This is a genomic window from Sporanaerobacter sp., assembly GCF_047830725.1.
In the GTDB taxonomy this organism is placed as follows: Bacteria; Bacillota; Clostridia; order Tissierellales; family Sporanaerobacteraceae; genus Sporanaerobacter.
Genome location: NZ_CP181252.1, coordinates 1498409 through 1729094, shown reverse-complemented (window position 1 = coordinate 1729094; position 230686 = coordinate 1498409). Strand labels below are relative to the sequence as shown.

229 protein-coding genes, 2 tRNA genes, 1 other RNA gene and 3 riboswitches (2 of these 235 cut by a window edge) are annotated in these 230686 nt (G+C 31.4%); of the genes, 25 read left to right on the top strand and 207 right to left on the bottom strand.

From position 1 onward, the window contains the following. The 3 genes in view from ACFWUA_RS08465 to ACFWUA_RS08455 are tightly spaced (at most 12 nt apart) and all read right to left on the bottom strand, a layout consistent with a single transcriptional unit that may run on beyond the window. On the bottom strand, positions 1-714 hold the 5' portion of the coding sequence (locus tag ACFWUA_RS08465; RefSeq protein ID WP_416197609.1) for a peptidoglycan D,D-transpeptidase FtsI family protein. 693 nt of this gene lie to the left of the window's left edge; only the first 714 of its 1407 coding nucleotides appear in the window; its start codon is at positions 712-714; the stop codon falls past the left edge of the window. Continuing rightward, complete coding sequence (locus ACFWUA_RS08460; protein ID WP_416197608.1) at positions 698-1948, bottom strand: FtsW/RodA/SpoVE family cell cycle protein; 1251 nt, start codon at positions 1946-1948, stop codon at positions 698-700. The genes ACFWUA_RS08465 and ACFWUA_RS08460 overlap by 17 nt, the downstream gene beginning before the upstream one ends. A gap of 12 nt (positions 1949-1960) precedes the next feature. Then, on the bottom strand, positions 1961-2392 hold the full coding sequence (locus ACFWUA_RS08455) for an FHA domain-containing protein (protein ID WP_416197607.1): 432 nt from the start codon (positions 2390-2392) through the stop codon (positions 1961-1963). 133 nt (positions 2393-2525) lie between these two features. On the opposite strand from ACFWUA_RS08455, the gene ACFWUA_RS08450 reads away from it, so the two are divergent. From ACFWUA_RS08450 to sdaAA, 3 genes are all read left to right on the top strand, one after another. Further along, on the top strand, positions 2526-2921 hold the full coding sequence (locus tag ACFWUA_RS08450) for a PspC domain-containing protein (protein ID WP_416197606.1): 396 nt from the start codon (positions 2526-2528) through the stop codon (positions 2919-2921). Positions 2922-3110: 189 nt separating this feature from the next. Continuing rightward, positions 3111-3782 (top strand): L-serine ammonia-lyase, iron-sulfur-dependent subunit beta, encoded by a 672-nt coding sequence (gene sdaAB, locus ACFWUA_RS08445; RefSeq protein WP_416197605.1) that lies wholly within the window; start codon positions 3111-3113, stop codon positions 3780-3782. Between the two features lie 5 nt (positions 3783-3787). Continuing rightward, positions 3788-4654 (top strand): L-serine ammonia-lyase, iron-sulfur-dependent, subunit alpha, encoded by an 867-nt coding sequence (gene sdaAA / locus ACFWUA_RS08440; protein ID WP_416197604.1) that lies wholly within the window; start codon positions 3788-3790, stop codon positions 4652-4654. 222 nt (positions 4655-4876) lie between these two features. On the opposite strand, the gene ACFWUA_RS08435 is transcribed toward sdaAA, so the two are convergent. The 81 genes from ACFWUA_RS08435 to queG form a co-directional block, all read right to left on the bottom strand. Next, entirely contained in the window at positions 4877-6253 is a 1377-nt protein-coding gene (locus ACFWUA_RS08435; RefSeq protein WP_416197603.1) for an MATE family efflux transporter, read from the bottom strand. 115 nt (positions 6254-6368) lie between these two features. Next, positions 6369-7760 (bottom strand): NADPH-dependent glutamate synthase, encoded by a 1392-nt coding sequence (gltA, locus tag ACFWUA_RS08430; protein ID WP_416197602.1) that lies wholly within the window; start codon positions 7758-7760, stop codon positions 6369-6371. Next, positions 7760-8629: a sulfide/dihydroorotate dehydrogenase-like FAD/NAD-binding protein gene (locus ACFWUA_RS08425; RefSeq protein ID WP_416197601.1), complete on the bottom strand. Its 870-nt coding sequence runs from the start codon at positions 8627-8629 to the stop codon at positions 7760-7762. Before ACFWUA_RS08425 ends, gltA begins: the two co-directional genes overlap by 1 nt. A gap of 189 nt (positions 8630-8818) precedes the next feature. Beyond that, positions 8819-9391 (bottom strand): xanthine phosphoribosyltransferase, encoded by a 573-nt coding sequence (locus tag ACFWUA_RS08420; RefSeq protein WP_416197600.1) that lies wholly within the window; start codon positions 9389-9391, stop codon positions 8819-8821. A gap of 104 nt (positions 9392-9495) precedes the next feature. Beyond that, entirely contained in the window at positions 9496-17997 is an 8502-nt protein-coding gene (locus tag ACFWUA_RS08415; protein ID WP_416197599.1) for a GH36-type glycosyl hydrolase domain-containing protein, read from the bottom strand. A gap of 25 nt (positions 17998-18022) precedes the next feature. Further along, a complete protein-coding gene (locus ACFWUA_RS08410; RefSeq protein WP_416197598.1) occupies positions 18023-20458 on the bottom strand; it encodes a sugar phosphate nucleotidyltransferase in 2436 nt (811 codons plus the stop codon). Positions 20459-20584: 126 nt separating this feature from the next. Then, complete coding sequence (locus ACFWUA_RS08405; RefSeq protein ID WP_416197597.1) at positions 20585-22276, bottom strand: phospho-sugar mutase; 1692 nt, start codon at positions 22274-22276, stop codon at positions 20585-20587. A 19-nt stretch (positions 22277-22295) separates the two neighbouring features. Beyond that, complete coding sequence (locus tag ACFWUA_RS08400; RefSeq protein WP_416197596.1) at positions 22296-23486, bottom strand: M20 metallopeptidase family protein; 1191 nt, start codon at positions 23484-23486, stop codon at positions 22296-22298. 46 nt (positions 23487-23532) lie between these two features. Beyond that, on the bottom strand, positions 23533-25248 hold the full coding sequence (locus ACFWUA_RS08395; protein WP_416197595.1) for an ATP-binding protein: 1716 nt from the start codon (positions 25246-25248) through the stop codon (positions 23533-23535). Beyond that, positions 25245-25925, bottom strand: coding sequence for a response regulator (locus tag ACFWUA_RS08390; RefSeq protein WP_416197594.1), 681 nt, complete (start codon positions 25923-25925; stop codon positions 25245-25247). The genes ACFWUA_RS08395 and ACFWUA_RS08390 overlap by 4 nt, the downstream gene beginning before the upstream one ends. A gap of 10 nt (positions 25926-25935) precedes the next feature. Further along, positions 25936-26592, bottom strand: a complete 657-nt coding sequence (phoU, locus tag ACFWUA_RS08385; RefSeq protein ID WP_416197593.1) for a phosphate signaling complex protein PhoU — start codon at positions 26590-26592, stop codon at positions 25936-25938. Positions 26593-26614: 22 nt separating this feature from the next. Further along, positions 26615-27364: a phosphate ABC transporter ATP-binding protein PstB gene (gene pstB, locus ACFWUA_RS08380; protein ID WP_416197592.1), complete on the bottom strand. Its 750-nt coding sequence runs from the start codon at positions 27362-27364 to the stop codon at positions 26615-26617. Next, positions 27357-28175, bottom strand: a complete 819-nt coding sequence (gene pstA, locus ACFWUA_RS08375; RefSeq protein WP_416197591.1) for a phosphate ABC transporter permease PstA — start codon at positions 28173-28175, stop codon at positions 27357-27359. Before pstA ends, pstB begins: the two co-directional genes overlap by 8 nt. Then, on the bottom strand, positions 28176-29033 hold the full coding sequence (gene pstC, locus ACFWUA_RS08370; RefSeq protein WP_416197590.1) for a phosphate ABC transporter permease subunit PstC: 858 nt from the start codon (positions 29031-29033) through the stop codon (positions 28176-28178). A gap of 12 nt (positions 29034-29045) precedes the next feature. Continuing rightward, positions 29046-29945: a substrate-binding domain-containing protein gene (locus ACFWUA_RS08365; RefSeq protein WP_416197589.1), complete on the bottom strand. Its 900-nt coding sequence runs from the start codon at positions 29943-29945 to the stop codon at positions 29046-29048. 233 nt (positions 29946-30178) lie between these two features. Beyond that, positions 30179-30721, bottom strand: coding sequence for a GNAT family N-acetyltransferase (locus ACFWUA_RS08360; protein WP_416197588.1), 543 nt, complete (start codon positions 30719-30721; stop codon positions 30179-30181). A gap of 181 nt (positions 30722-30902) precedes the next feature. After that, on the bottom strand, positions 30903-31358 hold the full coding sequence (locus tag ACFWUA_RS08355) for an IS3 family transposase (protein WP_416197587.1): 456 nt from the start codon (positions 31356-31358) through the stop codon (positions 30903-30905). Positions 31359-31418: 60 nt separating this feature from the next. Next, on the bottom strand, positions 31419-31556 hold the full coding sequence (locus ACFWUA_RS08350; protein ID WP_416197586.1) for a transposase: 138 nt from the start codon (positions 31554-31556) through the stop codon (positions 31419-31421). Between the two features lie 112 nt (positions 31557-31668). Continuing rightward, positions 31669-31935, bottom strand: a complete 267-nt coding sequence (locus tag ACFWUA_RS08345; protein WP_416197585.1) for a type II toxin-antitoxin system Phd/YefM family antitoxin — start codon at positions 31933-31935, stop codon at positions 31669-31671. A gap of 399 nt (positions 31936-32334) precedes the next feature. Then, the gene (locus ACFWUA_RS08340) at positions 32335-32643 is read right to left on the bottom strand and encodes a hypothetical protein (protein ID WP_416197584.1); all 309 of its coding nucleotides are present in this window, start codon (positions 32641-32643) and stop codon (positions 32335-32337) included. Positions 32644-32901: 258 nt separating this feature from the next. Further along, on the bottom strand, positions 32902-33420 hold the full coding sequence (locus ACFWUA_RS08335; protein ID WP_416197583.1) for a GyrI-like domain-containing protein: 519 nt from the start codon (positions 33418-33420) through the stop codon (positions 32902-32904). A gap of 363 nt (positions 33421-33783) precedes the next feature. Continuing rightward, positions 33784-34194 (bottom strand): GNAT family N-acetyltransferase, encoded by a 411-nt coding sequence (locus ACFWUA_RS08330; RefSeq protein WP_416197582.1) that lies wholly within the window; start codon positions 34192-34194, stop codon positions 33784-33786. 47 nt (positions 34195-34241) lie between these two features. Then, positions 34242-35039, bottom strand: a complete 798-nt coding sequence (locus ACFWUA_RS08325) for a class I SAM-dependent methyltransferase (protein ID WP_416197581.1) — start codon at positions 35037-35039, stop codon at positions 34242-34244. A gap of 428 nt (positions 35040-35467) precedes the next feature. After that, positions 35468-35668: a hypothetical protein gene (locus ACFWUA_RS08320; protein ID WP_416197580.1), complete on the bottom strand. Its 201-nt coding sequence runs from the start codon at positions 35666-35668 to the stop codon at positions 35468-35470. A 121-nt stretch (positions 35669-35789) separates the two neighbouring features. Next, a complete protein-coding gene (gene mntA, locus ACFWUA_RS08315) occupies positions 35790-36242 on the bottom strand; it encodes a type VII toxin-antitoxin system MntA family adenylyltransferase antitoxin (protein ID WP_416197579.1) in 453 nt (150 codons plus the stop codon). 16 nt (positions 36243-36258) lie between these two features. Continuing rightward, entirely contained in the window at positions 36259-36528 is a 270-nt protein-coding gene (locus ACFWUA_RS08310) for a HepT-like ribonuclease domain-containing protein (RefSeq protein WP_416197578.1), read from the bottom strand. Between the two features lie 328 nt (positions 36529-36856). Beyond that, positions 36857-38104 (bottom strand): ATP-binding cassette domain-containing protein, encoded by a 1248-nt coding sequence (locus ACFWUA_RS08305; RefSeq protein ID WP_416197577.1) that lies wholly within the window; start codon positions 38102-38104, stop codon positions 36857-36859. A gap of 146 nt (positions 38105-38250) precedes the next feature. Continuing rightward, complete coding sequence (locus ACFWUA_RS08300) at positions 38251-38745, bottom strand: hypothetical protein (RefSeq protein ID WP_416197576.1); 495 nt, start codon at positions 38743-38745, stop codon at positions 38251-38253. Between the two features lie 264 nt (positions 38746-39009). Beyond that, complete coding sequence (locus ACFWUA_RS08295) at positions 39010-39342, bottom strand: radical SAM protein (protein WP_416197575.1); 333 nt, start codon at positions 39340-39342, stop codon at positions 39010-39012. 147 nt (positions 39343-39489) lie between these two features. Beyond that, complete coding sequence (locus ACFWUA_RS08290; RefSeq protein ID WP_416197574.1) at positions 39490-39642, bottom strand: hypothetical protein; 153 nt, start codon at positions 39640-39642, stop codon at positions 39490-39492. A 69-nt stretch (positions 39643-39711) separates the two neighbouring features. Continuing rightward, positions 39712-39861 carry a hypothetical protein gene (locus ACFWUA_RS08285; protein ID WP_416197573.1) on the bottom strand — a complete coding sequence of 50 codons (150 nt, stop codon included), beginning with the start codon at positions 39859-39861 and terminating at the stop codon, positions 39712-39714. Positions 39862-40518: 657 nt separating this feature from the next. Further along, positions 40519-40908, bottom strand: coding sequence for a DUF2127 domain-containing protein (locus ACFWUA_RS08280; protein WP_416197572.1), 390 nt, complete (start codon positions 40906-40908; stop codon positions 40519-40521). 404 nt (positions 40909-41312) lie between these two features. Continuing rightward, positions 41313-41864 carry a hypothetical protein gene (locus ACFWUA_RS08275; RefSeq protein WP_416197571.1) on the bottom strand — a complete coding sequence of 184 codons (552 nt, stop codon included), beginning with the start codon at positions 41862-41864 and terminating at the stop codon, positions 41313-41315. Between the two features lie 241 nt (positions 41865-42105). Next, positions 42106-43002, bottom strand: a complete 897-nt coding sequence (locus ACFWUA_RS08270; protein ID WP_416197570.1) for a nucleotidyl transferase AbiEii/AbiGii toxin family protein — start codon at positions 43000-43002, stop codon at positions 42106-42108. After that, a complete protein-coding gene (locus ACFWUA_RS08265) occupies positions 43002-43598 on the bottom strand; it encodes a type IV toxin-antitoxin system AbiEi family antitoxin domain-containing protein (protein ID WP_416197569.1) in 597 nt (198 codons plus the stop codon). The genes ACFWUA_RS08270 and ACFWUA_RS08265 overlap by 1 nt, the downstream gene beginning before the upstream one ends. 541 nt (positions 43599-44139) lie before the next feature. Beyond that, entirely contained in the window at positions 44140-45048 is a 909-nt protein-coding gene (locus ACFWUA_RS08260; RefSeq protein WP_416197568.1) for an HNH endonuclease, read from the bottom strand. A 107-nt stretch (positions 45049-45155) separates the two neighbouring features. Next, entirely contained in the window at positions 45156-46115 is a 960-nt protein-coding gene (locus tag ACFWUA_RS08255) for an FRG domain-containing protein (protein ID WP_416197567.1), read from the bottom strand. 273 nt (positions 46116-46388) lie between these two features. Next, positions 46389-47798, bottom strand: coding sequence for a flagellin (locus ACFWUA_RS08250; protein ID WP_416197566.1), 1410 nt, complete (start codon positions 47796-47798; stop codon positions 46389-46391). 84 nt (positions 47799-47882) lie between these two features. Then, on the bottom strand, positions 47883-48065 hold the full coding sequence (locus ACFWUA_RS08245; protein WP_416197565.1) for a carbon storage regulator: 183 nt from the start codon (positions 48063-48065) through the stop codon (positions 47883-47885). Positions 48066-48246: 181 nt separating this feature from the next. Then, entirely contained in the window at positions 48247-48663 is a 417-nt protein-coding gene (locus tag ACFWUA_RS08240) for a hypothetical protein (RefSeq protein WP_416197564.1), read from the bottom strand. Positions 48664-48753: 90 nt separating this feature from the next. After that, the gene (locus ACFWUA_RS08235) at positions 48754-49101 is read right to left on the bottom strand and encodes a recombinase family protein (protein ID WP_416199192.1); all 348 of its coding nucleotides are present in this window, start codon (positions 49099-49101) and stop codon (positions 48754-48756) included. A 193-nt stretch (positions 49102-49294) separates the two neighbouring features. After that, positions 49295-49644: a transfer-messenger RNA gene (gene ssrA, locus ACFWUA_RS08230) on the bottom strand. A gap of 9 nt (positions 49645-49653) precedes the next feature. Continuing rightward, entirely contained in the window at positions 49654-50115 is a 462-nt protein-coding gene (smpB, locus tag ACFWUA_RS08225; RefSeq protein ID WP_416197563.1) for an SsrA-binding protein SmpB, read from the bottom strand. Between the two features lie 239 nt (positions 50116-50354). Further along, positions 50355-52466, bottom strand: coding sequence for a ribonuclease R (gene rnr / locus ACFWUA_RS08220; RefSeq protein ID WP_416197562.1), 2112 nt, complete (start codon positions 52464-52466; stop codon positions 50355-50357). 106 nt (positions 52467-52572) lie between these two features. Continuing rightward, positions 52573-53745, bottom strand: coding sequence for a D-alanine--D-alanine ligase family protein (locus ACFWUA_RS08215; RefSeq protein WP_416197561.1), 1173 nt, complete (start codon positions 53743-53745; stop codon positions 52573-52575). 23 nt (positions 53746-53768) lie between these two features. Further along, positions 53769-55325 carry a UDP-N-acetylmuramoyl-tripeptide--D-alanyl-D-alanine ligase gene (locus ACFWUA_RS08210; protein WP_416199191.1) on the bottom strand — a complete coding sequence of 519 codons (1557 nt, stop codon included), beginning with the start codon at positions 55323-55325 and terminating at the stop codon, positions 53769-53771. Between the two features lie 84 nt (positions 55326-55409). After that, positions 55410-56177, bottom strand: coding sequence for an alpha/beta fold hydrolase (locus ACFWUA_RS08205; protein ID WP_416197560.1), 768 nt, complete (start codon positions 56175-56177; stop codon positions 55410-55412). A 182-nt stretch (positions 56178-56359) separates the two neighbouring features. Further along, positions 56360-58339: a sodium-translocating pyrophosphatase gene (locus ACFWUA_RS08200; protein ID WP_416197559.1), complete on the bottom strand. Its 1980-nt coding sequence runs from the start codon at positions 58337-58339 to the stop codon at positions 56360-56362. Between the two features lie 21 nt (positions 58340-58360). Beyond that, positions 58361-58588 (bottom strand): preprotein translocase subunit SecG, encoded by a 228-nt coding sequence (secG, locus tag ACFWUA_RS08195; protein ID WP_416197558.1) that lies wholly within the window; start codon positions 58586-58588, stop codon positions 58361-58363. 162 nt (positions 58589-58750) lie between these two features. Next, positions 58751-60043: a phosphopyruvate hydratase gene (eno, locus tag ACFWUA_RS08190; protein WP_416197557.1), complete on the bottom strand. Its 1293-nt coding sequence runs from the start codon at positions 60041-60043 to the stop codon at positions 58751-58753. Between the two features lie 3 nt (positions 60044-60046). Continuing rightward, entirely contained in the window at positions 60047-61585 is a 1539-nt protein-coding gene (gene gpmI, locus ACFWUA_RS08185; RefSeq protein ID WP_416197556.1) for a 2,3-bisphosphoglycerate-independent phosphoglycerate mutase, read from the bottom strand. 13 nt (positions 61586-61598) lie between these two features. Beyond that, positions 61599-62345: a triose-phosphate isomerase gene (gene tpiA, locus ACFWUA_RS08180; protein WP_416197555.1), complete on the bottom strand. Its 747-nt coding sequence runs from the start codon at positions 62343-62345 to the stop codon at positions 61599-61601. A gap of 13 nt (positions 62346-62358) precedes the next feature. Next, positions 62359-63552, bottom strand: coding sequence for a phosphoglycerate kinase (locus tag ACFWUA_RS08175; RefSeq protein ID WP_416197554.1), 1194 nt, complete (start codon positions 63550-63552; stop codon positions 62359-62361). Positions 63553-63617: 65 nt separating this feature from the next. Next, a complete protein-coding gene (gene gap, locus ACFWUA_RS08170; RefSeq protein WP_416197553.1) occupies positions 63618-64622 on the bottom strand; it encodes a type I glyceraldehyde-3-phosphate dehydrogenase in 1005 nt (334 codons plus the stop codon). Between the two features lie 43 nt (positions 64623-64665). Next, a complete protein-coding gene (locus tag ACFWUA_RS08165) occupies positions 64666-65700 on the bottom strand; it encodes a sugar-binding transcriptional regulator (protein WP_416197552.1) in 1035 nt (344 codons plus the stop codon). A 211-nt stretch (positions 65701-65911) separates the two neighbouring features. Beyond that, the gene (rpoN, locus tag ACFWUA_RS08160) at positions 65912-67291 is read right to left on the bottom strand and encodes an RNA polymerase factor sigma-54 (RefSeq protein WP_416197551.1); all 1380 of its coding nucleotides are present in this window, start codon (positions 67289-67291) and stop codon (positions 65912-65914) included. Between the two features lie 177 nt (positions 67292-67468). Next, complete coding sequence (locus ACFWUA_RS08155; RefSeq protein ID WP_416199190.1) at positions 67469-68362, bottom strand: ABC transporter permease; 894 nt, start codon at positions 68360-68362, stop codon at positions 67469-67471. A gap of 28 nt (positions 68363-68390) precedes the next feature. After that, complete coding sequence (locus tag ACFWUA_RS08150) at positions 68391-69473, bottom strand: ABC transporter permease (protein ID WP_416197550.1); 1083 nt, start codon at positions 69471-69473, stop codon at positions 68391-68393. Further along, positions 69451-70980 carry an ABC transporter ATP-binding protein gene (locus ACFWUA_RS08145; protein ID WP_416199189.1) on the bottom strand — a complete coding sequence of 510 codons (1530 nt, stop codon included), beginning with the start codon at positions 70978-70980 and terminating at the stop codon, positions 69451-69453. The genes ACFWUA_RS08150 and ACFWUA_RS08145 overlap by 23 nt, the downstream gene beginning before the upstream one ends. A 96-nt stretch (positions 70981-71076) precedes the next feature. Continuing rightward, positions 71077-72105, bottom strand: a complete 1029-nt coding sequence (locus tag ACFWUA_RS08140) for a BMP family lipoprotein (RefSeq protein WP_416197549.1) — start codon at positions 72103-72105, stop codon at positions 71077-71079. Between the two features lie 135 nt (positions 72106-72240). Then, a complete protein-coding gene (gene grdD, locus ACFWUA_RS08135; RefSeq protein ID WP_416197548.1) occupies positions 72241-73422 on the bottom strand; it encodes a glycine/sarcosine/betaine reductase complex component C subunit alpha in 1182 nt (393 codons plus the stop codon). Between the two features lie 10 nt (positions 73423-73432). Then, on the bottom strand, positions 73433-74971 hold the full coding sequence (grdC, locus tag ACFWUA_RS08130; RefSeq protein WP_416197547.1) for a glycine/sarcosine/betaine reductase complex component C subunit beta: 1539 nt from the start codon (positions 74969-74971) through the stop codon (positions 73433-73435). A gap of 102 nt (positions 74972-75073) precedes the next feature. Further along, positions 75074-76381, bottom strand: a complete 1308-nt coding sequence (gene grdB / locus ACFWUA_RS08125) for a glycine reductase complex selenoprotein B (protein WP_416197546.1) — start codon at positions 76379-76381, stop codon at positions 75074-75076. Between the two features lie 39 nt (positions 76382-76420). Then, positions 76421-76897, bottom strand: a complete 477-nt coding sequence (gene grdA, locus ACFWUA_RS08120; protein WP_416197545.1) for a glycine/sarcosine/betaine reductase complex selenoprotein A — start codon at positions 76895-76897, stop codon at positions 76421-76423. Between the two features lie 35 nt (positions 76898-76932). Then, on the bottom strand, positions 76933-78219 hold the full coding sequence (locus ACFWUA_RS08115) for a glycine/sarcosine/betaine reductase component B subunit (protein WP_416197544.1): 1287 nt from the start codon (positions 78217-78219) through the stop codon (positions 76933-76935). Between the two features lie 66 nt (positions 78220-78285). Continuing rightward, complete coding sequence (gene trxA, locus ACFWUA_RS08110) at positions 78286-78603, bottom strand: thioredoxin TrxA (protein WP_416197543.1); 318 nt, start codon at positions 78601-78603, stop codon at positions 78286-78288. A gap of 23 nt (positions 78604-78626) precedes the next feature. Further along, positions 78627-79571, bottom strand: coding sequence for a thioredoxin-disulfide reductase (gene trxB, locus ACFWUA_RS08105; protein ID WP_416197542.1), 945 nt, complete (start codon positions 79569-79571; stop codon positions 78627-78629). 77 nt (positions 79572-79648) lie between these two features. After that, the gene (locus tag ACFWUA_RS08100) at positions 79649-80026 is read right to left on the bottom strand and encodes a GrdX family protein (protein WP_416197541.1); all 378 of its coding nucleotides are present in this window, start codon (positions 80024-80026) and stop codon (positions 79649-79651) included. A 134-nt stretch (positions 80027-80160) separates the two neighbouring features. After that, positions 80161-80263, bottom strand: a riboswitch (glycine riboswitch). 151 nt (positions 80264-80414) lie between these two features. Then, positions 80415-82016, bottom strand: a complete 1602-nt coding sequence (locus tag ACFWUA_RS08095) for a Na/Pi cotransporter family protein (protein WP_416197540.1) — start codon at positions 82014-82016, stop codon at positions 80415-80417. A 58-nt stretch (positions 82017-82074) separates the two neighbouring features. Further along, positions 82075-82542 (bottom strand): tRNA (uridine(34)/cytosine(34)/5-carboxymethylaminomethyluridine(34)-2'-O)-methyltransferase TrmL, encoded by a 468-nt coding sequence (trmL, locus tag ACFWUA_RS08090; RefSeq protein ID WP_416197539.1) that lies wholly within the window; start codon positions 82540-82542, stop codon positions 82075-82077. Between the two features lie 62 nt (positions 82543-82604). Beyond that, positions 82605-83438 carry a Cof-type HAD-IIB family hydrolase gene (locus ACFWUA_RS08085; protein WP_416197538.1) on the bottom strand — a complete coding sequence of 278 codons (834 nt, stop codon included), beginning with the start codon at positions 83436-83438 and terminating at the stop codon, positions 82605-82607. A gap of 77 nt (positions 83439-83515) precedes the next feature. After that, positions 83516-84769 (bottom strand): ABC transporter ATP-binding protein, encoded by a 1254-nt coding sequence (locus ACFWUA_RS08080; protein ID WP_416197537.1) that lies wholly within the window; start codon positions 84767-84769, stop codon positions 83516-83518. A 16-nt stretch (positions 84770-84785) separates the two neighbouring features. Continuing rightward, positions 84786-85835, bottom strand: a complete 1050-nt coding sequence (locus ACFWUA_RS08075) for a FecCD family ABC transporter permease (RefSeq protein ID WP_416197536.1) — start codon at positions 85833-85835, stop codon at positions 84786-84788. Positions 85836-85852: 17 nt separating this feature from the next. Continuing rightward, on the bottom strand, positions 85853-86821 hold the full coding sequence (locus tag ACFWUA_RS08070) for an ABC transporter substrate-binding protein (protein ID WP_416197535.1): 969 nt from the start codon (positions 86819-86821) through the stop codon (positions 85853-85855). A gap of 104 nt (positions 86822-86925) precedes the next feature. Further along, positions 86926-87106: riboswitch (cobalamin riboswitch) on the bottom strand. A gap of 47 nt (positions 87107-87153) precedes the next feature. After that, the gene (locus tag ACFWUA_RS08065) at positions 87154-87825 is read right to left on the bottom strand and encodes a DUF2225 domain-containing protein (protein ID WP_416197534.1); all 672 of its coding nucleotides are present in this window, start codon (positions 87823-87825) and stop codon (positions 87154-87156) included. Between the two features lie 35 nt (positions 87826-87860). Further along, on the bottom strand, positions 87861-89252 hold the full coding sequence (locus ACFWUA_RS08060) for a VanW family protein (protein ID WP_416197533.1): 1392 nt from the start codon (positions 89250-89252) through the stop codon (positions 87861-87863). A 96-nt stretch (positions 89253-89348) separates the two neighbouring features. Continuing rightward, on the bottom strand, positions 89349-91340 hold the full coding sequence (locus ACFWUA_RS08055) for a cell division protein FtsA (RefSeq protein WP_416197532.1): 1992 nt from the start codon (positions 91338-91340) through the stop codon (positions 89349-89351). A gap of 36 nt (positions 91341-91376) precedes the next feature. Further along, positions 91377-92024, bottom strand: a complete 648-nt coding sequence (gene nth, locus ACFWUA_RS08050) for an endonuclease III (protein WP_416197531.1) — start codon at positions 92022-92024, stop codon at positions 91377-91379. An 8-nt stretch (positions 92025-92032) separates the two neighbouring features. Then, on the bottom strand, positions 92033-92314 hold the full coding sequence (locus ACFWUA_RS08045) for a DUF503 domain-containing protein (RefSeq protein WP_416197530.1): 282 nt from the start codon (positions 92312-92314) through the stop codon (positions 92033-92035). 82 nt (positions 92315-92396) lie between these two features. Next, the gene (locus ACFWUA_RS08040) at positions 92397-93584 is read right to left on the bottom strand and encodes a glycine C-acetyltransferase (protein WP_416197529.1); all 1188 of its coding nucleotides are present in this window, start codon (positions 93582-93584) and stop codon (positions 92397-92399) included. Positions 93585-93706: 122 nt separating this feature from the next. Continuing rightward, positions 93707-94720 carry a tRNA epoxyqueuosine(34) reductase QueG gene (queG, locus tag ACFWUA_RS08035; protein ID WP_416197528.1) on the bottom strand — a complete coding sequence of 338 codons (1014 nt, stop codon included), beginning with the start codon at positions 94718-94720 and terminating at the stop codon, positions 93707-93709. An 85-nt stretch (positions 94721-94805) separates the two neighbouring features. Between queG and ACFWUA_RS08030 the strand changes: the two genes are divergently transcribed. From ACFWUA_RS08030 to ACFWUA_RS08010, 5 genes are all read left to right on the top strand, one after another. Beyond that, positions 94806-95525: a tRNA lysidine(34) synthetase gene (locus ACFWUA_RS08030; protein WP_416197527.1), complete on the top strand. Its 720-nt coding sequence runs from the start codon at positions 94806-94808 to the stop codon at positions 95523-95525. Between the two features lie 79 nt (positions 95526-95604). Next, positions 95605-96711, top strand: a complete 1107-nt coding sequence (gene rodA / locus ACFWUA_RS08025) for a rod shape-determining protein RodA (RefSeq protein WP_416197526.1) — start codon at positions 95605-95607, stop codon at positions 96709-96711. A 98-nt stretch (positions 96712-96809) separates the two neighbouring features. Further along, the gene (locus tag ACFWUA_RS08020; protein WP_416197525.1) at positions 96810-97130 is read left to right on the top strand and encodes a PadR family transcriptional regulator; all 321 of its coding nucleotides are present in this window, start codon (positions 96810-96812) and stop codon (positions 97128-97130) included. After that, positions 97123-97707 (top strand): DUF1700 domain-containing protein, encoded by a 585-nt coding sequence (locus tag ACFWUA_RS08015; protein ID WP_416197524.1) that lies wholly within the window; start codon positions 97123-97125, stop codon positions 97705-97707. Before ACFWUA_RS08020 ends, ACFWUA_RS08015 begins: the two co-directional genes overlap by 8 nt. Positions 97708-97718: 11 nt before the next feature. Continuing rightward, complete coding sequence (locus ACFWUA_RS08010) at positions 97719-98861, top strand: DUF4097 family beta strand repeat-containing protein (protein ID WP_416197523.1); 1143 nt, start codon at positions 97719-97721, stop codon at positions 98859-98861. A 63-nt stretch (positions 98862-98924) separates the two neighbouring features. Here ACFWUA_RS08010 and nudC read toward each other — a convergent pair whose 3' ends face one another. Both nudC and ACFWUA_RS08000 read right to left on the bottom strand, forming a co-directional pair. Next, entirely contained in the window at positions 98925-99755 is an 831-nt protein-coding gene (nudC, locus tag ACFWUA_RS08005; protein ID WP_416197522.1) for an NAD(+) diphosphatase, read from the bottom strand. A 27-nt stretch (positions 99756-99782) separates the two neighbouring features. Next, positions 99783-100361, bottom strand: coding sequence for a thymidine kinase (locus ACFWUA_RS08000; protein ID WP_416197521.1), 579 nt, complete (start codon positions 100359-100361; stop codon positions 99783-99785). Between the two features lie 127 nt (positions 100362-100488). Between ACFWUA_RS08000 and ACFWUA_RS07995 the strand changes: the two genes are divergently transcribed. Together ACFWUA_RS07995 and ACFWUA_RS07990 are read left to right on the top strand one after the other, a co-directional pair. Next, positions 100489-101268, top strand: coding sequence for an ABC transporter ATP-binding protein (locus tag ACFWUA_RS07995; protein WP_416197520.1), 780 nt, complete (start codon positions 100489-100491; stop codon positions 101266-101268). After that, positions 101261-102064, top strand: a complete 804-nt coding sequence (locus ACFWUA_RS07990) for an ABC transporter permease (protein WP_416197519.1) — start codon at positions 101261-101263, stop codon at positions 102062-102064. Before ACFWUA_RS07995 ends, ACFWUA_RS07990 begins: the two co-directional genes overlap by 8 nt. 21 nt (positions 102065-102085) lie before the next feature. Here ACFWUA_RS07990 and map read toward each other — a convergent pair whose 3' ends face one another. The 8 genes from map to ACFWUA_RS07950 all read right to left on the bottom strand — a co-directional run bounded on the left by map (position 102086) and on the right by ACFWUA_RS07950 (position 109997). Next, positions 102086-102832, bottom strand: coding sequence for a type I methionyl aminopeptidase (map, locus tag ACFWUA_RS07985; RefSeq protein WP_416197518.1), 747 nt, complete (start codon positions 102830-102832; stop codon positions 102086-102088). Between the two features lie 20 nt (positions 102833-102852). Further along, positions 102853-103797, bottom strand: coding sequence for a tetratricopeptide repeat protein (locus ACFWUA_RS07980; protein WP_416197517.1), 945 nt, complete (start codon positions 103795-103797; stop codon positions 102853-102855). Between the two features lie 100 nt (positions 103798-103897). Next, positions 103898-105721, bottom strand: coding sequence for a heavy metal translocating P-type ATPase (locus tag ACFWUA_RS07975; protein ID WP_416199188.1), 1824 nt, complete (start codon positions 105719-105721; stop codon positions 103898-103900). A gap of 414 nt (positions 105722-106135) precedes the next feature. Continuing rightward, positions 106136-106948: a nitroreductase family protein gene (locus tag ACFWUA_RS07970; protein ID WP_416197516.1), complete on the bottom strand. Its 813-nt coding sequence runs from the start codon at positions 106946-106948 to the stop codon at positions 106136-106138. Positions 106949-107014: 66 nt separating this feature from the next. Then, entirely contained in the window at positions 107015-107578 is a 564-nt protein-coding gene (locus ACFWUA_RS07965) for a phosphatase PAP2 family protein (RefSeq protein WP_416197515.1), read from the bottom strand. 95 nt (positions 107579-107673) lie between these two features. Beyond that, positions 107674-108738, bottom strand: a complete 1065-nt coding sequence (locus ACFWUA_RS07960) for an ABC transporter permease subunit (protein ID WP_416197514.1) — start codon at positions 108736-108738, stop codon at positions 107674-107676. Then, entirely contained in the window at positions 108713-109612 is a 900-nt protein-coding gene (locus ACFWUA_RS07955) for an ATP-binding cassette domain-containing protein (protein WP_416197513.1), read from the bottom strand. The genes ACFWUA_RS07960 and ACFWUA_RS07955 overlap by 26 nt, the downstream gene beginning before the upstream one ends. Then, the gene (locus ACFWUA_RS07950; RefSeq protein ID WP_416197512.1) at positions 109605-109997 is read right to left on the bottom strand and encodes a GntR family transcriptional regulator; all 393 of its coding nucleotides are present in this window, start codon (positions 109995-109997) and stop codon (positions 109605-109607) included. Before ACFWUA_RS07950 ends, ACFWUA_RS07955 begins: the two co-directional genes overlap by 8 nt. Before the next feature lie 174 nt (positions 109998-110171). On the opposite strand from ACFWUA_RS07950, the gene ACFWUA_RS07945 reads away from it, so the two are divergent. Beyond that, a complete protein-coding gene (locus ACFWUA_RS07945) occupies positions 110172-112043 on the top strand; it encodes an ATP-dependent helicase (protein ID WP_416197511.1) in 1872 nt (623 codons plus the stop codon). Between the two features lie 19 nt (positions 112044-112062). Here ACFWUA_RS07945 and ACFWUA_RS07940 read toward each other — a convergent pair whose 3' ends face one another. From ACFWUA_RS07940 to ACFWUA_RS07885, 12 genes are all read right to left on the bottom strand, one after another. Next, on the bottom strand, positions 112063-113076 hold the full coding sequence (locus ACFWUA_RS07940) for a proline racemase (RefSeq protein ID WP_416197510.1): 1014 nt from the start codon (positions 113074-113076) through the stop codon (positions 112063-112065). A 253-nt stretch (positions 113077-113329) separates the two neighbouring features. Continuing rightward, a complete protein-coding gene (locus ACFWUA_RS07935; RefSeq protein ID WP_416197509.1) occupies positions 113330-114277 on the bottom strand; it encodes a lysophospholipase in 948 nt (315 codons plus the stop codon). Between the two features lie 47 nt (positions 114278-114324). Next, complete coding sequence (prdR, locus tag ACFWUA_RS07930; protein WP_416197508.1) at positions 114325-116070, bottom strand: sigma-54 dependent transcriptional regulator PrdR; 1746 nt, start codon at positions 116068-116070, stop codon at positions 114325-114327. 262 nt (positions 116071-116332) lie between these two features. Further along, a complete protein-coding gene (locus tag ACFWUA_RS07925) occupies positions 116333-117400 on the bottom strand; it encodes a M24 family metallopeptidase (protein ID WP_416197507.1) in 1068 nt (355 codons plus the stop codon). Positions 117401-117456: 56 nt separating this feature from the next. After that, a complete protein-coding gene (gene pruA / locus ACFWUA_RS07920) occupies positions 117457-119004 on the bottom strand; it encodes an L-glutamate gamma-semialdehyde dehydrogenase (protein WP_072744191.1) in 1548 nt (515 codons plus the stop codon). Between the two features lie 24 nt (positions 119005-119028). Then, on the bottom strand, positions 119029-121389 hold the full coding sequence (gene hypD / locus ACFWUA_RS07915) for a trans-4-hydroxy-L-proline dehydratase (RefSeq protein WP_416197506.1): 2361 nt from the start codon (positions 121387-121389) through the stop codon (positions 119029-119031). Positions 121390-121393: 4 nt separating this feature from the next. Continuing rightward, positions 121394-122296, bottom strand: coding sequence for a glycyl-radical enzyme activating protein (locus tag ACFWUA_RS07910; protein WP_416197505.1), 903 nt, complete (start codon positions 122294-122296; stop codon positions 121394-121396). 130 nt (positions 122297-122426) lie between these two features. Beyond that, the gene (locus tag ACFWUA_RS07905; protein ID WP_416197504.1) at positions 122427-123386 is read right to left on the bottom strand and encodes an ABC transporter ATP-binding protein; all 960 of its coding nucleotides are present in this window, start codon (positions 123384-123386) and stop codon (positions 122427-122429) included. Further along, positions 123379-124419 (bottom strand): ABC transporter ATP-binding protein, encoded by a 1041-nt coding sequence (locus ACFWUA_RS07900; protein ID WP_416197503.1) that lies wholly within the window; start codon positions 124417-124419, stop codon positions 123379-123381. The genes ACFWUA_RS07905 and ACFWUA_RS07900 overlap by 8 nt, the downstream gene beginning before the upstream one ends. A gap of 9 nt (positions 124420-124428) precedes the next feature. Then, positions 124429-125385 (bottom strand): ABC transporter permease, encoded by a 957-nt coding sequence (locus ACFWUA_RS07895; protein ID WP_416197502.1) that lies wholly within the window; start codon positions 125383-125385, stop codon positions 124429-124431. A 73-nt stretch (positions 125386-125458) separates the two neighbouring features. After that, positions 125459-126394 (bottom strand): ABC transporter permease, encoded by a 936-nt coding sequence (locus tag ACFWUA_RS07890; protein ID WP_416197501.1) that lies wholly within the window; start codon positions 126392-126394, stop codon positions 125459-125461. A 174-nt stretch (positions 126395-126568) separates the two neighbouring features. After that, positions 126569-128269 carry a peptide ABC transporter substrate-binding protein gene (locus tag ACFWUA_RS07885; RefSeq protein WP_416197500.1) on the bottom strand — a complete coding sequence of 567 codons (1701 nt, stop codon included), beginning with the start codon at positions 128267-128269 and terminating at the stop codon, positions 126569-126571. Positions 128270-128684: 415 nt separating this feature from the next. Between ACFWUA_RS07885 and ACFWUA_RS07880 the strand changes: the two genes are divergently transcribed. Continuing rightward, complete coding sequence (locus tag ACFWUA_RS07880; RefSeq protein ID WP_416197499.1) at positions 128685-129260, top strand: helix-turn-helix domain-containing protein; 576 nt, start codon at positions 128685-128687, stop codon at positions 129258-129260. A gap of 27 nt (positions 129261-129287) precedes the next feature. Here ACFWUA_RS07880 and ACFWUA_RS07875 read toward each other — a convergent pair whose 3' ends face one another. The 3 genes from ACFWUA_RS07875 to ACFWUA_RS07865 all read right to left on the bottom strand — a co-directional run bounded on the left by ACFWUA_RS07875 (position 129288) and on the right by ACFWUA_RS07865 (position 131590). Beyond that, complete coding sequence (locus ACFWUA_RS07875) at positions 129288-130379, bottom strand: GerMN domain-containing protein (RefSeq protein ID WP_416197498.1); 1092 nt, start codon at positions 130377-130379, stop codon at positions 129288-129290. Between the two features lie 152 nt (positions 130380-130531). Then, positions 130532-130607, bottom strand: a tRNA-Lys gene (locus ACFWUA_RS07870). Positions 130608-130711: 104 nt separating this feature from the next. Continuing rightward, positions 130712-131590: a DegV family protein gene (locus ACFWUA_RS07865; RefSeq protein ID WP_416197497.1), complete on the bottom strand. Its 879-nt coding sequence runs from the start codon at positions 131588-131590 to the stop codon at positions 130712-130714. A 291-nt stretch (positions 131591-131881) separates the two neighbouring features. Here ACFWUA_RS07865 and ACFWUA_RS07860 point away from each other — a divergent pair, with 291 nt between their 5' ends. Then, positions 131882-132664, top strand: a complete 783-nt coding sequence (locus ACFWUA_RS07860; protein WP_416197496.1) for a ZIP family metal transporter — start codon at positions 131882-131884, stop codon at positions 132662-132664. An 11-nt stretch (positions 132665-132675) separates the two neighbouring features. Here the strand turns inward: ACFWUA_RS07860 and ACFWUA_RS07855 are convergent, their stop codons facing one another. Then, positions 132676-132864 carry a Spo0E family sporulation regulatory protein-aspartic acid phosphatase gene (locus tag ACFWUA_RS07855; RefSeq protein ID WP_416197495.1) on the bottom strand — a complete coding sequence of 63 codons (189 nt, stop codon included), beginning with the start codon at positions 132862-132864 and terminating at the stop codon, positions 132676-132678. 278 nt (positions 132865-133142) lie between these two features. On the opposite strand from ACFWUA_RS07855, the gene pepT reads away from it, so the two are divergent. Beyond that, positions 133143-134375, top strand: a complete 1233-nt coding sequence (gene pepT / locus ACFWUA_RS07850; RefSeq protein WP_416197494.1) for a peptidase T — start codon at positions 133143-133145, stop codon at positions 134373-134375. Positions 134376-134424: 49 nt separating this feature from the next. Here pepT and ACFWUA_RS07845 read toward each other — a convergent pair whose 3' ends face one another. From ACFWUA_RS07845 to ACFWUA_RS07815, 7 genes are all read right to left on the bottom strand, one after another. Further along, the gene (locus ACFWUA_RS07845; RefSeq protein WP_416197493.1) at positions 134425-135447 is read right to left on the bottom strand and encodes a lysylphosphatidylglycerol synthase transmembrane domain-containing protein; all 1023 of its coding nucleotides are present in this window, start codon (positions 135445-135447) and stop codon (positions 134425-134427) included. A 29-nt stretch (positions 135448-135476) separates the two neighbouring features. Then, positions 135477-136334: an aminotransferase class IV gene (locus tag ACFWUA_RS07840; protein WP_416197492.1), complete on the bottom strand. Its 858-nt coding sequence runs from the start codon at positions 136332-136334 to the stop codon at positions 135477-135479. Between the two features lie 59 nt (positions 136335-136393). Next, a complete protein-coding gene (locus ACFWUA_RS07835) occupies positions 136394-137185 on the bottom strand; it encodes a hypothetical protein (RefSeq protein ID WP_416197491.1) in 792 nt (263 codons plus the stop codon). Positions 137186-137231: 46 nt separating this feature from the next. Further along, positions 137232-138689 (bottom strand): cardiolipin synthase, encoded by a 1458-nt coding sequence (gene cls / locus ACFWUA_RS07830; protein ID WP_416197490.1) that lies wholly within the window; start codon positions 138687-138689, stop codon positions 137232-137234. 114 nt (positions 138690-138803) lie between these two features. Beyond that, positions 138804-140630, bottom strand: a complete 1827-nt coding sequence (gene typA / locus ACFWUA_RS07825; RefSeq protein WP_416197489.1) for a translational GTPase TypA — start codon at positions 140628-140630, stop codon at positions 138804-138806. Between the two features lie 131 nt (positions 140631-140761). Beyond that, entirely contained in the window at positions 140762-142837 is a 2076-nt protein-coding gene (locus tag ACFWUA_RS07820) for a YcdB/YcdC domain-containing protein (RefSeq protein ID WP_416197488.1), read from the bottom strand. Between the two features lie 13 nt (positions 142838-142850). Continuing rightward, positions 142851-143246, bottom strand: coding sequence for an ATP-binding protein (locus tag ACFWUA_RS07815; protein WP_416197487.1), 396 nt, complete (start codon positions 143244-143246; stop codon positions 142851-142853). 197 nt (positions 143247-143443) lie between these two features. Here ACFWUA_RS07815 and rd point away from each other — a divergent pair, with 197 nt between their 5' ends. Continuing rightward, complete coding sequence (gene rd / locus ACFWUA_RS07810) at positions 143444-143602, top strand: rubredoxin (protein WP_416197486.1); 159 nt, start codon at positions 143444-143446, stop codon at positions 143600-143602. Positions 143603-143622: 20 nt separating this feature from the next. Here the strand turns inward: rd and yihA are convergent, their stop codons facing one another. The 21 genes from yihA to ACFWUA_RS07705 all read right to left on the bottom strand — a co-directional run bounded on the left by yihA (position 143623) and on the right by ACFWUA_RS07705 (position 162902). After that, the gene (yihA, locus tag ACFWUA_RS07805; RefSeq protein WP_416197485.1) at positions 143623-144231 is read right to left on the bottom strand and encodes a ribosome biogenesis GTP-binding protein YihA/YsxC; all 609 of its coding nucleotides are present in this window, start codon (positions 144229-144231) and stop codon (positions 143623-143625) included. After that, entirely contained in the window at positions 144218-146578 is a 2361-nt protein-coding gene (lon, locus tag ACFWUA_RS07800) for an endopeptidase La (protein ID WP_416197484.1), read from the bottom strand. Before lon ends, yihA begins: the two co-directional genes overlap by 14 nt. Positions 146579-146675: 97 nt before the next feature. Continuing rightward, entirely contained in the window at positions 146676-147956 is a 1281-nt protein-coding gene (gene clpX, locus ACFWUA_RS07795; protein ID WP_416197483.1) for an ATP-dependent Clp protease ATP-binding subunit ClpX, read from the bottom strand. 19 nt (positions 147957-147975) lie between these two features. Further along, positions 147976-148560, bottom strand: coding sequence for an ATP-dependent Clp endopeptidase proteolytic subunit ClpP (clpP, locus tag ACFWUA_RS07790; RefSeq protein WP_416197482.1), 585 nt, complete (start codon positions 148558-148560; stop codon positions 147976-147978). A 27-nt stretch (positions 148561-148587) separates the two neighbouring features. After that, the gene (gene tig, locus ACFWUA_RS07785) at positions 148588-149877 is read right to left on the bottom strand and encodes a trigger factor (protein WP_416197481.1); all 1290 of its coding nucleotides are present in this window, start codon (positions 149875-149877) and stop codon (positions 148588-148590) included. A gap of 156 nt (positions 149878-150033) precedes the next feature. Next, positions 150034-150117: transfer RNA gene (locus ACFWUA_RS07780), tRNA-Leu, on the bottom strand. Positions 150118-150257: 140 nt separating this feature from the next. Further along, positions 150258-150482, bottom strand: coding sequence for a hypothetical protein (locus ACFWUA_RS07775; protein ID WP_416197480.1), 225 nt, complete (start codon positions 150480-150482; stop codon positions 150258-150260). Beyond that, entirely contained in the window at positions 150457-151428 is a 972-nt protein-coding gene (locus tag ACFWUA_RS07770; protein WP_416197479.1) for an ABC transporter ATP-binding protein, read from the bottom strand. Before ACFWUA_RS07770 ends, ACFWUA_RS07775 begins: the two co-directional genes overlap by 26 nt. Then, complete coding sequence (locus ACFWUA_RS07765; protein WP_416197478.1) at positions 151428-152405, bottom strand: ABC transporter ATP-binding protein; 978 nt, start codon at positions 152403-152405, stop codon at positions 151428-151430. The genes ACFWUA_RS07770 and ACFWUA_RS07765 overlap by 1 nt, the downstream gene beginning before the upstream one ends. 15 nt (positions 152406-152420) lie before the next feature. Further along, positions 152421-153380 carry an oligopeptide ABC transporter permease gene (gene opp4C / locus ACFWUA_RS07760; RefSeq protein ID WP_416197477.1) on the bottom strand — a complete coding sequence of 320 codons (960 nt, stop codon included), beginning with the start codon at positions 153378-153380 and terminating at the stop codon, positions 152421-152423. 17 nt (positions 153381-153397) lie between these two features. Next, positions 153398-154360, bottom strand: coding sequence for an ABC transporter permease (locus tag ACFWUA_RS07755; protein ID WP_416197476.1), 963 nt, complete (start codon positions 154358-154360; stop codon positions 153398-153400). A 104-nt stretch (positions 154361-154464) separates the two neighbouring features. Beyond that, entirely contained in the window at positions 154465-156168 is a 1704-nt protein-coding gene (locus ACFWUA_RS07750) for a peptide-binding protein (protein WP_416197475.1), read from the bottom strand. Positions 156169-156743: 575 nt separating this feature from the next. Further along, positions 156744-157829 (bottom strand): tRNA 2-thiouridine(34) synthase MnmA, encoded by a 1086-nt coding sequence (gene mnmA, locus ACFWUA_RS07745; RefSeq protein ID WP_416197474.1) that lies wholly within the window; start codon positions 157827-157829, stop codon positions 156744-156746. A gap of 120 nt (positions 157830-157949) precedes the next feature. Next, complete coding sequence (locus ACFWUA_RS07740) at positions 157950-158801, bottom strand: HDOD domain-containing protein (RefSeq protein WP_416197473.1); 852 nt, start codon at positions 158799-158801, stop codon at positions 157950-157952. A gap of 481 nt (positions 158802-159282) precedes the next feature. After that, positions 159283-159471 (bottom strand): ferredoxin, encoded by a 189-nt coding sequence (locus tag ACFWUA_RS07735; RefSeq protein ID WP_352404717.1) that lies wholly within the window; start codon positions 159469-159471, stop codon positions 159283-159285. Between the two features lie 19 nt (positions 159472-159490). Next, positions 159491-159832, bottom strand: coding sequence for a cupin domain-containing protein (locus ACFWUA_RS07730; RefSeq protein ID WP_416197472.1), 342 nt, complete (start codon positions 159830-159832; stop codon positions 159491-159493). Positions 159833-159983: 151 nt separating this feature from the next. Then, the gene (locus ACFWUA_RS07725; RefSeq protein WP_072744225.1) at positions 159984-160352 is read right to left on the bottom strand and encodes an iron-sulfur cluster assembly scaffold protein; all 369 of its coding nucleotides are present in this window, start codon (positions 160350-160352) and stop codon (positions 159984-159986) included. 11 nt (positions 160353-160363) lie between these two features. Next, positions 160364-160816 (bottom strand): DUF134 domain-containing protein, encoded by a 453-nt coding sequence (locus ACFWUA_RS07720; protein WP_416197471.1) that lies wholly within the window; start codon positions 160814-160816, stop codon positions 160364-160366. A 16-nt stretch (positions 160817-160832) separates the two neighbouring features. Beyond that, positions 160833-161189, bottom strand: coding sequence for a NifB/NifX family molybdenum-iron cluster-binding protein (locus tag ACFWUA_RS07715; protein ID WP_416197470.1), 357 nt, complete (start codon positions 161187-161189; stop codon positions 160833-160835). Positions 161190-161222: 33 nt separating this feature from the next. Further along, positions 161223-161582, bottom strand: a complete 360-nt coding sequence (locus tag ACFWUA_RS07710) for a NifB/NifX family molybdenum-iron cluster-binding protein (RefSeq protein WP_416197469.1) — start codon at positions 161580-161582, stop codon at positions 161223-161225. A 162-nt stretch (positions 161583-161744) separates the two neighbouring features. Next, complete coding sequence (locus ACFWUA_RS07705; RefSeq protein WP_416197468.1) at positions 161745-162902, bottom strand: aminotransferase class V-fold PLP-dependent enzyme; 1158 nt, start codon at positions 162900-162902, stop codon at positions 161745-161747. 201 nt (positions 162903-163103) lie between these two features. Between ACFWUA_RS07705 and yedE the strand changes: the two genes are divergently transcribed. The 3 genes from yedE to ACFWUA_RS07690 are packed head-to-tail and all read left to right on the top strand — an operon-like array spanning position 163104 to position 164651. Beyond that, positions 163104-164186, top strand: a complete 1083-nt coding sequence (yedE, locus tag ACFWUA_RS07700; protein WP_416197467.1) for a YedE family putative selenium transporter — start codon at positions 163104-163106, stop codon at positions 164184-164186. Between the two features lie 20 nt (positions 164187-164206). Further along, a complete protein-coding gene (locus ACFWUA_RS07695) occupies positions 164207-164413 on the top strand; it encodes a sulfurtransferase TusA family protein (RefSeq protein WP_416197466.1) in 207 nt (68 codons plus the stop codon). A 1-nt stretch (position 164414) separates the two neighbouring features. After that, positions 164415-164651, top strand: a complete 237-nt coding sequence (locus ACFWUA_RS07690; RefSeq protein ID WP_416197465.1) for a DUF3343 domain-containing protein — start codon at positions 164415-164417, stop codon at positions 164649-164651. Between the two features lie 24 nt (positions 164652-164675). Here the strand turns inward: ACFWUA_RS07690 and ACFWUA_RS07685 are convergent, their stop codons facing one another. From ACFWUA_RS07685 to ACFWUA_RS07675, 3 genes are all read right to left on the bottom strand, one after another. Beyond that, positions 164676-165527 carry an ATP-binding protein gene (locus tag ACFWUA_RS07685; RefSeq protein ID WP_416197464.1) on the bottom strand — a complete coding sequence of 284 codons (852 nt, stop codon included), beginning with the start codon at positions 165525-165527 and terminating at the stop codon, positions 164676-164678. Continuing rightward, positions 165518-166348 (bottom strand): ATP-binding protein, encoded by an 831-nt coding sequence (locus ACFWUA_RS07680; protein ID WP_416197463.1) that lies wholly within the window; start codon positions 166346-166348, stop codon positions 165518-165520. The genes ACFWUA_RS07685 and ACFWUA_RS07680 overlap by 10 nt, the downstream gene beginning before the upstream one ends. Positions 166349-166497: 149 nt before the next feature. Beyond that, entirely contained in the window at positions 166498-166653 is a 156-nt protein-coding gene (locus ACFWUA_RS07675; protein WP_416197462.1) for a Spo0E family sporulation regulatory protein-aspartic acid phosphatase, read from the bottom strand. A gap of 142 nt (positions 166654-166795) precedes the next feature. Between ACFWUA_RS07675 and ACFWUA_RS07670 the strand changes: the two genes are divergently transcribed. After that, positions 166796-167176, top strand: coding sequence for a helix-turn-helix domain-containing protein (locus ACFWUA_RS07670; RefSeq protein WP_416197461.1), 381 nt, complete (start codon positions 166796-166798; stop codon positions 167174-167176). A gap of 35 nt (positions 167177-167211) precedes the next feature. Here the strand turns inward: ACFWUA_RS07670 and ACFWUA_RS07665 are convergent, their stop codons facing one another. The 10 genes from ACFWUA_RS07665 to ACFWUA_RS07620 all read right to left on the bottom strand — a co-directional run bounded on the left by ACFWUA_RS07665 (position 167212) and on the right by ACFWUA_RS07620 (position 177870). After that, positions 167212-167682 (bottom strand): HAD family hydrolase, encoded by a 471-nt coding sequence (locus ACFWUA_RS07665; RefSeq protein ID WP_416197460.1) that lies wholly within the window; start codon positions 167680-167682, stop codon positions 167212-167214. A gap of 94 nt (positions 167683-167776) precedes the next feature. Further along, positions 167777-169603, bottom strand: a complete 1827-nt coding sequence (glmS, locus tag ACFWUA_RS07660) for a glutamine--fructose-6-phosphate transaminase (isomerizing) (protein WP_416197459.1) — start codon at positions 169601-169603, stop codon at positions 167777-167779. A 190-nt stretch (positions 169604-169793) separates the two neighbouring features. Beyond that, the gene (gene glmM, locus ACFWUA_RS07655; protein ID WP_416197458.1) at positions 169794-171155 is read right to left on the bottom strand and encodes a phosphoglucosamine mutase; all 1362 of its coding nucleotides are present in this window, start codon (positions 171153-171155) and stop codon (positions 169794-169796) included. A gap of 73 nt (positions 171156-171228) precedes the next feature. Beyond that, positions 171229-172578 (bottom strand): CCA tRNA nucleotidyltransferase, encoded by a 1350-nt coding sequence (locus ACFWUA_RS07650; RefSeq protein WP_416197457.1) that lies wholly within the window; start codon positions 172576-172578, stop codon positions 171229-171231. A 109-nt stretch (positions 172579-172687) separates the two neighbouring features. Beyond that, positions 172688-173926: a beta-ketoacyl-ACP synthase II gene (gene fabF, locus ACFWUA_RS07645; RefSeq protein ID WP_416197456.1), complete on the bottom strand. Its 1239-nt coding sequence runs from the start codon at positions 173924-173926 to the stop codon at positions 172688-172690. A 21-nt stretch (positions 173927-173947) separates the two neighbouring features. Next, a complete protein-coding gene (gene acpP / locus ACFWUA_RS07640) occupies positions 173948-174184 on the bottom strand; it encodes an acyl carrier protein (protein WP_416197455.1) in 237 nt (78 codons plus the stop codon). A gap of 25 nt (positions 174185-174209) precedes the next feature. Beyond that, positions 174210-174953 carry a 3-oxoacyl-[acyl-carrier-protein] reductase gene (gene fabG / locus ACFWUA_RS07635; RefSeq protein ID WP_416197454.1) on the bottom strand — a complete coding sequence of 248 codons (744 nt, stop codon included), beginning with the start codon at positions 174951-174953 and terminating at the stop codon, positions 174210-174212. Positions 174954-174955: 2 nt separating this feature from the next. Next, positions 174956-175909 carry an ACP S-malonyltransferase gene (gene fabD / locus ACFWUA_RS07630; protein ID WP_416197453.1) on the bottom strand — a complete coding sequence of 318 codons (954 nt, stop codon included), beginning with the start codon at positions 175907-175909 and terminating at the stop codon, positions 174956-174958. Position 175910: 1 nt separating this feature from the next. Continuing rightward, positions 175911-176861, bottom strand: a complete 951-nt coding sequence (gene fabK, locus ACFWUA_RS07625) for an enoyl-[acyl-carrier-protein] reductase FabK (RefSeq protein WP_416197452.1) — start codon at positions 176859-176861, stop codon at positions 175911-175913. A gap of 13 nt (positions 176862-176874) precedes the next feature. Then, positions 176875-177870, bottom strand: a complete 996-nt coding sequence (locus ACFWUA_RS07620; RefSeq protein WP_416197451.1) for a beta-ketoacyl-ACP synthase III — start codon at positions 177868-177870, stop codon at positions 176875-176877. Between the two features lie 208 nt (positions 177871-178078). Between ACFWUA_RS07620 and fabZ the strand changes: the two genes are divergently transcribed. Beyond that, positions 178079-178510, top strand: coding sequence for a 3-hydroxyacyl-ACP dehydratase FabZ (gene fabZ, locus ACFWUA_RS07615; RefSeq protein WP_416197450.1), 432 nt, complete (start codon positions 178079-178081; stop codon positions 178508-178510). 16 nt (positions 178511-178526) lie between these two features. On the opposite strand, the gene ACFWUA_RS07610 is transcribed toward fabZ, so the two are convergent. The 23 genes from ACFWUA_RS07610 to ACFWUA_RS07500 form a co-directional block, all read right to left on the bottom strand. Next, positions 178527-179222, bottom strand: coding sequence for a copper homeostasis protein CutC (locus ACFWUA_RS07610; protein ID WP_416197449.1), 696 nt, complete (start codon positions 179220-179222; stop codon positions 178527-178529). Positions 179223-179323: 101 nt separating this feature from the next. Beyond that, positions 179324-180982: a cobalamin B12-binding domain-containing protein gene (locus tag ACFWUA_RS07605; protein WP_416197448.1), complete on the bottom strand. Its 1659-nt coding sequence runs from the start codon at positions 180980-180982 to the stop codon at positions 179324-179326. Then, positions 180982-182085, bottom strand: coding sequence for an NAD/NADP octopine/nopaline dehydrogenase family protein (locus tag ACFWUA_RS07600; protein WP_416197447.1), 1104 nt, complete (start codon positions 182083-182085; stop codon positions 180982-180984). The genes ACFWUA_RS07605 and ACFWUA_RS07600 overlap by 1 nt, the downstream gene beginning before the upstream one ends. An 82-nt stretch (positions 182086-182167) precedes the next feature. Then, positions 182168-182314: riboswitch (cyclic di-AMP (ydaO/yuaA leader) on the bottom strand. 326 nt (positions 182315-182640) lie between these two features. Further along, a complete protein-coding gene (locus tag ACFWUA_RS07595; protein ID WP_416197446.1) occupies positions 182641-183582 on the bottom strand; it encodes a N(4)-(beta-N-acetylglucosaminyl)-L-asparaginase in 942 nt (313 codons plus the stop codon). 71 nt (positions 183583-183653) lie between these two features. Beyond that, on the bottom strand, positions 183654-184199 hold the full coding sequence (locus tag ACFWUA_RS07590; protein WP_416197445.1) for a 2-oxoacid:acceptor oxidoreductase family protein: 546 nt from the start codon (positions 184197-184199) through the stop codon (positions 183654-183656). Next, entirely contained in the window at positions 184200-184946 is a 747-nt protein-coding gene (locus ACFWUA_RS07585) for a thiamine pyrophosphate-dependent enzyme (RefSeq protein WP_416197444.1), read from the bottom strand. Continuing rightward, positions 184946-186007, bottom strand: a complete 1062-nt coding sequence (locus ACFWUA_RS07580; protein ID WP_416197443.1) for a 3-methyl-2-oxobutanoate dehydrogenase subunit VorB — start codon at positions 186005-186007, stop codon at positions 184946-184948. Before ACFWUA_RS07580 ends, ACFWUA_RS07585 begins: the two co-directional genes overlap by 1 nt. A gap of 23 nt (positions 186008-186030) precedes the next feature. Further along, a complete protein-coding gene (locus tag ACFWUA_RS07575) occupies positions 186031-186258 on the bottom strand; it encodes a 4Fe-4S binding protein (protein WP_416197442.1) in 228 nt (75 codons plus the stop codon). A gap of 26 nt (positions 186259-186284) precedes the next feature. Further along, positions 186285-186959 carry an ATP-binding protein gene (locus ACFWUA_RS07570; protein ID WP_416197441.1) on the bottom strand — a complete coding sequence of 225 codons (675 nt, stop codon included), beginning with the start codon at positions 186957-186959 and terminating at the stop codon, positions 186285-186287. 14 nt (positions 186960-186973) lie between these two features. Next, positions 186974-188047: a butyrate kinase gene (buk, locus tag ACFWUA_RS07565; RefSeq protein WP_416197440.1), complete on the bottom strand. Its 1074-nt coding sequence runs from the start codon at positions 188045-188047 to the stop codon at positions 186974-186976. 14 nt (positions 188048-188061) lie between these two features. After that, entirely contained in the window at positions 188062-188967 is a 906-nt protein-coding gene (gene ptb, locus ACFWUA_RS07560; RefSeq protein ID WP_416197439.1) for a phosphate butyryltransferase, read from the bottom strand. Next, complete coding sequence (gene buk / locus ACFWUA_RS07555; RefSeq protein ID WP_416197438.1) at positions 188967-190049, bottom strand: butyrate kinase; 1083 nt, start codon at positions 190047-190049, stop codon at positions 188967-188969. The genes ptb and buk (ACFWUA_RS07555) overlap by 1 nt, the downstream gene beginning before the upstream one ends. Positions 190050-190062: 13 nt before the next feature. After that, entirely contained in the window at positions 190063-191277 is a 1215-nt protein-coding gene (locus ACFWUA_RS07550; protein WP_416197437.1) for a YbbR-like domain-containing protein, read from the bottom strand. Continuing rightward, positions 191255-192091, bottom strand: coding sequence for a diadenylate cyclase CdaA (gene cdaA / locus ACFWUA_RS07545; RefSeq protein ID WP_416197436.1), 837 nt, complete (start codon positions 192089-192091; stop codon positions 191255-191257). Before cdaA ends, ACFWUA_RS07550 begins: the two co-directional genes overlap by 23 nt. A 139-nt stretch (positions 192092-192230) precedes the next feature. Next, on the bottom strand, positions 192231-193424 hold the full coding sequence (locus tag ACFWUA_RS07540) for a CapA family protein (protein WP_416197435.1): 1194 nt from the start codon (positions 193422-193424) through the stop codon (positions 192231-192233). Between the two features lie 62 nt (positions 193425-193486). Next, positions 193487-194203: a PrsW family intramembrane metalloprotease gene (locus tag ACFWUA_RS07535; protein ID WP_416197434.1), complete on the bottom strand. Its 717-nt coding sequence runs from the start codon at positions 194201-194203 to the stop codon at positions 193487-193489. 53 nt (positions 194204-194256) lie between these two features. Continuing rightward, entirely contained in the window at positions 194257-195969 is a 1713-nt protein-coding gene (gene ptsP / locus ACFWUA_RS07530) for a phosphoenolpyruvate--protein phosphotransferase (RefSeq protein WP_416197433.1), read from the bottom strand. 13 nt (positions 195970-195982) lie between these two features. Beyond that, positions 195983-196246, bottom strand: a complete 264-nt coding sequence (locus tag ACFWUA_RS07525; protein WP_416197432.1) for an HPr family phosphocarrier protein — start codon at positions 196244-196246, stop codon at positions 195983-195985. A 22-nt stretch (positions 196247-196268) separates the two neighbouring features. Continuing rightward, positions 196269-196562 (bottom strand): PTS fructose transporter subunit IIB, encoded by a 294-nt coding sequence (locus ACFWUA_RS07520; protein ID WP_416197431.1) that lies wholly within the window; start codon positions 196560-196562, stop codon positions 196269-196271. A gap of 5 nt (positions 196563-196567) precedes the next feature. Further along, the gene (locus ACFWUA_RS07515) at positions 196568-198487 is read right to left on the bottom strand and encodes a BglG family transcription antiterminator (protein WP_416197430.1); all 1920 of its coding nucleotides are present in this window, start codon (positions 198485-198487) and stop codon (positions 196568-196570) included. A gap of 196 nt (positions 198488-198683) precedes the next feature. Continuing rightward, positions 198684-199229 carry a rubrerythrin family protein gene (locus ACFWUA_RS07510; protein ID WP_416197429.1) on the bottom strand — a complete coding sequence of 182 codons (546 nt, stop codon included), beginning with the start codon at positions 199227-199229 and terminating at the stop codon, positions 198684-198686. Between the two features lie 55 nt (positions 199230-199284). After that, positions 199285-200943 (bottom strand): FAD-dependent oxidoreductase, encoded by a 1659-nt coding sequence (locus tag ACFWUA_RS07505; protein WP_416197428.1) that lies wholly within the window; start codon positions 200941-200943, stop codon positions 199285-199287. A 102-nt stretch (positions 200944-201045) separates the two neighbouring features. Then, a complete protein-coding gene (locus tag ACFWUA_RS07500; protein WP_416197427.1) occupies positions 201046-201321 on the bottom strand; it encodes an ArsR/SmtB family transcription factor in 276 nt (91 codons plus the stop codon). A 162-nt stretch (positions 201322-201483) separates the two neighbouring features. On the opposite strand from ACFWUA_RS07500, the gene ACFWUA_RS07495 reads away from it, so the two are divergent. Beyond that, positions 201484-201681 (top strand): small, acid-soluble spore protein, alpha/beta type, encoded by a 198-nt coding sequence (locus ACFWUA_RS07495; RefSeq protein ID WP_416197426.1) that lies wholly within the window; start codon positions 201484-201486, stop codon positions 201679-201681. A gap of 25 nt (positions 201682-201706) precedes the next feature. Here ACFWUA_RS07495 and ACFWUA_RS07490 read toward each other — a convergent pair whose 3' ends face one another. The 7 genes from ACFWUA_RS07490 to lysA all read right to left on the bottom strand — a co-directional run bounded on the left by ACFWUA_RS07490 (position 201707) and on the right by lysA (position 206363). Continuing rightward, entirely contained in the window at positions 201707-202279 is a 573-nt protein-coding gene (locus tag ACFWUA_RS07490; RefSeq protein ID WP_416197425.1) for a manganese catalase family protein, read from the bottom strand. A 14-nt stretch (positions 202280-202293) separates the two neighbouring features. Next, on the bottom strand, positions 202294-202554 hold the full coding sequence (locus ACFWUA_RS07485) for a spore coat protein CotJB (RefSeq protein WP_416197424.1): 261 nt from the start codon (positions 202552-202554) through the stop codon (positions 202294-202296). Positions 202555-202568: 14 nt separating this feature from the next. Then, entirely contained in the window at positions 202569-202739 is a 171-nt protein-coding gene (locus tag ACFWUA_RS07480; protein ID WP_416197423.1) for a spore coat associated protein CotJA, read from the bottom strand. Between the two features lie 132 nt (positions 202740-202871). After that, positions 202872-202976: an OadG family protein gene (locus tag ACFWUA_RS07475; protein WP_416197422.1), complete on the bottom strand. Its 105-nt coding sequence runs from the start codon at positions 202974-202976 to the stop codon at positions 202872-202874. Between the two features lie 10 nt (positions 202977-202986). Further along, positions 202987-204099 carry a sodium ion-translocating decarboxylase subunit beta gene (locus ACFWUA_RS07470; protein ID WP_416197421.1) on the bottom strand — a complete coding sequence of 371 codons (1113 nt, stop codon included), beginning with the start codon at positions 204097-204099 and terminating at the stop codon, positions 202987-202989. 135 nt (positions 204100-204234) lie between these two features. Beyond that, positions 204235-205071, bottom strand: a complete 837-nt coding sequence (gene dapF, locus ACFWUA_RS07465; RefSeq protein ID WP_416197420.1) for a diaminopimelate epimerase — start codon at positions 205069-205071, stop codon at positions 204235-204237. A gap of 29 nt (positions 205072-205100) precedes the next feature. Further along, on the bottom strand, positions 205101-206363 hold the full coding sequence (lysA, locus tag ACFWUA_RS07460; protein WP_416197419.1) for a diaminopimelate decarboxylase: 1263 nt from the start codon (positions 206361-206363) through the stop codon (positions 205101-205103). A 462-nt stretch (positions 206364-206825) separates the two neighbouring features. On the opposite strand from lysA, the gene ACFWUA_RS07455 reads away from it, so the two are divergent. Beyond that, the gene (locus tag ACFWUA_RS07455) at positions 206826-207053 is read left to right on the top strand and encodes a small, acid-soluble spore protein, alpha/beta type (RefSeq protein ID WP_416197418.1); all 228 of its coding nucleotides are present in this window, start codon (positions 206826-206828) and stop codon (positions 207051-207053) included. 50 nt (positions 207054-207103) lie between these two features. On the opposite strand, the gene ACFWUA_RS07450 is transcribed toward ACFWUA_RS07455, so the two are convergent. The 8 genes from ACFWUA_RS07450 to ACFWUA_RS07415 form a co-directional block, all read right to left on the bottom strand. After that, positions 207104-207619, bottom strand: a complete 516-nt coding sequence (locus ACFWUA_RS07450) for a ferritin (RefSeq protein ID WP_416197417.1) — start codon at positions 207617-207619, stop codon at positions 207104-207106. A gap of 110 nt (positions 207620-207729) precedes the next feature. Further along, a complete protein-coding gene (locus ACFWUA_RS07445) occupies positions 207730-207873 on the bottom strand; it encodes a hypothetical protein (protein ID WP_416197416.1) in 144 nt (47 codons plus the stop codon). A gap of 88 nt (positions 207874-207961) precedes the next feature. Continuing rightward, on the bottom strand, positions 207962-208687 hold the full coding sequence (locus ACFWUA_RS07440) for a L,D-transpeptidase family protein (RefSeq protein WP_416197415.1): 726 nt from the start codon (positions 208685-208687) through the stop codon (positions 207962-207964). A 52-nt stretch (positions 208688-208739) separates the two neighbouring features. Further along, positions 208740-208967 carry a thioredoxin family protein gene (locus tag ACFWUA_RS07435; RefSeq protein WP_416197414.1) on the bottom strand — a complete coding sequence of 76 codons (228 nt, stop codon included), beginning with the start codon at positions 208965-208967 and terminating at the stop codon, positions 208740-208742. Between the two features lie 18 nt (positions 208968-208985). Further along, positions 208986-209960, bottom strand: coding sequence for a permease (locus ACFWUA_RS07430; RefSeq protein ID WP_416199187.1), 975 nt, complete (start codon positions 209958-209960; stop codon positions 208986-208988). Between the two features lie 51 nt (positions 209961-210011). Next, the gene (locus ACFWUA_RS07425; protein WP_416197413.1) at positions 210012-210356 is read right to left on the bottom strand and encodes an ArsR/SmtB family transcription factor; all 345 of its coding nucleotides are present in this window, start codon (positions 210354-210356) and stop codon (positions 210012-210014) included. A 16-nt stretch (positions 210357-210372) separates the two neighbouring features. Beyond that, positions 210373-211305: a CobW family GTP-binding protein gene (locus ACFWUA_RS07420; RefSeq protein ID WP_416197412.1), complete on the bottom strand. Its 933-nt coding sequence runs from the start codon at positions 211303-211305 to the stop codon at positions 210373-210375. Positions 211306-211442: 137 nt separating this feature from the next. Then, positions 211443-212036, bottom strand: coding sequence for a DUF4230 domain-containing protein (locus ACFWUA_RS07415; protein ID WP_416197411.1), 594 nt, complete (start codon positions 212034-212036; stop codon positions 211443-211445). Positions 212037-212194: 158 nt separating this feature from the next. Here ACFWUA_RS07415 and ACFWUA_RS07410 point away from each other — a divergent pair, with 158 nt between their 5' ends. Further along, a complete protein-coding gene (locus ACFWUA_RS07410; protein WP_416197410.1) occupies positions 212195-212875 on the top strand; it encodes a Crp/Fnr family transcriptional regulator in 681 nt (226 codons plus the stop codon). A 198-nt stretch (positions 212876-213073) separates the two neighbouring features. Continuing rightward, positions 213074-214456 carry an NAD(P)/FAD-dependent oxidoreductase gene (locus ACFWUA_RS07405; RefSeq protein WP_416197409.1) on the top strand — a complete coding sequence of 461 codons (1383 nt, stop codon included), beginning with the start codon at positions 213074-213076 and terminating at the stop codon, positions 214454-214456. Between the two features lie 43 nt (positions 214457-214499). Here ACFWUA_RS07405 and ACFWUA_RS07400 read toward each other — a convergent pair whose 3' ends face one another. The 13 genes from ACFWUA_RS07400 to ACFWUA_RS07340 all read right to left on the bottom strand — a co-directional run bounded on the left by ACFWUA_RS07400 (position 214500) and on the right by ACFWUA_RS07340 (position 227073). Then, positions 214500-214976: a glycine/sarcosine/betaine reductase component B subunit gene (locus ACFWUA_RS07400; protein ID WP_416197408.1), complete on the bottom strand. Its 477-nt coding sequence runs from the start codon at positions 214974-214976 to the stop codon at positions 214500-214502. 14 nt (positions 214977-214990) lie between these two features. Next, positions 214991-215746 carry a proline reductase cluster protein PrdD gene (gene prdD, locus ACFWUA_RS07395; RefSeq protein ID WP_416197407.1) on the bottom strand — a complete coding sequence of 252 codons (756 nt, stop codon included), beginning with the start codon at positions 215744-215746 and terminating at the stop codon, positions 214991-214993. 48 nt (positions 215747-215794) lie between these two features. Next, entirely contained in the window at positions 215795-216520 is a 726-nt protein-coding gene (gene prdB, locus ACFWUA_RS07390) for a D-proline reductase (dithiol) protein PrdB (protein WP_416197406.1), read from the bottom strand. Then, positions 216517-216774 (bottom strand): CBO2463/CBO2479 domain-containing protein, encoded by a 258-nt coding sequence (locus ACFWUA_RS07385; RefSeq protein WP_416197405.1) that lies wholly within the window; start codon positions 216772-216774, stop codon positions 216517-216519. The genes prdB and ACFWUA_RS07385 overlap by 4 nt, the downstream gene beginning before the upstream one ends. Before the next feature lie 8 nt (positions 216775-216782). After that, positions 216783-218864 (bottom strand): D-proline reductase (dithiol) proprotein PrdA, encoded by a 2082-nt coding sequence (gene prdA, locus ACFWUA_RS07380; protein WP_416197404.1) that lies wholly within the window; start codon positions 218862-218864, stop codon positions 216783-216785. 20 nt (positions 218865-218884) lie between these two features. Next, positions 218885-220192, bottom strand: a complete 1308-nt coding sequence (prdC, locus tag ACFWUA_RS07375; protein ID WP_416197403.1) for a proline reductase-associated electron transfer protein PrdC — start codon at positions 220190-220192, stop codon at positions 218885-218887. A 364-nt stretch (positions 220193-220556) separates the two neighbouring features. After that, the gene (locus ACFWUA_RS07370) at positions 220557-221684 is read right to left on the bottom strand and encodes an ABC transporter permease (RefSeq protein WP_416197402.1); all 1128 of its coding nucleotides are present in this window, start codon (positions 221682-221684) and stop codon (positions 220557-220559) included. 4 nt (positions 221685-221688) lie between these two features. Further along, positions 221689-222426 carry an ABC transporter ATP-binding protein gene (locus tag ACFWUA_RS07365; RefSeq protein ID WP_416197401.1) on the bottom strand — a complete coding sequence of 246 codons (738 nt, stop codon included), beginning with the start codon at positions 222424-222426 and terminating at the stop codon, positions 221689-221691. Then, positions 222416-222721 carry a hypothetical protein gene (locus tag ACFWUA_RS07360; protein ID WP_072744311.1) on the bottom strand — a complete coding sequence of 102 codons (306 nt, stop codon included), beginning with the start codon at positions 222719-222721 and terminating at the stop codon, positions 222416-222418. Before ACFWUA_RS07360 ends, ACFWUA_RS07365 begins: the two co-directional genes overlap by 11 nt. After that, entirely contained in the window at positions 222718-223254 is a 537-nt protein-coding gene (locus ACFWUA_RS07355; RefSeq protein WP_416197400.1) for an RNA polymerase sigma factor, read from the bottom strand. The genes ACFWUA_RS07360 and ACFWUA_RS07355 overlap by 4 nt, the downstream gene beginning before the upstream one ends. A 19-nt stretch (positions 223255-223273) precedes the next feature. Beyond that, the gene (locus ACFWUA_RS07350; RefSeq protein WP_416197399.1) at positions 223274-224017 is read right to left on the bottom strand and encodes a hypothetical protein; all 744 of its coding nucleotides are present in this window, start codon (positions 224015-224017) and stop codon (positions 223274-223276) included. After that, positions 224007-226190 (bottom strand): M1 family aminopeptidase, encoded by a 2184-nt coding sequence (locus ACFWUA_RS07345; protein ID WP_416197398.1) that lies wholly within the window; start codon positions 226188-226190, stop codon positions 224007-224009. Before ACFWUA_RS07345 ends, ACFWUA_RS07350 begins: the two co-directional genes overlap by 11 nt. Further along, positions 226180-227073, bottom strand: a complete 894-nt coding sequence (locus ACFWUA_RS07340; protein ID WP_416197397.1) for an ABC transporter ATP-binding protein — start codon at positions 227071-227073, stop codon at positions 226180-226182. The genes ACFWUA_RS07345 and ACFWUA_RS07340 overlap by 11 nt, the downstream gene beginning before the upstream one ends. 265 nt (positions 227074-227338) lie before the next feature. Between ACFWUA_RS07340 and ACFWUA_RS07335 the strand changes: the two genes are divergently transcribed. Further along, the gene (locus ACFWUA_RS07335; protein WP_416197396.1) at positions 227339-227482 is read left to right on the top strand and encodes a hypothetical protein; all 144 of its coding nucleotides are present in this window, start codon (positions 227339-227341) and stop codon (positions 227480-227482) included. Positions 227483-227555: 73 nt separating this feature from the next. Here the strand turns inward: ACFWUA_RS07335 and ACFWUA_RS07330 are convergent, their stop codons facing one another. From ACFWUA_RS07330 to ACFWUA_RS07310, 5 genes are all read right to left on the bottom strand, one after another. Next, positions 227556-228554, bottom strand: a complete 999-nt coding sequence (locus ACFWUA_RS07330) for a class I SAM-dependent methyltransferase (RefSeq protein ID WP_416197395.1) — start codon at positions 228552-228554, stop codon at positions 227556-227558. A gap of 177 nt (positions 228555-228731) precedes the next feature. Then, the gene (locus ACFWUA_RS07325; RefSeq protein ID WP_416197394.1) at positions 228732-229157 is read right to left on the bottom strand and encodes a GNAT family N-acetyltransferase; all 426 of its coding nucleotides are present in this window, start codon (positions 229155-229157) and stop codon (positions 228732-228734) included. Positions 229158-229309: 152 nt separating this feature from the next. After that, complete coding sequence (locus ACFWUA_RS07320; protein ID WP_416197393.1) at positions 229310-229441, bottom strand: hypothetical protein; 132 nt, start codon at positions 229439-229441, stop codon at positions 229310-229312. Between the two features lie 24 nt (positions 229442-229465). Then, entirely contained in the window at positions 229466-230656 is a 1191-nt protein-coding gene (locus ACFWUA_RS07315; RefSeq protein ID WP_416197392.1) for a hypothetical protein, read from the bottom strand. A 19-nt stretch (positions 230657-230675) separates the two neighbouring features. After that, a protein-coding gene (locus ACFWUA_RS07310) for a GNAT family N-acetyltransferase (protein ID WP_416197391.1) crosses the window boundary here: on the bottom strand, positions 230676-230686 show its final stretch. The gene runs 511 nt beyond the window's last position; only the last 11 of its 522 coding nucleotides appear in the window; its start codon lies off the right edge, out of view — the gene reads right to left on this strand; its stop codon occupies positions 230676-230678.

Below are 230686 nucleotides of genomic sequence, written 5' to 3'. Positions count from 1 at the left end.
AATTTTGGTTGAGCCAGTACATTTATAGTTTCTATCTATATTTGAACTTTCCAAACTAGCCACAGCAGTTATGACCTTGAAAGTAGAACCTGGAGCATATAATCCATTGGTAGCCCTGTTTAAAAAAGGGCTATCAGGATCTTCTACTATAGTCTTCCAATCTTCTCTCAAAGTACTAGGATTGAAGTTTGGCTGACTGACCATAGCATATATATCTCCTGTTTTAGGATTCATGACAACTATTGAACCTTTTTTCCCCTTTAAAAGACTGTTGGCCTTTTCCTGTATTCCATGATCTATTGTCAACTTCAATGTATTTCCTTCACTATTAGGTTCTATAATCTTCTTTAACTCGTTTAAAGTTGTATTCTCCTTTAAATTTAAAAGTTCATTGTTATAGCTTGCTTCCAATCCAGCTTTTCCATATTCCCTATAGCTATATCCAATTATATGTCCATAAAGACTTCCATAATTGTAATGTCTAGTAGATGATTCTTCAGTTTTTTCACTATATACCAATATCTTACCATTTCTGTCAATTATCATGCCTCGTAAAATATTTTCCTCATCTATCCACAATCTCTTGTTATAGCTGTTACTTTTTATAGCTGGAGCTGTAAAAACTTGAAAACAACTCAAATAAACTATTAGGCCTACAAAGAGAATACATACAACTGTAAAAACTCTTATCATTCTCTTAAGCTCTTTGTTCATTTTCTTCCTCTCCTTCTGTATCCAACTCTTCAGAAGCTACCTGTAAAATTCCAAGTGCGATAAAGCTAGCAATCATAGAACTACCTCCATAACTTATAAATGGAAGTGTAATACCCGTTAGTGGTATCATTTTAATGACACCACCAAATATGATAAAAGCTTGAAAACCAAACATTGCACTTATTCCAAAGGCAACAATCCTAAAAAACAAATTTTCTTGACTAAAAGCAATTTTAAATCCTCTATATACAAGAATCAAAAACAACATCATGACAGCAATACCTGCAAATATTCCCATTTCCTCACAAATAGCTGAAAAAATAAAATCTGTATGAACTGCAGGTATAAAATCAGGATGCCCAAGTCCAACTCCAGTTCCAAAAAATCCTCCACTAGCTATAGCAAATAAGGATTGAGTTATCTGATATCCTTTATTGTCTATATATTTCCAGGGATCTATCCAAGTTTCAATTCTTATCTTTACATGATCAAATATAAAATAGCTTGCCAAAGCTCCTACAAAAGCCAAAAACACATTATATAATATAAGCTTTCTATCTTCTTCATACACATACTGTATACTCAAAAATATCAGATAAAATACTGCAGCTGCTCCTAAATCTTTTTGTAAAAACAAAAATCCAATAAATCCATATACTACAAGGAATAATTTGTATCCTCCCTTTTTATCTAAATTGTACTTTTTTTGATTTGTGTAATAAGAAGCAACAAAAAAGATAAATAATAATTTTATGATCTCCGAAGGTTGAAAACTAAACCTTCCTATTTTAATCCAGTTCTTAGCACCACCAATTCTTTGACCAAAAATTAATGTAAAAATAAACAATATCATAGAAGCTATAACATAAAACTTAAGCCATTTATCCCAATCTTTTATTTTTTTTACAATAACATAAGTTATAAAAAAAGCCACAATTCCCGCACTTACCCAAACTACTTGTTTAGCTCCTAAATTAGGATCTATTCTATAAATCATGATTATTCCAAGGGTAATAAGCATAGTGACAATCAAAAAAATATAGTGATCTCCAGAAGATATTTTTAACAAAATAAAATTAGATATATATATAATGAATACAAGACTAACCCCTGTGATGAGAGTAAATTTATCTGGATTTTCAGCGTTATGGATAAATAAAAGAAATATAGCCATTAAATCTACCAAAACAAGAAGATTTCTTGGAACTCTATAACTAATCAATTTTTTATTCATTTTTTCAACTCCTTACTTCCTATTGACAAACAAAAATTCTATTTGTCCCAATCTAATACTGTCTCCATTTTTAAGTTTCACAACATCCATAACTCTGTCCCCATTTACGAATGTACCATTGGCGCTATTTAAATCTTCAAGATAAAAATCTCCTTCATCTTCAACTATTCGCATATGTTGCTTTGATATATATGGATCTTTTATACATATATTGTTTTGATTGCTTCTACCTATAGTCACATCTTTGTCAATGGGATAGACCTCTTTTATCTTAAATGGAAGAGTATCTTTTTGGTTTATAAGTTTTAAATAAGTACTCTTGTTGTATGTATTTAATCCCATTCCCTTTATATCTAAATATATTAGTCTTATGATACTGAACATAAAAAAATAGATAATAAATATAAACAAATATTTAAATGCTAATGATACTATATTGTACATAGAATATTTACCTCCAAAAAATTTCTCTTTTAATCAATGTTATCATATTATTTTTACAAAGTGAATAAAGTATTTTAAATTCTATAAAAATCTGATAAAATGAATATGTACATGATACTAAGGAGGTTTTCAGATGACAAGAAAAATATATCGTTCTTCTACTAACAAAGTAATATCCGGTGTATGTGGTGGATTAGGTGAATATTTCAATGTAGATCCCTCCATCATAAGAATTTTTTGGTTAATGCTATCCATAGCAACGAGCGGAACTGGTGTTCTAGCATATATCATATGTGCATTGGTAATCCCTGAAGGTAGCAACACTACCATTTATTATGATGAAAATGACAACAATTATAAAAACAGTGCAGTATTTGTTGGTATAGTTTTAATAATAATAGGTGTAGCTCTTTTAATCAAAAAGATATGGCCTTGGTTCAGTGTAAAATGGTTTAACTTCACTAAATATTGGCCTGTATTATTAATAATTGCCGGAATCTACGTTATATATAATCAAAAAAAGAAATAATATTGAAATCTTGATTTTTATGTAATTAATAACTACTGGTCAAACTTTAAACTAGAACATTTTTATAATGCACTAGAGTGGTATGATACACAAGATGTAACTTTGGGAGGGTAATATCCCTCTTTTTTATTGCCTATTGTTTGAGAAAATGCTAAAATTAAAGCACTACTATAGATGAGGAGGATGAAAATGAAAGACTATAGTGTATTTGATATTCTAGGCCCTGTGATGATAGGTCCTTCTAGCTCTCATACTGCTGGTGCAGCTAGATTGGGAAAAGTTGCAAGAGAAATTGCAGGAGACAATTTTGACAATGTGTGTTTTTATCTCCATGGTTCTTTTGCAAAAACTTACAAGGGCCATGGAACTGATAGAGCACTGGTAGCAGGTGTGCTAGGAATGGATCCCTCTGATGAGAGAATTAAATATTCTTTTCAAATAGCAGAAGAAAAAGGTATAAAAATAAAGTTTATTGAAACAGATTTAGGATATGCCCATCCAAATACTGTAAAGATTGTATTTCAAAACAAATATGGAGATACTTTCTATGTAACAGGTTCTTCCATCGGTGGAGGAAGTATCTTAATAACTGATATTGATGGAAACAAGGTAGAATTTACTGGAGATTTGCCCACTTTGCTTTTGAAATACAAGGACAGAAAAGGAACTATTAGCAAAATAAGTACTATATTATCTTCAAATGATATAAATATTGCTACTATGAAAGTTACTAGAGAAAGAAATATTGCTACTATGGTTGTAGAAACTGATACTTTAGCTAATAAAAATGCAATTGAAGAAATATCTAAAAATGAAGATGTTTTTTATATAAAGACAATAAATCCTATAGATAAGAGGTGATATTTTTGTACAATCATGGTGAAGATTTAATTCAAATTTGTAATGAAAAAAATAAGAAAATATATGAAATAGTTTTAGAAAAAGAAAGTGATATCACAGGAAAATCTATTGATGAAATCAGAAAAGAAATGAATGAAAATTTAAAAGTAATGATAGAATCCTCTAGCCATGCGATAAACAATGAAGTAGTCTCTGTAAGTGGACTAATAGGTGGAGAATCAAAAAAAGTCATGGAATATAAAAATAGCCATGAAACAATCTGTGGAAACACTATAAATAAAGCTATGGCAATGGCTCTTTCAACATCTGAAGTAAATGCTTCTATGGGAAAAATAGTTGCAGCACCTACAGCAGGTGCATCTGGAATTCTTCCAAGTGCTCTTATTACTGCTAAAGAAAAGTTTAATCTAAATGATGATGACATTATAAACGGACTATTTACTGCTGCAGGAATAGGTGAAATAGTCGCAAAAAATGCCACTGTTTCAGGGGCCTATGGAGGATGTCAAGCAGAATGTGGAGTAGCTGCTGCTATGGCTGCTGCAGGAATAGTTGAAATGCTTGGTGGAAGTCCTGAAACCTGTCTACATGCTTCTAGCATTGCTATTATAAATATAATGGGCCTTGTATGTGACCCTATAGCTGGATTGGTAGAATTTCCTTGTGCCTTCAGAAATGCTTCTGGTGTTGTCAATGCTCTTATTTCTGCAGACTTAGCACTAGCAGGAATTAAAAGCTTGGTACCCTTTGATGAAGTAGTAGAAGCCATGTATAGAGTAGGAAAATCTCTACCTGATACATTAAAAGAAACAGCATTGGGAGGATTAGCCGCTACTCCAACTGGAGAAAAATTCAAGGAGAGGATTTTATGACAAGACATTATTTTCTATAATTGTTTCTGGATATTCAGGTAGCGATATACTTGCCAAACAACTTATAAGCAGTCTAAATATAAATAAAACATTTAGACTGCCACCATATTTCTCCCTTATGCCTACGGCCAATGATAGAAGAACTATAAAAAATGTACCACATATTAAAGAAAGGGCAAAAAATTTTGCCCAAAATATAATAGACGAAATTAAAAAGTAATATTATCGTATGCTTATATACTTCCATTTCCCTGTTCCAAATCTAATATAAATAACTATCCATCTTGCAAACTGGTCAACAAACATAGCAATCCAAGCCCCTATTAGACCCATTCCCAAGACATTTACAAATAAATAAGCAAATAATACCCTTAAAATTAGAACTCCAACAAAAGTAGCAACAAGAGTCCAAACCGTATCTCCAGCACCTCTAAGTCCACCTGCTATGATCAATTGTGAAGACTGGAAAGGTTGAACAAAAGCGATGACTTTTAATATAGTTGAAGCACTTTTTATTATTTCAGGATCTTGGGTATATAAACTTACAATTTGAGCACCAAAAAAGAAAAATAATACTGCCATCGTTGTTGAGATGATAGAGCCTATTTTTCTAGATTGCTTGATATAATTTTCAGCTTCGTAAAGTTCATTAGCTCCAAGACTTTTTCCCACTAATGAAGAAGCTGCTATACCAAAAGCCTGCCCAGGAGTAAAAGATAAACCTAGTATATTTAAACATATTTGGTGAGTAGCAAAAGCTACAGTACCTAGTGAAGCAACCATCTTTACAAATAAAAGTACTCCTACCCTAAATGCTATTTGTTCTAATGAAGCTGGAACACCTATTTTTATAAGATTATAGATTATATTTTTATCGTATTTAAAAGGATTTTTTAGATTGACTTTTACTACACTATCTGTTTTCAATATATACCTACCAAGAAAAATACTAGCTATAATTTGAGATAAACAAGTGGAAATTCCAGCACCAGTAACTCCTAATTTAGGAAAACCTAAAAGCCCATATATAAGAAGTGCATTTCCTATGACATTTACCATATTTGCCTTTAAATTTATTTTCATAGGAGTTTTAGTGTCTCCAATCCCCCTTAGTACTGCAGATATTGAAAGATTAAAGGCTTGAAATATAAAACCAATCATTACTACTTTAAAATAATTGTGACCAACTTGTATTGCATCTTGCTCAGCACCTAAAAAAGCCATTATCTTTTCTGTAAATACCATGCCAAATATAAATAGTGGTATAACCAATAAAACTAAATTTAATAGTACTACATGCTTAATTACAGTTTCAATTCTATCATATTTTTTAGAACCAACATATCTAGCTACCATGGCAGTACCACCTACATTTAGAGCTTGTACAAGGGACAATCCTATAAACAGTGGTTGATTAGTAATTCCAACTGCCGCAATAGATGCAGCTGCTATTTGAGGATTTTTTATCCTACCTAACATCATCATATCAATCATGCCAAAAAGTGTCCCCAAAAAAAGCTCAACCAATACAGGCAAAGCTATTTTCAATACATCATCTTTAATTTTTTTAACTTGCTTTTTCTCATCACATTCTTCCATAAATACCACCTCTTTAAAATTTCGATACCCTAAACATTATATCATATTTAAAACACAAAAAGAAGACTGAAAGTTTATTAGTCTTCTTTTTGTGTTTTAAATTTATGATTTGATATTAGTTTGTATATTTACTTTTTATATATTTATCTATAGCAGCTGCAGCTTCTTTTCCTGCACCCATAGCTAAAATAACTGTAGCTGCACCAGTAACTGCATCTCCTCCAGCGAAAACACCTTCTCTTGATGTTTTTCCAGATTCATCTGCTACTATACATTTTCTCTTATCTACTTCAAGACCTTTAGTAGTTGAAGGAATAAGTGGATTAGGTGATGTTCCAAGAGCCATTATGACAGTATCTACTTCAAATTCAAATTCAGATCCTTCAATAGGTTCTGGTCTTCTTCTGCCAGATTTATCAGGCTCACCAAGTTTCATTCTTACACATTTAATTCCTTTTACCCATCCTTTTTCATCTCCAACTATTTCTATAGGATTAGTAAGAAGTTCAAAATTTATTCCTTCTTCTTTTGCATGATGTACTTCTTCTACCCTTGCTGGAAGTTCTTCTTCTGATCTTCTATATACTATCCATACTTCTGCTCCAAGTCTTTTAGCTGTCCTTGCAGCATCCATTGCAACATTTCCTCCGCCTATAACTGCAACTTTTTTGCCAACTTTTATTGGTGTATCATATTCATCTTTAAAGGCCTTCATGAGATTGTTTCTAGTAAGGAATTCATTTGCAGAAAATACCCCATTGTAGTTTTCCCCAGGTATTCCCATGAATTTAGGAAGCCCAGCTCCAGAACCTATAAACACTGCATCATAATTGCCTTTTTCAAATAAATCATCTATTGTAATAGTTCTTCCTACTATTACATTTGTTTCTATTTTAACTCCTAGTTTCTTTAGATTTTCTATTTCATGTTTGACAACGGTATCTTTAGGAAGTCTGAATTCAGGAATCCCATAAACTAATACTCCACCTGGTTTGTGAAGTGCTTCATAAATGGTTACATCATAGCCTTCTTTTGCTAAATCCCCAGCACAGGTAATTCCCGCAGGGCCTGAACCTATAACTGCTACTTTGTGTCCATTTTTTTCTTTAGCTGTTGCTACTTCAATATTGTGTTCTCTTGCCCAGTCTGCAGCAAATCTTTCAAGCTTTCCTATAGCTACAGCATCACCTTTATTTCCAAGTACGCATTTAGACTCACATTGTGATTCCTGTGGACATACCCTTCCACAAACTGCAGGAAGTGCGGTATATTTTGCAAGTACTTTAGCAGCTTCAGCAAAATTTCCTTCAGCAATTTCATGAATAAATTCTGGAATATTTACTGACACAGGACATTTTGTCATGCATTGAGGATTTTTACAATTTAAACATCTCTTTGCCTCTGCTACAGCTTCTTCTTCTGTATATCCAAGACAAACTTCTTTAAAATTGTGACTTCTAACTTTAGGAGGCTGTTCTGCAATAGGTACTCTCTTAAATCTATCCATTATTTAGCACCTCCTTGTTGACACTTACAAACATGCTGTCCATCTTTTTCTGCTTCCTCAGTTTTATATTGAGTTTGTCTTCTAAGTGCTTCATCAAAATCAACAAGATGACCGTCAAATTCAGGTCCATCTACACAAGCAAATTTTGTTTCATTTCCTACAGTTACTCTACATGCTCCGCACATTCCAGTGCCATCTACCATGATTGGGTTAAGACTTACAATAGTCTTAATTCCAAGTTCTTTAGTCAACTTACATACAAATTTCATCATTATCATAGGTCCTATACAAACAATAAAATCGTATTTTTTACCTTGATTTTTCACAAGATCTTCAATTAAATTAGTCACCATACCTTTAAAGCCATAACTTCCATCATCTGTTGCAACATATAGATTTCCTGCTACTTCTCTCATTTTTTCTTCAAGAATGACTAATTCTTTAGTTTTAGCACCTATGATTACATCTACATCAATTCCTCTTTCATGGAACCATCTAGCTTGAGGATATACTGGAGCAGTACCAACTCCTCCTGCTACAAATAAAACTTTTTTCTTTTTTAATTCATTTATATCCTCATTTACATATTCAGAAGGTTGTCCCAATGGTCCTACAAAATCTTCAAAATAATCTCCTACATTGTATTGTGCCATTTTCTTTGTAGAACAACCTGTAGATTGAACAACAATAGTTACAGTCCCTTTTTCCGTATCATAATCACATATAGTCAAAGGAACCCTTTCCCCTTTTTCGTCAGCTATTACTATTACAAACTGACCTGGCTGTGCTGATTGTGCTACCCTAGGAGCCAAAATATCCATTGAAAAAATATTTGGAGCTAGATTTTTCTTATCTACAATTTTGTACAATTGTCACCCTCCCTTATTTATTAACACAAATATTATTATAATATTTTATAAATTGAATTAATAATTGTTCATAAGTCAAAACATGACTATTTTCTATAGCACGTGACATATCCACACAAAGCTAATTCTATCACAATTTATTTGCTTGTTCAATAACTTTCTAATTTCATTTTTTTGAATTTATTTTATTTATTTTCTGAATACTATGCATCCATTTTCTAAACTATCAATGATAACTAGAGAATCAACTCTAACTCCATCATTTCTAAGTAAATCTCCACCCTTTTGAAAACCCTTCTCTATTACAATACCTGCTCCTATTAAATTAGCATTTGCTTGTTCTATAATATCTTTCAATCCCAACAATGCCTTTCCATTTGCCAAAAAATCATCTATTATAAGTATATTGTCACTTTTATCTATATATCTTTTAGAAACTCGTATTTTATACTTTTTATCCTTTGTATAAGAATAGACATTGCTCTCATAAGTTTCTTTATCTAAATTTCTTGACTCTGTTTTTTTAGCAAAAACCACAGGAACATTAAAATATTGGGCAGCAATACATGCAATAGCAATTCCAGAAGCTTCTATTGTTAATATTTTATTTATATTGTCTTTTGCAAATCTCTTTTTAAATTCTTTTCCTATTTCATTAAGTAGTTCTACATCTATTTGGTGATTTAAAAAACTATCTACTTTTAAAATATCTCCATTCTCAACTCTACCTTCCCTAAGTATCTTTTGTTTTAGTAGCTCCATTTTTTCACTCCTTCCCCTCATCATTATCCAATGAGATTTTATAATAGTTTATATAAAAAATCAATTGATAATTAAAATAAGCTAAAGTCAAAAATATCTTTAGCTTATTTTTCTTTTATTTCCACTTGAACAAAATGAGATATTTTGTCATTGACCAAATTTATATATTCTTCCTTTATATCTCGACCATCTATTTGTATATGCCTTTCTCCACTATTTACTTTATGTGGATTTTTAACTTCAATGGTATAAATTGTATCAAAATATTTATATTCAATATTGTATAAACTCCAATCTCGTGGAATACAAGGTTTAATATATAATCTATCTTTCTCTACTCTAAAACCTAAAATATCCTCAAGACCTATTTTATACATCCAACCTGAAGAACCTGTATACCAACTCCATCCACCTCTACCTACATGAGGCTCTATTCCATAGATATCTGCAGCTATTACATAGGGCTCTACTTTATATTTAGAGCATTCTAACTGCGTACGTGCATGATTTATAGGGTTTATCATATTGAAAAGTTTAAGTGCTTTATCTCCCTCTCCCATCATAGCAAAAGCACCTATCACCCAAGCTGCTGCATGGGTATATTGAGCTCCATTTTCTCTTACCCCAGGTACATAGCTTTTAATATATCCTGGATCTAAAACTCCATCAGAAAAAGGTGGAGTCAAAAGAAGAATCATTCCATCTTCTTCTCTTATAAGATATTTTTGAACTGATTCCAAAGCCTTTTTGTTTTTTTCCTTTTCTCCCAAAGATGATATGACTGCCCAAGATTGAGAAATAGAATCTATTCTACACTCATCATTTTCTTTAGAACCAAGAGGAGTTCCATCATCAAAATATGCTCTCAAATACCAATCTCCATCCCAAGCATTTTTCCCCATAGCAACCTTTAAATCATACAATACTTTTTCATATTTTTTTGCCCTTTCTTCATCTTTTTTATATTTACATATAGGTATAAAATCTTTTAATACACTTCCCAAAAACCATCCAAGCCAAATGCTTTCACCCTTTCCCTTATATCCAACTTTGTTCATGCCATCGTTCCAGTCTCCAGAACCCATAAGAGGCAATCCTCTTTCTCCAAATTTAAGAGATTTTTCAATAGCTCTGATACAATGTTCATAAACTGTACCAATCTCATTAGAAAGGCTTGGCACTTCATATCTTTCTTGTTCTTCCTCATTAAGTACTTCACTTTCTATAAAAGGAACTTTTTCATCTAAAATTGAATAATCTCCTGTAATACTCACATATTCTTCAGTAGCATATGGCAGCCATAGTAAATCATCCGTATATTTAGTCCTGATACCCTTGTGGATATCTGTCATAGGTGATGGATGCCACCAATGCTGTACATCCCCTTCTTTAAACTGATGTCTGCATACATTTAAAATTTGTCTTCTACACTCACCAGGAAAAACATATATAGCATTCATAGCATCTTGCATTTGATCTCTAGCTCCATAGGCTCCCCCGACCTGATAAAATCCTGCCCTTGCCCACATTCTTGAAACCACCGTCTGATATATGAGCCAATTGTTCATCAACAAATTCATAGAAGGATCTGGGGTTGATACCTTTATTATATCCAACTTTTCCTTCCAATAATTTTGGGCCATATTTAGTGCTTCTTTAGATTTTTCTACATCTTTATATTTTTTCACTAAATCATATCCTGATTCTATATTTTGGCTTTCTGCCATCAACAATGTTATTTCACACTGACTTCCACCTGGTATACTTAATTCCATTTCTATAGCCCCACAAGGATCGTATCCTATTCCAGCTCTATTGGAAAGAATATCTTTTTTTAATCCTTCTGGTTTTTCTAACGAGCCAAAATTTCCCAAAAACTCAATTCTATCTCCAGTAAAACTCTTTATATCTATAGAAGAAGCTAAAAATATAGTACTACCTTTAAACTCAGTATTTGTTGAATTCTTAATTACAAATATATCTGTAGTTTTATCCATATAAGTTTCAATATTTCTAGCCGTTATCTCATCACTCACCCCTAATACTGGCCTTATATAATATACAATTGTTAATTTTCTTTCAATATTGGAATTGTTTTTCAATTTAATTAGATTTATTTTAATATTTTCTTCTAAAGGTACATATACATCAAGTATTTGTTCAATTCCATGACTATAATGATAAAATCTTGAATAGCCTTGCCCATGAGTTATAATATACTCTTCTTTTTCTCTTATGGGTGAGGGAGTCATAGTCCATATATGACCATCCTTATCGTCACGTAAATATATTATTTCTCCAGGCACATCTAATAAAGTGTCATTGTACCAAGGTGTAAGTTTGTTTTCTCTACTATTATGAGCCCAAGTAAATCCAATCCCTGTTTCAGAAACTATAAAACCAAAGTTCCTGTTCGCTATAACATTTACCCATGGAAGTGGAGTATTTACACTTTCTGCAAGTCTAATTATATACTCACCATCTTTTGAAAATCCTCCATATCCATTAAAAAAATCTAAACTTAATGGTACTTCTATCATGGGATATTCTAAGTTTTGTTCTTCAAAATTTCTATATTGAATATGATATGTCAGCTTTTTTTCTTTAGAAAAACCTTCTTCACAATTTACAATCATTGTAGCCCATTTAAATAGCAATGCCTTATCCTCAAAGGACATATTTATTTCATTTCTTATAAATATACCACCACTTATATTCAGCATATTTCCCCTATATTCATATACTACCTCTTGTATACTTTCAAATAGTGGTTGATAATATATACTTTCATCTTCATTTAGTATGACTAAGTCTAAAGATATTCCCTTGAAAGTCCAATACCCATGAGCTTTCAATATTTCTTTTAGCGTATCTAATCCTTCCAATGTTTTTATTCTTACAAGTATTATAGGATTGTCTCCAGATATTCCATAGGCCCAAAGGCCTTCTTGTCCCTTAGTATTTTTCTTTATGATATCTTCATATTCTCTTTTATCTCCATTACTTGGAAAAATCAATTTAGATAACAGCCTATCATAAAATTGTACTTCTTCTTTTTTATAATTCAAATATCCTATTTCTGTCTGACTTCTAGTATAGGCCAGTTCAAAAGCAAGAGATAAGCTTATCTCATCTCTATATTTCTTTGCTATATCAATAGCTTTCTCCTTGCTATCAGAAATTCCAGTTATAAAACAAATATCTATACTATCGCCACTTTTGATCTTAACCCTTTTTTTAATACTCATAATAGGATCAAGTACTGAACCTACAGTATTCGTCAAATCTCTATATAGACAATTTGGATTTTTGATATCATTTCCTCTACCTATAAAATTTCCTCTATTTGTTTCATATTGAAAACTATCTTGACTACTCCCCTCCGCTTTTACGCTATGGACTATCCATACTGCATTTATATCTTCACTTCTTTTTCTCCTATATCCAATAAGTGCTTCATACTCTGGTACAACTTCTGTTTTAACGAATAGATTGCTAAAAACCGGATGTGCCATATCGGATTCTAATCTATCTCCAACCAATTCAAAATAACTCATAACTTCTATTAGCACATCTTCATCACTATTGTTAGTTAACTTTATCTTTCTTATCTCTCCATCATCTTCTGAAAATAGTACAGTATCCATTTTAGTTTCAATAAATCCATCTCTTCTATAAAAAGTAACCTTGTCATTAGAAAACTTTACATTGTACTCATCAGGTTCAATTCTCGTAGGTTCATAAGCAGCAGACCAATATTTATCATGGGTCAAATCTTTTATATATATAAAAGTTCCATACTGCCTTGTATATAAATCTCTTCTCCATCTGTTTAAAAATATATTGTCTTTTTTAGAATAACCTGAACCTCTATTGGTAATCAAAAGAGAATAATTCCCTGATGAAAGAATATGACATTCCAATTCGCCTAAATGCTTTTTGCCATAAGATCTTACTACTTGCATTTCCTTCTTTGTCATTCTATATTCCATATCCATTGTATTCTCTTTTTCTTTAGCAACTATTATATTCGTTGGAATCTTTTCTTGTAGCAATATCTCCCCAATTTTAATTTGAGGATTTCTATGAAATCTATCAATCAAAATATTGTTGTTTAAAAAATTATTTATGGCTAAAAATATCATCCCTTGATGATGAGTCATATAACTTTTGACAATAGCTTTATTCATATTTTGAGGTAATCTTTTACTTGTATAATCTATAGCTTCATATAGACCATATTCACCATTCATATTTTCCCTTAAGAGATTATTTATATTTAGTGATACATATTGAGGAGCAAAGTTTAATGCAAGCATAGATGAATAAGGAGATATAACTAAATCTTCTCTTAAGCCCCTTTTAAAACCTAATTGAGGAACACCAAAAGCTTTATACTGATAATTTAAGTTCACATCAAAAGCAAAAAAACCTGATTCAGATATTCCCCAAGGTATTTTCTTTTTCTTGCAGTACTCTCTTTGAATTTTTATAGCTGTATTGTATGTTTCATTCAATAAAGTATTTTTATAGTCTTTCATGATCAAAGATGGCATAAGATATTCAAACATTGTTCCTGTCCACGAAGCAAGACTTATATAGCCATTTTTGACTATCAAAGATCTTCCCAATTTAAACCAATGTTTTTTAGGTACTTCTCCTCTACAAATAGCAATATAGCTCGTAATCCTAGCTTCTGAAGCTAAAAGATCATAATATGAATCTAACATTTTTTTATCTTCAACATTGTATCCTATTGAAAATAAATTTTTCTTTTCATCATAAAGAGGAGCAAATTCAGTTTCTTCAATAAATTTATCAACTTTATCAATTAAATTTTCTGTTTTTGAAATTAAATCACTTACATTTTGGTACAATACCATTATTTCTTCTTTTGTACTTTCATCTTTTACAAGTCTTAAATTTTCTTCATAGTATCCTTTCAATCCAATCAAAGAAATTTCCCTATCAATTTTTTCATAACCATATTCTATAGTTTTCGACAATAACTCATTGGGCATAAAAGTACTATATTCATGCAACAATGCTTCAATTCTATTTAAGCTATTCTCTATCCACTTATCTTTTAAAATTTCTTTTCTTTTTAAAACATCATTATATATAGCTTTCAACCCATTTATATCATCATCTTCAAGTTTTTTTAACTGTTCAAGTATTTCTACTCTATCATTCTCATTTTCAATAAGATTGATAGTATCTAAAAGACCACAAAATAGTTTTTTATCCATTAAAGGCTTTTCTAGATATTCTTTAAGTCCTGAATTCAGTACATAAAGATAAGAAACAAAGTTTCCACTATCTACCGTTGATACAAAATAAGGTCTCAAAGGCTTCAAAGTTTTTGTATTGTACCAATTAAATAGATGACCTTCCCATTTATCCATCTTTTCTATAGAATCTACAACTCGACTTATATATCTAATCATTTCAGAAGTAGTTATATATCCAAAATCTCTTGCAGACAAAATAGCTAAAAGCAAAAATCCTATATTTGTAGGAGAAGTCCTATATGCTACCCCATTATATGGAAATTCCTGAAAATTATCAGGTGGTAAAAAATTATTTTCTTCATTGGCGAAAGTTTCATAATAATCCCAAGTTTTTCTTGCGATTTCTACGATTTGTGGAATATGTATATATTCTTTGTTTTCCCCATCTGGAATACTTATGAAATAAGCAATCATTGGTGATATAAACCACAATCCAGATACAATTGATGCCAAGTATATGTTTTCAATTTTAAAAACATATACCATGAAAATATTGACTATACTCAAAACAATACTGCTTTTCATTCGAATAAAATGGCTTTTAAAATCATTTTTAAGTTTCTTTTCCATATCAAAAGCTGTTGTCCACTCAAGTAAATTCTTTTTAGATATAAATACTCTATATAGAGTTCTGCAAATGGCATCCATCATAATAAAAGCTTCATAAGGCAAAAATACAATAGAAAGTATCCCTTGGTAAAAGCCCCCTTTCAAAACTGACATTTTATCTCCATGTAGCAATATTCTTTTTGGAGCTTTGCCATGTAAAATTTTGGATGCCAAAGATAATAAAAAAGGCAAAAATATTGCCAATAATACTATCCCTAAATAAACAAAAGTATTTCCCGGGAAAATTGAAAATCCCAATATTGTCAGCAATAAAAGACTAGGTGCTAAAATACTTCTCCTTAGATTGTCCATTATTTTCCATCTAGATAGTTTCGATATAACATTTTCTGAACTATTTTTTAGCCATCTTATTAGCTGCCAATCTCCTCTTACCCATCTATGAAGTCTCATTATGAATGAAATATATTTTTGTGGATATCCATCTATCAATTCAATATCTGTTGCTAATCCTACACGAATATAACTACCTTCAAGTAAATCATGACTAAGTATTGAATTTTCTGGTATTGAATTTTTTAAACATTTTTGGAAAACTTCTAAATTGTATATTCCTTTTCCAGTGAAAATTCCTTCTCCAAATAAATCTTGATATATATCTGAAACTGCTGTAGTATAAGGATCTATTCCTCCTTGACCTGAATATATTCTTGTAAATATAGATTTATTTGAACTCTCAATATCCACTAGTATTCTAGGTTGAATTAAACCGTAACCTTCTTTTACAATATTCTTTTTTTCATCTACAACTGCTACATTTAAAGGATGCGAAATAGTACCTATGAGTTTTTTTGCAGTTTCTAGTGGCAATTTTGTATCAGCATCTAATGTGATTATATACTTTATATTGCCTTGAAGATGAGAGATATCACTAGAGATGACTGAATATGTTGTATCTTTCTCTCCTAACAATAAATCATTTAACTCAACTAATGCTCCTCTTTTTCTCTCCCATCCCATCCATCTATTTTGGGTATTTGAATAAACCCTATCTCTATGGAAATAATAAAAAATTTTTTCATTCTTTGAATACTTATTGTTTAATTTTTCAATAGCCTCTAGTCCAGCTCTAATTATTAAAGCATCTTCATTAATTGTTTCTGATTCTGAATCCTTGAAATCCCCAACCAAAGCAAAATATAAATTTTCCTCTCTATTTGCCAAATAATGCATTTCTAATTGTTCTGCCAATTCTTCTACTCTTTTTAAATCCGTTAAAAGTGTAGGAATAACTATAAAAGTTTTCATATCATCAGATATGCCAGATTTTAATTCAAGTTTTGGCAATAGTACAGGTAAAAAAATTCTTGAGAATATTCTATTAAATATAGAAATAAAAATAGATACAAGCGGTACCCAAGTCGCTAATCCAACTAAAATAGTCATTCCTAAATTGCTATTTAAATAGGCATATCTACAGATAAATATTTCAATTATCAATGTAGAAAAAATTATAGGTAGAATGTAATATTTTTCACTTTTTAGATAAATTCCATTTTCCCAATCTTTTTTCCCAAGACTTTCAAATATTTCACTTCTACCTCTATCTACAATATAAAATCCTACATGAGCTTTTTTATCTCTCCTGCCTTCATCATATTTCTCTTTAGCTAATTCTAATGCCTTTTTCGCAACAAAAGTTTCTTGAACATTTAATTTATAGGCTAATTTTTCTACGTGGAATTTGTAGTAGTTTTTGGAATTTTCATCCATATTCGTATAAACATCTAGTGGATCTTCTTTCAATATTTCTTCCACTATACATACAGAGTCAAAAATATCTGTCCAGTCTAAATTAGATATATCTTTCAAGCTAATAATACAATTTCCAATAGTCATTCTTAAAGTAGCTTGTTTGTTGTATTCTTTTTCGATTATATTTTTAATGCTAGTGCCAAGATAATTTAGCTTTTTTTCAAGAATAGCAATACTTTCTGTTTCTTCATTTTTCCTCATCCTAAAAAATAATCTCTGTAAAAATGAAGAATTTAAATTAAAATTGCTGCCAAACTTATTTTCTGATTTAAACACTGTTTTAAAATCTATTTCATCTGCTTTTCTCCATTGTTCATTTATATTGTGAATTTTTATACAAACATTTTTTATATATTCCATCAATGACAAAGTAAGCATAAGAGACAAGTATGATACTTCTTTTATAGTAAGAATATTTTCTTCTTGATAAGCATTTACAAAATCAACAAGAAAATCTTCAAGGACTACTCCTTCTGTGTGTGATACAAGCTCCAATGCAAGTACATAAGTTCTTGGATAGCCTTTCAATGTGCCACTCTCTAAAGTATTTAATTTAATCTCTTTTTCTCCTTCTAAACTCTGCCTTATTCTCTTGTACTGAAGTTCTATAATATAAAAATTGTCTAGCAGCCATTCAGAAGCCTTGGGCAATTCAAAATTCGCATTTACTTCTCCATTTAATTTTAAATATATCTTTTCAATTTCTTCAAAATTTTTATCCAAATTATATAGTAAAAAATCTTTTACATCTACTTTCTTAAAAGAAGTATGACTTCTGCCCAATTCTTTTCCATGATTTATAAGCTCTTCTTTTGTCAACAATACATCTTTTACCTCTTCAATAAAAATATGCTTTTCATTTTTTAGATAAGCTACTATATACACTAACAACAGCAATAGTATTGAAAAAATCGAAATATACATTAGCCACATACTATTCATTCCTTTCAGCCACTATCTATCTGGAATTTTCTAGCATTTTTTCAATCTTGTCATGATAAAAGCTCGACAATTCTTGAGCATATTCTTCATTAAAACCTTCTACGTAAATATTAAACAATGGTTTTTCTTCATCTGGAAGTATCAATGCCCATCCTTTGTCATCAACTATTCTTGCCCCTTCAATAGTTTCTATACCAGTTTGATTATCTTCTATAATTTTTCTAAGTATTCTCCCTTTTTCTTCCCAAGGACAAAAAACCTTGTTTTTTACATAATAATATTTAGGCAATTCGTCTACTATTTTACTCAAAGCTGTTTTTTCTGATACTATAAAATCTATTATTTTCCCAGTACCCCAAATAGCATCAAAATTCAAAATGTACTGATATATACAGTTTCTATCTATTATTTCTCCCAATGTATCAGCTAAATTGGTCTTAGTTATATGCACTTTCCCATTGTATTTAGTCGCCATATTTTCCACAATTCTAGGAAAATTGTATGGAATGACTACTTCTTTCATTTCTCCACTTTTAAATCCCATAAAGAAAGAAAAAAGTGAAAACTTTTCCCCATCCAATATTCTTCCTTTGTCATCTATAAGTATCATGTTCTCGCCATTTTCACTGTATATAACTCCTAAATCAAAATTTTCTTCCCGTACTCTTTTAGATATTTTTTCATAATGATGTTTGTCACTAATTACAACTCCATCACAACCAATATTTTCTAAATACTTCTTTGCTAAATTTGAAACATTTGCAGATGCAGAATATACCAGTACTTTTAAGTTTCGTCTTTTGATTTCAGAAAGATTTTTAAGAATCTTTTCTCCTTCATTTATATAAATAGATGAAAAATTATACATTCTAGCTATATCCTCTACACTTTCTCCATTGCATCTCTTAAAATCTTCAATACCAAAAGCATTTTCAATTTTTCTCTCTAAATTTCTACTGATATTTGCACCTCTTTCATCAATGAGTTCTATATGTATTTTGTTCTTGTCATGAGAATCCGATCTAACTTGCAATCCCCCATTGGTCCTAAAATGTCGAACTGCAAATCTACACATAGGCATAGAAGCATCTTTTATATCTATGACCTTTGAACCTGTAGACAAAATCCCAGATATCAATGAACTTTTAATGAGCTCTGATGAATTGTGTTCATCACTACTTACAACAAAAACTCCTTTTTCAATTGTCTGGGAAGCAAACGCTGAACCAAGTCTTGAAGCAAATTCAGGAGTTATATCAATATTTATATGTCCTTGAATATCTCTATTTCCAAATATGTTCTTTGAAACCTTTGAACCCCAAATCAAATTTTCATTTACTTTTGTATTTTCTTCTATCAATTTATGGGGCCATATTTTAACATTTGGTGAAACAATAGCTCTTTTAGATATAGTTGAAGATGAGCCTACTACTGAACCTTCAAACAATTTTACTTGTTCCTTTATATTTACATCATTGCATATAATAGATTTTCTAGCTTCTATATTTTGAGAAAAAAATACATTTTTCCATAATATAGTTTTTTTAAGAGAACATCCCGAATCTATATAACAATTGTCACCAATAACTGTATATGGCTCTATTTTTGTTTTCCCTCTTATTGTAGAATTTTTACCAATATAAACAGGGGGAATCATTTCTACTTCTCTACCTATAAAAGTTCCATCCCCTATCCATATACCTTCTTCTATTTCTTTAGATTCAAATTTCATATGCAATTTTTTATCTAATAAATCCCTATGCGTTCTCATATAGGAATTTATGTCACCTATATCACACCAATAATCTTCAGTTATATATCCATACATAGGTATATTATCTTTCAAAAGTCTTGGAAATAAATCTTTGCTAAAGTCAAAGTTTTCTCCTTTTTTATAATAATCAAGAACCTCTGGTTCCAATATATATATACCAGTATTTATAGTATCGCTAAAAACTTCCCCCCAGCTAGGCTTTTCCAAAAACTTGCTTATCTTTCCATTTTCATCTGTGATTATAACTCCATATTCCAATGGCACAGGTTCTTTTTTTAATACTAAAGTTGCCTTTGATTTTTTATTTTTATGAAAATCTATAGCCTTGTGTAAATCTATATTTGTAAAAGCATCCCCACTTATGACTACAAAAGTATCATTTAAAAAATCCTGTGCATTCTTTACACTTCCTCCCGTTCCCAAAGGTGTTTTTTCTATGTAATAATTCACATTGACACCAAAATCTTTGCCATTGTGAAAATAATCTATAATTGACGATGGCAAATAATGTAGTGTTACAGCTATATCCTCTATATTGTGAAATTTCAAAAGTTCTAATATATATTTCATGACTGGCTTATTTAATATAGGAACCATAGGCTTAGGTATATGACAAGTAAGAGGTCTAAGTCTTGTGCCTTTACCTCCTGACATGATTACGGCTTTTATTTTAATCACTCCTTTTATTTTTGTTGCATACTTTATTGTTTGATATACTTGAAAAATATATTCATGAAAAAAGAAAAGCCGAGGATTAAACTAAATGTTCAGTTTAATCCTCGGCTTTAAAATTAAATATTAAAATCAATTTACAGAATTTATTCTTTCCATAATAGCACTTTCCATATCTTCAATTTTTGCAATAGAACTTTCCATTGTATCTGCCTTTGAATAAATATATATTTTTACCTTTGGCTCCGTACCTGAAGGTCTTATAGCATACCAAGATTCGTCATCAAATCTATATTTAAGTACATTGGATGGTGGAGTATCTGTGTAGCCTAACAAATAATCAGTAATACTTAGGAGTTTACTGTTCTTTATCTCATCAATTGGTTTAGCTCTAAAAGATTCCATTATTCTAGATATTCTATTTTTCCCCTCTATTCCTTCCAATACTATAGATATTTGTTTTTCTTTGTAGTATCCATATTCTTCATAAAGCTCATTTAAAACATCTAAAAGGCTCTTTCCTCTTTTCTTGTAATAAGCTGCCATTTCAGCAATAAGCATACTAGAGATGACACCGTCTTTATCCCTAACTATAGTATCATAAACATATCCAATACTTTCTTCATATCCAAATATAAAAGTATATTCTCCTGTTTCATCAAATTCATTGGCCTTGCCACAAATATGCTTAAACCCTGTAAGTGTCTCTACTGTGCCTATATTATACTTATTTGCAATTGCCTTACTTAAATCTCCTGTAACTATTGACTTAACTATAACTCCATTTTTAGGCAAAGAATTTTTTTCATTTCTAGACATCAATATGTAATTCACCAAAAGTGCTCCCGTTTGATTGCCATTTAGTGCAACATATTCGCCATTCTTGTCTTTAACCATGCATGCAACTCTATCACAATCAGGATCTGTAGCTATAAGAATTTCTGCATTTACATTTTTCCCTAAATTTTCAGCATATTTAAATGCCTTTGTGTCCTCTGGATTGGGGTATCCAACTGTTGTGAAATTAGGATCTGGATTTTCCTGTTCTGGAACTACAAATATATTTCTAAATCCTCTTTCTCTCAAAACTCTCCTGACTGGTATATTCCCAGTTCCATTTAAAGGAGTATATACAATATTTATATCTTTATCTATATCCTCATGTAGTGAAAGATTTTTAACCTTCTCTATATATTCATCATCTATTTCTTTCCCTATTATTTTAAGCAAACCTCTATCTAAAGCTTCTTGTCTATTTATAATATTTACATTTGAAAATTCTCCTACATTTTTGATATTGTTTGTAATCTTTTCTGCAATTTCATCAAGAATTTGAGAACCCTTTTCCCAATATACTTTATATCCATTATAATCTTTTGGATTGTGACTTGCTGTTATGACAATTCCTGAAATAGTTTTCAACTTTCTTATAGCAAAAGAAAGTTCTGGAGTTGGTCTTAAATCCTCAAACAAATAAACTTTTATCCCATTGGCAGCAAGAACTCTTGCAGCAATGTCTGCAAATTCTTTTGAAAAATGTCTCACATCATAAGCTATGACTACTCCTCTGTCCATGGCACTTTGTCCAAAAGATTTTATGGTATTTGCCAAACCCTGAGTTGCCAAAGATACAGTATATCTGTTCATTCTATTTGTTCCTGCTCCAATTTTTCCCCTTAGCCCTGCTGTACCAAAAGACAAATCAGTATAAAATCTATCTTGAATTTCAGCTTCATCATTTTTTATAGCTTCCAATTCTTTCTTAGTTTCCTCATCAAAATAGGGATTATCTAACCATGCTTTATATCTTTCCATATACTCCATTTTCTAACCTCCTTGTATCTTAATACTCATTCAAAAAAGTAAGTACATTTTTAACTTGCATTAAAACTCCAATTTTTAAACAATCCTCATCAATATCAAAATAAGGAGTGTGTCCCTCGTGGATTATGCCTTTATTTTGATTTCGTGAACCTAAATTAAAAAAAGCTCCAGGGCATTCTTCAGCAAAATAAGCAAAATCCTCTACTCCAAAACTTGGATACTTTATCTTAACTACACTATCGTTTCCAAATAGCTCCACAATATTATTATATACAATGTCTACCATGTTGTCATCATTTATTAAGGCATCATAGCTTTTTCTCCTTATGACTTCTCCACTTCCTCCCATTGAGGAAGAAACTCCTTCAACAATATCCACTATTTTCTTCATGACATTTTCTCTTGAATTAGAATCAAGAGTACGCACTATTCCCTCAATCTCCACTCTATCCGCTATGACATTTCCAGCATCTCCTCCATGAATAGTACCAAGAGAAACAACTGCAGAATTTCTAGGATCCACATTTCTACTGACTATAGTCTGAATAGAAACTATAACTTGAGATGCAATAGCTATTGCATCTACCCCTAAATGTGGATATGCTCCATGGCTATTTTCACCATGTATGATGATCTTTATCATATCTGAAGAAGCATTCATTTGCCCATATCGTATGCCTATTTTCCCTATATCAATATCATTGTATACATGAAGTCCAAATATACCATCTACTTTAGGATTTTCAAGAACTCCCTCTTCTATCATAGGTTTTGCTCCACCAGTAGTCTCTTCGGCTGGCTGAAATATAAGTTTTATATTCCCTTTAATTTCCTCTTTCAAATCATTGAGTACCTTTGCTGCTCCTAGCAATATAGCAGTATGAGCATCATGACCACAGGCATGCATTTTACCTTTAATTTGAGATTTATATGGAACATCTTTTCTATCCACTATAGGAAGAGCATCCATATCAGCCCTCAAAGCTACAGTTTTTCCATCTTCTACTCCTTTTATCATTCCAACAACTCCTGTATTAGCTATTCCCTTAATATAAGGAATACCCATTTCATCTAAATACTTCACTATTTTTTCACTAGTTCTATACTCTTCCATACCCAATTCAGGATACATGTGGAAATCTCGCCTTAAAAATACAAGCCAGTCTTCAATTTCATTAACTCTTTTTTTCAATTCATCATTATTTATCATAAATTTTCACCCTCATCCTTTTTACATCTATTTTAACATAAACTTTTTATATATTTTCTAATTGAATCTTTGGCAATTTTATTTTTATTTCCGTCCCATATCCTACCTCACTTTTGAGACTAATACTACCATTGTGATATTCTACAATATGCTTAACTATAGAAAGACCTAGTCCCGTACTTTTATTTCCTCTACTCTTATCTAGCATATAAAATCTTTCAAACACCCTTTCTTGAGCTTCTTTCGGAATACCAATTCCTGTATCTGATATTGTCAAGATAGTAGAATTGATTTCATCTTGTATTTTTACATTTACAGTTCCATCTACTTTATTATATTTAATAGCATTGTCTATAAGATTATATAAAAGTTCTTCCATCATATTCTTATCAGCTTGTATCTTGTTGTGATATCCTTGAACTATTATATTTATATTTTTTTCTTTTGCTGCAACTTCAAAACTTCGAAATATATTGTTTGCCATTTCATACAAATCCACAAAAACAAATTCTTTTTTAACAAAGCCCTCGTCAAGTTTTGACAATTTAATGACTGAATCTATTAGCTCTAAAAGTCTATTCCCTTCTTTTCTTATGATCCCTGCAAATTTAACAGTATCTTCTTTGCTTGTAAGCCCTGATTCAATTATTTCAGCATAGCCATTTATTGATGTAAGTGGTGTTTTTAATTCATGAGATACGTTTGCAGAAAACTCTCTCCTCATTTTTTCAGCCATATATTTATCTGTATTGTTCACTATCAACAACATTGCCCCTATAATCTTTTCATCATTTACAACTGGATTTATATAAACATTTAAATATCTATTAGATAAATAAACCAATATTTCTTTACTTTCTCCTGTCTCTAAAACTTTATCTAAGGTATTATTTATTTCTATATTTCTTGATAATACTATAAAACTCTCTTTGTAGTAGTTCTTGTCATCTTTGGCATCTAGCAATTTAATAGCACTATTGTTTAGAGAAACAATCTTTTTATTTTCTTCTATAAGTATAAATCCTTCACTCATATTTTCAGTAATTGTCTCTATGGTATCTGCTTTCTCTTTTAATTCGTTTACGTATTTTTTTATCTCTAAACTCTGTCTATTGACAGCTTGAGTAAATGGCAGCAATTCATCATAAATTTCAAACTCTGACAAGTTTACCCCTGAAATTATTTTATCAATATTTTCTGTTGCCATTTTTATAGGTTTTAATATTTTCTTCGAAAGTAATGACGACATGAAAAACGATAGAAATATTACCAATAAAGCAATAATAATTATTCCAGGCAATATACTACCCATGGCAGTAAAAATATTGTCATAATCCTGAGAAATTCTCAATATTGAACCATCAGAAAGTAATACAGAAAAATAATGAGTATCTTGCCCTAATGTCGTGGAATATCTAGTAGATTCACCAGTACCATTTCTTATAGCTTCCCTAACTTCTGGCCTTTCTAGATGATTTTCCATTTGGCTTTGTTTTATATCGGTATCAAATAGTACTTTGCCTTGAGAATTTATGATTGTAATTCTTATATTTGGATTCTTTTTTTTAATATTGATGAGATATTGAAAATCATCATATTTTGCATATTCAATTGTACTAGAAATAGTGTAAGCTGTATTTTTTAAAGATTTCCATTCTGAATCAAGATAAAAATTATAAAAGATGACACTTATGAGAACAGCAGTTAGAATAGAAGATAAAATCGCTAAACTAACAAAATTCAAAAAAATTTTCTTTCTCAATCTATGTCACCTACTTTATATCCAACATTTCTTATAGTTTTTATAAGTCCGCCATAATCTCCAAGTTTTTTTCTAAGAGTACCTATGTGTACATCCACTGTTCTAGTCTCTCCTTCAAATTCAAACCCCCATATTTGATTCATCAAACTTTCCCTCGTATGGACTATTTCCCTATTTTTAAGTAAATAATATAATAGTTCAAATTCTTTATAAGTCAAATCTACAGGAATACCATCTACCGTAACTATTCTCTTTTTATAGTCCAATGAAACTCCATCCAGTGACAATATCTCTTCTTTTTGTCTTGTTGAAGTACGCCTTAAAACTGCCTTTATTCTTGATATCAATTCCATTACTCCAAAGGGCTTTGTAATATAGTCATCCGAACCCATATCAAGCCCTTTTACTTTGTCATATTCAGTTGATTTTGCCGTAAGAATAATCACTGGCAATTCTTGAGTATTTATATCCTCTCTTATTCTTTTTAAGATTGTAAGCCCATCATCTCCAGGTAGCATAAGATCCAATATGACTAAATCTGGTTTAGAAGAATTAAGTCTTAAAAAAAACTCTTTCCCTTCTTCAAACCCTTCCGCTTCAAAACCGCTATTTTTAAGTGCATATATGATTAGCTCCCTAATACTCTCATCATCTTCAACACAATAAATTTTAGGCATATAATCACTCCTACATCTTTTCTTCTGATTTATGCATTCCAGTTATAGAAAACACCACCCATTCAGCTATATTTTCGGCATGATCTCCTATTCTTTCAAGGTACTTTGCTATCATCAACAAATCAATAGCTTGTTCTCCATTCGACGCATCCATTCTAATCAAAGATATAAGCTCATCTTTTATGGTAGCAAACAAATTATCTACTATATCATCATATTCAATAACCTCTTTTGCCAATTCTAAGTCTTTATTCACAAATGCATCTATGCTTTTATTGACCATTTTCATTGTAGCTTCTGCCATTTGAGGAATATGAGTAAGTTCTTTAATCAATCTATTGTTTCCTATTCTCAAAATAATTTCTGATATATCCTGCACTTGATCTCCTATTCTCTCTAAATCAGTTATCATCTTAAATATAGCCGAAATCAATCTAAGATTTCCTGCTACAGGCTGTTGTTGAACTAACAATTTTAAACATCTGCTTTCAATATCCTTCTCCATATTATCTATTTCATCGTCATTATCAGCAATTTTTTGTGCCAAAATCATATCTTTCTCTCTTAAAGCTATTATAGCATCTTGTATTGCTTTTTCCACAGCAGAACCCATTTCTATAAGCTCATTGTTCAATATTTCTAACTCTCTATTAAATCTATCTCTCATTTTAATCCCCCATTTATAATTTTTAACCAAACCTACCAGTAATATAATCTTCTGTACGCTTATCCTTAGGAATAGAAAATAAAGTTTCAGTATCATTGTACTCTATTAGCTCCCCAGAAAGAAAAAAGGCAGTCTTATCAGAAACTCTAGCAGCTTGTTGCATATTGTGGGTCACAATGACTATAGTATAACTTTCTTTTAATTCTTGGATTAGATCTTCAATTTTAGCAGTAGAAATAGGATCAAGAGCACTCGTTGGCTCATCCATAAGTAGAACCTCTGGATTTACAGCCAAAGCTCTAGCTATACAAATTCTCTGTTGCTGACCCCCAGAAAGAGATAAGGCACTTTTTTTAAGTCTATCTTTTACCTCATCCCATATGGCACTATCTCTTAAGCTTTTCTCTACTATGTCATCAAGAATTGATTTGTTTTTTATTCCATGCGTACGAGGACCAAAGGCAATATTGTCATATATACTCATGGGAAAAGGATTTGGTTTTTGAAATACCATGCCAACTCGTTTTCTCAATTGATTCACATCAATATCTTTATATATGTCCAAACCGTCTAAAAAAACATTTCCCACAATTCTACAATCGTCTATCAAATCATTCATACGATTTAGGGTTTTTAACAATGTAGACTTTCCACTTCCAGATGGTCCAATAAAAGATGTGATGCATTTTTCTTCAATATTCATATTTATACCCTTTAAGGCATGAAATTTCCCATAATATAAGTCCATATTATCTATTTTTATCTTATCCATTGTAATTCCCCTTTAACAATTTTTTTGTAAAATAAGACGACAATCCATTAATCCCTATAACTACAATCAACAATATTACAGCAGTGGCATTGGCTTCATTTGTATATAAGCCTTCACTGGAAAGAGCATACATATGAATTGCAAGAGTTCTAGCTGAAGAAAACAAGCTATTTGGTATTTTAGGTACTGTACCAGCTGTATAGATTAAAGCTGCAGTCTCTCCAACAATTCTACCTATTCCAAGTATAATTCCAGACAATATACCAGGCATAGCTACAGGAAGCACCACCTTAAATATAGTACGAAGTTTTCCAGCTCCCAAACCAAAACTAGCTTCTCTCAATGTATCTGGTACAGCCAATAGTGCTTCTTCAGTAGATCTAATTATCAAGGGTAAAATCATAATAGAAAGAGTAAAAGCACCAGCTAAAAGAGAAAACCCCCAGCCCAAAGTAGTCACAAAGAACAATAGACCAAATAATCCATATACAATAGAAGGTATTCCAGATAAAGTTTCAGTTGTTAGCCTTATAATATTTACCAATCTATTTTTATTTTTTGAATATTCCACAAGATAAAACCCTGAAAATATTCCTATAGGAGCTGCAATCAGCAATGACAAAAAAGTCATGACTATAGTAGTGACAATAGCAGGAAATAATGAAACATTCTCTGTAGTATATTCTAGAGCAAATAGGGATGGTTTAATATTGGGTAATCCCTTAACTAAAATATATCCTATAATTAAGAATAGTATTGAAAATGTAATGAATGCAGCTAGTTTTATCATTATTCTAATTAATCTACTCATCTATATCACCTTTCTTTTTAATACAGAAAATATTCCATTTATAATCAAAATAAATATGAAAAGTACAACTCCAGTTGCAATAAGAGCTTCCCTGTGTAAATCAGCAGCATAACCCATTTCTATGACAATATTGGCTGTAAGTGTACGAATACCTTTTAGTATCCCATTTGGCATCCTAGCTTGATTTCCAGCAACCATCACTACAGCCATAGTCTCCCCTATAGCCCTACCTATTCCAAGAACTATAGATGACATAATTCCAGATTTTGCTGCAGGTAACATAGCAAATATGACAGAACGTTCATGAGTAGCTCCTAAAGCTACAGCTCCTTCATAATAATCTTCTGGAACTGCTCTTATAGCAGCTTCAGAAAGGCTTATAATAGTTGGAAGTATCATTGTACCTAATAGAATAGATGCAGTCAGTATACTATTCCCTGTCCCTTTAAATATGTTTCTGGTCAGTGGAACCAATACTTCAAGACCAAAAAATCCGTAAACAATTGAAGGTATTCCTGCCATCAGATTTATAGATGGTTTTAAATATCTATAAAGTTTTTCAGGACAAAACTTTGCCAAATAAATAGCTGTAAGTATTCCTATTGGAACTCCCAACAATATAGCCCCTACTGTCACATAAAGTGAACCTAATATCATTGGAAATATGCCAAAAGAAGGGGGAATATTGGTAGGAGACCAGTCCTTTCCAAATAAAAATTTAAAAAATCCAATTTCCGCAATAGCTGGTATACCATTAGCAAACATAAATACACATATTAGGATCAGAGAAATTATAGAAATACTAGCTGATATGAAAAATATTATCTCCATAAATTTTTCTTTAAATTTAGATTTCATATTATCCCTACTTTATTTATTTATTTCACTCCATTTAGTTATCTCACCAATAAATATTCGTCTTACATCTTCTTTGGTTAGATTTTCTACAGTATTTTCATTGTTTACAATTACGGCTATTCCATCTAATGCTATAGCTGTACTTTTAAGTTCAGCACTTTCACTATCTTTTAATTCTCTTGAAGCCATTCCTATATCTGCAGTTCCATCTATTACAGCTTTCATACCTGAAGATGAATCACTTTGTTGTATTTCTATTTCCCCATTGGGGTTTATCTCTAAATATGCTTCCCTGAGTTTTTCCATCAGTGGAGTAACTGAAGACGAACCTGCCACTACTATTTTGCCTGAAGGCTTACTTCCACTATATGGACTTGCATTTTCTTCTATTGCTATATATTTGTTTTCCTGTACTACTTTCTGTCCTTCACTACTCATTATGAACTCTATAAAATCTTTAGCCAATTTGCTTAAATTATCTTTTGTTGCAATATTAAAAGGTCTTGCAATCTTATAGCTTCCATTCTTAATATTCTCTACAGTAGGTGCCATTCCATCAATGCTTATGGCCTTTACCATATCATTTAAAGAACCAGTAGATACATAGCCTATAGCATATTCATTTCCTGCAACAGTAGTTAAGACAGTATCTGTTTTCATTTGTGTAATTGCTTCTTTTGTAGTCTTGTCAATTTTTGTACCATCTTGAGCTTTTTCTTCTATTCCAAAAAGTTCTACAAAAGCTCCTCTTGTACCTGACCCCTCTTCTCTTGTCACTACTACAATCTCATTTTCCGAATCAAATGTTCCATTGTTTTTACTTGAATCTTTAGCTTTATTTTCTCCTGTACATCCTGATAAAAGACCAACAACCATAACAGTCAACAGCAAAAGACTTATAAGCTTTTTCATCATATCCACCTCATCTTTTTATTTTGTTTACATTTCCATATTAAATCAACATTGTAAAATCTAATATTTCCTATATGTAAAATCTATGTAAAAATAGAATTTATGTATTAAAAAAGCCTATATAGCCGAAAATATCATTACTCATTATAATAACCTCGCTAAAGCTTTACCAAACTCCCAGTCTAACTGGTAGCATTCTTTAGGCAATAATAAAGACAGGCTTTTACACCTGTCTATTGGCTCTTATGCATCAAACCGTTTCTTTTCGTCTTTGAAGTAATCCTTTTGGTCCACTTTACTTTATTTAAATCTAAATACATATACTCACGATTGGTTTTCATTTCTTGGAATCCAAAAGAAGAATAAAAGCTTTTTAAGTGTTTAACTAAAATTCCTCTTTCACATATATCCATATTTTCTTTAGAATCAAATTCAATATCATCAGTAATTGGATCTGGAAAAAGTCCAATATACCTTACATTATCTTCAACATAAGCAGAAATGTTTTTTATAAATTCATCTAAAACTATTTTCCCTACTCCATTGCCCCTGTATTCAGGATAAATATAAAACCTATCTAAATGGTAAATATTTTCCCCTTGGGTTTTATAACAAGACGTTTCCTTAATTAAATCTCTAGATATATCAAAAGTTTCTTCATTGTAATAATGTAGTAATGAAATTAATTCATGATTCTGTTTGTCTTTGCTTAATGCCGATAGATTGAAAAAATGCCCTGTTAATTCTCCTATTTTTACTTCCCTGTCATTTATCAATTCACAAATATCTAAATAAAGTTCCTTAGTATAAGGATAATAATCATGAGATAGCTTTGAATTTTTCTTTAAATAAATAATAAAGTCATAATTAATGTCATGTGCCTCTTCACTGTCAGTTACAATAATCCCAATCCTCCCAATTTCTTATTTGCAATATCTTATAAAAATATTATAAACCTTACTTTAAAAAAATCAATAATTCCTTCCCCAATTTTGCAGCAAATAATTGAACAGAAAACACTATATCCTCCGATGCACATGACAGTCCCATATGGTATCCTACAATGTTTCTGTCATATACATCTAGAAAGGAAGCTATATAAAAAAACCTGTCTTCACCATGTATATAACCATATTTAATATCTACTTCCCAAAGAGAATTTGGTTTTGTAATCTCTCTATTTTTTGCTATTTTCCTTGGATACTTTGATTTAACTATTCTTTGTGGTCTTAATATATTTAATTCTTTACATAGTCTATATACTTTCTTTTTATTTATGATTAAATTAAATTTTCTCCTTAGTATTATGGTTATTTTATAATAGCCATAGCATAATCCTTCAGATTCAATGATTGCTATTTCAAGATCCTTTTCGCCTAATAGCTTCTTTAGTTTCTCATTCTCCTTATCCAAAGAGGAATTAGTGCTATGATCTATATTAAGAAGGTTATTCGTTTTGTTAGCTTCCTTTGATTACCTAATCCATCTTGTAACCGTGCCTGGAACAATATCGTGCTTTCTTGCTACTAAAGTTGTATTACCAACTTCCTCTACTTCTTTAACAATTTGACGTTTAAATTCTTCTGGATATCTTGTATTTTTGCTTCTCATTCTGGCAAACTCCTATTTATTATATTTTTCTATAACCGTGTGTGATTGTCCAAAACGGTTAGGGGGCTAAATAGAATCTTCACTGGCTTTTGGGGTAAGTTTTAGACTATAATTATTCTTTGACATGTTTTTCTCTTAAATCTTTAAAAACACTTTCAGCATCTAACAACATTTCTCCGTTTTCAATTTGATTTTCTGCTTCAGCTAACTTTTTATATAAATCTACTTTAGCTAACTTTCTTTCATATGTTTCCATGCTCATAATTACTAAATCGCCATAGCCATTTTTTGTAATGAAAATTGGCTCTTTACTTTTATGACAAAGTTCAGAAATCTCAGTTGTATTTCTTAAATCCTTTATTGGTCTAATTTCAGGCACAATATCAACTCCTTTATTAATATTATGCATTAATTATAGCATAATTATGTTTTAATCACAAATATCAAATGGTAATTTTCTGCTAAAGCTTCATCTATTATAGTAACAGGGCATTTTTATCCCCCAAAACAACAAACCCCTTGAAATCAAGGAGTTTGTATTGTATCAATATTTAGTTTATGTATGTCTAATGACTCAAATTTTAATACAATTTAGCAATATTCGATTAACGCTAAATTGTGCACCTAGCTACAAAGGCTTTTTAAAATATATATTCTATTTTATAGATAGGACATGATTAAGATAGTATAAAAATTTTTTCTTACTAACTACTCCTATAGGTATATAATTATAAATTATGTGTAATTAAGGAAATTGCAACTTATCTTCGTGAATTTTTCATTCTGTTTCTCTAATTTGTTCTTTTAACTCATCTAATTTTGTTTCTTCACTAAGTTTAGGTTCCAACAGTTCAACTGGTTTTATATTAGGGTCTAATATTGCTTCTAACAGTTCAATAGGTTTTGTTGTAGGGTCTAATACTGGTTCCACTAATTCAATCGGTCTTATTTCTATCTCAGCTAATAACTCTTCGTCATGCTCTATTTTTAGTTTTTCATCAGATTCCATTGCTAATCCTTGTTCATCTCCAACAGTAAATATAGTTAAAAACATCACTAACAGCAATGTAAAAATTTTCTTAGTCACTAATAACCCTCCTTACTTTTGAAATATTTTAAAACACATGGTATTAACCTAACTTCCTATAACTAATGAACATAATTCTACATATACATCAATTGTTTTAATAACATATCCTTGATTGCCTTTATTCTATCAAATATATTAGCTAATTTCTATTAAATTTTATTTGAAATAAAAAACAACCCACTAGTCTAAAACATTATCGCCTTAAAACCAGTGAGTTTTACTTTTTATAAACCTTAATTATTCCATTTTACATAATTATTTTTCTTTAACAGGAATCCAAATTTCACTGTAATAATTTTCATCTTGAGTGCCTTGTGGATAATCAGCTGGATCAGTGTACATCTCAATATTATAACCTGCTGCAATTTCATAATCCTTGCAATTAGGAAGCCATTCTGAGAAAATTTTTTTATTCACATCTTGCAAAGATTTTGGCATTGCACCCTTACAAGGAAAAATAGCCCATGTATGTTTAGGTATAACCTTTGTAACAAAACCATCAGGTATTTCCAAAGATGGATTATAATCATCTGCAATTAAGTACTCGAATTCATCTGAATCCATCGTGCTCTCAGCTATACATATCCCGTACATTCCACATACAAACTTACCCTTTCCTGTTTGATAATGCTCTGTCCAAAACTGTGGAATTTTCATAGTTGCATTGTCATACTTAAACATCCTTGATATCCCCATAATAGTGAATGAATCTTTTTCAACAATTTTGTAATCCATAATATAACCACCTTCAAGTTCAATTTTTCTATAATTCATTATTAGGTCCTCCAAATACCAATATTTATGTAGTTTTATTGAATTGTCTATTATTTTAACTATACAATAGATCCATTATTATAATCACATAACCTTCATTTCCTTTATTCTATCAAATAAATTAACTAATTTCTATTAAATTTTATTTGAAATAAAAAACAACAACAAACCCCTTGAAATCAAGAAGTTTCTATTGTATCAATATTTAGTTTATGTATGTATAAATTATATTAACGCTAAATTGTGCACACCCCTATTTAAATTTATTTCATTTCTATCTTATTATATATTTCGACAAAAGCGAGGTCTACCTGGTACCTTTGCGAGGGGGAGATTTTTTCCCCTGAGTTTCCCCTGGGCTTGCTATAATCTCTTCAAAAAGAAGTGCTCTGAAAAACCATCAACTTTATTTTCATAAGACCCAACTTCTTCATATCCTAGCGAATGATAGAAGTCCCTGCCCTGCCAATTAAAGGTATCTAATCTAATCATATTTGCCCCCATTAATTTTGCACGTTTTTCGATTTCATTCATTAACAACGTACCAATTTTATTTTTCCTATAATCTTCATCAACAAATACAGTAGAAACATATAATATTCTAAATGCAGTCATACATGCATCCACTCCAGCAATTAATTTATCACCATCTTTTACACCAATTTTTATACTACCTGAAATTTTATATGTTGCATACTTTTTATCATATTCATCGAGACGATTTTCAATATCCTCTACCTGCGTATCATTAAGTTCAATAATCTTATAATTCATAAATTCAATCCTCCTAAAAGTATATTTAATATCCACATCATATTTTTCTACTTTTCTGCTACAAATAATAAATGATTGCTAGCTCCTAAAAATTCAGGTTTCTCACAACAATAGAAATGATAACTTAACCATTGTTCATAGCTTTCATCATCCATTTTATTTATCTTATCTTGAAGAAGTTCACTTAAGCCATCTGCAGCTACCTCTGAAATAATATTTAGTTCTGCATCCTTTAATAACTTTCTACAATCATCTACTGTATGAAAAATAAATGGAAAGTCAACGACCTTAAAAGTTTTATGATTATATGAATCCTCTAATAAAAAATTCGGATTATATAAAAAAGTTTCGGTTGTAATAATCATATCATTTGAAATAAAGGCAAAGAAAATCTTTCCATTATCTTTGCAAACTCGTTTTACTTCGCTTATACATTTCATTCTATCTTCCATTTTAGATAAATGATATAAAGGCCCAAAACATAATACGATATCATAGCTTTTATCTTCTATTATTGATAAATCTAAAGCATTTCCCTGAATTACTTCTATTGACATTTCTTCATTTATCTTTTCCTTTATTTGCTTTACATGTTTTTCTACTAGCTCTACTGCAGTTACATCAAATCCTTGTTTTGCAAAAAATATGCTATATTCTCCTGCTCCAGCACCTAAATCAAGGATTTTCATCCCAGGTTTAAGATGTTTTTCAATCTGTCTTACTGTTGTCAGAAACTCCACTTGAGTTGCTTTTGTTGATAGTCTTGTCTCTTCTTCAAATATGTCATACAAAGCTGAGACTCTATGAGATTCATTCCCTATTTTTAATAAATCTTTTATTCCCAAATCCTTCACCCCTATTTTTAAAATAATCATTAAAATACCCATTGCATTAACTTAATTAACATCAAATTCCATTAATTTGAAAACTCTTCTTTCCATAAAGTTATATTTCATCTTTATTTTTATATAAATTCCATATATCCTTATTACATTTTATCTGATTTATTGCTACATATAGTATAAATAATGTGTCATTAATCGGGCGACCAAAGGTCGCCCCTACCCATTGATATCAGAATATCGTAGGGGCTAGCTTTGCTGGCCCGTTATTCCACTTAATTCTACATATACATCAATTATTTTAATAACATATCCTTGATTTCCTTTATTCTATCAAATAAATTAACTAATTTCTATTAAATTTTATTTGAAATAAAATATGACCCGCTAAGTCTAAGGCTTTATAACCTTTAAACCAGTGGGTTCTGATTTTATAATAATTCCTGTTTAATTTTAGCTCCATCCCTGAAGTGGAATATTATATTATTATCATCTCCTATAACTACCTTATCTATAGTAGAAATCCATAAAGCTTCATCAAATTCTATTAAAATTGTATCTTGGCTTTTAAGTCTGTCTATGAAGGTATCTATGCTATCTTTTCTAACCTTGTTTTCTTGCTGCTTCCCCAAAATAAGAAACTCCTTGAAATCAAGGAATTTCTACTGCACCCTTGTGCATAATTTAGCACTAGAGTGTGCAGTGGTTTGCTATAAAAAAGTAGCTAAATGTCACTGTGGCAGCGATTAATATTTACTTTTTAAAGTAAGCTTTAGAATCATTCATAACTTCTAAAAATCTCTTATGACTATATTTATTTCTAACTTCTCTGAAATACTCCATATCCATATATTCCCTCATTACCCTTGATTCAAATGTGACTTTAGTTACTAAATCTTCCATATATACTACTTTCCCATATTTTATAACTTGAAATTTCAATACTTCATCTACGTTATTTAAAATAACTAAATCTATGTCTTCTCGATTAAATATTCCAACTAGTTCATCTAATATATCTAATTTAATAAACCCATCTACTTCACTATCAAAATACATAGCTATAATATCCAAATCACTATCAGCTCTATTTTCTCCTTTAGCATAAGAGCCAAATATATAGATAAGTTTTATTTCATAATCGCTAACTAATTTATCAATATGCTTGTTTAAAACTTTTTCTATTTCATTGATATTTCTTTGCATTCGTAACTCATCCTTATTATTTATAGTTTTCTTTTAACCATTTATCTACATAATCCATATATTTAATAAAATCATCTAATTCATTCTTTAATATATATATAATCATATCTTCATCAATCTTCGTATAGTTATGTACAAGTATATTTCTCTCAATTCCCCAATATCTAATCATATCTTCTTTCAGATTGTCTTCATTAACATCAAAAGAAACTTGCTTTAGAAAAATTAAATTATTCTCTAATTCTTTAAATTTTCTACATATAATATCATATACATCCTTAGTCATATATAAGCCTCCATATGTTTTACTCACTGTTTATAGTTTACCATAAATTGTGTGAAAATGTAAATGGATTATCATCAACTTCTATAACCTCTTCTAAAATATCTTTTTTATTGCCGAATCCTTTTTCGTTGATAAACCAATTATAGGGTCTACCTGGTACCTTTCCGAGGGGGAGAGCCTTTTCCCTGGGCTTACTCAAATTTAAAACATTTTACAAAATTTATAGCATAATTAATTCTAATGGCAGTTAATCAGCTTCCTTTTCCATATATTTATTATAAAGCTTACAAAATAACCCAGAGTTACTCATTAACTCATTGTAAGTACCTTATTCTGAAATTTTGCCTTCTTCAAGAACAATAATCTGTTCTGATAACTCTTTTATTACATTCATCTTATGCGAAATTATAATACCATTTTTATTTTCAAGATGTCTTTTCAATACATTTAAATTTCCTTGTTCAGAAAATATATCTAAACTCGTAAATGGCTCATCTATAATGAAAGGTCCATCATTTTCAGGTAGCAAAAACCTAGCAAGACATACCTTGTTCTTTTCACCTCCTGAAATATTTTTACCTCTCTGCCCAAAATTTCTATCATCAAGATATCCTATTTCTAACTCTTCTATCAGATTATTATACTTTTCTTCAATATAATAATCCCTAGACAAACATATTGGAGCAATACTAGTAGCAATATGTTTGATGTCTTTGCCCTGTAAATCATCTAAAATCTTACCCATTATTTCTACATCTTCTAATTGTGATTTGTCGATACCGTATATACTTAATATTGTGCTAATGTAATTTTCCACGGCTTTCTTATCTTTATTTAATTTTCGACCTTCTATCAACCATGTTAAGCTCTCATTTATGTCAACCGTTAACTTTTCTAGTTCCCTATAGTATTCATCTTTAGATAATCCATTTTTACCTAGTGTAATATTGTACTTTAAAGTCTCATCAAAAATCTCAGGATCTTGACTATATAAACGCAAACTTGAATAAACCATTAGTCTTGGTGTTTCTTGAACATTTGTTTTGCCATATAAAACCTTTCCTTGATTAGGTAATATTTCACCCATTAGCATTTTTATTACTGTAGTTTTGCCCTCACCCGATAATCCTACCATCCCAATTTTTTTATCTAATTTCAAATCAAAGTTCCTGATGATATGTCTATCTTTATCATAGGAAAAAGTACAATCCTCTAAAGAAATTATATTGCTTTCTGGCAACTTTGTTTCAGGAACGATGTCCAAGCCTTCTTTAATTCTACCATGTAATGTTTCAAATCTATTAATTCCACTATAAGCTTCTTGGATTGCACTAATAGGTATAAATACTAAATTAAAATATGATATCAGAGCTATAAACGATGATATTTCCAATTTATTATTTAATATGTCTCTCATAGAAAAAATAAAAAATATAGTTAAAGCAGCAGTTTTCACTGAATTTATGGCAGTTTTCCCTACAACATTAGCCGCAAAGGCTGATTTAAAATACCCATCCCTCTTTTTAAAAAGACTATTTAAATTAGTTTCACATTTCTCTACATTAGTATACCCCATAATACTTCTTCTATTTTCAATAAATTCTAGTACCTTGGGGTTTAACTCATAAACTATATTTCTAGCTTCGTTAAAGTTATTAATATATATTTTGTTAGAAAATTTTATGATTATTAACATTAGTATATAAGCAATTATTATAATAATCAAAAAGTAACCGACCATCTTGCCGATATAATTAATGCTATTAATGTGGCAATACATACAGATAAAATAGAAAAATAATTAGTATTTAATAACATTCCTATTTGCTCAGAATCACCAAAGATACTAACCATAAATGCCCCAGGGCCTTTAGCCTTAATAATTTTATTGTCTTTTCTAGTTACAGATTTTAATAGCTCTATTTCTATTTTGTTTTTTATTGTCATAAATAGTCCATTAAGTATTAATGCCTCTAATATAGCCATAATTGATACCATTAGACCTACTATAAAAAATAATAAGATTATACTTTTATCAAAGGTTTTTAATGATATCAAATCAATAATCTTTTTTTGCAATAGTGGAAAAATAATTCCTAATACATTTACCCCTATAGAAATCGCTGCCAAAAGCAAAAATTGAACTCGTTCCTTTTTATCTATTCTACTAATAATAAAGTTAATAAATTTTTTGGTTTTTTTTAGCAATATACTCACCCCTCACATCCTTATTATTGGGCTCTGATTCAGCTTATTAGCATCACTTGCCTTAATTGTCTTTCGTTTAATTGAGTACACTCTGATGAATATCTATTGCATGGATAGACATCTCCTTATTTAAAATATCTGGTGGTACATTAACCTCTTTAAATCCTATTGATAGTAAATCGTTATATATTTTAGAAAGTGATATATTAAAATCACAATATGTCCCACGAGCATGAGTGTTTTTTATAGAATTTAACAAATAATCTGGATTTTTTAATACTTCATTGTAAGAGTCCTTACCACATTGGCAAGTGGTCTTTGACTGTTTTGCACTTCCCAATCGCCATCAATGCTTACGGCCACACTAAAATCATTTTCTGCAAGAAAATCAATTTTTTCCTTATTTAATAATGTAGCATTTGTCACAATATGAAACTTGAATTTTTTCTTTCCAGAATAATTAGATTTAGTATATTCAGATGTTTCAACAATTTGCTCATAAGCCATTAATGGTTCACCACCAAAAAATATAATAGATGCTTCTCCATCTTCTGGAACTTGCTCCATAAATGCATCTACTGCTTTTTGAGCAATATCACTTTCCATTATTCCTTAAGTTTTCCCATAGTCCCCTCGATGTGCAAAGCAATAGGTACAACGAGCATTACAAGTATTGGCTATACACAGGAATAGCCAATATCTTAAATTTTTAATATATTCTTTTATTCTATCATCTTCCTTGTTAACTCTACTCTAATAAAAACTAATAATTTCATTAGTATCATTCATATTTATAGGCTTTACTAACTTTTCATATTCATTATCTGGAATTAAAAACAATTGTTTATACTTAGTCAAATACAAGAAATTTCTCTCTCCATTTTTAAAGGCATGATATTGAATCACATTAATTCCTCCTAATATTTTAATAATAACAATAATACCCTTAATAAATTAAGGGTATTATTGTTACATCTAATTTAATGACAGTGGCCAGCTATCTGCTGACCCACATCCTGAATAACCACAAGACAAATAGATTTCTTTATCTTGTACCTCTAGCTTAATTTTGCCTGAAAGTAATGGTATCCCAAACTCCATTTGTTTCCCTCTTCCAACTGTCATCATATCACCCCCAATGAACCTTGACAACCCCTTGATTTCAGACATCTTCAGACATCTTCAGACACCTTCCGATGTGCTTTACCACATACTGATATGTTTTATCAAACATAATAAAAAAGCCAGTCAGGACTATAGTTTCTAATCCCAACTGGCTCTTACAATATCTACAATCTATTCAATTAGACACCCAACCTCTGTTTCCTCTAAAAAACTTACCATTATCTTCCCATCCACAAACACTGTCATCTTCTCAATCATTTTGAACTATAAATCTATATCAAATCCTTTCAATTAGATCTCCATATTCTAAATTCTCAATAAACCCCTTATCGCTAAAAAGTGCACCCACCCAATAAAAAACCTATCTTAAACTTACTCCCAAAAACAACAAAACCCCTTGAAATAAAGGAGTTTCTATTGTATCAATATTTAGTTCTTTTATGTCTGTAAAATTAATTTTTAATACAATTTAGCAATATTTGATTAACGCTAAATTGTGCACCTAACTACAAAAGCCTTTTAAATATATATTCTTGTTTACAGATTATAAAAAACCTTTCTTCCTTTTAATAAGTGCTCCTATTGAATATAATACAAAAATTGTTTAGTAGATATTATACTAATAATCTCAATAATAAATTGGAATTTGTAAGGCTACTAACCTATTTCTTTATTTCCAAAATATTGTATCAAAATAAGAACTAATGCACTGCAAGATAATATTCCATCCATAATTCCCGCTGGAAGCATAAACGTCATCAATGCAATAGTAATAACACAATTGATAACAGAAAGTACTAATCCCCACATTTTGTTTTTCAATAATCCTATTGCTCCTACAACTCTAATAATTCCATATATCATTCCAGCAATCATCATTAAATAAAGGTTTTCTTGAAAATATGGAACAATAAAAGAAAAATATTGTCCGACATCATATTTATCTGTTCCCATAACTAAAACAGGAATTAAAAAAAGGCAACCTCCTATTTCCATAAAAGCTCCATGTATAATCATCAATATTGATGCCAATTTATATTTTTTCATATCTCCGTTCCTCCTTTGCAAATTCCTATTTATATATTAGATAAATAATCATTGTTTCACAACATCTTACAATTGTTTATTAAAAATTAGATTTGTAGATAAACATAAATCACTGTTAAAATATTTATAAGTCCAATTATTCTTGCAATCTTCTTTCTGTTGCTTAACCAAATTACCCCAGAAACATTTGAGTTCATATTATAGCCCGCCAAATCAAGCTAAATTATACAAATACCCCAGCCTTGAATTTTTTTACATATATACATCAATTATTTTAATCAAATATTCCTAATTATCTTTATTCTATCAAATATATTAACTAATTTCTACCAGATTTTATTTAAAATGAAAAACAACCCACTAGTCTTAGGTTTTTAACCTTTAAACCAGCGGGTTCTAAATCTTTATATCCCTATTTCTGTTCCATCTCTAAAGTGGAATATTATATTATTATCATCTTCTATAACTACTTCATCTATAGTAGATGTCCATAAAGCTTCATTAAAATCTGTTAAAATTGTATCTTGGCTTTTAAGTCTGTCTATGAAGGTATCTATGCTATCTTTTCTAACTTTGTTTTCTTGCTGCTTTTCTTCGATTTCATTTAATTCATCTTGGGCCTTTTTATATCTTTCAACTAATTCATTATACTTTTTTGAATATTCCTTCTGATCCATAGCCTTTCTAGAATTCTCATTTACCATCTTTCTAAATAATTCTTCTACTATTTCCATTTCATTTTGAATAGTAGCTACCTTCTTCTCTAGCTTCGTTGTGTCTAGTAGTTCTTCTAATATAACTTCATAGCCCATTATAATTTCTTCTTTATTTTCTATTAAAAAATAAAAAGCTTTGATAAATCCTTCTTTAATCTGGTCTTCATAGATGTCTGGGTGGCTATTCTCTACATAATACTGTGAAACTTCTCCTTCATTAATCTTTTTATATGCCCCCATGTCACATTTTCAGAAATTGATTGGCTTTCCTCTTGGGCTAGAGAACTCATTAAAGTATCTACTGTATTCCTAGCAAATCTAGAAATGGATTTTGTAATTTTTCATTTGTAACCTTATCATCCTTGTTACCTCCCTGTGTTTTTGGTACTTACATATATCACTCTAAATATAGGAAATTGCAAGGGTTATATCATCATTTATTAAAATAAAAAAGCAGGCTAGTAAAGCCTACCCCCCCTGATTAAATATATTTCCTGTCCTTATAGCTCCAATTTTTAAAAAATTCATCTTCATCAACCATTGACTTATATGGTGGTAATGTAAAATTAATAATTATATTAACTACATCAGTAAAATCAAGTTCATATTTTAATATTTTTTTACAGAAATTGTCCCATCTCTTTTGAATTTGGTTATCTTTAGTAAGTCTTGCAATTACAACAACAGAGTCCTTTTCATATGGTGTGCCTCGATTAGATAATGTTTCATATATTGCTTCTTGAAGTTTCCTACCCTCAAAATCAAATGTTGTTGCTAAATAATATATATCATAAAAATCCTTCATACGACCTGTAGCTTCCATTAAAGATATAATCGCATCTAATTTCTCTGCTACTGTAGATTCTAAAGAATAAGTTAATACCTCAGGTTTTTCAAACTCTGGAAGTAATACTGGTAGAGTTCTTTCAACTGGGGAAGGTACAATAATATCTCCAACTCCAAAGTCTATACTAAAAGGTGTCTTTGTCCTTCCAATAATACCAGTAAGGTTGACTCTGATACCATGATACTCTTTAACCTCACTAATTTCCTCTAAACCTCTAATTTTAAACTCTACAAAATCATTATTGCTAGGTGAAGAAATAACTTCTTTAACAAGCTTTTCTATAGCATCTAAATCATTTGAATAATTCTTTAAAAGATAATCTGCATCAACTGTTGGTCTTGTAGTAAATCCACTAATTGAATATAATAAAAAACCACCTTTAAGAATAAGATTTTCTTTATAATTACTCCCTGAAAGCCTTCGAATAAATTCTTCTTGGCAAAATAAATTTAGTAGTTGTTGCAATGGGATGCCTTGTTCTTTCGATTTGTTTTTTAGTCTTGCTAAAACTGATGCTTCAATATTTCCCATTACAACCACACTCCTATATATGTCTGTACCTTATTCTTAATGTTAAAAACTTTAGCATATTCAAACAAGTTCCTCACATTTTTCTTTGGATCTTTTATATAACGCTTTATGGCATTAGTAAATACTTCTTCCTCAAGTTTCTTTTCATAACGAAGAACATCACATATAGTCCGATCCCTGTCATATATTCTAACTTCTACACCGTCTACCTGTATTGTATCTATACCAATATCTATAAATTTAGGTTTTAGATAATAAGGCTCTATTAAAGGATAATCAATGTCATATTGAGTAGTTTTACTATACCTATCCACTGCTATTTGCCAAGCTAGAGGTATTCTATCTGTATATCCATAATGCATCATTGCACTTTCTAGAAAAATTACTGCTTTAGGAAACAATCTTGCTATAATAACTTCTTCTTTTGGAACATAATCTATTAGTTCATAAAAACCATATTTTATTCTAGAAATTACGCCCTCTTCAATCAACTTATTTATTTGTCGACTAGAAAATCCTAAATCTTTAAGCTCTGACGTTTTAAGAACTCCTCCATGTTTTTTAAATTCATTTTTCATTTTATCAATTTTAATCATTTTTGCACCTCTTGGCCTGCACTCGTTTTTAAGTGCAGTCTTTTAAGTGCATCTTACCATAATGTTACTTTTAATACAAGAATATTATCATAAAATTTTTTAAACATCTTTATATGGTATTTTCTCTCCGTCTCTTATTAGGAAAACTTCTTCATCACCTTTATGGAGTTCTATATGGTCCACAACTGTTGCTGGGGCAACTCTTTCAGCCTTCAAGCACTCTACACAGAAAGGTTACTTGTTTAAAACAACTAGGGAACATACAAAAAACTGCACATCCATGTGCATAATTTAGCATTAGGGTGTGCAGTGGTTTCTATTGTATCAATATTTAGTTTATGTATGTCTATTGACTCAAATTTTAATACAATTTAGCAATATTTGATTAACGCTAAATTGTGCACCTAGCTATTTAAACTTATTTCATTTCTATACGATTGTAAATTTCGACAAAAATCGAGAACTATCTGGTACATTTGCGAGTATATCTTTAATTCCCTTTATTCTATCAAATATATTTGCTTCATTTCTCATCTACTTTCTAATCTTTAACGCTTCCTCCATTAATGGGATTAATCATATACATATTGCCATATAGGTTATAATTTTTATTGCTTACCACCACAAAATAATTAAAAGTTGAATAAAGTGTTATATTTACTATATTTATATTCCCAACTTTTGATAATTGTATATAGTGTATGTTTTCATTATCAAAATATTTTTTACCTAGTATTTTAACATAACTTATTATTCCCATATATTCCTCTTCGGGCAATTCTCCAATTATCCCATCATAATCAGCTTTTATATCCTTGTATATATAATCACTTAATATCTTTGCTAACCTTTTTCCTTGTTCATCTTTTAAATAGTCCTGTCCAACAAGATAATACATAAACTCATATGCTATTTTTATAAATTCCATTTGAATTTTGTACAAATCTACTGACGTAGACATTCTAATAGTAGGCCTTTCTTTCTTTATTTCTGCTTGGTCTCGTAAATCCTTAATTTGTTGATTAGTTAATTGCGATTTTCCAGCTCTTTTAAATTTTTTATTTATAATTTCAATTGCCTCGCTCATAGAACTTGTTAATATGTTGTATTCTCCTGTTTCTTTATTGAATACTACTTTAGGTACTAATGTCGGCTTTAAATTATCATCACAATATACTATTCTTCCATCTAGTGTAACACCCTTTCTAAATGGATTAGGTATTTTGCCAGATTTACCTTTAATATTATTAATAAATCTGTCTAATTGAGATATAATATTATTAGTTATTTCACAATCTACTTTTTTTCCTAATTCACTATTACATTCCTTACATACGGAATCTATAATTAAATTTTTATTTCCAATTGACTCAGGAATTATATGTTCTATATTAAATTCTGATTTTGATTTGCTTTTTCTACAAATTATACATATTTTCTTTTCTTCCATAAATTTCAGTCCTCCTTACTACTCTACTTCTTTTCCTTATCAGCTAATATCTGTAGTTGAATTTTTTACGGGAAGTAAAAATTTTTATAAGAAAAACCTCAGATTATTTAAAAACTCAATCTGCTGGATGAAATTATACCTAAGTCTTCTGCTAGGGAACCTTTTAAGTTTCTCTTAATATTTCGCCTAACCTGCCTTGACAGCTTGTATATATTTTCATCAGTAATAAAGTATCCCTTTGATTTAATAATTTCTACCAAACTTTGTTTATCTACATTGTTTTTTTCTGAATATATATCAATAGCTTGACTAGATATTTTATTTAAACCAATCATTTCATCTGTTATACCAACAATATCTTCTTTGGGAAACAATTCATTTATACCAGTAAAAAACTCATTAATCATTTTACTATTTTCATAATTTTGATAAAATTTCACTTTACCTACCATTTGGTTGTATTTACTCCAGTCACGTACTTTAATAGATGTAGCGCTTTGTTTATGAGGTCTTTTAAAGGGTTGTACTCCTAAAGGAGAGTATCCATCAAGATTATGTGCTATACTTAAATCATGATAAATAATTCCTATTCCTTCTCCTACTGGCTCATATGTTTTCTTTTCACTATTATATCTATTAGTTGCAAAAAAAGCAGCTACTGCTATGTCAAAAGTAAAATCTACAAGATTTGTTTTTAAACCATAGTGTTGGGCTAATGATTCAAAATCTATATCTAATGTTTCTTCTATTGCCATTTCAACTATTGGATGACTTCTTAAGACTAATTCGTAATCAATAATTTTAATGTTATCTATTATAAGTTCCTCTTTGCTTGGGTTATCTCTTAATATATTAGGCTGAATAAGCCAATCTTTAGTTTGTCCTCTGTATATATTTATCATGAGCATATGTGGCAATAATCGTGCTTTACCATTAGGCATTTCAACTATCATGAAATTATTACTCATAACTAAATTTTTATTACCTTTTTCAACTTCTAAAAACCTTGTACTTGGTTCTAATGTTTCTACCACTCTAAAAATATCATCAAATACTTTATCTTCCAAATCTTATGCCTCCTCACATAATATAATTAAAGTTTAACAGCTTCATTTTCACCTTCCTCTCTAATATTTATATTACCAATAGATTTTTGTATATTTGTTATTTTATTAAAATTATCATTCATTCGTCATATATAGTATAGGAAACTATCAGTTATCAATAACAATATTTCTTAAAATTTTAGTTCCACATAATATAAAATCATCAGAATCTTTCTCTATATGTAAAAAGAGCCAGAGGAATAATCCCCTGACCCTTCATAATGTCTACCTTAATTATCTTAATAATTGTAGCACTGTTTGAGGTGCTTGGTTTGCTTGAGCAAGCATTGCTGTTGCTGCTTGTTGTAGTATATTTTGTTTTGTGAATTCCATCATTTCTTTTGCCATATCTACGTCTCTGATTCTTGATTCTGATGCTTGTAAGTTTTCAGCGGATGTATCTAAGTTCTTGATTGTGTGCTCTAATCTATTTTGGAATGCACCTAGTTTGGATCTTTCTTTAGATACATTTTCTAAAGCCTCGTTAACTGTTGTGATAGCTTTATCTGCAGCTTCTTGTGTATCTACTCTGATCGCTTTATTCTTTTCTTCTGTATCTAGAGTTACTTCAGCAGCTATTGTTCCTACTGCAGTTTCTCCTGCAACTGATGATTTAAAATCAATACCTATCTCTTTTAATTTAGCTTGAACATTTTCTAATGTTGCAGTTTGTCCAGCCGTAACCGTTACTACTCCTGCATTATCTATTGCTATAGTTACATCAGTATTAGCTGCATTAGCTGCAAATTTTAATCCTGTTACTTTTTTATTACTTACTTTAACTTCTACATTTTCAAGCGCCCCAACTTTTACATTTGGTTTTTCTAGTTTAATTGTTGTAGCTGTTGCAGCTCCTATTTTAGTAGTACCACCATTAGTATCAGTATCTGTACTACTTAATGTAACATCAAAATCTTTTAAAGCTGCATTTATTTCAGTTACACCTGCTCCCTGAGCTGCTAAAACAGATAATTTGCCATCTTTTAAAGTAGCTTGAACACCTGTAGTAGTATCAAACCCAGTATTATCCAAAAACTCAATTTCTTTAATATCTGAATTTGTAGACGTTACTGTTACATCTTTTAAACTTCCAATCTTTCCATCTAAAGTTGTTCCTTCCATTTTATCTGGAAGTGTTAGTCCTAGTGCTTTAGCTGTCATGCTATTTACATCAAAGGATATATTTTGCTTTTCGTTTGCTCCTATGTGGAATTTTTTTCCTTCAAAAGAGCCATCTAATAGTTTCATTGTGTTGAATTCTGTTGTTTCTGCGATTCTTGTAATTTCTTCTGCTAATTGATCCATTTCGTCTTGGATATTTGTTCTATCAGCATCTGTATTTGTATCAGTTGATGATTGAACAGCTAATTCTCTCATTCTTTGAAGGATTGCATGTGTTTCATTTAATGCACCTTCTGCTGTTTGAATAAGTGATATACCATCTTGGGCATTTCTACTTGCTTGATTTAATCCTCTAATTTGGCCTCTCATTTTTTCGGAGATAGCTAGTCCTGCTGCATCATCTCCAGCACGGTTGATTCTAAATCCTGAGGATAGTTTCTCTAAGGATTTAGCTGTTCCTGCATTGTTGATACCTAATTGTCTGTTGGCATTTAATGCCATAATGTTGTTGTTAATTCTCATTATATATTCCTCCTTGATTTTTGTTTTTTGTGAGCTTCCGTTCTCACAATTTATTTATAACAAGCCTTTTGGCTTATTACCATATTATTTGTCAGTTTTGTCTATGATGTTTTTATTTCGTTCATAAACTTCTCCTCTTACAATTGGTACATCTTTTGGAGCATCTATGGCTAGTCGTAAATCTCCTGCTTCACTTTTTACAACTTTGACAATAATCTTATCGTCAATTACCACATATTCTCCAGGTTTTCTCCCTAAAACCAACATATAATCTCCTCCTTGATTTGTCTTACTATATATATCGACAAAGATAAACAAAAGATTAATACTTTTTGAAAAATTTTTATTTAAATTAATGTAACGGGACGGCAAAGCCATCCCCTACTCCCCTACAATACATATATCGTCAAGGTAATTATAAAAGTTTAGGGTTTTTGTGAATTTATTTTTATAATATTTCCTGTTTAATTTTAGTCCCATCCTTGAAGTGGAATATTATATTATTATCATCTTCTATAACTACCTTATCTATAGTAGATGTCCATAAAGCTTCATTAAAATCTGTTAAAATTGTATCTTGGCTTTTAAGTCTGTCTATGAAGGTATCTATGCTATCTTTTCTAACTTTGTTTTCTTGCTGCTTTTCTTCAATTTCATTTAATTCATCTTGGGCTTTTTTGTATCTTTCAACTAATTCATTATACTTTTTTGAATATTCCTTTTGGTCCATAGCCTTTCTAGAATTCTCATCAACCATCTTTCTAAATAATTCTTCTACTATTTCCATCTCATTTTGAATAACAGCTGCCTTCTTTTCAAGCTTTGTTGTGTCTAGAAGTTCTTCCAATATAACTTCATAGCCCATTATAATTTCTTCTTTATTTTCTATTAAGCTATTAAAAGCTTTGATAAATGCCTCTTTAATCTGGTCCTCATAGATGTGTGGAGTTTTGTATTATTCCCCACATACTATTTTCCCTGAAAAACAATTTCCCCCTGTCTTGTAACCTTTTGCTTCCTTTCGCTTTTTCATCTCAAGTTGCACTAGGTCAAAGGTTTCTGGTTCAATAATAGCTGGATGGCTGTTCTCTACATAATATTGTGGAACTTCTCCTTCATTAATCTTTTTCTTCTTTGTTAGAAAATCAACTGTATAAGACTTTTGTAATAGTGCATCCCCTTTATATTTTTCATTTTGCAAAATACTTTGTACCGTTGAACTACACCACACTTTCTTCCCCCCAGGAGTTGGTATGTTTTTTATTGGCCATATGGAAGGCTTACTTTTCCATCTGAAAATCATTTTCACATCTTGTACATATTCCCCAATCATTATCGCTAAAAAGTGCACCCACCCAAAAAAACTGCACACCCGTGTGCATAATTTAGCATTACTGTGTGCAAATATATATAAATTCATATTATATTCATCCCCAAAAACAACAAAACCCCTTGAAATCAAGGAGTTTCTATTGTATCAATATTTAGTTTATGTATGGTGGAGGCGGTGGGTGTCGAACCCACGTCCGAAAACGCTTTGTAAAGAGCTTCTCCGAGTGCAGTCAGTATTTTTTCATTCCCTCCACTTGACCCCTACTGACAGGGTTCAAGTTTCAGTAGCTTCATGATTTCCGTTCCCTACTCAAAGCTTTGTAGGGCTCGGGTCCCCACTAAATTGACGCCCTATCTTGAGTCGTGGGATTCTCAAGCAGGACGGCTACCTGACTAGGCAGCTAATGCGTAATTATCGTCTGCGTTTAATTTTAGTTGCCACTTTTAACGTTGCTTGGCGACAACGACTCGCTGCTCTTTACTCCACGTCCCCGTCGAAACCAAATTCGCCCCCATTGATTAATTAATATCTTTCTTTTACTTGTCTTTGAATTTTTCTTTCAACTTCTTTTTTTGCAATATCTTCTCTCTTGTCATACAATTTCTTGCCCTTGGCAATAGAAAGTTCAATTTTAACTAATCCATCCTTTATATAAACTGTCAATGGAATCAATGCATACCCTTTTTGTGAAATAAATCCTGCCAATTTCCCAATTTCCCTCTTATGAAGAAGAAGTTTTCTAGTTCTAAGAGGATCTTGATTATATATATTTCCTTGCTCATAAGGGCTTATATGCATATTGTAAATATAAGCTTCTCCATTTTCAATAAGAACATAGCTATCCTTGATATTGCATCTGCCTTTTCTTATAGATTTGACCTCTGTTCCAGTGAGAACTATACCTGCTTCTATAGTATCTTCTACAAAGTATTCGTGTCTTGCTTTTCTATTGGTAGCCACTATTTTAACATTTTCATTAGTCATAACAATCACCACATTACTTTTTGAGTCTATCATTTAGTTTATCAAATTTTTTCCACTATGTCAATAACTCCTTGCTATAATCCAAAATTTAACACATAGATGAAAATTTGAGCCTATTCTTAAATCTAATACTATATAACCTTAAACATAATAATATGGATTTAGCAAAACAGTTAATTCAAGAACTAGTAAAAAAGAGCATATCAAAATAGAAATCCTATCTTGAATGGCTCTTTTTTTTAGACAAGCATGAAGTCAATAGTTCCCTTTAGCACATCTGCTCCTATTACTTTTATATTCACCATATCTCCAATTCTATATTGTTTTTTGCTCGATTCTCCCACGATATAGTATTTTTCTTCATCATAAAAATAATAGTCATCAGTCATATTGCTGAAATGTACAAGACCCTCTATGGTATTGTCAAGCTGAACAAACATTCCAAAATGAGTCAATGAACAGACCATACCTTCATACACATTTCCTACTCTTTCTTTCATGTATTCTGCTTTCTTCAAATCCTCTACTGCTCTTTCAGCTTCTTCTGCAATTCTCTCATTGGTTGATGATATATCTGCTACATAGGCAAGTCTATTTTCCAATACATCCATTTTGTCTGGAGCTAATTTTCCTTTTATGTAGCTCTTTATTATTCTGTGAATTTGAAGGTCTGGGTATCTTCTTATAGGGGATGTGAAATGGCAATAGTATTTAGCTGCCAATCCAAAATGCCCAGCCACTTCACTACTATATCTTGCTTTTTTAAGCGATCTCAACATAAGAGTGTTTATAAGGCTTTCTTCTTTCTTACCTTTCATTTTATTCATAAGAGATTGAAGTTCTTTTGGATGGACTTCTTGTGAACCTTTCAGATTGTATCCAAAATTGTGAATAAATTTATTGAACTGATTTATTTTTTCTATATCAGGGTCTTCATGAATTCTATATATAAATGGGACTTGAGACCAATACATATATTCTGCAACTGTCTCATTGCATACAAGCATGAATTCTTCAATCATCCTATTTGCAATTCGCCTTTCTTCTGCTCTTATTTCAATAGGAATGCCCCTGTCATCAAGTATTATTTTAGTTTCAGGAAAATCAAAATCTAAACTACCTCTCCTTTCCCTCTTTTCATTCAATATGTGACATAGCTCTTCCATGAGTTTTAAATCATCATATATATGAGCATATCTTTCTTTCAACTTTTCATCATCTTTTTCCAACAAATCTGATATATCATCATATACAAGTCTTTCCTTACTTTCAATAACACTTTCTACTATTTCATGATTAACTACTTTACCATTTTTATCAATTTCCATGAAAACAGATAATGTAAGCCTTGGAACATTGGGATTTAAACTGCAAATTCCATTGGAAAGCTTTTCAGGTAGCATCGGTATAACTCTATCTAATAAATAAACACTGGTACCTCTTTTCAATGCTTCCTTATCAATAATAGAATTTTCTTTTACATAGTGAGATACATCTGCAATATGTACTCCTAGTTTGAAATTTCCATTATCTAATTTTTCTATAGAAACAGCATCGTCAAAATCCTTTGCATCTGCACCGTCTATAGTAAAAATAGTCATATCTCTTAAGTCTACTCTTTTTTTTATTTCCTCGTTAGATACACTATCCTCTAGTCTATCTGCCTGATCTAATACCTTGTTTGGAAATTGTTCTGGCAATTTGAATTGTTTGATTACAGAAAGTATATCAGTTCCTTTTTCATCTATATATCCCAATATTTCAACAATTTTCCCTTCAGGATTTCTTCTTTTTTCAGGCCATCTAGTTATTTCTACTACTACTTTTTGATTGTTCTTTGCTCCATTCATATCTGCTTTAGATACAAATACATCCATGCTTATTTTAGAATCGTCAGGAAGTACAAAACCAAAATTCTTGTTATGTTCAAATGTTCCCACAATAGTCTCATTGGCCCTTGAAAGTACCCTTAAAATTTCTCCTTCTTCTCTTTTCCCATTTTCTCCCTTTTTCAGTATTCTAGCTATAACTTTGTCTCCATGAAGGGCTCCATTCATATCTTCTGCAGATATATATATATCTGCCTTTTCTTTATCATCTGGAATGACAAAGCCATAGCCTCTCTCATTACCTTCTAATACTCCAACTACTAAATTCATCTTTTCAGGAAGTCCATATAAATCATTTCTAGTCTTAATTATAGCTCCTTCTTTTTCCATACTGTCTAGAATTTCAAAAAAATCTTTCATATCTTTTTTATCTATTTCAAAAGATTTAGCCAACTCTTCTCTTGTCATAGGCTTATATAGTTTTTCTTCCATGAACAATACAATGTTTTCTCTAACACTCATAAATTCTCCTCCACCTTTTCTATTGTAGATAAATCTACTTATATTTTACCCTTAAGCCATATTCTTAACCCTCATCGTGAAAAAAATGTAAGATATATAAAATATCTTACATTTTTCTAGCTTTACCTCCAAATTGGATCTTATTGAAAAGATCTACATCATAGGAATACATGTTTTTATTTTTATCTTCATGAGCTTTAAGTCCAATATCAATCATCCTATTTACCAACTCTTTGAAAGATATGCCTTTTCCTTCCCATAGATAATAGGCAATAGAACCTGGCATAGTATTTATTTCATTTATATAGACATTGTTTTCTTCATCTAGTAGAAAGTCTATTCTTGCATTTCCTCTTCCATCTATAGAATGAAAAGCCTTCATTGCTATTTCTTCTATCTCTTTTGTTTTAGCTTCTCCTATATCAGCAGGAATTCTTCTTCTCTCTCCTTTTGCCCCTTTCATATTGCTCTTTACATATTTATCTTCATATGAAAGAAGTTCATTAAATCCAAGAGGTTCTTCACATAGCGAAACCATTAATTTGTTGTCGTAACCCATAACTGCACAGTTTATTTCTCTTGGATTTTCTACAGCTTTTTCTATGATTATCTTTCTATCATATCTAATAGCTACCTCTATTGCTCTATCCAAACTCTCACTATCAACAGCCTTTGATATTCCCACACTAGAACCTAAATTTGCTGGTTTCACAAATAGAGGATATTTTAGCTTATTTTCTATATTTTTCAATACTTTTTCTTTATCTTCTTCCCATTCTGATCTATAAAACCACATATAATCAACTACAGGAAGAGCATTTGCTTTAAATACATCTTTCATAAGTATTTTATCCATTCCCACACTAGAAGTAAGTACTCCTCCTCCTACATATGGAATATTCATGAGCTCAAACAAGCCTTGTATAGTTCCATCTTCACCATTTGTTCCATGAAGAGCTGGAAAAATAACATCTATATTTTCTACAATCTTTTTATTGCTAAAAAGTCCTCCCTTTTCATTTGGATGGGAATAGAATTTGTGATCATCATGAAATGGAGTGAAAACTATTTCTTTTAAATCTTTCAAATTGTTTTCTTTGAAATTTTCAAACTTAAATAGACTATCTCCAGTAAGCCATCTTCCTTCCTTATTTATATATATAGGTACTATATCATATTTTTCTCTGTCTATGTTTTCCATTATTTGAATACCTGTAATAACAGATACTTCATGTTCAACGCTTCTTCCACCAAATATTACACCAACTTTTTTTTTCATTTTATTCCCTCCTAAATAGAAAATTACTCATCATAATTGTCAGGTAAGTCATTTTCAAATAATACTACGTCTTTAGGCTTAACAATTTTTTGCAACTCTACAGTTGCTTCATCTAAATTGTCTACAACAAATATATTTTCCTCACTATAACCAACTTCCATCAATCCTTCATAAATTGGTTTAGTTCGTTTTCCTCCTACCAATATAGCATAGTCACAAACCTTTCCTATATTAGTTCCTAATTCTCTATTGGCCTCTTCTTCTCTTTCTCCCAATTCAACCATTCCAGGAGTTATAATTATTTTTTTACCTTCTTTAAATTGACCTAAAACTTCTAATGCAGCCCTTGCTCCTATTGGATTCGAATTAAAAGCATCATCTATAATTATAATGCCAGTACCTGGATCTATAATATTTAATCTATGAGGTATAGGTTCAACTTTTTCAATCCCTCTTTTTATTTCTTCAAAAGAAAGTCCCAAGGCCGTTCCAACGCTGGCTCCCGCTAACAAATTGTAAATATTGTGCTTACCCAACAATTTTGTCGTACACCTTATCTCATTTCCTTCCTTGTCTTTTAGAGTAAATGTTGAACCAAGTTTGGAAACTTCAATATCTGTAGCATAAATATCTAATTCATCTATGTTTTCTAATCCATAAAGTATTTTTTCTTTAAAAGTCTTATCTGCTAATTTTTTTATATATTCATTGTCATAATTAAAAATAGCTACTCCATCAGCAGGCAATTCTTCTATGAGTTCATATTTAGTCTTCATTATATTTTCTATATTCTTGAAGGTTTCTAAATGAGCTGGACCTATAGAGGTCAAAACCCCAATACTAGGACTTGTAAGTTTCGCCAATTCCTTTATGTCTCCGATATTTCTTGCTCCCATTTCAGCAATAAATACTTCTACATCATCATTTAAATCGCTATTTATGACTTTACTGATTCCCATAGGAGTATTGAAACTTTCAGGGGTTTTTAAAACATTATATTTTTCATCTAGTATTGTAGCTGTGACAAATTTTGTACTAGTCTTTCCAAAACTCCCTGTTATACCTACAACCTTCAAATTTTTCATGGATTTTATTTTTTCTTGTGCTTTTTCATAATAGTACATATTTATCTTTTTCTCAATTGGAGCAACTAATATATTTGCCAATATCATGATTTTAGGTTGAAAATAATCTAAAATAAAAAACATATAAAGCATAATAGGCAAATAAAACTGTCTATCACTAACTACTCCTTTATATATCAAATATACAAGCAATAGTATGAGAAAAACAATAATGAAATTTGAACCGTAAAGTCTTTTAGCTCTCGGAGTAAATACTAATTCTTTTTTTGCTTCTTCCTTTTTAAAATCAATTGTAAACAACATTATTGCAATAAATACTCCCAAATATCCATACAATAAAAATATACTCTTGTTAAATCCAGCAATTATAATATATGCTGCTGTCAAAATAGTTAAATATATCAAACTGTTCCTCATCTTTTTTGTATATACTTTTGAAGAACTATTCATCCATTTTTTATATTGTTCATTTTTATATCCTTCAAGTTGAATCATATGTAAGAAGAATTTTGACCTAAATACAATTGCAACAATACACAGAACAATAGAAACTGAAAATAAAATATTTATTTGCACCTCTTATTCACCTCCCAATAAAAAGGTTTCTAATATGATAGAAAATCTGCCAAATGAGTCCAAATATGAATAATGTCCAGCACCTTCAAGGACAACTAATCCACTGTCTCTTATTTCATTTTCCATGATCTTTCCCATATATAATGGTGTTGCTGTATCTTTATCTCCCCATATAAGAAGAGTTGAAGCTTCTATTTCCTTCAAAAGTGGTTTTAAATCTTCATTCACTACTTTTACAAGTATTTTTCTCATTATTCCAGAAGAATTTTGATAATCCGTAGAACCGAATTTTTTGTAGAATTTCTCCATTCTTTCTTTTTTATCTACCCAAAAAAACAATGTATTATATAAAGCTCTTAAAACCTTAAAACTATAGACTTTTATGTAGTATTTAGCTCCTCTTTTTGGAATGAGACCGGCACTGTCTATTAAGATCATTTTTTTTACAAGATTCTTATATTGACTGGATAGTACTATGGATACCCTTCCACCAAAAGAATGACCTATCAAAATGACTTCATCCATATTAAAATTATCTATAAATTTTTTAGTTATCCTTGCGTAGTCATATACCCCAAATACTTCCCTAGGTTCTTCGCTTTGTCCAAAACCTGGAAAATCTATAGCATATACTCTGAAATTCTTCACAAGTAAATTAAATATAGGCATCATTGTATCAATATTTGCTCCCCAACCATGAAGAAGCAAAACATTTGGCCCATTGCCTTCAACAATATAATTTATGTCTATACCTTCTATATTAACTTTCATACATTACCTTCCTCACTAATTTTAGCTTAATCTATATTATTAACTTACTATTTATGATTATAACAAATATTTGTTTTTTATTACATAAGAAAGATATTAACTATAAGATTATATCACATATATGCCTTTTTTTATAGTATGTATTGAAAAATCCCTCTCAAATTCGAGAGGGATTACATTCATTATATAAACAATTGAGCAAATACCAATGATACAATTGTCATAAGCTTAATCAATATATTTAAGGATGGCCCTGATGTATCTTTAAATGGATCCCCTACTGTATCTCCAACTACAGCAGCTTTATGAGCTGGGCTTCCTTTTCCACCATGGTTTCCTTCTTCTATATATTTTTTAGCATTGTCCCAAGCACCACCAGAGTTTGCCATGAATATTGCCATAAGAACACCTGTAACTAATGCTCCAGCAAGCAATCCTCCAAGAGCTTCTGCTCCTAATATAAGCCCTACCAATATAGGTACTATTACAGCTAACAATCCTGGTACAATCATTTCTTTTAGTGCAGCTTTTGTACTGATATCAACACATGTACCATATTCTGGTGTAGCTTTGCCTTCCATGATTCCTGGAATTGTCTTGAATTGTCTTCTTACTTCTTCAATCATACTAAATGCAGCTTTTCCTACTGCTTCCATTGTTATTGCTGAGAAAATGAATGGTAACATTCCACCTATAAATAATCCAGCTATAACTTTTGGACTAGTCAAATCTATTCCTGACAATCCAACTGCTTGTGTATAAGAAGCAAATAATGCAAGAGCTGTTAGAGCAGCTGAGCCTATTGCAAATCCCTTACCTACAGCAGCAGTAGTATTTCCTACTGAATCAAGTTTATCAGTAATTTTACGTACATCTTCTGGCAAATCACACATTTCAGAAATTCCACCAGCATTGTCAGCAATAGGACCATAAGCATCTACTGCTATTGTCATTCCTGCAGTTGAAAGCATTCCTACAGCTGCTAATGCTATACCATATAATCCCTCTGCTGCACTTGTTGCTCCATTTGAAGCATAAAATGCAACTAATATTCCAATTGCTATAACAATGATTGGTCCTCCTGTAGACATCATCCCTACAGAAAGTCCGCCTATGATATTTGTTGATGCTCCAGTTTCTGATTCATCTGCTATTCTCTTTACAGGTTTATAATCAGCAGATGTATAGTATTCTGTTATCTTTGCTATTATAATTCCTACTGCAAGACCAGATAGTATTGATATAAATGGTCTTGTTGAATTTAACATTGATTTACTTAATATGAATGCAACTATGATGGTAATGATTGAACTTACAGCTGTACCTGTATTTAAAGCTTTTTGTGGATCTTTATTTCCTCTTACAAAGAACACTCCAATGATTGAAGCAACAACACCTACAGATGCAAGTGCTAAAGCATAACTTACACCACTATCTCCATAAGCAGCTATTCCAAGAGTAATTGCTGAAATAATTGCACCAACATAGGATTCAAATAAATCAGCACCCATTCCAGCCACATCTCCTACGTTGTCTCCAACATTATCTGCAATAACAGCAGGATTTCTTGGGTCATCTTCTGGAATTCCAGCTTCAACTTTCCCAACTAAGTCAGCTCCAACGTCAGCAGCTTTCGTATAAATTCCACCACCAACACGAGCAAAAAGTGCTATTGACGAAGCTCCAAGTCCAAATCCAGTTATGATTTCTGGATCCTCAAATATTATGTATAATAGACCTACTCCTAATACTCCAAGGCCTACTACACACATTCCCATAACTGCTCCACCTGAAAAAGCAACATTTAAAGCTTTGTTCATACCTTCTTCTTTCGCAGCATTGGCAGTTCTTACATTAGCTTTTGTGGCAACTCTCATTCCAAAATAGCCTGCCAATATAGAAAATATTGCTCCTAATAAGAAACATAATGCCGTTTTTGGACTAATACCAATAGCCAATATGATAAATAGTACAACAATAAAAATTGCTAGAGATTTGTACTCTCTCTTTAAAAATGCCATAGCGCCTTCTTGTATATAAGATGAAATTTCCTTCATCCTATCTGTGCCAGGAGCTACTTTGTTGATTGAATTTGCCTTATAAAGAGCAAAAAGTAGCGCTAATACACCAACAATAGGTGCTATTATAATAGCATTATCCATTTTATAATACCTCCCTTATTCTTATTGTATTGCAGCTAACACTATTGCAGAAACCATAAATACAATGGCTGCTATAGTAGTTGCCTTAGCTAGTTTATCTTCATAATTTTTGCTTTTGCTTTTTCCCCAAATGCTTTCTCCTGCACCACCAATAGTCCCAAGGCCCTCTGATTTGCTTGGTTGCAACACGACCGTAAATATCAACACTACACTTGCAATCAAAATAATTATTGAAAATAATGTTTGCACTTTTCCACCTCCTGTTCTCTATGCAAAAAATATACCTTTCTACTCATAAACAACAATATTTTAACACAGTGCCTATATAAAATCAATAGAAAATGGCAAAAGGTCCAATACATAAATAAATAGTAAGGGCACCCTTACTATTTATTTATACCTTTTTACTTTTTATTTTTTTAAATTATAAAAAGCATCCATTCCTCTATACTCTGCAGTACCTCCTAGGAAATCTTCAAGCCTTAGAAGTTGATTATATTTTGCAACTCTATCTGTTCTAGATGGTGCACCAGTCTTTATTTGTCCTGCATTTACACCAACTACTAAATCTGCAATAGTTGTATCCTCTGTTTCTCCAGATCTATGAGACACAACAGCAGTATATCCATGGACTTTAGCCATTTCTATAGTATTTAGTGTTTCTGTAAGTGTACCTATTTGATTTAATTTTATAAGCACTGAATTTGCAACTCCCAATTTGATACCTTTTTCTACTCTTTCTGTATTTGTGACAAACAAATCATCTCCAACAATTTGTACTCGATCGCCCAATCTATCTGTTAAAAGTTTCCATCCATCCCAATCTTCCTCAGCCAAACCATCTTCAATAGATATTATTGGATATTTGTTTACTAGTTCTTCATAGAAATTAACCATTTCTTCTACAGTTAATTCTTTTCCTTCCCCAGCTAATTTATAGATTTTTCTTTCTTCATCATATATTTCTGTAGCTGCTACATCTACTCCTAGGCAAACATCTTTTCCTGGTTTGTATCCAGCTTTTTCTATAGCTTCTACTATAGTGGCAAGAGCTTCTTCGTTGCTAGTCAAGTTTGGAGCAAATCCACCTTCATCACCAACTGCAGTATTTAAGCCCTTACCTTTTAATACTGATTTCAAATTGTGAAATACTTCTGCGCCCATTCTTAGTGCTTCTCTAAAGTTTGTTGCTCCAACTGGCAATATCATAAATTCTTGAATATCTACATTGTTGTCAGCATGTTTTCCACCATTCAATATGTTCATCATTGGAACTGGAAGAACTTTTCCATTTACTCCGCCAATATATTGATAAAGTGGAAGCCCAAGTTCATCAGCTGCAGCTTTAGCTACTGCCAAAGAAACTCCTAATATCGCATTTGCTCCAAGTTTTCCCTTGTTATCTGTTCCATCAAGTTCAATCATTGTCATATCTATCCCAACTTGATCAAATACATCCATTCCTATAATTTCTGGAGCAATAATATTGTTTACATTGTCTACTGCATTCATGACACCCTTTCCCAAGTATCTAGATTTATCTCCATCTCTAAGTTCAACAGCTTCAAAAGCTCCTGTTGAAGCTCCTGATGGAACTTGTGCTCTACCAAAAGCATCATTTTCTGTCCAAACTTCTACTTCTACAGTAGGATTTCCTCTTGAATCAAGTATCTCTCTTGCATAAATATCAGTTATCATTGTCATTTTTTATTCCTCCTCTAAAATTAGTGATTGACCTGTCATCTCTTTTGGAACTTCAATATTCATCATATGGAGTAATGTCGGAGAAATATCTGCAAGTTTTCCTTCTCTTAAACGAACATTTCCTGCTCCTATAATGATGCAAGGAACTTTATTTGTTGTATGAGATGTAACAGGATGACCTTCTTCATCAATCATTTTTTCTGCATTTCCATGATCTGCAGTAATCATAAGTTTTCCATCTCTATTTAGAATTTCTTCTACTATTTCTCCCATACAAATATCTATAGTCTCTATAGCTTTTATAGTAGCTTCCAAATTTCCTGTATGCCCTACCATATCAGGATTTGCAAAATTTAAGATAATAAGGTCATATTCATCCATTTTAATTCTTCTTATAACTTCATTTTTTACTTCAATAGCACTCATCTCTGGTTGCATATCATATGTTGGAACTTTAGGAGATGGAATGAGAACCCTATCTTCATTTAAATTTGGCTCTTCTACCCCTCCATTGAAAAAGAAGGTCACGTGAGCGTACTTTTCAGTTTCTGCAATTCTAAGTTGTTTCATCCCAAGTTTACTTACATATTCACCTAATGTGTTTTTATGTTTTTCTGGTTTATATACTACATGAACATTCTCAATAGTCTTATCATACTGAGTCATTGTCACATAGAAAGTTTCAACTTTCTTTTGTCTTTTAAATCCCTCAAATTTTTCATCAACTATAGCTCTAGTTATTTCTCTAGCTCTATCGGGCCTAAAATTGAAAAATATAATAGAATCTCCATCTTCAATAGTTCCTACAGGCTTTCCATCTTCATAGATAACTGTTGGTACTACAAACTCATCTGTAACACCTTCTGCATAGGATTTTTCAATAGCTTCTACAGCATTTATTTCTTTTTTCCCATTTCCCAACACCATAGCATCATAGGCAAGCTTCACTCTTTCCCATCTCTTATCTCTATCCATAGCATAGTACCTACCTGATACTGTAGCAATTTTCCCTACTCCTATTTCATCTATCTTTTTCTCTAGTTCTTCGATATAGCTTTTACCACTTGTTGGAGGTACATCTCTTCCATCTAAAAAAGCATGAACACACACATTTTCAATACCTTCCTTTTTGAATAGCTCTAATAGTGCATAAAGATGGGTATTGTGGCTATGTACACCGCCATCAGACACCAAGCCCATTACATGAATCTTGCTGTTATTTGCCTTTACATTTGCTATAGCTTTTAAGAATTCTTCTTTATAAAAGAAATCTCCGTCTTCAATAGATTTAGTTATCCTAGTTAATTCTTGATATACAATTCTTCCTGCTCCAATATTTAAATGTCCTACTTCTGAATTTCCCATTTGCCCATCTGGCAATCCTACAGAAAGTCCACTAGGACTTAATTTTGTATTGGGATATTCTTTTAGGAGTCTATCATAATTCGGTGTGTTTGCAAGTTTAATTGCATTTCCTTCTTTTTTTTCTTCCAATCCCCAACCATCTAATATCATGAGCATTACTGGTTTTTTATTGTGCATAATAAAGCCTCCATTAGAAATTTATAAGTTTCAAAAAATCATCTGCTTTCAAACTAGCTCCACCTACTAGTGCTCCATCTATATCACTTTCAGCCATAAGTTCTTTTATATTGTTTGGTTTAACACTTCCTCCATATTGAATTCTCATACTTTGAGAAATATTTTCACCATATTTATCAGAAACTGTCTGTCTAATAAAACTTATCATATCATTGGCATCTTTGTTTGAAGCAGTTTTGCCAGTACCAATAGCCCAAATAGGCTCATAAGCTATGACTATGTCTTCAATATTTTTTTTATCTATATCTTCCAATGCAGCTTCTACTTGTCTTTTAACTACATCTTTTTCCATACCTTTTTCTCTTTCTTCCAACGTCTCTCCAACACATATTATGGGTTTTATATCATATTTCAATGCAGCTTTAACTTTTTTATTTACAGTTTCATCTGTTTCATTGAAATATTGTCTTCTTTCTGAATGGCCTATAATCACATAATCTATACCTATTTCTTTAAGCATAAGTGGAGAAATTTCTCCTGTAAAAGCTCCTCTGTCTTCCCAATGCATATTTTGTGCACCAAGTTTTATACTTGTTCCCTCTATTTCTTTTTTTACTTGCCATAGAGCAGTAAAAGGAACACATACAACAACTTCTACATCAGAATTTTTTTTTCCTTTTTTTATATCTCTAATCAAATTTACCGCTTCATCTACTGTATTATTCATCTTCCAATTTCCCGCGATAATTGGAACACGCATCAAATCACTCCCTTTATTTTTCACTAATAGCCGCAATCCCTGGCAATACTTTGCCTTCCAAAAATTCTAATGAAGCACCGCCACCTGTTGAAATATGAGTCATTTTGTCTTCAAATCCAGCTTTTTCAACAGCTGAAGCACTATCCCCGCCCCCAACTATTGTCACAGCAGATGTTTCAGCCATAGCTCTAGCTATTTCATCAGTTCCAACTTTGAAATTTTCCATTTCAAATACTCCCATAGGCCCATTCCATACAACAGTTTTAGCATTCTTAATTTCCTCACTAAATAGCTTAACTGTCTTTTCCCCTATATCCAATCCCATCATATCTTCTGGAATACTATCTACATTAACTGTTTTATATTCTGTATCATTTTTAAATTCTTTAGCCACTACTGTATCTATTGGCAACAATAGTTTTACATTCTTTTTTTTAGCTTTTTCCATTAAGCTTTTAGCTAAATCTATTTTATCCTCTTCAAGAAGTGATTTACCTACATTATAGCCTTTAGCTTTCAAAAAAGTATAAGCCATTCCTCCACCAATAAGTATAGTATCAACTTTCTCAATCAAATTCTCTATAACACCAATTTTATCCGATACCTTTGCACCACCCAATATAGCTACAAAAGGTCTTTCAGGATTTTCCAAAGCCTTTCCCATGACTTCAATTTCTTTCTTGACTAAAAATCCAACGCTTGATGGCAAGAAACTAGAAACTCCTACATTTGAAGCATGAGCTCTATGAGAAGTTCCAAAAGCATCATTTACATATAAATCTCCAAGAGAAGCTAGTTCTTTTGCAAATTCTTCACCATTCTTTTCTTCTTCACTCCTATATCTAGTATTTTGTAACAAAACTACATCTCCTGGTTTCATATTATCTACTATTTTTTTTACGTTTTCACTAACTACTTTTTCATCATCTGCAAATACTACTTCTTTTCCCAATAGTTCAGACAATCTCTTTGCCACTGGTTCTAAGCTATATTTAGGATTTGGTTGTCCCTTTGGTCTTCCTAAATGAGACATAAGTATTACTTTTGCACCATGGTCTAGCAAATAATTTATAGTTGGAAGAGCAGAAGTTATTCTTCTATCATCAGTAATATTTCCATTTTCGTCCATTGGAACATTAAAATCACATCTAACTAATGCTCTTTTCCCTTCAAACTGTAAATCTTCAATAGTTCTTTTATTTAGCATATTATCACCCCTAATTTTAGTAATTGGTAAAAGCCGGTCTTGAAATCAAGACCGGACTAATATACTTATTTGTTTGCAATATAACTTGCTAAATCAACAACTCTTCGAGAATATCCCCATTCATTGTCATACCAAGAAACAACTTTCACCATATTGTCTATAACCATTGTAGAAAGTCCATCTACTATTGATGAACGTGGATCTCCCTTATAGTCTACTGATACCAATGGTTCATCTGAGAATCCTAGTATTCCCTTCATTGGGCCTTCACTAGCTTCCTTTAGAGCTTGATTTACTTCTTCAGCTGTTGTTGGCTTTTCTACTTCAAATACAACATCTACTACAGATACTGTTGGAGTAGGTACTCTCATTGCAAATCCATTTAATTTTCCTTTAAGTTCTGGAATTACAAGTGCAACGGCTTTTGCTGCTCCAGTTGTTGTTGGGATGATTGATTCTGCAGCTGCTCTAGCTCTTCTTAAATCTTTATGTCTCTTATCTAGGATTTGTTGATCATTTGTATAAGAGTGAACTGTAGTCATAAGTCCTTTCTTCACTCCAAATTTATCAACTATTACTTTTGCTACTGGTGCTAGACAGTTAGTTGTACAAGAAGCATTTGATATTATATTGTGATTTATTGGATCATATTTGTCTTCATTTACTCCCATAACTATAGTTATATCTTCATTTTTAGCTGGTGCAGTAATAAGTACTTTTTTAGCTCCTGCATTTATATGTTTCATTACACCTTCCCTGTCTCTAAATGCACCTGTTGATTCTATAACTAAATCTACTCCAAGCTCTTTCCAAGGAATTTCTTCTGGATTTCTATGAGCTACTACTTTAATCTTCTTTCCATTGATAATAAATCCATCTTCTACTACCTCTATAGTTCCATTGAACTTTCCATAAAGTGAATCATATTTGAACAAGTGTGCCAATGTGTTTAAATCTCCAGAAGCATTTAATGCTACTATCTCAAAATCATCAATTCCTTCTTCCATGTAAATTCTTAAAACATCTCTTCCTATTCTGCCAAATCCACTTATACCTACTTTTAAAGACATAATGTATTCCTCCTTAAATATATATTTTAGCTACACATGTAGCTTAATTAACAATATCTAATATTTTTTTTGCAGCACCTTCATCAGTTACTAACACCATATCCTCTTTGATAGAACAAATAGAAACAATGGCCTCAGCCTTTCTTTCTCCTCCAGCTACGCCAATTACATTATCTACTTTTTTAAAATCCACAAGTGAAAGTCCTACAGTCATAGATTCCCAAACAGTATTGCCATATCTATCAAAATAATGACCAAAAGCTTCTGCTACTGCTCCTTTTTGTATCAATTCCTCTATTTTCTCTTCTGATGATTTTCTCTTTTTAGCCATTTCATCTGCTCTACCCATACCAAATACTAATACATTAATATTTTTCATGATATTTACAAATTCATTTACTTCTGGCACTTTTAAAAGTGCAGTTATAGTTTCTTCCTCAATATTGTCTGGTACATGCAGAAGTCTGTAATTTCCTCCCAATTTTTGTGCTAGCTTTGCAGCTATACTATTAGCTTGAATTTCAACATTTTTCCCAAGCCCTCCTCTTGCAGGAAGAACTAGTACATCACTTCCTTTCTTTTCTTGGCACATTTCTTCTGCAACCTGTGCCATAGTAGTACCACCGGTAATTCCAATGACAGAATTGCTTGAAATAACACTTCTTAAATATTTAGCTGCAGCCCTTCCCATATCCTTTAAAACCAATTCATCTTCATCTGAATTTCCTGGGACAATTATTACTTTTTTAACTCCCAATATTTTTTCCAATGACATCTCTAAATCACTTAAACCTTTTAAGTTGTGTATAATATCTTTTAAATCTTCTAATACATTTTTCCCATCTTCTGTTACATACATACCCATGGATTCAATATTTAATAGCCCTTGATCCTTCAAAATAGCAACTTCAGTTCTAATTGTCCTTTCACCTATATTTAATTGAGTAGCTAATGCCCTTCTTCCAATAGGTTGACATAAATATATGCTTCTTAAAATATCATATCTTTTTTCAAGAATATCAACTATTTCAGGAACTATCTTTTTTTCTAATTCTATTAAATCATTCAATAAAAACACCTCTTAAGTCTATCATAACCAAAATATCAGCTATTAAATATATAAATAGTATTTTAGGTATATGGTCGTTATTTGTCCCTATGTAAATTATTTGTCCCACTATCCATAAAAAAATATACGCTCATTTCTCACTTTCATTATAAGATAAAAGCTTTTATTTTTCAAGTCATAAAAAATAAAAGCTACTATTCTTTTTTTAGAAAAGTAGCTTCTAATATCTTCTTCTCATTGATGAAGATGGTATATTGAGTTCATCTCTATACTTTGCAACAGTCCTTCTAGATATTGATATATCTTTTTCTTTAAGCATATTTGCTATTTGTTGATCGCTTAGTGGTTTCTTTGGATTTTCCTTTTCTATAAATTCCTTTATCATTGATTTTATAGAAATAGAAGAAACCTCTCCATCATTTCCAGAAATTCCAGTAGTAAAAAAATATTTTAGTTCAAACAATCCTCTTGGAGTTTGAATATACTTCCCACTTGTAGCTCTACTCACTGTTGATTCATGGACACCTATGTCATCAGCTACATCTTTAAGAGTCAATGGCTTTAAACCCTTTTCACCTTTTTCAAAAAAATCTTTTTGAAATTTCAATATAGAATATACTACATTGTAAATAGTTGTTTTCCTTTGTTCAATACTTTTTATAATCCACATAGCCGAATTCAATTTTTCTGTCAAAAATGAAGTGATATTTGCATCATCTGATTTAAGCATGAGTTCTTTGTAAAAGCTATTTATATTAAGTCTAGGTGCTGTAATATCATTTAGTACTACCAAATATTCTCCATCGATTTCTTGAAGTATAACATCTGGAGTAATGTATTTCACTTCTCCTCCACCTATAGAAAAACTCCTGCCAGGCTTTGGCTCCAATGTTTTTATGAAATCACAAATATCTTGAACTTCTTCAAGTGCTAATCCTAATTCTTTAGATATTTTTTGAAGTCTATTTTGAGCTATATCTTCTAAATAATTTTTAACTATATTATATATATTTTTGTCCTCTATGCTTTTATCTTTGAGTTGAATGCATAGGCATTCTTCTAAATTTCTAGCTCCAACTCCCACAGGATCAAAGCACTGTATCTCAAGTAAAACCTTTTCCACTTGTTCAGTAGAAGCATTTAAAGTTTCAGCAATATCTTCTACTGAACAAGTTAAATAACCATTTTCATCAATATTTTCAATTATATATTTTCCTATTTCTCTTTCAAAGCCTTCACAAATAGTAAGACCAAGTTGAATAAGCAAATACTCTTTCAAAGAAGTAGAATAACAAACAAAGTTCTCATAAGTTATTTCTTTATCATCCTTTACATTTTGAACAGTATAGCTTATATCATCATAGTTTTCTAGAAATTCTTTCCAATCAATTTCTTCATTTGTGTTGGTTATTTCCTCTATATTTTCATACTCTTCAGAAACATTTTCTTTTTCCAACATAGGATTTATTTCAATTTGTTTTTCTAAATATTCATTTAATTCTTGACTGGTAAATTGAAGTAATTGAATTGCTTGTCTCAACTCGGGTGTCATCACCAATCTTTGAGCTTGTTCAAGGGTCAAATCATAACCTAATCTCATTAAAGCTCACTCCCACCAATAGGTTTTAATATTTGTATATGATTATTATATCAAAAAAATAAGCAATAAACAAAATTATTTATTTTTCGACATTTTTATTGCATATGAAATTTTCATAAAATCAAACAAAAAAGGCTTCCTTAGTTTTTAATGTTTCTATTGGAAGCCTTTTTTATATTATTCTTTATTTTTCTCGTATGGTACACCATTTGCTGCTGGACCTGTTACTTTTCCAACAAAGCTCATAAGAATTATGAGTGTGAGTACATATGGTATCATGGCTAACAATTGTGATGAAACTTTTATATTTGTTCCACCTAAATATACAACCAAACCTTGTGCCACACCAAATAACAAACATGCCCACATAGATCCTTGTGGCGTCCATTTTCCAAATATCATAGCAGCTAATGCTATAAAACCTTGTCCAGAAATAAGAGTTGCTCTAAAATTTGATACTGCAGCCAAACTCATAGCTGCTCCACCAAATCCAGCAAAAACTCCTGATAAGATTACAGCTAGATATTTTACCTTGTAGACATCAATTCCCAATGTATCTGCTGCTCTTGGATGCTCTCCAACAGCTCTTATTCTAAGCCCAATTTTAGTCTTATATAATATATACCACACTATAAAAACTAGCAAAAATGCAAGGTAAACCGTTGCATATTGATTAAAGACTAAATCTAAAAACGAATTTTGAGCAAATACTCCATTTAATGGTCTTGGCATTTTTTGATCTAAAGGTATAGGTTTAGTCATAGTAGCTCCTTCAAAGAATACTCTACTCAAGAAAAGAGATAATCCAGGCCCTAGAAAGTTCATGGCAATACCAGAAACTACCTGATCTGCTGAAAAAGTCACACATGCTACAGCATGAAGTAATGCCAATACTCCTCCTGCAAGTCCAGCACACAAAAAAGCTAACCAAGGATTGCCTGAATAATAGCCTACTGTTGCACCGATAAAAGCTCCTATAGTCATCATGCCTTCAAGACCTATATTTACAACTCCGGAATTCTCTGTCATTACCCCTCCAAGAGCTGTATATATAAGAGGTGCAGCGTACATTAAACTAATTCCTATTATCAAACCTAAATCATTTAGAGCGTTCAACTTCTCCACCCCTCTTTCTTCTAGACCTTATAGTTGTCAATCCTTCTATCATCTTAGGCATAGCTATAAAAAATACTATAATGCCAATGACTATGTTGATTATTTCAGATGGTGCTCCCATTATTGGTTGAATCTTATATCCACCATATTTAAGTGCCCCAAACAATAGCCCAGCAAATATACAGCCTATAGGGCTATTACCTCCTATCAAAGATACAGCCATGCCGTCAAATCCATTTCCTTCCATGGCAGATAATATAGATATTTCGTTTGTAACTCCTAGCACATGGACAGCTCCTGCAAGACCTGATATAGCTCCTGCAATCATCATAGCAGTTATCGTATTTTTCTTTACATTGATACCACCATACTCAGCAGCATCTTTGTTAAATCCTACTGCTCTCAGTTCATATCCAAGTGTAGTATCATTTAATACATATTTTATGAGAAATGCAACTAATATCGCTATTATGAAACCAAAATTTACAGGTGCATTGAAAAAGCTACCCAATGAGCTACCAAATTCTTTAGGGAAAGCAATGCTCGCAGAACTTAATATTTTTTGAGAAGCTTCACTATTTGGTCTCTTGAATTTATCCCAGTAAACTAAAAAGTTACTCAAATAAAATGCAATCCAATTGAGCATTATAGTCGTTATGACTTCATTGACACCAAATTTGGATTTTAAAAATCCGGCAAAGCCTCCCCAGAGTGCTGCTGCTAAACAAGCCAACAATAGTGCAACTATTGCATGAAGAACTGGTGGTAGATGTAGAAAATATCCTGCCAATGTTGCCACTAATGCTCCTATTATAAATTGACCTTCTGCACCTATATTGAAAAGTCCTGTTTTAAAAGCAAAAGCTACAGAAATACCTGTTAAAATAAGTGGTGTAGACTTTATGATAGTCCATGAAATATATTTAGGACTACCAAATACGCCTGCAATCATTATTCCATAAGCTTCCAGTGGATTGTATCCTACTGCTAACAATATTATTGCTCCAATTACAAGACCTATTAGAATTGCAATAATAGTAAATTTAAGCCTGTTTTCTTTCATCATCTACACCTCCTCCTGCCATTAGATATCCTAATGTTTTTTCATCGGCTTTATTTGCATCAAGTATAGCTACTATTTTCCCATCAAATATAACTGCTATTCTATCTGACAAATTCATTATTTCATCTAGTTCAAAAGAAATTAAAAGTACTGCCTTTCCTCTATCTCTTTGTTCAACTAATGATTTATGAACAAATTCAATTGCCCCAACATCAAGTCCTCTTGTTGGTTGTGCGGCTATAAGAACATCTGGGTCATTTGTCACTTCTCTAGCTATAATGACCTTTTGTTGATTTCCACCCGACAATGCTTTAGCAAGCTGATCCTCATTTCGAGGTCTTACATCAAATTTATCTATCAATTCTTTTGCATGCTTTCTAATTTCATCATGATTTAATTTGTTCCCATGAGAAAATGGCTCTTTGTGATATTTTTCTAAAATAAAGTTTTCAGCCATACTAAAATCCATTACCAATCCTCTTCTTTGTCTGTCTTCAGGAATAGTACTTATTCCTCTTTCTATAATGTATTTAGGCGTTTTGTTTGTAATGTCTTCTCCATTTAATATAATCTTGCCTGATTCAACGGGCCTAAGTCCTGTCAGTCCTTCAATTAGCTCACTTTGCCCATTCCCATCAACTCCTGCTATCCCAAGTATCTCACCTTTGTGAAGCTCGAGGGATAGACCATCTACTGCATTTAAATCTCTATTATCTTTTATAACAATATTATCTATATTTAAAACAACTTCACCTTTTTCAATATCTTTTTTATCAACAACAAAATTTACCTGTCTTCCTACCATCTTTTCAGCTAAATCTTTTTCTGAAACATCACTTACCTTAACAGTATCAATTTTCTTTCCTCTACGAATTATAGTACAATAATCTGCAGCCTGTTTTATTTCCCTTAATTTGTGAGTAATAATGATAATCGTTTTCCCTTGGCTAGTTAAGCTTTTCATGATTTGAATAAGTTCTTCTATCTCTTGAGGAGTTAAAACCGCAGTAGGCTCATCTAATATCAATATATCTGCTCCTCTATAAAGAGCTTTCAATATTTCCACTCTTTGTTGCATTCCAACTGTTATATCCTCAATTTTAGCATTTGGATCAACATATAATCCATATTTTCGAGATAATTCCTCAACTTCTTTAGTTGCTCTTTTTATATCTAAATGTCCTGTATTCCAGTTTCCCTTCTTAACTGTTGTTTCCTTACCTAAAATTATGTTTTCTACAACAGTAAACTTGTCAACTAACATAAAATGTTGGTGAACCATTCCAATTCCCTTTTCTATGGCGATATTCGGATTTGTTATTTGGACTTTTTCACCATTTATAAATATTTCTCCTTCCGTAGGCAAATACAATCCATATAGTACATTCATAAGGGTAGTTTTTCCTGCACCGTTTTCCCCTAGTAGTGCATGGATTTCTCCCTTATGAACTGTTAAGTCAATATTATCATTTGCCACAAAATCGCCAAATTTCTTTGTGATACCTTTCATTTCAATGACTTTAGTTGAAAAATCTATATTGTTCAATAGGGCCCCTCCTATCTAATATAACAGCCCAGGCAAAAGCCTGAGCTGCCCATTTTCCTATTATAGTGAATTTACGAAATCATTGAAAGTCTCTTGGTTAAATGGAACTTCAATTTTCCCATCAATGATGTCTTTCTTTAAAGCTTCCACTTCATCAAGTATTTCTTTTGGAACATGTTTGTCTGATGTTGGAGCTATATCTACTGCTCCTTCTTCAAGACCATAAACTACTGTTGTGCCACCAGGGAATTTTCCCTCTTTTAAATCTTTAACTACATTGTAAACACCTACATCTACACGTTTCATAGCTGATGTAATAACATTGTCAGGTGCCATATAGTTTTGGTCTCTATCTACACCTATTGCAAATTTACCTTGTTCTTTAGCTGCTTCTATGACACCATCGCCAACTCCTCCAGCAGCATGGAACACTATATCTGCTCCTTGTTGGTACATACTGTTTGCAATAGCCTTACCTTTTGCTGCATCGGTAAATGATTCAGCGTATTGAATTATAACTTCTACATTGGTACCATTTACTTTGTTTGCATATTCAACTCCAGCATGGTATCCATTTTCAAAAGCACTTATAACGTCACCTTCCATACCACCTACAAAACCAACTTTGCCGGTTTTAGTCATTTTAGCAGCTATATAGCCTACTAAAAATGAAGGTTGTTCTTGTTTAAATACAACGCCCACTACATTTTCAGGAGTATCCTCATACGCAAAGTCTACTATAGCATATTTAGTATCAGGATTCTTTTTTGCAGCTTCCAATATAGGATCTCCAAGCTTGTATCCAATTCCCCAGATAAGGTCATTGCCTGCATCAAGAGCAGTTTCTAGATTTGGAACAAAATCCGCATCTTGATGAGATTCTTGATATGATACTTTTACACCTAAATCTTTGCCTGCTTTTTGAAGTCCTTCCCAAGCAGATTGATTAAAAGATTGGTCATTTACTCCACCAACATCTGTAACCATAGTAACTTTCAACTTGTCTCCACTATCGCCACCACTGGAACAAGCGGCAAGACTAAGTGCTAATACTGCAATCATGACTACTGCCATTATCTTTTTTGGCATTTTGACTCCCCCTTTAATGGATTATTAATTTAGTCTACTATTATATAGTTCTACATCATTTTCTAAAATCCTTCAACTATTTTTATTTATTTCCACAAAAATCAATCCAATTCATAGAAATGTTTTTGTGAAATATTAACAAATTGTAGACTCTTTTGTAATATAATCTTCATCTGCTAAAATATTTATAGCAGCCTCTAATTTTTCTTCGTTTACCATTAAAATTGGTCCTGTACATCCCATTCCACTTTCAGCATATATGCCTTTTTTCCAAAGAGCTTTTACTGCATTTTCAAGTTCCATTATATCTATACCTGCAATAGTCCCTGTCACAGTTTCCTTTGGTGGGGGAGCAACTTCTTCTTCATCATCTTGTTTTTTGTTTTCTTTGTTTAGACCCTTTAATATTTCTTTAAATCCTGCTTTATTTACTTTAGCAAACTCTTCCTTTGCTACTTCTTTTACATTCCCTTTAGCTAAACTAGCTCCATAACTAATTGCATTGGCTACAACAGGTATTCCTGAAGCTCTTGACAATATGAGAATAACTCTATCATAATCTTCACCTATACCAGGCCCATAGCCATAGCCCATAGCTTCAAAGTCTCCTCCAGTTGTATATGATGAGAATACTTTCATCAAAATATTACCAGTAAGGGTGTCTGTAATCATAACATCTGGTACACCTGCCAACAAATCGTTTCCTCTCATGACACAACCGCCATCTGCTCTTAAAGATTCTGTAAAGTTTACTTTGTACCCATTTTTGTCAAGATCTTTCAATGCTCTTTCTACTTGTCTAGCACCATCTAAATTTAAAATTCCAACTGTAGGATTTTCTATTCCCATAGTCTTTGCTGCTATGATGCCGTAAATACCATTTTTAACCATAGCTTCAACTCTATGAGGAGAAGATGTTCCAGTAGTAGTAGCAATATACATTTCTCTTCCTCTGCCTGGAGTTACAACTCTTCCTACTGTTGAAACACCAATTGGAAAACTATAGTGCATTGTTACTGCAGAATGAATTTCTCCAGAATCCAATAGCTCTTCCATCTTTTTGTAGCCTTCTTCTTCGTTTTCTACAACTACTTGAGTCAATGGACTATCAACTTTTGGTCCAATTAAAACAACCTCTATGGATGAATCTCTTTTTTGAGCTATTTCTGCGCCTTTAACAACATTATCTACACCATGTTCACTTCCAAAAGTAGTTATACCTACCCTTATTTTTTCTCCAAATTCTCCTGTTTCTATTGCATCAGCTATGTCTTTAAAAACTTTTCCTATCATTTTATTTACATTGTTTTCAGCCATTTTATCACCTCTAATTCTCTAATAAATGAGATGCAAAATCTCTCATAGCTTCTGCTACTAGTTTTCTTATCTCTTCTTCTGATACTCCCTTTTCTTCTTCTACTTTTCCTGAGTTTTTCTCCATAACTATAGAAACACCATCAAATAGATTTGTCATTCTACCTAAGAAAAGACTTCCTTTACCAACTATCATAGCTCTATTTATTTTACCAGACAATATGTCTTCTCTTCCAAATCCTACATATGGAACTCCTGAAGGTATATGTCCTTGAGTTGGTGCCCATCCTTCCATACCATGTTTTTCAATAAAGGAATTTAATTCTGATTTTTCAATATCATTTCTCTTAACGCCCAATGCAGCAATCATCTTGTAGTTTGCTTTTGGCACATCTCCTGCTCCAGCTGGTTTTGTTATATCTGGATTTTGCATTTCTACTGAATATTTATCTATATCTGTGATTTTTAGATTGCCTTTATCAAGAGGTGCAGTAACAAGAGAAGTTATAACTGCTTGTGGAGATGAACCTGTTCCTACAGTATGTCTACCAACTAAATCTGTTCTTAGAACTGGATTTATACCATCATTTTCACCTATTAATAGTGCAAATCCTCCAAGTACATCTTCCAATATTGGCAAACCCTTCTTAACATGGTCTTTACCATTCATTCCAAGTTTAGCAGTAGCGCCTCCACCAACAACTACTACATTTTTATATACACCTGCTTGAACAAGAGCAGCTGCTTCTATAACTGAGTGAGTAGGTCCTGCACAGAAACCTCTTGTATCTGAACCTGTTGCATTTACGAACCCAGCCATTTCAGCAATTGATTTTGCAAAGTTTCCTCCACCTCTTTGGTTCATATCACCACATGCTTCTTCTGAACACTCAATTACATATTCAACATCTTCTGGATTTATATTGTTTTTCTCTACTAAATTTAGTGCAGCCAATGTTCCTGAAGCTTTTACTGCTAAATTTTCAAATATAACATGAGCACTAAGATTTGTATCTACATCATGAGCTCTTTTTACGCAACCTACAACTTCTCCATTGTTGTATAGTGGTTCAGCTCCTTGATCCTTTATAAGTTTTTCAATTTCTTCGATTTCTTCTCCTTCTTTGATTCTTGAAATCAAGTCTTTACTTATAAAATGATGATCTTCTAATTTTTTTGTTACTTCTACAGAGAATTCCTTACTTAACTTAACCAAATCAAAAGTATCCACTATTTTCATAAGACCAATAAATTCATCTTGTGGCATTATTTCTCCGAATTTTCCAACCTTACTTGCACCTTCAGCTTTCTTGTCAACCCAAGGTTGTTCATATTTCCCTAATTCTTCTGGAGTCATGTTTCCAATATAAACTTGATTAGGTAAATATTCTACTACTTCGTCAAAACTTCTTAAATGATTTGGCAATTCCTTTAAATAATCTGAATCTGGATTTATAATTCTTTCAGTTGTTTGAGTAGTTCCATTGTGTAGTACCATATCTGGTGTATGTACTAATATATATCCAGCACCTTTTACTACAGCATAAGTCATAATATTCCACCTCCGATAATATAATTAAATATGGTTTTATTACTCATAGATGAGTAGTATAAATACTACTCATCTATGAAATATTCTCTAATTAAATTTTTATTACTCAAAAATTGTTTGTTCTTCTACTTCAGTTGCTAAGGCTTTTAATGCCTTTTCTACTAATTGTCTTCTTAATGCTTTTTCCTCTTCAGGATCAAGCTTTGGATTTCCCAATGGGTGAGGAATTGCAATAGTAGGTACAATTCTGTTAGCTCCTACAGTCATAGAAATAGGAGTTACAGTACACATGTGTACTACAGGAATTCCTGCCCTTTCAATTTCTTTAACCATCGTTGCACCGCAACGTGTACAAGTGCCTCAGGTTGAAGTCAATATAACTGCATCTACCCCATCAGCTACCAATTCTTTTGCATATTCTGCTGCAAAAGCTTTAGCACTTGCAACAGCTGTTCCATTACCTACAGTTGTATAGAAATATCTGTGAAGACTTCCAATCTTGCCTTCCTTTTCAAGATCTCTTAGCACATCTACAGGTAATACTCTATCTGGATCTTCATTTGCATATACTGGGTCATATCCACCATGCGCTGTTTCATGAGTTTCACTAGTTAAATCATCAAACCCTTCAATATCATATTTTCCATATTTTGAAGCACTGGAAGATTCAATATGATCTGGATTTCCCTTAGGCACTATACCTCCTGAAGTAACTAGTGCAATCTTTGCTTTGCTTAAATCCTTAACTGCTGGATTTGGTTCAACTCTGTCAAAATCAGGCATTGGGAATTCTGTAACAAATTCCTCACCTTTTAATTTCTTAATCAACATTTCAACAGCTCTTTCAGAACCTCTCTTTTCAGCAAAGAAATTCTTTCTTATACCTCTTGACATATATCCTTCTTCTTCAGGTGAACCAATTTTTTCATTTTTAGCAAGTTTAAGTGCCAATGGTACCATTTTGCTAACAGCATCTCTCATACCTGCTGCACTGTTTTTAGTTGAAACAATGTATACGCTCTTCTTAAACATATCAGCACCAGGGTTTTCTTCATACATACCTGTTAGTACTGGTATGCCAAGTTCTCTTTGTACAGCATCAGCTATAGTTCCACAAGCAACACCATATCTACCTGCATTAAATGCTGGTCCAGCAATGAATAAATCTGGATTGTACTTTTTAACCATTTCAATTATTTCTTTTTTAGCTTCTTCTAAATTTTCATTGAAATAGCTATCACCACATATTATTGTTGCTACTATTTCTGCTTCACCTTTAAATCCTGCATTTAGTGCCATACCTGGCCCTACAACGCCTTCTCTTACTTCTGGTTTATAATCAGCTTTTTCTTCTCCACCTATTCCAGCGAAGAACTGATTTATATAATGAACAACTCTTATTTTTTCCATCGTCTTCCCCCCTCTCTCGTATTTCGACGGGTATACTTATTAATCTTTAAATTTACAATATTGTTCTCTTATAGATTTTACTTCATTGATTATATCATCTACGTCTAAAACCATTTCCATCATACCTATTTGTTCATCATAAACTTCTGGATCAACTGCTTCTTTAAATTCTGGTTCTACAGCATGATATACTCTAAGTCCTAACTGGACTCCTGCTAATGGACCTGCAAAAGTTGGGTCTCCTGCTGTTACAGTTTCAGCTGCTAATCCTGCAGCTTCTCCTTCAGCAGCACCTATTAATACTACTATATTTTCTGCACCGTATTTTTCAGTTAATTCTTTAACCCTCTTTTGATTTTCTAAGTCCATAGCACCTGCTGCAGTTCAGACAAAACATTCAGTTGATGAAAAAACAACTTCAGCAGATGTACTCTTTAGACATTCTTCCATAGCTGGACCTGGAATACCATCTCTGTCACCAATGATAATAACTTTTTTATCATCAAATACTGACATTTCAACACTCTCCTTTCACTATGTTTTTTCTATATTTAGAATCCTCTTGCTGTCAATTTATTGAATCCAAGTTCATTTGTTGCTCCTGTTATAGCTTGCAATTCTACAACTATAGATCCATCTTCCTTCAAACTACCATCAAATCCACCTGCAATTGTGTCAACATATTTTATGTGACCAATTATTTTATCCATAGGTGGCAATGTTATAACTTCATTTGCATTTCCACCTGTAACTACTGCATTTGCTAATTTGTCAGCATCTGCAAGAGATTGGCTGGCTCCATCTCTACCAGCATATTCGTCAGTAATAATAACTGTTTTTATTCCTTTTTGTTCAATCTTCTTACAGTTCATGATAAGGTCAGTATCAGGATTTCCAAATCCTTCTTGTGAAACAACTACACCATCTAATCCTAAAAATTCAGCTAGTTTAGCGGTCCAGTTAGATGACCTTTCCTTGTCTGCAAGATAAACATTTTCATTTGTAATTATCACACCAACAAAGTTTAACTCTTTTCCATGTTTTTTATACAAATCTTGAACTACTGGATTGTTTAGATGATGATAAGTTGTGTTTTTATCACATGCTGAAACACAGTTTCCACTAACTATAGCACCATCCATAATTTCAGTTGGATAAAGAATAGTTGGTACAATTTGTTTAGCATCTACACCATATACATAAGTGTCATGCAACAATCCTTGACTTTGAAGCATTTGAACATAAGCAACCTTTGGCAAGTCGCTATACTTATTTACACCTTCAAGTATTGGCAATGTTTCAAAAGTATCAACTTCATCAGGTTTAATTTCTTTTGCCAACTTACCTAAATGAGCAGCTACCTTAAATCCAGCCATTCTTAAAGCTTTTTCATGCTCATGTTGCTTCAATCCTTCCTTAGGTTCACAAACTAAAACTACATTGTTCAATTTGGAAAATGGTGTGTATTCTGCTCCTGGTCCTGTCATATCTATGATTCCCTCTTGGAAACCAACAATCCTACCTGTTGTAACTACTGCACAACCTTTTAGTACATTAGTTTTCCCTGAACCAACAATATCTACCTTGGAAATCATTCCAGGGAATATTCCTCCTGGTCCCTCCACTTTAACTCTTGGTTCAATGACATCTTTTACAGGAGTAATTCTAACACTTTCGCCTGGTCTAGCTAATTCAATATCAACACTTTCAAAGTGTTCATCTTCTTTGATTAAATTAATCAATTCTTCCTTGTTTACATACAATGTTCCATTTTCTACTTTGCTTTCACTGCCAAATTGAACGTCTTTAATAAATACATAACCTAATTCTAGACGCATATAGTCACCTCCCCTTAATTTGAAAAATATTTATTTCAATTTCAGGCTATAGCCTGAAATTAAAAGCTAAATATACTTTTTGATCATTTCTTCTACGCCTTCAACTGTAGCGTCTTCTTTTACTCTTTCATCTATTTTTTCGCCATCTTTGTATATAGCTATAACTGGTAATCCCATTACCTTTTGTGATATAGCAAGTCTTCTAGCTTTCATTGTGTTTAGTGAACAAAACTTAATTTTATCTCCATATACTTCTTCAAAACCATGAATATGTGGCATTAAAGCCTTACATGGTTCACAACCATCACTCCAAAAATCTACCAATACATATCCTTCAGCTTTTAAAACTTCCTCTTCAAAATTCTCTTTAGTCAGTTCTAACATTAGAATCCCTCCTATAAAATTTTTTAAACATCAAAAACTTCATTTATATATTTTTCTGCTTGAGTAGCAGCAATAGCTCCATCTGCAGTAGCTGTAACTACTTGTCTTAAGGATTTAACCCTACAATCACCTGCTGCAAATACACCAGGTACATTTGTCTTCATGTCTTGATCTGTAGGTATATATCCTTTTTCCATATTAACCTTACCTTCAAAGATTTTAGTTTCTGGTATCAATCCAATAAATACAAATACACCAAAAGTACCATCTTCTTCATCAGCTACAATTTCTCTTTCTTCTCCTGTAACAGTATCTTTTACAGTCATTGATTCTAAAATACCATCACCTTTTAACTCTGTAACTACTGTATTCCACATGAAATCAAGTTTTTCATTTTTAAATGCTTTTTCTTGAATAGATTTAGCTGCTCTTAATTCATCTCTTCTATGAATTATAGTTACTTTTCTAGCAAATTTAGTTAAGTACATAGCTTCTTCTACAGCAGCATCTCCTCCACCAACAACATACACTTCTAAATCTGTAAAGAATGCTCCATCACATGTAGCACAATATGAAACTCCCTTACCAGTCAATTCTTTTTCGCCTGGACAACCTATTGGTCTTGGCTTTGCTCCAGTAGCCAATATAACAGCTTTTGCCTTGTATTCGTTTTTCTTACCTTTAAGTACTTTAATCTTTTCATCCAATTCCATATCAACAATTGTATCAAGAATTCTTTCTGCTCCAAATTCATCTGCTTGTTCAACCATTCTAGCTATTAAAGATGGTCCACTAGCATTTTCAATTGAACCTGGATAATTTGCTACCTCTTCTGTAACTACTATTTGGCCACCAGCTTTTTCTTTCTCTATTATTAGAGTTTTAAGCTTTGCTCTTGCTGCATATAGCCCTGCTGCAAGTCCTGCAGGACCAGCTCCTATTATGACAACATCATAAATGTCTGACATCTCCAACTCCTCCTCTAAATAAAGTTAATTTATTTTGCAGTTTGGTATTAAATTTACCAAAAATATTCATTCTTATACTATAAAATCTTATTTATTGCCGGTTCTATTATTGACAAATCTACAACTTGAAAATCCTCCAATATTTTATCTTCCCAATTATATACAGATATATCATTTAAAAATTTTTTTGTAGTCAATATACTATTTTCAATAATTAAAAGGGAATCTGAATCTAAACCACTACCTTCTGAAATAATAACTGTCTTATATGGAGTTTCATTTGGCTTTACGCTGCTGGACAAGGGATGAGTTAACAATTTGTATCCTAAATGAACTTTATCTCTCACTTTCATTAGCAATTCTAAGTATCCTATATCATAATACTCTAAAGGAACTTTATCTTGATACTTTGCTTTTACCAATGGATTATTTGTAACCACAATATTTTTACCCATATATATTCTCCTTAAAACTTGATAAAAAAACAGAATAGAAAGACATCCCCGTGCCCATCTACTCTGTTTCATAACCTGAGAGTTTCTCCTTGATATAAGGATTGCTCCTTCGGTGCTTACGCTTCCCAGAGAACTGTCCAAACACGGTCCCTTTGCCTGAGAGCTTCGTAATAGAATGGCAAATCCCATACTTACTCCTTCGGCGCCAAAAAATTTGGTCTCTCCCGCATTTTTCATCCAGTTTATGCATATTTATTTAAATAAATATTTTCTCTCGTTTTCACAACTATTATAATATATAAAATTATTAATTACAACTATAAAATTTATAAATAGACAAATTTCTAACATTCTTTTTTTATAACCCATAGGAAAATCTTGATTTTCCTCAATTTATGCCCAATACATATTGTGCTATATTGGATGAATGGTCAGAAACTCTTTCTAAATTGCTTATTATATCTAGAAAAACTACCCCTGAACTAGGTTGACATAATTGATTGTTCAATCTTTCAATATGATTTGCTCTGTATTTCTTCTCTAAATAGTCCACTTCCTCTTCAAGTTTAAGTACATCTTCAGCTTTATCTATATCAGAAGTTTTAAAAGCTTCAATTGCCTCTATATATACTTTTTCTGCTTTATCAAACATTATCTTTAATTCTTCAATAGCTTCATCACTAAACAATATTTTATTATCAATCCTATATTGAGCTAATTCGGCTAAGTTGTCTGCATGATCTCCAACCCTTTCAATATCATTTATGGCATTTAACAATATATTGACTGTAGCATGTTGCTCGTCTGTCAACGGAGCTTTGGAAAGTTCCACTATATACTCTGTTATATCTGTTTCAAGTCTATTGATGACTTTTTCCTGCTCAAATACTTCATTGGTCAATTTTTCGTCTTTTTCCATAAAAGCTCTCTCAGAAGTTTTCAAATTTTCTTCAACTATTCTAGCCATTCTATAAATTTCTTTTGAAGCTTGACCTACTGCAATAGAAGGTGTTTCAATAATACGTGAATCTAAAAATTTAAGTCCAACTGTTTCTTCTTCAGCATCCCCTGGAACTATTTTTTTAGCAATTTTGACTAAAAGATTTGCAAATGGAAATTGAATGATTACATTTATGACATTGAACAATGTATGAGCATTGGCAATCTGTCTTTGTACATTGTCAGGATTTAATGCTACAACAAATTTTTGAACTGGAATCCTCAATATAGTCATAAAAATAATTGTTCCTATAAGATTAAATAAAAAGTGTATAATGGCAGCTCTTTTAGCAGTTTTATTTGTTCCTATACTCGACAGCAATGCCGTAGTTGTAGTTCCTATGTTGTCTCCAAATAGTATTGGAAATGCAATATTTATGCTTACTAAACCCTGTTTTGCAAGAGCTTGTAAAAGTCCAATAGAAGCACTACTGCTTTGAACTATTGTAGTAAGTCCAAGCCCTACAAGTACCCCTAGAAATGGATCATTTAAACTTGTCATAACATTCACAAAAGAAGGATTTTCAGCCAATGGAGCTAAGCTACCACTCATCATATCCATGCCTATGAATAAAATACCAAATCCTATAAGTATCTCTGCTAAATCTTTCATTCTTTTTTTAGATGTAAATATCCAAATTGCGACTCCTATCGCTACAGCTAGTGGAGCCATATCAGTAAGATTAAAAGCTATAAGCTGAGCTGTAATAGTGGTTCCAATATTTGCTCCCATTATAACTCCAACAGCTTGTTCTAAAGTCATAAGTCCTGAATTTACAAAACCAATGACCATTACAGTAGTAGCGCTACTACTTTGAATAATCATAGTGACCAATGCACCTACCAGCACTCCCATAAGCCGGTTATTTGTTAGAACTTCAATCAGCTTTTTTAGTCTTTCTCCAGCAGCTTTTTGAAGCCCAATTCCCATAAGATTCATACCATATAAAAAAAGTCCTAAACCACCTAAAACTCCAAAAGCTATTGCCATATACTAATCCCCCTAACTCATTTGTTTAAATATACTTAAATAAACTTTATTTAAAAGTTTATTCTAGCCCAGGAAAATCAATTTGTCTTAAAGCTTCATAGAGGACTATGTTTACAGAATTGGAAAGATTTAACGATCTTGGAATACCCTTTTTCATTGGAATCCTAATAGTTCTATCCCAATTTTTTTCAAGTAAATCCATAGGAAGTCCCTTAGTTTCTTTCCCAAATACTAAAAAACAACCATCAAAATACTCCATATCAGTATATCTTTGCTTTCCTTTAGTTGTAGAATAAAAAAACTTCTCTCGACTATTTGCGTCAAGCAATTCTTTGAAACTGTCATAATAGTGTATTTCAACTAAATCCCAATAGTCAAGTCCTGCCCTTTTTAAATGTTTATCATCTACAGAAAATCCCAAAGGTCTTACCAAGTGAAGGACTGTTTCAGTAAGAGCACAAGTTCTTGCAATATTACCTGTATTTTGTGGTATTTCAGGTTCTACTAAAACGATATTTAATGCCATACTACATTATCCCCTCTTTCCTAATTTCTCAAACATCTAAAAAAATTATACCATAATCTTATCTATTTATCTTTTTTTAAGATAAATTTTTCAATAATTTTCCCGACTCCACTTTCATCATTTGTATCAGCAATATAATCAGCAGCATCTTTAGCTACGCCTTCTCCATTTGCCATTGCTATTCCAAGTCCTGCAACTTTTAACATAGGTATATCATTTTCATTATCTCCAATAGCAATTACTTCATCCATACTTATATTTAACATATCACAAAGCTTATTTAGAGCCTTTCCTTTAGAAACACCTTCGTTCATAACTTCTACATTACTCCACCATGAACTTGCCACTTCTATTCCTTTAATTGTTGATATTTTTTCCCTAAATCTTTTCAGTTTTTCTCTATTTTCATCTACAAATACTATTTTATATACCTTCCTATTTTCATCTTTAATTGTATCTAATGGATTTTTTACTATTCTAATATCTATTCTATCCATTTCATCTCTTTCTTTGTTCCAATTCATATAATTCATTATGGTATCATTTAGCTCTCTTGCATAAAAAGTACTATCATCATAGAAATGATAATACATATTTTCCTCTTCTGCAATCTCTACTATTTTTTTAAAGGATTCAATCGAAATTGGCTCTTCATAAATTATTTTTGATTTATCTTGTTCTGCTATATATGCTCCATTGCAAGCAATTATAGGGGTATCAAGTTTTAAAGTCTTTGCATAATAAAGAGCAGATGTAAATATTCTACCTGTGCAAAGAATTACCTTAACTCCTGCTTCTAAAGCTTCTAAAATAGCTTTTTTATTCCTATCTGTTATTTTGTTTTGACTATTTAGCAATGTCCCATCCATATCTGTGGCAATTAATTTATAACTCATATTTCTACCTCCATTTCTATAAATCACATAAAGTATACCATAAAAATATCCGAAATATAATACAAAAAAGGCTTATGTTAAGCCTTTTTAATTATTTCATCTATAGAATTTATTATTAACAATCCTTTTCCCTTCATTTCATTCAACAATTTTTCTGCCTCTCCATCTGTATAGTCAAATTTATTATCTTTAGAATAATTATCTAAAAAATAAACTGTTTTCCCCATATTAAGTGCTAAAGATGCTGCCTCTAAATTCTTCATATTACCTCTTCCATAGGGAGTACTACCTAAAACTACTATATCCGCTTCCCTTATGAACTGGATATTTTTTTTAAAAGCTTCTTCACTGATATGAGAAAACGGCTTTTCCTCCACCATCTTTATAGACAATTCTTTCCCTAATTGCCAATCACTATCTCCTACATTTATTACTCCCAGAGAAAGATCATAGCCAGCTTCTTCTAATTTGCTAATTATCTCTCTACCTGTACCTCCACCTGATATGATATGAACCTTTTCTTTTTTGTCTACTTTTTTGACTATTCCATTTAAAGACAATGGAACTATATAAAGACTATTCGTATAAGGATTTTCTTCTATTATTGTATTTAATCCATAAGCCTTTTCAATATTTTCTCTAGTAACTACCTCTTTAGGACTTCCGATACTTAATATTTCACCTTTGTCTAAAAGCATGATTATGTCACTGTATCTGCAAGCTAAATTTATATCATGGATAACTAACACAATAGTTGTATTTTTCTCTTTGTTTAAATTTCTTAATATATTTAATAAATCCATCTGGTGATTTATATCTAAATGACTGGTTGGTTCATCTAAAAATATGATATCTGGTTCTTGAGCTAATGCTCTAGCTATGATGACACGTTGTCTTTCCCCTCCACTTATTTCATTTATATTTCTATCTCTTAAATGAAAAGTATTGGTGATTTTTAAAGCTTCCTTAGTTATTTCAAAGTCTTCATCTGTTTCTTTGTCAAATCTACCTAAATAAGGAAATCTACCCATAAGTACTACATCAAACACTGAAAAATCATAGGATATAAAAGTGTCCTGAGGAACGAGGGCAATCTTTTTTGCCAATTCTTTAGATTTATATTGGGAAATATTCTTGCCATGGATTTCTATTTCCCCACTATTGGGCTTTTCTAAATTGCATATATTTTTAAGTAATGTGGATTTTCCAGAACCGTTGGGCCCAATGATACTCATAAATTGTCCTTCTTCTAATGAGAAAGAAATATCTTTAAGTACCAAATCATCTTTATATCCAAATTTTAGTGATTGGACTTTTATTGCTTTAACCATAGTTTCACTCCTAAATTTAAATTCCTTTCTTTTTCTTTCTCAATAAATATATAAAAAATGGTCCTCCAAACATAGCAGTTATAATTCCTACAGGAATTTCAACAGGAGAAATAATAGTTCGAGCTATAGTATCTGCAAATATCATAAATATTCCTCCTACTAGAGCAGCAGATGGAAGCAATATTCTATGATCTGGCCCAACTAAAAGCCTTACAATATGAGGTATTATAAGACCAACAAAGCCTATTATACCACTTACAGATACCACCATAGCTGTCATAAAAGATGACAGTATCAATATATATATTTTTATTTTTTCAACTTCTACCCCTAAGCTTTTAGCAGATTCTTCACCAGTTAAAATAATATTTAAATCTCTTGAGAAAAAATTTAAAATCATGATAGATAATATAGTTGGGAAAGCTATTCTGATGAGAGGTTCCCATCCTTTTCCTGATAAACTCCCCAAAGTCCAAAATATAATCTTTTCCATATCTTTTGAATATATAACCATCAGAAAAGACATTATTGCAGTTAAAAATTGACCAATGGCAACTCCTGAAAGCAACAGATTTGTCACTGGCACTTTATTTTTAACTCTAGAAATAAAATATACAGAAAACACAGTTATGAGAGAACCTATAAATGCAAAAAATGATATAGGAGATATTGCAAATATTGTCTTTCTCAGGCCTAAAATTATAGCAAGAGAAGCCCCTAAGGCTGCCCCTGATGAGATTCCCATAACATAAGGATCAGCCATAGGGTTTTTAAACATTCCTTGAAAAGCAACTCCTGCACTTGATAGACTGGCTCCAACTAAAACCCCTAATAAAACTCTAGGCAATCTTATTTTTAAAATAATAGTCTTGTGAGAATCTGGTATACCATCAATATTTATTTTCTCACCAATAAGGGGGAGCTTAGAACCAATTATTTTAAAAGTATCTGAAATTTTTATATTTGCCGTACCAATAGTAGAAAAAAGTACTACAGAAAATATCAAAGCAAGTACCAAAAATACAACAATAGTAGCATATTTATTTTTAGACCTTTTTAAGCTCATAAAAATCCCTACTTTTTTTATTTAAATACATCTGGATGAATAGATTTTGCAACCAATTCCAATGCATCTATTATTCTTGGTCCAGGTCTTGAAACTATATTTGGATCCAATAAATACACTCTATCATTTTTGACAGCATTTATATTTTCAAATCCTGGTCTTTCTTTTATTGATTCAACAGTTTTTTCTTCGCTATCTTTAGCTCCTAAATAAACATCAGGATTTCTTTCTATTAATTGTTCTATATCAAACTGTGGATATTCACCTTCTGCATCACCTGCTATGTTTTCTCCTCCAGCTAAAGTCATAAGTTCATCCATGAAAGAACCAGGGCCTGCTGCCATCAATGGATCATCCCATATTTCATAAAAAACCTTAACTTTTTCTTTATCTTTTACTTTATTTACAATTTCATCTCTTTTTGCTTTCATATCATTTACAACTTTTGTAGCCTCATCTTGAGTATTAGTCATTTTACCAATACTCTCAATCAAGTTTATGACTTCATCAATAGAATCTGGTTCATAGCATAAAAGAGCAATTCCTGCATCTCTTATTTTTGCATTTACTTCTTCATCTCCAGGACCAAATTGAAATACAATATCAGGATTTAATTCAATTATTCTTTCAATATTTACTCCAGTAAAACTTCCAACCTTTTCTTTTGATTTAGCTTCTTCTGGATAATCGCAGTATTCAGTTACACCTACAACTTTATCTCCTAATCCAAGACTAAAAAGTATTTCTGTATGACTTGGAGCCAACGAAACTATTGTTTTAGGTTCATTTTCTATTGTCACTTTGTTTCCAAACTGATCTTCCACTTCCATAGGATATTGAACTTCATTTCCCTTTTCCGTTACCACTTCTTCATTTTGTTTTGAATTTTCATTTGAATTTGTTTTGCCACAAGCTGTAAAAGTAGTTAACGCCATTGCCAAAACTAAAAATAGTATTAACAATTTCTTAGAGTTAATTTTCTTCATAAGTTTCCCCTCCATTTTGTGATTTTTTCTAATCAAAAATAAAACCCTAGTCCTCAGTAACTAAAGAATAGGGTAAAAAGTATACAATACTATACATCCCTCCCTCCGAGGCTCTAAATTTGGGTAGGTCTCCTGGCTTGTGAATCTTCCTACTATCAACGCCTTCCCAGAAAATCCAGTGGCTTCTGTTGATTCGTCCTCACACACAGTAGCGGGGGCTGCAGTGGATTTTCACCACTTTCCCTTTTAAGTTTCATTAGAAACACCCAATTTAATATTTAATTTAACTCCCAAAAAATAATATCAAATATCTTTTAAACATTCAAGACCATTTATTCTTCCTTAACTATTTGCCATTGCTCTCTAACCATTTTTTCCAATGCAATATTGTTCTTAATTTCAGGATCCTTGAGTACTGTATTGAACCACTTTATTGCTTCATCTTTGTCCCCAATTCTTCTAGAAATTTCTCCAATCAAATAAGCTACAGTTAAGTAATTCATAGATTCATTGTTTAAAGGTTCATTGTAATAAGCATTACTAAAAAGTTCTCTAGCTAAACTTAAAAATCTCTCCTCTTCATCCTTATCTTCTTTTAATCTATTAAGCCATCCCAATCTAATACATATATTCCCAAGTTCAGAATTTTTATTCTCCAAGAGTTCTCCACAAAATAGTGCCAGTTTATACGCAGCAATACTATCTTCAATAGTTCTCTTTCCCGAAAAGCTTCTTTCCTTCCATTTAGATGAAACCTCTTTTTTAATTGTCTCTCTTCCTTGAAAATTTATTTTATTAAAATTTTCTTCCAATGCAGCATACCCACAATGTGGACACACAAAAACACCATAAAGTACAGGATTTTCCCCTTCATAATAGGGCAAAAAATCTGAATCTCTTTTAACTAATCTAAGTTTAGAAAGCCTTACTTTACTAGTCTTAAACTCTTCACCACAGACTGGACATTTCACTTTTTTCTCATATAGTTCTCCTACTTCTGTCAACTTTCTTCCCTCTTTCTTTTCTAATGTACTAAAATCTATTCTCCAACCTCTTCTGTAGATGTCTCAACTTGTTCTTCTACTTTTGGTCCAATTTTATAAATATATTTTCTTGGTTTGTAATAGTCAGAATGTAGTAATTCCTTTTTAACTACCTTGCCATTTTTTATTATTGATTTATAAGTTTTGGTCTTGTATCCAATTCTACCAGCTTGATGAAGAACTTTTTCTCCTGGTTTCAAACTGTTATCTAAAACTGTTTCAACCACAGGTTCTACTTTTTCTATAAGTTCAGAATCTATTTTTACATTGTAGTTCTTAGTATTTACATCACCATATATATAAATATAAATATTGTCACTAGATACTTGTGTATGAATGTAAATAGGAAAATCAAAATCATTTCTAAACTTCAAATCAAGACTACCAAAAGAAACCGCTGCATCTTGACCATAATTTACATACTTTGCAGGTATTGAGTGAGGATGTCTTTCAACAACCTTTACATCTGCATTTAAAAGAGCATTATATAATGTGGTAGATACCTGACATACACCTCCGCCAAACCCTGGAGTGAATTCTCCTTCTAAAATGACATTTGCTTCCCTATAGCCATTTTGCTTACTTCTTGGCCCTGTCATTTCATTAAATGAAACAGTATCTCCTGGCATTAAAAGTTTCCCATCTATAGCTTTCGCAGCAACTCTTATATTTTCTTTTCTATCACTACTACTGGTTTTAAAAGAAGTACTAAACTGCCCTATAATTCCATTTATTCTGCTCAATTGAGCTTTAGTAGCCTTGGGTTGAATTTTTTCAACAGGTATTTCAATGTCTTCCAATTTATATACATTCTCATCAATCAATTGTTTCAACAACTCTGTATCTACTTTTCTGCCAACTACTTCTTCAGTAATATTCATTTTACCTCTATTAAAATTAAATACTGCCTCTTTACTTTCAAGATTTATATCTTGAGATATTTCATCAGCTAAATTGTCTATTAATTTTTTGTCATAAGCTGTTTCTAATTCTAAAGTCCTTCCATATTTTTTGGTATCAATTATAGTCTTTAATTTATTTACAATATTGCCTTCTCGGCCTATACTATAAGCCTCATCTATTGCTTTTTCATATTTATAATGAAATCCAAGATCTGCAATTTTCACATTATAGATTTTGTCTTCATATTTTAAAATCATCTGTTTTCCAGCTAATTCTTCTTCCATTTCTCCTTTTATCTTATTCAATGCCTGTTCCTTTGTCATATTGCTTACATCAAAATTTCCTATTTTAACTCCTTCATATATTGTATCTCTATTTAACACAGATGATATACCATAACTACCAATACCTAGCAGTGATAGTACAATTACAATATATAATAAAATTATATTTCTTTTTTTATTGATTTGTTTTTCTTTACTCATACCATGCATCCACCCTTTAATTTTTATTTACTTATCAATTAAATTGTATTTTTATAATATGGAAGTTATGTAATCTATTAAAGGTGCAGATACAAATTAATTCTCCCAATAGACTTCAATCATATCTCCATCTTTTAACCTTTCCAAATACTCTGCTTCTCTTCCATTTAATTTAAGTACAAGTCTTCCTCTAGGTTTTGAAAGGTCAAAATCAATATAGTTAAATATATCGACAAAAACAAATTCTTTCTTTTTATATTGAAAAGTTCTTTCTTTTCCATTTATGCTCAAACATATTTCTTTCTGACTATTCTTTGTATCGCTTGTCCCATTTTTAGTTTTGATTTCTATTATATCTCCATTTTTTAACTTAGAATATAAATTTGATTCTTCAAAATTTTTATATACTTTTACATCATGAGTATCTATATTCATATATTTTAACAATTCATAAATAGTATTTATTTCAAAATATTCTATTCTATCTCCTTCTTTAAGAATTGTGTTTTTTTCTATTTTTACGCCGTTTATTCGCAATTCCCCAATTAAATTTACTTCTTCATTATTTAAAACTATCACTTTAGATTTAGGAATGCAATCATAAAGATATAATGTTTTTTTACTTCCTTTGGTACTATCTACCAAATCAATAAAATCTTTATTTTTTAATTCTGTATTCAAATTGGCAAGCCTACCGTTTACATATATTTCTGCAGGTTTCCCCATATCACCTTTTACTAACTTTTTCTCTCCATTTAAATAATATATGAAATCTTCTCCTCTTTGAGGAATTAAATTTCTAGGATTGTATCCAATAAGAATCAATACATCTGCTACCTTTATATTTTCTGTATTGAATACCCTTATTTCTTCACCATTTATATATATTTGAATAAAATTTTTATATTCATTATTTACCCCTTCCATGGCAATTCCAATAGGAGTAACTATATCCGGCCCTTTAAGTCCATCTTCTATGCCCTCAATATTTTCAATAAAACTAATATCTCTAATAACAACTCTTTCTTTGGGAAGCCCTAAACAGTTGGCAATATGTTCACTTAAAGTAGGAATTTGGCTGCTCCCTCCTACCAAAAACACTGCACTTGGAGATTTCCCATTGTATTCAATTATTTTTTCACTTATTTCTCTAGCCAATTTATCTATTTCATTTTCAATACTTGAAATAATCTCTTCTGTAGTCAATTTGTATTTTACTCCTACTATATCAGAAAATTCATGGATGTTTTCTTTATTTAAACTAATTTTAAGTTTTTCACTTGAATCAAAATCTAAAAGATATGCTCTTGCTAAACTTTCCGTCAATTCATCTCCTGCAGTAGCTGTCATAGCATAAGCAACTATAGTACCATCTTTGGTTATAGCAATGTCTGATGTACCAGCACCAATATCCACTAGTGCTAAATTTAGCAATCTCAAATTTTCTTTTATAGCTACATTTATAGCTGCAATAGGCTCCAATGTGATATTAGAAACTTCAAGACCAGCTCTATTGACTACTACATATAAACTATCTATAACTACTTGTGGTAAAAAAGTTGCTAAAAGATCTACTCCAATTTTTTCACCTTTATGTCCCTCTAAATTTTCAATAAAACTATCATCTAAATAGTAGTTTACTACACTGTAACCAATACAGTAGTATTTTAAATCATTTTTATTTTTTTCTTCATCTATCAATTCTTGAGATTTTTGTGCTGCTTCAAGTTCTAAAGCTTCTATCATATTGTTGTTTATCTCAACAGTTTTATCAATTTCTTTATCTATCCTAATTCTACTAGTCTTCAAAGCTCTACCTGCTGCAGCAATAGAAACTCTTTTCAAAGGCAATTTCAGTTTTCCCTCTAATTCTTCTTTTACTTCTTTAACTATTTTAGTTACCCCTTCTATATCATGAATTTGACCATCATACATATTTCGTTTGTTGTGTTCTTTTACACAACTTGCAAGAACTTTAAATTTCTCATCTTCATATATTCCAACTATGCCTATGACAGTTCTAGTGCCTATATCAAGTGAAAATATTAAATCTTCAAGATTTTTTACAGTTGTATTGAAATCCGACATCCCTAACAACCCTTTCTTTCGTTTTTCCTCTCTCTTTTATTGTACGTTTTCTTTATAATATATGCAATAACTATCTAATGGGCACTTTTCACATAAGGGCTTTCTAGCTTTGCATATACGTCTTCCATGAAAAATCAACAAATGATGAGCTTTGGACCACATATTTTTTTCAATGTTTTCCATTAAGTCTTTTTCTGTATCCAAAACATTGCTACTATTTGACAACCCTATTCTATTTGATACCCTAAATACATGGGTATCAACAGCAATAGCATCTTTAGAAAAAGCATTGCTTAAAACTACATTGGCTGTTTTTCTGCCCACTCCAGGAAGTTTCATGAGTTCCTCTCTAGTATCTGGAACCTTTCCATCATATTCTTTAACTAACATTTCACAAGTTCCCAAAATATTCTTGCTTTTGTTGTTATAGAAACCACAACTTCTAATTTTCTCTCCTAATTCTTCTTCGGTCAATTTTAAATAATCTTCAGGAGTTTTATATTCTCTAAAGAGCTTTTCTGTAACTTTGTTGACTCTCACATCAGTACATTGAGCAGAAAGAATTGTAGCTATCAAAAGTTCAAAGGGATTTGAAAAATTTAATTCAGCTTTAGCATCAGGATAAAGTTCCTCAAGCATCCTTAATACCTCTTTTACTTCTTTTTTACTTAAATTTTTTCCCACATTATCACCTACAGTATTTCAATATTATAGTCTATAATCTCCACTCTACTATCTCCATCTATAAACTTTAACACATTGTTTATTATCTGATTGGCATGAGTAGTATCATTTGTAACGCAAGCAAAACCAATGATAGAACTTTGCCAACTGTCATTTAAATCAATTTCTGCAATGGATACATTAAATCTAGATTGTATTTTCCCTATGATACTCTTTATAACATGTCTTTTATCTTTTAAAGAATTTGATTCATATATAATTAATTTTATAGTACATGCACCAATTATCATAGAAATCACCTCGTTATATTTTAAGTCTATACAATCTATTTTAGAATATGTAAAAAGGGGGTACAACCCCCTTTCCTAAATCTTATAAAATATTCATTTCCTTGCCTACCTTTTCAAAAGCAGCTACTGCTCTATCAAGTTGTTCTTTTGTATGAGCTGCTGTAACCATACATCTAACTCTTCCTGTTCCTTTTGGAACTGTTGGGAATACTATTCCTGATACAAACACACCTGCTTCAAGTAACTTCCTGCTGAATTCCATAGTCTTTGCTTCATCTCCTATAATAACTGGAGTGATAGGTGTTTCACTATGACCTGTATTGAATCCTAGTGTGCCAAGTTTTTCTTTAAAGTATTTTGCATTGTCCCAAAGTCTATCTGTATATTCAGTAGATTCCATAAGCATTGTTACAGCTTCAGTTATAGCTCCAACTGCTGCTGGAGGAAGTGAAGTACTAAATAGAACTGGTCTAGCTCTGTGATTTAACCATTCATACATAGTTTGGCTTCCTGCTACATATCCTCCTACTACTCCTATAGCCTTTGAAAGAGTACCTATTGAAAAATCTACTCTTCCATGAAGACCAAAATGATCAACAGTTCCTCTTCCGCTTTCTCCCAATACTCCTGAGCCATGAGCATCATCAACATAAGTCATAGCTTCATATTTTTCAGCTAATTCTACTATTTCAGGTAATTTTGCAATATCCCCATCCATACTGAATACACCATCAGTAATAATTAAAATATTTCTATATTTGTCTCTATTCTTTTTAAGTACATCTTCCAAGCTGTCCATATCTGAGTGATTAAATATTGCTTTATCAGCCTTGCTAAGTCTAGTTCCATCAATAATTGAAGCATGATTTAATTCATCTGAAATAATTAAATCACCTTTTTCAGTTATAGCTTGAATAGTTCCAGCATTGCAATTAAATCCTGATTGATAGATAAAAGCAGCTTCTTCACGTTTAAATTTAGCCAATAATTTCTCCAAATTTTCGTGAATATCCATATTTCCTACAATAGTTCTAACTGCACCTGCACCAACGCCATATTTTTCTACAGCTTCAATGCTGGCTTTCTTAAGTCTTGGATGATTGGCAAATCCTAAATAATTGTTTGAGGATAGGTTAATAACCTTTTTGCCATTTAGAATAACTTCTGCCTCATTTGGTCCTTCAAGTACAGGAAGTTTTCTATAAACTCCATCATCCTTTAAGCCTTGTATTTTTTCCTTCAAAAAATTTAATTCATGTACATTTCCCATGGTTTCCCCTCCTAAAATTAAATTTGAGAAAAGGTTTACAATCATCAATTTATAGTATATCACAAATATTTTCATTTTCACAAACTATAAATCATTTATTTATGAAAATAATTTAACAAATTCTAGGCCTTTATTTTCTCTATTGCCCAAGCTGCATATTGCTGAATCATTGGGCTTGGATCTTTTAATGCTTTCTCTAAAAATTCAATACTATTTACATCTTTCATATTCGCAATAGCTATAATGCAATTTCTTTTTAAGATATTCTTTCCTCTCCAACCCCCTGCCATAGAACCATACTTTTTTTTAAATTCACTATTGGACATATTGAAAATTTCTTCTATATCTATATATCCTTTTGTATTGACGGGAATAAATTCATTGTTTTTGCTCTTCAAAGCCTTTTTATTTTTAGGACAAACAATTTGACAAGTATCACATCCATAAACTTTCATTCCCATCTTTTCTCTCAATTCATAAGGAATTTCACCCTTAGTTTGAGTAAGATAAGATATACACTTCTTGGGATTAAATTTATAAGGTGCTTCTAAAGCTCCTGTAGGACAGGCTCTTAAACAAAGATCGCAATCTCCACACTTGCTAGAAATAGGATTGTCACTTTCTATATCTAAATCAGTCAAGATATATCCTATAAATATAAAAGAACCATAATCATCATTTATAATTGAGCAATTTTTCCCATACCAACCTATACCAGATTTTCTAGCCAATTCTCTATCTATCAATGGTCCTGTATCTACAAAAGATACATAATTAAATCCAATTTCTTTTTCAATCTCATCTATAAGTTTTTCTATTCTATCTTTAACTACTCTATGATAATCTTCTCCCCAAGAAGATTTTGAAATTTTCCCCTTTAATTTAAAATCTACTTTTTCATTAAAATCTACATTATAAGAAATCCCAACTACAATGATACTTTTGCAATGAGGAAATGTACTTTTCGGGTCTATTCTTTTATCTAAATCCTTTTCTTCAAACTCTGTTTCTCTATTATTTTCTCTTCTTTCATAAAGATAATCTTTCAAATCATCTAATCTGTTAGAATCTGTGAACCCTATAATATCAATTCCTACCTCTTGGGATTTTTGTATGATATATTGTTTTAAATTCATGCTAATCTTCCTTTATTTTTATTTATAATTATTATATCATTTAATAGAAAGCATATAATCTAAAATAAAACTTGGAGGTAATCTTTTGAAAAAGTGGTACAATAAACTCTTTTTAAATGATATAAGAAACGCTGTGGAAAAATATAATATGCTAGAAAATACCGATAAAATAATAGTAGGCCTTTCTGGAGGAAAGGATAGCATCTTCTTACTTTATTCTCTATTACTTTTAAGAGAAAATTCATATTTAAACTTTGATATAATAGGACTTCATATAGACATAGGTATAGGAATAGATATGTCAAATGTGGAAATATTTTGTAGAGAAAACAAAATTCCTTATATACACGAAAATATTCATATCATAGATAAAATATTTGAAGATAAAAAGAGTCCTTGCTATCTCTGCTCAAAGATGAAAAGAGGCGCTATGGCAAGAATTGCAAAAAACAACAACGTAAACAAAATAGCCCTAGGACATCACAAAACAGATGTAGCTATAACATTTCTTTTAAATCTTATCTATACAGGTAAGTTAGAAACCTTTAAACCAATTTCCTATAATGAAAAGCATGAACTACAACTAATAAGACCTCTAATTTATATAGATGAAAAAACAATAGAAAAAGTAGTAAAAGATGAACAACTACCATTAGGGAAAAATAAAATTTGTCCCCAAGACAAAATAAATAAACGAAATGAAATAAAAGTCTTACTTAAAAACATTGAAGAAAAGTACCCTGATTTCCAAAATAAAGCAATAAAAGCTATAGAAAACTTTGAACAAGGTAATTTATGGCTTTAAACTTTGCAAATAATTCTCTATTTATCAATGCAAATATGGTATAATTGTTTTGTAAAATTTAAAAAAGGAGATATGAAAAATGTTTAGCTTTAGAAAAAATTTCTTTAAAAAATTTGATTTTGTTCTCTTTGTAACCGTTTTATTGCTATGTGTATATGGACTAGTTATGATAATGAGTGCAACTGCAAGTTATGAAAATCCTCGTTTTGTAAAAGTTCAAGGAATAACCGTCATATTGGGTATAGCAGCTATTATCTTTCTTTCTATGATGGACTATAAATTGTTAGGAAAAATATATCTGCCAATATACATCTTTTGCAATTTGCTCCTTATAGCTGTTCTTCTATTTGGTACTGGAGATGATGATTGGGGAGCAAGAAGTTGGCTGAGCATCGGTGGCTTCACCTTTCAGCCTGCAGAATTGGTAAAATTAGGCCTTATTATTTCTCTATCTCAATTCATAGATAAAAATAAAAATAGTATAAATGAACCCTTTGTCCTTTTAAAAATACTACTATTTGCAGCTATACCTATAGGACTCATTTTGCTTCAACCTGATTTTGGAACAGCAGCAGTTTTTATATTTTTCGTATTTGTAATGCTTTTTGCTGCTGGACTCAAATTGAAATATTTTGGTTATGCCATTATCATTGGAATCATATCTCTACCAGCAATATGGTTTTCATTAGATAAATACCAAAAAAATAGAATATTTAACTTTCTAGACCCAGAACATGATACTAGTGGCTCAGGATATCAAGCTAAACAATCACTTATTGCAATAGGCTCGGGTAAAGTATTTGGAAGGGGACTATTTGAAGGAGTCCAAACTCAATTTGGATACATTCCCGAAAAACAAACAGACCTTATATTTGCAGTCATAGGTGAAGAATTGGGACTTATGGGAGGACTTGTTCTAATATTGTTGTATTTCATTATGTTCTATAGACTCGTAAGAATTGCAAAAAACACTAAAGACACCTTTGGCTCTTTGATGGTCATAGGAATAACTTCAATGATGTTCATTCATATATGGGAAAATATAGGTATGACCATTGGTCTTATGCCTATCACAGGAATACCTCTTCCATTTATAAGCTATGGAGGTACTTTCCTTTTAGTAAATATGGTAGGTATAGGTATTGCTTTAAGCGTAGGAATGAGAAAAGAAGGATTGAATTTTTAAGATGCTAATATAGCATCTTTTTTTATTTTAGTATCTTGCATTGCAAGGTAGCATAGTATATAATATAGTTAATCTTAGCAGTGAAAAGGAGAAATGCTATGAATATTCAATTTAAAAAAGGAGTTTTAGAACTTTGCGTACTTTCAATGCTGCTAGAAAGAGACTATTATGGCTATGAACTGGTAGAACATATTTCTAAGCATATAGATATTTCTGAAGGGACTATATATCCTCTTTTGCGAAGACTTAAAACTGATGGATTTGTAAAAACTTATTTAGAGGAATCTCAAGAGGGGCCTCCAAGGAAATACTATACTATAACTGAAGAAGGTAAAAAAGCTTGTGATGAATTGATTTTCGAATGGAATCATTTTGTTCAAGGAGTAAATACCATTATAAAGGGGGATAGACATGAATAGAAAAGAATTTATAGAAACTTTAAGAGCTGATTTAAAGGGCCTACCACAAGAAGAAATAGACGACATAATTTATGACTATGAAGAACACTTTCGCATTGGACTATCTCAAGGAAAATTTGAAGAAGATATTGCTAGAGAATTAGGGGATCCAAGGAATATCGCTAAAATGTACAAAGTTTCTTCAAAAATTGATGAAGCAGAAAGCAATCCTTCACCAAAAAATTTACTTAAAGCCATGTTTTCAGCTATGGCTCTCGGATTTTTTAATTTTATTATAGTTTTAGGGCCTTTTATTGTCATAATAGCTTTGCTCATTGGAATGTATGGTATCTCTGTAGGATTAGTTGTAGGAGGTATAGGTGCAGTATTTGGAACAATTCTAATCCCACTTTCTTGTTATCCATTCTCCTATTATGATGTAAATTTAGGTGTTCATCCAGTCACATCTGTTTCACTGGGAATAGGATTAACTTGCTTGGGAGTATTGCTATTTATGGCCAGCCTTTACTTAACTAAGCTACTATATAGAGGTACTGTAAAGTATCTTAAGTGGAACATTGATACTATAAAAAAATAGGAGGGGTTTTTATGAATATTAAAAAATTTGTTGCCATTTTGGCAGGGGTAGCTCTTGTAGCTTTTGGCATTGCTTTTCTATCATACAATTTGTCAGGGGGACATATAAGCTATGGCATTAATGGCAATAGAAAAAATTTCAAGGGAATGAATATCAAATCTGATGGTTCTAAAGTTAAGATAGGATTAGATGGTATAAATATAGAAGATGAGGATGGAACTAAAGTACAAATAAATCCCGGTGGAATCTATGTAAATGATGGAAATGATGTAGTAGATATTTCACTAAATGGAATTACAGTCAATGGAGAAGAAGTAGAAGACATAGATGAATATAACGATTCATCTGATACTAAAAATATTAAAAAAGAAAATGTGAATGAAGAAAAAATTGAAGATATGGTAGGGATCAAAGATATAATTGTTGAGACTACTTTTGTAAATGTAAATTTCATACCTGAAAATCGAGATGATATAAAAATAATATATAGTGGGACTATCAAGGCAAATTATATACCTAAATTAAAGACAAAAAAATCTGATGGCACTCTTTATATATCTGCCAAGAAAGAAGATAACAATCTATCACAAAACGTGAGATATTCAAATTTAAAATTAGATATTCATATTCCTGAAAATTATAAAGAGAATATGAATATCGTCTCAACTTCTGGTGATGTGAATTTATCCAAAATGAATTTTAATGATTTGAATTTAGCTACTGTTTCAGGAGATATAAATTTAAATGATTTGAACCTTAAAAATTTAGTAGTGAGTACAACTTCAGGGGATGTAGATTCTTTAAATATTTCAGCTGATAAAAATATGTTCAATTCTACTTCTGGTGATATCGAAATTAAAAATCTCATAGGAAGTGTACAAACAAATACTGTTTCAGGGGATATTGAAATTTCCTACAAGAATTTTAACGACAATATCATTGCTGCTACTGTTTCAGGAGATGTAAGTATAGTGTTACCAAAAAAATCAGAATTTCAAATTAGTGCACAAACTACCTCAGGAGATTTGAAAAGTAATTTTCCTATAACTATTCAAGGAAAGCATAAAAATAGTCTTGAAGGCACCGTTGGTTCTTCCGAAAACAAAATAAATATTGGCACAGTTTCAGGTGATGTAAATATATATTCAAAATAATACAAATAAGATATATTTAAATATTATAGCAAATAAGGGTGATTAAATCGCCCTTATTTGTTTCTAATGAGTCTCTATAAACCATTTTATAAGTTCTGAGCCTATACTTTTAGATTCTCTGTACATTCCTGGAATTTCATCTTTGCTAAACCAATCAGCATGTACTATCTCTTTGCCATCTTCAACTATTTGTCCTCCTGAATATTCAGCAGTAAATCCTACCATCATAGAATTTGGAAAAGGCCAAGGCTGACTTCCAAAGTATTTTATATTGTCTATTTGAATTCCCACTTCTTCAAATACTTCTCTTTTTACACATTGTTCAAAAGTTTCCCCAAGTTCTACAAATCCAGCTATAACACTATACATTCCATGAGAAAAATTTTTATTGTGAGCTAATAATAGTTTATCTCCTTTAGTGACGGCTACAATTATAGCAGGAGATGTTCTAGGCCAAGTAGTATATCCACACTTAGGACAAATAAGAGCTCTTTCAGATAAGCTCTCCTTTCTTTTCATAGGGAATCCACATACTCCACAGTATTTATGAGTTTTTTGCCAATTTAACAACAAATAACTTTTAGAAGCTACTAAAAATAGACTTTCATCAAGAACCAACATAAGCGATTTCAAATCCATAAATTGACTGTCATCTATTGAAGAATCTGTTTTTTTAATCCCTGCTGAAAAGCAATTTTCTCCATTTAATTTTCCCATATATTGAACATTGTCAATTTTAATATTCATATTTGCAATATCTTTATATCTGATTATATCAAGATATTTCTTGCCTTTTTTAACCATCATCCTATTCTGGTCAAATAAAAAATACATATCATTTTCATTTGTAGTTTCTGGTTGTATTGCTGGTTCAAAAGAAATATAATTTTTCATAAAAATCCTCCTTGAGTAAAAGCAAATTTATCTGTTTTTCTTTTTATCTTCTTCTAAAAAACACTTTCTGCACAAGGGCTCATATTCATTAGAAGCACCTATTTTTATTCTCTCTTCATCTTTTGTCTTTCTATGACTCACCCAAGCATCCGAACCACATTTTGCACACACAGCATGATGTTTATATAAATAGTCTGATATAGGCATAAGTTCTTTTATGATTTCAAAAGGTTTCCCTGTATAATCCATATCAAGTCCAGCCACTACTACAGTACATCCCTTTGCCAAAAATTCATTTATACCTTTAACTATTTTTTCGGTTTTCCCTCCTAAAAATTGTATTTCATCTATGGCTATAACATCAGGTTCTATTTCATCACAATATTCCTCTATTTCGTCTATGTTTTTTACCAAAATTGCATCCATATAAGTTAAATCATGAGTCACTATTTCATTCTTTGCGTATCTACTGTCTACTATGGGTTTAAATGCAAGAGTCTTATATCCTGCAATTTTAAATCTCTTTATATCTTTTTCCAAACTTGAAGTTTTTCCCGAAAACATAGAGCCCGTATGTATGATTAGTCTTCCTTTGTACTGATGCAAAACTCTTACCCCCTTCATTTATATCTTTCACAAATGATATTATAGCATATTTAAATATATATTCACATAAAGTCCTTTTGTTGAATATGATAAATTAACCCATGTTTTATCTAGAGGAGGAAAGCTTATGGAAGAAAATAAAGTCGTTGAAATTAAAAATATAAGTATGACCTATCATACTCTTGAAGGAGAAACTGAAGCTATTGAAAATATAGTTCTGGACGTATATAAAGGAGAAATAGTATCTCTAGTAGGACCTAGTGGATGTGGAAAATCTACACTTCTTTCTATAATAGCAGGACTCATCGAGCCTACAAAAGGAGAAGTTTTCATAAATGGAGAACTAGTCGATGGGCCATCTAGAAACACAGGATATATGTTTCAAAAAGATCACCTGTTTGAGTGGAGAAATATTCTTCAAAATGTTCTCATTGGTCTTGAAATTCAAGGAAAAGTAAATGAAGAAAGTTTACAGTATGCAGAAAAACTTCTTAATACTTATGGATTAGGTGATTTTAAATACAATTTCCCAAGGCAACTTTCTGGAGGCATGAGGCAAAGAGTAGCTCTCATAAGAACCCTTGTCATAAAGCCGGATTTATTGCTATTAGACGAGCCTTTTTCTGCTCTAGACTATCAGACCAGACTTGCAATAGCTGATGAAATTGGAATTATACTAAAAAAAGAAAAGAAAACTGCAATTATGGTTACTCATGACATATCGGAAGCTATCAGTATGTCTGACAGAGTTGTAGTCATGTCAAAGAGGCCTGCTACTATAAAAGATATAATTCCCATTGAATTAAGTTTCCCAGATGGAATCAGAACCCCTATGAAATGTAGAGAGGCACCAGAGTTTAGATACTATTTCAATAAGATATGGAAGGAGTTAGATGTCCATGTATGACAAAATTTCCAAAGAGCATGAAGAATATTTAAAAAAAATAAAAAAGAGAAAAAAAGCTATACTTATCACTCAAATACTCATTTTAGTCATATGCCTAGGCCAATGGGAAATATCAGCAAGACTTGGATGGATAGATACTTTTTTGACTAGTCATCCCTCAAGAATATGGAATTTGTTTATCAATTACACTAAAAATGGTGACTTATTTTATCATGTAGGCATATCAGTTCTTGAAACTGTAATTGGTTTCTTGGCTGGAACAATTTTAGGCGTACTAATAGCTATACTTCTCTGGTGGTCAGATTTTTGGGCAAAAGTATTAGATCCATATTTAGTAGTTTTAAATAGTCTTCCTAAAACAGCTCTTGCCCCTATAATTATATTATGGGTAGGTGCAGGATATAGTGGAATCATCGTGACAGCTATTACAGTATCCATAATTATCACTATAATGAATGTCTACAATGGCTTCATAAGTGTAGATGCAGATAAAATAAAATTGCTTCAAACTTTTGGTGCTACAAAATCTCAAATATTAAAAAAAGTGGTATTGCCTTCAAGCATACCTACTATCATCAGCACTTTAAAAGTAAATATTGGTCTTTCATGGGTAGGTGTCATTGTAGGAGAATTTCTTGTGTCTAAAGCAGGTATTGGATACTTGATTGTATATGGTGGGCAAGTGTTTAAACTAGATTTAGTAATGATGAGTGTATTTATATTAGCTATAATATCTGCCCTTATGTATCAACTAATTGCTTTTTTTGAAAACAAATTTACAAAATGGCAACAATAAATGGAGGTTAAAAACCTCCATTTATTGTTTAGTTATGATTATAGGTCCATCCTTAGTTATAGCTAATGTATGTTCATATTGAGCTGACAACTTTCCATCTAATGTTCTAGCCGTCCATTGATTTTCATCAATTTTGCAATGATATGTTCCTATATTCACCATTGGTTCAATAGTCAAAACCATTCCTTCCATAAGTCTAAGTCCTCTTCCGGGACGACCAAAATGAGGAACTTGAGGATCTTCATGCATGTTTCTCCCAATACCATGCCCAACAAAGTCTCTCACAACAGAAAAACCTTCCCCTTCTACATAAGCCTGTATAGCATGAGAAATATCTCCTATCCTATTTCCTATAACCGCTTTTTCTATCCCTATATACAATGCATTTTTTGTTACTTTCAAAAGTTTCTCTGCTTCAGGTGAAATATCTCCAACAGCATAGGACCAAGCAGAATCTGCAAGCCATCCATCTAAATTCACAACCATATCTATAGTTACAATATCTCCATTCTTCAACGGCTTCTTGTTGGGAAACCCATGACATATTTCATCATTTACAGAAGCACAGGTAGCAAATGGATATCCTTCATAACCCTTTTGCTCTGGTGTTGCACCATGTTTTTTCATATATTCTTCCGCAAACTCATCTATCTCTATTGTAGAAATACCTGGTTTGATTATTTTAGCAATTTCCTTATGACAATTTGCAAGTATTTCTCCTGCTTTTTGCATCTTTTCAATTTCTTCCATAGTCTTTATTATCACCATATTTTCATACTCCCTTCAATTTATTCTTTTGCCCTTTTATTTATAATTTCAATAAATCTCTCATCTTCATAGAGATTTTCTAAATCTTCATCAATTTTCATTATATCTATGAATTCAGGATACAAAAGCACTGACTTTCTCAAGTCCTTTATGGCCTCATCTTTTTTATTTAACTTTGAATAACAACAAGCTCTATTATAATACAGATATTCTGCTTCAGGATTGTATTTAATTCCTTCAGTCAAAACTTCAATTGCTTCTTTAATTTTCCCCTGTTCTATATATATAACAGATTTGTTTAAAAAAGAATAAGGATATGTATTGTTTTTAGCTATTGACTTGTTGTAATACTCTACAGCTTTTTTATAATTGTTCATTTTTTTGTATATAACCCCCATATTAAAAAGAGCCTTATAATAATCTGAATTTATTTCAATACTTTTTTTTACCATTTCATAAGCCTTGTCGTATTGTTTTATTTCTTCATAAATAGAACCTAGATTGTTATATGCTATATAATCATTTGGAGACAATTTAATTACTTTTTTATAATACTTTATAGCTTTGTCTTTTTCCCCCATATCATCATATATATTGGCTATGTAAAAATAAGCTCTATCATATTCAGGATTTATTTCTACAGCTTTTAAATAACTTTCCAGAGCCTTTTCCTTGTTTCCCATTCTTTCATATATTGTTGCCATACCATAAAAAGCCCCTGATTCTTCATCATCTATATCCACTACTCCTTTATAAGCTTTCAGTGCTCCCTCTAAATTGTCCATTTCATCATAAATAAATGCTATATTATACAAAATATCTATGGTTTCATCTTCGTCACCAGGAAAATCCAATGCTTTTAAATAAAATTTCACAGCTTTTTCTTTAGAATCCTCCAAATAAAAATTTTCAGCTAGTATTATATAATTATATCTTCTGTCAAAATCAGTTAAGTAACTTTTCATGAATTCTGCACCTCTTAATTTTTATTGTCTTCTTATAGTTTATCATATTTTATAGCTTATATATTAATAATTAATTTTTAAAAAAATAAAAATGGAGGATTTATTCCTCCACTTTAAGTGCTCGCATTGAATTCAATATAGCAATTACAGACACTCCTACATCAGCAAATACTGCTTCCCACATAGTTGCTACACCAAAAGCTCCCATAATAAGTACTATAATTTTTACTCCCAAGGCAAGATAAATATTTTGGGTAACAATTTTCTTAGTTCTTCTTGCTATTTTAATTCCTGTTGTTATTTTTTTAGGTTCATCTGTCATTATAACTATATCAGAAGCCTCAATAGCTGCATCTGAACCTAGCCCTCCCATAGCAATTCCGACATCTGCTCTAGCTAAAACTGGTGCATCATTTACTCCATCTCCCACAAAAGCAACTTTGCCTTTACGGCTACTCTCATTCATTATTTTTTCTAAAACACTAACTTTATCTTGTGGCAAAAGTTCTCCATATACACTATCTATACCCAATATCTTTCCTACTTTGCTAGCTACATATTGATTGTCTCCTGAAAGCATGATAGTTCGCTTAATTCCTAAATTTTTTAATTCCATTATAGTATCTTTTGCATCTTCTTTTATCTCATCAGATATAATTATATATCCAATATATTCATTATTTTTAGCCACATATACAATTGTACCAAAGCTTTCCTTATCCTCAACTTCGATATTTTCACTTTCAAACAATCTTTTATTCCCAATCATTACCTTGTTTCCGTTTATTTCAACCTTTACTCCCATGCCCGATATTTCTCTATAGTCTTTCAATAGACTTTCATCTAGTTTTCCTTCATAAGCTTCTATTATAGACTTACCTATTGGATGATTTGAAAAAGCTTCTCCATGAGCTGCAAGGTAAATGACCTCATCTTCTGTAAAACCCTCTTTAGCATTTACTTCAGTTACTTTAAATACGCCCTTTGTGATAGTTCCTGTCTTATCCATGACAAGAGTATCTACTTGATTTAAAGCTTCTAAATAATTCCCACCTTTTATGAGTATACCAGATTTAGAAGCTCCTCCTATACCACCAAAAAAACCTAATGGAATAGATATAACTAATGCACAAGGACAAGATATAACTAAAAATATCAGTGCTCTATAGACCCATTCACTTAAACTAAGCTTAAATATAATTGGCGGTATAAAAGCAATAAAAGCAGCACTAATAACCACTATTGGTGTATAATATCTAGCAAATGTAGTTATGAAATTTTCAGTAGGTGCTTTCTTGCTTGAAGCATTTTCTACCAAATCAAGTATTTTTGATACTGTTGACTCACCAAATTCTTTTGAAACTTCTATAGTTAAAAGTCCACTATTATTTACATATCCACTAAAAACACTATCTCCAGCCTGTACAACTCTAGGAACATTTTCTCCAGTTATATTTGAGGTATCCACAGTAGATTTACCTTCGACTATTACTCCATCTAGTGGAATTTTTTCTCCTGGTTTCACAATTATATAATCTCCTACATGGACATTTTGTGGATCTACTTTCACTAACTCATCACCATTCTTTACATTTGCATAGTCCGGCCTAATATCAAGAAGAGATTTTATAGACTTCCTAGAATGGTTAACTGCCATATCTTGAAACAATTCTCCAATCTGATAAAATAGCATAACAGCTACACCTTCAGGATAATTCCCTATAGAAAAAGCTCCTATGGTTGCCAAAGCCATTAAAAAATTTTCATCAAATACCTGACCATGAGCTATATTTTTTAAAGCTCTAACAAGGATTTCCCCACCAACAACAATATAACTTGCAAAGAAAAATATAAACTCTAAATTCCCCTTGAATTTAAACAATATGGGAACAATAAACAACATGGTCCCTATTAAAATCTTCATTATTTCACCTTTTTCCACTTCTCCATGACTATGATTATGACCATGATCTTTCTTGTCATGAAATTCACTATCTATTATTTTTACATCTGGTTCAACTTTATTCACAATAGTTTTTATTTCATCTACTATTTCATCTGAATTGTTCTCACTTTGTATTTGAACCTTTAATTTCTTTGAAACAAAATCCATAATTGCAATATCTACTCCATCTATATCATTGGTCATCTTTTCAATTTTATTTGCACAATTTGCACAATTTAGTCCTTCCAAAATTAATGTTTTTTCAACCATGATTTCTTGCCCCCTTTTCATAATCAAACATATGAATAAATGTTCATATGTTTGATTATATTTTACTCCAATTTTGTTTCTGTGTCAACAAAAAGGAATAAAAAAAGCAGCTAAGCTGCTTTTTTATATATAAAATTCTCCTATCGATTTATAAAAAACTTTATCTACTTCTCTGCCTTCATCATGGAGTAATTTCCATTTCCCATTTAATCCAATTGACTTTGCCATGTTTTCAAAATAATACATTATAATCCCTGCATCTACTAAACTATATTTATTGTCAGTACACATCAAAGTCAATACAATTCTATCATCTTTTAATATAAATCTCCAAGGTTGATTATTGTAACTAGATGGCGCAAATCTTATATAATAAAACAAATCACTCAATCCTCTATTTTCTAACTCATCCATGTCAATTTTGTTTCCTATTTCATCTTTATAAACTATCTCCTCTATAGCTAATCTACAGCTTTCTCCTTCTTGACCAAATGGATTTTTGGCTACTGGATACCCTATTGCAAGTAAATAATCCACCTTCCCATTTTTAAGCTCAAACAATACCTTCTTTATATCTTCTTCTACATCTACAATGTTTATCCAGCAACTACCCAAATTCAATTCTGATGCCTTAGTTATTAAACTTTCCATTGCATATGAAGCGTTTATGATACATTCATCTGATTCATCTAGAAATTCTAATGCAATGTAATGAGGACTTTTAATCATGACACCAGCATATCCACCTTTTCCACTGAGGGCTTTATAAACTAATTTCCCATCTTCAACTAATATAAATTTAAAATTATTATTAGCCGTATTAGATTCCAATTTCCTCCCATAGTCCATCAATTCTTCTAATACTTTTTTATCCACATTTTTTTCTTTAAAATCTCTTATAGACTTTCTATTTTTTAAAAAATTACTCATCAACATTTCCGCTCATCCTTTCTTTATTGTCTTCTATCTATTTATACCACTCCACTATAAATTCAATCTCATTTAAGCCAATTTCAAAAATATCATAAATCGTTTTAAATAATCTATAAGCTGAAAGTGAACAATCAATGAAGAAAACACTCCAACAGCCATGCCAGCTAGAACATCTGTCGGATAGTGAACACCCAAATACATTCTAGATATTCCAACTAAAAGTGCAACTAAAAGCATCGGTATAGCTATATAAGGAAAATTTAAAGCCATGATTGTAGCTATAGAAAAACTGGCTGTAGTATGTCCTGATGGAAAGGAATAGTCTTTAAGAACAATATTGAAACGATTTACACTGTCAAATCTATTGAAGGGTCTTTCCCTTTCTAATGTTCTCTTAAGTATTTGGACAAATATCTGACTTAAAGTGAGAGTAGTAAGCCCTTCTAGCCCTATAAGTCGCATTTTATTTTTGCCAAATATAAACAATGACATCATAAAACCAGTTGTAAACCATCCACCACCTAAATTCGTCACATAATACATAAACTTATCTAAGAATTTATTTTTAATTGTATCATTAAACCAATGAAGCAATTTTTTATCGAAAGTTTTAACTCTTTTTTTATTTCCCATACTATCACCCTACGGTTTATTTTAAGTTTAGTATAGAACATTAGTACCAATTTTGTAAAGTGTTAACGCAAATAAAAGGTAGAGAATACTCTACCTTATGCTTTACTTCTATTTAATTTTATACTCCAGTTGGATAAAAACCATCCTAAAAATCCTCCAACCACATATCCAAGAACAAGGAAAACACTTCTGAATCTATCACCATTGTAGAAAAGATCTTCGAATATCCAAACAAACATTATACCCATAAGAAGTGAAAAACAAATACTTACTCCTACTTTGAAAAATGTTTCAATATTCTCAAACTCCAATGTTTCTCCACTTCTCTCTAATTTATTCTTATCAAATAATATTTTTGACAAGAAAAGCAATATTATAGACAAAATTATATAATAAATGTAATATTTAGCACCATGATATGGACTATCAAACACACCCAATATACTATAGTTAACAAATTTTTCACTTACTACTCCCGGAGCACTACGAAATTTTAACCCCCAGTAATCTAAGTTATAAGAAATAAGAGTGAAAAATCCTATTGGAAAAACTAAAAATATTCCTGTCAATATAAATTGTGCAATAGTAGTTCCTGTAAGAACTCCAAATAAAAATGAAAATCCTAATACAGGCATTTGGTGATAAATAATTTTAATACACCATAAAAGAACATCTCTAGCAGAATAAAATATTCTTAAATTTGAACTTAACCCCAGGGCTAATAGCATTATTAAACTATTTATGACAAAAGGTAAAATTATAGCTACCAATGATACCAATAGTTTATTGAAAAATATTTCATATCTTGTAAAAGGCATTGTTGACAATACTTCAAATGTCTTTCTTCTCTTTTCTTCTCCAAATAATATAATAGCCATAACTATAGGAACTAATATGGAAATAACTATATAAATCTCTCTTGTAGCTTCTAAGCTATAGTGAACATCATAAATTCTCCATTGAAGTAGTTCTTTTTCATTAAACTCAATACCGTCTTTTTTATAGGATTCTAATCTTTCTTTATATTGATTGTAGCTAGTTGTCACTGGCAATGTAGCTGAAAAAAATATTATTATAGCTATAAATATAACAATTGGTTTTATCATTTTAAAATCTTTTTTAAAAAGATTTTTGTTAAAGGGCAATGTCTTCAAATACATATCCTTCTCCTCCCATCTTATATATAAATATTTCTTCTAGGGACATGTCTATAGTTTCTAAAAGTATAGGATTGTGTTTTTTTATTTTCTCTATCAAATCATCTATATTGTCATTTGCAACTATTTGATAGACTTTCCCAATATTTTCTATTTTCAAAATATCTTTATTTGTTTTTATTTCTTCAGGAATATCCTCTTTAAAAGCCACTTGTATTTTCCTCACTCTAGTCTTTAATTCATCTATACTTTCTTCCATAAGTACTCTTCCTTCATGAATTATTCCTATGTGGTCACAAATTTGCTCAAGTTCTCCTAAATTGTGAGTAGATATAAGAACAGTGGTATCGTTTAAACTCACTTCCTCAACTAAAAGATTTAGTACCTGCCTTCTCACAACTGGATCAAGTCCAGATGTAGGTTCATCTAATATAAGTACCTTTGGCATTATAGATAAGTTTACCAATATAGATAATTGAGTTTTCATTCCTTTTGATAAGTACTTTATCTTTTTGTTTTCATCTAATTTAAAAACCTTCTTCAAGTTTTTAAATCGTTCTTCGTTCCACATAGGATAAGCATTTCTATAAAATTCAATCATATCTTTTATTTTAAAATTTGGATAAAAATATTGAAAATCAGAAACATATCCTATTCTACCCTTGATACTTGTATTTTTTAGAATATCTTCTCCACAAATAAGTGTATTTCCTCTTTCAGGTTCATATATGCCTACCAAGCATTTAATCAAAGTAGTTTTTCCCGCTCCATTTGGCCCTATAAGCCCATAGATAGAACCACTCTCAATATTTATACTTACATTATCTAAAATCTTTGTTCCACCCAGATATTTATCAATATTTTGAGTTCTAATCATCTTCCTCCACCCCCTTCAATTCTTTCAATAAACTCTTTATCATCTCATATATATCTTCTTCCTTAAATCCCATATAATAAGCTTCTACTATACCTTTCTTAAAAATTTCCTTTACTTCCATGAGTTTTTCCTCATCCTTTCTAGGCTTATAATCTTCCGATACAAAAGTCCCTTTCCCCCTTATAGTAACTGTCACTTTTTGTCTTTCTAATTCCTGATATGCTTTTTGTATAGTATTTGGATTTAATGTCATCATCTTGGCCATTTCTCTCACTGATGGAAGTTTGTCTCCCGGCTCAATGATTCCCTTTAGTATTCCTTCTTTTATCTCATTTACAATCTGCTCATATATTGGAGTGCTACTAGTTGCATCTATATTTATCACTTTCTCACCTCCACTTGATATACTTCTTATGTGTATTATGTGTATTATGCGTACTATTTGAACTAATACACTATAAACAGTATAATGCCTTACGAAAAAAAAGTCAAGTGCCTTTGATGTTTTTTTGTTATAATTATGTATAAATTAGAAACTCTTGAAAGGGAGATACTAAAAATGGAACTAAATAAATATCAGAAAAAAGCAGTTTCTCATGTAGATGGTCCAGCTTTGGTATTAGCAGTTCCTGGAGCTGGGAAAACTACAGTTCTAATCCACAGAACAAATAATCTAATAGAAAATCACAATATAAATCCCGATAGTATCCTTTCTATGACCTTTAGCAGAGCTTCTGCCAATGATATGAAAGCAAGATATAATACTACATTTCCTCATTCTCAATCCCCAACAATAAGATTTTCTACTATCCATAGCTTTTCTTATACTATACTTAGAGAATATGCCTATAGAAAAAATATAAAATATATTTTAATGGAGGGGAAAAATGCACCTATAAATAAAAACTCACTTCTTAGAAAAATTTATCTTGAAATAAATGGTGAATATATTACTGATGAAAGACTTGAAGGCATTGCAAATACTATTGGATATATAAAGAATATGTGTTTTGAAATAGATGATTATATGCTTAACAATAAAGTAGAAGTAAATAATTTCAAGGAAATATATATGTATTATGAAAACTACAAACTACAAAATCATCTAATAGATTTTGACGATATGTTAGTTCTTACATATAAAGTATTGAAAGAAGATAAATATTTATTAAATAAATATAGAAACAAATACAATTATATACAAGTCGATGAAGGACAGGATACTTCTAAAATTCAAATGGAAATAATAAAAACCATTGCATATCCAAACAACAATTTATTTATTGTTGCTGATGATGACCAGTCCATCTATGGATTTAGGGGTGCTTTCCCTAAGGGGTTGTTGGAATTTAAAAAAATATATCCTAAAGCTAAAATGTTTTATATGGAAGAAAACTTTCGTTCATCTAAAAATATTGTAAATGTAAGCAATAAATTTATAAAACAAAATACTTTAAGATATGATAAAAATTTATTTACGAAAAATGAAGATGTTAGACCAATACAAATTGTAAAAGCTAAAACTGTATTGGACCAATACGAATATTTAGTAGGAGAACTTAAAAAATATGATGAGCTTTCAAATACTGCTATTTTATACCGAAACAATATATCTGCTTTAGGACTCATAGAGTATTTGGAAAGGAATAATGTACCCTTTCATTTAAGAGATATGAAAATAAGTCTATTTAATCATTGGATGATAAATGATATTGTAGCATTTTTGACTCTTGCAAAAGATGATACAAATATTTCTGCTTTTGAAAAAATTTATTATAAGATGAGAGGATTTGTATATAAAAAGTATATAAATTATATAAAAACATTGAATTACAATTCTTCCGTATTTGACAGAATTTTATTGTATCCGGGTCTAGATGAAGAATATAAGCAAAAGATTGTAGAACTTAAAAGAGATTTTAAATATTTATCTAGACTAAAACCTTGTGAAGCCATAAGTTTTATCGAAGAAGATTTAAAATATGAAAGATATTTGAGAGAAAATTCACTAAAACTCGGATATACCTATGACTCTTTGAAAACCATATTGTTTGACTTAAAATTAATTGCTAAAAATACTCCTTCTATAGAATTTTTCTTGAGTAGATTAAAATATTTGGATTATCTATCTAAAAAATCTGTACAAGCCAAAAGCGGGGTTGTATTATCTACCATTCATGCTGCCAAAGGATTAGAATTTAAAAATGTTTATATGATAGACCTTGTAGATGGAGATTTCCCTACCTTAAATAGCATCGAAGCTTTCTATAAGGGAAATTATGATTTGCTAGAAGAAGAAAGAAGACTTTTTTATGTTGGAATGACTAGAGCCAAAGAAGTGCTAGACCTTATCACTATCAAAAATAGAAATGATAAAAAAGTTGAAAGTTCTAAATTTTTAGTGGAAATTGAAGAAATGTTTAAAGAATAAAGTGGGGCATTGCCCCACTTTATTCTTTAGATAGTACAAATCCATATTTAAAAGGATCTTCTGGATCTATAACTAATTGATTAAAACCTGTTACATAAGCTCTTCCTGTTACTTCGGGGATAACTCCATTGTATCCACCTATATTTATTTCTTCCAAAACTTTTCCTTCAAAAGTAGTTCCCATTATACTCTCATATACAAAAGATTCATTCAATCCAATCTTATCTTTAGCATAGAGATAAGCTAACTTTGCACTAGTTCCAGTACCACATGGAGAACGGTCAAACTGTCCCATACCAAATACTACAACATTTTTCAAGTCTGCACCTTCTTTTGAAGGTACATCATATATTTCAACTAAATCCACAGTATTTATGTATGGCTTTTCTGGGTGGCAAACTTTTACTTCACTATTTAATATATCTCTTATAGCTAGTCCTATTTCTACAAGTTTATCTACATTGCTTAAATCAACATTCATTCCTAATTCTTTAGCATCTACCAATGCAAAGAAACTTCCTCCAAAAGAAATGTCTAATTTTATTTTCCCAACGCTAGGTACATCTATTTCTACATCTTCTTTATATAAAAATGATGGTACATTGGTTATAGAAACTTCTTTGGCACATCCATTTTCAACTTTCACTCTAGCTTTTATAAGTCCAGCAGGAGCTTCCAATGCTATTTCAGTTATTGGCTCTACTACTTCAACCATTCCTGTATTTACAAGCACTGTAGAAACACCTATGGAGCCATGACAACACATATTTAAATATCCTCCACCATCCATAAATATTACTCCTAAATCCGCATCATCTCTTGTAGGCTGAGTTATGATTGCACCAAACATATCTTTGTGTCCCCTTGGCTCATGCATTAGCATTGTCCTTATATGATCTAAATGTTCTTCTAAATATTTCTTTTTTTCAGACATATCCTTTCCTGGAATGACAGGAATTCCACCTACTACAACCCTAGTAGGTTCTCCTACTGTGTGTGTATCTACAACATTTATACTCTTAACAATCTCCATAGTTTACACTCTCCATTCTTGTCTTTTCCTAATATTCATCCTATAAAAACACTATTTTTACTTAAAGAAAGCAATTTTTATGCCAATGTGAAATTCATCAGTATCCTCATAAAATAGCCATCTGATAAAAATCATAAAAAGCAAACTATGACTATATATAGTCATAGTTTGCTTTTTATCTCCTACTCTAGCTATCTTCAATGTTTACAAATGTCTAAATATAATCACGAGGCTATATTTAGACATTTGTTGCCTAAGCTTCTACCTTCCTCTTTTCTACATATTTTTGGATCCAATCAATAATGTCCCAATATACCTCTTCTCTGTTTATTTCGTTTAAAACTTCATGTCTTGCATTTTTATAAAACTTATATGATATATCTTTTATACCTGCTTTTTTATAAGCTTTAATTGCCTGAAGGACCCCTTTAGTGTTTGCTCCTACTGGATCTTTTTCTCCTGAAATGAAGAAAATAGGCAAATTCTTTGGTATCTTATCAATATTTTCTTTTTTATATATTTCTTTTAATCCCGTCAACATATCATAAAAAAATCCTGCAGTAAACACTCCTCCACAATAAGGATCTCTAATGTATTCATCTACTACTTGAGGATCTCTTGTAAGCCAGTCAAACTCTGTTCTATTTGGTTTAAATCCCTTGTTAAAATTTCCAAAAGATAAATTGTTTAATTTCTCACTTTTGGCTTTTTTCCCCTTTTCTTTTATTTCTTTTTTAGCTATCTTAATTCCAATACTGCCAGCAATCCCTGGATTTCCACCAGTACCGCTTAATATTACTCCATCAATTTCTTCTCCAAAAGATTCGATATAAGTTCTTGCTAAAAAAGAACCCATACTATGACCTAGCAAAAACACAGGTATATTTTCATATTCATCTTTTATAATATTTGTAAGAGTATGCATATCATTGACAACCTTGTCCCAACCATTTTCATCGGCAAAATATCCAATATTTTCTAAGCTTCCTGCTGTTTTCCCATGGCCTCTGTGGTCATTTCCATATACAACAAAACCTTTTTCAACTAACACTTCAGCAAATCCATGATATCTTTGTATATGTTCTGCCATACCATGAGATATTTGAACTGCAGCTACAATAGGCCCATCATCAGGTTCCCATTTTTTACAATAAATATCTAGTTCCCCTTGAGACTTAAAAGTAAACTCACTGATATTCATGCTTATCTCCCCTTTTTTTATTGTCAGTTAATTATAATTATACCATCTTATTCATCAATGGCATATTTTTTTATTTTAGAATGAAGGGTAGTCCTTGGTATGTTTAAAATCTTTGCAGCCTCTAATTTATTTCCAGAAGTTATTTCCAGCGCTTTTTTTATGAGATTTACTTCCAAATTCTTTACAGCTTCATTTAAGTCAAAAGAATTCATATTGTGATCTAAAAAATTTTCAAAGCTTTTAGAAAATATATATTTAGGTAAAAATTCACTTGTTATAGTTTCTTGATTGCACATGATAGCCATATATTCTACAACATTCTTTAGTTCTCTTATATTTCCTTTCCATTCATACTCTACAAGAATTTGAACTACCTCATTATCAACAGATGGTATTTTTCTATTGTTTTCTTTGCAAAATTCCTTCAAAAAATAATCCACAAGAAGTACTATATCTTCTTTTCTTTCCCTCAAAGGTGGCAAATTTATTTCTACTACATTTATTCTATAATAAAGTTCTTCTCTAAATAGTTCCCTATCTATAAGGTCTAATAAATCCTTGTTAGTAGCCGATATAACTCTAACATTTAGAGGTATATATTTTTCTCCTCCTACTTTTTTTATCTTCTTATCTTGGAGAACTCTCAATAGTTTAGCTTGCATAGGCAATGGCAAATCTCCAATTTCATCTAAAAAAAGCGTTCCTTCATTGGCTAATTCAAAAAAACCAGCTTTTCCTTCTCTTCTAGCACCAGTAAAAGCTCCTCCCACATATCCAAAAAATTCACTTTCGAATAGTTCCGATGGTATAGCACTGCAATTTACAGGTACAAAATTTCCCGAAACACCACTACTGTAATGAATAGCTCTAGCAAATTCCTCTTTTCCTGTCCCACTTTCCCCAGTTAAAAGTATGGAAACATTGGAATTTGCAATTTGTTTTGCTATATTAATTTTTTCTTGTATTTTCTTGCTATTTCCTATTATTCTCTCAAAGGGATCTTTAGAATATTTTTTTATCTGCTTTTCTAATATTTTCAGTTGCTCTTTAGCTTTTTTTAGCTCACTTTGCAATTCTTCAACTTCACTTATATCTTTTTCAGTACTAACCACTCCATAAAGTTTCCCATCTATAATAATAGGTGAAGCACTTATGATGACATGATATCCTTCTTTAGGTGAGTAATATACATTTTTTACACTTTCTTTGGTATTTGAAATTTTCAAGTCTATTGCATCGGGAAAATATTCTTCCAGATATTTTCCCTTTAATTCCTCCTCTTTAAAACCATACAATTTTTCTGCATTCGTATTCCATATAACTATTCTCCCCTTGTTATCCACAACACATATAGCTTCATGAATACTATTGAAAATATGCTTTATTGCCAATTCTGCTTCTTCAACACCTTTATAAAAATAGTCTCTAATATGCTCTTCTCTTATGATTCCAACAACATTGCCATTCTCAACTACAGGAAGTCTTCCAATTTTATTTTCCAACATTATAGCTCTACAATTCGATAATGACTCATTAGGATTTACCCATAATACTTTTTTTTTCATAAAATCGCTTAATTTAAGTTTAGAAATATCTGCCCTAACGAATTTATATACATCTGCCATAGTAATGACGCTCTTTATTTTTTTATAGTCGTCACAAATAAGAACTTCTTTTTTTACATTGTGAATTAAATAATCTATTATGGAATTCATTTCGTCATTTTCATGAGCTATAAAAATGTCATAACTCATTACATCGGCTACAGGAACACTATATGACTGAAGAAACATATAAACACCTCTCTTTGCTATCTATAAATATTAGTCTACTATATTTAATTTAATATAGCAATTTTTATATATTTTTTGAAAAAATAGAAATACTATATATCGAAAGCAACTTTTACAAGAAGGGAGGAAAAAATACTAGTATGGCAAAAGATAAAAACAACAAAGAATCAAACAAGAAAAACAAAAACAATAAAGACAAAAACAAAGAAGAAGGTTAAATAAACCTCAGGCATTGCCTGAGGTTTATTTATATAATCCTATTTTATAATATTATCAATTCCTTTGGTGAATGGGTGAGAATCTCTATTCCATCTTTTTTCACAACTACACTGTCTTCAATCCTCACTCCGCCCCAATCTGGAATATATATACCTGGTTCTACTGTCACAACGCTATTTTCCTCTAAAACCCTATCACAATTTACACCCATAAATGGTATCTCATGAAGTTCCAATCCTACTCCATGACCTAATCCATGTCCAAAGTACTCATTGTATTCTCCCATGATTTTTCGCACTTCTGTATCTGCTTCTTTTCCGGATATTCCACTTCGAAGCACATCCAATCCTCTTTGTTGTGCAGCCTTTACAATATTGTATATTTCCACTTGCTTTTCATTTGCTTTACCAACTACAACAGTTCTTGTCATATCAGAATGGTATCCCTTATATAGAGCACCAAAATCTATAGTTATGAAATCTCCATTCTCTATTTTTTTATCTGAAGGTTGCCCATGAGGAAGAGAAGTTTTCTTCCCTGAAATAAATATGGTATCAAAGCTTATGCCTTCTGCTCCAGCTTTTCTCATATAATACTCTAATTCTAAAGCAAGCTCCATTTCTGTCATTCCAACTTTTATGATTTTAAGTATTTTTTCAAAAGCTTTATCAGCAAAATCACAAGCCCTCTTTATACATTCTATCTCTTCTTCATCTTTAACAACCCTTATTTCTTCTACTAAATAAGAAGTTGGAACTAATTCTATATTTGATATACTTTCTCTCAAACTTTCATACATACCAAAATTCATGTATTCTTTTTCAAATCCTATTCTCTTAACTCCATCCTTTTTAACTAAATCTTTAACTGTTTCAACAAGTGATTTGAAAGGGTTTCCCCATCTTATGACTTCAAATCCCTTACATTGACTTTGAGCTTGTTCCGTATATCTTGAATCGGTTATAAAATAATTATTTTTACTTGTTATGAATACAAAAGAATCAGAACCTGTAAATCTACTTATATATCTTACATTTGGCTCTGTAAGTAAAAACAATCCATCAATATTGTTTTTACTCATTTGTTCATATAATTTTTCTATTCTAGTCATAAAATCACCTTCCTCTACTATATTCTAACACTTTGACAGGAGAATTAAAGTATTTTTTAAAGTCTTTCAGCTACAGATTTAATTTCCATAAATAACAATAGATAATCTTCTCCTCCTGCTTTAGAACAAGTGCCGGATAATTTAAATCCACCAAATGGTTGAACACCCACCAAAGCTCCAGTACATTTTCTATTTAAATATAAATTTCCTACATGAAATTCCCTTTTTGCTTTTTCAAGCTTCTGCCTGTTATTTGAATAAACAGCCCCAGTCAAACCATAATCAGTATCATTTGCAATATTTAATGCACAATCAAAATTATCTACTTTAATCACAGAAAGAACAGGCCCAAAAATTTCTTCTTGAGAAATTCTTGCATCTGGGGACACATCAACTATTATAGTAGGTTCTATAAAATATCCGCTTTCTCCACATTTGTTCCCTCCAAAACATATTTTGCCTTCATTTCTTCCTATTTCAATATATGTTAATATTTTTTCATAAGCATTTTCATCAATTACAGCACCAAAATTTGTATCAAATTTTCTAGTTGGACCAATTTTTAATTTTTTAGTTTTTTCTACTATCTTATCTATCATTTCATCATATATATCTTCGACAATAATTGCCCTGGAACATGCAGAACATTTTTGCCCTTGGAATCCAAAAGCAGATGCTACTATTCCTTCTGCCGCTGCATCTAAGTCAGCTTCATTATCAACTATTATTGTATCTTTTCCTCCCATTTCAGCTATTACACGTTTGATACATTTTTGACCATCTTTTATATCTGAAGCCATCTTAGAAATATTTAATCCTACATCTTTTGATCCAGTAAAATTGATAAATCTAGTCTTTGGATGAGAAACCAAATAATTTCCAACACTTTCTCCTGGACCAGGCAAATAATTTATTACACCATCAGGTAATTTAATTTCATCCCATATTTCCATAAATTTAGCTGCTACAACAGGAGTAGAACTAGAAGGCTTTATGACAACAGTATTTCCTGTAACTATTGAAGCCGCTGTCATTCCCGTTAAAATAGCTAGTGGAAAATTCCAAGGTGCTATTACAATCCCCACTCCCATTGGAATATAGTAGCATTCATTTATCTCACCAGGAAAACTTCCTACATCCATACCCTTTGCGAATTTAAGCATTTGTCTTCCATAATACTCTAAAAAATCAATTGCTTCAGCTACATCTGCATCAGCCTCAATCCATGTTTTACCTGCTTCTTCTACCAACAATGCAGAAAAATCAAATTTTTTCCTTCTCATAATAGCAGCAGCCTTAAATAAATAATTTGCTCTCTCTTTTGGACATACATTTTTCCACATTTCAAAAGCCTCTAGTGCTGAACACATGCTCTTATCTGCCAATTCTTCATTCCCTTTACTGACAATTCCTATGATTTCTTTAAAATTGCATGGATTGTATGATGTTATTTTTTCATCAGTATAAATTTTTTCCCCACCAATTATAAGTGGATATTCTTTACCTTTTTCAACATCCAGTTTTTTAAATGCTTCCTCCATCTTATCTATGTTTTCTTGTTTAGTAAAATCTATCAAGGGTTCATTTTTAAATTTTTCTAACATAATTATCACCTCATTAAATTTTTATTAAAAACTATCATGTTCAGTACGTTTAATTATTTCATTTTGCAAAGACTCATTTAGATCACAAAAATAATCGCTATAACCTGCTACCCTTACAATTAAATCTCTATATTTTTCTGGTTCTTTCTGAGCTTTCCTTAAGGTTTCAGCGTCTACAACATTAAATTGTATATGATGACCTCCCATTTTAAAATAAGCTCTGACTAGATGCAATAAGTTCTCAATACCCTTGTCATCTTCTAACAATTTTGGCGTAAATTTTTGGTTAAGCAAAGTACCTCCCGTTTTCACATGATCCATTTTTCCTGCTGATTTTATAACAGCTGTTGGGCCATATTTATCTCTTCCCTGTACAGGTGAAATTCCTTCGGAAAGGGGCTCTTTAGCTTTTCTTCCATCTGCAGTTGCACCAATTACTGAACCAAAATAAACATGGCAAGTCGTAGGAAGCATATTTATTCTATAAAAACCTCCCTTCATGTTTTTTCTTCCATTAACTGAATTATAGAACATATCAAATACTGTCTTCATTATATTATCTGAATAATCATCATCATTCCCATATTTATGAGGAGCATTTACAAATTTAAGTCGTAAATCTTCATAACCATCAAAATTTGATTTTAAAACCTCTAGTAATTTTTCCATAGAAATATATTTTTTATCATATACATTATATTTTATTGAAGATAGACTATCAGTTATAGTGCCAATTCCTACACCTTGTATATAATTTGTATTGTATCTAGCGCCACCTTCGTTATAGTCCATCCCTTTTTTTATACAATCATCTATTATGGTAGATAAAAATGGAGAAGGCATACATTTGGCATACAATTTTTCTATGATATTATTTCCCTTAATTTTTACATCAATAAAATAATTTAGTTGTTTTTCAAAAGCTTCCATCAATTCTTCAAAGCTTTCAAATTTTCTTGAATCTTTAGTCTCTATGCCTATTTTCTTTCCAGTATTAGGATCTACGCCATTGTTTAAGGTTATTTCTAAAACCTTATTTAAATTGAAATATCCTGTAAGTATATAAGCTTCCTTCCCAAAAGCTCCAGTTTCCACACAACCACTAGTGCCACCGCATCTAGCATCTTCTACAGCCTTTCCCTGTATGAGCATTTCTTCAACAACTGCATCTGCGTTAAATATAGAAGGCTGACCCCATCCTTTTTTTACTATATTGAGAGCTCTTCTTAAAAATTTATCAGGATTTTTCTGACTCAATTGAATATTAGAACTTGGCTGCAACAATCTCATTTCATCTATAACATCCAAGACCATATAAGTTACATCATTTACTCCATCTGAGCCATCAGCTTTTAGTCCTCCACTATTTATGTTTGCAAAATCTGTATATGTTCCACTTTCCTCCAAGGTAACTCCTACCTTTGGCGGCGCTGGATGATTGTTAAATTTCACCCAAAAACATTGAAGTAATTCTTCAGCTTCTTCTTTTGTCATTCTTCCTTCTTCAATGTCTTTCTTGTAAAATGGGTACAAATGCTGATCTAATCTTCCCGGATTAAAAGCATCCCAAGTATTAAGTTCTGTAATAACTCCAATATGGACAAACCAATACATTTGGAGAGCCTCCCAAAATGTTCGTGGTTTATATGCTGGTACATGAAAACATATTTCCGATATCTTTAAAAGTTCTTGTTTTCTCTTAGCATCAATTTCATTTTCCGCAATTTTTTTTGCTTCTTCAGCATATCTATTTGCATACTCTATTATCGCATCGCAACATATTGCCATAGCCTTTAACTCTTCTTGTTTTTCATACGCTTTTTCATCATTGTAATAATCTATTGCTGACAAACTATTTGATATTTCTTCTTTGATCTCTAAAAAGCCTTTTTCATATATTTTCCCATCAGCTGTAGTATGTCCTGGAGCTCTCTGCTCCATAAATTCGGTAAAAATACCAGCTTCATAGCAATCTTTCCACTCTTGTGACATTTGTTCAAAAATTCTGTCTCTCATGCTTATACCTTTCCAATAGGGAATAATCTCTTCTCTTTGAGTTTTCATCACCTCTTCAGATACATAAAAAGAAATCTTTTCTCTATCATTTATCATTTTGAGATCTTCTAAAGTGTGACAACATAGTTCTGGATAAGTTGGTGTTCCCTTAGGTTTTTCTCCTCTTTCTCCTACGATTAGTTCTTTTTCATTTATACAAATAGTCCTTTCTTCCATCAATGCCTTAAAAACTAAAGCTCTTAACATTGGTGTAGATACTTTCCCAAAGTATTTTTTATAAGTATCTGTAACTATTTTTGCTCTCTCAATAGAAATAAAAGGCCTTGCATTTAGACTATTCTCTCTTAAAATTTTTACTCTTTCATTCATGCCTCTACCCTCCTATAATTATACTTATACCTTTTTCATTAAACTCTTTCTCTATTAATTTCTTCTTTTCATCAGATAAAAGCAAATCCTTAGGGATTCTATATTCTTTCCCAAATCTACTGTATTTTTCTCTTCCATAGTCATGATAGGGTAGTATATTAACTTTTTTAACGCCTAATTTTCCTAAAAATTTAGAAAATTCTTTTATGTCTTCTAAGTCATCATTTATTCCTGGAATAAAAGGAATTCTTGGAATAACTTTTGCCCCACTGTTTAAAAGTTTCTCTATATTGTCTAATATCACTTTATTTGATACTCCTGTATATTTCTTATGCTTTACATCATTTATCAATTTGATATCATATAAAAACAAATCTACTTCATCTATTAATTTTTCAATTTTTTCCCATTCAGCATACCCAGATGTATCTACAGCTACATGAATCCCTGACTTTTTAAGACCTTTAACTATACTAAATAAGAAATCAAACTGCATCAAAGGTTCTCCCCCTGATATCGTCGCTCCTCCATTGGATTCATCATAAAATATTGCATCTTTTTCTACTTCATTAATAACCCACTCATCAGTGACTAATTTTCCCACAAATTCAAGTGCCTTCCCAGGGCATACCTCTACGCATTTCCCACACAAATTGCACTTTTGTCTTTCAATAAAAACTTTATTTTCTTTAATTGTTGCAGCATTCATTTCACATATATTCTTGCAACCGCCACATCCAATACACCTATTCTTAAATATAGCCAATTCCCTATCTAAAATTTGTCCTTCTGGATTGTGGCACCACCAACAACGTAATGGACATCCTTTTAAAAAAATAGTTGTTCTAATCCCTGGTCCATCATGAATAGAAAATCTTTGTATATTGAAAATATAGCCTTGCCCCAAAGGATCACCTCTTTTTTTAATTATTCATCATATTTTTATCAGACAAATAGGGGGAGGAATAGTATCACAGCATGACACTATTCCAAGTTAGTATTTGCAATATATTTAAATATAACTAAATTCCATTTTCTTATAATAGATGGCAAGCAACAAAATGTCCTTTCTTTATCTCAACAAGTTCTGGCATTTTTTCTTTACAAATTTCTCTTGCCATCTTACATCTAGGTGCAAACTTGCATCCTGGTGGTGGATTGATAGGGCTTGGTATTTCTCCTTCTATTGGTATTCTCGTTTTCTTTCTTTCTTGTTCTGGATCAGGTATTGGTATTGAAGATAGCAATGCTACAGTATATGGATGCAATGGATTTCTATAGAGTTCTTCACTTTCCGCAAGCTCAACCAAATGACCTAAATACATTACTCCTACCCTGTCAGAAATATACTTAACCATAGACAAATCATGTGCTATAAATAGATAAGTTAACTTTTTTTCCTTTTGCAATTCAACTAGAAGATTTACTACTTGTGCTTGGATAGAAACATCTAGAGCAGAAATAGGTTCATCACAAACTATAAATTCAGGTTCAATAGCCAATGCTCTAGCAATTCCTATTCTCTGTCTTTGTCCTCCTGAAAATTCATGAGGAAATCTAGATGCATGTTCTTTATTTAATCCAACGGTTTCAAGTAGTTCGAAAATTTTTTCTTTTCTGTCTTTTCCTCTATAAAGATCGTGTATATCTATTCCTTCCCCAATAATATCTTCAACTGTCATTCTAGGATTTAAAGAAGAATATGGGTCTTGAAATATAATTTGAGCCCTTTTTCTAAATTCCTTCTTTTCCTTTGATTTTAATGTATGAACATTTATTCCATCAAATATAACTTCTCCTCCTGTGGCACCATATAGTCCCAACACAGTTTTCCCACAAGTTGTTTTCCCACAACCAGATTCTCCAACAAGTCCTAAAGTTTCACCTCTCTTGATATTAAAACTTATATCATCAACGGCTTTTACAGTTGCTTTACGGCCAGCTTTAAAATATTTTTTTAAGTTTTTAACCTCAATTAATACTTCACTATTATCCATTTAGTTCACCCCTTTGTAGCAATAGATCTGGAACACCTCTAGTATCAGCCTTTTCATTATGCAGCCAGCAGCAAGATTCATGTTCATCTCCAAAATTTACGGTTTTAGGATAAATCGTCCTGCAAACTTTCATTCCAAACTCGCATCTTGCGGCAAAAGGGCAACCAATTGGAGGATCTGTCAAGTCTGGAGGAGTACCTGCTAATGAATATAATTTTTCCCTTTCACTTATATGAAGCTTGGGGACTGATTTCAATAGTGCAAAAGTATATGGATGTTTCGGATTATAAAATATTTCATCTGTAGTTCCTTTTTCAACTATTTTCCCAGCATACATTACATGTATTCTATCCGCTACACTAGCTACAACGCCTAGATCGTGAGTTATTAAAATAACTCCTGTATCCAACTCTTTCTTTAAATCATTTATTAAGTCCATGATTTGTGCTTGAATTGTTACATCCAATGCTGTCGTTGGTTCATCTGCAATCAAAATTTTAGGATTGCAAGCAAGTGCAATTGCAATCATTACTCTCTGGCGCATACCACCAGAAAATTCGTGAGGATATTGATCTAATCTTTCCTTTGCATTTGGTATTCTAACAAGTTCAAGCATTTTTAGTGCACGAAGTCTAGCTTCACTTGACGATACATTTTCATGTATAATTATACTTTCAGCAATCTGATTTCCAATCTTCATTGTTGGATTTAAAGAAGTCATAGGATCCTGAAATATCATAGAAATTTGTCTTCCTCTAATTTTGCTCATTTCTGATTCACTAAGCTCAAGAAGGTTTTTGCCATCAAAATTAATTTCAGAATTATCTTTTTCCATTATTGTTTGAGAACTTGGTAATAATCCCATAATAGCTTTAGAAGTAACAGTCTTTCCACAGCCTGACTCCCCTACAATAGCAAGAGTTTCTCCTTTATCCAAATGAAAATCGACACCTCTAACTGCTTGTACAATTCCAGCATAAGTTTTGAATGAGACTTTTAAGTTTTTAATTTCTAAAATTCTTTCACTATTCATATAAATCACCTACTCCCTCAATTTTGGATCTAATGCATCCGAAAGACCATCACCTATCAAATGAAATGACAGTGTAGTAATAACAATCATCAAACATGGAAAAAACAATTGATGAGGATAAAACATCAAGCTTTGCTGTCCTGCCGATGCCAAAGCACCCCAGCTAACTTCAGGTGGCCTTACCCCTAAACCTATATAGCTAAGAAATGCCTCTCCAAAAATAAAACCAGGAACAGACATTGTGATATCAACCATTATAATTCCTAAAACATTTGGCAAAAGATGTTTGATAATGATTCTATTCATATTTGCCCCAAGTGCAACAGCTGCTTGAACATAATCTTGCTCTTTTATTTGTAATACTTGTCCTCTAACCATACGAGTTGTTCCTATCCAAGAAGTAATACTCATTGCAAATATTAAAGAAAACAAACTTCTTCCCATTACCAAAGTCAATATTATAACAATAATTAAATAAGGTAGATTACCAATAAATTCACATATTCTCATAATAATATTGTCTACCCATCCACCTTTCAATCCTGCTATTATACCTAAAAGTGAGCCTATAACAAACATAACTAAAGTACAAAGAAGTCCAATTAATATAGAAACTCTTCCACCTACACAAACTCTCGAAAACAAATCTCTGCCCATATCATCAGTACCAAACCAATATTTTAAATTTGGTTTTAAGTTTTTTTGAGAAGCATCAATGTATTGATAATCCTTCCCAGAAATCGTAGGCCCCAAATATAAAGTCGCAATTACTACTACTAGCATTATTAACCCTAATATAGCCAACTTATTTTCTTTAAATCTTCTCCATACATCTGCCCAATATGTAATTGAAGGCTTCTGTATTTTTTCGGAAGATAATCCTTTAGTTCCTACTCTTTCAAACATATCATCCGTCAAAACCGCATCATCTACATATATACCTACATCATTATTTACAATATCCACATTGTTACCCCCTTACTTTTTCAGGACAATCTTAAAAACTCGCATCTTTTATACTATATTTTATCTAAAAATTTTAATCTTCGGAACTCGTAATTCTAATTCTTGGATCAACAACTCCATACATAATATCTACAAAAATCAATGATAAAACATATAATGCTGCAAAAAATATAGTAAATCCTAATATCATAGTATAATCATTATTAGTTACAGATTTTACATAGTAAGACCCAAGACCTGGTATAGAAAATATTCTTTCAATAACAAAAGACCCAGCAAATATACCTGCAATTGCAGGACCCGTCATAGTGACAATAGGAATCATAGAATTTCTCATAACGTGTTTTTTAATAACCCTTCCTTTTTTGCAACCCTTTGATTTTGCAGTAAGAATATAATCCTCATTTATAACAGAAAGAGTACTACTTCTCATAAACTTTGTATAACTTGCAACGCCACCAATGGTATATGCCAACACTGGCAAAATATAATGTTTCATTTCTCCCCAACCAAATACAGGAGCCAATTTCCATTTGAAACCTATAAAATACTGGAGCAATGCAGCAAATACGAAACTTGGGACACATATGGCTAGTACCACGAGGACCCTTATTATGTAATCGGGCGTTTTCCCTCTGTGAAGTGCTGATATTAATCCCAATAATACTCCTATGACGATCTGAAGTACTAAAGCAATAATACCTATTTTAGCTGAAATTGGTGCATTTTTCTTTATGATATCGTTTACAGATTTCCCAGTATAAACTATAGATTCTCCAAAATCACCCTTTGTTATAAGATTTTTCATATATATTCCATATCTCACAACAACAGGCTTATCAAGACCGTATTTTGTACGAATTACAGCTTGGGCCTTTTCAGGCATCTGACCTACTTTGGCTGCAATAGGATCTCCAGGAGCACCTGCAATTAAGAAAAAGGTTGCTGTTGTAATCAAAAATAAAGTAAACAAACCATAAAATATTCTCTTAAGAATAAATTTAAACATAATTTCACTCCTCTTTTAATACTTATCCTGCATTTCAATGTTTATATATTAGCAGCGGAAATTTATTGAAAATTTTGATAAACAAGACATATTTATAAATAAACTATGTCTTGTTTATCTTTAATTTCAATTTTTTAAAAAAATTTATCTACCTTAAAAGTCAAATTCCTTCATTTATTCAATATATACCTTTGTATAATCTACTCCAGCATTTGGACTCAAATAATAGCCTTTTAAATAATTAGCTCTATAATATGTTCCTTTTCCACAATAAACAGGTGCAATAACCCCTGTACCAACCAAAATCTTTTCTGCTTCATAAAATAATTTTGCTCTTTCCTTATCATCAATACTTAAAGAAGCTTTTTCAATCAATTCGTGATATTTATCTGCATCAGGTCCTGTCCATCCTGATTTTTTGCTATCAAAATAACCATTAACAGGATCATAAATACTTAGCAATGTACTAGGATCATTGTAATCAGGACTCCAACCTGCAGTACATATATCATAATCTCCTTCATCAACTTTATCCCACATAATATTCCATTCCATCATATCAATAGTAATTGTAACGCCTAGCTTTTCTTGCCATTCTTGCAACAACCATTCTGCTGATTTTTTGGAATACTCTGATGTACCTCTTGTTGCATATCTGACTTCCATTTTTGCTGGATCTGGATCAAGCCCTTCTTCTTTAAGACCCTCAATTAAAAGTGCCTTTGGATCTGGATATTCTTCTTGCAAATCTTTTAATATATTGATATCTTCATCAATTAAATCTTTATATAATTTCTCACCACAGTTTATAACATCCGGTACCAAAGAATAAAGTGGTGTAGAAGCTCCATGATTTAGATCTTCATTGTATTTTTCTCTATCTATTGCCAAAGAAAATGCTAATCTTATTTTGGGATTCTTGAAATATTTATTTGAACAATTAAATCCATAGAATTCAGGAGCATTGCCGACTAATTCAAATTTTGTGTACTTATCTCCCTCTGCTTCAATCTTTCCTTGCCAGTCAGGATCGTTTGTTCCCACAAAATCAGTGTCTCCAGATAACAATGCTTGAACTGCTGCAGCTGGTTCTTCTACAATATATCTATTAACCTTCTCAAGTTTTACATTTTCAGCATCCCAATATTTTTCATTTTTAACAAAATTCATTTTAACATTTGGTTCCCAGTTTTGAAGTTCAAATATTCCATTAGTCACAATTTTATCTACTGAAGAACCATATTCTTCTCCCCATTCTTCATATTTGTCCTCCCTCACAGGTTTTGCACGATCAAGCAATTGAACAAAATATGAACAAGGTTTGGTCAATGTAAACTCAACAGTTTTTTCATCAATTGCTTTTACCCCAATATCCTCTGGATTTTTCCCATTACTGTAATGTGCTTCTGAAAAATTAAGAATTATATTATCAAATAACCATGCATTTGTAGAACCTACTTCTGGTGTAGCCATCTTTCTAAATGTATAAACAAAATCATCTGCTTTTACTGGAACACCGTCATTCCAGACAGCGTTTTCTCTGATTTTAAAAGTATATACAGTACCATCCTCATTTACTGACCAATCCTCTGCAACTCCTGGTTTAATTACTGCAACACCATTTTCATCAGATACATAATAAATTAAACTTTCAAGAATCATTCTTTGCACTGAATAATCAGGCTCAGTTGTATTAAGCATTGGATTTAAACCTGTAGGTTCATCCAAAGTACTAAAACTATACACTTGTTCCTTAGCCTTTTTATCTCCTTCTGACCCTCCTCCAGTACTGACATCATTACCACATCCAACTAACATTCCTAAACATAGCAATACAGTTATTAATAAAGCAATAATTTTTTTGAATTTTCCCATAATTACCCTCCTAACCTCATAGTGAATATTTTTACATATTCTTAAATTGCTTTTCCTCCTTTCTTTTTTACTTTTCCCTATAATTTTCTTTTGTTTTTTAAATATTTATAAAATTTTAAATAATTATTTATAGCTTTAGTATAATACATGGTTAAATTTTTTTCAATACTTAATTCAGTATTTTTTCATTTTTGTGAACATTTTGTCTATTTTTTAGTATATACTTAATTATATGTTTTGCTTTTAATGTATAAAACATATAAGTTTTTTGATTTTAAATCTTACTTCCGACAAAATTCAAATATATAAAATTTATTGCCAAAATTTTTCCTTGAATGAAATTTATTTTAATGCTAGTATTGATATGTAAATATTTTTATAAATTTTTATATACTCTTATGAGGAGGAACAATTAATGGACCAAGAAATAGGGGAAAAACTTAAAGACCTCAGAACATCGAAAAAAATGACATTAAAAGAACTTAGTGAAAAAACTAATTTATCAATTGGTTATTTATCTCAATTAGAAAGAGGGCTTACTTCCGTTGCGATATCTTCATTGGAAAATATTGCATTTGCTTTAGGTGTTGATTTAAGCTATTTTTTTGAACCACCCGCTAACAATGAAAATAGAATAACTCGAAGTTTTGAACAAAAATTATCAATAGTTGAAAACTCTCGATTTATATATCATAATTTGGGAAATGATAAAGAAACTGAAAATATGTCTCCATTTATGATTACTATACTACCTAATTATACCAATGAAGAAGTAATTCCATATTCTCATGAAGGTGAAGAATTCACTTATGTTTTGGAAGGAGTTTTGACTGTTTTTTTAGAAAATCAAAGATTTGAACTATATCCAGGAGATAGTATTCATATAAATTCTACATTAAAACACAATTGGGATAACTATACAAGCAAATTAGTTAAAATATTATGCACCTATTCCCCCAAAATATTTGATATAAAAAAACATATTAAATAAAAGGAACAACTAAAATAGTTGTTCCTTTTATTGCAATTCCTCAATATTTTCATCTTCTCTAGTGAAATATTCATTTTCTCTAATTTCATAATGTCCTGAGCTATAAGGTTCTCCATCAGTTGAAATATAAACTTTATCTACTCCATAATAATCAGTAAACGTATATACGATACTGTCTAAAATTTGCGTTTCTAACAAACTACCAGCATTCATTTCTTCAATTAATTCCTTAGAAAAATCTACTTTGACTATTCCATTATCTTTATCTAAAACTATAGAATTAATTTTAGTATTTTTAGATATGAGAGATATTGCTTTAGATGATGGGGGATTTTTAAATCCATTTTCAAATATACTTTCTATACTATCATTGGTTCTGAATTGCAAATCAATATTTTTATATACAAGTTTTGTGCCTTTTTCTTCTGGATAATAAAATCTAATACCGTGAACTAATGGTTTATTTTTTTCAAGCCTTTCTAAAAGAGTTTTTACTTCAAAATCACCTGAGCTATAAATACTTGCCACATGGCCTATGCCCTTTACATAATAATCAATTTGCTTTTCTTTATCTCCTAATTCAGTTGTCACCTCTAAAGCTTTGAATTTTTTATATGGAGTATTTATTTCCACTCCAGAGCCTGTTATAGTTCTGTTTTTCCCATTTGGCAGTTTCCAAGACATACCTACCTTTAAAGGTTCCTTTAAAATGATTTCAGCATTTTCATCTTCTTTTACATTTTCTTTAAGTAAGTTCTCAATATGATAAAATTCTCCTTCTGTATAAACTTTCTTAAGTTCTCCATCTTTATATTCCAATATTTGCACTACCTCTGTCCCTGCATTTATAATTCTGATTTGTGCCTTATTGTCTTCAATATAGTCAAAATAAACCTTTTGTTCTGCATATTCATTTCCTTCTCCATAATACATCATCAATGTATTTTGTAAAAAAGGAAAATAGTCGTATATTTTGCTTGTTTCTTCTATTATTGGTTCTGTTTTTGTTTTATCTTCTTTTTCCTCTAAAATTTCTTGTTTTGAATTCACATTGCTACAAGCTGTAACAATACTAAGTATAGATAATATGATAAAAAACATATAGATTTTCTTTTTCATTTTATCACTCCCAACAAAGTCTAGTTGCTTAACTATATATTCCCAATCATCTACAAATATTATTCCTTTATATATTACTATAAATAAAAAAACCTTGCAAGTTGCACATAAAAAGCTTGCAGAGTGTAAAAATCTGCAAGCCTGTATTTATCTGGTGCACCTTCAGGGACTCGAACCCTGGGCCCACTGATTAAGAGTCAGTTGCTCTACCATCTGAGCTAAAGGTGCATATCCAAAGGACATTATTTATTATACTATGTTATTTTGAGTTTGTCTAGTCCAAATTTAATTTTTTTTATAATATCTTCACAATTTTAAAAGCCAAGTCAGAATTAAAATTCCTGACTTGGCTTTTCATTTAAGAAAAATACTGATAGCGTTCCTGGACCTGAGTGTGCTCCTATTGCACATCCTATGATATTTATTACAAAATCTGTACATCCATATCTTTCTTCAATCATTTCCTTTAATTTCAACGCTCCTTCTAAATCATCACCATGATTTATACCAATAGTTTGATTTTTTAAGTCTGCATTTCCTCCACGCTCTTGCATGATTTCTAGCATCCTATTTAAAACTTTGTTCCTTCCCCTTACCTTCTCAATTGGTCTCAAAGTGCCATCTTCCGGTATGTCCAGTATAGGTTTTATATTTAGCAATCCCCCTACAAAAGCTTGAGCTCTGGATACCCTTCCTCCTCTAAATAAGTACTCTAAATTATCTACAGTAAATATATGTTCAATATGTGCTACATAAAAATCCAACATCCTCAATATTTCTTCTTTTGATTTGCCTTCTTTTGCCATCTTAGCAGCTTTATATACTAAAAGTCCAAAACCTACAGAAGCTGATCTAGAGTCAACTATATCAAGATCTAAATTTGGATATTTTTCTCTAATAGAATCCCTAACTATTAAGGAAGTATTGTAAGTTCCTGATAATCCTGATGAAAAACATATATATATAGTACTTTCACCACTTTTAGCTATTTCTTCAAATTTTTCTTCAAACATATATGGTGGAATTTGCGATGTCTTATATACTAATCCATTTCTCATGTCATCATACATCTTCTTTGGATCCAGAGTAACTTTGTCTAAATATTCCTCATCATCCTTAATTACAAGTATAGGCAAAATGTCAATATTGTACTCTTTCAGTATTTCATCAGGCAAATCGCAAGCACTATCAGATAAAATTTTTACTGTCATAAAAATCCCCCCCATTTCTTTTATTCATTATAATATATAACTATTGTTCTGTAAATCCTGTATTAAAAAAGAAAAATCAGTAATATAAATATAGATATATGAATAATTTATATTAGAACATTTTGAGGGGTGAACCTATGAAATTTTTCTTTATTAGAAAAAAAATACTATATACTATATTTACAATTGCCATAATTCTTATTGTGATTCTTATTTTATTTTCTATTCTTTAGTTATTAATATATAATAATATGGGTATTTATAATAAAAGATCTAGAAAGGAAGACTTACATGGAAAAAATTTTAAACTCAGACAATATCATGCTCATAGGTATGATATCAAGCCTCTGTGCAGGACTTTTAACTGCCGTAGGTGCTTTGCCCATATTTTTAACTAAGAATATTTCCGACAAAATGTTGGATACTTTGTTGGGATTTGCAGCTGGTGTGATGTTGGCAGCCACATCTTTTTCACTTGTAATACCAAGTATTGAATATGCTGGTGGTGGGGCTAAGGGTGCACTAGTAACTTCTATGGGCATATTAGCAGGGGGAATTTTTTTAGACCTAACTGATAAGTACTCGCCTCATGTTCATTTATTAGATGAACGTACTGAAGGGAAAAATTCTTCTCTGGCTAGAATTTGGTTATTTATCATAGCAATAACCATTCACAATTTCCCAGAAGGTTTAGCTGTAGGAGTAGGATTTGGAGATAACAATATTGCAAATGGATTAACTTTGGCAATAGGTATAGGAATTCAAAATATGCCAGAAGGTTTAGCTGTAGCATTAGCATTGGTAAGAGAAAAATATCCTCCTTCAAGAGCTTTCTTTATAGCACTCTTAACAGGCTTAGTAGAACCTATAGGTGGGCTTTTAGGTCTATGGCTTGTAAAAATATTTAGGCCTATATTACCTTTTACTTTGGCTTTTGCTGCTGGAGCAATGCTATTTGTTATAAGTGATGAAATCATACCAGAAACTCATAGAGGTGGGCATGAAAGATCTGCTACTTATGGTATAATGATAGGATTTGTCGTGATGATGTTTTTAGACATAACATTAGGATAAAATTTAGGCTGCTATTCAGCAGCCTTATCTTCTTTAAATTCTTTTTCTAGCATATAATATTTGTATATCAATTCATCTAAATCCATACTAATTTTTAACAATTTTTGTCTATCTACATCCCCTTCAACAAGACTATTTAATTCTCCCCTCTTCATTGCAATTTCATCTTTTAACAATTCTAAAGAAGTTTTTTTAGTCATATCTCTATTCCCTCTTTCTTTAGTTCTTATTATATTTGATACCACAAAACTTGATAAAATAACCATAGTTATAAAAATATCTTATTTTGCAGCTAACTGCATTTAACATACCTTATAATTATAACAATTTTAAAACAAAAAATCATAAAAATTTTTCCCTTTTATTTTACATAATCTTATTTTTTACTATCATTTTTGACTTATTTGGTACATTAGTTTCTATTTTTAAAAAAGAATAGTATAATTGTATATATAATATCTTTTAGGAGGCTAGAAATATGTCTAATGTTGTTGAACGTTTTTTAAGATATGTAAAGTATGAAACTACATCATGTGAAGATTCAAATACTGTTCCTAGTACTGAAAATCAAATTGTATTTGCAAAAGAGTTGGGAAAAGAACTTAAAGAATTGGGGCTTTCAGATGTATCTGTTGATAAAAATGGATATGTTATGGCAACTTTACCTTCTAATATTGACAAACAAGTTCCAACTATAGGTTTTATTTCACATATGGATACGAGTCCAGATATGTCGGGAAAAAATATAAATCCTAAAATAATCAAAAACTACGATGGAGGAGATATTATCCTCAATAAATCCACAAACATTGTACTATCACCAGATGATTTCCCTGAACTTAAACTTTATATTGGAAAAGAAATTATAACAACTGATGGAACTACGCTTCTAGGGGCAGATGACAAAGCTGGAATAGCTGAGATAGTTACAGCAATGGAATATTTGATCCAAAACCCACAAATACCTCATGGGACTATAAAAATAGGCTTTACCCCTGATGAAGAAATAGGTAGTGGTGCAGATCATTTTGATGTAGATAAGTTTAATGCTAAATATGCATATACTGTTGATGGTGGCCCTTTGGGAGAACTTGAATACGAAAATTTCAATGCAGCAGGAGTTAAAATTCAAATACAAGGTAGAAATGTACATCCAGGTTCTGCAAAAAACAAGATGATAAATTCTATGATTGTAGCTATGGAATTAAATAGTATGCTACCTGTAAATGAAAGACCAGAATATACTGAAGAATATGAAGGCTTTTTCCATCTTGTGGGCATGGAAGGGACAGTGGAATATACTACAATTGAATATATAATTAGAGACCACAATAGGGATAAATTTGAGCAAAAAAAGAATCTTATAAATGAAATAGTTAATTTTTTAAATATAAAATATGGAAATATTTTATCAATCGAAATGAAAGATCAATATTACAATATGAAAGAAAAAATCGAACCTGTAATGCATATAGTAAATATAGCTAAAAGGGCTATGGAGGAAGTAGGAGTTGAACCTTTGATTAATCCTATAAGAGGTGGCACTGATGGAGCTAGGCTTTCATATATGGGACTTCCTTGTCCAAACCTATTTACTGGTGGACACAATTTCCACGGAAAATTTGAATATATTCCTACTTTTGCTATGGAAAAAGCAGTTGAAGTCATACTTAAAATAGTAGAATTGAACAATGATATAACTATAGCTTAAAATACTTGCAACTCATAAAAAAGTGCAGCTTAAAAACAACTGCACTTTTTTATATTGCCACTTTTTTTCTTTTCCTCATTATATGGTCAACAAGTGTCACAATACCTGTAATTATTATTTTAAAATAATAGCTTATAGCTCTCCAAAGAAGTAGAGCATATACTATTAGTCCTGATGAAAACAAAGGCTTAAATAGCAAGTAATATCCACCTTCTGAAGCTCCTGCCGTTCCTGGAGTTGGAATATAAGAAGCTGCCATATAAACTAGTGACTGTATAGCTATAATGTCTATAAATGTTGCTTCATTAAGCCCTAATGCTAAATATACAAAATAAGTTATACTAAAATAAAAAGTTAACTCTATTATATTGAGAATCAATAGAAGTACTGCATTCTTCCTATTTTCTTTTATTTTTTCTACGCTTTGCATATACTCTTCCATTGCTGTATCTAATCTATTTACATATTTATCAATATCTTTCATGATTTTAATCTTGTTTAAAAATTTATAAACATACAGTACTATAGGTTTTATCCATTCTGGTCTATAAAATAATAAAATTATTCCAACTAGCACTAATAGATTTAGAACAAAACCTACTATAACAAATGGAAGTGCCCCTTTAGCTTTGCTAAATATAAAACTCAATTTCAACATAAACATTACAAGAGAATAAAGAGTTACTGCCATTTGATATATTATGAATTTATTGAAAAGTATTAATGAGCCTTTGGGAACTGATATATCTTCCTTACTCATCAAATATACCTGAACTGGTTGCCCCCCTGTTGAAAAAGGAGTAATTGCACTATAGTATTGGCCTATAATTGCAATTTTCAAGGATTTAAAATAGCTAAACTTTCCATAAACCGTTTTTGTGATGCTGTTCAATATTAATCCATCAAAAATCCAATCTCCCAACATCATGCTTAAAGCTAAAGCCAAATACATCATATTTGTATTACTTATAAGTCCAGGCAAGTCTTTTAAATTTTCACTAGTCAGAATTATAACAAGAGTCACACTGGTAATAAGAATTCCAAATAAATAATTAATTTTTTTCTTATCCATAAATTTCTAACCTTCTCCTAATATAAGATTTAATTTTCTTTATTTGCTACATATTTTTGGCTATTTATTTCTAGGTATTCTTCCATCTCTTTTAAATATCCATTACTTACAGCTTTTATTATTTCGTTGTCAACAGAATCATATTTTTTTTCATCTATACTTCTAATTGGAAGTACATTGACTGATGTACCCGTCATAAAAGCTCCTTTTATTTTAGATAAATCTTCTATATGAATATTTTCCTCTATAACTTTTAAACCTAATTTTTTGCAAACTTCCATTATATGATTTCTTGTGACTCCTAAAAGCACATCTCCCTTAGGAGCAGTATAAAGCACTTCATCTTTTACAAAAAATATATTAGATCTACTCCCTTCAGTTATATACCCATCTTTATTCACAAGAAGTGCTTCAAAAGCATTATTTTCTTCTATTTTTCTATTCACATCCTCTTTAAAAGAAACATTTAGTATCTTAGCATTTGGATTTTCTCTTTCAAAATGATATAAAATAGTATGAATGCCTTCCATATAAACCCTTGGTTCTGGATAATAGCTTTTTATAAAATAAGCTAAAAAAACTTGTCCTCTCCCTTGAATTTCAGTACACAGCAATTTTATATTTAAATTTTTAACATTGTTTTTATTTATTAATTTTTTTATATCCTCTTTTATTTCATCATCAGTTCTATATATTGTATAACCAACAATAGCTGATGATTTTCTCATTCTTTCTAAATGTTCTTCTAAAAAAAGTGGTATCCCTTTTATAACTCTTATAACTTCATAAATAGGAGGCTTGTTTATATCCTCAAATACATTTGTTTCTCCATTTGCAATAATTTCTCCATTCATAACAATATAGTCTCTAATAGCTTCATTTTTCACTCATATCTACCCCCTTGTTTTTCTAAAATAAAGTATACCACAACATCGTTAAATTGACATTATTTTTCTAATGTCTCAAGATTTTTAAGCACTATATCCCTCTTTATCTTAAGTAAGTTGCTGTTGTTTAGTTTTAGCACTTCTTTCATATCTTGAATGGAAAAACTAATTTTATCTACATTTTTGCTTTTTTCCTTGTCTTTAGTCAATTTAATTCTCATATTATTTATATAATTTTCCGCTTCTGTCAAAACTTCTTTAGAAGCATCTATCTCTCCCTTTTCTGCTATCAAATAAGCTTTATAAACACAATATTTTATTTTGCTTATATCACCTTTTATTTCATCTTTATATAAATCAAAAAAAGATGATAAATTTTTATATACTTCACTACCACTATTTAATATATTGAAACTGTCCCTATTTTCAATAGCAAGTGTCAAAGAATTTATACTTTCCTCAAACTTAAAAGTACTATCAGCAGTAATACCTTTTTTAGCTCCTTCAATTTCATACACATTCCAATATTTATGAATATCATTTATACTTTTATTCATACTATCCCAAAGTTTCTGTATCTCTTTCTCTTTTGATGTCTTTTTTTCATCAGTTTTGTTTTTTGAATCCTTTTCTTTATCTTCATCACTTAATTCAGGCTTAATTGCTACCTTTTTTACCTCTTCCACATCTTTAAGAATTGAATTCACATTTTCTAAAATAGAGTTTAAACTTTGAGGAGCCTTATCTTTTTTCTCATAAGCATTTGGCTTTTTAGAAGGATTTCCCTTGCAAGAAGAAATTAAAAATAAAGCAACTATTATATTAAAAAAAACTATAGCTTTTTTTCTCAATCTTTACCACCTCTGTTTTAGTATAACCAGAGATGCTTTTTTTATGTTAAAGAATTGGAGATAAAAGCCTTGAAACTGACTCTTTAAATTTTACAACAATAGATCTTTTTTCATATTCTTCTATCGTGATTTCCTTGCATTTTTTAAAATCCTCATGTATTTTTTCTGTTATTTCTTTATTTATATTTTCATCATAAATAAATGCATTTACTTCAAAATTTAGTTTGAAACTTCTTATGTCTAAATTTGCCGTGCCTACAGATGAAACTACATCATCCATGACAATCACTTTACTATGCATAAATCCTTCCTGATACGTATAAAACTTAACTCCAGCTTGAAGAAGTTCACCTATATAAGACAAACTAGCCCAATATACAAAAGGATGATCTGGCTTAGAAGGAATGATAACCCTCACATCGACTCCAGATAGTCCTGCTATTTTTAGTGCTTCTAATATACTGTCATCAGGTATAAAATACGGAGTTTGAATGTAAACTTTACTTCTTGCATTTATAATCATTTTAAGATATCCATCTTTGATGCTGGTCCATTTAGAGTCTGGACCAGATGAAACTATTTGGATTCCCGTTTCACCTTGAGTGGAGATTTTAGGAAAATATTTTTCACTTATTTCTATCTCACTACCTGATACAAATCTCCAATCAAGCAAGAACCTCCATTGTAAACCTTTAACTGCCGTTCCTCTAATCTTCGCGTGAGTATCTCTCCAATACCCAAATTTTTTAGAATAACCTAAATATTCATCACCAATATTAAATCCTCCTACATATCCTTCTTTACCATCAACAACGCAAATTTTTCTATGATTTCTATAATTAATTCTTATACTCAAATAAGGAGAAAATGGTGGTAAAAAGCAAGCAACCTCACCCCCAGCTCTAATCAACTCCTTAAAAAATCCTCTTGGCAGTGTCCTGCCTCCCATACCATCATAGATTAACTTAACTTCTACACCTTCTTTTGCTTTTCTTGTCAATGCTTCAACTATTCGAGTTGAAATAGTATCACTTCTAATAATATAATATTCCATATGAATATATTCTTTTGCATCCTCTATACTTTTTAAAAGAGAATTAAATTTATCTAATCCCGAAAAAAATAGTTCCACATCATTGTCTTGAGTATAAATAGATTCACTACTCATAAGATGTAGTTGAATAATATCTTCATATTCTGCCACTTTGGGATCATTGTAATTGAACTTATTCTTTTCAATAAACTTTTCCTGAGTAGCAACAATATCTTTAAAATATGCATCTTCTTCTTCTTTAATTTTAAACATTTTCTTCTTTCTTAAGTCTTGTCCCAAAAATAGATAAATTAAAAATCCAATACCAGGCAAGAAAAAAAGAATCATAAGCCATAGCCAAGTAATAGTAGGATTCCTTCTCTCAAAGAAAACCAACAGTATGGCTAACAAAATATTGATTAAAAGAATATTGTCTACTATCCATTTTAAAGCATCAACAACATAATTCATGGCATCACCTACACATCTTTTATAAAACTTCAAATTATATTATACCACATCATTATTACTATTAAAATTGCCAAAAAGGAGCATTAAAAATGCTCCTTTTTAAACTGTTCATATCTATTTATTCTTTTTAGATTTATATCTTTTTGTGCTATCCAATATTCTTTTCCTAATTCTCAAACTTGTTGGAGTAACTTCAATCAATTCATCATCTTCTATAAATTCTAATGCTTCTTCTAATGACATAATTTTAGGTGGTGAAAGTCTCAAGGCTTCATCAGAACCTGCAGCTCTAACATTTGATTGTTGTTTTTTTCTACATACATTTACTTCTATATCATTCCCTTTTGGATTTGCACCAACTACCATTCCCTCATATACTTTAGTCCCAGGTTCAACAAAAAGAATCCCTCTATCTTGAGCTGCATATAGACCATACGCTGCTGTCTCACCAGTTTCAAATGAAATTAAAGAACCCATAGATCTACTAGGAATATCTCCCTTGTAAGGTGCATATCCATCAAATTCAGTATTTAATATACCATTTCCTTTTGTATCTGTCATGAACTCAGATCTATAGCCTATAAGTCCCCTGGCAGGTATGGAAAATATAAGTCTTGCATAACCACCATTAGATTCAGTCATATGAACAAGTTCGCCTTTTCTTTTGCCTAATTTTTCTATAACTGTTCCAATGAATTCTTGAGGTACATCAATAATCACAGTCTCTATTGGCTCATATTTCTTGCCATTTATTTCTTTAAATAATACTTGTGGTTTAGATACTTGAAATTCATAACCTTCTCTTCTCATAGTTTCTATCAATACAGAAAGATGAAGTTCTCCTCTTCCCGAAACCTTGAAAGCATCTGTAGAGTCAGTTTCTTCAACTCTCAAACTGACATTGGTTTGAAGCTCTTTAAATAATCTATTTCTCAAATGTCTTGAAGTAACAAATGTTCCTTCTTGACCAGCAAAAGGACTATTATTTACAGAAAAAGTCATAGACATAGTTGGCTCTGAAATTTTCACAAAAGGTAATGGTTCCGGTGTGCTTATATCACAAATAGTATCCCCTATATGAATTCCTTCTACACCAGTCACAGCAATGATACTCCCAACTTTAGCACTTTCTACTTCAACTCTATTTAGTCCTTCAAATTCATATATCTTAGTTATTTTAACCTTTTTAGCTTTGTCTTTTTCCTCATGATTGACTATGATAGCTTCTTGATTTAAGCTAATAGTTCCTCTTTCTATTTTACCAATTCCTATTCTTCCTACATACTCATTGTAGTCAATAGTTGAAATTAAAACTTGCAATGGATCTTCCTCATCCCCTTCAGGAGCTGGAATATAGTTAACAATAGTTTCAAATAAATCTTTCATATTTTCTTTTGGAGTATTTATATCAAGAGTCGCCATTTCCTCCTTTGCTGAAGCAAATACAAATGGACATTCAAGCTGTTCTTCATTGGCTCCTAAATCTATAAAAAGATCCAACACTTCATCTATTACCTCATTGGGTCTAGCTTCTGGCCTGTCAATTTTATTTATACATACTATAACTGGTAAATCTAATTCCAAAGCTTTTTTCAATACAAATTTTGTTTGAGGCATAGGCCCTTCAAATGCATCTACTAACAAAACTACTCCATTTACCATTTTTAATACACGTTCTACTTCTCCTCCAAAATCTGCATGACCTGGAGTGTCTACTATATTAATTTTAATATCTTTATAGTATACTGCTGTATTTTTGGAAAGAATTGTTATTCCTCTTTCTCTTTCAATATCATTAGAATCCATTACTCTATCCTTAACTACTTGGTTTGCTCTAAAGATACCACTTTGTTTTAGAAGTGCATCTACTAATGTAGTCTTTCCATGGTCTACATGGGCAACTATAGCAATGTTTCTAACATCTTCTCTTTTTTTATTCATGTTTTTTACCACTTCCTATTTTAAGATTACTATAATAATTGAACAAAACAATTTTATCATAAATTCTATAAAAAGCAACAAAAAGTACAATTGTAAATAGCGGAGGAAAATTCTCCGCTATTTATATGTTCTTAATTATTAAACAAATAGTTATATATCATATTCGCTGCATCTTCTCTAGATAGTTCTGATTTAGGCTTCAAGTATCCATTTGAACCTGAAATTATATTTAATCCATAGGCAATAGAAACATAACCCTTTAGATTATTATCTATTTCATCCGAATCCTTAAACAAATCTTTATAAATTCCATTTATATCTGCTACTTTATCATATTTTAGCATCCTTATGAGATATTTAATACTTTCCTCTTTTGTAATAATTTTTTCTGGATTTTTTTCTTCTTCCTTTATAATTCCAACCTTTATAAGATAATTGTACAATTTTTCATCAGAATTTTCATCCTCTAAATTTAGAGTTTGAGAATTTGATTTAGCCAGTAAATAAAGAAACTCTCTTTGTTTTATTTTATCCTTAGGTTTAAAATTCTCTCCTGGCAAATCAATACCATGTTCAGCCAATACCAAAATTTTTTCTTTTGCATAAGAATTCTCTATATCTCTATATCTAGCTATCTTTTCTTCTTTAAATGGCTTTCCATTATAATCTAAAAATTCTCCAGTTTCTGCACTTATATTTAATGGCTTGTCTGGTTTTATGCAGTAACACAATTTTATAGTTTTATCGGTTTTTTTAGAATTGGTAATATCATTTGCTGTGACATATTTAATCTCCATACCTAAATCCTCAAAAAGCTTTTTATAGGCTTCTTCTATGGATATTTTACTAACTAATTGTGGTATTTCGCCTTTGTGCCAATTCTTATTATAACCTACAATATTACCATTTTTCCCATCTACATAAATACTTATACTATCATCTGCAATATATGCTCCATTGTATTTTCTAATATAATTAAAATAGTAAATGAGATTGTCATCACTTCTATCTTCAAAATCCTTATACAATTCAACTTCATTGTATATTTCAGGGTTCATTTTTTTTATATAGTCTTCTGCAATTTTCATAGCTTGATCTTTTGACTTGCTTTCTTTAACAATATCTTCTTTGGGAAAACTAAAATAGAAACTTATGATATCACCTGTTTTAGCATCTAATGATACATCATATTGATAATCACTATTTTCCCCTTGACCTTTTTGAAAGCTAATTGTCCATGCATATTCATTCTTCTTTTTTATATATGAATATAAATTTATACTCGACATTTTATATTCATCATCTATATTAAGAACTTCTCTTGCACTTTTTTCTGCTTCTTCACTAGAAATTAAATTTGAAATATTCCTTATAGCTTTGCTTTCATCTGGACTTAAGCTCTCATCGTTAAAAATCATGTCATCTTTTTCTTCTGCAAATCCTATATAATCATTATAACTTACAACTTCACCAGTTTTAGCATCTATACCTACATTGTTTTCAAGACTAGTATATACCAAATATATTTTTTCAATTCCATCCACATAATTTATTTTATATACAAGATTTAATCCAATTTTTTCTTTATACAATTCAATAGCCTTATCTAAGTCTATTATATCTTTTGAATTTGGAAAAGATATTTTTTCATCCCAATTTAAATAATAACTCATCAATCCACCTGTATTTTTGTCTATAGATACATATAAATAATTTTCAAAATAAGGAATCCCATTTTGTATCCTGATAAATTCATAGTTATATTCTGAGCTATTTGGATTAATTGGCTTTTGTGATTCATTGTAAATTATCTCTTCACATATTTGGGGATTTATATTTTTTATTGCATTTATAGCTATGTTTAAGCCTTCATCTTTCGATATGCTTGGCAATGTGGATTTTTTGTTTTCATAATCAGATTTGAATTTATTGTAACTATAAATTGTTCCGTCTGACGAAATATTTACATTTATTTCACCCAATTTACCAGTGCTGTCAATCCAATTTAAATAAAAAAAAGTCTTTCCATCAAATGAACTTACATTTGAATTGAATTTATCATATTCATTAGTTATATTAAATAAACTTTTAGATTTAATTATAGCCTCTTCAAGTTTTTTGTTATATTCTGGTGCACCATAAGAATTTGTAGGAATAAAAGTAGCAAATAATATCACAATAGATAAAAATAATGAAAACTTTTTCATTTCAGTCCTCCTACTATAAATATTTAACTGATGTTATTTTGTTTTTTTCGACATAAAATTCATCGCTCAAACCACTAACTATGACAAGACCCCTGCCACTACATTTCAAATTTAAAGGATCATAAGATTTTAAATCAAATTCAAATCCATTTCCCTCATCAGTTACTTCGATTTTTATAAAATCATCTTCTACATTAATAAAAATATTTACATACTTATCTCTATCATATGAATTTCCATGTATAGCACCATTTGCTACAAGCTCATTTAAAATGAGCTTTACATCAAACATTACTGTCTCATCTTTAATGACCTTATTCAATTTATTCAAAACATCTTCAACAAAATCTTTAATGATGTGCAAATCACTACACACTGTACCATCAAATTTAAAGGACAATATAATCACATCCATCTACGATTTATTTATAAAAAATCAAATAACAATCTCAGCAATATGTATTTTACCCTATTAAAAAGTCCTTTAATCTAATATTTATATTTTTTACTGACCTACAAGTATATTATATTATAAATATAAAAGTTTAAAAAGTATTTTTTCGGGTAAAATTTAAAAAGATAACTATTATGAAAGGAGTAATGAATATGGATAGATATGTATGTGGACCATGTGGATATGTTTATGACCCTGCTGAAGGAGATCCAGATAATGGCATAGCTCCAGGAACACCTTTTGAACAATTGCCAGATGATTGGGTTTGTCCAGTATGTGGTGCAACTAAGGATATGTTTGAAAAAGAATAATACTTTATAGAGCAGCAATCTCAATGAGATTGCTGCTCTTTATTTACTGTAATTATTTCTTCTATTACATCCCAAACTTTATCTAAATTCATTCTTTTTTCTGCTGAAAAAGGAATGATGAAACTCCTATTCTCAATCTGCAACTTTCTTTGAATAATAGTCTTTTGTTTTTCCCATTGCCCTTTAGACACTTTATCAGCCTTTGTCGCTATAACTATTCCATTAAAACCATAGCTTTTTATCCATTGATACATAAGTGCATCATGGTCTCCAGGTTCATGACGAATGTCTACAACAAGCATTATTTCTACAAGGTTTTGCCTAAACTTGAGATATTCCTCAATCATTTGGGCCCATTTTTCTCTTTGAATTTTTGATACTTTAGCATATCCATATCCAGGTAAATCCACAAATCTAAAGTCTCCATTTATGTTATAAAAATTGATAGTTTGAGTTTTCCCAGGTTTTCCACTAGTTCTTGCCAAATTGTTTCTATTAACCAATGTATTTATCAATGATGATTTACCTACATTTGACTTACCAGCAAAAGCAATTTCAAATAAATCATCTGCTGGATATTGGGATTTATTTCCTGCAATAGCTTGAAGCTCTGAACTAATTATTTTCATCTTTATCCTCCACTTCGATTAAAGCATGAAGAAGAACTTCTTCCATTTCCTTTACCAAAACGAATTCTATTTTTCTCTTAACTTTATCTGGTATTTCTTCTAAATCTTTTTTATTTTCCACTGGAATAATTATTTTCTCTATTCCTGCTCTATGGGCAGCCAATACCTTTTCCTTTAAACCACCAATAGGCAAAACTCTTCCTCTTAAAGTTATTTCGCCAGTCATAGCAACATTTTTGGAAACAGGCTTATTGGTTAAAGCTGAAATAACAGCTGTAGCCATAGTAATCCCAGCAGAAGGCCCATCCTTTGGAATTGATCCTTCAGGTACATGTATATGAATATCCATTTCTTTATAAAAATTTGCATCTATTCCTAGTTTCTCTGAATTTGCCCTTATATAGCTAATTCCAGCCATGGCAGATTCTTTCATGACATCTCCTAATTGTCCTGTCAACTGTAATTTCCCAGTACCTTTCATGCAATTAACTTCTATGGAAAGAATTTCTCCTCCAAAGGCAGTCCAAGCAAGGCCTGTAGCTACTCCTATTTCATGTTTTTCTCCTGCTATATCATGTCTATATTTAGGAATGCCTAAATAATTCTCTAAATTGCCCCTAGTAACTCTAACAGTAGAGACCCCATCTTCTACTATTTTTTTTGCAGCTTTTCTACAAATATTTGCAATATTTCTTTCTAAATTTCGGACGCCAGCCTCTCTTGTATAGTTATTTATGATATCTCTCATGGCTTGTTCGGAAATAGATAAATTTTCTTCTTTTAAACCATGTTCTTTAAGTTGTTTTGGTAACAAATATTTCATGGCGATATTTAATTTTTCTTCTTCTGTGTATCCTGGTATTCTTATGACTTCCATCCTATCTAACAATGGTTCTGGAATAGTTGAAGTAGTATTGGCTGTAGTTATAAACATTACTTTTGACAAATCAAATGGAACTTCTAAAAAATGATCTGTAAAAGTATTGTTTTGCTCTGGATCTAGCACTTCTAATAGTGCACTAGCAGGATCTCCTCTAAAATCGCTGCTTAATTTATCTATTTCATCAAATAAAAATACTGGATTGTTAGAACCTGATTTTTTTATAAGGCTAATAATTCTTCCTGGCATTGCCCCTACATAAGTCCTTCTATGTCCTCTAATTTCAGCTTCATCACGCACACCACCAAGGGACATTCTCACAAAGTTTCGATTTAAAGATTTAGCTATAGACTTAGCTATAGAAGTTTTCCCAACTCCTGGTGGCCCTACCAAACACAAAATAGGCCCCTTCATATTGCTTTTAAGCTTTCTTATGGCTATAAACTCAAGTATTCTCTCCTTTACATCATCGAGTCCATAGTGATCATTGTTTAATATATCCCTTGCTTTTTTTATATTTACTTTATCTTTTGTCCCTACATTCCAAGGAAGTTCAACTATCCAGTCTAAATAAGTTCTTATGACTCCAACTTCTGCTGAATTTGGAGATAGTTTGTAAAGTCTATCTACTTCTTTTAGTGCTTTTTCTTTAACTTCCTTTGGCATTTTTATTTTTTCAATTTTCTTTTTATATTCTTCTATTTCTTCAACTACTTCATCTTCTTCTCCTAATTCGCTTTGAATGGCCTTTATCTGCTCTTTCAAATAATATTCTTTTTGAACTTTATTTATCTGTTTTTTTACTCTCTGATTTATTTTTTCTTCAATTTTTAAAATTTCTATTTCTTCTTGAAGTAAACTGTGAAGTAGTTCTAGTCTCTCATAAAAATCAAAAGCCTCTAATATTTTTTGATCATCTTCAGGTTTAAGATAAATATAAGAAGCAATCACATCGGCAAGTCTACCGGGATCTTCAATTTCAGAAACTGTAAACAATAAGTCTGGAGAAACTCTATTGCTAAGTGTTATATATTCCTCAAAGTCTTCAACTACAAGTCTCATAGCTGCTTTAGTTTTTTTGTCAATTTCAATTTTCTCCCAATCATAAGTGAGTTCTTCAATTTCTGCTAAAAAATATTTTTCTTCTTCTTTAATCTCAATGACCTTTCCTCTATTCAGTCCTTCAACTAGTACTCGAATACTTCCTCCTGGCAGTTTCAACATTTGCTTTATTTTAGAAACTGTCCCTATATGATAAAAATCATCGATATCTGGCTCATCAATTTTGGCATCTTTCTGAGAACATAAAAATACCAAAGAATCATCTATCATAGCTTTTTCCAACGCATTTATAGATTTCTCCCGTCCTACATCAAAGTGAACAACCATATAAGGGAAAACCGTAATACCTCTCAAAGGTATAAGAGGCATATCCCTATGGTCAATTTTATATTGCTCTATATTCATACTTTCACTCCCTTTATACATATTTACCATTGAGTGTTTCCAATTTTAATATTTTCATTTATTATCAACAAAAAAGGCTCACTAATATGTGAGCCCATTAAGATGCTGATTCTTTTTTACCCGATTTCTTAGCCCTACTTTTCTTCTTCATATCAGAAATGACTAAAGTAGGTTCATTTCCATTCAAAATAGTTTCCCTTGTAATAATACATTTTTCTACATCATCTCTTGATGGAATTTCATACATAATATCTAACATAGTTTCCTCTATTATACTTCTAAGCCCTCTAGCACCTGTTTTTCTTTCTATAGCTTTTTGTGCAATTAGCTCTAATGCACCATCTTCAAATTCAAGTTCTACATCATCTATAGCAAATAATTCTTTATATTGCTTAACCAATGAATTTTTAGGCTCAGTGAGTATTTTTACAAGGGCATCTTTATCTAATTCTTCTAGTGTAACCATAACAGGTAACCTTCCTACGAATTCTGGAATTAAACCAAATTTCAGTAAATCTTCAGGTTGAACCTGCTTTAAAAGTTCTCCTATATTTGAATTTTCCTTACTTTGAATGTCTGCCCCAAAACCTATGGTTTTTTTACTAATTCTACTTTGAATTATCTTGTCAAGCCCATCAAAAGCTCCTCCAACTATAAATAATATATTGGTTGTATCTACTTGGATAAACTCTTGATGCGGATGTTTTCTGCCACCTTGTGGTGGCACATTAGCTACAGTACCCTCTAATATTTTTAGCAATGCTTGCTGAACACCTTCTCCGCTGACATCCCTTGTTATAGATGGATTTTCTGTTTTTCTTGCTATTTTATCTATTTCATCTATATATACAATGCCTTTTTCTGCTCTCTCTATATCATAATCTGCAGCTTGTATCAGCTTTAAGATAATATTTTCTACATCCTCTCCAACATAACCTGCTTCTGTCAAAGATGTAGCATCTGCTATAGCAAAAGGTACATTCAAAATCTTTGCCAATGTTTGTGCTAACAATGTTTTACCTGAACCTGTTGGCCCAATCATTATTATATTGCTCTTTTGCAATTCTATATCACTATTTCTAGAATTTGTACTATTTATTCTTTTGTAGTGATTATATACTGCTACAGCCAATGCTCTTTTTGCTCTCTCTTGTTTGATAACATAATCATCAAGAGTATTTTTTATCTTTATGGGCTTTGGTAACTCATCTATTTCATATTCAAAGTTGTCTTCAAATTCCTCATCTATTATTTCTTGACACAATTCTATACATTCATCACAAATGTAAACATTGGGTCCAGCAATAAGCCTTCTAACTTGATCTTGAGGTTTCCCGCAAAAAGAACATCTAAGCTGCTTATCATCAAATCTTGCCATTGTGACACCTCACTTAATGTTATTTTCTAAATTCTATTACTTCATCTATTATACCATACTTTTTAGCTTCTTCAGCAGACATAAAGAAATCTCTATCTGTATCACGAGCAATTTTCTCGTAAGGTTGACCAGTTCTCTCACTTAATATCCTATTTATTTGTTCTCTTATTTTTACAATTCTTTCAGCATGAATTCTGATATCTTCTGCTTGCCCTTGCATACCACCTAGTGGTTGATGTATCATTATCTCTGCATTTGGTAATGCAAATCTCTTGCCCTTCTTTCCTGCAGCAAGCAAAAATGCACCCATACTTGCTGCCATTCCTATACATATAGTTGAAACATCTGGTTTTATATATTGAATTGTATCATAAATTGCAAAACCAGATGTTATAGATCCACCTGGACTATTTATATAAAGCTGAATATCTTTATCAGGATCTTCTGCTTCTAAAAATAGCAATTGTGCAACTACCAAGTTTGCAGTTATATCATTTACTTCTTCGCCAAGAAATATTATTCTTTCTTTTAGTAGCCTGGAGTAAATATCGTAAGATCTTTCTCCTCTATTGTTTTGTTCAACTACAATTGGAACTAAAGCCATATTCATACCCCTCCTACTCAATACTTATTAAATAAATTTAGCATTTGATATTAAAAATTCAATGGTCTTATCTCTAATTATACCCTCTTTAAGATATTCTAAATCTCCCAATTTCATATCTTGTTTGAACTTTTCCACATCTTCATGATTATATTCTACTGCCATTCTTTCTAATTCCTTGTCAATGTCTTCATCAGAAGCTTGAATATTTTCAGCTTTTGCAACTGCTCCAAGTATTAAATCACTTTTAACTCTTCTTTCAGCATTTGGTCTCATTTGTTCTTTCAAATCTTCTATGGTACTATTTGTAAGTTCAAAATACCTATCTATTGAAAGTCCTTGCAATCTCAATCTATAATCAAATTCTGCTATTTCATTTTGAATTTGATTATCTATCATAACTTCTGGAATATCAACTTCAGATGATTCTACAAGTGCTTTAATAACGCTATTTTCTCTTTCAATTTCTTCTTTGTTTTTTGCTTCTTTTTCTAATCTTTCCCTTATACTATTTTTAAATTCCTCTAATGTATCATATTCGCTAACATCTTTTGCAAATTCATCATCAAGAACTGGAAATTCTTTTTCTTTAATATCATTGATAGTTACTTTGAAAAGAGCTTCTTTTCCCTTTAGACTTTCCTCAAAATAATCTTCAGGGAATGTCACCTTTACATCAACTAAATCTCCCTTTTTCTTTCCAATAAGTTGTTCTTCAAATCCAGGAATAAATCTACCTGCGCCTATTTCTAGTTCTTGATTTTCTGCTGAACCGCCTTCAAACTTTTCTTCACCTACGTACCCTTCAAAATCAATATTTAAAATATCCCCTTCTTTCGCTTCCCTATCTGATGCATCTACAAGTCTATAATTCATATCTCTAATATTTTTTAATTCTTCTTCAACATCTTCATCTGTAACATTATACTCTACTTTTTCTACTTCTATACCCTTGTAATCACCCAATTTAACTTCAGGTTTTATAGTCACTTCTACTTTGAATATAACAGGTTTGCCACTTTCAAGTTGTTCAATATCTACATCTGGAGTATCTACTGGTTCAAGAGACAATTCTTTTATCGCTTCTTCGTATGCATCTGGTAATATAATATTTAATGCTTCTTCATAAAATACTCCTTCACCATAATTCATTTCAATTATTTTTCTTGGAGCTTTACCCTTTCTAAATCCAGGTATATTGAATCTGCTTCTATTTTTTAGATATGCTTTTTGAACTGCTTTTTCAAATTTATCTTCACCTATCTCAATAGTAAAGGTAGCTTTGTTGTTTTCTTTTTTTTCTAAAACAGAATTCATCTATCTTTTCCTCCTCGTTATCTTTTTATTTATTTCCCATATAGCTAACTCATTATACCATAAAATTATATCATATAAAATATGTATATCAAATGCATCTTTAATTAAATATTCTTATATTATGAAAAAAACCAATGGAACAACCACTGGTTTTTTTGGTGCGGGAAAGAGGACTTGAACCCCCACGTCAATGACACTAGATCCTAAGTCTAGCGCGTCTGCCAATTCCGCCATTCCCGCATATAAAGCTTTCAACTACTTTATTATTATAACATTTCTATATTAGTTGTCAATATTTTTTTTATTTTTTTAGAAAAAAGAGCTGCAATATATTTTGCAACTCTATTCTTCATAAATTTCTGCTATATCTAAAATGGTATTTACTTCATAAAATACGTGGTAAACAAGTACGTAAAAAGTGCAAAAATTCCTACCCCAATAAGCATTATAGGCAACAATATTTCAAAGGCTGCAATTATCATTGCTAAAATATCTGTCTTCGTAAATTCAAAAGGTTCTTCTTCATTCTTTTTATCTACTGATCTTTTTATTTCTTCTTCTCTTTCTCTAATAGACTGCTTATTTGGCAAAGTGGCACGCCACAAAATGTTCTCCTCCTAAATCTCTAAATTCTGGCACCTGTTCCTTGCAAATATCTTTTGCATACATACAACGAGTATGGAACTTACATCCAGATGGTGGATTTGCAGGACTTGGTATGTCCCCTTGTAGTATAATCCTATTTATTTTCTTTGTTGGATCTGGCACTGGTATCGCTGATAATAATGCTTGAGTATAAGGATGTTTTGGATTGTCAAATAGTGATTTTTTATCAGCTAGTTCTACTAGTGTTCCCAAATACATTACTCCTATTCTATGACTTATATATTTAACTACACCTAAATCATGAGATATAAATAAATAGGATAGTTTACGTTCGTGTTGTAAATCAGTCAACAAGTTTATAACTTGTGATTGAATAGAAACGTCAAGAGCAGAAACTGGTTCATCAGCAACTATAAATGATGGATTCAATGCTAATGCCCTAGCAATTCCTATACGTTGACGTTGCCCTCCTGAAAATTCATGAGGATATCTATTTATATGATATTTTGCAAGACCACATTTAGTTATTACATCTACTATATAATCATCAAGCTCTTTTCCTTTTTTATATATTCCATGTTCAACTAATGCTTCTCCTACTATTTCAGAAACTGTCATTCTAGGGTTTAATGAACTATATGGGTCTTGAAATACTATCTGCATTTCTCTTCTAAGTTTTTTCATTTCATCTTTTGAAGCATTTAAAACATCTTGTCCTTTATAGGTAACAGTACCTTCAGTAGCATCTAACAATCTCAATATCGTTCTTCCTGTCGTAGATTTTCCACATCCAGATTCTCCTACAAGTCCTAATGTCTCTCCTTCTTTTATATAAAGCGAAACGCCATCAACAGCTTTTACATCTCCTACTCTTTTTCTAAAAGCACCTTTATATATTGGAAAATATTTTTTTAAGTTTTTAGCTTCTAATATTACTTCACTCATTATTTAGTCACCTCCTCTGCTCTAAAGCAGCTGACTTTGTGCCCAGGTGCTATTTCCCTTAAACTTGGCTGACCTTTTCTACATTCATCTGTTGCAAACTTACACCTTGGATGAAAATAGCAGCCTTTTGGCAAATACAATGGATTTGGTACTGAACCGCTGATACTTTCAAGTCTCTTGCCTTCTTCAATAAGAGAAGGTATAGAGTTCATAAGACCTATTGTATAAGGATGTCTAGGATTTTTAAACAATTCATCAACAGGAGCATCCTCTACTATTTTCCCTGAATACATAACTACTACGTGATCAGACATCTCAGCTACTACACCAAGATCGTGGGTAATAAGCATTATAGATGTGTTTAATTTATTTTTTAAATCATTCATAAGTTCAAGTATTTGTGCCTGAATAGTTACATCTAGAGCAGTTGTAGGCTCATCTGCAATTAAAAGTTTAGGTTGGCAAGAAACCGCCATAGCTATCATGACTCTCTGTCTCATGCCTCCTGATAGTTGATGTGGATACTCATCAACTATTTTTTCTGCTCTAGGAATTCCTACAAGCTTAAGCATTTCAATAGCTTTTTTTCTAGCTTCTGATTCATCTAAATTTTGATGAAGCATCAATGCTTCCATAATCTGAAATCCAACAGTGAATACTGGATTTAAAGAAGTCATAGGTTCTTGAAATATCATTGAAATATCATTTCCACGAATATGTCTTATTTTTTCATCAGAAACTTTAGTCAAATCTTCTCCATTAAACATTATTTTTCCACTAACTATTTTTCCTGGAGGATCAGGTATTAGACGTAGTATTGACATAGCTGTTATACTCTTGCCACAACCAGATTCTCCTACAATTCCAATAGTTTTTCCAGCTTCTACTGAAAAATTAACACCATCAACAGCTTTAACTACTCCATCATCAGTATAAAAGTAGGTTCTCAAATCTTGTACTTCTAATAGATTTCCCATATTTCTATCCTCCTATCATTTAGACTTAGGGTCAATTGCATCTCTTAGTCCATCACCAAACAAGTTGATACTCATTACTGCAAAGAATATAGCAACTCCTGGTGGCAACCACAACCAAACACGATTCTTCAATACATATATATCTCTTGCATTTTGAACCAAGTTGCCCCAAGTAGGAACAGGTGGTGTCACCCCAAGACCAAGGAAAGATAGTCCTGCTTCACTCATTATGGCTCCAGCCATTCCTAGTGTAGCACTAACTATTATATATCCCAATGTATTTGGAATTAAATGTTTCCAGATAATTCTACTATCTCTGATACCTAAAGCTTTTGCAGCTTGTATAAATTCTTGTTCTCTAAGTGAGAGTATTTGCCCTCTGATCATTCTGGCAAGTCCACCCCAGCTCAACAAACCTATTATAAACATCATTATATACATTCTCTTTTCAGGTGCTACTTCCGGACCTATAACCGCTGAAATAGTAATCGCTATTGGCAAAAATGGAAAAGCCATAAATATTTCAACTATTCTCATTAATAGATTATCTACCCATCCTCCATAGTATCCAGCAAGTCCACCAACAAGTGCACCTATTATTATCTCGATTATTACGGCAAAAAGTCCAACCTGCATAGAAACTCTTCCGCCATATAATATTCTAGTCAAATAATCCCTACCCAACTCGTCAGTTCCCATTAAATGTGCTTTAGATGGTGGCTGATTTACTTGTGAAAAGTCCATCGTATATGGGTCATAAGGTGTCAATATTGGTGCAAATAAGGCAAGAAATACCATGATAATAAATATTATCATTCCTGCTACTGCTACCTTATTCTTTTTAAATTTTCTTAAAACCAACTTCCAAGGAGTAAGTATTACTTGTTCTTCTTCTTTTATTTCTTTACTGTCTAAACTATCGCTCTTGTTAGGAGCTTTATTTTCAGTTTTATTTTTAATATTTTTTTCAGTCACTTAATACCCTCCTTTCTTTATTCAACTTTAATTCTTGGATCTACTAATGCATATCCAATATCAGCCAACAAATTCCCGAGTAAAGTTAGTAAAGCAAAGAACATATTCAATGCCATAATCAAGTTATAATCTCTTGCGCTAATTGCATCCATCATAACATTCCCAATTCCAGGCCATACAAATGTAGTCTCTAATATAACTGCTCCAGAGAAAAGTCCTGGAATCCAGAATCCTATAATAGTCATTATTGGTATAAGAGCATTTCTAAATGCATGTTTATATATTACAACTTTTTCTGAAAGACCTTTTGATCTTGCAGTACGAATATAATCTTGATTTATTACTTCAAGCATACTTGTTCTTGTATATCTAACTAAACTTGCCATACTTCCTATAACTAATACAAGTGCTGGCAAAAATATATGATGCATTACATCTTTTATATGAGCCCAGCCAGTAGCATTTTTCCCAGGAGTAACCATACCATTTATAGGAAAAGCATTCAATTTAACTGAAAATATATAGATTAGCAGCAATCCAAAGAAAAACGATGGCATAGATATACCTATGATTGAAAATACTGTCCAGAAATTATCTGTTTTCGAATACTGTTTTACAGCACAAATTATCCCAATAGGAATTGAAATCAAAAATGCCAATATAAAATCTACTATGTTTAAAAGAAAAGTATTCCAAATGAAATTTGGTACAACATCACTAACAGGTTTCTTATATATATAAGAATCACCAAAATCACCTTTTACTGATCTTGTTAACCAATTCCAATATTGAACAGGCAATGGCTTGTCCAATCCAAGTCTGGCACGTTCTGCAGCTCTCTGTTCTGCTGTTGCTTTAGGGTCTAGATTTGTTCCAACGGGATCTCCCGGTGCCATTTTTACTATTCCAAATATAACTATTGATATGATGAGTATTACTGGTATCATGTGCAATAATCTTCTTATTATATACTTTAGCATAGTTTCCCTCCTTTAATGCTCTAAAGTTTACTCTTATACAATATAAACCCGGCAACACCAACCGGGTTTACACTGTATAATCTTTTACATTAATCTATCGAAAATTATTGTGCTAATTCAACATTCAATATAACGTCTCTACTTGTCCAGTCTTGGAATGGTGAAGTATTGAAGTTTTGAACACGTTCATTTACTGCATCCCATGATAAGTTTTGAGTTAAGAACATATATGGCAATTCCTCATTCATAAGTTTACACCATTCTTGATAAATTTCAGCACGTTTATTTTGATCAAATTCTTTTCTTCCTGCTTCTAGTAACTTGTCATTTTCTTCATTTATAAATCCTACTGCATTAAATCCTCCTGGAACAGCCATTGAACTGTGGAACAATTCAAAAGCATCAGGATCTATACTTAATGACCAAGCCATATTGTACATATCAAATTCTTGTTTATCATATACTTTTTCAGATAATGCACCAAATTCCATCAAGTTTGGCTCTACTTTAACACCAATCTTTTCCCAGTCAGCTTTTAACATTGGAATTAAACTTTCAACATATTTACTATCTGTATAAGTATCCCATACAAAGGATAGCTTCATACCATCTTTTTCTCTAATTCCATCTGCTCCTGGTTTCCATCCAGCTTCTTCTAAAAGAGCTATAGCTTTGTCAGGATCATATGGATATTCGTTTATATCAGTTGTATATGCCCATGATACTTGAGATACTGGCACATTACATACTTGAGCATTTCCTCCATAGTATACATCAACAAATTGTTGTCTATTAAATCCATAAGTCAATGCTTGACGTACTCTCTTGTCAGCAAGTCTTGGATCTCTTAAATTCCATCCCATATATCCATATCCATTGTCAGGATATTCATTAATATTTATAAATCCTGTTCCATCAATTATTTCTTTGTTTTCTGTTTTTGGTGGAACTCTAAGTTGAACATCTATTGTTCCCTTTTCAAGTTCTGACATTTGAGTTTCTACAGTAGTAAACTTCATTATTAAATGTGAAACCTTTGGAGCTCCTAAAAAGTAATTTGGATTAGCTTCAAATTCTACATATTGTTTTGGTTCAAATTTTTTCAAAATATATGGACCTGAACCAATTGGATCTGACATTTTTTTCTTAAGAGATGCAGTATCTCCTTTTTCAAAATCATAGATATGTTTTGGTAAAATTGCCATACCGCAGTCCCAAATATTTGTTGACAATGCTTCTTGGAATTCAAAAGCTACTGTATGTTCGTCAATAACTTTAACTCCTGCAAGTTCTTTTGCATCGCCTTCATTGTATTCTTTATATCCTACTAGATTCATTACATATGAACTACGTGGTCCATCATAAGTTGGATCAGCTAAAAATTCATAAGTAAACTTAACATCTTCTGCTGTAAGAGGTTCTCCATCACTAAACTTAACATCATCTCTCAAATGGAATGTATAAGTCTTGTGATCCTCTGATATTTCCCAATCTTTTGCTACAGATGGAGTTGGGTTTCCTTCTTTATCATTGCCAAAAAGACCATCAAAAATCAAATCTACTACATATGAATCATAAACTTCAGATGAATACCCTGGCAAAAAATCACCTTTTGCTTCATGAGTACCAACTACTAATGTGTCTGCTGCTCCATCTCTGCTTCTTGCAGGATTGTTTGAAGCTTCTTTCTTTTCTACTTTATCTCCTCCTTCTGTGTCAGCAGGTGCTTCATTCTTGTTGCCACAGCCTGATAGTACTAATGAAAATACTAGTACTAGAGAAAGTAGAAGTGCTAACTTTCTTTTCATTTGACATACTCCCCCTTTTTGTTTTTATACTTTTTGGTATTTATTAATTTAATGTATTATACCATCCAACAATAACTGATGTCAATGGATAAGTAAGGTATAACACATTATAAACAAATTTACAAAAATACTTTTTATACATTTCAGTGTATAAATATTTGATTTTGTTGTTTGTATTTGCCTTTAAGCCTAATTGTATCAAACCATTTAACTATTATCAGACATACAATAATTAATTGATATCATAGCTATAAACAAATTAACGAGAAAAATTAAAATTTAATTATATAAATTAATCTCTAAAATATATTGTACATCCTTTCCAATAATTTTGCATCACTTTTTCAATTATTTATTATAATCCAATTTTATAAATTGTTCAAAGTATTGCAAAAATAATGAACAATTTAAGGTTCTACAAAAATATAAATTATAAGATTGTGTTCATTTAAAAACTGTTAGTAGAATTTTCGATTTGTAAACGTTTGCATATTTATGAATAAATATAGATGCAAACTTAAGCTTATTAATTTTTTGTAAATCTTACTTAAATGTTTTTTAACAAAAATTATATCCTATATTTCTTTTATTATGCCACCACCAACTACTATATCTCCATCATAAAAAACTACTGACTGACCTTTAGTTATAGCCCTTTGAGGTTCCTTGAACTCTACCAAAACTCCATTTTTATAAGGTTTGGCAACCATTTTTGCCTCCCTCATACCATATCTTATTTTAGCAGTTCCATTTATTTCACAAGGCATATTTGCATAGGGAATGATGTTTATTTCTTCTGCATATAGCTTGTTTTTAAATATTTCCTCTTCATCTCCTAATACGACTAAATTCTTCTCTGGAATAATATTTTGCACAAATACTCTTTTCCCCAGAGCTATGCCTAATCCCTTTCTCTGTCCAATTGTATAGTTTACTATTCCATTGTGTTTGCCTAAAATCTTTCCATTTTTATCAACAAAATAACCAGGTTTTACTTTATCTGGTCTTCTTTCACTGATAAATCTCCCATGGTCATTATCTGGTATAAAACATATCTCTTCACTATCTGGTTTGTCGTGTACATTTAACCCAATATATTCTGCTATTTCTCTTATTTTTTCTTTTGTATAGCTACCCAATGGCATAAGAGTATGTTCCAACTGATACTGAGTCATATTATAGAGCACATAAGTCTGATCTTTTTTGGCATCCATTGATCTCTTCATAATATATCTTCCAAAATCTTCATTCCATTCTATTTTTGCATAATGCCCTGTTGCTATATAATCAGCTCCCAATCCTTCTGCTTTCCTTAAAAACTCATCAAATTTTATAAATTTGTTACAAGCAATGCATGGATTTGGAGTCCTTCCTTGCAAATATTCTTCTATAAAATAATTTATTACTTTTCTTTCAAAAACATCTTTAAAATTCATTACATAAAATGGAATATCCAATTTTTCAGCTACTCTTCGTGCGTCCTCTACAGAAGATAGACTGCAACATCCACCTTCTCTCTCATCAAATTCCTTGTCTCTAGGAATTACACTCATAGTAACTCCTATTACATCATATCCTTCTTGTTTCAATAGATAAGCAGCAACTGAGCTATCTACTCCACCACTCATTCCTAAAACAACTTTCTTCTTCAAAAATTCCACCTACCTTATATATACTATACATACTAATCATATTTCACATTATATCATAATTGTATCCATTCGAAAATTTCTTATGAAATGTTAATACTTAAAAAAGGTTCCAATCAGGAACCTTTTTGGCTAAATAATATTAAAATTATCTTCATCTATCAATAAATCAGAGATTTCCGATATGATAGTCTCTACTTGATTGATATCCATATTTAAAGTATCTAATGCAAATTGAGAAAAATTATAGACCATGCCATCTACTCCTAGTCCAATTCCCATCATCATGGTTATAGCATCGGCTATATGTACAATTGATACTAATTTAGGATTTTCTTCTGTCACTTCTGGAGTATGATGATATTTTATAGCCTCTACCAAATCTTTTGGGAAATTCCATTTTTCAGCAACTTTTCCACCTACTTGTGCATGATCAAAACCAAAGAGTTCTCTTTCCGCATCTAAAAAAGATTTGTTCTCTGTTTCTACCATCTCAACTATTTTTTCATATTCATTTTCTACATAGTGATTTAATATGGTTTTCCCAATATCTCTAAGTAAACCAGCTATATAAGCTTGCTCTGGTTCTACCTTGCCAATGTTTTTTGCAATATATCTAGATATAATAGCACAAGTCTGGGACTGATTCCACAATTCGTTTTTTTCAAGTGCATAACCTTTAAGTTCACCTACAAGGAATTTATTTACAGTAGAAGCTAATGCAATACTTTTTATGGTTTGAAATCCTAGCAATATTGTAGCCTTTGAAATTGTGTTTATTTTTCTAGCATAGCCATAATGAGTAGAATTAGCTAATTTAAGAACTTTAGAAGTCAAACTTTGATCTTTTAATATTTCCCTTTCTAAATCTTCAACTGTAGAATCTGGATCTTCAACAATTTCCATTATCTTGTTCATTCGCTCTGGTAAAACAGGCATTTCATTTACCTGCCTCACTATACTATCTAATGTAATTATACTCATATTCAACTCTCCATTATATAATTATTCTTTATATGATTATACCCTTTTTCATGTCATTTTCCCATAGACTAAAGGACTTATTTTGTTATTTTGACATTCACAACAAAAGAAGTCACAGTATAAAGTAATTTTGCACTTTATGCCGTGACTTCTTAAATATTATTTTTTAATGTTTTACAAATACAACGTTTATTGCCTTCACAAGAGCATCAACTTGATCTCCTTTTTGAAAACCTGCTTCTTCTAAACTATCTGTCGTCATCACGGACGTAAACCTCATAGAGCCATCAGCTCAGGTACCTCGCATCTTCACCAAAGACATTACACCATCGGCTTTAATGTCTTCAATTTGTCCAGTAATTTTATTTCTAACACCAGCATCCATATTTATACCTCCTGTATTATCTATTGATTTTATTTATATAATCTCTATATATTATTAGTTTTATCTATAGAGATATTAAATATGTATACAAATTAATTATTCTACTGTAATTGCTTCTACTGGACAGCTTTCTTCAGCTTCTTTAGCGCTATCTACTGTATCTTCTGGTATTTCAACGTTCTTTGCTACAGCCTTTCCATCATCATCCATTTCAAATATTTCTGGACAAATACTAGGGCATAGTCCACAACCTATACAAGTATCTTTATCTACAAAACCTTTCATGACAACACTTCCTTTCTTCTCATAATTCAAATACTACAATCAAGAGCATTTTGAACTGTTCTTTTGCAAACAATGCATGAGAAATACCAGCAGGCATCACAATGGTTTCTCCTTTTTTTACATCAAATTTTTCTTCACCTACTGTGATTTCAGCTTCACCATCAAGCATAAATACTAGTGCATCTCCACCGGATGAATGAGAACTAATTTCTTCACCCTTATCAAAGGCAAACAATGTAATACTTAAAGGTTTTCCTTGTGCTAATGTTCTACTTATAACCTGCCCTTTTTGATATTCAACAAGAGTTTCCATTTCCAATACCTTCGAAAAATCCATGTTTTTTATAAAATGTTCTACCATATGCATACCTCCCATAATTATTATTCTTAATGCTATAATATAGTTTATTCATAAAAATATCGGTAACTAATGTTACAATACCCAATTTTATATTTTTGTATCAAAAAAGGACATTGTTTTTTCCAATATCCTTTTTTAATACAAAACTTTTTTATTTGTTTTTTTCAAGATAATCTCTTATTGCATTTCTAAGTGCCTGAACTCCTAAGTTTGAACAGTGTTGTTTTTCTATAGGAAGCCCATCTAATGCTTCAACTATATCTTCGTCTTCTATTTTTAAAGCCTCTTCTATAGTTTTACCTTTTGCAAGAACTGTGGTCATACTACTTGTAGCAACTGAAGCAGTACAACCAAATACTAAAAAACTTATATCTTCAATTATATTATCTTTGACTTTTATATAAATAGTCAAAAAATCACCACAATTAGGATCTCCATAAGTCCCTTCACCATCTGCATCAACCATAGTTCCCACATTTCTTGGAGACATAAAATGTTCAATGACTTTATCCGAATACATTTCCTCACATCCTATTTCTGATTGTCATCCTCTCTTTTACACCATTTGTTACAAAAACCATTTTTTTTGCTGCACATAACATTCCTAGAACCACAAATAGGACAATTGTTTTTATCTCGTTCAAAATTTACTTGATAAATACCACCACAATCCATACATTTAAATTTGCAGTGATTAGTAATATAATATCCTCCACCTATTCTTAAAGCTTTACCTTCAGTCAAAGCTTTAGCAACTTTTTCCCTTGCACTGTCTATTATGTTCTGGAAAGTTTGCCTTGATACATTCATTTTTTCAGCACATTCTTCTTGATTCAATTTTTCTATGTCTTTAAGTCTCATAGCCTCAAGTTCTTCTATATTTAAAACTATCTCTTCCATTTCACATTTGGCTTTTCCCAAAGGTATAAAATATGTGTTTTCTGGAAAAAATTCTACTCTTCTAAACTTTTTTGGTCTTGGCATTTTTCTTCCCTTCTATTTACTCATTGCAATGTCCTTCATGCTCATGTTCTGTACAAACACTTCCTGTTGATTTGAGTTCACCAATTAAATATTTTTCAACTACATCATCACATATTCCTTGAGCTCCTACTACAACTTCTATCCCATTTTCATTAAATAAATCTTGAGCAGTAGCACCCATTCCACCTGCTATTATGACATTAGCACCTTGATCTTTTAAAAATATAGGGAGAAATCCTGGTCTATGACCTGGATTTGGAGTGAAATTTTTGTTTAATACCTTCTTATCTTCAACTTCATAAATTGTAAATCCCTCACAATGTCCAAAATGTCCACTTACATATTTTCCTTCGCTTGCAATTGCTATCTTCATTTTTATTCCTCCTAGTCTATTGTTTTTCATCTTTTACATACCATGATGAGCAGGCCCTGAATTTTTTAATTCTTCAAGTTCCCCATTTTTATACTTCTCTATAACTGATTTAAGTAAAATGCTTTCAGATTTAAAAACCTTAATATTTGCCTTTTCTATTAGTTCAAAAGCATTTGGTCCAAGATTGCCTGTAATGACAACATCAACATTTTCATCAATTAACTGCTGAGCTGCAGCTATACCTGCTCCTCCCTTAGAGCTTTGCCCATCATTTTCTACTGCTCTAACTTCATTGTTTTCAGTATCATATATCACAAAATATCTACATCTTCCAAATCTCAAGTCAAGGAAACTATCTAAATTTTCCCCATCAGATGAAATTCCTATTTTCACATATATCACCCCCAAAAAACTATTATTGTCGAAATATAATTGGCATATGCTAATTATATTTTAGACCTATGCTTCATTTTTGTCAAATAGTATTTTCATTATTTGTTGGAATGATGTTTTATAAAGCACTTAAAATTAATTTGAAAATATTTTCTACTATATTTAATCAAAATCTTTCAATATCTTGTTTATTGCATCTACTGTATAATTTACATCATCTATGGTATTGAAATGGCTAAAGCTAAATCTAACTGTTCCCCTTGGAAATGTTTTTAAAGTTTTATGTGCAGATGGTGCACAATGAAGTCCGCACCTAGTCATAATACCAAAACTATTATATAAACCATAAGATATCACTCCATTGTCTCTATTGGGAATATCTACAGAAACTACAGCCGTTCTATCTTTTATATTGTTTTTGCCTACTATATATAGTTCAGAAATACTTCCTATATCATTTAAAAAATGTTCTACTAAATACAATTCCTTTTCTCTTATAGCAGCAATTCCCTCTTTTAATATATATTTTAAAGAGGCATTTAATCCATATATACCTGGAATATTTAATGTCCCAGCTTCAAATTTGTCAGGCATGTATTCTGGTTGTACTTCCCTTTCTGACAAACTACCTGTTCCTCCTTCTATTAAAGTATCAAATTTTGAAACTATATCATCATTTATGATAAATCCTCCAATACCTTGAGGGCCCAGAAGTCCTTTATGACCTGTAAATGCTATAGCATCCGCATTTAGTTCATTGTAGTCAATATCCAAAAACCCTGCTGTTTGTGCTGTATCTATAATGAAGTAAAGTCCATTTTCTTTGCATATAGTTCCAACTTTTTTTAAATCCAATATGGTACCACATACATTTGAAGCATGAGTCATGACTATAGCCTTGGTATTTGGTTTTATATACTCTATTATGTCTTCGGGATTTAATTCTCCATATTTATTGCAGATAACTCTGGAAAATTCTACTCCTATTTTAGCTAAATTATTTAATGGTCTCATAACTGCATTGTGCTCCATTGATGAAACTATTACATGATCTCCTGATTTTACTAATCCTTTTATCAATACATTAAGACTTTCTGTTATGTTTTTGGTAAATACTACATTTTCAGGTTTGTTAAAATTAAAAAGTTCACATATTAATTCTCTAGTCTCAAAAACAATGTTTTCCGCTTCAAAAGAGCTCTTATACGCTCCTCGATTGACATTGCATCCAATATTCAATAAATAATTTGACATGCTCTCTACAACTCCAGGTGCTTTAGGAAATGCAGTTGCACCATTATCTAAATATAAACTCTTCATATTATATACAACTCCTTTTATCATTCTACGATACATTATTCCTAATAAAAGGATATCTTTATCCTCAAGAATAAACAATAACTATTTGAAATGCTTATAATATCCACAGCTTATATAGTAAATTTCTATTATACATTTTAAAAGTTAATTGTTAAGATTTAAATGAATACATTATTATAACTAATTTAAGGAGGTTTTTTTATGAAAGGGAAAAAAGACATTATCATTGCTGGAGGAATAATCGGATTATTATCCGTGTTATTGGTTAAATTCGGAAATCCAGCGAACATGGGATTCTGTATTGCCTGCTTTATCAGAGATATAGCTGGCGGTATAGGATTACATAGCACACCCATAGTTCAGTATATTCGTCCAGAAATAATCGGCCTTGTTCTAGGTGCATTCATCATTTCAATGAAAAATAAAGAATTTCAATCAAGAGGGGGCTCCTCACCTTTCACTAGATTTATTTTAGGAATTGCTGTCATGATAGGAGCTTTAATGTTTTTAGGTTGTCCATTGAGAATGGTACTTAGACTTGCTGGTGGAGACTTAAACGCAATATTAGGAATAGCAGGATTTGTAGTTGGTATATTTGTAGGTGTTTTCTTCTTAAACAAAGGATTCAACCTAAAGAGAAGCTACAATTTACCCAAGTTTGAAGGATATCTTTTCCCAATTGTAAATGTTGGTTTGTTTGTTTTGTTATTATCTGGATTTAGTATGCTTCTATTTAGTGAAGAAGGTCCAGGTTCAATGCATGCTCCTATATGGATTTCACTAATTGTTGGACTAATAGTAGGTGCTCTATCACAAAAAACAAGACTTTGTATGGTTGGTGGAACAAGAGATATGATCATGTTTAAAGACAATTATCTTTTGTCAGGTTTCCTATCAATTCTTGTCTTTGCTTTTATAGGAAATTTAATATTGGGATATTTCAATCCTGGATTTGCAAATCAACCTGTAGCTCATACTGATGGATTGTGGAACTTCTTGGGAATGGTTTTGGTAGGATGGGGTTCTGTACTTCTTGGAGGTTGTCCATTAAGACAACTTATATTGGCTGGAGAAGGAAATACAGATTCAGCAGTAACAGTTATGGGAAGTTTAGTTGGTGCAGCAATATGTCATAACTTTGGTCTAGCTTCCAGTCCAAAGGGAACTACAACTAATGGTCAAGTAGCAGTAATTATTTGCTTTTTACTAGTTCTTGTTATATCTTTGGTGAACTCAGAAATGCTTGTAAAACAAAATAATCTAAAAAAAGTAAATAACAACTAATATAAAAGGAGTTGAATGTAATGGAGAAAATAGATGTCAGAGGAATGTCTTGTCCTCAACCTGTACTAATGACTAAAAAAGCAATAGAAAACCGTCCAGAAGGAATAGATATTCTAGTCGATAACAATACTGCAAAAAATAATATCACGAGATTTCTAAAAAATTTAGGATATAAATTAGAATTTAAAAATGAAGAAGATGGCACTTTAATTGTAGTGAGGAAATAATATGAGTGAATATGTAGCAATATTTTTTACCCATTCTGGTGCAATAAAATTTGATCGAAAATTGAAATCATACAATATAGAATGTGAATTGATGCCTGTGCCACGTAAACTTAGCTCTAACTGTGGAATAGGTGCAAAATTTAAATATGACAAAGATATAATAGATTTAATAGATGATGAAATTGAAAAAATATTTATTGTAGATGACAAAGACTATAAACTAGTTTATAGTGAGTAAAAAAGGCTTCCGTTGGAAGCCTTTTTAATTTATATTTTCTTTTATCCTCATCCACATATCTTCAATAGCTTTTTTGGCTATACTTTCATTGTAAAAAGTTATAGGTTTTAACTCATTTATAGATTTCATGACCATATCATCATAAGGAATTTTACCTACTAATTTAAGGTGCTTATCATTTATAAAACTTTCTATTTCTCTACTCATTTCTTCATTTATATCATATTTATTTATGCAAACCATAGTATAAACTCCAAAATGTTCACACAAAGTTACAACTCTCTTTAAATCTTCAAGTCCTGACTTAGTTGGTTCTGTCACAACTAGTACCATATCACTTCCTGTCATAGATGCTATAACAGGACATCCTATTCCAGGAGAACCATCTATTATAGTAAGCTCTTCGTTTTCAGAAAATCTCTTGGCATTTTTACGAAGAAATGATATGAGAAGTCCAGAAGCATCGCTTCCTATGCCCATCTCTGCTCTTGCAATGATACCTTTATCTGTCTGTGTTATAAATGTATCTGCTACTTTCTCATCCTCTAATACTATAGCTTCTTCTGTTGGGCATACCAATGTACATGCACCACATCCTTCACAGGCAAAAGGATCTATTTGAAAATCCTGAATAGCATTAAACCTACAAACTTCCTGACACTTTCCACATTTTATACACTTAGAATCATCAATATTAGCAGTCTTGCCACCATAAAAATCTTTTTTTTCTAAATCCTTGCCTTCATAATACATATAAAAATTCGATGCTTCTACATCACAATCTACTCTCATAACATCTTGAACCAATTCAGATAGTGCCGTAGCAATAGTAGTCTTTCCAGTTCCACCTTTTCCACTCAATACTACTAATTCCATTTCAACACCGCCTTTGACCTATCTACTAACTCTTCAAAGATAGGTTTAAAATTTATATTGTCATATAAAATTTCTCCATTTGAATAAACCCTAGCTATATCCCTTCTATATGGAATACTCCCTATTATATCTATATTCTCTTCTCTTGAATACTCTCTTATTATATTCTCCTTTTCATCATCTTTGTTTATGATTATTCCAAAGGGAATATGAAACATTCTTACAACTTCTACTGCTATCTTTAAATCGTGAAGTCCAAATTTTGTAGGTTCTGTAACCAATATAGCAGAATCTGCATAGTTCAAAGTATTGACTACATTGCAAGATGTACCTGGAGGACAATCTATGATATTATTTTCCCCTGATAAATCTTTTAAAAGTTCCTTAATGATTGGCACTGCCATAGGTTCACCTATATTTAAAACTCCTCTACTGCACTCTATATCTCTAAATTTTCCGCTTTCAATTTTACCTATTTCTCTTTTTTCATAATTTATAGCATCATATTTACAAGCAATTTGGCAGGCACCACAGCTATGGCACAGTTTTTCAAAAAGTACAATATTTTTCTTTACATTTGCAAGAGCATTGAACTGACATACTTCCACACAATCCCCACAAGCAGTACATTTATCATCATCCACAATTGGGTACTCTGTCATCACCTTTTGTATTTTATCTATTTTGGGTTTTAAAAATAAAAAACCATTTGGCTCTTCTACATCACAATCCACATAATTTGACTTTGATGCAAGGGCAAGGTTGGTAGAAACTGTAGTCTTTCCAGTTCCTCCCTTCCCACTGAGAACTGCTATATTCATATTTTTTCCTCCTCTGTACCATTTGTCATAATATATAAACCTGTATTTCTAAATTATCATTTCCAGTTAATATTGGCATATGCTAATTATATTTTAATTCTAGCATTTTCTTTTGTCAAATATTATTTTAGTCATTATTTCTATCAATCCTATGCTTTTTCTCTTTTATCATGTTCTTTATAATACTCATATATATATTTGTCTAATTTTTGACTTATTTTTACTATAATTTCTTTATTTAGATTCATATTCATTGCATTGTTTAAAATATTTCTTGTCATTTCAACTTTATCTTTTTTGTTCACTATCCCCACTCCCTTATAAATAACTACCTATATGATTTTATATTAAATATTTGCTAATTGCAAATACTTAATATATGCAGTTGGCAAATTAAAATGTTGACTAAAATCCGTTAAAGTATATTATAAATAGGGAGTGGAAAAAATGGATGATAATATAAAAATAAATAATGTGGCTATTGGTCAAAGAATGAGAGAAGAAAGATGCAAATTAGGTCTCTCACAAGAAGAACTTGCAGAAATAATAGGTCTTTCAAATTATTATATTGGACAATTAGAGCGAGGAGAAAGACAGATGAGTCTCCCAACATTGGTTAAAATATCCAAATGTTTGCATGTATCTTTGGATTATTTAGTATTAGGAAATAATTTATGTGCTGTTGGTTCTGTAAAAGAATCCTCTGATATTTATATTTCATCTAGCAATAAAGATACAGAATTGGAAAATTTATTAAAGAAATGCTCTCCAAAAGAACTAGAACTTTTCAAAAAACTCATGAAAACTGTTCTTCCTTATATGAAATAAAAAAGGCTTCCAATGGAAGGAAGTTTTTTGAATTTTTAATTTCTCATTGTTGCTTTTAGCCTGTGAGGTTTTAATATCAATTGAATTGCATCTATTATATTATTCACCACGATATCAGCAGAAATTAGTGCTTTGGAAAAACAGCCTTCGCTTCCCACAACCGCTATAGAAAGTCCACTTTTCTGAAACATTTCTATATCATTTCTTCCATTTCCTATAGAAACTGTTTTATCTTTTCCTATTTTCTCAACAAACTTTCTCTTATGTATAGTTGCCTCTTCTCCGTCAAAAACTTCAATTTCTATTGGAAGATGCTCGCACTGATTTCTCACAGTTCCATTGGTATCTGCAGTTAATACATAAACTTTTATACCTTTACTTACTAATTCTAAAACTAGTTCTCCTACCCCTTCAATCAAAATTCCATCTTCAGCTATTGTTCCATTGTAATCAAATACTACATTTTCTATTTCTATATTTTTATATCCTGGTATATGAACTTTCATCTTTTTCACTTCCTCAATTATTTTTATTTTAACTGCAAAAATAAAGGTGGCAAAGCAAATGCCCTTGTGCCACCTTTATTTCCCGGGAAATTGTTTATTCTACTGTGACTGATTTTGCTAGATTTCTTGGTTTATCTACATCACAGCCTCTTTCTGTTGCTACATAATATGCAAGAAGTTGCAATGGTATGACAGCTAATGGAGCTGTAAGTTCATCTATTGCTGATGGTATATATATGATAAAATCAGCTATATCTTCAATCTCAATATTTCCTTCTTTAGCTAAAGCTATAGTATAAGCTCCTCTAGCTTTTACTTCCTTTATATTGCTAATCATTTTATCATATAGAAAATCTTGAGTAGCTAGAGCTAAAACAGGAGTATTTTCTTCTATTAAAGCCAATGTACCATGTTTCAATTCTCCAGCTGCCATTGCTTCTGAATGAATATATGACACTTCTTTTAACTTTAAGCTTCCTTCCATAGCTAAATAATAGTCAAGTCCTCTACCTATATAGAATATGTCACTACTTTTGGATATATGAGAAGCAGCACTCTTGATATTAGATTGACTTTCAAGAATTTTTTCTATCTTTTTAGGAAGAACTTTTAGTTCTTCCAATACCTTTTTATACTCAAATTCATCTATAGCTCCTTTCATATCTGCCATATAAAGGGCAATTAAAGCTAAAGATACAACTTGAGTTGTATAGGCTTTAGTTGAAGCTACTGCTATTTCTGGACCAGCCCAAGTATAAAATACATAGTCAGCTTCTCTTGATATAGAACTTCCGACTACATTACACACTGCAAGTACCTTTGCTTTCTTTTCTTTTGCCAATCTCAATGCAGCTAAAGTATCTGCTGTTTCTCCAGATTGGCTTATAACTATCATAAGTGTTTTTTCATCTATAAATGGATTGTTGTATCTAAATTCTGATGCTATATCTGTCAAGACAGGTATTCTTGCATATTTTTCTATAAGTGTTTTCCCTACAAGTCCTGCATGATATGCAGTCCCACAGGCAACTATATATATTTTTTCAATATTTTTTATATCTTCACTTTTTATATCTATATCATCCAATTTGATTTTTCCATTATCGTCTATCCTAGGCATCAATGTATCTTTAATTGCCTTTGGTTGTTCAAATATTTCTTTTATCATAAAGTGGTCATAGCCACCTTTTTTAGCTTCATCTATATCCCATGTAACTTTATAAACTTCCTTTTGAATAGGATTTCCTTCAAAATCCATAATGAATACATTGTCTTTAGTGATTTCAGCCATTTCACCATTTTCTAAAATATATATATCCCTTGTCCAATCTATAACTGCAGGGATATCTGAAGCAATGAAATTTTCTCCTTCTCCAAGACCTATAATGAGTGGACTATCTTTTCTTACAGCTATAAGCTTATCTTTTTCATCTAATGATAAAACTCCAAGTGCAAAAGCTCCTTTAAGTTTTTCTATTGTCTTAATAACTGCTTTCTTTAAGTCTCCATCATAGTACATGTCTATTAAATAAGGAATGACTTCTGTATCTGTTTCTGATATAAAGCTATATCCATTTTTCTTTAGTTCATCTTTTATTTCCAAATAGTTTTCAATGATTCCATTGTGAACTACTGCAATATTTCCTTTATGATTTACATGAGGATGTGAATTTATATCTGAAGGTTCCCCATGAGTAGCCCACCTAGTATGACCTATTCCTACATGGCTATCTATTGAAAATTCTTCTAATTTTTCTTCTAAATTTTTTAGTCTTCCTTTACATTTAACTACTTTCATTTTATCTTTATCTACAACAGCTACTCCTGCTGAATCATATCCTCTATATTCTAATTTTTCTAATCCTCGAATTAATACGTCTATAGCTTTTTTATCACCTATATATCCCACTATTCCACACATTTTGATTACCTCCAAAATAAGTAAGATTACCACTTGGCCTTTTTTGTCCCTACAATCACTCATAGGTTTTGTAAAGCCATATGGATAGTGGCATACCCCAGGGCATCCGCCGAAGACTTCGATAAACCCTGTCCTCGTCAACTTGAAAAAACTCAAGTTCGGGCGCTTTAGATTATATTTTTTCACTTCATTATAGAGCTAATGAATTATCGCCTAATCTCTCTTCTATTAAATTTGCAAGCTCAGTTGCTACATCTAATATTCCTTTATCATCTTTTGCTTCTATCATGACACGTACTAAAGGTTCTGTTCCTGATGGTCTTATGACAACTCTTCCTTCTCCATGAAATCTTTCTTCTATCTTTTCTATTTCATTTTTTATTATTTCATCTTCTAAATAAGAATACTTTAATTCACTCTTAACTTTTGCATTGACAAGAACTTGTGGAAAACTAGTCATTATGCTACTCAATTGAGACAATTTCTTTCCAGTCTCTTTCACCACAGAAATAAGTTGCAATGCTGTTAAAAGTCCATCTCCAGTAGTATTGTGTTCTAAAAATATTATATGGCCTGATTGTTCTCCGCCTAATATATATCCGTTTTTTAACATTTCTTCAATTACATACCTATCACCAACTTTTGTTTTAACTACATTCATATCATTTTCTTTTAAATATACATCAAGACCCATATTTGTCATAACTGTTCCAACTATTGTGTTTTTAACTAAATTTCCTTTTTCTTTAAGCTGTGTTCCACAGATAGCTAATATATGGTCTCCATCTACAATATTTCCACATTCATCGACAGCTATAAGTCTATCAGCATCCCCATCAAAAGATAATCCTATATCTGCATTTGTTTTCAATACTAAATCCTTAACCATATCTGGATTTGTAGAACCACAATTTACATTTATATTTACTCCATTTGGCTCATTATTTATAACAACTATTTCAGCATTTAATTCTTTAAGTAGTTTTGGAGCTATTTCATATACTGCACCATTTCCACAATCTACTGCAATTTTCAATCCACTAAAATCTGTTTTTATGCTTTTCTTTAAATGATCCATATAATCTCTTGCTCCATTATCTACTATAATTCTTTTCCCTATTTCTCCAGCTATTGGTCTATATTCTATGTCCTCTGGAGCAAAAATAAATTTTTCTATTTTTTCCTCAACATCATCATTTAATTTATAGCCCCTTTCATTGAAAAATTTAATTCCATTATATTCTACTGGATTGTGAGAAGCAGAAATAACTATTCCACTTATTGCATTGTACTTTCTTGTCAAATAAGCTACTGCAGGAGTAGGAACTATTCCAACACTTATCACATCTAATCCTACAGAACAAATTCCAGCAATCAATGCAGCTTCAAGCATATCTCCTGATTTTCTTGTATCTCTTCCCACTACTATTTGACCACTTTTCCCATTGGAAAGAACAAAAGCTCCTGCTCTTCCTATTTTAAAAGCCAATTCTGGAGTCAGCTCATCATTTGCTATACCCCTTACTCCATCTGTTCCAAATAATTTCCCCATCTAAATTCCTCCTTGTAAAAAATATAACACTAATATAATAGCATATACTTTTTTTATAAACAATTTTTAATTTCTATATTTTCGCATCAATAGGATATTTTTTTAATACTAATTCCTTCAATTTATCTGTCTCATTGAATTCAGGCTTTTCCATCACTTTTTCTAATAGATATTCAAGCATCTCACCAATTTCTGGTCCTTCTATATATCCCATTTTTAACAAGTCTTCACCATTTATAGCAAGATGTTTTATTTCATAAGCTTCATTTCTAGATAAAATTTCTTTCACTTTATTTTCCATGTCTAAAATACTTTCAATTGATGCATCTTTGTTAGAACATATTCTATCTGATTTTTGCAATAAAAAAAGATCATCAATATTCTCTTTGCCTACTCTTCTTATGAGCCTTTTTAGTCCTTTGTCTTTAAATGTACCATGATGTGTCATATGATTTTCAATAAGTATAAATACATCTTCTATCATTTTTTTAGGAAATTTAAGTCTTTCTAATGCCTTTTTTGCAATTTCTGCTCCCACCTTGTCATGACCATAAAAATGCCCTACTCCTTCCTCGTCTACTGAAAAAGTATAAGGTTTTCCAGCATCATGAAAAAGAGCTGCAAGCCTTACTTTGAGTATTGATGGAGTATTGTCTACTACACATAATATATGATTATAAACATCTTTCTCATGATGAGGATTTTTTTGATCAAATCCAATTGTTGGAATTAATTCAGGAAGTACAATCTCAAATATTCCTATTTTTCTCATAACTTCCAATCCAATTGAAGGCTTATCGCTCATAAGTATTTTAACAAATTCTTGATTTATTCTCTCCATACTTACCTGAGAAATTTTTTCTCCATATTTTTTACATGCAAGAAAAGTTTCTTCTTCTATTTTAAAATCTAATACCGTAGAAAATCTCACAGCTCTAAGAATTCTTAAATAATCTTCCATAAATCTCTCATAAGGATTTCCTACACATCTTATTAATTTTTTGTGTATATCTTCCATGCCTCCAAAGGGATCTACTAAACCTTTATATTTATTATATGCTATAGAGTTTATAGTGAAATCTCTTCTAGATAAATCCTCTTCAATTGTAGAAACAAACTTTAGCCATTTAGGTCTTCTGCCATCTACATATTCGCCTTCAGTTCTAAAAGTTGTGACCTCAACACTAGCATTGTCAAGATGAATAATTATAGTTCCAAATTGTTTCCCTACATCAATAGTTTTCTTATCTTTAAATACTTCTTCTATTTCTTCAGGAAGTGCATTGGTGACTACATCAAAGTCATTTGGTATTTTCTCAAGAAGTATATCTCTTATACATCCTCCTACAATATAGGCTTCATACCCTTTTTCTTCTAATCTATCTATTACAAATTGTACATATAGCGGTATATTGATTTCCATTTTATCACTCCAAACTTTATGATATTTCAAGTATATCATAGTATTTGGAAGAGACAAATATTATATGCAAAAAGGCTTTGATTCAATTCAAAGCCTTTTATAAAACTATTTATCTTTCATATTTCTTTAAAAGTATAGTAGCATTGTGTCCCCCAAATCCCAATGAATTTGACAATGCATATTTTATCTCTCTTTTTACAGCCTTGTTTGGAGTATAATCAAGGTCGCATTCTGGATCAGGTGTTTCGTAATTTATAGTCGGAGGTATAATACCTTCTTCTATAGCAAGAACTGTTGCTATTGCCTCTATTCCACCTGCTGCTCCTAAAAGGTGACCTGTCATAGATTTTGTTGAACTGATGGCAAGTTTATATGCATGACCCTTAAATACCTTTTTAATTGCAAGAGTTTCTAGTTTGTCATTGTAATAAGTGCTAGTTCCATGAGCATTTATATAATCAACTTTATCAAAATCAAGATTTGCTTCTTCTAGTGCAAGTCTCATTGCCTCTGCCGCCCCTTTTGCCTCAGGATCTGGTGCAGTAATATGATATGCATCAGAGGTTGCTCCATACCCAATTACTTCTCCATATATATGAGCATTTCTCTTTAATGCATGTTCTAACTCTTCAAGCACTATTATTCCTGCTCCTTCTCCTATAACAAAGCCATCTCTATCCTTATCAAAAGGTCTACTTGCCTTTTCAGGTTCTTCATTTCTTGTAGAAAGTGCCTTCATTGAACAAAATCCTGCCACAGCTATAGGACTTACTGCCGCTTCGCTACCTCCTGTAATTATCACATCAGAAACACCTTTTTGTATCATTCTAAAAGATTCTCCTATTGCATGAGTTCCTGATGCACAAGCTGTAGTAATAGTAAAACTTGGCCCTTTGAAACCATACATCATGGTTATTTGACCTGGTCCCATATTTGATATCATCATAGGAATAAAAAATGGACTTACTCTTCTAGGACCCTTTTCCATAAGCTTTGTATGTTCTGCTTCCAATGTTTCTATGCCACCTACTCCAGAACCTAAAATGACACCAACTCTTTCTTTATCAATATCATCTAAATTGAGTTCACTATCTTCCAATGCCAACTTAGTAGCTGCAACTGCAAATTGAGCAAATTTATCCATACGTTTTGCTTCTTTTTTATCCATATATTCTTCTGGTTGAAAATCTTTTACTTCAGCTCCAATTTTACTTGTATAGCCTTCTGTATCAAAGTTTGTTATATAGGATATCCCAGATTTACCTTCTATAAGGGAATTCCAATAATTTTCCTTTCCAATTCCTATTGACGTTATAGGGCCTAATCCCGTTATAACTACTCTTCTCAATTGTATTACCTCCAAATGTTTTTAGGCTATTTTTGATTCAACATACTCCACTATATCTTTTATATTTTTGAACTTTTCTGCATCCTCTTCAGGAATTTCTATATCAAACTCATCTTCTATACCCATCATTACTTCTACTGCATCTAATGAATCTGCCTCTAAATCATTCATAATTGACAACTCAGGTTTTATACTTTCTACCTCTTCTATTTCTAATTGTTCAGCTATAATTCCTCTGATTTTTTCAAATATATCCATTTTAAATTCCTCCTTTAAATTTAATTTACATCAACATTCCACCATCAACATTTATTACTTGACCAGTAATATAATCTGCCTTTTCACTACATAAAAATGCGACTACATTGGCAACATCTTCAGGCTTCCCAGCTCTTTTAAGTGGTATACTATTTATCATTTCATCCTTTATCTTATCATTTAAAATATTTGTCATATCAGTTTCCACAAATCCTGGTGCTACTGCATTTACATTTATACCACGACTACCTAATTCTTTAGCTATAGATTTAGTAAAACCAATAACTCCAGCTTTAGAAGCACTGTAGTTGCCTTGACCTGCATTTCCAGATATGCCTACTACTGAAGCAATATTTACAATCTTTCCAGACTTCTTCTTTAGCATACCTCTTGCAACGGCCTTAGTACATAGATATACTCCCCTTAAATTCGTATTTATAACATCATCCCATTCTTCTGATTTCATCCTCAAGAGGAGATTATCTTTTGTAATTCCTGCATTGTTTACAAGTACATCCACTAATCCAAACTCATTATTTACTATTTCAATCATATCATTTACGTCTTTTTCATGTGACACATCAGCCTTTATTGCTAGACCTTTTACATTGTTTTTTTCTACTTCAGCTATCACCTCCTTTGCATTAGCTTCATTGCTTATATATGTTATAACTATGTTGGCACCTTGCTTAGAAAGTTCTATGGCAATAGCTCTACCTATACCTCTGGACCCTCCAGTTATCAATGCTGTTTTACCTTTTAAATCCAATTTTATACCTCCTTGTCAAAAAAATCGCATACTTTTTCAAATCCACTTATATCACTTACACTAAAAGTATTTACTTCTTTGTTGGCAGTTTTTGCTATTCTCTTGACAAATCCAGTAAGACTTTTCCCAGGTCCAATTTCAATAAAAGTATCTACTCCATTATCTAGCATAGTGCTTACTGAATCACACCATAGTACTGAATTGCTAACTTGACGAACTAAGCTAGGAACAACTTCATTTTTGTCAGTAAGAGGTTTTGCATCTACATTTGTCACAACCACTTCTTTTAAATCATTTATCTTAATTTTACTCAATTCTTCTTTCAATTTTTCACCAGCAGGCTTAAGCAAACTAGAATGAAATGGAGCACTTACTGGCAACAATACAACTTTCTTTGCACCTAGTTTTTTAGCTTCTTCTGCAGCTAATTTCACTGCTTCAATCTCTCCAGAAATAACTATTTGTTCTGGACTATTATAATTAGCTATTTCCACTATCCCATATTTATTTACACCATGTATAGCCTCTAATACTTTTTCCTTTTCTAATCCCAATATAGCTGCCATTCCACCCTTTCCAATTGGTACAGCTTCTTGCATATATTTACCTCTCTTTTTTACTAGAGGAACCGCTTCACCAAAATTCATAGCTTCAGCACTAACCAATGCAGTATATTCACCTAAACTAAGTCCTGCTGTATAGTCACAGTGTATTCCTCTTTCTTCAAGAGCTTTCAATATAGCAACACTTGTTGTAAGTATTGCTGGCTGAGTATTTTCTGTTTTAATTAATTCTTCATCTGGTCCTTCAAAACAAATCTTTTTTATATCCATTCCTAAACTGTCATTTGCTTCTTCATATACCTCTTTTGAAGTAGAAAAATTCTCATAGAAGTCTTTGCCCATGCCTACAAATTGAGCCCCTTGACCTGGAAAAATAAAAGCTATTTTTCCCATACTACTCACTCCTTTTAAAATTATATAATCTATTAAGTTCTGCTTCTGCTTCCCTCATAATATTTTCTATGATTTCACTACATGGTTTTATGTCTTTTATAAGGCCTGCAATTTGTCCTGCCATTAAAGAACCATTATCCACATCTCCATCTATAACAGCAAGTCGCAATCTTCCAGAACCCAATTTTTCTAACTCTTCAAAAGGCGTCCCCTTTTTTTCAAGTTCCAAATATTCTTTTGTAAACTTATTCTTTATAACCCTCACAGGATAACCTGTACTTCTTCCTGTAACTATTGCATCTCTATCTTTAGCTTGCACAATCATTTTTTTATAATTCTCATGAGCTATACACTCAGTTGAACATACAAATCTAGTACCAATTTGTACACCTTCAGCACCTAAAGACAATGCTGCCAAAAATCCTCTGCCATCTGCAATTCCACCAGCTGCAACTACTGGAATATCTACTGCATCGACAATTTGTGGTACTAAAGACATAGTAGTCAATTCTCCAATATGCCCACCAGCTTCTGTACCTTCAACTATCAGAGCATCAACACCTTCTCTTTCAAGTCTTCTAGCTAATGCTACAGTAGGAACTACTGGCAAAACCTTTACTCCAAAATTTTTAAGTTTTTCTATATATTTGCCTGGATTTCCAGCTCCCGTAGTCACTACTGGGACCCTTTCTTCACATACTAAATCTATGATGTCTTCAGCAAAAGGTGACATAAGCATTATATTTACTCCAAAGGGTTTATCTGTATTTAATTTCAATTTCCTTATTTCTTCTCTAATCACTTCTTTTGGTGCATTTCCAGCTGCTATAATTCCTAGTCCTCCTGCTTCAGATACAGCTTGAGCTAATTCATGAGTTGCTACCCAAGCCATTCCTCCCTGAATAATTGGATACTTCGTATTTAATATTTCACATAATCTTGTATTAAACATATTTCACCATCCCTCATTTAATCCATTTCAAAACTACTGAAGCCCAAGTAAGTCCTGCCCCAAAAGCTACCAACAAAACCACATCATCTTTTTTTATAAGACCATCATGATAAGCTTCATCCAAGGCCATAGGTATTGATGCCGAAGACACGTTGCCATACTTATCTAAATTCACATATACCCTTTCTGTAGGTACTTTAAGTCTTTTTGCCGCAGAATTTATAATTCTTATATTGGCCTGATGTGGAATGAGAAAATCTATATCTTCTAAATTCATATTTGCTTTTTTTAAAGCTTCCAAAGAAGCCCTTTCCATTGCCCTTACAGCAAATTTAAATACTTCTCCTCCGTCCATATGTACGTAGTGAAGTCTTTCGTCAATTGTTTCGTGAGATGCTGGCATTCTAGATCCTCCTGCTGGTTGAGTAAGAAAATGCCCATTAGCTCCATCTGCACCTAAATCATATGAAAGAATACCACTTCCATTTTCACATCTTTGCAAAATACAAGCTCCTGCCCCATCTCCAAATAGTACACATGTACTTCTATCTTCCCAATCAAGTATTTTAGATAAGACTTCAGAGCCGATAACTAAAACAGTCTTATAAGCTCCTGTAGCTATAAAATTTGAGCCTATAGCTAGTCCATATAAAAATCCTGAACAACCTACAGAGATGTCAAAAGCAGCAGCATTGTCTGCGCCTATATTTTTTTGTACTATACAAGCTGTTGATGGAAAAGCCATATCAGGTGTAACTGTAGCTATAAGTATTAAATCTATATCTTTAGAATCAATTTGTGCATCTTTCATAGCCTTTTTAGCAGCTTCTGTACATAAATCTGATGTAGCTGTATTTTTATCTGCAATCCTTCTTTGTCTAATGCCAGTTCTTGTCCTTATCCATTCATCTGATGTATCTACTATTTTACTCAAATCATCATTTGTCACTACATTATCTGGTACACAACTACCCAATCCTGTAATACCTACAGAATATAAACTGTTCAAAAATATGCACCTCCCGTACATAAAACAAAAATAATATGGTATAATCTATTTATTGAGCTGTCTTAATGTGAATTTTCATAAAAATCATTCCATTTTATGGAAATTTTTTAAAGTTTTTATTGAACTTTAAAAAATAGTATATAATATTCTCCAAAATATTTCAACCTTTATCCATCTAATTCCAATAATATTTTTGTGAGGTGATTTTATGCCAAATGTATTAAATGTAAATGAAATAAAAAAAATAATTCCTCATAGATATCCTTTTCTCATGATAGATAGTGTAGAAATAGTTTCGCCTGGAAAGTTGGGAATAGGGTATAAAAATGTAACTATCAATGAACCTTTTTTTCAAGGTCATTTTCCAGTTGAACCTGTCATGCCTGGAGTTTTAATTGTTGAATCTATGGCACAAGTGGGAGCAGTAGTTATTTTAAGCGAAGAAAAGTTCAAGGGAAAAACTCCATATTTTGCAGGACTTAACAAAATAAGATTTAAAAAGAAAGTTGTTCCTGGCGATGTCTTAAAAATGGAAATTGAAATAACTAGGATGAAGGGTTCTATAGGAATAGGAAAGGGCATTGCATATGTAGATAATGAAATTGCCTGTGAAGGTGAATTTTTATTTGCAATAGGTTAAAGATGAATTAACATCTTTAACCTATTTTATTGACATTTAATTTTTTGACTAATGATTTCAACTTTTCTTCATCAATATCTCCCAAAGGACTACTATCTTTTCTCACAGCAGTACCAAAATGGACTTCTTTTGCCTTTGTATAATTGATTATATTTTCTACATTGTTCAGATTAAGTCCTCCACCTACGAGTATTGTTGGATTGTTTTTACTATTCTCAATTGCTTTTCCCAATATATCCAAATTTTCTTCTATATTATTATCCTTGCCTCCTGAAGTAAGAATTCTTTTTATGCCAGGATATTTTTTAAGGATTTTGACACTCTCTATTAAATCTCTACTCTCATCTATAGCCCTATGAAAAGTAACTTCTAAACCATCTGAATACTTAAGAAGTATATTTAAGTTTTTCTCATCAATATTTCGTTCACTATCTAGAACACCTAAAACCACTCCATTAACTCCCAATTTTTTTGCAATTTTTATATCTTCAATCATTATCTTTATATCTTCCTCAGAATATATAAAGGATTTAGCATGAGGTCTTATCATTACATTTATAGGAATATTTATCTTTTTCATAACTTCATTTATAAGTCCATAACTTGGAGTTAGCCCTCCTTCTGTTAAAGAAGATACAAGCTCTATTCTATCTCCACCATTTTTCTCAATCTTTATAGCATCATCTATGCAAGTAGCAATAATTTCTAGCATCTAAATTCTCCTTTATTTATATTCTATAAATCAACTTCAATTATAGCATATATAAGTACAACAATAAAAAATAGCAGGGATAATATTTCCCCGCCACATTTTTATACTACTGCAGTTTTTTTATCGTATATTCTATTTTTATATAGAATTCTTTCAATTCTTTCCTCTTCCGATAAAACTCTTCCCTCAGTATTATCGTAAGGATATAATGCACCATTAACTAATCGAGTAGATAATTCTCCTTTTGCTGCTGGATTTCCTTTTAAATGAGGAGCATCTAATATGCCTACTTCAACAGCTTTTGCTAATACCTTTGGATCTGATAATGGATCTCTTGAGTTGTTATCTAATGATTTTATAGCATCTAATATAATATAAGCATCTTCTATAAGTTCTTTTTTTCTCTTTTGTACTACTAAATCTTTTGTCATATCAACAGTACCTAGAAACTCATTTCTCACTACACCCCTAACTATTTTGCAAGATTCTATTATATCTTCTGCATTTGCAGCATGATGAGCTTCACAAAATCCTACTACATGGTAGATATGTGGTTTTATAGCCATAGATAAATAAGCTGAGCTTGCAAGTTGCCCTTTTGCTTGATTTAAATCTGCTGGAAAACTTGCTAGTCCTGCTCTTGCCTGTCTATAAACCTTAAAGTCTTCATCTTCTAAACTCTCTATCAATTCTATCTTTGCAAGCATTTTGGCTAAGTCCATTTGAGGTGCCATAAATGCAGGAACATTGAACATAAATTGAGCTATATAATTTTTAACTCCCATCTTTTTGGCATTGTAGGCAGCCAAAAAAGCAGTAGCCACCCCTATAGCATCATGAGCATCTCTTAAACTCCAGTGATGTGATTCATTTACTTCTACTGGTATATTTCTATCTCCATGCCATTTCATAACTTGTTGATTTTCTATTATAGCATCTAATACTTGTCGTGGTCCTCTTTTATCTAAATCACTATACCAATATAGAGGAACTGCACACCAAGCATTGTGAATGGTCTCTCTAAGTACTTTGGCAAATGGTATTAAATTCTTCGTACCACTATAGCATCTAAGTAATGGATAATTTCCCCTTTGAGCAGCATCATAAAGTTTTCTAAAATCCTCTTCAGATCTGATAGGAACTCCTCCAGCTCCATCTAATCTATGATCCATTTTTTCTGGTTCAAAGAAATGTTCTTGTGCATTTTGATCAGGAGCTATAGATATAACGTCTAATACCTTAGCTTCTGCAACTTTTTCAATAGCCTTTACTGTATCCTCTATAGTTGGAAGTCCTAAATGATGTCTCAATATAGGGTAGGGATATTTGGACTCAATTCTTGAAATCAAATCTCTAGGATAATTTTCCTCTTCTATATAATCTTTTCCCTTCAAATATCCTATAACTTCATCTATATCTTCAGTCCCATAAAATATTTTAGTAAATATTCCTGTTTTTTCAGCAACTTTTGCTGTAGGTTCTGTACCTCCAAATATCCAAGTAATATTTGATATATTTTCATCTGCAATTTTTTCCTTTAACTCATCAAGTATCTTTTCTAATGGTTCTGGAGTAAGTCTATAACTTAACGCCACTATATCAGGATTTAGTTCTTTTATCTTTTCTATAATGGCATCTATTGGCAATGCAATTCCAATAAAATCTGTCTCGTATCCTTCCTTTTCTGCCAAATTGAGAAAATTCATTGTACCTGCTACATGAACGCAATTTCCTATAGTTGCTGCAATTATTTTTTTCATTATGCCACCACCTCACTATTTTTAGAAATAGTACCTGTTTGAGCAAATTCATGAATTTCATCAATACTTAGTCCATCTAATCCCAATCTTTCTACTGTTCTTCCATTGTTCCAAAAATCTCGCCCTGTCATGAGTATAGCCAAGCTTATAATGGAATCAATATATGGCGTTTCTAAATTAAACATTTTAGCAATTGAAGACATGGGAACCAAACTATATGGAACATCTTCATATATATATCTGATATTTAAACCTTTAGGAGCCACCAATCCATTATAACCTGGATTGTTTTGAATTGCATCATAAAGACACTCTCCACTAGCACCATAAGACTCGTATAGCCATTCCTTAGCTGATATAGTTTTTGTATTTATAATATTAGCAATTTTTATCCTTTCTTCATCCATCTTTTCTAAAAACTTACCTATAGATGGAGTAATTCCTTCTTTATAATATTCAAATGGTGCTCCCCTTTCTATATGACCACTATTTAATAGTGTTGGAGCTGGATGAAATATAGCTCCATAGTTGTTTAAACTTGTTTCAATGACATCTCTTGCTGGTTTAAATTGTGGATAGGCACTATAAAGCATACTTATCACTTCATCTGTTCTAATTGCTGGTATACAAGCTAGTGAAACTTCATTCTTTACTTTGAAAATATGGGCACTATTGGGACTCGTAGCACGACAAGCATATATAAAGGTTTGTGCTTCAGCTACTACAATATCCTTGTCACAGCCACATTTTCTTATAGTACTATATACTTCCAAAGCTCCTCCTGTCCTTCCAGGATTTAAAACAATTATCTGCCCATCCTCCAAATAGGGAGCCATCTCTTTTGCAATATAATTGTGACCCATAGCTGGAATAGTCACCATTATAATATCAGCATCTTTTATCACTTCCCCCACATTGCTGCTAACTTTATTTAACACTCCAATGCCTTCTTCTTCCCCAGTAAGAACAATAGTTGGATTCTCAATTAGTGGCATTATTTTTTCTAAAGTTCTATTGTACAAATTTACTGTAAATCCACTCTTGGCCAAATAGCCAGCCATAGCAATTCCACCATTACCTGCACCTAATACTGAATAAATCATACTATTACCTCCTTTGAATACCTAAAATATTTACAGCAAAATTAAAGACTATGGGGAACCATAGTCAGGTGACAATAGAATACCAATCCCCCTTCCACGCTTACGAGGTTAGCTGATGGGTTCGGGTTAAGGGCATACCCTACCTTATGGAATAAAAAGGATTCACCCCAAATATTGGTTCCCCCGCTCTTCTCACTTTATTTGTGAAAAAATTAAGCGATATAAATATATGTTGGAATTTGACATATTTTGTCAGTTGTTTTTTTGTATACATAAACAAGCTATTGTATAGCTTTTATCATATTATTGGTTTTTTAGTCGATTTATTGTGTATGTCTTTGAATTATTGAAAAGAAATATTAGATAAAATATGAACTGAAATACTAATCTAGAAAGAGTTTCACGAAATGAAAACTCATAAAAAATTGGTAAATTATCCTTAAAACATATTATATCAAACATATATAATTAAATCAAGCTTTTATAGGATGTATTCCCTAAATTTTTCTCATTTAAAAAAGTGCAGCAAAATATATTTTGCTGCACTTTTTTTCATTATTTTATTTCTTTTTTCATATATTTATCTATCCATTTATTTGTAGCTTCAACAAACTCTATTCTCTCTTTTTGGCGTTTTACTATGTACGCTTTAATATCCATTCCTTCTTTAGCTACTACAAATGAAAACTCATCTATATTGGTACCTATTCCCCATTCTCCTTTATTGTTCATACAAACTACAGAAATGTCTCTTGAAAGATTAGCTTTACGCTTTAGCTTTTCACTGAATTCTGCTACTGCTCGTTCAGCTGCTTCTTGTGGATTAAGCCCTTCCTTCATAAGCCTAACAACTTCATAGGATAAGCAACCTTTCATTATATCTTCCCCAACTCCAGTAGCTGCTGCACCACCTACTTCGCTATCTACATAAAAACCTCCTCCACAAAGTGGCGAGTCCCCAATACGACCTTCTCTTTTCATAAATAAACCACTAGTTGATGTTCCAACACACATTTTTCCATATGTATCTAGTGTTACAACTCCAACTGTATCATGTCCATCATAGGCCTTTATATTTTCTTCTGAAAAACGCTTTTTCTTTTCTCTCCAAATTTCTAAGGACCTTTCAGTACTCATATCCTTTTCTTCAAATCCATTTAATCTTGCGTATTCCTCTGCGCCACTTCCTACCAAAAAATTATTATATGATTCCTCACTTAATTTTATAGCAATAGATATTGGATTTTTAAATCCAGTAATTCCTCCAACCGCACCAACTGATAATTTGTCTCCATCCATAAATCCAGAATCTAATTCTACAATTCCTTTTTCGTTGGGAAGTCCACCATATCCAACAGATCTAAAGCTTGGTTCATCCTCTACTGATTTAATTGTCTCTTCTATGGCATCTACCGCAGAATGTTTATCTACAAGTAATTTACTTCCCTTTGAAACTCCATCATATGCCATTGCCCAAGTAGCTATAATGCCCCACATAATATCACCATATCTCCTTTCTTTTACAAATAAAAGTCAGCATATGCTGACTTTTATTTGTAAACTAATACTTATAATTGAGATTTAACAGCTTCTGCCCCTTTTTCTATTGCTTTTTGATTTAAAGGCAAGAAACGTGCTTTGTTTTCTCCAAATACTTTAGTGAAAGCTTCTAATATAGACTCAACTTTTACTAATTTTGTAACTTCTAGATAAGCACCTAACATAACCATATTAGCTACTTTATCATTTCCTAGTTCTATAGCTATTTCATTTGCTGGAATATAGTATACATCAATATCTTCTCTTGTAGCTTTTTTATCTATTAGTGATGAATTAATGAAAAGTTTTCCGCCTGGTACTATGTCTTTTTCGAATTTATCCAAAGATGGCTTATTCATAACTACTGCTGAAGTAGCATCTACAACTACTGGAGAACCTACTGGCTCATCAGATACTACAACTCCACAGTTTGCAGTACCTCCACGCATTTCTGGACCATAGGATGGAAGCCAAGATACATTTTTCCCTTCAATCATTCCTGCATAAGTTATGAGTTGTCCCATAGCCATAACGCCTTGTCCACCAAAACCTGCAAAAACTATTCTACTTTCCATTTATTCCACCTCCTCTGGAGTTCTTAAATTTCCTAGAGGATAATAAGGTATCATATTATCTTCTAACCATTTTAGTGCTTCTACTGGTGTATATCCCCAGTTAGTTGGACAAGCTGAAAGAACTTCTACTATACCAAAACCTTTCCCTTCTAATTGAACTTCAAAACATTTCTTTATAGCTTGTTTTGCTTTTCTAACATTTGCTGGATTGTTCACTGCTACTCTTTCAACAAATTGAGCCCCATGAATAGTAGCTAGCATTTCAGCCATTCTTATAGGTCTACCACAATGAGCTTCATCTCTACCATAAGGTGCTGTAGTAGCTTTTTGCCCAACAAGAGTAGTTGGTGCCATTTGTCCACCTGTCATCCCATATATAGCATTGTTTATAAATATAGTTGAAATTTTTTCACCACGATGTGCAGCATGAACTATTTCAGCAGTACCTATAGAAGCTAAATCTCCATCACCTTGATAAGTAAACACGAACTTATCTGGCTGTACTCTCTTAATACCTGTAGCTACTGCAGGTGCTCTACCATGAGCAGCTTCATGCATATCACAATTGAAGTAATTATATGCTAATACTGAACAGCCTACTGGTGCAACTCCTATTGCATTGTCAAGAACTCCTAGTTCTTCTAATGATTCAGCAACTAGTCTATGAACTATACCATGAGTACATCCTGGACAATAGTGAGTTTGAACATCTGTTAGGCCTTTAGTTTTTTCAAATACTACTGCCATTATCTTTCACCTCCATAGATTTCCTTGACTTTATCAACAATTTCTTTAGGAGTAGGAACCATTCCACCAGTTCTTCCATAGAAATATACTGGGAATTTTCCATTCACAGCAATTTTAACATCATCTACCATTTGTCCTGTATTCATTTCTACAGTCAATATTCCCTTACATTTATCACTTATCTTCTTGAACTCATCATATGGATATGGCCATAAGGAAATAGGTCTTATAAGTCCTACTTTATATCCTTCCTTTTCTAGTTGTGCAATTGCAGTCTTTGCAATTCTTGACGTAGTTCCATAAGATGCTATAACTACATCTGCATCTTCTACATTGTATGATTCTACTTTGACTTCATTTTCTCTGATTGCCTTATATTTAGCTTGAAGTTTTTTGTTATGTTCTTCTAATTCTTCTGCAGCTAAATATAGTGAGTTTATAATATTTGGTTTTCTCTTTCCACCTGTACCTGTTGTAGCCCAATCTTTTGGAGGCAAATCTCTCTTCTTAGGTTCTTTAAATTCAACTGGTTCCATCATTTGACCAATCATTCCATCTCCAAGTATCATAACTGGGTTTCTATATTGATCAGCTATATCAAATCCTTCTATGATTAAATCTACTAGTTCTTGTACATTTGAAGGTGCAAGAACTACGAGTTTATAATCACCATTTCCTCCACCTCTAGTTGCTTGGAAATAATCAGTTTGTGAAGGTTGAATACTTCCTAACCCTGGGCCACCTCTCATTATATTGACTATAAGACAAGGCAATTCTGCTCCTGCGATATAGGAAATTCCCTCTTGTTTCAATGAAATTCCTGGACTTGATGAAGATGTCATAACTCTTGCACCTGATCCAGCAGCTCCATACACCATATTTATAGCAGCAATTTCACTTTCTGCTTGTAAAAAACATCCACCTATCTTTGGCAATTCCCTGGACATATACTCAGGCAATTCACTTTGAGGTGTTATTGGATAACCAAAAAAATACTTACAACCTGCTTCAATAGCAGCGGCTCCAATAGCTTCATTTCCCTTCATGAGAACTTTAGCCATAGTTAAACCCTCCTCTTTTTTTATTATTCAGTAATTCTTTCAACTGTAATGACTACATCTGGACACATAGTAGCACAACTAGCACAACCTATACATTTGTCCATTTCTTTAACTGTAGCAGGGTGATACCCTTTTGCATTTATCTTTTCTTGATCTAATGATATGATTTTCATTGGACACACTGAAACACATAGTCCACAACCCTTGCAAATGTTTTCATCAAATGTAACTTTTCCTTTTGCTTTAGGCACTCTAATCTCCCTCCTTAAATAAAATTTTAAAGCATCCAATCTTCCCTCATGTATAATTTAATTGGAAAGATTTCACCTTCCAAATCTCTTGGAAGTTCTTTAGCAACATCTTCTAATACAGATATATATTTAATTGGTATATCTAGCTTTTGAGAAAGCTCTACTGCCAATTTTTGGCCCTTCATAACATCCTCAACTGTTGTACTCTTTAACATATGGGTATTGTTGATAATTCCTGTAACTTTAGCTCTTGCAATACCCTCTATCCCATTTAAGTACCCTAGCGCTTTTTCTAAAGTACTAGTTTCAGGTCTATTGGCATTTAATACATAGTACATTTCATATTCTCCATCTTTAAGTAAATCATGATATCTCCCCAGTACTCTAGCCCCAGCTGGGTCTCCTCCTACATCTAATATTGTATCAAATGTACTATCTTCCAATGGACCATAGGCTTCTGCTGAAATAGCTGGAATATCAACTGCAGAAGCTTTTATAGAACTAGAGATAACCTTTATCCCTAAATCAGTCAGCATTTCTTCTTTTTCTCTACTTCTAAAATATAAATTTACCACATCTAAATCAATCAACGCAACTTTTTTGCCTTCTTTTGCCAACTTTACAGCATAATTTATGCTGAATTCAGTTTTGCCACTACCATAATGACCAATAATGATTCTAATCCTATTTTCTTTCGACATATCTCCACCTTATTCTATAAATATTCTTTCGGACTTTCTTCTCCTCTAAGAACTCTAAGTCCTCCTTCAGCCAAAGCCCTCAATTCATCTTCACCAGGATAAATATATACATCAGAAATAAACTTTACTCTATCAACTAACCAACCAGTAAACATCTTGTCATAAGCTATTCCGCCTGTAATAAGTATCCCATCTACATCTCCTTTAAGAACAGCTGCACAGCTACCAATTTCCTTAGCAACCTGATAAGCCATAGCTTCATAAACTAATTTTGCTTCTTCATTTCCATCTTCAATCATTTTATCTACTTCTCTTGCATCATTAGTTCCAAGATAAGAAACCAATCCACCTTTTCCTTTTATCTTTTTATCCATTTCATCAAGAGTATACTTCCCTGAATAGCAAAGTTTAACTAAATCTCCAACTGGAAGACCACCTGAACGTTCTGGTGAAAATGGCCCATCTCCATCAAGAGCATTATTTACATCTATTATTCTACCTTTTCTATGAGCACCTACAGATATTCCACCACCTAGGTGAGCTACTATCAAATTCATTTCTTCATATTTTTTGCCTTGCTTGGATGCATGTCTCCTTGCTATAGCCTTTTGATTTAAAGCATGTACCACGCTCTTTCTCTCTATATCAGCCATGCCTGAAATTCTTGCTATGTCTTCCATTTCATCAACAACTGTTGGATCTACTATATAAGAAGGCTTGCCTATTGTTGAAGCAATTTCATGTGCAATTATACCTCCAAGATTTGAAGCGTGTTGTCCTTGTACTCCAACCTTCAAATCTTCAAGCATCTTTTCATTGACATTGTATGTTCCACCTTCTATAGGTTTTAACATTCCTCCTCTACCTACCACTGCACTTAAGGATTCTATTTCTATGCCATTCTTCTTTAAAGACTCAACTATTATATTTTTTCTAAATTCATATTGATCATATATCTTTTCATATTTAGACAATTCTTCAGTAGAATGTCTAAGAGTTTCTTCAAATATTGTATCTTCGTTTTCAAATACAGCAATTTTAGTAGAAGTACTTCCTGGATTTATAACTAAAAGTCTATAAGTTTCCATTTGATATCTCCTTTCTAATTCTTTGATGCCATCAAAACACCTAATGCAATAGAATACAATTTTGCTTCTTCAGTATCGGAACGAGATGTCAAAACTATTGGAGCACTAGTTCCTACTATAAGCCCTGCATTTTTTGCTCCTGCAAAAAATGTCAATGATTTATACAATACATTTCCTGCTTCTATATTAGGTACAACTAATATATCTGCATCTCCAGCCACAGGACTATCTATTCCTTTGTGTTTTGCTGCCTCTTTTGATATTGCATTATCTAATGCCAAAGGTCCACCAATTATACAACCTTTTATTTCTCCATTTTTATTCATATCTTCTAACTCTTTAGCATGAACAGTTGCTTCCATCTTTGGGGAAACCTTTTCCCTTGCACATACTATTGCAACTTTTGGATTAGCTATATCTAAGCTATGTGCAAAAGACACGGCATTTTCGACTATCTCTTTCTTTTGATTTAAATCAGGATGTATATTCATAGCAGCATCAGTTATTGTAAGTATTTTTTCATATGTAGGTACACTAAATACAGCCACATGACTTATAACTTTCCCAGTTCTAAGTCCAATCTCACTATCTAGTACTTGTTTCATGATAACAGCTGTATCTATAATACCTTTCATTACTACATCGGCACTTCCTGAGCTAACAAGACTTACAGCCTTTCTACAAGCTAAAACATTGTCCACTTCATCTATAACTTCAAACTGTGCTAAATCTAATCCTACCTCCTTTGCAATCTTTTCAATTTCTTCCTTATTTCCTATCAATATTGCATCTGCAATTCCTAGTTCCTTTGCTTTTTTTACAGCTAAAAGTACTTCTCTATCTTGAGCTACTGCAACTGCTAATTTCTTTGGCCCTTTCTTTTTGGCCAATTCTAATAAATCATCAAAGCCTTTCACCATTAGTACAACACCTCATTTTCATAAATTTTTTCTTTTTCTTCTCCTTCAAGAACTCTTAAAACTCCCTCATTCAGAGCTTTCATTTCATCTTCTCCTGGATAGATCACTACTTCTGCAATGAATTCTATCATATCTTTTATGATGTTTACCAAATACTCTGAATAAGCTAATCCTCCTGTAAGTATGATATTATCTACTTTGCCTTCTAGAACTGTTGCCATAGCACCTATTTCTTTTCCTATTTGATAAGCCATTGCACTATAAATTAGCTCTGCATACTCATCGCCATTTTTTATTCTTTCTTCTATTTTCCTTCCATCTGTAGTCCCAAGGTAGGACATTAATCCACCTTTGCCTTTTATCTTTATTTTCATTTCATCAAGAGTATATTTCCCTGAATAACAAAGCCTAACTAAATCTCCCACAGGAAGACTACCTGTCCTTTCAGGAGAAAAAGGTCCCATTTCACTTGCATTATTTGCATCTATCATTTTCCCAAATTTAACTGGAGTTACTGATATTCCTCCACCTAGATGAGCTACCACAAAATTCAATTCACTTAAATTTTTCCCAAGTTCTTTAGCTCTTCTGTGAGATACTGCCTTTATATTTAAAGCATGAACTAAAGATCTTCTTTCTATTTCCTTAAGTCCAGAAATCCTAGCTATATCTTCAAACTCATCAACTGCCACTGGATCTACTATAAAGGCTTTTATTTTTTCACTATCCGCAATACCTTTTGCCAAAATTCCACCTAAATTTGAAGCATGTTCACCTTGTATTCCTATTTCTAAGTCTTCTATCATCTTTTCAGTGACAACATACGTTCCACCAGGTATAGATCTAAGCAAACCCCCTCTTCCCACAACTGCTATCAAAGAAGATGTGCTTATCCCTTCAGATCGCAGCCATTCATATATTAAATTTAATCTATAATCATATTGATCTGAAACTTTTTTATACTTTTCCAGTTCTTCAGCACTATGCTCGATTTTTTTCATCTTAATCATTTCTTTTCCTTTATAGATAGCAACTTTTGTAGAAGTAGAACCAGGATTTATAACTAGTACATACTCTCTCATGCTTTCACTCCTTCTATTCTTTTTTCAAGGTAACTCTTATACTAGATGGTGAAATACTTTCTACTTTAACTCCTTGGGCTTCTCTTATATTTATATTTACATCATAGGTTCCTTCACCCAATCCGCTTAAATCTATTTCTGGAGAAATAGATTCCTTAGTTATACCATTTAAGATCGTTTCAGGACCTTTAAGAGTAATAGCCACATTCCCATAGGAATCAACAATTTCAGCAGTTAAATCTCCGCTTAAATTTTTAATATTTATTTCATTAAAATTATATTCAAAAGTCTTGGTTTCAATTTTTTCCAAATTTAATCTGACACTTATTTTTTGTTCTGGATTTAACAGCTCTACCCCTTCAGGCAACATCAAACTTACATCCACAGATCGTTTATCCATAAGCTCTTTTACATCAACAGGACTTGTTTTTATAGAATTGATACTACCAATTAAATCTCCATATCCTTTTATATCTACACGACTTGGTGAAACACTAAGAGCAGTTATTTCAACGTCACTTGGAAATTCTCCTTGAGTTTGAATTTCAATTGGTACAGATTTCGTTCTATAAACAGGAATATATATATCTACTCTATTTGGATCTTTTTCTACCCCTCTTACATCATTTCCTCCATCATCTACTAACTTAATAGGAACTGTAATATTTATATCACTGGTTCTTCCTGAAATATCTACAATTGCCAATACTTCAGAAACAGAATTGACCCAACTTCTAGGACCTTTCAAAAAGACTAATTGAGGTTTTACTTCAGCCTCTCCAATACTATAGCCATTTGGAAGTTTGCCATTAGTTTTTATTGTAACTGCCTTTTCCTTAGATACAATTTTTTCAAAAGTACAAGATACTTCTTTTGGACTATAATCTACCAATTCTACTTTGCTTGGAACCTCTAAATAAATAGGAACTTTCTTGGTTCCCTCTGAATATCCACTTAAATCAGCTATTGCCACAATATCTTTGTCCTTAATTTTTAGAACATCACTTCTTCTACCTGAAATTTTTACATTTACTTTTATTTCTTGTGGTTCCATTAAAACCAAACCTGAGCGATCTAGTACTTCTAAATTTCTAAAGACAACATCTACATTTCTACATTCTTTTGTTATTCTCGGGTTGACATCATTCATTACATAGCTCCACAAAATAATAGCTATAGCCAAGGCAAAAATCTTGACAGTCAGATCATTCTTCTTCTCCTTGTTCATCTTTCCGCCTCCACTTTATTAAAAAACTTTGTCTTTGTTCTTTGGGTTTATATAAATCTAAAAGTATTTGCTTCAATGTCTTTACATCTAGATACCTCGCTAAACTTCCATTTTCAGCTATTGATATAGCTCCTGTTTCTTCTGAAACAACAATAGCTAAACAATCAGATTTTTCCGAAACTCCCAAAGCCGCTCTATGTCTAGTACCTAGTTCCTTGCTCAAAGACATATTGTCCGTTAAAGGCAAGAAACATCCCGCTGCTTTAATTGTATCTTCCTTTATCACAACTGCTCCATCATGTAGTGGTGTATTAGGTATAAATATGTTTATGAGTAAACCACTAGATATTTTACCATCTATTCTGGTTCCTGTTTCTACAACTTCATTCAACCCAGTTTCTCTTTCCATAACTATAAGTGCTCCAATTTTTTGTCTCGAAAGTGAAGCAACAGCATCCACTATTTCATCCACATTCTCATTTACATTCTCATCTTTTATCTCCATAAAAGATTTAGTGAAAAATCTACTTCTTCCTAAATATTCTAGTGCTCTTCTAAGTTCAGGTTGAAATACAATAAGAATCGCAAGGACTCCAACAGTCATAGTTTTTTCCAATATCCAATAAACTGTATAAAGTTCAAGCCATTCACTTATTTTAGTAGCAACAAACAAAACTAAAATTCCTTTAGTCAACTGTTCTGCTCTAGTTTCTCTTATAAGCATAAACAATTTATAAAAAGCAAAAGCAACTATTAAAATATCTATTATGTCTCTAATTCTAATATTTAGAAACAATTCTTTTAAATATTGCAAGACCCCACACATCCTTATATTCTATTTTAGAATAAAACAATATAATTCTATTATATAACAAATAATTGCTAAATTAAATAAATACAGATAAAAATTAATAATATATATATTAATTTTTATTAATCAAAAAAGCCAGATATTATTGCTGGCTAACTTTCTTCATTGTATTCTCATAAGATTCCTTAATTTTTGCCAAAATTTCCTGATTAGTTTCTTTATCTATAAATTCATCAATAGGTATTATTTCATATTTAGCTTTTCCATTAGAACTATATTTTTTAACCCAAGTAGGTATATATGTAATATTTTTAATAGTAGTTTCGCCTTTGGCAAAGTCCTTTTCTACTTCTATATTTATCATGATTCCATCTTCTGTATACTTATTTTTTATAGTTTCCCTTCGTTGATTTGACAAAAAATTTCCCAGGGAATATATAATAAAATTATCTTTTCCACCATATTCTACAATTTCCGTCTTCTGAATAACATGAGGATGACTGCCAAATATTATATTTGCTCCCCATTCCACCATTTTTCTTCCCAATTCCATTTGTTCTTCTGAAGGCTCCATTTGATATTCATTTCCCCAATGAATAAACACAACTACTATATCTGAACCCATTTCTTTTAATTTATAAATATCATTTTTTATCTTGTCCTCATCTATAATATTTATCATATAGCCCAATTCTTCTTGTGTCAATGTATATTCCATTCCATTGCAACCATAAGTATAAGAAAGTAGACCTATATTTATATCATTGACCTTTTCAATAAGTAATGGTTCATTTTTTTCACGATAAGTTCCAATATTTTTAAGCCCAGCTGCTTCAATATTTTCTATAGTTGATAAAAGACCTTTTTTCCCTTGATCCAATGCATGATTATTTGCCGTAGACAATATGTCAAATCCTGTATAAGACAATGCTTCTAAAGATTCCATAGGCGAATTGAAATTTGGATATCCTTTAAATCCTACATCTTCTCCAGCTGTAACTGTTTCAAAATTTACCAATGCTAAATCTGCAGCTTCTACATATTTTTTTACATATTTAAAATTATCTTTAAAATCATAAGTGTTTGTATTTGAATCATAAGCTCCCTTTATTTGAGGAGCATGAAACATAACATCTCCTGCTGCTAATATAGTGGCAGTACTTTTTCTATCTTCAACTGGCTTTTCTTCTTCAATTGTTTTTTCTTTCTCATGAGAAACTATATCATTGCTTGTCTCATTTTTAAAAATATCTCCCCTATAAAAAGAATAATGAAGAGAAGAGAAAAGCAATACCAACAATAAAATAAATATAATATATAATTTTTTATTTTTCATAAAATTCTCCTTAAAATATTTCATACTAATATTTTACACTTAAAATAATTTTTCTTCAACATCTATTCTCTTTCTCTTTTTTCTCCTATAAATCTAGATTTAGAATCATATAAATACTTGCTAAGTCTTCTTTCATTTAACCACCATAAATATACAACATAAGGCAAAAATATTATAGTCAATTGAGGAATATTGGCCATAAGTATAAAATCAAATATACCATGGAAAATAATTGGCATATATAATGATCTTCTATAGTTTCTTTTTTTTCTTCCTTCTTCTTGACTAAATTTTGCCAATGACAAATAATACCCCATAGTTACAGCAAATACTCCATGAGCTGGAACTGAAAGTATTCCTCTGTAAAAGCCAATATATGGATTATAGCTATATCTATATACCACATATATTATATTTTCTACTGTGGCAAATCCCATAGATGAAAGCACAGCATAAACTATACCATCTAATTTTTCATTAAAGTATTTCGTTTTGTATGCAGTTTTTAATACTACTAATCTTTTAAAATACTCTTCTGTAAGTCCTGCTACTATAAAGGCGGTATAGAAAGATCCAAATATACCAGGTAATATATTGAAATAGCTTAAAAATTGCTCTACAAAAATAGTTGGTATAACTGCCAATGCACCTAATATATAAGTTAAAAGAAGAATTTTAAAAGGTTCTCTGTCATATCTATCGCTTAAATATATACCTGCTATTATGGCTATTGCTGGTGTTATTGCAATGATAAACAATCTAATATTCAAAAAATTCACCTCCATATTATACTTAGTAGTATTTGATTTTTTTAAAAAAATAACCCCAAGCATTAATGCTTGAAGGTTATTTTTTCATCTATATATTGTTTAACTTGTAGAGGGGTTTCTAAATTTAAAATTTCTTCAATCATATTTTCCATTTCAATTTTTGAAATATTTTTGATTATATATCTTGCTTTCAATATAGAAGAAGCACTCATACTAAATTCGTCAAGTCCCATCCCTAAAAGTATCGGAATAAGCCTCTCATCTCCAGCAGCTTCTCCACACATACCTACCCAAATTCCTTCTTTATGACCATTCTCTATAGTCATTTTGATAAGTCTAAGTACTGCTGGATGGTACTGACTGTATAAATAAGATATATTTTCATTTCCTCTATCTACTGCAAGAGTATATTGAATAAGATCATTCGTTCCTATACTGAAGAAATCCACTTCCTTAGCAAATACATCGGATTGTATTGCTGCAGAAGGTATTTCAACCATTATTCCCACTTCAATATTTTCGTTAAATGGAATTTTCTCAACTCTCAATTCATTTTTTACTTCTTCAAGAATTTGTTTTGCATCTCTAAATTCTTTTAAACTAGATATCATAGGAAACATTATCTTTATATTTCCATATGCACTGGCTCTCAATATAGCTCTCAATTGAACTTTAAATATATCTACTCTATCTAAACAAAGTCTAATAGCTCTATAGCCTAAAAATGGATTCATTTCTTTTGGCATTTCTAAATATGGTAGCTCTTTATCTCCACCTACATCAAGAGTTCTAATGACTAATGGTCTTCCTTCTAATTTTTCTGCCACGATTTTATAGGATTCAAATTGTTCTTCTTCTGTAGGTAGTTTATCTCTGTCCATATATAAGAATTCTGTTCTATATAGTCCTACGCCTTCCCCGCCATTTTCAATTACTTTATCTATATCATTTGGAGTACCTATATTCCCAGCAATTTCAACCTTATAGCCATCCTTTGAAATACTTTTACTATTCTTTAGTTCTTTCAATTTATTTTTAAATTCTTCAAATGCTTTTCTTTTTTCTTTATAAGTATTTATTTCATCTTGAGTTGGATTTATAATCACAGTTCCTTCTTCTCCATCAATGATGATCATATCATTGTTTTTAACTGATTTTGTCATATCTTTTACTCCAACAACTGCAGGAAGCTCTAAGGTCCTAGCCATAATAGAAGTATGAGATGTCCTACCTCCAACTTCAGTTACAAAACCAAGTACTTTGTCTTTTCTCATCTGAGCAGTATCAGATGGAGTTAAATCTTTTGAAACAATAATATATTCTTCTTCTAATGTAGATAAACTTATATTTTCTATACCCATCAAATTGTTTATAAGTCTTTTAGATATATCTTTTATATCAGCAGCTCTTTCTTTTAAATATTCATTGTCCATATTTTCTAGTATGGAAATATAATTGTTTGAAGCTTCTTTAACTCCCCATTCTGCATTTACACTTTCGAGCTTTATTTTTTCTTTTATGAAATCAATAAATTCTGGGTCTTCTAACATCAATTTATGAGCGGAAAATATTTCAGCCTCTTTTTCTCCTAGATTTTTTAAAGCATACTCATAAATTGATTTAACTTCTTTTAAACTCTTTTCAATAGCAGCATTTAATTTAGCTATTTCATCAGAGATATTTTCTATATTTTTCTTTTCAACTTTTGCTTCTATTTCTTCTTTCAGAAAAACTTTCCCAATAGAAATACCGGGAGACACTCCTATACCCTTCATGGTATACTACCCCCTATTCTCCAAATTTGCTATTTACTAATTCTACCAATGCCTTTACTGCCTCTTCTTCATCTTTTCCATCTGCAATTATATTTATAGTTGTTCCCATAGCTGCACCCATACTCAATATCCCCATGATACTTTTGGCATTGTATTCTTTCCCATCTTTTTCAACTTTTATATCTGATACATATTTAGAAGCTTCTTTAACAAATAAACTTGCTGGTCTAGCATGTAGACCTGTTTCATTTTTCAACACTACTGTTTCTCTATACATTTGAATTCCTCCCATTTTTAATTTAAATTATCTTTTTAATAATATCTTCAGAGTTGTTTATTATATCTTTACAGCTTATATATATTTTGGGCAATCCTTCAAATCTTTTTATATTGCCAATAGGCATATCATTAGTTAAAATTACAGCTATTGCTTCTTTAATATCTTCTTCTCCTATAATATCACTTTGTATTTCTCCTTGTGTCTCTACTTTTATATCTATTCCTAATTTATCTGCTGCCTTTAACAATGCTTCTTTTGCCAAATGAGTATATACAAGCCCTAATGGACATGATGTTACAGCTAATATTCTCACAACACTCACCTTCTTGACAAATAACCATATATTTCTTCACTTGAACTCAACTTTCTGATATCATTCAAAACTTCTTCATCGCCTAATATTTCATAAAATTTAGAAAAAAATTTTTTTATATTAAACCTTGATTCTTCTTTAAGCGCCAACATAAAGACTAAATCTACAGTGCTTTCTCCCCATTGAACTGGTTTTTCTAATATAGCCAACGCTATTACAGGCCTTTTCACATATCTTTGGTTTCCATGAGGTATTGCAACCCCTTTTCCTATAGCAGTAGATGTGATTTTTTCTCTTTCAAATACTTCATCTAAAAAAGCTGGTTCTATATACCCATATTTCAACATGTAATCGCCAAGTACATTAATTACCTCTTCTCTAGTTTTTAAATTTAATTTTGGAAATATAAGAGAAGGGCTAAAAAATATACCTAATGCATCGTCTAGTATTTTCTTATATGGTTTTCTTATTCCTTCTATATTTTTAATCCATTTTTTGATTTCTTCTATATCTCTTTCTTCAACAAATGGGCTTATCTGTATAACAGGTTTTAAAGAATATTCAAAAGGTACTGTTGAAATAACTATATCGAAATTTTTGTTTTCAATATTCTCTACCTCATGTACTGAGATTACATCTACTATATCCAAATCAGGAAGAGCTTTGCCAAGTCGCACAGATACTAGCTGAGAAGTTCCTACACCACTTGAACAAACAATTATAGCTTTTGTATTTATTTTTTGTCTTTCCAATGCAGCACCAATATGAATAGCAATATATCCTATTTCATCTTCATTGACTTTATATCCATAATACTTTTCAAACAATACACTGCTTGCCCAGCTTGCTCCAAAAATACTTGGATAGTTCTTCTTTATTTCAGGTAATAAAGGATTTTTTATAACAAGATCATACTTAAGCCTATTGACAGTAGGTTCTAAATGAAGAGCTAAACCAGTCAATAGTACCTTGTCATTGCTCAAATCAACTGACAAAATACTTCCTATAAGCTCTATTATTTCCATAGATAATTTAACCACATCTTTATCTAAAATAGATAAGAGTCTTTCGTCATCATATCTATAATCTCTTTGAATTTTAGAACCTAATATATGCATAGTTATATAACATATCTCGTCTTCAGGTATACAAACTAAAAATTCGCTCTCCAATTTTTCAGCTATACGCTTTGCTATACTGTACTCTCTATGTGATTTAATCTCATCCTTTTTTTCACAATCCAATTTAATACTTTTACTTTGTTTAACCCTTTCAACAGAAATAGATATATGAAAAATCAAGCTAGACATTGCTTCATCAGTAAAAAAAAAGTCCATTTGTCTTTCAGCTTCCAGTAAAAGTTCTCTTATGAAATTTAAGCTTTCCCGCGAAAACTTGTCTCTATCTTCCTTAAACACTTCTGTAGCCAGTTTTCTGAAATCCTTTTCGCTACCTATGATTTCCACTCCATGATTTTGTTTTCTTAAAATAGATAAATTGTATTTTTTTATATCCTCCTCTATTTTATTTATATCTTTAAGTATTGTTATTCTACTTACATAAAGCTTTTCAGCAAATTTCTCCATAGTAATAGGTTTTTCACACTTCAACAATTCTTTCAAAATATACCTTTGTCTTTCTTCAGGCAAAAAAGCTCCTCCGTAATTATCAATTTCATTAAACATTTTTCTTAATTCGTTTTCTCTACTATGATCTATTTCAATCCAAACTCCAACTCTAGGTTTCCTGACAATGCTGCCATATTTATTTTCTTTAAGATAGATATCTATTTCATCCAAATCATTTCTAATTGTCCTATTTGAAACATTAAGCTTAGTTTCCATCTCTCTTATAGTCATAGGTTGGGTGCTATTTAAAAGTATTTTGAGTATTTCTATCCATCTTTCTTTGAATACACCATTCATCACTACACCCCACATATCAATATAATCCGGCAACTAGTATACATTTTCATTCTTTATACTTGTATAATACCATACGAAAACGTTATTTACTAGCTTTGAAAGGTACTTTTTTGTTACGGATTAATGTGGCAATAAATTACTAATATAGAGAGTAAAAAACTCTAGGAAAGTCCTAGAGTTTTTATAACAAATCAATTTAATATTTTATAAACATTTCTTTCTTTGCACCACAAAGTGGACATTTATCTGGTGCTCCATTTGCCTCTACATATCCACAAATTGGGCAAACATAAACTTCATTGAATTCTACATCTTTTCCTCCATCTACTGCTTCTTTAGCTTCACTGTACATTTTAGAGTGAACTTTTTCTGCTTCTATAGCAAACTTCATGGATTGAAGTGCTGCTTTTTCATTTTGCAACTCTGCAACAGCTATATAAGCTGGATACATTTGTTCTACCTCGAAATTTTCTCCATTTATAGCCCCTTGTAGGTTTTCAGAAGTAGTTCCTAGACCAAATCCTGCTCCAGCAGTAACTTGGAAGTCGCCACTTTCGTCTTTCATAGCTTTAAAATGACCTGTAGCGTGAACTTGTTCTGCAAAAGAAATAGCTCTAAAAAGTCTTCCTACATTTGGGAATCCTTCTTTTTCTGCTTTATCTGCCCAAATTAAATATCTCATATGTGCTTGGCTTTCACCGCCAAAAGCTGAGCGTAAATTTTGCGCTGTCATTGCGTTCATATAAAATTCCCCCTTTAGTTTTATAATTTCCTTTTCATAATTACCCAAAGATAATTTACATAAACAAATTTTTATAGGTTGTAAATCCTCCACAAAAATTCTTTACTTTAAAACCATTTTGTTTTAATATTCTAGCACCTATATATCCTCTAAGACCTATAGCACAATATACAATTATAGTTTTGTCTTTATCTAATTCATCCATTCTATCTCTCAATTCATCTAGTGGAATATTTATTGATCCCTCAATATATCCCATTTCTCTTTCAACTGCTTCTCTTACATCTAATATAATAATTTTTTCCCTATCTAAATCTTTCATTTCATTCCAAAGAATTGGTTCTACATCACCGTTCAATATATTTTCTGCTACAAATCCAGACATATTTACAGGATCTTTAGCTGATGAATATGGTGGTGCATAAGCTAGTTCCAATTCTTTTAAATCATAAATAGTTCCTCCAAAGCGAATAGCAGTAGCTAATACATCTATTCTCTTATCTACTCCATCATATCCAACTATTTGGGCACCCAATATTTTCCCTTTCAAGTCAAAAATAAGCTTTATTGTTAGAAGCAATGCTTGTGGATAATATCCTGCATGTGATTTTGCATGAATAAAAGAAATTAAATAATCTTCTTTATACTTCTTTCCCAATCTATTCAATGTCTTCTCATTGTTTCCTGTCGTTGCCACAGTCATATCAAATATTTTAGCTATACTGGTTCCTTGAGTACCATTATATTTTTCGTTTCTCCCCACTATATTATCAGCTACAATTCTTCCTTGTTTATTTGCTGGACCAGCCAAAGGAACCATAGTTTTATTTCCATTGACAAAATCCACCACTTCTATAGCATCTCCAATAGCATAAATATTTTTGTCAGAAGTTCTTAAATATTCATCAACTATTATCCCGCCTCTTTCGTTTACATCCAAACCAGCATCCTTTGCCAATTGACCATTTGGCCTTACGCCTATTGACAATATGACCAAATCTGCCTCAATACTAATCCCACTTTGCAAAACTACATATGTTTTGCCATCTTTGTATTCGAATTTTTTCACTCCATCACCTAAATGAAGTTTTCCACCCTTTGACCTAATATGTTCATGAACTATTTCTGCCATTTCAAAATCAAGAGGTGCCATAACTTGATTTAACATTTCTACTATAGAAACTTCAAGTCCAAGTGCATGTAAGTTTTCAGCCATTTCAAGACCTATAAATCCTCCACCAACTACTACAGCTTTTTTAGGACAATTCTTCTCAATATATCCTTTTATAGCATCTGTATCGGATATATTCCAAAGAGTAAAAATATTTGGTGCATCAATCCCGGAAATTGGTGGTTTTAGAGGTGTAGACCCTGGAGACAATACTAAAACATCATAGGATTCCCTATAAATATTTCCTGTATTCAAATCCTTTACTTCAACTTCTTTATCATCTCTATATATTTTGATTACTTCATTTTTTGTCCTTACATCAATATTAAATCTCTTTTTCATAGCTTCTGGCGTCTGCACCAATAGTGAATCCCTCGATTCAATAGTTCCACCAATATAATATGGAAGACCACAATTTGCAAAAGAAATATATTCACCTCTTTCAAACAATATTATTTTAGCATCTTCATCCAATCTTCTAAGTCTAGCTACAGTAGTAGCTCCACCAGCTACTCCACCAACTACTAAAACCTTTTTTGGCATTTCAGTTTCCTCCTTTTATCGTATAATTTAAATATGTAGATATTGCGATATACTGCATACAAGACAAATTGTTAAATATGTAACAAATTTAAACATAAAAAATTAAAATATTGCTTTTATTATTTTTTTCACATCTTCATTCACTACACTATAATAAATTTCAGTGCCTTCTCTTTTTCCTTCTATAATGCCAGATGCTCTCAATTTAGCTAGATGTTGAGAAACTGTTGATTGAGGAGCTTCTAAACAATTTTGCATTTCAGTTACATTTTTTTCTCCTTCAATCAATAATCTTCTAACTATACAAAGCCTTACTGGATGTGATATAGCTTTTAGTATTTCTGCTTTTTCTTCTAATAATTTTTTATCTGGATTCATTGCTTGCATCCTCTCTTTATCCTTATATTTATATAATACGATATATGAATATAAAAGTCAACAATAGTTCCTTTCAAAATAATTTTTTCTATTTTATTCCTAGTATTGTATCGAATATAATGCAAAAAATACATATAAGTCTAAAAAATAAGGAGTGATAAAATGAAGAAAATCGATCCCAATGCAAGAGTAGGACTTGAACAATTTAAAGCCGAAATGAGTAAGGAATTAGGTCTTGATATTACCCAAGACAAAACTATAGATAATACTAAAAATATTTTTTATGGAGGAAAAGTTGGAGGATTAATGACTAGAAAATTAGTAGAGATGGGAGAAGAAAATTTAACAGATAAGGAATAGCCCCAATTGGGGCTATTTTCTATTTTTAATAATATTTCTTTCTATTTATTTCTTCTTGAACAATTTGTAGTGTTTCTCCAAACCTTTGAAAATGAACTATTTCTCTTTGTCTTAAAAAACCTAAAGTTTCATTTACTCCTGGGTCGTCACTAACTCTAATCAAGTATTCATAGGTAGCTCTTGCCTTTTCTTCTGCTGCCATATCTTCGTGTAAATCTGCTATTGGATCTGCTTTGGATTGTATATATGCTGCAGTCCAAGCCTCTCCTGCTGCACTATGTGGAAAAGGACTTTTCCCATGATTTACATAATGAGTTTCAAAAGGAGTGCCTTGTATTGCTTCTTTTGGTGCATCTTTTACCAACTTCCACACTATAGTCCCAATAATTTCCCAATGGGCTAATTCTTCTGTGCCTATATCTGTCAATGTGGCTTTCCCTTCATTTGTAGGCATAGTCCACCTCTGTGTTAAATATCTAATCCCTGCTGATAATTCTCCATCAGGTCCTCCAAACTGTTCTATAATCATAGCAGCTAAAGTAGGATTGCATGTGTCAACTCTAACTGGATATTGAAGCTTTTTTTCATAAATCCACATATTATAACCTCCTTCTAGCAAAGGCTGAAATCAAATTCCCAAGGCCAAGGTTCATTGATATATGCCCAAGGAAATTGACTCATTTCATGATTTGTCAAAGGTCCATATTTCGCTTGATAAATAGATTCTAACTCCTTAAGTTTTTGAGAGTAGGTATTGTGTAGTCGAAGAGCCCTTTCATCAGTAGGATGAGTATTTAAATATAAGGCTGTCTCCTTTATTACAAAATCTACTTCCATGATTTCTCTTAATGAACATACTTGTTCTCTATCCATGCAAAACACCTCCATCAATATCTATTGCTATATTTATAAGGTCTATACAATTCAGGAAATAACGTTCCTCTTTTAAGAGCTTCTTCTTTAGAATATACTTGATTCATAAATTGAAATGGCACATAAGCTCTAGCTAAAGAACTATCTGAGCCTTCTAAATCTTCATATCTATAATTTCTGTTCATTTCTATTCCTCCTTCAATTCTTTGCACTACATAATACGTTAAAACTCTATTAAAAGTTCCTTTCAATTCCATAAAAAAACTCTAGTATTGAAGCTAGTTTTAACTAACCTCAACACTAGAGCCCTTTACATATTATTTTTCTGGAAAAAGTTTCACAAGAAGCTTAATAGCAAAATAAAAAATTATAAGTATAGTGAAAGTAGTTCCCATTCCATATAAAAGCATTTTAAGTCCCATATTATCCCTCCTAGGAAAGTAATGCTAATACTACACTTCCAGCAATAATAGAACCAATTTGACCAGCTACATTCGCACTAGCTGCCTGCATCAAAATAAAGTTACTTGGATCTTCTTCCTTCGCAAGTTTCTGTATAACTCTTGCCGACATTGGAAAAGCAGAAATTCCAGCAGCTCCTACCATAGGATTGTACTTGTTTTTAACAAATAAATTTAAAAACTTTGCAAACAGTACCCCACCTGCTGTATCAAATACAAATGCAAACAATCCCAAAGCCATAATCTTGGCTGTTTGAATGTTCAAAAAAGCTTCTGCACTCATAGTAGATCCTATGGTTATACCTAGTAAAAGTGTAACCAAATTTGCAAGCTCATTTTGTGCCGATTCAGAAAGTCTATCTAAAACTCCACTCTCTCTAATTAGATTCCCAAACATCAACAAACCTATCAAAGTAACACTTATAGGTGCAATTATTCCTGCAATGATTGTAACAATTATCGGAAACAATATTTTTACAGTTTTCGATACTTTCACTTCTTTATATTCCATTCTTATTTTTCTTTCATTTTTAGTAGTCAATAATTTTATAATGGCTGGTTGTATAATAGGAACTAATGACATATAAGAATATGCAGCTACAGAAATAGGTCCTAACAAGTGTTTCGCAAATCTTGAAGCAACAAATATCGAGGTTGGTCCATCAGCAGCACCTATTATTCCTATAGAAGCAGCTTCCTTTATATCAAAACCTAAAAGCAGTGCGAACAATATAGTCATAAATATACCAAATTGTGCAGCCGCACCAAAAAACAACATTGAAGGCATCTGCAAAAGTGGTGTAAAATCAATCATAGCTCCTACTGCTATAAATATAAGTGCTGGAAAAAGTTCATTTAAAATACCTGCATTTTTTAATATACCTAAAACTCCTTCATCACTTGCTATTCCTGGAACGCCAGGTATCACAGGAATATTAGCTAATATTGCACCAAATCCTATAGGCAACAAAAGCATAGGTTCATATTCTTTTTTAATAGCCAAATAAATAAGTACACCACCAATAAAATACATAATCACCTGTTGATATGTAAGACTTTTGATACCTAAAAGCAATTGCTCCAAAATAAACCCTCCTTTAACATTTTTTACTTAAAAATACGTTCCTTTAGCCATATAAATGACCCTTATTTAAACCTAGCGATCTAAACAAAGGTCATCCTACAAAATAAGTATACAATATTTATATTAAACAATCCACTATATATTAAAAAATTCCCCCGTGCAAATAATGTTTGCACCACCTCTCATATATATTTCAAAACCATTTTTTATCTCTACTTGAATAGAACCGCCTTCAGTCACTACATTTACCGCACTGTCTAGTTTTTCAATCATATATCCTATAACTACACTAGCACAAGAACCAGTACCACATCCTAGTGTCCTACCTGCTCCTCTTTCCCAAGTATAAATATTTATATTTCTTCTATCTTTTACTTCAACGAAATTTACATTTGTCTTTTTAGGAAACATGGGATGAACTTCAATTTTTCTACCCAATCCATTTACATCTATATTGTCAATACTATCTACAAATATAACTACATGAGGAACTCCTACAAGTACCGAAGAAAAGATCAAATCTCTTCCCTCAATATTTATTGTCTCCAATATAGCTTTTTCACGATTTATATCTACAGGTATCTTTTTACTTTCAAATATTGGATATCCCATATTTACTTTTACAGACAATACCTTGTTATTTTCATCAGTATCAAGAACTATATTCTTAATGCCCGCAAGAGTTTCTACTGCAAAATTCTTTGTTTCAACTAAACCCTTTTCATATACATATTTTGAAAAACATCTTATACCATTTCCACACATTTCTCCCAAAGAACCATCCGAATTGTAATAAATCATTTTTATATCTGCTACAGAACTATCTTTACAAATCATTATGCCATCAGCACCTACACTGAAATGCCTATCACATGCCTTCTTAGCCAAATTTGAATAATCATCAATATCATATACAAACCCATCAAATAAAACAAAGTCATTTCCTGCTGCTTCCATTTTAGTAAACTTCATATTTTCATCACTCCCAAAACAATATACATTTATATTTCATTTTTAAGTATATCATCATAGGTCTCTCTTTTCACTATCAATCTATCCTTCCCTTCCCTTAACATTACAACAGCTGGTTTTGGTATTCTATTGTAGTTACTTGCCATAGAATAATTATATGCTCCAGTAGATAATACGGCTAAAATATCACCCGTTTCAATTTGAGGAACATTTAAATCCCATATAAGGATATCTCCAGTCTCACAGCATTTTCCTGCAATTGTCACATTTTGTATAGGCTTTTTATCTATCTTATTTGCAATTACGCCTTCATATTTTGCCCCATATAACGCTGGTCTTGGGTTGTCAGGCATTCCGCCATCTATGCCAACATAAGTTCTCACTCCCGGAATTTCTTTTATCGAACCAATTGTATAAAGAGTTATTCCAGCTTCACCTACAATCCATCTCCCTGGTTCAATAATAAGCATTGGCCTTTCAAGTCCATATTTCTCACATCCATCTATTAACTCTTTCATCATAGCATCAGTATAATATGAAATAGGTTTTCTACATTCACCTTGCCCATAGCGAATTCCATATCCTCCACCTGCATTTATTTCTCTCGTAATAAATCCTAAATCCTCTTTCGCAGTTTTCGCAAGCTTTACAAGTATATTAATAGCCTTTACATGAGCAGTATTTTCATGAATTTGAGAACCTATATGAAAGTGAAAACCCTTAAGATCTACATACTGAGAATTCATCGCAGTATTTATGAATTTATAGATAATTTCTTTATCCAAAGGAATACCAAACTTTGAATCAATTTGACCTGTTTGTATATATCTATGAGTATGACTATTTATTCCAGGAGTTATCCTAAATAATATATTCATTTTTTTGTTATATTTTTCAGCTATTTCTTCAATTAATTTCAATTCTAAAAAATTATCGACTACTATTCTTCCTACTCCATTTTGCACAGCCATTTCTATTTCTTCTCTTGTTTTGTTGTTTCCATGAAATATTATTTTTTCCATTGGAAAATCCACCTGTATGGCAGTATACAATTCTCCTCCTGAAACCACATCCATTCCAAATCCTTCTCTTTTTATAATTCTAGCCATTTCCTTTGTTAAAAATGCTTTACTTGCATAAGCTACCATCGTATTTTTGAATTTTTGTATATAATCCTTCTTAATTTCTTTACATCTATCTACAATAAGATCTTCCGATACAACATACAGTGGAGTACCATATTTAGTAGCCAATTCTATAGTATCTACATTTGAAAATAAAAAATTAGTCATATAAGATCATCCTTCCTGACAATAAACCTCAATTTATTATATTCAAAATAAATTAAAGCAACATTCATGCCATTTAATATTCATCTAAAAATGGCAAAACAAATTAAATTGTCAGTAAATAATATATGTAATTTCCTATTTTCCGCACTATACCTACAATATATATGTTTTGAATTGGAATATAGACATTTTTATTAATTCATTTTCTCGGACACATTTCCTCTTTTCGGGAATTTTTGATATGCAAAACAACCCCTTCTATTTATTAAAAATAATTAATCTAAAATTTGGAATACTATTTTAAATAACATTTTTTGAAAAAAGATATTTATGGATGTATTAGAAATTTAAATTATGAAATGAAAAAATTACATGGTTTATAAGATATTTTTCTACACATAATACTACTACACCAAGTTAATTCATAATAATTTATAAAAATCATGAAAGGAGTTGAAAGAATTGGCTACTAACAATACTGGAAGTAATAAAATTTTAGTTCCAGGTGCACGTCAAGCATTGGATCAAATGAAAGTAGAAATTGCTAGTGAACTTGGTATGGCAAATTACGAAACAATGGATAAAGGTAATCTACCATCAAGACAAAATGGATATGTTGGTGGAAATATGACTAAGAGATTAGTAGAAATGGCTCAAAGGAATATGAGTGGTGGAGGAACAACTAGATAAATACATTTAAATACTAAAAAGGATAGGTCAAATCGACCTATCCTTTTTAACTAATTTGCAGTATCAACTGGTGGAGTAAACACTCTTTGTGCCAATTCTTGATCTAGCATATATAATCCATGAGAATCTTCTCCTATTCTTTCAAGTCTTTTTAGAACACTCTTCATACTATTCTCTTCTTCTACTTGTTCATCAACAAACCATTTCAATAAGCTAATTGTTGCATGTTCTTTCTCTTCCATTGCTATATCCATTAATTTATATATTCTAGCTGTAACACTTTTTTCGTGTTCAAGAGAAACTTTAAATACTTCCAATACAGATTCATAATCATTTTTAGGTTCTTCAATCCCTAAAATATTTACTCTTCCATCCATCTCATTTATATAATTGAAAAATTTCATAGCATGAAAAGTTTCTTCTTCGGCTTGAACTATAAAATAATTTGCAAAACCATCCAAATCTTCACTTGCACAATATGCTGCCATAGCTAAATACAAATTTGATGAATACATTTCATATTTAATTTGCTCATTTAACTCTTTAAGTAATTTTTCAGATAACATAAACTTTTTACCTCCCTAAATATTTCTCATTTTTTATATACCCTAATACATATAGATTAACCATGAAAAAAACTTCTACTCAAATTAAAGTAGAAGTTTTCCCATAAAATTTAGTTATGATGCATTTCTCTTATATAAAAGCCCTTGCCTCTCATCATGACCTTCCATAAAAGCTCATGAATTAAAGACTTAAACTGTAGTTCGTCCCTATATAGCAGTTGACCACGTCTAATTTCATATCTTTTACATACCATAAAACTCATCTCCTAATGCATGTAATAATATATATAAGTTAATATCCAACTAGACCATTATAAGAGAAACTATTGTTTTTGTAAAGAGTTAATCCATAAGAATTATCCCTAGTTTTTTATATGTATTCGAATCTATTCTATCAGTAATTGGAAGATTGTTGTCTTTCAAAAACTTTAATAGTGCATATTTAGTTCCATCTCCATAAACCCCATCTATGGAGCCTTCATAATATCCTCTTTGTTTCAATCTTTTTTGAACTTCTTGCACATCCGCTCCTCTGTCCCCAGGTTTAAGCACTCTAAAACCATAAGCAAAAGGTCCAAAATCGCCTTTGACCAAAGTAACTGTAGTATCATATTTAACTAATGAATAAAGTTCTTCTATATCACTATTTCTCATTCTGACGCAACCATGAGATGCATTATATCCTATAGAATTCGGCTTATCTGTACCATGAATTCCATATTTCCCCCAAGGTACATTAAGTCCCATCCATCTAGAGCCAAACCCACCACCCCATGCAGCTTTTTCAACGATCTTAAAAGTACCTAAAGGTGTGGGAGTATCAGCTTTTCCTGTAGCTACAACATATTGTTTAACAATTTCGTTTGTATCTAAATCTATTAAATAAAGTAGTTTTTTATCTACTTCAATAAGTATAGCTAAGTTTCTATCATCATGACTCTTATACACATCCTTATTGTCATAATCTATTCCTTTCCTAGTTAAATTTGTATGTATTGCATTTCCTACTACAACAACTATGATCACTAATACAAATGACAAAAGGATCAATTTTACCTTTCTAAACAACTAACCTCCCTCCTTTATGTTCTAATTATATGCGGGGAGTTTAGAATTAAAACTAAAACAATTTTTTTATTTCCTTTGTACTTGGGACCTTGCCTGCAAAAACAACTTTTCCATCAATTACAAGTGCAGGACTAGTCATAACTCCATAGCTCACTATTTCTTTTAAATCCTCTACTTTTTCTACAGTAGCATCAATACCAAGTTCCTCTACTGCCTTTTTTACGTTTTTTTCAAGTTTTTCGCATTTTGAACAGCCTACACCTAATATCTTAATTATCATTTTTATCCCTCCCATGGATTATAAAAATATATATGAAAATGCATTGAATCCATATCCTATAATCATTATACCTATTGTCACAATGGCTACAAATGTTGCTAACAATTTTGGCTTTATAACTTTGCTAAGCATAATCATAGAAGGTAAGGAAAGAGTTGTCACTGCCATCATAAAAGATAAAACTGTACCTATACCAACCCCTTTTGCAATCAAAGCTTCTGCTATTGGAATAGTGCCAAATATATCAGCATAAACAGGTACTCCGACAAGTGTAGCTATAAGAACAGAAAATGGATTGTTCTCTCCCAAAATTTTCTCTATAATACTCTGCGGAATCCAATTGTGAATTGTTGCTCCAATTCCTACTCCAATTAAAATATATGGCCAAACTCTACCAATTATATCCCTTACCTGATTTCTAGAAAAATCTACTCTATCTTTCCTAGTTAATTCATCTAGCTCTAACTCAGCGGATTCGACACTCCATACATAATCTTCAATATACTTTTCCATATTTAATTTTTGTATTATAGCTCCCCCTATAACTGCCAAAACCACTCCTACAACAACATAAGCTATGGCAATTTTGCCACCAAAAAAAGACATCAATAGCATAAGAGAAGCTAAATCCACCATAGGTGAAGATATTAAAAATGAAAATGTGACTCCTATAGGAAGGCCTGCTGATGTAAATCCTATAAAAATAGGTATACTTGAACAACTACAAAAAGGAGTTATAGTACCTAATAGTGCTCCTATTATATTCCCTTTTATTCCTCTAATTCTTCCAAGAATTTTCTTTGTCCTTTCAGGTGGAAAGTAACTTTGTATATAGGAAATTAAAAATATAAGCACTGACAACAATATGAAAATCTTTATTGTGTCATAGATGAAGAAATGTACACTTCCCCCAATTTTGCTCTCCATAGATAATCCAAATACATTTTCAACTAATTTCTCCACAAGTTCAAATAGCCATTTCATCTTAAGCATTTGATCATTTATCCAATTAAACACTACCAACAATCTCACCACCTATAGCTTTTATTTCTTATTAGCCAATTCTATATATTTTTCAGCAGCCTTGCTTTTTTCTAAATCTTTCTTCAAAATTGGATAATCCTCTACATTATCTACTATATTTTGAAGTATATTTTCAAACAATTCCCCTTCAATATTCAAAGAATAAAAGATATATTGTTCTTTTCTTTCATCTTTTACAAACCCCATATCTCTAAGTTTTGCAAGGTGTTTAGATACATTGGGTTGAGGTATGCCAGTTATTCCACACAATTGACACACGCAAAATTCTCTATGATATAAAAGTATCATTATTCTAAGTCTAGTTTCATCTGAAAGTATTTTAAAATAATTAAGTAGTTTATCCATGCAATCATCCCCTCATTTATCTTAATTTCATTTCTTTACCCACTACACTCTCCCAAGCATTAAATATAGGTCTTATTATTTGAGGTCCTATTTTCGATATAATCACCAATTGAGAAGTAGTTTCTTCTTTGTCAGTCAATTTATAATCTATTTTTTTATTTACTACATCCACTTGATTCCATCCATCTTCAAGTTTGAAAAAGCCCTTTATTCTATAACTATCTGCTTTTATAATATCTAAAAATCTTGTAAGTTCTTCTTTAGTCAGTTCACCTTCATAAGTTAAAGTCAAAGTCTTTGGCTTATTATCTGGGGTATTGGTTGTATCTTCCGAATCAATCCATCCTTTTTTTAGAAGATCTTTTTCTAAAAAATTGTAGTCCATTTTGCCATTTATAGCTGTTTGAATTTCCGCACTATCATTAATTTCTTTTATTTTCTCTATGATTTTCACCAATTTATCTTCATCTATTAAATCCACTTTGCTTATAACTACTAAATGACAAAATTTAAGTTGTCTTTCTACCGTCTCTATATCTTCTATTTGTTCTAAAAAGTTCAATCCATCTACTATACAAATTGCCCCACTGTAGTCGTATACATCACCCTTTGCAACTTCTACTGCCTCTAAAAATTCTCCTATATTTGACGGATCTGCAAGTCCAGAACTCTCTACAAAGACATAATCCATATCCCTATCTGCCATATCTACAAGAGCAGATACAAAGGAAAGTTGTAGGCAAGAACAAAATATAGAACCTCTATTTATTTCTATAAGCTCCATATCTTCTTTTTTGATTATAGTTCCATCTATACCTACTTTCCCAAACTCATTCATTATGACTCCTACCTTTTTCTCCGATAAATCATTTAATGTATTAGTCAAAAAAGTTGTCTTCCCTGATCCTAAAAAACCTGTAAGCAAATATAGTTTTGTTTTCTTTCCCATGTAAATTCCTCCTCGCTATATTATATGCTGATATTCCTATATGGTTATATGTTTATATGGATATAGTACTGCATTTTTTTTACTTTGTCAACAAAAAAACATCCTATATTTTCAATAGGATGTTTTTTGTTAGTATGTTATTTAAACAAAATTTTTATGTTTTCGAAACCCATATTTTGTAGGAAAGAGTTGAGAATCTCTTCTGCATTTTTTTGTGCCTCGTTTAGAAGACCTTTATTTATGACTTCTTCCTCCATATTTTTCTTTTCTTTTACAAGAACATCATATAGATCTTCAATTTTTAATTGATTAAATATGGACTCTCTTTCATCATAAACATACACATCTTCCTCATTTATTACATTGTCAAATACCTTTGGCTTGTCCAATACAATTTCTACACTCTTTTTATCCTTTACATTCACTTCTACAGTTTCTAAATCTATTCCTGCCTTTATATAGCCACTGTACTTGATTAGGAACCCCTTGCTTGTAAATGGGATATTCATTTCATTGAATTTCTTGTTGTCCTTATATGAAACCACATTTGTATAATTGTATTTAACCGTAGACAACTCCAATATTTTTGACACTTGTTCTTCCACTGTATCTGACAAAATGCTTGTTTCCTTTGTAACTAGAGACTTAAAATAAAAGAACAATCCTGTTACAATTGCTAGACAAATTAAAAATATTGTAAAATAATATTTCTTACTTTTCTTTTTAAACACTAAACCAGCTCCTTAAAGTAAAGTCATATTTAATTCTACAAAAAAATACGCCATCTTTCAATGGCTAATTTTTTTGTTTAGTACTATGTCTTTTGTTGATTTAGCAAACATTTTATATTAAAATGATGATAATCTATATTATCCCTTTGGAGGTCAAAATGAAAAATATTATTCCTGTATTAAATAAATGCGTACTCTTTAAAAATATATCTAAAGAAGAAATAGAAGCACTTTTAAATGAAATATCCTATAATATAAATACATATAAAAAAGATGAAATAATTGCTCTTGAGGAAAGCAAATGCACCAATTTAGGTATGATACTTGAAGGAAAAGTCGAAGTCCAGAAGATATTTCCCTCTGGAAAAGTCATTGCCCTAAACAACTTTAGCGAAGGAAATATCTTTGGCGAAGCATTAGTGTTTTCAGAGAAGAATGTCTATCCTTCAACTATTGTGTCCACAGATGATACAAAAATTATGTTTGTCCAAAAAAACGACATAATAAAGCTTTGCAGTAGAAACGACAAATTTTTAAACAATTTTATGACAGTTCTTTCCGACAGAATTCTCATGTTAAGCGGAAAAATAAGAAATTTGTCATATGAAACCATAAGGAAAAAAGTGGCAAACATATTGCTAGAAGAATATAAAAAGCAAAAAACGGTATTTTTGACTTTGCCATATTCGAGAAAAAAAATGGCAGAAATGTTAAATGTACAAAGACCATCTTTGTCAAGAGAGTTAATAAATATGAAGGAAGAAGGCATCATAGATTTTGATAGAAATGTCATAAAAATATTAGATGTAAATCTACTGGAAAAATGTATGTTTAATTAATTTATATTTATATTCTATGCATCAAGTTAATTCTATTATTTATTGTAATTTCATATTTTCATATATTGCTAAAAATAGATATTTATTATAATATGGATTTGAAATTTATGCTGGAAATCATGAAAAAATATTTAAGTATAAATTACATGCAAATAAGGGTATTATTAGATAGGAAAGCAATCTAGGGGGGATTATCAAATGAACTATGATGTAATAATTGTGGGAGCTGGTCCTTGTGGAATATTTACTGGACTAGAGCTAAAAAAATTGAATCCAGATAAAAAAATACTTATTTTAGAAAAAGGAAATTCAATTGAAAAAAGAATTTGTCCTAAAAGGAAAACTGGTATATGTGTAAATTGCAATCCTTGCAATATCACAACTGGTTTTGCAGGTGCAGGTGCTTATTCAGATGGAAAATTGTCTTTGTCTCCAGATGTAGGTGGCAACCTTCCAGAATATATTGGATATGAAAAAACTCAAGAATTAATTAAATATGTTGATAATATTTATTTAGATTTTGGTGCTGATAAAAGAGTCTATGGAATTGACTATAAAGACAAAATCCACGATATAAGAAAAAAAGCTATAAGAAGCAATTTAAAACTTGTGGAATGTCCCATAAGGCATATGGGAACAGAAGTAGGATATACTATTTATGCTAAAATAGAAAAGCATCTAAAAGATTTGGGAATTGACTTGAGTTTTAAAAATCCAGTTGAAGACATTTTAATTGATGATAATAGAAATATAAAAGGTGTCATTGCTGATAAAGAATATTATGCTGATAAAGTGATTATCTGTGTGGGTAGAGAAGGCTCTGATTGGCTGAAAAAATTGTGCATGAAACATGACATTGATACAGAAACAGGAGATGTTGATATAGGAGTTAGAGTGGAAACAAGAAATGAAATAATGGAAGAACTAAATGAAGCCATGTATGAAAGTAAACTCATATACTATACTCCAACTTTTGATGATAAAGTAAGAACTTTTTGTACAAATCCTGGTGGAGAAGTATCTACAGAATACTATGATGGAAATTTAGCTGTTGTGAATGGTCACAGCTATAAATCTGATGAACTAAAAACTCCAAATACGAATTTTGCACTATTAGTTACAAAACACTTCACAAAACCTTTCAATTCTCCTATTGAATATGGTATGCATATAGCTAAACTTGGAAATATGCTTTCTGGAAATAAGGTACTTGTACAAAGATATGGAGATTTTAAAAGGGGGAGAAGAACCAGTGAAAGTAGACTATATAGGAACAATATCATCCCTACTTTAAAAGATGCAGTTCCTGGAGATTTAAGTCTAGTTCTTCCTCATAGACTTTTAAAAGATATAGATGAAATGATCATTGCTCTAGATAATGTAGCTCCCGGCCTTACTAGTGATGAAACTCTTCTTTATGGAGTAGAAGTCAAGTTTTATTCAAATAAAGTCCTAACTACCGGTAATTTTGAAACCAATATAAAGGGACTTTATGTTGGTGGAGATGGTGCAGGTATCACAAGAGGACTTATGCAAGCAAGTGTCAATGGAGTAGTGCTAGGACGAATTCTGAGTAAATAATTAAAAGGGACTAATTTCAAAAAAATTAGTCCCTTTTAATTATTTATATACTTTTTTCTTTTCTTTGCATCTTCAACTTTAAAAAAGCCAATGCTTTTTTTGCATCTATTTCTACTACAGTGTTTTCACCTACAACTTCTGTTTCAATTCCCTCTTTGGACTTGTTGAAATCTACTATAGTATCCATGTATTCATTTTTTACTACAAATTGTCCTTGAGTACCGACAAAACTAAGTCCCACTACAGGAATACCTCTTTTGCCTATTTCTTCTATGGTATTGGCATAGTCTACATGACTATTACCCCAACCATCGACAGAAATTATGACACCATCTGCTCTCATAGCTTCTACCCAAGTAGCTGCTCTTTGCCCTACAAACATCTTGTCCGCATTGTCTTGCGGAGTTCCAACAATGATTATTCCTAACAAATCTATATCTTTGTCATTTGAAACTACAGAAAGCAGTGGATCTCTAAAATGATGAAGTGTAGTTTCTTTTGTAGACGGTCCTACGCCCATTTTAACACCACCTTTTAATGCATTGCCCTAAGGGCACCATCTCTGTATTCATTTGGAGTAAGTATTATAGGTACATTCCCTATATCTATAATAGATTTTCCTCCATTGTATCCGCATGGTTCATTCCCAAACAGTCTAGTATCATACATGGCGCCTTGACCTGCAACTTGCTTTATTATGACAACCTTTTTCCCTTGAGGCCTTATAGTGTCTAAATATTCATGCTTTTCATCACAAAATCTTCCATTCATATTTTTTAAATAGTCTCTTATTTCTTGAACAAGACTATCACATACTCTATGGGCTGCTTCCGGGCCTTTCCTTGTAGCTCCCATTCCGCTTTTCAATACCACATCTACATGAATTAGAATATCATCTTTAGCTGGAGTTCCCGGGCGGTCGAATACAACCTGTTCACTCAATATCCCCTCTGATGAGCCAAATTCAGCAACTTGAATTCCATCCTCATCAACTCCTGTAAGCATAGTACAAACCCCAGTGAGTACATGAGTTATTCCTTCTCCAAGCCTTCCCAATACCTTAGTAGCAATAGGCAAAAAATCCATTATGGAATTTACATAAATATCTCTTTCATCAGGATTTATAATATTTATATTTAGACCCTTTATATATTCTTCTTTTGAATTTAAAATCCTGTCCTTATTTATATATAAAACTCTATCATCTATATATGTTTTTTCTGAAAATTCTACTTTTTCTATGTGAAAAGCTTTTATGACAAGCCTTCTCATTTCTATCTCATTCTCCATAAAATCACCACCTGACACTTAAGCCTCCCAATATCGGGAGGCTTATTGTTATACCTTTGCTATATATTCATATGGAAGAGGTACTACCTTCCCTGGAGTATCTATTTCCACAAGTTGTTTTAACGTATCTCTAAGGATATTTCTTTGCATTTCAGGATCATTTGGCCTTCCAGCATTAGCTCCCATAGGTACAAGAGGAGCCACTGCTCTAGGTGTTCCTGTCTGCTTTACAACAGGAGGCAATGCTGCAATCAATATTGTAGGAATCCCCGATTCCTCAATTGCTCTCTGTACAAGTACAGCAGAGCGATGGCAAGTACCTCACCCAGCAGTCATAACAACTGCATCCACATTTTCGTCTTTCAAAATCTGTGCAATAGCTGGTCCAGTTTCGTTCTTAAACTTTTCTTGATTTCCTCCACCACCCATAAATCCTATATGTGTAGGAGCAACTTCTTTTATAAAACCCTCAGCTGCAAGTTCTCTTAATCTATCTATAGGAAACATACAATTTATATCCTTATTTACATCTCCATTGTCATATCCACCATGAGAAACCATCAAATCCTTGGTATTTACATCTCCTGGTATTGTCCTGAATGTGAAGTCCCCTGCAAGATTAAATCTCTTGTCAGATTTCAAATGAACTCCTGCAGCAGTTGCAAAAGCAACTCTCATCTCATTTAAAGGTTTCTTCACTGGAGCCCATACAGGTGGAGGTGTAATAGGTACATATATCTCTGATTGTAAACCCTTAACAGTTGTTAAGCTCATTTACTCACACCTTCCTTTCTATTTCTCTTTTCTATATTGCTCACATATTTTTCATTGGGTTCTTCCGATAAAACTTCTATGAAACTCATATTAAATCCAACTTCCTGTCCAACTTTTAACGGATAATCCGTTATAAGCATTCTCATAGGTATTTTCATGAATCCAAGTCTTCCTTTTAAATCTATAGACACACATCCATCATGAATTTCTACTATGATGCCCTGCATCTGGATTATTTTGTCTCCATATTTCATAGCAATACCTACTTTGTTGAATATTTTTCAAGTCTTTTTTGACTCATAGGAATTGAAGTTTCATTTTCAACTCTTTCAATCTTTATGCCTGTAGTTCTTTCAATTGCCTCAAGATTGCTTTCCTTTACATTTGGGTTCCATTTTCTTTCAGCACTTTTCACTTCTTCCCCTGCCATAGCAGTTTTAAGCATATAAAGAGCTCTTATAGCATCTTCCTTGCACAATGTATTGCAAGCTAAAACTTCATTTTCTATACCTGCTTCTGATTTGTTGTTATCAACCATATACTTCATATATTTATTCCCAACTACTAATGCTCCTTGAACAGCACAGAAAGACATTCCAACTACTTCAATTCCCCTCATTCCTATCTGCTCTATATGACTTGCAAAATCTATGTGATTGTTCCCAAAACCTTCAGTTGTAACCACTGCTCCATCCACATCCATTGTTTCAACAAGCATACCAAGTCTTTCAGAAACATAGAATTTCTCTGCATTTATCTGTGGACTTCCTACAAATACAACTCCACAAAGATCTATTTCTGGATCATTCATAGCTTCAAGAACAAGTGGTTCTCTCCAATAATGTCTTGAGCATTCCTTAGAAGCTGGTCCAATACATGTTAGAGCATGTATTCCTCCATCAAGAACTTCAAGGGGTGACAATACTACAGGAACATTTCCAAGGTCAACATTTGGTTTTCCTCCAAGAACTCCAACAGGTTCAACAGGAAGAATCAAATTGTCATGCATTGCCCCTTGCCCCATTATTTCTTTAACTATAACTACTTTCTTTCTTCCTGGCCTTCTATACTGCTGAAATTCTTCGGTATCTACAACATTACTTTCATCAAGTTTTTTTAGAGCTTCTCTTATCTCTTGAGTGATATAATCTGTAGCCCTATGAGCTGCAAGAGGTCCTGGTCTCTCCATATTTGTCCCTGCTGCAATAGTTACTTGAGTTTTTATAAATATTTCTCCCTTATCTGGTGCTCCTGGTCTTCCCCACATAATATTTTCTTCAAGTATTCCTTCTGATGAACCAAATTCACCTATCTGAACACCATTTTCATCAGTTCCAGTGACCATCATTACTACCCCATCTAGTACTCTTGTAGTTCCTGTACCTAATTTATCTTCGCCTTCTTTTGTAGCAATTGGTTGAACATCCATTATAGTTTCACTATAAGTATTGTATTTATCTGGAGTAATAATGTCTATAACTATATCTTTTACTAAATGGTCAGCTTTCACTGCATCTTTACATATATCTTCTCTTATATAAAGAGTTTTTCCTTCTATTTTAGTTTCAGGTCCAAATTTTACTTCATCTATCTTAAAATGTTTTTTCACAAGTTTTCTAACTAATTTATCTTCATATTTTGCTGTTGGCTCTTCTATAGTTTTCGACTCCATCTCTTCTTTAGGAGCTTCAACTTTTACTGGAGAATTTGTAGCAACTCCTCCAACTCCTAGAGGAACTTCTATATCTATTCCTTTTCCTTCACTTATTTTTATCTTTAAAATTCCGCCATTAACAACAGTGGTTTGAGAAATCTCTTGAGATTCAACTGCCATATCTTCATACCCTTCAAGCATATCAGCTGTTATGGGAGTCAATGCAACTACATCTTTTTTTAGTTTCTTCCCTACAACTTCTTTTCTAGAAAGTACCCTGTCATTTAAATCTATAAGAAGAGAATCTGAAAGTTTTTCAAAATGCATTGGATTTTCTAAATCCTCTATACCTATAACTTCTCCTCTGCTTTTGTTATATTTCAAAACAGCTTTCTCATCCTCTTGGGTCAATTTTGCTTCTTTTACTTCTTCAATTTTTTTCGCCCCTTCAACTATATCTGGAGTGATTGGTGTCAGTGAATCTATTGTTTTTATAAGCTTTGCTCCAATTACTTCACCTATTTTCAAACAATCATCTGGAATAGTCAAAAGTCCTGAATCAACAAGATCTGGAAATATACTTGGATCTTCTAAATTTTCTGGTGAAATTATTGTACCTTCTTCTGTTCTACAACATACAACAGCAACTTCATCTTTCATCTCTGCTGCATGTTCAGCACTCATTGACATATATAAAAGCCTCCTTTCAATTATTTATTTTCTTCCTCCATAGGCAATCTTCTTGTCAATGGATAATCTAATGTTCTAAAAACATGATCTGTATGATGATATACAGGAAGTCCCATTTTAGGTGCACAACACATTACAGTGTTGGAACAGTCACTGCAGTTGGAAATAAGAACTCTTTTTGCTCCACCTTTCTTAAGAGTCATAATTGCCTCAACTTGTCCTGGACAATCTCCTGGAGTTTTGCATTTGTTGGCTCCCCTTACATCTACAACATTTTTACATTTTGCCACAGCAACAACTTCTGCACCCATTTTTGAAGCAACATCTCTAAGTCTTTCTTCATTAGCACCACAAGCACATACCAAAAGCCCTATAGGACCTTCATATTTAGGGAAAGGTATAGTAACTATTACGCCTCCTGACACTTTAGTTACAACCGCACTATCTAAATCTTCTGCCTTTCCTGTATATGGCCCTCCAATAATTATTTCTCCATATTCCCCATCAATTCCTCCACAATCTTCTATGAGATCTACAATTGGAGTTCCAATAGGTACCTGAAAAAGAATATGGGGCTTATTTCCACCTTTTAGCTTACCTATAACAGTTATATCCTTATCTATGACAGGTTTTCTATCTTCAACAGCTCTTGTTATATTCGAAAGGGTTTCAGCATTCAAAACAACACAACCTGCTTCAAGAGGAAGCTGTGTTGGTTCAAGCCATTTGCCAAATATAGCATGAATAATTGCTCTTTCTTCTCCCATAGGATACATATCTTTTAGTTGTTTTACTTCAATATTCTTGGAACCTGATAAGTATTTATTTATAGCTTCAATTGCCTTAACATTTTTTGCTTTTATTGCTATATATGCTTTTTGTGCTTTTGTTGCTTTCATTGCATATTCTATTCCCCTTATGACAATTCCAGGGTCATTTTCTAGCAAATTTATATTGTGATGAAGTGCAGGTTCACATTCAACGCAGTTTGCTATTATATAGCCATTTGGTATTTCAGCTTTAAGTTTTATATGGGTTGGAAAACCTGCTCCACCGGCCCCAACTATTCCTGCTTCATAAACTGTATCAATTATTGAATCACATTCTTTTATTCTTATATAGTCCTTGTCTTGAACATCATCTGCAAGTATGACTATTTCTTTATCATTTATAGCCTCTACTTTTCCAGAAACACTTGAATGTATTTTAGCACCTAGTCCTGAAGGCTCTGCAATACATTGCCCTCTTTTTACTTCGTCTCCAATTTGAACAGTTGGAACGCAAGGTGCTCCTACATGCTGTTTCAATCTAATTGATATTCTTTTCAAAGTCGTCACCCCCTATAAGTCTTTAATTATCATCATTAAATATAGCAAATATCATGCCACAATACTACTTATTTATATAAACTTATATGAAAACATGTACAAACCATTGATACTTCTAGCTTATTTTAACCTTATAATATAAAATAAATCGTGAAATTTAAAAAAGTAAGTGTCGTAAAAAAGGCACTTACTTCGATTATAAATTTCTTCATCATATATAATTTTCATATAGGGTTTTAATTTACCTGTTTGTGAGTCATGTCGTTTTATCGACTATATGTCTATTTTTAGTCAGTATGATGAATCCACAAAACAATCCAAATATAAGCTCAATAGAAACAATAATTATACGATATAATACAACTTAAAATTTATCATCTAACACACATCTCTTTCTATTCCAAAGTTTTACTGCTACAAAAAGTAATATTGTGGATAAAATTGTGTAGAAAATTCTATTTATGAATATACCATGCTCTAAAGGTCGAAACTCTGAATAGGGGACTATATTGTTAAATCTAATTATATATTTTGAAATTTGGTTGTTGTGTATATCTATACTATACATCCAATATATAAACTGTATAATAATAGGGACAATACCATTATCAAAAATAATTTGAAGTACATAACTCAAAGATGTAACAAACATGATTGTAGGTAAAATCCACAATATTGAATATTTAAAAAAGGCTGTATAGGAAATACTATCGCCAGTTGCCTTTGAAAAACCATGAAACAGCCAAGTAGCATGCCCTGCCACTAGCAATACTATAATAAAAGCCGTAAGCACATCAGCTAAATACTTTCCTCCCACATATTTAAAAGATGATATTTCAGTAGTATATATAAGTTCATCCGTACCATATCTTTTATCATTCACAAAAGTAAAGGCAGTTATAAATACCATGAAAAAGCCTATTCCTATTCCAATGTAATCAGCAAAAAGCCTAGCATAAGCATTGGTAACCTTATCTTCTTTAAGAATGGATTCGTATTCCTTTTTCTCTACTTCGTAAGGCTCTTTGCTAGCGAAACATAAACGATAATAGTCTTCACTATAGGCTGTGTTTCCTCCTAAAGTTCTGTCTACTTTTTCCCTAATATTTTTAAATTCATTATAACTCATGTCAAAGGAACTATCTTCAAATTCTTCAATAGCTTCCTTTAAAACAGCTTTCTGTTCATCATTTATTTTTTCATATACTCTATTGATTCCTTTAATCTTCAATGTATCTCCTTTTTCATAATCCACTTTCATATTTTCATATACAGATTTCATAAGTACTTCATCATTAAGTGTCAATACACTTTCTTTTTTTCCCAAAAGAACTTTAGTATCTGTTCTAGAAGGTATGGGCTTCACCCAATCCCTTTTTAAATCTCCAATAAATTGAGTATAATAAAATAAAAAGGTAGATACTATTAAAATAATAATAGTAAAGCTTGTAAATTGGTGTTTTAGTTCTTTTGAAAAAATCTTGCCAAACATAAGTCTACACCTCCCTTATAAACTTCATATAGGCATCTTCTAATGTTGGAGAAATCAACTCCGCATTTGAAGAAGGTTTTTCTTTAGCTTGTTCGATCATATTTCTAACTGTACCATCATAGACAACTTTGCCTTTGTTTAAAACTACTAGAGTACTACAACTTAATGCTATATCTTCAACAACATGAGTTGACAGCAATACCGTCTTATGCCTTCCTATTTCAGAAAACATGTTTCTTATTTTAATCTTTTCTTCTGAATCAAGTCCTGCTGTTGGCTCATCTACTATCAATACTTCTGGTTCTCCTACCATAGCTACTGCTATTCCAAGCCTTCTTTTCATTCCTCCAGAAAGAGCCTTTGTCTTTACCTTAAATAGTTCTTGTAGATGTACTTCTTCTAATTTAGATAATATTTCACTTCTAGACAATTTTCTATTAGAAAGTGCAGCAAAATAATCTAAAACTTCATATACTGTAAAATTAGGATAAAAAGAAAATTTTTGAGGAAGATAGCCTATTATCTTTCTTATTTCTTTTTTATTTTCAACACTTATTCCATCAAAATAAACTTCTCCTGAAGTTTTAGGTATTAAAGTTGATAATATTTTCATAAAAGTTGTCTTGCCTGCACCGTTTGGTCCTAAAAATCCATAAAGTCCTTTATTTATATTGAGATTTATATTGTCTAAAACTCTAGTAGAACCATAATCCTTTGTAAGATTCATAACTTCAATGTTCATAGTAAATTTTCCTCCTTATCTCTCTGAATGAAAAATATTCATAGAGTTGAGAAGCGCTCAAAAAAACGAAAGTAGATATTGTTAGTGACACTATCTCTAAACCCAGTTTAAAATATAAAGTTAATGCTAGGACAGTTGAGACTCCAAATATTAATAGAAACCAACGAAGTTGTATTTTTCTCAACACTCTTTTGTTTTCTCTAATCTTTTCAAGTTGAGACTTATCATATTCTAAAATTCTAACCCGATTCCAAACTTCATTTAAATATTTGTGATTATCTTTGTTACCATTCATTTAATGCACCTCCCACTAATAAATCCTTCATTACATAACTCTTTTAATCTTTTTCTTCCACGAAAAATAGTTATTTTAACTTGAGCTAAACTCATTCCCAGTACTTGGGATATCTCTTTATAAGACATTTCTTGAAAAGCATATAGATATAATACTTTTTTATATTTCTCATTTAAATTATTAAAACTCTTTATAAGACTATCCCTACGTTCTTTATCTATTATCTGTTCTTCAGGAGAAAAGGTAGAAATAGCATTTATATCTAAAATCACATTTCTTTTATTCTTTCTAATATAATCAACTGCTTTGTTGTGAATAATAGAAAACAAGTAAGCTTTTGAAGTATTATAGCTTTTAAGCCTTTCTCTATATACAAAAAAAGTAGCAAAACTATCCTGTACTATGTCTTCAGCAGTATGATAATCCTTCAATATACTTATTGCAAATTTTGTAGCTTCCTCTCTATATTTAATCACAAATTCCTCAAAAGCTTGTTCATTTCCTTCTTTCAATAATTCTAATTGCTCATCCACCTTTTCACCTCCAACTACACTACTTTTTTTCTCCTTTCTTACATGTATATACTAGAAACATTATTCCTAATAGGATAAACCCTAATCTAGTATAAATAAATGAACTTGGCATTTCAAAAGGCACAACTTCCATTTCCCTTCCTATGAGCATTGAAAATGAATACATATTGAAAAAATTGTTCCCAAATATATCTGCCCATATGGGTATTATATTACCGCCTAGGTTTAAAGCTCCCATCAAAAATGCTACAGGAATCAAGCCATAAATTAATTTTATATTTATCTTCCCTAAAAACATGCTAAGTCCTAAAAAGAATATAAATGTTGGAAATAAAAAAACAAATATAAGGTTAATAAAACTTCCAAACTCATTATATCCAAACATAGCTTTATAATATATAAAACTCATAAAAATTGGAACTAAAGATGTCAGTATAAAAGTAACAAACACAGCAGCAGATTTAAGTATATAGTATTGAGTTTGGGATATAGGTGATGAAAGCACAATACTCCTTGCTCTCATTTCCTTATCATTAAAAGTATTCGATATGATAAATATCATAGCAACCATTAACAATGGAGAAATCAAATTTAGGAAAAGTGTATATGTCCAATCCGAAAAAGGTGCTGTTCCCATATATCCACCTGTTATTAATCTCGTCAATAAATCATAAGTACTCGCTACAATCAATAAAACAATATACAAGTATTTTTTAGACCATACAATTCTTTTAATCTCATACCTTAATAAATTAATCAACATCAATTGCCTCCCTAGTAAGATTCATTTCTTGAAGAAATTCATCATAAGTCAAATCTTTCAACAGATGTCTTCTATATACTCCTTGTATTCCTTCTAAAAAAACTTTTTCCCCTTGAATTTCTTCTCCTTTTAAAAGCTTAAGAGGCATTAAATAATACAATTCAGCTTGTCTTTTTTCCATTTCCAATGATCTAATAAACCTTTCATTTAACTTCTCTTTCATATCATCATTATTTATATAATAATAATTTTTAAGTTCGTTTACTCTGTATTTCCAAGGTTGTAAGAAAACACCTGAAGAAACCATGTCCCCAAATTCCTTCTGTATATATTTATATGAAAAATAGTTTGCAAGCCCTTCACACGACCAAGGAGTATCATCTATAACATTTACACCTGTTCCCCACCATTGATGAGCCACTTCATGAGCTATTAAATTTAAGTCATTGGCATAAATGTCTACTTTTCTAAAATCTTCTATTTCATTATTTTTATTCAATATAGAATACATGCTATTATCACGATTTATAGTATTTTCAGCAAAAGTTATAACATTTTCAGAAGAGTGACCTCCCCTCTTATATATGGAAACCTCAACAATCTTTAATGGATAATCTTTTGAATAATATTCACCAATATTTTGGGTATAATACTCCATCATACTTTTTATGTGATCTACTATTTTCATATTGTCCACATATTCTTCATGCTTTGGTGTATAGTAAAACTCAACAGCTACATTGTTAACCTCTATTTGAGCTTTTTCATATTTGGCCGCAAATGCTCCAATATCTGCAGTATGAGAACTATATTCAAATATCCACTTTTTATTGCCATCAATTGTTTCTACATCTACAAGTCTACCTGGTACTACCATAGTTAAATAATCTGGTGCTATATAGTATCCAGAAATATCTATCATATCTCCCTCCGCAATTAGAGGCCTAAAAATCCAATTTGAAGCCTCTAGCAAATATATGCTCTCCTTTGAAATATATCCAGGCATTCCTCTACCTACACCATTTTTATCACATTTGACACTTCCACTATAAAAAATATCTACATTCACCTTTTCTACATCAGGAATAGATACTTCAATAACATTTTTATTTTTAATCTTTTGGTATACTATTTCTTCCCCATTAACTTTTAAAGAATTTATTTTTAGTCCATCATTTATATCAAACTTAATTGTATTTGAACCGTTGTTTATAAAACTATATGAAACATGAGCATCCATCTCTCCATTTTCACTATCAAATTTAATTTCTGGACAGATGCCATCTAAACAAATATTTTCATCTATGGATATATCTAAGTCATTCATCAATTCCATAGTATAGGGTTCCTTTGTATAAGTACATCCACTTCCCAATATGACAAGTATAGTTAAAGTTAACAATCCTTTACTTTTCATATTAATTAAAAATGAACTACCTACACCACTTTCATATCTTCTCCTAAATAATAATCCTATACCAAATATGGATAGGGAAATTAAAAACCATAATAATCTATTGTAGATAATAGTATTACCTATAGGACCTATGCCTGCAAAATCTGAAACGATATCCAAATTTGTTCGTACCCAAGTTAACAGATAATTATTTGATTCCAAACTATTTATAAAAATCATTCCAAAGGTTATAACGCTCATATCTAAACTCTCTGTTAAAAGATAGAGCCCAGATATCATCAAAATAGAAAACAAAAGTGTTGGGAAAAATATTATGAGGTAGCTAAACAGGTAATATGATATATCAATCGGAATATTATATATTAACTTTTGTATAGCCATGACTGCTATCATTCCAATTATAGTTGTTATAACAGCATAAAATATTATAGAAAAAATTCGAGCACCTATTATATATAAATAATCTAAATTTGATTCTACAATAGTTCTACTTCTCTTTCTCTTATCTTTATCCAATTTAAGTACAGTAAATAAAGCAAACAATAGAGAGCAAATAGTAGCTCCAAACTTTGCTGAATTAAAGGATATAGTTGACGAATTTCTTTTTATATAAAATAAGTTGAAATCATTTGTCATGTTCAATGAATTGATTCCTATTGCCAATATAATACATGTAGCTAGAATCAATAAAATAATGACCTTTTCCTTGAACATATATTTAATCTCATTCTTGACCAATAAAATCTTATTTGCCATTTTGAACTTCTCCTTTCAGCATACAATATACATAAGCATCTTCTAAAGAAGGGGTTATCTTTTCAAAAGATGATGGCAAACTTTCAGATACTACCCTATATTTAGTTCCATTTGGAGTAATTACAGTGGAAGTAATCTTGAATTCACCTTTCATTTCACTTTCCAATATCTTTTCTCTATCATTCCCTTTAATCTCTATAGTTCCTACATGATCCAAAGCTTCTTTAACCAGTTCACTAGGTTGTCCAACAAAAAGTATATTACCTTTATTTAAAACTATAATTGAATTGCATATAGATTCTATATCTTCAATAATATGAGTCGATAGTATAACTATCTTGTCCTTTGACCCTTCTGAAAAAAGGTTTCTAAACTTAATTCTTTCTTCCGGATCAAGTCCTACTGTAGGTTCATCGACTATCAATAGTTCTGGATTATTTAGTATTGCCTGAGCAATACCTACTCTTTGTTTTTGTCCTCCTGAAAGGGTTTTTATCCTAAACTTCCTTTTTTCTTCTAAGCTTGTCATACTAATGACCCTGTCAATTGATTCTCCTTTGTTCTCTTTTATACCTTTTAGACAAGCCATATAGTCTAAAAATTCTTCCACGGTGAGTTCCTCATACAGTCCAAAATCTTGAGGCAAATAGCCTAATCTTTCTTTCAAATGCTTTTCATTCTTATTTAAAGGAACTCCATCTACTGTGATACTTCCACTTGTAGGAAGCAATTGTCCTACCAACATCTTCATAAGTGTACTTTTCCCTGCTCCATTAGGACCTACAAATCCAATCATAGCTGGAGAATTAATTTCCAAATTGATATTATCAAGTGCCTTTACACCTTTATATTTTTTGCTGATATTTTCTAATTTTATATTCATTTCATCACCCTCCACTATATATTCGGGAAATGAGTATAAAAGTTACAAAAAAATTAGATGTTATAATAATGTCACCATTTGCATTCTTGATTCGTGTATATAGTGAAGCGGTTGAAAAAATGGTGAAAAACATTGATATATCGCCTATTTAGGAAGCGATATCAGAAAGGTAGAAAAAGGCGAAGGGGCAAATCTAAATCGTTTAGATACTCTAGAACCAATTTGTCTACGAGGTATTAAGTATAAAAGTGGAGAAACACAAGAAATGTTTTCATCTGGAGGAGAAAGCAGATTTGATGAAACTGAAGAAAATTATACTGAATCATTATGTTTTGATAAAATAGTTGATGTAGATAATCTTCAAGCATTATTATTTGGAGAACAATTATCTGAAATACCATTACATTAATATGAAATGATAAACGGGCAGGAAACTAATCTGCCCATTTTCTATGATTCATCTCTTAAAAATCTCATGTACCTTATTTTCTTGCCTGGAGCACACAAAATTCAATTTTTGTATCAACTATTGGAAATCCATCAATTCCCACACCCTTAAGGATTTCACCTTCAGGTGTTGGTTTAATATTTGCTAAAAATGAATTGGCTATATTGACATTCCAACCTGCTCTTTTAAATGTTTCAATCGCATTATCTCTTGTAGCATAAGCTGTACTTAAATATTTATTGAAAAAATCCAGATGAATTTTGTCATCTTCATCTATAAAAAACATAATGGGCATAAATGTACCTTTAGTTATTCTATCCATCTCTTTTATTACTTCCCCTGGTTGTTCAATGTTTTGAAGCCCCATATTACTAGTCAACATTTCAATTGAATTATCTTTAAAAGGGGTTTTTCTTGCATCAAATGCTATTAAACTCAATCTATCATATAAGCCTTTGTATTTATAATATTCTTTATTCCTAGCAAGAACTGTAGGACTAAAATCAGTAGCAACAACATAATTATTTGTTTGTTTTAACAACTTTTCTACAAGATAACCTTTGCCACTTGCTATATCTATTATAGGTTTATTAGATTCAATATTGTTAATTATAAAATCAATTTGACTTTTCCAACCCTCAATATAATCTTGAGTATAAATTTTTTTTAAGGCTTCTTTAAACATCCTAGAACTTGTCATATAATCTTTCTTCATTTCAAAATATAGAGCTTTAAACCAATAATCAGCACCATTCAATTCTTCTTCTGGTGTATTCATTAATTTTTCATAAATATCTGGATTTTCCTTCAAATATTTTTCTAACCCACTTTCACTCTGCTCCCAAAGATCATTTCTAGATAGTTCATTAGTGAGAAATACTGCAATTTCATCTCTAACTTCATATACCGATTGACATGATGAACAAGTCACATCTGCATTAATTATTCTATCTTTATCCTCATCTTTTATATCCCATTTCAATTGATTATGACACAATGGACATACAAACATATCAATATAATGTTTATGCATTTTTATTCCCCCAATAACATTTTTTATATCTCTATAAATCTAGTATCTTTTATTATATTCATAGGGTTTCCTTTCTAATTCTTGTATTGGTTATTTTTAACTTTGTTTTTTGGGCATTCTAGTACAATTTACTTGACAATCTAAATTTTCTAGAAAGCTAAATAGATAAATTTATCACTACAATTTTTTTATGAACAACTTAAAATCATGGTCCTCTGGTTCAAACATTGAATTTTCCATAATTTTTTGTGAGGGAATATTTTCAACGCTAACTAAACTAGTCATAATTTCTAAATCCATATCCCTAAGTAGCATAATTACTTCTTGTATCATTTTTTTACCAATTGATTGATTTCTATACTTTTCCCGCACTGCAATTAAATCAATCCAAACACCATCATAATGTGGATTACTTACAAACAAAAGCCCTATATATCCAACAGGTTTATCATCTTGATAATAGATATAGAGTTTATAATTCTTGTTGGCTTTAATCTTTTGACATAATGTTTCTGCATCATATTTAATGTCCATAAAAGATTCATTGTCTATAAAAATTAAATCTTGAGCCATCTCGATAGAATAATCGAATTCTATAAGCATTATATATCCCCTCCTTCTTCATCAAAAAATAAATCTATGTATTCAATATTCCTCATCTGTTATTATTTATTAACAATAATATGCAGATGCTCTGTCACATCTGTATATTAGGACCCGATAAAAAGCTTTCTGCTCCTGCATAAGATACTATATTAAAACCAGCCTTTTCTACTTCTGCAATTGCTAACTGTACTATTGTATTCTATCTTAGAATATGGATTATTGAGTCTATTCCACTCATATTCGGCAGCTTCATCATAATATTTTTTAACGTCATCAGTCATATTTATCACCCAACCTTTTTTTATTTATATAATGCTAAAGCTTCTTAAATATCTTCCTTCTCCATTTATATATTCTGGAGATTGTACAAAACCAACTTGAGCTAAATATTCATTTGTAAAACCAAAGACTTGATGCCACAGTTCTATTGCTATTTCTTTCATACTGTTTTCATGTTTTATAGCAGTTAATTCAGTGGCTTCTTTTTCAAATCTATCAAAAGTAGATTTAACTATATCACATATTTGATTTAGTACAATATCTGATATTTCATTAATAATCTCATTATCAGACCTTTCAAAAACAGGGACATTACATTCTATAGTGCTATCTTCCTCATTTATACTTAAATATTCAAGTTCCTCAAGAAATTTAACCATATCTTTTTCATTTTTAGATAATTTATTATAAACTATTTCATTCTTATAACTCTTCCAAACAATTTCACCACATTTTTCTGCAATCTCACTATTTTTTTGTTCTATTAACCTTATATAATCTAAATTTAGCTCATTAAATGGCGTTGCACTTTCAAGATTTTTTTCAACTTGTCTAAAAAACCTAAACACATCTTTCCTGGTACCATCTGAATCTCCAAAACTATTGAAGATAAAGTTTTGACTTCTATAATTATTGCTACTACACAGTAGTTTATTACTATGACTTTGTACACTTTCGCTATCCTCATATCCAAATATTATATAATCTCTATTTCCTGGTTGTATTTTAGAAGATAAAAAAATATTCTTCTCTTCAAAAAAGTCAAAAGCTGTACCATCAAAAATATCATCACAAACTATATGATATAATAGCTTTTCTTTAGGAAAAGAAGAATAGTTAGATAACTTAGATATTTTTTCATAAATCTGTTCCTTTATATCAATTATTTTGCTACCTATAATTTCTCCAATATCCTCAAAATACTTATCTAATAATGGCATGTCCTCTTCTAAAAACACAGGAAAGTTTAATTTATATTTGTTTTCAATTATATCTATTGCATTAATATATTTTAAACTTTCTATTATACAATCAAATTCTTCTTCACTAATTCTTATTATTTTTATAATTTCATCCTTTGATATGGAATATGGCTCATTGTGTGCTATTAAATATAATATCTCTGGTACAAATTTTTTGCTACAAACATATCCAGGATTATATTCATCATAAGAACCATTATCTCCAAAAAAATATATATCCAATTTCTTATTCATATCTTATTCACCTCATCATCTACCTATTAA

Bases quoted from the DNA above. Each gene is read 5' to 3' on its own strand.
- ACFWUA_RS08460 (WP_416197608.1), bottom strand. From the start codon at position 1,948: ATGAATAAAAAATTGATTAGTTATAGAGTTCCAAGAAATCTTCTTGTT.
- ACFWUA_RS08455 (WP_416197607.1), bottom strand. From the start codon at position 2,392: ATGTACAATATAGTATCATTAGCATTTAAATATTTGTTTATATTTATT.
- ACFWUA_RS08450 (WP_416197606.1), top strand. From the start codon at position 2,526: ATGACAAGAAAAATATATCGTTCTTCTACTAACAAAGTAATATCCGGT.
- sdaAB (WP_416197605.1), top strand. From the start codon at position 3,111: ATGAAAGACTATAGTGTATTTGATATTCTAGGCCCTGTGATGATAGGT.
- ACFWUA_RS08435 (WP_416197603.1), bottom strand. From the start codon at position 6,253: ATGGAAGAATGTGATGAGAAAAAGCAAGTTAAAAAAATTAAAGATGAT.
- gltA (WP_416197602.1), bottom strand. From the start codon at position 7,760: ATGGATAGATTTAAGAGAGTACCTATTGCAGAACAGCCTCCTAAAGTT.
- ACFWUA_RS08420 (WP_416197600.1), bottom strand. From the start codon at position 9,391: ATGGAGCTACTAAAACAAAAGATACTTAGGGAAGGTAGAGTTGAGAAT.
- ACFWUA_RS08415 (WP_416197599.1), bottom strand. From the start codon at position 17,997: ATGTGGCTAATGTATATTTCGATTTTTTCAATACTATTGCTGTTGTTA.
- ACFWUA_RS08405 (WP_416197597.1), bottom strand. From the start codon at position 22,276: ATGGAGTATATGGAAAGATATAAAGCATGGTTAGATAATCCCTATTTT.
- ACFWUA_RS08400 (WP_416197596.1), bottom strand. From the start codon at position 23,486: ATGATAAATAATGATGAATTGAAAAAAAGAGTTAATGAAATTGAAGAC.
- ACFWUA_RS08390 (WP_416197594.1), bottom strand. From the start codon at position 25,925: ATGCCTAAAATTTATTGTGTTGAAGATGATGAGAGTATTAGGGAGCTA.
- phoU (WP_416197593.1), bottom strand. From the start codon at position 26,592: ATGAGAGATAGATTTAATAGAGAGTTAGAAATATTGAACAATGAGCTT.
- pstB (WP_416197592.1), bottom strand. From the start codon at position 27,364: ATGGATAAGATAAAAATAGATAATATGGACTTATATTATGGGAAATTT.
- pstA (WP_416197591.1), bottom strand. From the start codon at position 28,175: ATGAGTAGATTAATTAGAATAATGATAAAACTAGCTGCATTCATTACA.
- pstC (WP_416197590.1), bottom strand. From the start codon at position 29,033: ATGAAATCTAAATTTAAAGAAAAATTTATGGAGATAATATTTTTCATA.
- ACFWUA_RS08365 (WP_416197589.1), bottom strand. From the start codon at position 29,945: ATGAAAAAGCTTATAAGTCTTTTGCTGTTGACTGTTATGGTTGTTGGT.
- ACFWUA_RS08350 (WP_416197586.1), bottom strand. From the start codon at position 31,556: ATGAGAAGCAAAAATACAAGATATCCAGAAGAATTTAAACGTCAAATT.
- ACFWUA_RS08335 (WP_416197583.1), bottom strand. From the start codon at position 33,420: ATGAATTATAGAAAAATTGAACTTGAAGGTGGTTATATTATGGATTAC.
- ACFWUA_RS08330 (WP_416197582.1), bottom strand. From the start codon at position 34,194: ATGAATTATAAGATTATTGAACTTAATGATACGCAGGTAGAGGATATT.
- mntA (WP_416197579.1), bottom strand. From the start codon at position 36,242: ATGCAAAGAAATATCAATGAAATAGAAAAAGTTTTAAACAAGCATATT.
- ACFWUA_RS08310 (WP_416197578.1), bottom strand. From the start codon at position 36,528: ATGACTAAGGATGTATATGATATTATATGTAGAAAATTTAAAGAATTA.
- ACFWUA_RS08305 (WP_416197577.1), bottom strand. From the start codon at position 38,104: ATGGGGTATACTAATGTAGAGAAATGTGAAACTAATTTAAATAGTCTT.
- ACFWUA_RS08295 (WP_416197575.1), bottom strand. From the start codon at position 39,342: ATGGAAAGTGATATTGCTCAAAAAGCAGTAGATGCATTTATGGAGCAA.
- ACFWUA_RS08285 (WP_416197573.1), bottom strand. From the start codon at position 39,861: ATGACAGTTGGAAGAGGGAAACAAATGGAGTTTGGGATACCATTACTT.
- ACFWUA_RS08280 (WP_416197572.1), bottom strand. From the start codon at position 40,908: ATGAAAAAATATAAATTGGCATCAATATTGATGATTATACATGGAGCT.
- ACFWUA_RS08275 (WP_416197571.1), bottom strand. From the start codon at position 41,864: ATGGGGGCATATAAAAAGATTAATGAAGGAGAAGTTTCACAGTATTAT.
- ACFWUA_RS08270 (WP_416197570.1), bottom strand. From the start codon at position 43,002: ATGGGAAATATTGAAGCATCAGTTTTAGCAAGACTAAAAAACAAATCG.
- ACFWUA_RS08265 (WP_416197569.1), bottom strand. From the start codon at position 43,598: ATGATTAAAATTGATAAAATGAAAAATGAATTTAAAAAACATGGAGGA.
- ACFWUA_RS08260 (WP_416197568.1), bottom strand. From the start codon at position 45,048: ATGGAAGAAAAGAAAATATGTATAATTTGTAGAAAAAGCAAATCAAAA.
- ACFWUA_RS08250 (WP_416197566.1), bottom strand. From the start codon at position 47,798: ATGAGAATTAACAACAACATTATGGCATTAAATGCCAACAGACAATTA.
- ACFWUA_RS08245 (WP_416197565.1), bottom strand. From the start codon at position 48,065: ATGTTGGTTTTAGGGAGAAAACCTGGAGAATATGTGGTAATTGACGAT.
- ACFWUA_RS08240 (WP_416197564.1), bottom strand. From the start codon at position 48,663: ATGGGCTATGAAGTTATATTGGAAGAACTTCTAGACACAACAAAGCTT.
- ACFWUA_RS08235 (WP_416199192.1), bottom strand. From the start codon at position 49,101: ATGATTTTCAGATGGAAAAGTAAGCCTTCCATATGGCCAATAAAAAAC.
- smpB (WP_416197563.1), bottom strand. From the start codon at position 50,115: ATGACTAATGAAAATGTTAAAATAGTGGCTACCAATAGAAAAGCAAGA.
- rnr (WP_416197562.1), bottom strand. From the start codon at position 52,466: ATGAGTGTTAGAGAAAACATTGTATTGTTCATGGAAGAAAAACTATAT.
- ACFWUA_RS08215 (WP_416197561.1), bottom strand. From the start codon at position 53,745: ATGAAAAAAAAAGTTGGTGTAATATTTGGTGGAAGAAGCGTTGAACAT.
- ACFWUA_RS08210 (WP_416199191.1), bottom strand. From the start codon at position 55,325: ATGATTCAACTTGAAGGATATAAAAATGAACAATATAAAAAATGGATG.
- ACFWUA_RS08205 (WP_416197560.1), bottom strand. From the start codon at position 56,177: ATGAAAGTTAATATAGAAGGTATAGACATAAATTATATTGTTGAAGGC.
- ACFWUA_RS08200 (WP_416197559.1), bottom strand. From the start codon at position 58,339: ATGGATAATGCTATTATAATAGCACCTATTGTTGGTGTATTAGCGCTA.
- eno (WP_416197557.1), bottom strand. From the start codon at position 60,043: ATGACAATGATAACTGATATTTATGCAAGAGAGATACTTGATTCAAGA.
- gpmI (WP_416197556.1), bottom strand. From the start codon at position 61,585: ATGCACAATAAAAAACCAGTAATGCTCATGATATTAGATGGTTGGGGA.
- tpiA (WP_416197555.1), bottom strand. From the start codon at position 62,345: ATGCGTGTTCCAATTATCGCGGGAAATTGGAAGATGAATAATACAGTA.
- ACFWUA_RS08175 (WP_416197554.1), bottom strand. From the start codon at position 63,552: ATGCTAAATAAAAGAACTATTGAAGATTTACAGTTTGAAGGGAAAAGA.
- gap (WP_416197553.1), bottom strand. From the start codon at position 64,622: ATGTCTTTAAAAGTAGGTATAAGTGGATTTGGCAGAATAGGAAGAGAT.
- rpoN (WP_416197551.1), bottom strand. From the start codon at position 67,291: ATGAGATTAGGTTATGATTTGACCCTTGAACAAGCTCAAAGATTGGTG.
- ACFWUA_RS08155 (WP_416199190.1), bottom strand. From the start codon at position 68,362: ATGTACGCTGCACCTCTTATATATACAGCTCTTGGAGGGGTAATGACA.
- ACFWUA_RS08150 (WP_416197550.1), bottom strand. From the start codon at position 69,473: ATGATGAAAGAAAACAGGCTTAAATTTACTATTATTGCAATTCTAATA.
- ACFWUA_RS08145 (WP_416199189.1), bottom strand. From the start codon at position 70,980: ATGAAAGGTATCACAAAGAAATTTGGCGATTTTGTGGCAAATGATAAT.
- ACFWUA_RS08140 (WP_416197549.1), bottom strand. From the start codon at position 72,105: ATGCCAAAAAAGATAATGGCAGTAGTCATGATTGCAGTATTAGCACTT.
- grdD (WP_416197548.1), bottom strand. From the start codon at position 73,422: ATGGCTGAAAACAATGTAAATAAAATGATAGGAAAAGTTTTTAAAGAC.
- grdC (WP_416197547.1), bottom strand. From the start codon at position 74,971: ATGACTTATGCTGTAGTAAAAGGTGCTGGATATATATTAGTACATACA.
- ACFWUA_RS08115 (WP_416197544.1), bottom strand. From the start codon at position 78,219: ATGCGTCTAGAATTAGGTTATGTATTTATTAAAGACGTTCAATTTGGC.
- trxA (WP_416197543.1), bottom strand. From the start codon at position 78,603: ATGTTAGAACTGACTAAAGAGAATTTTGAAGAGGAAGTTTTAAAAGCT.
- trxB (WP_416197542.1), bottom strand. From the start codon at position 79,571: ATGTCAGACATTTATGATGTTGTCATAATAGGAGCTGGTCCTGCAGGA.
- ACFWUA_RS08100 (WP_416197541.1), bottom strand. From the start codon at position 80,026: ATGGGTAAAAATATTGTGGTTACAAATAATCCATTGGTAAAAGCAAAG.
- ACFWUA_RS08095 (WP_416197540.1), bottom strand. From the start codon at position 82,016: ATGGCAATAGCTTTTGGAGTTTTAGGTGGTTTAGGACTTTTTTTATAT.
- trmL (WP_416197539.1), bottom strand. From the start codon at position 82,542: ATGGCATTAAATATCGTTTTAGTAGAACCTGAAATACCACAAAATACA.
- ACFWUA_RS08085 (WP_416197538.1), bottom strand. From the start codon at position 83,438: ATGAGTTATAAATTAATTGCCACAGATATGGATGGGACATTGCTAAAT.
- ACFWUA_RS08080 (WP_416197537.1), bottom strand. From the start codon at position 84,769: ATGGTTAAAGCAATAAAAGTCCAATCACTAAAATTTGGATATAAAGAT.
- ACFWUA_RS08075 (WP_416197536.1), bottom strand. From the start codon at position 85,835: ATGAGCTTAAAAAGGTCTAAAAATAAATATGCTACTATTGTTGTATTT.
- ACFWUA_RS08070 (WP_416197535.1), bottom strand. From the start codon at position 86,821: ATGAAGAAAATTAACTCTAAGAAATTGTTAATACTATTTTTAGTTTTG.
- ACFWUA_RS08060 (WP_416197533.1), bottom strand. From the start codon at position 89,252: ATGAGTAAAGAAAAACAAATCAATAAAAAAAGAAATATAATTTTATTA.
- ACFWUA_RS08055 (WP_416197532.1), bottom strand. From the start codon at position 91,340: ATGTCGGATTTCAATACAACTGTAAAAAATCTTGAAGATTTAATATTT.
- ACFWUA_RS08045 (WP_416197530.1), bottom strand. From the start codon at position 92,314: ATGATAATTGGTGCATGTACTATAAAATTAATTATATATGAATCAAAT.
- ACFWUA_RS08040 (WP_416197529.1), bottom strand. From the start codon at position 93,584: ATGGGAAATGTACATGAATTAAATTTTTTGAAGGAAAAAATACAAGGC.
- queG (WP_416197528.1), bottom strand. From the start codon at position 94,720: ATGAATTTAAAACAATATATCATACAAAAATCCCAAGAGGTAGGAATT.
- rodA (WP_416197526.1), top strand. From the start codon at position 95,605: ATGTTTAGCTTTAGAAAAAATTTCTTTAAAAAATTTGATTTTGTTCTC.
- ACFWUA_RS08020 (WP_416197525.1), top strand. From the start codon at position 96,810: ATGAATATTCAATTTAAAAAAGGAGTTTTAGAACTTTGCGTACTTTCA.
- ACFWUA_RS08015 (WP_416197524.1), top strand. From the start codon at position 97,123: ATGAATAGAAAAGAATTTATAGAAACTTTAAGAGCTGATTTAAAGGGC.
- ACFWUA_RS08010 (WP_416197523.1), top strand. From the start codon at position 97,719: ATGAATATTAAAAAATTTGTTGCCATTTTGGCAGGGGTAGCTCTTGTA.
- nudC (WP_416197522.1), bottom strand. From the start codon at position 99,755: ATGAAAAATTATATTTCTTTTGAACCAGCAATACAACCAGAAACTACA.
- ACFWUA_RS07995 (WP_416197520.1), top strand. From the start codon at position 100,489: ATGGAAGAAAATAAAGTCGTTGAAATTAAAAATATAAGTATGACCTAT.
- ACFWUA_RS07990 (WP_416197519.1), top strand. From the start codon at position 101,261: ATGTATGACAAAATTTCCAAAGAGCATGAAGAATATTTAAAAAAAATA.
- map (WP_416197518.1), bottom strand. From the start codon at position 102,832: ATGGTGATAATAAAGACTATGGAAGAAATTGAAAAGATGCAAAAAGCA.
- ACFWUA_RS07980 (WP_416197517.1), bottom strand. From the start codon at position 103,797: ATGAAAAGTTACTTAACTGATTTTGACAGAAGATATAATTATATAATA.
- ACFWUA_RS07975 (WP_416199188.1), bottom strand. From the start codon at position 105,721: ATGAAGATTTTAATAGGGACCATGTTGTTTATTGTTCCCATATTGTTT.
- ACFWUA_RS07970 (WP_416197516.1), bottom strand. From the start codon at position 106,948: ATGTTGATGAGTAATTTTTTAAAAAATAGAAAGTCTATAAGAGATTTT.
- ACFWUA_RS07965 (WP_416197515.1), bottom strand. From the start codon at position 107,578: ATGGGAAATAAAAAAAGAGTTAAAACTTTCGATAAAAAATTGCTTCAT.
- ACFWUA_RS07960 (WP_416197514.1), bottom strand. From the start codon at position 108,738: ATGTATTTGAAGACATTGCCCTTTAACAAAAATCTTTTTAAAAAAGAT.
- ACFWUA_RS07955 (WP_416197513.1), bottom strand. From the start codon at position 109,612: ATGATTAGAACTCAAAATATTGATAAATATCTGGGTGGAACAAAGATT.
- ACFWUA_RS07945 (WP_416197511.1), top strand. From the start codon at position 110,172: ATGGAACTAAATAAATATCAGAAAAAAGCAGTTTCTCATGTAGATGGT.
- ACFWUA_RS07940 (WP_416197510.1), bottom strand. From the start codon at position 113,076: ATGGAGATTGTTAAGAGTATAAATGTTGTAGATACACACACAGTAGGA.
- ACFWUA_RS07935 (WP_416197509.1), bottom strand. From the start codon at position 114,277: ATGAATATCAGTGAGTTTACTTTTAAGTCTCAAGGGGAACTAGATATT.
- prdR (WP_416197508.1), bottom strand. From the start codon at position 116,070: ATGTTTCTTCAGTCATATAGTGTTCCTGTAGCCGATGTAATGAGTTAT.
- ACFWUA_RS07925 (WP_416197507.1), bottom strand. From the start codon at position 117,400: ATGACTAGAATAGAAAAATTATATGAACAAATGAGTAAAAACAATATT.
- pruA (WP_072744191.1), bottom strand. From the start codon at position 119,004: ATGTTAGAAAAATTTAAAAATGAACCCTTGATAGATTTTACTAAACAA.
- hypD (WP_416197506.1), bottom strand. From the start codon at position 121,389: ATGAATGAAAGAGTAAAAATTTTAAGAGAGAATAGTCTAAATGCAAGG.
- ACFWUA_RS07905 (WP_416197504.1), bottom strand. From the start codon at position 123,386: ATGGATAATAGTGAAGTATTAATTGAGGTTAAAAACTTAAAAAAATAT.
- ACFWUA_RS07900 (WP_416197503.1), bottom strand. From the start codon at position 124,419: ATGAATAGTGAAAGAATTTTAGAAATTAAAAACTTAAAAGTCTCATTC.
- ACFWUA_RS07890 (WP_416197501.1), bottom strand. From the start codon at position 126,394: ATGTTTAAATTTATTCTTAAGAGAATATTTTATGGTTTGTTTACTTTA.
- ACFWUA_RS07885 (WP_416197500.1), bottom strand. From the start codon at position 128,269: ATGGGAAAATTCAAAAAAATTATTGCTTTATTAATAACTGTATTGCTA.
- ACFWUA_RS07880 (WP_416197499.1), top strand. From the start codon at position 128,685: ATGGACCAAGAAATAGGGGAAAAACTTAAAGACCTCAGAACATCGAAA.
- ACFWUA_RS07875 (WP_416197498.1), bottom strand. From the start codon at position 130,379: ATGAAAAAGAAAATCTATATGTTTTTTATCATATTATCTATACTTAGT.
- ACFWUA_RS07865 (WP_416197497.1), bottom strand. From the start codon at position 131,590: ATGACAGTAAAAATTTTATCTGATAGTGCTTGCGATTTGCCTGATGAA.
- ACFWUA_RS07860 (WP_416197496.1), top strand. From the start codon at position 131,882: ATGGAAAAAATTTTAAACTCAGACAATATCATGCTCATAGGTATGATA.
- ACFWUA_RS07855 (WP_416197495.1), bottom strand. From the start codon at position 132,864: ATGACTAAAAAAACTTCTTTAGAATTGTTAAAAGATGAAATTGCAATG.
- pepT (WP_416197494.1), top strand. From the start codon at position 133,143: ATGTCTAATGTTGTTGAACGTTTTTTAAGATATGTAAAGTATGAAACT.
- ACFWUA_RS07845 (WP_416197493.1), bottom strand. From the start codon at position 135,447: ATGGATAAGAAAAAAATTAATTATTTATTTGGAATTCTTATTACCAGT.
- cls (WP_416197490.1), bottom strand. From the start codon at position 138,689: ATGAATTATGTTGTTGATGCTTTAAAATGGATAGTAGACAATATTCTT.
- typA (WP_416197489.1), bottom strand. From the start codon at position 140,630: ATGAATAAAAAAAGAGAAGATGTTAGAAACATTGCTATAGTTGCCCAT.
- ACFWUA_RS07820 (WP_416197488.1), bottom strand. From the start codon at position 142,837: ATGAAAAAGTTTTCATTATTTTTATCTATTGTGATATTATTTGCTACT.
- rd (WP_416197486.1), top strand. From the start codon at position 143,444: ATGGATAGATATGTATGTGGACCATGTGGATATGTTTATGACCCTGCT.
- yihA (WP_416197485.1), bottom strand. From the start codon at position 144,231: ATGAAAATAATTAGTTCAGAGCTTCAAGCTATTGCAGGAAATAAATCC.
- lon (WP_416197484.1), bottom strand. From the start codon at position 146,578: ATGAATATAGAGCAATATAAAATTGACCATAGGGATATGCCTCTTATA.
- clpX (WP_416197483.1), bottom strand. From the start codon at position 147,956: ATGGCAAGATTTGATGATAAGCAGCTTAGATGTTCTTTTTGCGGGAAA.
- clpP (WP_416197482.1), bottom strand. From the start codon at position 148,560: ATGGCTTTAGTTCCAATTGTAGTTGAACAAAACAATAGAGGAGAAAGA.
- tig (WP_416197481.1), bottom strand. From the start codon at position 149,877: ATGAATTCTGTTTTAGAAAAAAAAGAAAACAACAAAGCTACCTTTACT.
- ACFWUA_RS07770 (WP_416197479.1), bottom strand. From the start codon at position 151,428: ATGAGTGAAGTAATATTAGAAGCTAAAAACTTAAAAAAATATTTTCCA.
- ACFWUA_RS07765 (WP_416197478.1), bottom strand. From the start codon at position 152,405: ATGGGAAATCTATTAGAAGTACAAGATTTGAGAACCTACTTTTATACT.
- ACFWUA_RS07755 (WP_416197476.1), bottom strand. From the start codon at position 154,360: ATGCTAAAGTATATAATAAGAAGATTATTGCACATGATACCAGTAATA.
- ACFWUA_RS07750 (WP_416197475.1), bottom strand. From the start codon at position 156,168: ATGAAAAGAAAGTTAGCACTTCTACTTTCTCTAGTACTAGTATTTTCA.
- ACFWUA_RS07740 (WP_416197473.1), bottom strand. From the start codon at position 158,801: ATGAGTATAATTACATTAGATAGTATAGTGAGGCAGGTAAATGAAATG.
- ACFWUA_RS07735 (WP_352404717.1), bottom strand. From the start codon at position 159,471: ATGAAAGGTTTTGTAGATAAAGATACTTGTATAGGTTGTGGACTATGC.
- ACFWUA_RS07730 (WP_416197472.1), bottom strand. From the start codon at position 159,832: ATGGTAGAACATTTTATAAAAAACATGGATTTTTCGAAGGTATTGGAA.
- ACFWUA_RS07725 (WP_072744225.1), bottom strand. From the start codon at position 160,352: ATGTATTCGGATAAAGTCATTGAACATTTTATGTCTCCAAGAAATGTG.
- ACFWUA_RS07720 (WP_416197471.1), bottom strand. From the start codon at position 160,816: ATGCCAAGACCAAAAAAGTTTAGAAGAGTAGAATTTTTTCCAGAAAAC.
- ACFWUA_RS07715 (WP_416197470.1), bottom strand. From the start codon at position 161,189: ATGAAGATAGCAATTGCAAGCGAAGGAAAATATGTAAGTGGACATTTT.
- ACFWUA_RS07705 (WP_416197468.1), bottom strand. From the start codon at position 162,902: ATGAAGAGTTTATATTTAGATAATGGTGCAACTGCATTTCCTAAAGCA.
- yedE (WP_416197467.1), top strand. From the start codon at position 163,104: ATGAAAGGGAAAAAAGACATTATCATTGCTGGAGGAATAATCGGATTA.
- ACFWUA_RS07695 (WP_416197466.1), top strand. From the start codon at position 164,207: ATGGAGAAAATAGATGTCAGAGGAATGTCTTGTCCTCAACCTGTACTA.
- ACFWUA_RS07690 (WP_416197465.1), top strand. From the start codon at position 164,415: ATGAGTGAATATGTAGCAATATTTTTTACCCATTCTGGTGCAATAAAA.
- ACFWUA_RS07685 (WP_416197464.1), bottom strand. From the start codon at position 165,527: ATGGAATTAGTAGTATTGAGTGGAAAAGGTGGAACTGGAAAGACTACT.
- ACFWUA_RS07680 (WP_416197463.1), bottom strand. From the start codon at position 166,348: ATGAATATAGCAGTTCTCAGTGGGAAGGGAGGAACTGGAAAGACTACA.
- ACFWUA_RS07670 (WP_416197461.1), top strand. From the start codon at position 166,796: ATGGATGATAATATAAAAATAAATAATGTGGCTATTGGTCAAAGAATG.
- ACFWUA_RS07665 (WP_416197460.1), bottom strand. From the start codon at position 167,682: ATGAAAGTTCATATACCAGGATATAAAAATATAGAAATAGAAAATGTA.
- glmS (WP_416197459.1), bottom strand. From the start codon at position 169,603: ATGTGTGGAATAGTGGGATATATAGGTGATAAAAAAGCTATAGACGTA.
- glmM (WP_416197458.1), bottom strand. From the start codon at position 171,155: ATGGGGAAATTATTTGGAACAGATGGAGTAAGGGGTATAGCAAATGAT.
- ACFWUA_RS07650 (WP_416197457.1), bottom strand. From the start codon at position 172,578: ATGGAAATCAATATACCGCTATATGTACAATTTGTAATAGATAGATTA.
- acpP (WP_416197455.1), bottom strand. From the start codon at position 174,184: ATGGATATATTTGAAAAAATCAGAGGAATTATAGCTGAACAATTAGAA.
- fabD (WP_416197453.1), bottom strand. From the start codon at position 175,909: ATGGGAAAAATAGCTTTTATTTTTCCAGGTCAAGGGGCTCAATTTGTA.
- fabK (WP_416197452.1), bottom strand. From the start codon at position 176,861: ATGTTTAATACAAGATTATGTGAAATATTAAATACGAAGTATCCAATT.
- fabZ (WP_416197450.1), top strand. From the start codon at position 178,079: ATGCCAAATGTATTAAATGTAAATGAAATAAAAAAAATAATTCCTCAT.
- ACFWUA_RS07610 (WP_416197449.1), bottom strand. From the start codon at position 179,222: ATGCTAGAAATTATTGCTACTTGCATAGATGATGCTATAAAGATTGAG.
- ACFWUA_RS07605 (WP_416197448.1), bottom strand. From the start codon at position 180,982: ATGAAAAAAATAATTGCAGCAACTATAGGAAATTGCGTTCATGTAGCA.
- ACFWUA_RS07600 (WP_416197447.1), bottom strand. From the start codon at position 182,085: ATGATTTATTCAGTATTAGGTGCAGGTAATGGTGGAATTGCTATGGCT.
- ACFWUA_RS07595 (WP_416197446.1), bottom strand. From the start codon at position 183,582: ATGTGGGGCATTATAGCTACTTGGGCAATGGCATATGATGGAGTTTCA.
- ACFWUA_RS07590 (WP_416197445.1), bottom strand. From the start codon at position 184,199: ATGGAAAGTAGAATAGTTTTTGCAGGTTTTGGTGGACAAGGCGTTATG.
- ACFWUA_RS07585 (WP_416197444.1), bottom strand. From the start codon at position 184,946: ATGGCAGTAGTATTTGAAAAAACTAAAGGCCTAACAGATGTTCAAACT.
- ACFWUA_RS07580 (WP_416197443.1), bottom strand. From the start codon at position 186,007: ATGGCTAAAGTTCTCATGAAGGGAAATGAAGCTATTGGAGCCGCTGCT.
- ACFWUA_RS07570 (WP_416197441.1), bottom strand. From the start codon at position 186,959: ATGTCGAAAGAAAATAGGATTAGAATCATTATTGGTCATTATGGTAGT.
- buk (WP_416197440.1), bottom strand. From the start codon at position 188,047: ATGGAAACTTATAGACTTTTAGTTATAAATCCAGGAAGTACTTCTACT.
- ptb (WP_416197439.1), bottom strand. From the start codon at position 188,967: ATGGTGAAAGGCTTTGATGATTTATTAGAATTGGCCAAAAAGAAAGGG.
- buk (WP_416197438.1), bottom strand. From the start codon at position 190,049: ATGAGAGAGTATGTACTAGTTATAAATCCTGGTTCTACTTCTACAAAA.
- ACFWUA_RS07550 (WP_416197437.1), bottom strand. From the start codon at position 191,277: ATGAACAAGGAGAAGAAGAATGATCTGACTGTCAAGATTTTTGCCTTG.
- ACFWUA_RS07540 (WP_416197435.1), bottom strand. From the start codon at position 193,424: ATGAAAAATAAAAAATTATATATTATATTTATTTTATTGTTGGTATTG.
- ptsP (WP_416197433.1), bottom strand. From the start codon at position 195,969: ATGAAGGGTATAGGAGTGTCTCCCGGTATTTCTATTGGGAAAGTTTTT.
- ACFWUA_RS07525 (WP_416197432.1), bottom strand. From the start codon at position 196,246: ATGTATAGAGAAACAGTAGTGTTGAAAAATGAAACAGGTCTACATGCT.
- ACFWUA_RS07515 (WP_416197430.1), bottom strand. From the start codon at position 198,487: ATGAATGGTGTATTCAAAGAAAGATGGATAGAAATACTCAAAATACTT.
- ACFWUA_RS07510 (WP_416197429.1), bottom strand. From the start codon at position 199,229: ATGAACGCAATGACAGCGCAAAATTTACGCTCAGCTTTTGGCGGTGAA.
- ACFWUA_RS07505 (WP_416197428.1), bottom strand. From the start codon at position 200,943: ATGCCAAAAAAGGTTTTAGTAGTTGGTGGAGTAGCTGGTGGAGCTACT.
- ACFWUA_RS07500 (WP_416197427.1), bottom strand. From the start codon at position 201,321: ATGAATCCAGATAAAAAATTATTAGAAGAAAAAGCAGAAATACTAAAA.
- ACFWUA_RS07495 (WP_416197426.1), top strand. From the start codon at position 201,484: ATGAAGAAAATCGATCCCAATGCAAGAGTAGGACTTGAACAATTTAAA.
- ACFWUA_RS07490 (WP_416197425.1), bottom strand. From the start codon at position 202,279: ATGTGGATTTATGAAAAAAAGCTTCAATATCCAGTTAGAGTTGACACA.
- ACFWUA_RS07485 (WP_416197424.1), bottom strand. From the start codon at position 202,554: ATGGATAGAGAACAAGTATGTTCATTAAGAGAAATCATGGAAGTAGAT.
- ACFWUA_RS07480 (WP_416197423.1), bottom strand. From the start codon at position 202,739: ATGAACAGAAATTATAGATATGAAGATTTAGAAGGCTCAGATAGTTCT.
- ACFWUA_RS07475 (WP_416197422.1), bottom strand. From the start codon at position 202,976: ATGGGACTTAAAATGCTTTTATATGGAATGGGAACTACTTTCACTATA.
- dapF (WP_416197420.1), bottom strand. From the start codon at position 205,071: ATGAAGTTTACTAAAATGGAAGCAGCAGGAAATGACTTTGTTTTATTT.
- lysA (WP_416197419.1), bottom strand. From the start codon at position 206,363: ATGACTAATTTTTTATTTTCAAATGTAGATACTATAGAATTGGCTACT.
- ACFWUA_RS07450 (WP_416197417.1), bottom strand. From the start codon at position 207,619: ATGTTATCTGAAAAATTACTTAAAGAGTTAAATGAGCAAATTAAATAT.
- ACFWUA_RS07445 (WP_416197416.1), bottom strand. From the start codon at position 207,873: ATGGTATGTAAAAGATATGAAATTAGACGTGGTCAACTGCTATATAGG.
- ACFWUA_RS07435 (WP_416197414.1), bottom strand. From the start codon at position 208,967: ATGATAATTAAGATATTAGGTGTAGGCTGTTCAAAATGCGAAAAACTT.
- ACFWUA_RS07430 (WP_416199187.1), bottom strand. From the start codon at position 209,960: ATGCTTAAGATGAAATGGCTATTTGAACTTGTGGAGAAATTAGTTGAA.
- ACFWUA_RS07425 (WP_416197413.1), bottom strand. From the start codon at position 210,356: ATGGATAAACTACTTAATTATTTTAAAATACTTTCAGATGAAACTAGA.
- ACFWUA_RS07420 (WP_416197412.1), bottom strand. From the start codon at position 211,305: ATGGGAAAGAAAACAAAACTATATTTGCTTACAGGTTTTTTAGGATCA.
- ACFWUA_RS07410 (WP_416197410.1), top strand. From the start codon at position 212,195: ATGAAAAATATTATTCCTGTATTAAATAAATGCGTACTCTTTAAAAAT.
- ACFWUA_RS07405 (WP_416197409.1), top strand. From the start codon at position 213,074: ATGAACTATGATGTAATAATTGTGGGAGCTGGTCCTTGTGGAATATTT.
- ACFWUA_RS07400 (WP_416197408.1), bottom strand. From the start codon at position 214,976: ATGGGCGTAGGACCGTCTACAAAAGAAACTACACTTCATCATTTTAGA.
- prdD (WP_416197407.1), bottom strand. From the start codon at position 215,746: ATGGAGAATGAGATAGAAATGAGAAGGCTTGTCATAAAAGCTTTTCAC.
- ACFWUA_RS07385 (WP_416197405.1), bottom strand. From the start codon at position 216,774: ATGAAATATGGAGACAAAATAATCCAGATGCAGGGCATCATAGTAGAA.
- prdA (WP_416197404.1), bottom strand. From the start codon at position 218,864: ATGTCAATGAGTGCTGAACATGCAGCAGAGATGAAAGATGAAGTTGCT.
- ACFWUA_RS07370 (WP_416197402.1), bottom strand. From the start codon at position 221,684: ATGTTTGGCAAGATTTTTTCAAAAGAACTAAAACACCAATTTACAAGC.
- ACFWUA_RS07365 (WP_416197401.1), bottom strand. From the start codon at position 222,426: ATGAACATTGAAGTTATGAATCTTACAAAGGATTATGGTTCTACTAGA.
- ACFWUA_RS07360 (WP_072744311.1), bottom strand. From the start codon at position 222,721: ATGAATGGTAACAAAGATAATCACAAATATTTAAATGAAGTTTGGAAT.
- ACFWUA_RS07350 (WP_416197399.1), bottom strand. From the start codon at position 224,017: ATGTTGATTAATTTATTAAGGTATGAGATTAAAAGAATTGTATGGTCT.
- ACFWUA_RS07345 (WP_416197398.1), bottom strand. From the start codon at position 226,190: ATGGCAAATAAGATTTTATTGGTCAAGAATGAGATTAAATATATGTTC.
- ACFWUA_RS07340 (WP_416197397.1), bottom strand. From the start codon at position 227,073: ATGAATATAAAATTAGAAAATATCAGCAAAAAATATAAAGGTGTAAAG.
- ACFWUA_RS07335 (WP_416197396.1), top strand. From the start codon at position 227,339: ATGTTTTCATCTGGAGGAGAAAGCAGATTTGATGAAACTGAAGAAAAT.
- ACFWUA_RS07330 (WP_416197395.1), bottom strand. From the start codon at position 228,554: ATGCATAAACATTATATTGATATGTTTGTATGTCCATTGTGTCATAAT.
- ACFWUA_RS07325 (WP_416197394.1), bottom strand. From the start codon at position 229,157: ATGCTTATAGAATTCGATTATTCTATCGAGATGGCTCAAGATTTAATT.
- ACFWUA_RS07320 (WP_416197393.1), bottom strand. From the start codon at position 229,441: ATGACTGATGACGTTAAAAAATATTATGATGAAGCTGCCGAATATGAG.
- ACFWUA_RS07315 (WP_416197392.1), bottom strand. From the start codon at position 230,656: ATGAATAAGAAATTGGATATATATTTTTTTGGAGATAATGGTTCTTAT.